Source organism: Pantoea endophytica (genome assembly GCF_002858935.1).
In the GTDB taxonomy this organism is placed as follows: domain Bacteria; phylum Pseudomonadota; class Gammaproteobacteria; order Enterobacterales; family Enterobacteriaceae; genus Pantoea; species Pantoea leporis.
The window spans coordinates 1-202702 of record NZ_PJRT01000018.1; the positions used below are offsets into that span (position 1 = coordinate 1).

A 202702-nucleotide genomic window follows, 5' to 3' on the forward strand; every position below is an offset into this window, starting at 1 on the left:
TCTCTTCTGGCGCTTTATCGATCTCATCGAATTTGCTTGCCTTACCGCCGTAGGTTTTAGCCAGTACGGTAGTAATTGCTGCAGTCAGGGTGGTTTTACCGTGGTCGACGTGACCGATGGTACCCACGTTTACGTGCAGTTTGTTACGCTGAAATTGCTCTTTCGCCATGGCGATAATTCCTTACGTTGTGCCTTCATGAGTCATGAAGGCATCAGTTCACAATTTTTAAACCGTAGCTTATTTGCTACGAGCTTCAATAACGGCCTGAGCGACGTTGTTCGGCGCATCATCGTACTTCAGGAACTCCATGGAGTAAGAAGCACGGCCTTTGGTCAGAGAACGCAGCTGGGTTGCATATCCGAACATTTCAGACAGCGGAACTTCAGCATGGATCTGAACGCCAGTAGCGTTAGATTCCTGTCCTTTGAGCATACCACGACGACGGCTAAGGTCACCGATAACGTCACCGGTGTTCTCTTCCGGAGTTTCTACTTCAACCTTCATGATTGGCTCAAGCAGAACAGGTTGTGCTTTCTTAAAGCCATCTTTAAAGGCTAAAGAAGCAGCCAGTTTAAACGCCAGCTCAGAGGAGTCGACATCATGGTATGAACCGAAGTGCAGACGAACACCCAGATCAACTACCGGATAACCAGCCAGTGGACCTGATTTCAGCTGCTCCTGGAGACCTTTATCAACCGCAGGGATGTATTCAGTTGGAATCACACCGCCCTTGATATCGTTGACAAATTCGTAACCTTTCGGATTAACGCCCGGCTCCAGTGGGTACATGTCGATAACAACATGACCATACTGACCACGACCACCAGACTGCTTGGCGTGTTTACCTTCGATATCGGTAACTTTCGCGCGAATCGCTTCACGGTAAGCAACCTGAGGTTTACCGACGTTCGCTTCAACGTTGAATTCACGCTTCATGCGGTCAACGATGATGTCGAGGTGCAGCTCACCCATACCTGCGATGATGGTCTGGTTGGTTTCTTCATCAGTCCATACGCGGAATGATGGATCTTCTTTCGCCAGACGACCCAGAGCCAGACCCATTTTTTCCTGGTCAGCTTTGGTTTTCGGCTCAACGGCGATAGAGATTACCGGCTCAGGGAATTCCATACGCTCAAGAATGATGACGTTGTCTGGGTCACACAGGGTGTCACCAGTGGTTACGTCTTTCAGACCGATCGCAGCGGCGATATCGCCCGCACGAACTTCCTTGATCTCTTCGCGTTTGTTCGCGTGCATCTGAACGATACGGCCCAGACGCTCACGGTTTGACTTAACCGGGTTGAACACGGTGTCACCGGTGTTAACAACACCAGAGTAAACGCGGAAGAAGGTCAGGTTACCAACAAACGGGTCGGTAGCGATTTTGAACGCCAGTGCAGCAAACGGCTCTTTGTCATCGGAATGACGCTCAGCCGGCGTGTCTTTACCGTCGTCCAGCATACCGTTAATCGCGGTAACGTCAGTCGGTGCTGGCAGGTATTCAACTACCGCATCCAGCATCGCCTGAACACCTTTGTTCTTAAATGCAGAACCACAGGTAACCAGGATGATTTCGTTTTTCAGAACGCGCTTACGCAGAGAAGTTTTAATCTCTTCTTCGGTCAGTTCTTCACCGCCGAAGAATTTCTCCATCAGCTCATCAGAACCTTCAGCAGCGGCTTCAACCAGCTTCGCACGCCACTCTTCAGCCAGTTCCTGCATATCAGCTGGAATATCTTCGTAAACGAAGGTAACGCCCTGATCGGCATCGTTCCAGTTGATCGCTTTCATTTTCACCAGGTCAACAACACCGGTGAAACCTTCTTCTGCGCCGATAGCCAGCTGAAGTGGAACTGGGTTTGCACCCAAGCGCACTTTCATCTGGTCAACAACTTTCAGGAAGTTAGCACCCATGCGGTCCATTTTGTTAACGAACGCGATGCGTGGAACTTTATATTTGTTAGCCTGACGCCATACGGTTTCAGACTGTGGCTGAACACCACCAACTGCACAGTAAACCATTACTGCGCCATCAAGCACACGCATAGAACGCTCAACTTCGATGGTGAAGTCAACGTGTCCCGGGGTGTCGATGATGTTTACGTGGTGTGGTTCAAACTGCTTAGCCATACCAGACCAGAAACAGGTAGTCGCAGCAGACGTGATGGTAATACCACGTTCCTGCTCCTGCTCCATCCAGTCCATGGTTGCTGCGCCGTCATGAACTTCACCGATTTTGTGGTTTACACCGGTGTAGAACAGAACACGTTCGGTAGTTGTAGTCTTACCGGCGTCGATGTGCGCACTGATACCAATGTTACGGTAGCGCTCAATGGGTGTTTTACGAGCCATTTGATTCCTCTGATTCTTAGACGTTCTAAGTTAAAAAAGCCCAGCAGGTGAGTCACTGGGACGCCCGCTGGGTTTATAACAACTACGTTGCTGTTACCAGCGGTAGTGTGCGAACGCCTTGTTGGCTTCAGCCATGCGGTGAACGTCTTCACGTTTCTTAACTGCAGTACCTTTGTTCTCTGCAGCATCAGAAAGTTCGTTCGCCAGGCGGAGAGCCATAGATTTATCACCGCGTTTACGAGCAGCTTCTACGATCCAACGCATTGCCAGGGCATTACGACGAACCGGACGGACTTCAACTGGAACCTGGTAGGTAGAACCACCAACGCGACGTGACTTAACTTCGACAGTCGGACGTACGTTTTCGAGAGCAACCTCGAACGCTTCCAGGCCATCTTTACCAGCGCGTTGAGCCAGGGTATCAAGCGCGGTATAGACGATAGATTCAGCAGTAGATTTTTTACCATCTACCATCAGGATATTTACAAATTTAGCCAGCAGCTCTGATCCGAACTTAGGATCCGGCAGAATTTTACGCTGACCAATGACGCGACGACGTGGCATGGAAATACTCCGTTGTTAATTCAGGATTGTCCAAAACTCTACGAGTTTAGTTTGACATTTAAGTTAAAACGTTTGGCCTTACTTAACGGAGAACCATTAAGCCTTTGGCTTCTTCACGCCGTACTTGGAGCGTGACTGCTTACGGTCTTTAACACCTGAGCAGTCCAGCGCGCCACGAACGGTGTGGTAACGCACACCTGGCAAGTCTTTAACACGACCGCCACGGATCAGGATCACTGAGTGTTCCTGCAGGTTATGACCTTCACCACCGATGTAGGAGGTAACTTCAAAACCGTTGGTCAAACGCACACGGCAAACTTTACGCAGTGCTGAGTTTGGTTTTTTAGGGGTAGTGGTGTACACACGAGTACATACACCACGTTTCTGCGGGCAAGCTTCCAGCGCAGGCACGTTGCTCTTTGCAACTTTGCGTACGCGTGGTTTGCGAACCAGCTGGTTAACTGTTGCCATTAAATAGCTCCTGGGATTTAGCTTTTTGCTTCGTAAACACGTAATAAATCGCCTCGTATTACTACGAGGAGGCAGAATTTTAGGGCTGTGTCAAAAGGGTGTCAAGAAATAACCAGGTTTTCGCTCTTACCAGGCCACTTGTTGTGGATGCTTCGCTGTCATCGCAACGAAACCAGTATAGTCCAAACGTGCTACATTGGTCGAAATTTGCTCACCCAGGCCGCGCGCGCCCACATCTTCTTCTAATACCCACAGCGTAGCCGGCGATGCGCTGAGCTTGATTAACATTTGGCTGCCAGCCAAAGCGGCGCTGACGCCATCCTGCAATAAAAGTAGATCGTCGCCTTCCTGCAATAAAAGCAGCAGGCTATCGAGGTCGCATTGCCAGGGAGATTGCAACAGCGTGTACAGCATGATCAGTTCTCAGAATCGAATAACACGATGATAGGAAGCCAGCTTTTCGCGTAGCGATGCGGCCTCCAGCACCTCAGCAGCCAACACACGTTCGGCCGTCAAACTTTGCCCGCGCGCCAGCAGCGAATCGGCGCAGACAAAACACTGGTCAATATCGTACAACTCCAGCACGCCAAAGGTCGCGATGTAGTTACGCGCCAGAATTTGCTCAGGTTGTTGGTCGCGATTGAGCTGCAGCACGCCATCCCCGATAAAGAACAGACCGATATCTTCGCTTAGCGCGCCCGTCGCCAGCACAGCATCCAGCCCTTCCCTGCCCGCGCTGCTGCCGTGCGGTGCCTGAGTAAATAGAAAAGCCACGCGGTTCATCAGAATTGCACCAGACGATCGCAGCTGAGCGCGGCTTCTGCCAATGCGCCCAAACCGCTGAGTTCAAAACCCGGCTGCAAGTTACTGCCCGCCAGTTGCAAGCGCGCGGCTTCCTGCGCGTCGGTTACGCCACGACGTAATGCTGCGGCCACGCAGATATTCAGCACGGCGCCACTTTCAGCGCGCAACTGCTGCCATTCACGCACCATATCCACCTCATCGCTGGCCGGCGCGCTCAGTTGGTTGGCGTTCAATACGCCTTCACGATAGAAGAACACGCTCTCCAGATGGTGCCCGGCCTTAATAAGTGCGCGCGCAAACAGCAGCGCGCTGCTGGCGTGTTGCGTGCCGTATGCCGGTCCGGTGACCAGCAAGGTGTAGCGCATTAGCGATCCTGCCCCTGAAAATCACCGCTTTTAAACTGGCGAATGTAGAGGTAAACCGTGTGCTTGGAGATATTGAGGCGATCGGCCACCTGGTTAATCGCATCTTTAATGTCGAAGATACCCTTCTCATACATATTGAGCACGATCTGGCGATTCTTAGCATTATTAGAGACGTTACGGTCAGCGCTCACTTCTTCAATCGCGAACTCAAGCGTCTGCATCACCAGATCTTCCACCGAGCTGGCAAAGTTGACGTTGGAATCCACCTGCTGCATCTCCGGCGGCATAAAGGTCGACATAATCTGCGAGAACGGAACGTCGAGGTTCATGTTGATGCACAGCAAGCCAATAACGCGCTGCTGGCGATTACGAATCGCGATCGTGACCGATTTCATCAGCACACCGCTTTTCGCGCGCGTGAAGTAGGCTCTGGAGACATTGCTGTCGGCGCCGTGCATATCGTGCAGCATACGCAGCGCCAAATCGGTAATCGGCGAACCCACTTTACGCCCGGTATGTTCACCGTTGGCGATACGCACCGCAGAACACTTCAAATCTTCCAGCGAGTGCAGCACGATTTCGCAGTGCGAGCCAATCAGCATCGCCAGGCCATCGACAACGGCTTCGTAGGATTTGAGGATATCGTAATCTGCTTGCTCGAACGGACGTTGCTCCAGTAAATCGAAGTCAGTCAGTTCACCGGGATTGAATGGATTAGACATCGAAGACATTACCCTAAATGGCTGGAGCCTGTCTCGACAGCATTGGGGCAGACTCATATTGTGATAATTGTGCAGGCGCTAGTCTGGCAAATGTGCTGGTCTTTAGCCAGACCTTTACTCTCTTCTCCGCAATAAAAACGCCGCCCGAGGGCGGCGTGATGCAGAAAGTTAAGATTACTGGGCTTTCTGATCGGCAGCGACTGGAGCCTGCGCTTTTTCGTCCGCTTTCGGCGCGGGTTTGATGTCGAGCAGTTCAACATCGAACACCAGCGTAGAGTTGGCCGGAATACCCGGAACGCCATTTTTGCCGTAAGCCAGGTTCGGTGGGATCACCAGCTTGATTTTACCGCCTTTCTTCACGTGCTTCAGACCTTCGGTCCAGCCCGGAATCACACCGTCCAGACGGAACGACAGCGGCTCACCGCGGGTATAAGAGTTATCGAACTCAGTACCGTCGATCAGCGTCCCTTTGTAGTTCACAACCACAGTGTCGCTGTCTTTCGGCGCGCTACCGGTACCCTCTTTCTCTACCTGATACAGCAGGCCAGATTCGGTTTTCTTCACGCCTTTTTCTTTAGCGAATTTGTCAGCGTAAGCGGAACCCTTATCGGAGTTCTCTTTCGCGTCTTTTTCCATCTTCGCCTGAGCAGCACCTTTTACGCGGCCTTCAAAGGCCTGCAGGGTTTGCTCGATCTCTTGATCAGAGAGTTTGCTCTTGCCGCCAAAGGCGTCCTGAACACCCGCGATCAACTGATCTTTATCAAGTTTGATGCCCAGCTTCTCTTGTTCCTTCAGAGAGTTGTCCATGTAGCGACCCAGGGACGCGCCAAGTGCATAAGCTGATTGCTGGTCTTCGTTTTTGAAGGCAGCATTTTTCGGTGCTTGCGGCGCAGCCTGAGCGGCGTCTGCTGGAGCAGCGGCGGTTTCTGCTGCCATTGCCAGCGGTGCATTCAGCGCGAAGGCCATGGTGGTAGCTAACAATGTGACTTTAAACAGTGAATTCATCCTTTCTCCAAAACCGAAGCCTCTAACCTCGGGAATCATTGCGGACTGAGGCCCACACTATAACTTTACGTGGCAGCGGCGAACACTCCCACAATGTAATTACCCGTCCAACCTCCGACCTTTTTTGCTTCAGGAAGTTTCATCAGAGATATAGGCGTTATGCGGCGTTTCAATGCAGCATGGCGCGGAAAGATAAAATATCAGGTGATTCTGAAGCGAAAGGCCGTAGAATCAGGCCCAAAACAGACTAACGTGCAGCACCGCAAGATGAGGAAAGATCATGCAACCAACAGAATGGGAACAACGCCTTGAGGCGCTGGAGAGCAAGCTGGCTTTTCAGGAATACACCATCGATCAGCTCAATCAAACGGTGGTTCAGCATGAGCTGGAGATGATCAGACTGCGTGAGCAGGTCCGTCTGTTAATCGATAAAGTGAAAGATAGCGCGCCGTCGATGATCGCATCACAAGCAGAAGAAACCCCGCCGCCGCATTACTAATGTCCAGAATGGCTGCGCCACATCGATGCCGCGTTGCTGCGTCACCGTGAGATGCTCACATACTACAGTATGCTGCGCTCTCCCGATTCCTGGCGCCTTGCCTCAATGTTGCTCGCACATTCTTAGATGCTGTATATAAGAAAGGCCACCCGAAGGTGGCCTCGCCAGCATCACACTAATTAGTGGCTGCAGCCGCAACCGCCAGTGCCACAACCGCCCTGGCCGTGATCGTGACCATGGTCGTGGTCATGATCGTGATGATGACCATCAGCGCCATGCACGTGGCCGTGCGCCAGCTCTTCTTCGGTCGCTGCGCGAATCGCCACAACTTCCACGTTGAAGTTCAGGTTCTGACCCGCCAGCATGTGGTTACCATCAACCACTACGTGCTCATCTTCAACTTCGGTGATTTCAACCGGAACTGGACCCTGATCGGTTTCTGCCAGGAAGCGCATGCCAACCTGCAGTTCGTCAACGCCCATAAACACGTCTTTTGGCACGCGCTGAACGAGGTTGTCATCGTATTGACCGTAAGCGTCGTTCGCCGGGATATGCACGTCAAACTTATCGCCTACATCATGATTTTCCAGCGCTTTTTCCAGACCAGAAATCAGGGAACCATGACCGTGCAGATAGTCCAACGGCGCACTCACCGGTGACTCGTCAACCAACACACCGTCTTCGGTACGAACCTGATACGCCAGGCTCACCACCAGGTCTTTTGCTACTTTCATGATATCTCCTAACCGTTGAGAACTAAGATCCCGTCCCATTGGTCAATTTTGCGTGCAATAACCAACCAGAAAGGTTCAAGACTGAGGATGCCAACAAATGTGTTGTTGCATACTGCTCAGCGTTAATGGCGCCGATTGTAACGGAATTCAATCCCGCTGTAAGTTCAAGCTTAAAAAAAGCTGAGCCATTGCGCTACTCAGGATGAAAAATGCCGATCACTTGCTCATTGCTGCGAACCTGATCGCGCACCTGCTTATCCGCTTCCCGCATTTGATGACCGCACTCGACGCACTCCACCACATCAACATTGTTCTCACGCCACAATGCCAACGTGTCTTTTTCCTGGCAGTGCGGGCAAACCGCACCGGCAATAAATTGTTTACGCATACTGTTTCCTGCCGTCGTTAGTGAACGGATTGAGTAAGTATAGTTCTACTCGTCATCCCAGCCGTCAAACTGACGTTTCTCGTGCTGCATTTCGCGCTGGAAGATATCCTCCAGCTCGCGCCGCGCCTCACGCACACGCGAAACCTGCGCGCTGTCATCGTGGCTGGGCACCAGCTCACGCAGCATACGCATATCCAGACGACGGAAATGTTGCTGCGCGCGCTGCGCCTGATGCGGATGCATGCCCAGCGAGATCAGCGTTTTACGACCCAGCTCCAGCGCACTGGAGAACGTCTCACGCGAGAACAGCGTAACACCCGCCTGCAACAGTTCGTGCGCCTCAACACGTCCACGCGCACGCGCCAGGATTTCCAGCTGCGGGAAATGCTGCTGACACAGTTGTACGATGGTCATCGAATCTTCCGGATCGTTACAGGTAATGACGATGGATTGCGCATTCTCCGCGCCCGCCGCACGCAGCAGCTCCAACTCGGTGGCGTCGCCATAGTAAACCTTATAGCCATATTTACGCATCAGGCTCACCGCGGAGATATCACGCTCCAGCACGGTAATGCGCTTGTTGTTCGCCATCAGCAAACGGCCAACAACCTGACCAAAACGACCAAAGCCCACCACAATCACCTGCGGCTGATCGTCCTCAACAAAGTGCTTCTCGGCATTTTCATCGGGCTCATTAAAGCGGTGCGCCAGTAGACGATCGATGCCGTTCATCAGCAGCGGCGTGGTCATCATGGATAACGTCACCGTCACCAGCAGCAGCGGCATTTGGTCGCCGCTGAACATTTTGGCTGACGACGCCGCCGAGAACAGCACAAAGGCAAACTCGCCGCCCTGGCTTAACACACCGGCAAACTGCTGGCGCTCCGAACTGCGCAGGCCATAAATGCGCCCCAGCACATACAGCACCAGCGTTTTCACCGTCACCAGAATCAGCACGCCCAGCAAAATTTCAGTGATGTGGGTATAAAGCACGCCGAGATTCAGCGCCATGCCAACCGAAATAAAGAACAAGCCCAGCAACAAACCTTTGAACGGTTCAATGGCCACTTCCAGCTCGTGGCGATACTCGCTTTCCGCCAACAGAATACCCGCGATGAAAGTACCGAGCGCCATCGACAGGCCGAGCGCATCCATAAACAGTGCCGAACCCAGCACCAGCAGCAGTGAGGCGGCAGTAAACACTTCGCGCACGCCGGATGCGGCAATGAAGCGCAGAATCGGGCGCAGCAGATAACGACCACCAATCAGCATCCCACCGAACGCCAGCACTTTCATCCCAACTTTCAACCAGTCAACATGACCGCTGTCGCCGCCCGCCAGCAGCGGCACCAGCGCCAACGCGGGAATCACCGCTAGATCCTGGAACAGCAACACTGAGAAGCCGAGCTGTCCCGATTCACTGCGGTTCATGCCTTTATCGCGCATCAGCTGCAGCGCCATCGCCGTGGATGACATTGCCAGACCAATGCCGCCAATCACCGCCGCCTGCCAGCTAAAGTCGGTCAGCCACAGCAATCCGCCGAGAATGGCGGCGGAAATCAGCACCTGAGCCGCACCAACGCCAAATATCGAACGGCGCAGCGCCCACAGTTTCGAGGGGTTCAGTTCAAGCCCGATGATGAACATCAGGAACACCACGCCGAGTTCCGAGAAGTGCAGAATCTCCTCAACGTCGCTGATGAACCCCAAACCCCACGGACCAATCGCGATACCGGCCAGCAGATAGCCCAGCACCGCGCCAATGCCGAGACGCGCCGCAATCGGCACAATCAGCACCGCCGCGACCAGATAAATCACGCCCGCCGTCAGTAACGTTTCGCCTTCCATCACACACCTCCCTGCGGCAGCGGTGAAGCCAGCCAGTCACCATACGCGCGCGCAAAATTACGCATCACGTCCGGCGTTTGTCGACGCGCCCAGTAAATCACCATCGGCGTCATCCAGTGCATGCGGCACATCTGCGCCGTCAGCTCAAACGGACGCATAATGTCACTCATCGGATAGCGATTCAGGCCGCTAGGGTGATAAGCCGCTTCCGGTTCGCCGGTAGTGACCACGCTGCGCCAGTATTTGCCTTCCAGCGCATTACCATCCGGTCCGCTGGCAAAGCCGCGCGACAGCACACGATCCAGCCACTCCTTCAGGAGCGCCGGGCAGCTGTAGGTATAAAGTGGATGTTGGAATACAACGATTTGATGGTCGCGCAGCAGTTGCTGCTCATAGTGAATATCAATAAAAAAATCCGGATAGTGGGCGTATAAATCGTGCACCGTGACGTGGTCCAGTTCCATAGCCGACTGCAGCAAAACCCGATTAGCAATCGAATCCTGTGATTCCGGATGGGCGTAAAGCAGCAATATTTTGGGTGGCTGCGACATCGTTCCCCTCCAAAGCGTCGTCACGGCACAGGAATTCCGCTACCATGCTCGACGCAACAAATTTTCTCGAATTATGTTGCCGGTAAATTAACATATTCTGACGATACGGCGCTTATGATTGTCTTTTCAGCACTACAAATTCGCCGCGGCACCAATGTGCTGCTGGATAACGCAACAGCCACCATTAACCCAGGCCAGAAAGTTGGCTTAGTGGGCAAAAATGGCTGCGGCAAATCGACGCTGCTGTCATTGCTGAAGGGCGAAATCAGCAGCGATGCAGGTAACGCCACCTTCCCGAGCAACTGGGCGCTGGCGTGGGTCAATCAGGAAACCCCGGCGCTGAGCAAACCCGCGCTGGAGTATGTTATCGACGGCGACCGTGAATATCGTCAGCTTGAATCCGAATTGGCCGACGCCAACGCGCGCAACGATGGTAACGCCATCGCCCTGTTGCACGGCAAGCTGGATGCGATTCAGGCGTGGAGCATACCTGCTCGCGCCTCAAGTTTGTTGCACGGTTTGGGCTTTAGCCAGGAACAATTAATGCGGCCGGTGAGCGATTTCTCCGGTGGCTGGCGCATGCGCCTTAACCTCGCGCAGGCGCTGGTGTGCCGTTCCGATCTGCTGCTGCTGGATGAACCGACTAACCACCTCGATCTGGATGCGGTGATCTGGCTTGAACGCTGGCTGAAAAGCTACGAAGGCACGCTGGTGCTGATTTCGCACGACCGCGACTTCCTTGATCCGGTGGTCGATAAGATCATCCACATCGAGCAGCAGACGATGTTTGAATACACCGGTAACTACAGCTCGTTCGAACGTCAGCGCGGCGCCAAACTGGCGCAGCAGCAAGCGCTGTTCCAGAGCCAGCAGGAAAAAGTGGCGCACCTGCAGAAGTATATTGATCGCTTCCGCGCGCAGGCGACCAAAGCCAAGCAGGCGCAGAGCCGCATCAAAATGCTGGAGCGCATGGAATTGATTGCGCCGGCACACGTCGATAACCCATTCAGCTTCAGTTTCCGCGCGCCAGAAAGCTTGCCGAATCCGTTGCTGAAGATGGAGCGCGTTACCGCCGGTTATGGCGAACGCATTATTCTCGACGCCATCAAACTCAACCTTGTGCCGGGTTCACGTATTGGCCTGCTGGGCCGTAACGGCGCGGGTAAATCGACGCTGATTAAGCTGCTAGCCGGTGAGCTCGACGCGCTGGATGGCAAAGTTGGCCTGGCGAAAGGCATTAAGCTCGGTTACTTCGCCCAGCATCAGCTGGAATATCTGCGCGCCGATGAATCACCCTTGCAGCATTTATCACGCATCGCACCGAAAGTGCTGGAGCAGCAGCTGCGCGACTACCTAGGCGGCTTCGGCTTTCAGGGCGATAAAGTCAGCGAAATCACCGAACGTTTCTCCGGCGGCGAAAAAGCGCGTCTGGTGCTGGCATTAATTGTCTGGCAGCGCCCGAACCTGCTGCTGCTTGATGAACCAACTAACCACCTCGATCTTGATATGCGTCAGGCGCTGACAGAAGCGCTGATTGATTTCGAAGGCGCGCTGGTGGTGGTCTCGCACGATCGCCATCTGCTGCGCGCCACCACCGACGATCTCTATCTGGTGCACGACGGCAAGGTCGACGTGTTTGAGGGTGATCTGGAAGATTATCAGCAGTGGCTGAGCGATTTGCAGAAGCAGCAAGCGCAACAGGATGCCGCACCGAAGCAGGACAACGGCAACAGCGCGCAATCGCGCAAAGACCAGAAACGCCGCGACGCCGAACTGCGCGCACAAACGCAGCCGCTGCGTAAAGAGATCGAGAAGCTTGAGAAGCAGATGGTGAAGTGGCAGAGCCAGCTCAGCGACGCGGAAGCCCAGTTAGCCGACAGCGCGATTTACGATCAGAGCCGCAAAGCCGATTTGAATGTGGCGCTGCTACGTCAGGCCGAGAGCAAGGCCGCGCTGGAAGAGGTCGAAATGGCGTGGCTGGATGCGCAGGAACAGCTGGAGCAGATGCTGGCGGGGTGAGTGTGCGCGCTGTCCCCCTCCTCGGTCCTCCCCCATTTATGGAAGTGTGCACGCTGTCCCCCATCCCGGCCTTCCCCCGCAAGCGGGGGAAGGAGACGCTGCCACATGCAGCTTCATCACTTACATGTGGCAGCATCTTCCTCCCCTATTTATGGGGGAGGACCGAGGAGGGGGAATGCGAGCACTATTCCAAATTAAAACGGCTTATCCCCTAACACCGTCGCGCGATGCATCACCCGCCGCGCCGGATAATAATCCGCATTAGCATAGTGTTGGGTCACGCGGTTATCCCAAATCGCCACATCATTCTCCTGCCAGCGCCAGCGCACCTGGAACTCCGGTTTGGCGCTATGCCAAAACAGGAAGTTAAGCAGCGCATCGCTCTCTTTTTCGCTCAAGCCCAGCAAACGCGTGGTAAAACCTTCGTTGACAAACAGCGCCTTGCGTCCGCTCACCGGGTGGGTACGAATCACCGGATGCTGCACCGGCGGGTTCTTTGCCACCGCTTGCTGCCAGCGCTGATGCTCTTCCTCGGTTTTACGGTATTTGTACTCCTGAAACGACTTCTTAAAATCGTGTTCCGCCTGCAGCCCATTCAACAGCGTCTTAAACGGTTCAGACAGCGCTTCATAGGCCGCAATGCCGGTTGACCACAAGGTATCGCCGCCGCTTTCCGGCAGCAGCTTCGAAGCCAGAATCGCAATTGCCGGCGGGGTTTGAATAAAGGTGACATCGGTGTGCCAGTTGTCGTTATCCGGCGGATTATCCTGATGCGTATCCAGCACGATGATCTCTTCCACGCCTTCCGCATGCGGATAGACCGGATGGATATGCAGATCGCCAAAGCGAATCGCCAGCGCGCGCTGCTGTTCCGGGGTAATCACCTGATTACGCACGAACAGCACCTGATGGCGCAGCAAGCCATGATAGAGCTGTTCAAACTGGGCATCGCTCAGCGGACGGCTGAGATCAACATCGCTAACCTGCGCCCCGATATTCGGGCCCAGAGCGGTAAAAGAAAGTCGTTCGTTCATTGCTGTTCTCCATTCCAGGGCGTCAGTCGGCGCTGCAAGGCGCGCAGACCCAGTTCTAAGCCAAAGGCAATCAGGGCAATCACGGCGATACCGGCCAGCACCACGTCGGTGGCGAGGAACTCACCGGCCGACTGCACCATAAAGCCGAGTCCCCGCGTAGCGGCAATCAGTTCCGCCGCCACCAGCGTTGACCAACCTACGCCGAGACCAATGCGCAAACCGGTGAGGATTTCCGGCAGCGCGCCAGGCAGAATCACGTAGCGCAGCAGTTGCCAGCGCGATGCGCCAAGCGCCTGCGCCGCGCGAATCCGTACCTGCTGGGCATTCTTCACACCCGCCAGCGTCGACAAGGTCACCGGCGCGAAAATCGCCAGATAAATCAGTAAAATCTTCGAGGTTTCGCCGATGCCAAACCAGATCACCATCAGCGGCAAATAAGCCAGCGGCGGCACCGGGCGATAGAGTTCGATCAGCGGATCAAGCAAGCCGCGAATCGCCGGGCTCAGGCCCATGGCGATGCCGACCGGAATCCCAATCAGCGCGGCGAAGAACAGCGCCACCAGCATACGCGCCAGGCTGGCGCCCAGATGCTGCCATAACGTGGCGTCCATAAAGCCTTGCGGGCTGGCAATCAATATCAGCTTCTGCAGCACCACTTGCGGCGGCGGTAAAAACAGCGGCGCCACTAAGCCGAGCGCAGTGATAGCCCACCACAACAGCAGCAACAAGCCCACGCTGAGCAGGCTGAGTGAGAACTGGCGCGAGAACGGCCAGCGCAGTCCACGACGACGCATTTGGGTCTTCCCATCAATCACCGCACTCATATAAACGCCTCACGCTGGGAAAACACCTGATTCAGTACATATTCACGACGTTCGATAAACGCCGGATCGGATTTGATGCTGCGGCACGGTTCCCCGGCGGCGAAGCGTTGGCCGAAGTCGAGTTTCAAACGCTCCACTACGCGGCCCGGTCCCGGCGACAGCAGCACCAGTTCGCTGGCGAGGAACACCGCTTCTTCGATGTCGTGGGTGATCAGCAGAATCTGCTTGCCGGTATCACGCCACAGCGTTAGCAGCAGGGTTTGCATCTGTTCACGGGTAAAGGCGTCCAGCGCGCCAAACGGCTCATCTAACAGCAGCAACTGAGGATCGGCCGCCAGCGCACGCGCAATGCCCACGCGCTGGCGTTGACCCCCAGAGAGCTGCCAGATATAACGCTGCTCTGCACCTTCCAGTCCTACTTTGCGGATCAAACGGCGTGCAATGCTATGGCGCTCCGCCTTCGCCATGCCCGCCAGTTGCAAACCGAACGAAACGTTATCGATCACGTTACGCCACGGCAGCAATCCTTCATTTTGAAACACTACGCCGCGCTCAGCGCCCGGCCCTTTTACCGCTTTGCCATCCAGCGTAATGCTGCCAGATTCCAGCGGCAGAAAGCCGGCGATGAGGTTCAGCAGCGTGGTTTTGCCACAGCCGGAGGGACCTAACACCACCAGCAGGTCTCGGCTGCCCAGCTGCAGGTTGATGTCCTGCAGCGCGGGTTGTCCGGCGTAACGCGCATTGAGATGGGTGATGTTAAGCATACGGCCTCCGGTTATTTCACTAAGGGTGCAACGAAGCGCGTGGTGACGAAGCTGCTGTAATCGCTATCCGCTTCTGGCACTTTGCCCTGCTCTTTCAGGAAGCCGGCAGTATCGACAATCGCCTTGTTCACCGGCTTGCCGAGCTGCTCCACCTGCTGCTGCGCGGTGAGGTACGTGTTGCCTTTTACCAGCACCGGCACATCCGCTTCGGGTACACCGCTCAGGCGCGCCAGCTTGCTCAGGTTGTCTGACTGCTTCAGCCATTGATCCGGATTGGAAATGTAAGCTTGCTGCGCTTCAACGGCGCTGCGGGCAAAGGCGGTGACGATTTCTGGATGCTGCTGCGCAAAGTCTTTACGCACCACCCACACATCGAGCGTTGGCGCGCCCCACTTGCCGACCTGCGAAGAGTCCGTCAGCACCTTGCCATCTTTCTCCAGCTCGTTGACCGCCGGAGACCAGACGTAAGCGCCGTCAATGTCACCGCGTTTCCAGGCAGCAATAATCGCCGGCGGCTGCAGGTTGACTAAGGTCACTTGCGAAGGCTTGATGCCCCAATGCTTGAGCGCGGCGAGGAAGCTGTAGTGCGTCGTCGAGATGAATGGCACGGCGATGCGCTTGCCAATCAGGTCTTTAGGATCTTTGATGGTTTTCTTCACCACCAGCGCTTCGGAGTTACCGAGCTGAGAGGCCAGCAGGAAAGCTTCAATCGGCAGCTTTTGCGTGGCGGCGACCGCCAGCGGGCTGGAACCGATATTACCAATCTGCACGTCGCCCGACGCCAGTGCACGTAACACGCTGGCCCCGCTATCAAATTTGCGCCAGTCGACGGTAGCACCGCTCTCTTTGGCGAAGGTGTTATCCGCCTGCGCCACTTTGGCTGGTTCAGCCGAGGTCTGATACGCCACGGTAACGTTGACCGCTTGCGCCTGGAACGCCATCAGGGCCAGAGCCGCTGTGACCGCCGTTATTGTTTTTTTCATTGCCATCATCGTTCACCCCAATGTGTTTTTGTCTCGGCAGTTTCTCCAGCAACAGTAATTTCATAAAGGAATTAAAAATTATCCCTAATGACGATCCGTTCTTAGATCAACATCGCGCAAGGCTATGCAAAAAGTGCAAATGGAAAGAAAAGGAAAGCGGTAAATATGTCACACGCTCACATGGCAGCTGTGATATTGATAGAGATCTCATTTTATAACTCTTTACTAACGGTCCTGAATCCATGTCGATAGAGAAAGTCGCACACCTGGCTGGCGTGTCAAAAGCCACCGTTTCACGGGTTTTGAACCAGAATCCCGGCGTGCGCCCGGATACGCGTGCCAAAGTGCTGGCGGCCATCGACATCTGCGACTATCAGCCCAACCTGCTGGCGCGCCAGCTGCGCACTTCGCAAAGCCATATGTTGTTAGTGCTGATTCCCGACATCACCAATCCGTTCTGCTCACGCGTGGTTCAGGGCATTGAAGCCGAAGCTGAAGCGCAGGGTTACCACATTCTGCTGTGTAACTCAGGATCGCAGCTGCGGCGCGAAGCGGCCTACATTGCGTTGCTCACCGGCAAAGTGGTCGACGGCGTGATCACCATGGATGCCGCCAGCAGCCTGCATGAGCTGAAAGAATTGATTGGCGATCAGCCTTGGGTGCAGTGCGCGGAATACGATCCGTCAATCGCCGCCTCAAGCGTGGCGATTGATAATAAAGAAGCGGCTTTCGAAACCGTGCGTTATCTGGCGAGCAAAGGCCGACGTCGTATTGCGCTGGTGAACTGTGATATGCGCTACCTCTATTCACATAAGCGTGAAGAGGGATATCGCGCGGCGCTGGAGCAGCTGGATCTCAGCTGGTGCGGTGTGGCTTATGCCGAGAATATCACCTGCGAAGCGGGCAGTGCGGCTTTGCGCGAACTGCTCACGCAGCCGGAACCGCCGGATGCGGTGTTTGCGGTATCAGATGTGTTGGCGGTCGGCGTCATCCACGCGGCGTTGGAAGCAGGTTTACGCGTACCGGAAGATTTAGCGGTGGTGGGATTTGATGGCATCAACTTTACCAGCAGCCTGAATCCACCGCTGACCACGATTGAGCAGCCGATGAATCGTATGGGTGTGCGCAGCGTACAGCTGTTGCTGCAACGCATCCGCCAGCCTAACGCGTCGGTGGTCCATGAAGTGTTGCCGTGGAAGCGCGTTGAACGCGCTTCCAGCTAACTTAGCGCCAAATCAGCAATACGCAGGCAGCGGTGAGCAAGCCCATCGCCAGATTGAAGATTTTCCACGCGCGTGGGCTGCGCAGCAGGCGTCCAATCAGCGAGCCAAAGCCCATCCAGATCACCCCAGAAACCACGTTCACCATGAACATGCCGATGCTGATCGCCACCACCGAATGCAGATATTCGCTGCCCGCCAGGCTGAAGCTGGCCACCGCGCCGAGCGCCATCAGCCAGGCTTTCGGGTTGATCAACTGCAGCAAGCCGCCTTGCCAGAAAGGCATCTGCTTCTCCGTGACAGCGTCGGTTTCCAGTTTTTCATACTCGGCGCTGGCGATTTTCCATGCCAGCCACAGCAGATAAAGGCTACCGGCAATCTTCAGGATGAGATGCAGCGAGGGATAAAGCAGGATGAGGCCGCCGATGCCAAATGCCACCATTAGCAACATGACTTGCATACCAATCATGATACCAATCAGCAGCGGAATGGTGCGCAGGAAGCCAAAATTAGCACCCGAGGCGGTAAGTAACATATTATTGGGCCCGGGCGTGATGGCCGCGACCCAGAGAAAACCTAACATTGATAAAAAAAGACTCAGTTCCATGTATATTCGGGTGCTCCTCACCCAGTAAAGCGAACAACCCATCGAAGCTATCAGCGACTTATGCATCAGACAAGCCTTTACCCAAGCTATTTTGATCGCCCCAGCGGCGAGCGTTTTAAACCCCTGCGCGGATTCAGTAACGCGCATCTGCAAACGCTGCTGCCGCGTATTCTGCGGCGCCGCGTTACGTTACGTCCGCACTGGCAGCGTCTTGACCTGCCGGACGGCGATTTTGTCGATTTAGCGTGGAGTGAAGATCCGGCGCAGGCGCGTCATAAACCGCGCATGGTGATGTTTCACGGCCTGGAAGGGAGCTTTCGCAGCCCGTATGCGCACGGCCTGATGCAGGCGTGTCAGGCACGCGGCTGGCTGGCGGTGGTAATGCACTTTCGCGGCTGCAGCGGCGAGCCTAATCGCTTAAAGCGCATCTATCACTCCGGTGAAACCGAAGACGCCACCTACTTCCTTCACTGGCTGCAGCGCGAATGGGGCAGCGTACCCACCGCCGCCGTCGGCGTTTCGCTGGGCGGCAACATGCTCGCTTGCCTGCTGGGTCAGCAAGGTCACGATGTACCGATTGATGCCGGCATCGCCATCTCAGCGCCGCTGGCGCTCGAGCCGTGCAGCGGCAAGCTGGATGTGGGATTTTCACGCTTTTATCAGCACTATTTACTGACGCAGCTGAAAAAGAACGCCACGCGCAAACTGCGCGCCTGGCCTGGCACGCTGCCGGTCGATCTCAGCCAGTTACGTGCTTTCCGCCGCTTACGCGAGTTCGATGATGCGATAACCGCACGTGCGCACGGTTTTATTGACGCCAACGACTATTATCAACGAGCCAGCGCGATGCCGTTGCTGACCGGCGTGCGTAAACCGCTGTTGATCATTCACGCGCAAGACGATCCCTTTATGACCGATGCCGTGATCCCGCAACCTGACCAGCTGTCAGCCTCCATTCAGTATCAGCTGACGCAGCAAGGCGGCCACGTCGGTTTCGTCGGTGGCACCGTTCTTAAACCGAAAATGTGGCTGGAACAGCGCGTGCCTGACTGGCTCTCAACCTATCTGGATGTGTAATTGTGATTATTCCCTGGCAAGAACTCGAAGCGGACACGCTGGAAAACCTGATTGAAACCTTCGTGTTACGCGAAGGCACTGATTACGGCGAGCAGGAACGCAGTTTGCTGCAAAAAGTCGCCGACGTACGCCGCCAACTGGAGCGCGGCGACGTGGTGCTGGTGTGGTCGGAACTGCATGAATCGATCAATATTATGCCGAAGGGTGAATTCCGCGGCTGATGCACCCCGCGGCAATTCGTGGTAACAATGCTCATCGCCGGACTTCACAGGGAGCTCTGTTATGTCAGCCAGGCATCCAATTATTGCCGTCACCGGTTCCAGCGGCGCCGGAACCACCACCACCAGCCTCGCCTTCCGTAAGATTTTCCAGCAGCTGAATTTGCATGCGGCGGAACTCGAAGGCGACAGTTTTCATCGCTACACACGTCCGGAAATGGACATGGCGATCCGCAAGGCGCGCGATCTCGGGCGCCACATCAGCTACTTCGGCCCGGAAGCCAACGACTTCGGCCTGTTGGAGCAAACGTTCAAACATTACGGCCAAACCGGCCTTGGCGAATCGCGCAAATATCTGCATACCTACGATGAAGCCGTGCCGTGGAATCAGGTGCCGGGCACCTTTACGCCGTGGCAGCCGCTGCCGGAAAACACCGATGTGCTGTTCTATGAAGGCTTACACGGCGGTGTGGTCACGCAGCAGCAAAATGTGGCGGAGCATGTCGATCTGCTGGTTGGCGTGGTGCCGATTGTTAACCTTGAGTGGATTCAGAAGCTGGTGCGTGACACCAGCGAGCGCGGCCATTCACGCGAAGCGGTGATGGATTCGGTGGTACGGTCAATGGAGGATTACATTAACTTCATCACGCCACAGTTCTCGCGCACCCACATTAACTTCCAGCGCGTGCCGACCGTTGATACCTCAAACCCGTTTGCCGCACGCGAAATTCCGTCGCTCGACGAAAGCTTTGTGGTGATTCATTTCCGTGGTCTGGAAGGCATCGCGTTCCCCTATCTGCTGGCGATGATTCAGGGATCGTTTATTTCGCACATCAATACGCTGGTGGTGCCGGGTGGCAAAATGGGATTGGCGATGGAGCTGATTATGCTGCCGCTGGTACAGCGACTGATTGAAGGGAAGCGGATTGAATAAGCGAAGTCATTCCATAGCGGCGCAATTTATTGCGCCGCTACAATCCGAGTTATAACTCGATCACCTCATAGCTATGGGTAATTTCCACGCCTTTACCCAGCATGATCGCTACCGAACAATATTTTTCCGCTGACAGATCAACCGCACGCGAAACGGCCTTGTCGCTCAACGCTTTACCGCTAACGATAAAATGCAGGTTGATGTGGGTAAAAATGCGTGGCGCTTCTTCACGGCGTTCCGATGTGAGCTTCACTTCGCAATCGGCCACATCGCTGCGCCCTTTTTGCAGGATCGACACCACATCAATAGCACTACAGCCGCCCGCGGCCATCAGCACCATTTCCATTGGACTTGGCGCTTTATCACCGGAATTACCATCCATCAATACCTGATGGCCGGATGAGGATTCTCCGAGAAAGGTAAGACCTTCCACCCATTTCACTCGTGCCTGCATGATTCTTTCTCCTGAAGCGGCGGTTTTGCCGCCAGAGTACGCTTTCACCTGACAAACAGCAATCCAGAGTAATCCCCCTTCTGCTGAAGCGAGACAACACAAGACAGCTCGCAAAAGCTGTGCTACAAACAGTGCTGAAAATATTTTCGTCATCACAGACGAAGGCCGGAAGAATCAAAAGCGTAGCTTAAGAGTCCACCCGGAATAATTTTTCCTTTACTGGAAACGCTCGACGATTAAACCGCCTGACAGGGAAAAAAATGCCCCCTGTGTTTTGGGCACGATTACAACAGAGGATAATAGCGAATGGTTCTCGGCAAACCGCAAACAGACCCTACACTCGAATGGTTCCTGTCCCATTGCCATATTCACAAATATCCATCCAAAAGCACGCTCATCCATCAGGGTGAGAAAGCGGAAACGCTGTACTACATCGTAAAAGGTTCCGTAGCGGTACTGATTAAAGATGAAGAAGGCAAAGAGATGATTCTCTCCTACCTCAATCAGGGGGATTTCATCGGCGAACTCGGTCTTTTCGAAGAAGGCCAGGAACGTAGTGCTTGGGTGCGTGCGAAGTCTGCCTGCGAAGTGGCTGAAATTTCATACAAAAAATTCCGTCAGCTGATTCAGGTAAACCCGGATATTTTAATGCGACTTTCGTCGCAAATGGCGCGTCGTCTGCAAGTGACATCTGAGAAAGTGGGCAACCTTGCCTTCCTCGATGTCACCGGACGTATTGCGCAAACGCTGCTAAATCTGGCCAAACAGCCAGATGCGATGACTCACCCAGACGGGATGCAAATCAAAATCACCCGTCAGGAGATTGGTCAGATCGTGGGCTGCTCACGCGAAACCGTGGGTCGTATCCTGAAAATGCTGGAAGATCAGAACCTGATCTCCGCACACGGTAAAACCATCGTCGTTTACGGCACCCGCTAATTTCTTCTCACCCACGGCGTGATGGCAACATCGCGCCGTTTCTATTTGCGATGAGCTGATGTGGCGCCGAATCATCTATCATCCCGAAGTTAACTATGCGCTGCGGCAAACGCTGGTGCTGTGCCTGCCTGTGGCTCTCGGTTGGCTGTTTGGCGATCTGCAAAAAGGTCTGCTGTTCTCGTTAGTGCCCGCCTGCTGCAACATGGCGGGACTGGATACGCCGCACAAACGCTTCTTCAAACGCCTGATTGTGGGTGGTTCGCTGTTTGCCACCGGCAGTTTCCTGATGCAAATCCTCACCGCTTACCAGATTCCGCTGCCGCTGATTTTGCTGGCGCTGCCGCTGCTGATTGGCGTAACTGGCGAAATCGGCCCGCTGCACGCGCGCCTGCTGCCCGCCACACTCATCGCCGCCATCTTTACGCTCAGCTTAGTGGGACGCATGCCGATGTGGGTGCCGCCGCTGCTCTACATTGGCGGCACGCTGTGGTACGGCTTGTTCAACTGGTTCTGGTTCTGGCTGTGGAAAGAGCAGCCGATGCGCGAATCGCTCAGCCTGCTGTTCCGCGAGCTGGCGGATTACTGCGATGCCAAATACACCTTACTGACGCAGCTGACCGATCCAGAGAAAGCGCTGCCGCCGCTGCTGGCGCGCCAGCAAAAGGCGGTCGATCTCATCACCACCTGCTATCAGCAAATGCATATGCTGTCGGCGAGCCGCGATAACAGCCACAAACGCCTGACGCGCGCTTTCCAGGTTGCGCTGGATTTACAGGAACACATCTCCGTGAGTTTGCATCAGCCCGAAGAGGTGCAGAAGCTGGTTGAGGAGAGCCACGCCGAAGCGGTGATTCGCTGGAACGCCAAGATTATCTCGGCGCGGCTGCGCGTGCTGGCGGATGCGATTCTCTACCATCAGCTGCCGGACCGTTTTCACATGGAGAAACAGCTCGGCGCGCTGGAGAAAATTGCACGCCAGCATCCGGATAATCCGGTCGGCAACTTCTGCCTGTATCACTTCAGTCGCATCGCCCGCGTGTTGCGTACGCAGAAGCCGCTCTACACGCGTGACCTAATGGCCGATCGCCAGCGCCGTTTGCCGCTGTTGCCGGCGCTGCGCAGTTATCTGTCATTCAAATCCACCGCGTTACGCACCGCAGCCCGCTTCGCTGTGATGCTGATGTTTGGCAGCTCGCTGGCGCTGTTCTTTAACATCCCCAAACCTTACTGGATTCTGATGACCATCATGTTCGTCAGCCAGAACGGTTACAACGCCACGCGCGTGCGTATTCAGCACCGTGCGCTGGGCACTTTCGCCGGATTGCTGATCGCCGCCGCGTCGCTGCAGCTGGCGGTGCCGGAATCGATCACGCTGCTGTTTATGCTGGGGATTACGCTGGCGAGCTATCTGATCACGCGGAAATATTATGGCTGGTCGATGATTGGCTTTACCGTCACGGCGGTGTATTCGCTGCAATTGCTGTCGCTGAACGGCGCACAGTTTCTGCTGCCGCGCATGATGGATACCTTGATGGGCTGTTTAATTGCCTTCGCCGGGATGATTTGGCTGTGGCCGCAGTGGCAAAGCGGGCTGCTGCGCAAGAACGCGCACGATGCGCTGGAAGCCTATCAGGAGGCGCTGCAACTGCTGCTGGGGCCGGAACAGTCGCCCGATAAACTGGCTTATCAGCGCATAAAGGTTAATCAGGCGCACAACGCGCTGTTCAACTCATTGAACCAGGCATCGAGCGAGCCGGGCTTTAACCTGCAATATCTGAAAGATATGCGCATGTGGGTTACGCACAGTCAGTTCATCGTCGAGCATATTAATGCCATGACGATTCTGGCGCGCGAGCACACCATGCTGACATCGAAGCTGGCAGAAGGTTATCTGCAATCCTGTGAAATCGCGCTGCAGCGTTGTCAGCAGCGGCTGGCGTATGACGGTCCGGGCAACGACAGCAATATTCTGGAAGCGCCGGAAAATCTTAATGAAGGGCCGGTGACGATTGTCGAACAGCATGTGAAGCGGATATTGCAGCACCTCAGCGTAATGCACACCATCTCTTCGCTGGCGTGGAGCCAGCGACCGCATCATGGCCGCTGGCTCAAAGTGTTACGTCCGAAAGCGGATTAAGCGGTCAGCACCTTTTCAATCGCGCTGGCGAAACGCGTCATGCCTTCGGCGATATCGGTTGGTTCAATCACCAGCGACGGCACAAAACGGATCACGTCAGTACCGGCGGTGAGAATCATCAGCCCTTCCGCGGCGGAAGCGTTGAGGATGTCACGCGCTTTGCTGGCGAACTGCGGCCTCAGCGCGGCACCAATCAACAGACCTTTGCCGCGAATCTCGCTGAAGATAGCGAATTTGCTGTCGATGGCTTGCAGCGCTTCAACAAACTGCTGACGACGCGCTTCCACACCTTCCAGCACTTCTGGCGTGTTGATAATATCCAGCGCGGTTTCAGCGATAGCACACGCCAGCGGATTGCCGCCGTAAGTGGTGCCATGCACGCCCGGCGCCATTACTGAGGCGATTTCGTTGGTGGTCAACATCGCACTCACCGGGAAACCGCCGCCCAGCGCTTTGGCGGTGGTGAGGATATCGGGCCTGATACCGTAATGTTCGTACGCAAAGAGTTTGCCGCTGCGTCCCATGCCGCTCTGCACTTCATCCAGCACCAGCAGCGCATGATGTTCATCACAGAGGGCGCGCAGGCCTTGCATAAATTCTGGCGTAGCCGGCATTACGCCGCCTTCACCCTGAATCGGCTCGACCACGATGGCGCAGGTATGGTCGTCAATCACCGCTTTCACCGCATCGAGATCGTTGAACGGCACATGCACGATATCCGCCGGTTTTGGACCGAAGCCATCAGAATATTTCGGCTGGCCACCCACCGACACGGTGAACAGCGTGCGACCGTGGAAGGCGTTATGGAAGGCGATGATTTTACTTTTAAACGGGCTGTGTTTTTTGCAGGCGTAATAACGCGCCAGCTTGAATGCCGCTTCATTGGCTTCCGCGCCGGAATTACCGAAAAACACCCGATCGGCAAAGGTCGCGGCAATCAGTTTACTCGCCAGACGCAGCGCCGGTTCGTTGGTGAACACGTTGCTGGTATGCCACAGCGTTTCGCCCTGGGTTTTCAGCGTTTCCACCAGCGCCGGATGACAATGGCCCAATGCAGTCACCGCGATACCGCCAGAGAAATCGATATACTCTTTGCCCTGCTGATCCCACACTCGGCTGCCTTTGCCTTTTACCGGCACAAACTGCGCAGGTGCATAAACAGGCAAAATTACGTTATCGAACGTTTCCCGGGTTACCGCTAGTTTTTCCGCTGCCATTGACGACCTCATCGGGTTATTTGTTGAGCTGATGTGAAATTATAATCACAAAATATGCATAAAAAGTCACACGAAGGCAAACATAAGTTACGCGTTGAGGAAATTAGCCAGCAGCTGATGCCCTTGCTCACTGAGGATGCTTTCCGGATGGAACTGCACGCCTTCCAGCGGCAAGCTGCGATGGCGGAAACCCATGATCTCATCCGGCTGGCCGTCGCGCAGGCTCCACGCGGTGACTTCAAACTCAGCGGGCAGCGTATCGCGCGCCACAATTAATGAGTGATAGCGGGTCACGGTAAGCGGATTATTCAGATCACGAAACACACCTTGGTTGGTGTGCTGAATCAGCGAGGTTTTGCCATGCATCACCTGCCGCGCGCGTACCACCTGCGCGCCATAGGCTTGCGCAATCGCCTGATGTCCAAGGCAAACGCCGAGGATTGGCAAGCGCCCGGCAAAATGGCGAATAGCCGCGAGCGAGATGCCAGATTGATCCGGCGTACATGGGCCCGGCGAAATCACCAGATGCGTCAGCGGCAGCGCTGCCATCTCATCCAGCGTAATGGCGTCGTTACGCACCACACGCACACCCGCGCCCAGCTCGCAGAAGTATTGGTAGAGATTCCAGGTGAAGGAGTCGTAGTTATCGATTAGCAGCAGCATAGCGCCCTCAGGCCAGTAAAAGCGGCGCTATTCTACCCATTTTACTTCGCCGGGCTCACCACTTTCGCAAACTGCGCGGTAAGCGGTGCCAGATCGCCGGCGACGCCCGCCGAGATCGCAGCGCGCCACGCATCACGTTCGAGTGTTTCCCACGAAAGCTGATACCCGGCATGCAGTGCCAACTGCTCGAAGAAGATGCGCTGCGCGCGGCCATTGCCGGCGCGGAACGGATGCAGCACGAAGATCTCACAATAGTAATGTGCGATACGCGCCACGAACGCTTCCTGCTCAAGGTCAGCCAGGCCGCGCTCTTCCTCCAGCGCCTGCATCAGCGTGTTGCCCTCCTTCTCGATGTATTCGCAATGACAATACGGCGTTTCATCGCGCCAGATATCAATGGTGCGCAATTCTCCCGCCCAGCTGTAGAGATCCTGAAACAGCGTGCGATGAATATGGCAAAGACGTGGCAAACCGATGCTGCGCTGGCCAAGTTCTAACGTCGCCAGGCGCGCGGTGCTGAAAGCCAGTTCCGCTTTGCGCAGCTGGGCTTCATCGTGAATATCGAGGCGATTCTTCAACACATTGTCGTTATGCCACAAATAGGGATCGCGTACCGCTAAGCTGTTATCCACCATATTGCCTCCTCAGCGACTCGAGTCGCTCCTCAGCATGTTCGGCATCGATAAGAGCTTCGCTATAGGTATATCCGGCCAGTCGACAGCTGGCCTGGTAGCTCGCAGCACGGCGCTGCTGCCACAAAGTGGCTTTCTGTTTCTCAGTGAGTTTGCTAGTCATAGCGCCTCCGGCAAGCAATGAGCCCTAAGTATAAGCAGCAATTTTTTGCTTTGCCGGAGAGCCAATGATGCGCCATGCGAAAATGGCGCGTTTCAGAATTAAGGCAGGACTTTGGCGGAGAGGATAACAATCGGTTTTGACGGCACATTTTGGTACGGTCCCACATCTTTGGTAGGGACCTGCGCAATCTTGTCGATCACATCCTGGCCTTTCACAACTTTACCAAATACCGCATAGCCGAAATCACGCTGACCGTGATCGAGGAACGCATTATCGGCTACGTTGAGGAAAAACTGGCTGGTGGCGCTGTCTTTATCTGCGGTACGCGCCATCGAAATGGTGCCGCGCAGATTACGCAAGCCGTTGTCGGCTTCGTTCTTGATCGGCGCTACCGTTTGCTTCTGCTGCATGTCGGTAGTGAAACCGCCGCCCTGAATCATAAAGCCAGGAATAACGCGGTGGAAAATGGTGTTGTTGTAGAAACCATTGTTGACGTAATCAACGAAGTTTTTCACCGAAACCGGGGCTTTCTGGTTGTTCAGTTCGAGTTCAATATTGCCCGCAGAGGTGGTGAGCAGCACATGAGGATCGCCTTTTGCGGCGAGCGCGGCAGACGATACGGAAGAGAGCGCTAACAGGGCAACCGCCGCTGTAAAAGTACGTTTAAGCATGAAAGATTCCTTACCATGGAGAGCTAGCTCAAAAACGAGATTGATTGTAAAGAGCATGTGATCTAAGAGCCAGCGTTTTACCGATATTTACGCGGATGTTGCTATTGTCATACTTTTGCCGTCACGCAATCATTTGCGTGATGAAAATCACACTCTCAATGAAATATTTCCGCCTTGTTACACTCGTTGTTTATTAAGATCACAGCAACACTTACAATTCATGACACTTTTGCCACCTTCGGCGCTTAACAGGTTCAGAACATGACAAACCGTAATCGCATTGGCCTTACCTGGATTAGCTATTTCTCCTATGCGCTCACCGGCGCACTGGTGATCGTTACCGGTATGGTGCTGGACAATATCGCGCAGTATTTCCAGCGCCCTATTTCAGAAATGAGCAACACCTTCACATTCCTCAATGCGGGCATTTTGGTGTCGGTGTTCCTGAACGCCTGGCTGATGGTGATTGTGCCGTTGAAGCGCCAGCTGATCTTTGGCTTTGTGCTGATGATCCTCGCCGTTGCCGGTCTGATGACCAGCCACGATCTCACCGTCTTCTCGCTGTGCATGTTCATCCTCGGCGTCGTCAGCGGCATCACGATGTCGATCGGTACCTTCCTGATCACCCATCTGTACGATGGCCGTCAGCGCGGCGCACGTCTGCTGTTTACCGATTCGTTCTTCAGCATGGCGGGCACCATCTTTCCGATCATCGCCGGTATCTTACTGGCGCGCGCGTTGCCGTGGTATTGGGTTTACGCCTGCATCGGCATCATTTATGTCGCGATCTTTGTGCTGACGCTGTTCATTGAGTTCCCGGTGCTGAAAAGCGAAGCCGCTAAGCCAGGCGTTGAGAAAGAGAAATGGGGCATCGGCGTGCTGTTCCTGTCGATTGCGGCACTCTGCTATATCCTCGGCCAGCTCGGCTTCATCTCGTGGGTGCCGGAATACGCCACCAAATCGATGGGCATGGATATCGCCGCTGCCGGTCAGTTGGTAGGTAACTTCTGGACCGCGTACATGGTCGGCATGTGGGTGTTCAGCTTCGTACTGCGCTTCTTCGATCTGCAGCGCATCCTGATGGTGCTGGCGGCGCTGGCAACCGGTTTGATGTACTGGTTCATCACCTCTAAAGACGCCAGCATGCTGCACTGGATCATCATGACGCTGGGCTTCAGCTCCAGCGCGATTTACACCACCATCATCACGCTGGGATCGCTGCAAACCAAAGTCTCTTCACCGAAGCTGGTGAACTTCATCCTGACCTGCGGCACCGTCGGCACCATGTTGACCTTCGTGGTAACCGGCCCAATCGTGGCGCAAGGTGGCGCACATGCTGCGCTCTCAACGGCTAACGGTTTGTACGCCGTGGTGTTTGTGATGTGTGTTCTGCTCGGCTTTGTGACCAAACATCGCCAGCACGGTCACGTCACCCACTAAGTTTGACGGGCGGACCGCGGTCCGCCCTGCTCTTCAGCGTTTGAAGGTTACCGCTTCTTTTCCCGCTAAATAGATCTCGCTGCTGGCGAGCTGCGTCGCAGCGACCAATACACCTTTACGCACTGAATAACGCACCGGCACCTGACGCCGCACCGCATCAAATCCACTCTCCGCCGGCAGAATAATCAGACTGGCATCATTACCTGCCTCAATACCGTAATTCGCCAGCTGCAGGGTTTTGGCGCTGTTGGCGGTAATCAGCTGCAATCCATTATCAATCTGCTCGTAACCCATCAGCTGACAGACATGCAATCCCATGTGCAGCACTTGCAGCATGCTGGCAGTGCCGAGCGGATACCAGGGATCGAACACATCATCGTGGCCAAAGCAGACGTTGATATTTGCTTCCATCAGCTCTTTCACCCGCGTGATGCCGCGACGTTTCGGATAGCTATCAAAGCGCCCTTGCAGATGGATATTCACCAGCGGATTGGCGACAAAGTTGATATTTGAGAGCTTAAGCAGACGGAACAGCCGCGACGTGTAGGCATTGTTGTAGGAGTGCATCGCCGTGGTGTGGCTGGCGGTGACGCGCTCGCCGTTGCCATCGCGGTGTGCCAGCGCCGCCACGGTTTCGACAAAGCGCGACTGCTCATCGTCGATCTCGTCGCAGTGCACATCCACCAGCCGATCGTAGCGATTAGCCAGCGCAAAGGTTTTATGCAGCGACTCCACGCCGTATTCGCGGGTGAATTCGTAGTGCGGAATCGCGCCTACCACATCCGCGCCCATGCGCAGCGCCTCTTCCAGCAACGCTTCGCCGTTCGGATAAGAGAGAATCCCTTCCTGCGGAAACGCCACAATCTGGATGTCGATCCACGGCGCCATTTCCGCTTTCACCTCCAGCATCGCTGTTAACGCGGTCAGCGTGGGATCGGAGACATCGACGTGAGTCCGCACATGCTGAATCCCGTTGGCGATTTGCCACTTCAGGGTTTGCTGCGCGCGCTGTTTCACGTCGTCATGGCTCAGTAGCGCTTTGCGCTCCGCCCAGCGCTCGATGCCTTCAAACAGCGTGCCGGATTGGTTCCAGGCGGGTTCGCCAGCGGTTTGCGTGGTATCGAGGTGAATATGCGGCTCAATAAACGGCGCGCTCGCCAGTCCGCCCTCCGCATCCAGCGCGTCATGCTGGGCTGCAGTTTGCGGCGGCTGCGGGCGAATCTGCGCAATCTTGCCGTTGGCGATTTCGATCTGCCACAAGCCTTGCTGGCCCGCTAAGCGCAGGTTGTTGATCCACTTCAGTGACGGGTTGGCCATGCCGTACTCCTGTAAAACACAAAACCTAAAGCTAGCATGAAAAACCCTGTCACCGCGGGCACATTCCGTAGCGGTGCAATTTATTGCGCGATGAATCGTGCCGCTACGGAATGTGCGGCGAAGAAATGATTAGGTAATTATCAACCAAATAAGCCACTTAACTAATTCGTTCAAAATCAGCTATATAACTCGAAATAGGTATATAAGGGTGCGCTTGATGTATATCAATAAGTTCCAAAAGCGCCGCGCTAAGGTAGGCGCAGATACCGCAATTTTTGAGGCAAGCATGAGCAAGCACAGTGTCGTTATTATTGGCAACGGCATGGTCGGCCACCGCTTTATAGAAGAACTTATCGACAAAGATGAATCTAATCAGTTTGCGATAACCGTTTTCTGTGAAGAACCTCGCGTCGCCTATGACCGCGTCCACCTTTCCGCCTATTTTTCCCATCACACCGCCGAAGAACTCTCACTGGTTCGCGAAGGGTATTACGAAAAGCATCAGGTAAAGCTGCTGCTCGGCGAACGCGCCATCACCATTAACCGCGATGAAAAACTGATTCACTCGAATAGCGGTCGCGCGGTGCATTACGACACGCTGATTTTCGCCACCGGCTCTTATCCGTGGATTCCACCGATTACCGGCGCGGAAGGCAGTGATTGCTATGTCTATCGCACCATTGAAGATCTCAACGCCATTGAAGCCTGTTCACGCCGCAGCAAACGCGGCGCGGTAATTGGCGGCGGCCTGTTGGGACTGGAAGCGGCAGGCGCGCTGAAAAACCTCGGCGTCGAAACCCACGTCATTGAGTTCGCGCCGGTGCTGATGGCGGAACAGCTCGATCCGCAAGGCGGCGAGCAGCTGCGTCGCAAGATCGAGCAGATGGGCGTGCGCGTTCACACCGGCAAAAACACCCAGCAGATCGTCCATCACGCGCAAGGCGGTAAAACGCTGGAGTTTGCTGACGGCAGCGCGCTGGATGTCGATTTCATCGTCTTCTCCACCGGCATTCGCCCGCAAGACAAGTTGGCCAAACAGTGCGGTCTGCAGCTGGGCGCGCGCGGCGGTATCGCCATTGACGATCATTGCCAGACCAGCGATGCGGATATCTTCGCCATTGGTGAGTGTGCCGCCTGGCAGAACCGTATTTATGGCTTAGTCGCGCCAGGCTACAAAATGGCGCAGGTCGCCAGCGATCGGCTGGTTGGCCGCGACAACGCGTTTGCCGGAGCAGATATGAGCGCCAAGCTGAAACTGCTGGGCGTTGATGTCGGTGGCATTGGTGATGCGCATGGCCGCACGCCGGGCGCGCGCAGCTTCGTGTGGCTTGATGAGCAGAAAAATATCTATAAGCGCCTGATCGTCAGCGAAGATAACCGCACGCTGCTGGGCGCGGTGCTGGTCGGTGACACCAGCGATTACGGCAATCTGCTGCAGCTGGCGCTGAACAACATCGCGCTACCGGAAAATCCGGCGTTGCTGATCCTGCCTGCGGGCAGCGGCGAGAAACCGGTAATGGGCGCTGATGCGCTGCCGGACAGCGCGCAAATCTGTTCCTGCTTCGACGTCAGCAAAGGCGATATCGTCAGAGCGGTGCAAGGCGGTTGCCACACCGTCGCGGCACTGAAAACCGAAACCCGCGCCGGCACCGGCTGCGGCGGCTGTATTCCGTTGATTACTCAGGTGCTGAACGCTGAATTGAGCCGTCAGGGCATCGAAGTGAACAATCATTTGTGTGCGCACTTCCCCTATTCGCGTCAGGAGCTGTATCACCTGATTCGCGTGGAAGAGATCACATCGTTCGACGCGCTGCTGGCGAAATATGGTCAGGGCTACGGCTGCGAGGTGTGTAAACCGACGGTTGGTTCACTGCTGGCTTCCTGCTGGAACGAATATGTGCTGAAGCCACAGCTCGCACCGTTGCAGGACAGCAACGATCTGTTCCTCGGCAATATTCAGAAAGACGGTACTTACTCGGTGATCCCGCGCTCGGCCGGAGGCGAAATCACGCCGGAAGGATTGATGGCGATTGGCGCCGTGGCGCGCCAGTACAATCTCTACACCAAAATCACTGGCTCGCAGCGTATTGGCCTGTTTGGTGCGCAGCGCGATGATCTGCCGGCGATCTGGACGCAGCTGATTGATGCCGGTTTTGAAACCGGACAAGCGTATGCCAAAGCGCTGCGCATGGCGAAAACCTGCGTCGGCAGCGTCTGGTGCCGCTTTGGCGTAGGCGATAGCCTCGGCTTCGGCATTGAGCTGGAGCATCGCTACAAAGGCATTCGTACCCCGCACAAGATGAAGTTTGGCGTCTCCGGCTGCACGCGCGAATGCGCCGAAGCGCAGGGCAAAGACGTGGGTATCATCGCCACCGAGAAAGGCTGGAACCTGTATGTGTGCGGCAATGGCGGCATGAAGCCACGTCACGCCGATTTGCTGGCTGCCGATCTTGATCGCGATACGCTGCTGCACTATCTCGACCGCTTCATGATGTTCTACATCCGCACCGGCGATCGCCTGCAGCGCACCTCGCTGTGGCTGGAAAGCATGGAAGGCGGCATTGACTATCTACGCAGCGTGATTATTGATGACAAACTCGGTCTGAATACGCAGCTTGAAACGGAGCTGGCGCGTCTGCGCGCGGCAGTGGAATGTGAATGGACCGCGACGCTGCAGGATCCGCAGCAGCAGCGTCACTTCCGCACTTTCATCAACAGCGATCGCCGCGATCCGCTGGTACAGCACATCAACCAACGCGATCAGCATCGTCCGGCGCAACCCGCCGAGCGCATTGCGGTCACTCTGATTGAGGAGATCGACGCATGAGCCAGTGGCATTCGGTGTGTGAACTCAGCCAAATTCTGCCTGCGACCGGCGTATGTGCGCTGATCAAAGGCCAGCAGATTGCCCTCTTCCGTCCGCACGACGATGAGCAACTCTACGCCTTGAGCAATATCGATCCTTTCGCCCAAGCCAGCGTGTTGTCACGCGGTCTGATTGCGGAGCATCAGCAGGCGCTGTGGGTGGCGAGTCCACTGAAGAAACAGCGCTTCCGCCTGAGCGATGGCTTGTGTCTGGAAGACGAAGCGCGCTCGGTGGCGAGCTATCCGGTGCGCGTTCGCGATGGCAAGGTCGAGATCTGCGCCTGACAGCATTCCTTCACTTTATGAGACGTCACTATGTTTACTGACACCCTGAATAAATGCGCCGCCAACGCGGCGCGCATTGTGCGTACGGCGCAGCACAGCCCGCAGGCCTTCTGGATCAGCTCGGCGATGGCGGGCGCTTACGTTGGCCTGGCGATTATCCTGATCTTCACGCTCGGCAATCTGGTCGATCCGGCTTATCGTCCGCTGCTGATGGGCGCGACTTTCGGTATCGCTTTAACGCTGGTGATCATCGCTGGTTCCGAGTTGTTCACCGGCCACACCATGTTCCTGACCATCGGCGTCAAAGCCGGCAGCATCAAGCAAGGCCAGATGTGGTGCGTGCTGCCGCAAACCTGGCTGGGTAATCTTGTCGGTTCAGTATTCGTCGCGCTGATTTATTACTATGCGGCGGGTCCGCTGCTGCCAAATGCCGGATCGCTGCTGCACAGCGCGGCGCTGGCAAAAACCACGCAGCCAGCCATGGCGCTGTTCTTTAAAGGCGCGCTCTGTAACTGGCTGGTCTGCCTGGCGATTTGGATGGCGGTGCGTACCGAAGGCACGGCGAAGTTCATCGCCATCTGGTGGTGTTTGCTGGCGTTCATCGCTTCCGGCTACGAACACTCGATTGCCAACATGACGGTCTTTGCGCTGTCGTGGTTTGGTCAGCATAATGCCGACTTCACGCTAAGCGGCATCGGCCACAACCTGCTGTGGGTGACGCTGGGCAATATGTTCTCCGGCATGGTGCTGATGGGCCTCGGTTACTGGTACGCCACACCGCAGGCGCAGCGCCCGCAGGCCGAAGCGCAAGCCGCGCCGCTCAAAACCGCATAACACTTTTTCAGCCCGCCTTGCGCGGGCTTTTTTCAGGATGAGCTATGGACTACTTTCCGCTGTTTTGCCGCCTGCAAGGCAAGCGCTGTTTGCTGGTGGGCGGTGGCGATGTGGCAGAACGCAAAGCGCGTTTGCTGCTGGACGCCGGTGCCAATTTGCAGGTTGGCGCGCTGGATTTCTCTCCCGCTTTTCAGCAGTGGGCACAACAGGAAAAGTTGACCTTACTCCCCGGCGCGTTTGACGAGCGCTGGCTCGCGGATTGTTGGCTGGTGATTGCCGCCACCGATGATGATGCGGTGAATCAGCAGGTTGGCGATGCGGCTGAGCGGCGGCGCATCTTTTGCAATCTGGTGGATGCGCCGCAGGAAGCCAGCGCGATTATGCCGTCGATTGTTGATCGTTCGCCGCTGATGATCGCCGTGTCGTCTGGCGGTCGCGCGCCGGTGCTGGCGCGTTTGCTGCGTGAAAAACTTGAAGCGATGCTGCCACAACATCTCGGCGAGTTAGCGTTCCTAGCCGGATCGTTGCGCAATCGTGTGAAGCGTAGCTTTAACAGCATGGCGAAGCGGCGCGCTTTCTGGGAACGCTTCTTCGTGAGCGATCGTCTGGCGCAAACCCTGGCGAATGGTGATCGACCACGCGCCGAGCACATCGTCGAGACCTTGTTCGATGCGCCGCTGTCGCAGCAAGGCGAAGTGGTGCTGGTAGGCGCCGGGCCGGGCGATGCGGGGCTGCTGACGTTGAAAGGTTTGCAGCACATCCAGCAGGCCGATGTGGTGGTGTATGACCGCCTGGTCTCGGCGCCGATTCTTAATCTGGTCCGCCGCGATGCGGAGCGCATCTTTGTCGGCAAACAAGCCGGCAATCACTGCGTACCGCAATCGCAGATCAACCAGGTTTTACTTGAGCAGGCGCAGAGCGGCAAGCGCGTGGTGCGACTAAAAGGTGGCGATCCCTTTATCTTCGGCCGCGGCGGTGAAGAGCTGGAACTGCTGGCGCAGCACAACATCCCGTTTAGCGTGGTGCCGGGCATCACCGCCGCCTCGGGCTGTTCTGCTTACAGCGGTATTCCGCTGACGCATCGCGACCACGCGCAGAGCGTACGTTTCGTCACCGGCCATTTGCAGCAGCATGGCGAAATCGAGTGGCGCAAGCTGGCGGCTGAACAGCAAACGCTGGTGTTCTATATGGGGCTGGCGCAGGCGCCGGAAATTCAGCAGCAGCTGTTGCAACACGGCATGGATGCTGCGATGCCGGTGGCGATCGTGCAGAACGGCACCACGCCGCAGCAGCGCGTTGAGACCGCAACGCTGGCGGAACTGGCCACGCTGGCGCAGCAGTTTGCCAGTCCGGCTCTGATTATTGTTGGTCGCGTGGTGGAACTGCGTTCTCAGTTACGCTGGTTTTGAAACGGCAAAAAACTGTACAGCGCTGCGCTTTGTCGCCAGACTATGGGCCATCTTTCTCGTCAATAAGGAGTTTCCATGCGCGTTGCTTCACGGGTTTGCGCGTTGTTATTGCCGTTAAGCGCGCTTGCTACCGCCGCACCGGTTACCTGGTCGAACGTGGTGGGTGAATGGCAGGTGGTGGCGGTAACGCCTAAGAAGGAAGTCGGTCAGCTTTATATCAAGAATGATCCACAGTTTATGGGCGCGCGCGTGGCGTTTAAGCCGAATGCGATCACCTGGACGCGCGGCACTGCTGAGCGCAGCATCAATCCTTCCGTCGATAACTGCAACGTTAAACCGCGCCTGAGCGCCGCCAATGGCGCGGGCCAGGATCGTGATTTCACCTTCCGTTACGGTTTCAATGTGAGTTGTGGCAACCCGGCGTGGGGACCTGCGCCGGGCGCGGTGATCAGCGTGCTGGCTGACGGTAACGCCCGCCTGTTCTGGGATGGCGCGGAACTGGCGTTACATCGCATCAAATAAAAAACGGCGGGTCAAATGACCCGCCGTTCTGTTCTATTCCGCAAACCGCTTACGGCTGTGCGACAAAACCTACCGCTTCATACACTTTCTTCAGCGTTTCCTGCGCATGAGCGCGGGCTTTTGCTGCGCCATCGCGCATCACCTGATTCAGCAACTCTTCATCATTACGGAAACGATGATAGCGCTCCTGCAGCTCGGTCAACATACCGGAAACCGCTTCAGCCACTTCACCTTTCAGATGGCCGTACATTTTGCCTTCGAACTCTTGCTCCAGCTGCGCAATGGTTTTACCGGTCACGCCCGCAAGAATATCCAGCAGGTTTGATACACCGGCTTTCTCTTTGACGTCGTAGCGCACCACTGGCGGCTCGGCGGAGTCGGTTACCGCACGTTTGATCTTCTTCACCACCGCTTTGGTGTCTTCCAGCAGACCAATCACGTTGTTACGGTTGTCGTCTGACTTGGACATTTTTTTGGTCGGCTCAAGCAGCGACATCACGCGTGCACCCGATTTCGGAATGAACGGTTCAGGCACTTTGAACACATCGCCGTACAGCGCATTGAAACGCTGGGCGATATCGCGGCTCAGCTCCAGATGCTGCTTCTGATCTTCGCCAACCGGCACCTGATTGGTTTGATACAGCAGAATATCGGCCGCCATCAGCACCGGATAATCAAACAGGCCTGCGGTGATGTTTTCCGAGTAGCGCGCGGATTTATCTTTGAACTGCGTCATGCGGCTCAGCTCGCCAAAATAGGCGTAGCAGTTCAGCACCCAGCTCAGCTGCGCATGCTCTGGCACGTGCGACTGAACAAAGATGGTGCTCTTCGCCGGGTCGATGCCACAAGCAAGATAGAGCGCTAAGGTATCCAGCGTGGCTTTACGCAGCGCGGTTGGATCCTGACGTACGGTGATGGCGTGCAGATCGACGATGCAGTAAATGCAGTGAAAATCATCCTGCATCTGCACCCACTGACGCAGCGCACCCATATAGTTGCCAATGGTCAGTTCACCGGAAGGCTGGGCGCCGCTGAAAACGATGGGTTTGCTCATGTTATGTCCTGATAATCACAGCCCGATAGCGGGCAAAAGTTCGTCAAAAGAGTCGAGAGTTAAATCGGGTTGGCTGGTAGCAATCGGCTCGCCGTAGTTGTAGCCGAATGTCATACCGATGTTCGGTACGCCTGCCGCCTGGGCCGCGAGAATATCATTGCGAGAATCGCCGACAAACAGCAATTGTCCCGGAAGCACGCCAAAATGGCCAAGGACGAGGAAAATGGCCGCCGGATGGGGCTTTTTCACAATTACGTCGTCACCGCCGATAATCTGCGTGAAGTACTCAGCAATCCCGAGCGACTTCAGCAGCGGCGCCACAAATGGCGTTGGCTTGTTGGTGACGATCGCCAACGGCAGGCCTTTCGCCTGCAAGGCCGCCAGCGTCTCTACTACCTGCGGGAACAGCGTACTGCCCGCTTCTACCGTTTGCGCGTAATATTTGTCAAACAGCGCACGCGCATCGCGTTGCTCTTCGGCATGCGGCTCGCGTCCCAGCGCCCAGGTCAGCGCGCGGGTCATCATCACGTCAGCGCCGTTACCAATCCAGGTAGAAGCCAATGCCAAACCCGGCGGCGGCAGCTGCAGATCGCTCAGCGCATGATCGATGGCTTGTGCCAGGCCCGGCGCGCTATCGACCAGCGTACCGTCGAGGTCAAACGCCAGCGCGCGGATATCAGTGAAATGAGCCATTAACTTTCTCCAGTTCGCCACGCATTTCATCGATCACTTTTTTGTAATCCGGATGACCGAAGATCGCGGAACCGGCAACAAACATATCGGCACCGGCGGCAGCAATCTGGCCGATGTTATCGATTTTCACGCCGCCATCCACTTCCAGACGAATGTTGTAGCCACTCTCATCAATCAGGCGACGCGCCTGACGCAGTTTGTCGAGCGTACCGGGAATGAAGGATTGACCGCCAAAGCCTGGGTTCACCGACATCAGCAGAATGATGTCCAGCTTATCCATTACATAATCGAGGTAGTGGAGCGGCGTCGCAGGGTTGAACACCAGACCCGCTTTGCAACCATGCTCTTTGATCAGCTGCAGCGTGCGATCAACATGCTCGCTGGCTTCCGGGTGGAAAGTGATGAAGGTGGCGCCCGCTTTAGCGAATTCCGGGATCAATGCATCCACAGGTTTAACCATCAGATGCACATCAATAGGTGCAGTGATGCCGTAATCGCGCAGCGCTTTAAGCACCATCGGCCCCATCGTCAGATTGGGAACGTAGTGGTTATCCATCACATCGAAATGGACCACATCACCACCTGCCGCCAGCGCTTTGGCCGTGTCTTCACCCAAACGCGCGAAGTCAGCAGCCAGAATTGATGGGGCCAGTAAAAATTGTTTCATCCGATTCTCCCAATTTTGTGCGCCAGCCTGAGCTGGCGTAATGCCTTGGTCGCGGACGAAACAGGCTAGCGGAAAAGCGCTAGCAGTTCGTCGACTTGCGTGCGACCACTTATGCTTCGGCTGATGGAACGCCGGGCTTTGACTATGTGTAAATCCGCATTCTGATACCACTCACGCGTGAGTACCGTATCGTGGTTTGAAATCAGTACCGGGATGCGATTTTGCTGCGAAAGCTTATTGGCTAACTCAGCCAGATGCTGCTGCTCGCGCAGACTAAAACTGTTGGTGTGGTAAGCGGTAAAATTCGCTGTCGCCGAAAGCGGTGCATACGGCGGATCGCAATAAACCACTGAGCCTTCAACGGCGTTGTTCAGAGTAACATCGTACGATTCACAGACAAAGGTCGCTTTTTGCGCCCGTTCGGCAAACCAGAGCAGCTCCGCTTCCGGGAAGTACGGCTTGCGATACCGGCCAAAAGGCACGTTAAACTCACCGCGCAAATTGTAGCGGCACAGACCGTTATAACCGTGTCGATTGAGATACAGAAACAGCACCGCGCGCTGATATTCATCTTTGCTCGCATTAAAGGCGATGCGCTGCGCGTAGTAGGTTTCTGCCGTGTTGCCTTCAGCGTTGAAAAGCTGGCGCGCGTCTTCAATGAAAGCCGCGGTACGCGTTTTGACGATGTTATACAGATTGATGAGATCACCGTTGATGTCCGCCAGGTGATAGCGGTCATAGTCGGTGTTGAGGAACACGGAACCGGCGCCGACAAAGGGTTCGATTAGACAATCACCTTGTGGCAAATGACGACGGATGTCATCGAGGAGCGGGTATTTCCCTCCGGCCCATTTCAGGAAAGCGCGATTTTTTTTCATGCTGTCGTGGTTATTACATCTTAATTATTGGCTGTGGTGGAACCGACAGCAGCTCTGCGCTTTAAACGGGGCCGCATTTTTGCGGCCCCACATCTCATTACTGGCTTTCTTTCTTCACCTGGCTAAGCGGTTTTACCCACGGATTGGCCGCACGTACTTCCGCTGGCAGCGATGCCACGGCGCGTTTCGCATCGGCTGGCGTGGCGTAAGCGCCGCTCACCAACACATACCAAGGTTCGCCGTTACGCGTGGTTTTATACACGTGATAACCGCTCAGGTTCTGTTTTCTCGCCCAGGCGTTCAGGCTCTCTTCTTTCGACGCACCGCTCAACTGCAGCGTATAGTTTCCGCCCGACGGCAACGATTTGCTGGCACCGCTCGCACTGGCAGGCGCGGGATTACGCGTCGCGGTGGTGCGGGTGTTGTTCTCTTTCACAGCTGCTGGTTTAGTGGCGGTCGGTGTTTTATGCGGCGTCGACGCGTGCGTCTCGCGTGTACCGTTGTTGCTGGTGCGCGCGGGGGTTTCTGAACGCATGGCTGGCGGCGTGATCGCTTTACCGTTGCCGCTGACTGTGGCCGGCGCGGTTGGCAGCGAGCTATTACCCTGCGCGCCTTGTGCTGCGGCATCGACAGAACCTTGCTGATTGTTCAGCGCACTATTGAGATCGCCCGGCAGCGTGACACGTTGTTGGTTAGCTGGCGTATCCACAGGCGCAGCTTGCGTCGGCGTCGAGGAGACCGATGGCATCGAGATGGATTGACCATCGCTGCCCGCTGGTGCAGTTGTGCCCGCGGTGTTTTGCGCTGCGCTGCCTTCAGCAGAAGGCGTGGCGTTTTGCTGGCCGCTCATGGACGTCGATCCCGAAAGGTCGATGTTCTTTTCGCTGCCACCGGCAGAAGGTGCCGCGCCATTATTTGCGGTATTGGTTGCGGGTTTCTTCTCGTCTGGGCCGGTTAATGCTGAACCAATCCCCAGCACCACCAACAGCAGAACCAAAATACCAATGCCCATCATCATATGTTGACGGGAAACCGGTACTTTCACTTTCGGCGCAGAAGACGATTTGCGTGGCCGCGTCGGACGGCGGTCACTGGCGTCAGGTTTTAACTCGTCTTCCGGTTTGAACTCATCCATTTAGCCTCCTCCGTAAAACGACGCGCTTCCCACACGCCGCATCACCACTCATCACTTCTAATAATCAGGGTTTCTGGCAATCGTTAATTGCTGCCAGCACCATATCATGAGCCACACCGCCACGCACTTCAGAGCGGCCAATAGCGAGAGGCAGCACCAGACGCAGCTCGCCCGCCAGCACTTTCTTATCGCGCATCATGTGTGGCAAATAATCTTCCGCCGCCATGCTCGCCGGGCCATGTACAGGCAAACCAGCACGCAACAGCAGCGCGATAATGCGATCGGTTTCAACCGAGGTGAACTGCCCTAAACGTTCAGCGGTACGTGCGGCCATCACCATGCCAGCCGACACCGCTTCGCCGTGCAGCCAGTTGCCGTAGCCCATGTGCGCTTCAATCGCATGACCAAAAGTATGGCCCAGATTGAGCAGTGCACGTACGCCGGTTTCGCGCTCATCAGCCGCAACCACTTCGGCTTTAAGCTCGCAGCAACGACGGATGCAGTAAGCCAGGGCTTTTTCATCTAGCGCCAGCAGAGCATCAAGATTTTGCTCTAGCCACTGGAAGAATTCGCCATCAAGGATAATGCCGTATTTGATCACTTCCGCCAGACCGGACGCTAATTCGCGCGGTGGCAGAGTGGCCAGGCAATGAGTATCCACTACGACAGACGCGGGCTGATAAAACGCCCCAATCATGTTTTTGCCGAGTGGATGGTTTACCGCGGTTTTTCCACCGACGGAGGAGTCAACCTGAGACAACAACGTGGTCGGCACCTGAATAAAGCGCACGCCACGCTGATAGCTGGCTGCAGCAAATCCGGTCAAGTCACCAATCACGCCACCACCGAGTGCAATCAACGTGGTATCACGACCGTGCGGCTTTTTCAGCAGCGCGGTGAATACCTCGTCCATGACCGCCAGGGTTTTGTACTGCTCACCATCAGGCAAAATGACCTGATCTACCTTAATGCCGGCATTGCTGAGCAGCGCTGACAGGGGTTCAAGATAGATCGGCGCCAGGGTCTGGTTTGTCACCAGCATGGCATTGTCGCCTGCTTTGAGCGGCCAAAAAGAAGCCGGATCGTTAAACAGTCCGGCAGCGATGGTGATGGGGTAACTGCGATCCCCGAGTGAGACAGTGATCTTCTCCATGATGACCGATACCTATTGCTGAGCCCTCAGGGCGCTGGATTAGTTCTTTTCCAGCATGTTGATGATCTGATTGGCCACCACTTTTGCACTCTGATCGTCAGTGCGAATAGTGACATCAGCGATCTCTTCATAAAGCGGATTACGTTCACCAGCTAGCGCTTCCAGTACTTCGCGCGGCGGTGATTCAACCTGCAACAGCGGACGCTTTTTATCACGCTGGGTTCGTGCAAGTTGCTTTTCGATGGTGGTTTCAAGGTATACGACCACACCGCGGGCGGAGAGACGATTACGGGTCTCGCGGGATTTGACTGAGCCGCCACCGGTCGCGAGGACAATGCCTTGCTTCTCGGTCAGCTCATTAATGATCTTTTCTTCACGATCGCGGAAGCCTTCTTCGCCTTCCACATCAAATACCCAGCCTACATCCGCTCCGGTGCGTCGCTCAATTTCCTGATCGGAATCGAAAAATTCCATATTGAGTTGCTGAGCCAACTGACGACCAATAGTGCTTTTGCCGGCACCCATCGGCCCAACCAGAAAGATATTGCGTTTCTCTGCCATTTTATCGGTATTACTAAGAATTCGTTGATGATACCCCGCGTTCAGCATAGCTGGCGGGACAGGAACTGAGACCTCATGAGCGTTAACAAGAGTCAGACGGAAAATTATCTCAACACTCATGGCCGTTTGGCAACCGAATAAATTGCCCCCGGCGACCTCTTAACAGGACCGGTCTGTGGTTCGCGAGACGGTAACGCACCTCCGCTGATCCGCTATATTTCGTGCTACAGGCACGCTGGCCGGGGTCATCCACTGTCATCGCTTACCGATGTAAGCACAGTGCATTCACTCATTTAACGTCTTACTGGAGCTCGAATTATTTTGGCGATATTTCTTTTGACGTCAGTATCGCTTGTGACTAACGTCATTCGGAAGGTTATTCTGCCGCGTTCCGTTACACCGTTTTGAAAATCGCTAAACCTTGTAAGCTAATTCCAGCCCTGCGTCAACGCAGTTGGCCTCACAGAACGAATTTTCCGCTTTATCCGGCAGTAAGCGCTGCTTCCCTGACCAGTCTGGGAGTAATAAAGATCACCAGCTCCTTTTTCTTCTGCTCATCAGTTTGCTGACGGAACAAATTCCCTAATAAAGGCATATCGCCCAGCCAGGGCACGCGTTTTTCGCTCTGCGTACGCTGCTGCTGGAAAATGCCGCCCAGCGCTAAAGTTTCGCCATCGCGCAGCGTCACTTGAGTCTCGATCTCCTGCTTATCAATGCTCAGCACCTGGTTGTCGCCAATGTTTACACTGCGCCCTGGCAAGTTCTGGCTCAGCCGCAGTTTGAGCTGGATGCGGCCATTTCCCAGCACCACCGGCGTCACTTCCATGCCTAAAACCGCTTCCTTAAATTCAATGGCGGTGGCACCGCTGTTGCCCGATTTCACCTCATAAGGGATTTCCGTGCCCTGTTTGATGCTGGCGGTTTGCTGATGCGAGGTAAACAAGCGCGGACTGGCGATGATTTCGATTTGGTTCTCCTGCTCCAGCGCACTCAGTTCCAGGTTGAGCAGTTCGCCGCTGACCTGGCCCAGCGTCACGCCCGCGCGAAACGCCGGATTACTCACCGCAAGAGGAATCTCGAGCAGCGGGTTGCGCAACGCCTGCGTTACCACTTCTGCCGGTGACGTGCCCCAGTTAACACCTAACTCGCGCAGGTGCTCTTCATTGATGGTGACGATATGTGCCGCGAGCTCAACCTGCTCGAGCGGCAAATCCAGCGCTTTTAACCAGCGCTCGGTGTCACGCAATGCCTCAGCCGTATCGCGTAGCAGCAAACTGTTGGTGCGGCTATCGACCGTGACGCTACCACGCGGCGTCATCAACGAGCGTTCGGCTTGCAGGCTGCGGTAAATATCGCTGGCGCTGGCGTAATGCAGCGTCACGGTTTGTTGTTCCAGCGGCGTTTGCTGCTTCTCCTCCTCACGCTCCACCTTTTCCTGTTGCGCCTGCTGCTGCTGCCAGCTTTCCGGATAGACCAGCAAAACGCCCTCTTCCTGCACCACGGTGAGTTTTGCCAGCTGCGTTACCAGCGCGAGCGCGCGATCCCAGCCGACATTGTCTAAGCGCAGCGACAGCCGACCTTCAACGCCCGGCGCAATTAACAGGTTGGTCTGCTGATAATCTGCCAGCGCCTGCAAAATGCGTTCAACCGGCGCATCATCAAACGTCAGACTTAATCGGTCGTCGTTAGCGCGCAGCGGCATGCTTAGACACAGCAGCATCAGTAACGTCATCCATTTCATAAAAACCTCCTTTTATTACCCATGTGATTTGCTGTGGCGTGCAGCTTTGTGCTGCGCTCAACACCAGCATGCGCGACGTAAGCTGCACGACTTGCCAGGGCGGCTGGGGAAAAGGCGCTTGATTATCCAGCCGATGGCTTTTGCCTTGAGGTGACACCAGCCACGCCACGTAGTGCGGCGCCGTGCCAATAATGCCCTGTAAGCGCCAGCCTTCTGGCGCAGCAACCTGCGTCTGACATAGCGTTGCTGCCAGCGGCTGGAAAGGATCGCGCGCCAGCGCCAGCGAGCTACAAAGCCACAACAGCAAGGCGCTACTCCGCATCGTCACTCTCCAGCCACAGTTGCGTGTTCAATACGCCTTGCTCGGCTTGCAGCTGAAAGCGTTGTGGCACCGGTAATCGGGTGCTGGCTAGTTCACTAAACAGCGGCAGAAATTGCGGCCAGGCAAGCCTTAACTGCAACTGCTGCGGCTGGCTATCCGGATGCCAGGCTTCCAGCTGATTGCCGCGCGCTGCCACGATTCGCTCCAGCGTTTGCTGAGTGCCGGTATCCTTCGTGGGTTGCTGCAGCAGGCTAATCTCGCTCTGCAACACATCAATCGCCGGAAGTGAAGCCAGCTGTTGCAACCGCTGTTGCTGCTGTTGACGCATCTGTTCCAGCTGCCGCGCTTGCGCTTCACGCATCTGCTGCTGCGGACGAAGCAGCACGATCCACGTCAGCGCAAACAGCCCCAGCGATAATGTCAAAAGTCCCAGCATGCGCAGCGGCAGCGTGAGCATCAGCCAGCGCTGCAGGAGTTCATTCATCGGCTACCTCCTGCACGCGCGCATGCAAAGCAAAACGATAGTCGCCGCCCGCTTCGCGCTTCACACCGCCCTGCTTTACGCTGCTGAACAGCGGCTGAGTCATGAGCTGATGACGAAAATCACTGACAGCCGCCATGCTCTGCGCCCGCCCTTCCAACACCAATTGCCCTTGCCGACGTTCGAGGCGATTGAGCCACAAGGTGTCTGGCATTAACTCCGGCAGTTGCTGCCAAAAATGCTGCCAGCGCTGATGCTGATCTTGCCGTTGCAGCTGTGCCTGCTGCGCCTGAAGGAGTGATTCACGCAGCTTCAACAGCGATTGCTGCTGTTCCAGCTGTTGCTGCAGTGCGCTGAGGAGAGAGGTGATATCCATCAGCGCGTCCGTTTGTTGCTGCCGTGCAATGACGCCGCGCCACCACAGTAATGAGAGGATCAGCAAGGTGCAGGCCAGCGTGAGCGACAGCAGCGAGACACTCTGCTGGCGCCGCCGCTGCGATTGCTGGATGCGCCAGGGAAGCAGGTTGACCGCCAGCATCAGATATCCTCCGGGCGCAGCGCCAGCCCAAGCGCGATGGCAAAAATACCTTCCTGTGCAGGCAACGGCGGTTGCAGATAGTGCAGCAGCGAAAACGGCTTGCAGCGTTTAACCTGATCCTCAGGCAAAACCTGAGTTGAGGTGCAGAATACGCTTTCCATCTGCGGGAAGGTTTCGCGCAGCTGCGTAAGGGTGAGAGGTTCGGTGGCCGCGCCTGATGTAGTGCTTTCCCCCACCAGCGTCCATAGCCAATGATCGCTAAGCGGATGAATCAATAAGTGGTTGTGGCGTAACGGCAGGCGCATGGCGATCTGCGTCAGCGCCAGGCTACTCAGTTCGAATACGTCCGGTCGCAGACCTGCCTGCTTGAGCGGCGTCAGCCATTGCGTAATCACCTCGCGCCGTGCCGCGGTAACGTAAAGCGGTGCATCCTTGCCCGGTGAGCGATAATCCAGCGACAGCGAAGCGGGTTCGACGGGAAACAGACGCTGCGCAGAAGCCGCCACATAGCGCCCCAGCGCGGGTTCACGCAGCGAGGTTTCCGGCAGCGGCAAAGTGCGTTGCAATACCAACTGCGGCGGCAGGCCAACGCGCAGTGAATAGCGCTTCGGCAGATGGCGCTGCCAGCGCCCTAACATATCCAGTAACGCAGGCGTGGTTTGCAGCACGCCGTTTCTTAACGTATCTTGCGGCAGCGTTTGTTGCCACCAGTGTCGCAACTGCCAACCATGACGTCGGCGTTCGATGCCAAGGGCACACAGTTGTCCGTTTTGGATATCCAGTCCAATTTGCCAGCGCTGAAAAGCCATACGCGCGATCTCCTTATCATTAAAAGGTCAGAGTGCTGATACCCCGGCAACTTCAAGCCTGACAGGTATATGAATGCGTCAGGCTTGTCTTTATACTACCGCGCGGTTGCTTATAAACTGCTCAAACGACAACAGATGGGAATTCTCAGGTGAAGTTCGTAAAGTATTTATTGATCCTTGCAGTGTGTTGCATTTTGCTGGGAGCCGGCACGGTTTATGGTTTGTACAAATACATAGAGCCGCAGCTGCCTGATGTGAACACATTGAAAGATGTGCGCCTGCAAACTCCTATGCAGGTTTACAGCGCGGATGGCGATCTAATCGCCCAGTACGGCGAGAAGCGCCGTGTCCCGCTGACCCTACAACAGATGCCGCCTGAGTTAATCAAAGCGTTTATTGCCACCGAAGATAGCCGTTTCTACGAGCATCACGGTGTCGATCCGGTGGGGATTTTCCGTGCAGCCAGCATTGCGCTGATGTCCGGCCACGCCTCGCAGGGCGCCAGTACCATTACTCAACAGCTGGCGCGTAACTTCTTCCTCAGCCCGGAACGCACCTTGATGCGTAAGATTAAGGAAGCGTTCCTCGCGATCCGTATCGAACAGCTGCTGAGCAAAGATGAAATCCTTGAGCTCTATCTCAACAAGATTTATCTCGGCTATCGCGCGTACGGCGTGGGCGCGGCGGCGCAGGTCTACTTTGGTAAACCTATTGATCAACTGTCGCTGAGTGAAATGGCGATGATTGCTGGGTTGCCAAAAGCACCTTCGACGTTCAACCCGCTCTATTCTCATACGCGTGCGCTGGCGCGTCGTAATGTGGTGCTGGCGCGTATGCTGGATCAAAACTACATCACGCAGCAGCAATATAACGAAGCGCGTAACTCGCCGCTGACGGCCAGCTATCACGGCCCGGAAATCGCCTTCTCTGCACCTTACTTAAGTGAAATGGTGCGTCAGGAGATGGTGAAGCGTTATGGCGATAAAGCCTATGAAGATGGTTACAAGGTTTACACCACCGTCACCCGCCATCTGCAGGAAGCCGCACAGCAGGCGGTGCGTAACAATGTGATGGCGTATGACATGCGCCACGGCTATCGCGGTCCAACCAATGTGCTGTGGAAAGTGGGCGAAGCGAGCTGGGATCAAACCCGCATCCAGAATGCGCTGAAAAATCTGCCAACTTACGGACCGCTGAATGCTGCGGTGATCACCAGCGCCAGCGCCGATCACGCCACGGCGATGCTGAAAGATGGCAGCAGCGTTACGCTGAATATGGCCGGCGTACGCTGGGCACGCGCTTACAAATCTGACACGCTGCAAGGCCCAACGCCGCGCAGCGTGACGCAGGTGCTGCAAACCGGCCAGCAGATTTGGGTGCGTAAAGTGAATGACGACTGGTGGCTCGGCCAGGTTCCGGCGGTGAACTCGGCGCTGGTGTCACTCAATCCAGAAGATGGTGCGGTTCGCGCGCTGGTCGGCGGTTTCGACTTCAACCAGAGCATGTTCAACCGCGCAACCCAGGCGCTGCGTCAGGTGGGTTCCAACATCAAACCTTTCCTGTATACCGCAGCGATGGATCGCGGTTTAACGCTGGCATCGATTCTCAACGACGTGCCGATTTCGCGCTGGGATGCCGGTGCGGGTGCTGACTGGCGTCCGAAGAACTCACCGCCAACGTATGCAGGTCCAATCCGTTTGCGTCAGGGCTTAGGCGAGTCGAAAAACGTGGTGATGGTACGTGCGATGCGTGCGATGGGCGTTGATTACGCGGCGGAATATCTGCAGCGTTTCGGCTTCCCGGCGCAGAACATCGTGCATACCGAATCGTTAGCCTTAGGCGCGGCGTCCTTTACCCCAATGCAGGTGGTACGCGGCTACGCGGTGATGGCGAACGGCGGCTTCCTGATTGATCCTTACTTCATCGCGAAGATTGAGAATGAACAAGGCGGCGTGATCTTCGAAGAGAAACCGAAGATTGCCTGTCCGCAGTGCAACCTGCCGGTGATCTATGGCGATACCAAAAAGTCGGTCGCGTTGAATGAAGAGAGCGTCGAGAATGTCGCGACCTCCGATCAATCGCAGAACCAAACCGTGCCGCAACCGGAGCTGGAGCAAGTGCCTGCACAACCGGGTGGCGAGCAGCAGTATGCTCCGCACGTGATCAACACGCCGCTGTCATTCCTGATCAAGAGCGCGCTGAACACCAACATCTTCGGCGAGCCGGGCTGGATGGGAACGGGCTGGCGTGCCGGTCGTGACCTGAAGCGTAACGATATCGGCGGCAAAACCGGTACCACCAACAGCTCGAAAGATGCGTGGTTCTCTGGTTATGGTCCGGGCGTGGTGACGTCGGTGTGGATTGGTTTCGATGATTCGCGCGCGTTGGGTCGCTCCACCATGTCAGGTGCGATACCGGATCAAATCTCCGGTTACGAAGGCGGCGCGAAGAGTGCACAGCCAGCGTGGGATGACTATATGAAATCCGCGCTGGAAGGCGTGCCGGTACAGCCGCTAACACCGCCAGATGGCGTGGTCACCGTTAACATCGATCGCGGCACCGGCAAGTTGGCTAACGGCGGTAACTCGCGTCAGGAGTACTTCATCAACGGCACCCAGCCAACCGAGTATTCGGTGCATGATGTCGGCACCACCCTCATGGACAACGGCGAAAGCCACGAACTGTTCTGATCAAAAAAGCCGGCAAATGCGCCGGCTTTCTTTTTTTAATGATGATGCAATTTAGTAGCTTAAACGGCCCTGCTTCACCAGCCACTCACGCACCATAAACAGCGCGCTGACGTTACGCGCTTCGCGGAAGTCGGGTTCATCCAGCAGCGCCAGCAGATTATTTAGCGGCCAGCGATGGACAATTAGCGGCTCCGGCTCATCACCTTCCAGCTTCTCTTCGTACAAACCTTCCGCCACCACGATGTTCATCTTGCTGGAGAAATATGAGGGCGCCATGGTCAGCTTGCCCAGCGCTTCCAGTTTGGTGGCACCAAATCCCGCTTCTTCTTTCAGTTCACGATCGGCGGCTTCAAAGGCGCTTTCGCCAGGATCGATTAGCCCTTTAGGAAAGCCCAGTTCATAGCTTTCCAGACCGACGGCATACTCCTGAATCAGGATCACGTCATCGCCAATTATCGGCACAATCATCACCGCTTCACGGTCGGAAGGTTTCATGCGCTCATAAACGCGGCGCGCGCCATTACTGAAAGCGAGATCGACCGCTTCGATGGTGAACAGGCGGGAGCGGGCCACCGCTGCCACATTGAGGATGTCAGGTTTTTTCATTGGGGTTTTCATATCAGCCTCAAACTTAGCACAACCCTGTGAAACGTGATGACGCCAGCATACCGAAGCCAGAACTATTGTGCGACACGCAGCGTAAGTAAACTATGGTGACATACATTCACTTATGGCTGCTAACAACTTCTTGTTATCTATGCAGTTAAAAATTCACAATAAGTCAACGGTGTGGGGTTAAATTCAGAAAATACCGATATTTAGTTGAGTCATGTCTGGTTAACATCCCGTTAAGGAATGATCTAACAAACTATAATTAAATGATTTTGCGCGTTATTTTATCTGACTTTTCCCTTGTCAGAATGACATCTGCTCGCCAAAATTGACTTGTATTGATGGATTCACCGGGAGTAATTCGTTAACGTGAAGGCAGTTTTTTGGCTGGATTGAGCAAAGCATGAGCACTTATATTGTCATTCTGGCTGTCATGCTCGCCTGTTCCTTATTAGCAGGTATCGGCTATTGGTTCGCTATGCGGCATCGTCCGCCGTTGGCGAAACCACTGCCGTTTATCAGTCCGCCTAATCGTAAACTCACCGACGAAGAACGCGCTGCCGTTGAAAAGTACATCGCGCTACTAGTGAAACAGCAGCAACACAGCAGCGCGCGATCCGCAAAGAAGCCGCGCGAACCTCAAGCGCTGACGCTCACCGCGCAAAGCAACAATGTTTATCCTGTCACCCGCTCCATCACCCGCTATGGCCTCTCCACCGACGATCCGCAGAAGTGGCGCTACTATCTCGATGAAGTCGAAGTGCATCTTCCGCCGCTTTGGGAACAGTACATAGCCGAAGAGAACCACGTAGAGCTGATCCGCACGCAAACGCTGCCGCTGGTGATTTCGCTTAACGGACATTCGCTGGTGAATTACGCGGTGGAACAACCGGCGCTGCCGCCACTGGTGCGGCCGATGTCCACTAACGCGTCAATTCGTAAAGAAGAGAGCGAGAATGTTGAGCTGCTGCAGGTACGCAAAGAGACCTCAGAAGAGTATCAGCTGTCTCGCGCCGACGGCACGCGTGAAGCGGTCGCCATCTGTTTCGCTTTCCTGCTGTTCTTCCTGAGTCTGGTGCTGCCCGGCAGCCTGATGGGCTGGATTGCGCTGCTCGGCTGCCTGATGATCGCCGTTAGCCTGTGGTTCCTCTATCGCTTCCCTGGCACCAAAGGTTTGCGCGATGTGCACTGCCTGCGCGGTGCGCCCAAGCGCTGGGGTCTGTTTGGTGAATCCAATCAGGAGCAGAGCAACATCTCGCTGGGCATTATTGATTTAATCTATCCCGCGCACTGGCAGCCGTATGTGGCGCACGATTTAGGCCAAACTACCGACGTCGATATGTACCTCAATCGTCAGGTAGTGCGTCAGGGGCGCTTCCTGTCGCTGCAGGACGAAGTGCGTAACTTCCCGGTGCAGCGCTGGCGTAAAAATCTGGTGCTGGCGTGCGGCTCGCTGCTGGTGCTGGTCATGCTATTCACCTGGATTCCTCTCAGCATGCCGATCAAACTCAGCCTTGCGTGGGTGAAAGGCACCGAGAGCATTGAAGTGAATAGCGTGGATAAGCTGAATGCGCTGCCGCTACACATCGGCGACATTTTGAAAGTGGGTGGCACCGGCATGTGTTCGGTACCGGGCAATTATCAAAGCAATCGCAGCTACGCCTACATGCCGTTCGACTGCTCGGCGATTTACTGGAATAACGCCGCGCCGCTGCCACAGCCGCAATCGGAGATCATCGATAAAGCCTCGGCGCTGCTCGATACCACCACGCGCCAGCTGCATCCGGAAACCAATACCGATCCCAAACTCAATCCGCAGCTCGCCTCGGCGATTCAGAAATCGGGCATGATTCTGCTGGATGACTTCTCGGATTTGGTGCTGAAAACCCAGGATCTGTGCAGCCAGCAGCAGGATTGCGTACGCCTGAAAAATGCGCTGGTGAATCTCGGCAACGCCAAAGATTGGGATTCACTGATTCACCGTGCGGATTCTGGCAAGCTGAATGGCATGAACGTACTACTGCGTCCGGTGAGTGCCGAAGCGCTGGAAAATCTGGTGAACACCGCCACCTCCAGCTTCTTCGCGCGTGAAACGCGTCGTGCGGCTGAAAACCTCAATAGTCCACCGCCGGGCGGCTTCCTGATTGTCAGTGATGAAGGTCGTCAGATGGTGATGCAACCGCAGCCGTCGGTACCGCTGTTCGATCTTGATGCGCCTTCGCAATGGCGCGAACTGCAACGCATGTCTGGCATGCTGCTGCATACGCCATTCGCCGCCAGCGGCATCATCACCAGTATTACCACCGATGCCAACGGCACACGCCATATCGCGCTGCATAACGAGCCGGATGCCATGGCGCAATGGCGCTATTTGGGTACCACGCTGTTGATGCTGGTGCTGATTGCCAGCGCGGTGATCAACGGCTTGCTGGCGCTGCGTCGTATTCATCGCAATCGCCTGCGCATGGCGGAAATTCAGCAGTATTACGATAAGTGCTTCAACCACAATCTGAACACTATGCAGAGCGTGCGCTCGCTGTTCTGAGCCCTCTCCTTCTGTGCTACCCTGTCGCCCACTTTTTTGCGGCGAGAAAGACAATGCAGGTTACGCTTAACTGGTCAGAGATTGATACCGTGCTGCTGGATATGGACGGCACCTTGCTCGATCTCGCCTTTGATCGCCACTTCTGGCTGGAACACGTTCCGGAAACCCTGAGCCGCGAACGCGCCATCACGCTGGGCGAAGCGCATCAGCTGATTGAGCAGAAATACCAGGCCGTGGTGCATACGCTAAACTGGTATTGTCTCGATTACTGGTCGCAGGAACTGGCGCTGGATATTCGCGCCATGACGTGGGAGAAGCGCCACCGCGCGGCAATGCGTGAAGATACGCTGCCGCTATTGCAGGCGCTGCGTGCCGCAGGTAAGCGCACGATTCTGTTGACCAATGCGCATCCTTACAATCTGGATGTGAAACTGGAGCAGACCGGATTAGCTGCCCACCTTGATTTATTACTTTCCACCCATACCTTTGGATATCCGAAAGAGGATCCGCGTCTCTGGCAAGCCGTTCAGCAACACACTGCGTTTGACAGCGCGCGTACGCTATTCATTGATGACAGCGAAGCGATTCTGGATGCAGCAACACGCTGGGGCATCCGCTGGTGCTTAGGCGTCAGCAATCCGGATTCCGGTCGGCCCGATCAATCTTTCCAGCGTCATCCGGCGGTACGCGATTATCGCCAGTTGTGTGAGACGCTGCGTTAAAGCAGGAGCCGCAATACCATGAAAGAGAAAGTGAGCGAAGGCGTGCGCCTCGACAAATGGCTGTGGGCCGCACGCTTCTACAAAACGCGTGCGCTGGCACGCGAAATGGTCGAAGGCGGCAAAGTGCATTACAACGGTCAGCGCAGCAAGCCGAGCAAACTGGTGGAGCTAAATGCTGAATTGACGCTGCGTCAGGGCAACGATGAGCGCACCGTGGTGATCACCGCCGTGACCGATCAGCGTCGTCCGGCCAGCGAAGCCCAGGCGCTGTATGCCGAAACCGCCGCCAGCATCGACAAGCGCGAGAAAACCGCGCTGGCACGCAAGATGAATGCCTTAACCATGCCGCACCCCGATCGCCGCCCGGATAAGAAAGAGCGCCGCGATCTGATGAAATTTAAATTGTCGGGTGATAAATAACGCGCCCCCAACGAGAGAAACACTATGTCTGCAAACGATCAACTGCACCGTTACCTGTTCGAAAACGTCGCCGTGCGCGGCGAGCTGGTCAATGTGAGCGAAACCTGGCGTGAAATCGTCGAAAATCACAACTACGTTGAGCCGGTAAAAACCTTGCTGGGCGAGCTGCTGGTAGCCACCAGCCTGCTAACGGCAACGCTGAAGTTTGACGGTGATATCACGGTGCAGTTACAGGGCGACGGTCCGCTGACGCTGGCGGTGATCAACGGTAACAACCGTCAGGAGTTGCGTGGCGTGGCGCGCGTGCAAGAAGACGCGGAGATCGCACCCGGCAGCAGCCTGAAAGAGATGGTCGGCAACGGCTATCTGGTGATCACCATTTCGCCAGAGAAAGGCGAGCGCTATCAGGGCGTGGTTGGCCTGGAAGCGTATACGCTGGCGGGTTGTCTGGAAGATTACTTCATGCGTTCTGAGCAGTTGCCAACGCGCCTGTTTATCCGCACCAGCGACAAAGGCGCAGCCGGCATTCTGCTGCAGGTGCTGCCAGCGCAAGAGCCGAGCCTGGATGATTTCAATCACCTCGCCACGCTGACCGAAACTGTGAAGAGCGAAGAGCTGATTGAGCTGCCCGCCACCGACGTGCTGTGGCGCCTGTATCATCAGGAAGAAGCCACCGTGTTCGATCCGTCGCCAGTCAGCTTCAAGTGCACCTGTTCACGCGAGCGCTGCGGTGAAGTGCTGAGCACGTTGCCGGTTGAGGAAGTGGACGAAATCCTCGCAGAGGATGGCGAAATCGATATGAATTGCGACTATTGCGGATCGCATTACGTGTTCGATGCAGTGGATATTGCCGCCATTCGCAACGCGCCAACCAACAACAGCGATCACGTGCATTAATTACCTGCCGGGCGGTTCATCCGCCCGCATTCCTGCTGAACGTATCCCTATCATTTATCACGGTTATTAGCTAAATAACGCTGACTTTAGTTTCATAAGTGGCAGATTTCTCTACTTGTCACGTTCCAGCTCGCATTTCTGACTATCTTCTCTTTTCCGCCGTGCTCAGAAGAGTACACTGCGCGCGATCTGCCCTGCGTGGCTATGCAGGCAGGCGGCAGAATCACCCCATAAAAAATATGCAGTAACAGATACCGATTAAAGGAGCAGTCACATGCGCGTTAACGGCCTGACATCGCAAGACCTCGCCTCTATGGGCATCAGCGGCACCACCGAAGTGGTGTACAACCCTGATTTCGACACCCTGTTTCAGGAAGAAACTCGCCCAGAGCTGGAAGGTTATGCGCGAGGCATTCTGACGCAGAGCGGTGCTATTGCCGTGGATACCGGCATCTTCACGGGTCGCTCGCCAAAAGATAAGTACATCGTTCGGGATGACACCACGCGCGACACGCTGTGGTGGAACGATGTCGGCAACGGTAAAAATGATAACCAGCCGCTGTCACAGGAAACCTGGCAGGCGTTGAAAGATCGCTGCACCCAGCAGCTTTCCGGCAAACGCCTGTTTGTGATTGATGCGTTCTGCGGTGCCAATCCTGACACGCGCCTCAGCGTGCGCTTCGTGATGGAAGTGGCCTGGCAGGCGCACTTCGTCAAAAACATGTTTATCCGTCCGAGCGAAGCCGAACTGGCTGACTTCAAACCGGATTTCGTGGTGATGAACGCCGCGCAGTGCACCAATCCAGACTGGCAGGCGCAAGGTCTGCACTCCGAGAACTTCGTCGCCTTCAACCTGACCGAGCGCATGCAGCTGATTGGCGGCACCTGGTACGGCGGCGAGATGAAGAAAGGGCTGTTCGCCATCATGAACTACCTGCTGCCGCTGAAAGGCATCGCTTCAATGCACTGTTCGGCTAATGTCGGCAAAGCGGGCGATGTGGCGGTGTTCTTCGGCCTGTCCGGCACCGGTAAAACCACGTTGTCCACCGATCCGGATCGCCAGCTGATTGGCGATGACGAACACGGCTGGGATGACGACGGCGTGTTCAATTTTGAAGGCGGCTGCTACGCCAAAACCATCAATCTGTCTGAGCAGGCGGAGCCGGAGATCTACCGGGCGATTCGCCGCAATGCGCTGCTGGAAAATGTGGTGGTGCGCGCCGATGGCAGCGTGGATTACGCCGACGGCAGCAAGACCGAGAACACCCGCGTCTCTTATCCGATCGAGCATATCGAGAACATCGTGCAGCCGGTGTCGAAAGCGGGCCATGCGAAGCGGGTGATTTTCCTTACCGCCGATGCCTTTGGCGTGCTGCCGCCGGTTTCACGCTTGACGCCAGAACAGACGCAATACCATTTCCTGTCTGGCTTTACCGCCAAACTGGCCGGCACCGAGCGCGGCGTCACGCAGCCAACGCCCACCTTCTCTGCCTGCTTTGGCGCGGCGTTCCTGACGCTGCACCCAACGCAATATTCCGACGTGCTGGTGAAGCGCATGGAAGCGGCAGGTGCGCAGGCGTATCTGGTGAATACCGGCTGGAACGGCAGCGGCAAGCGCATTTCGTTGAAAGACACGCGCGCCATCATCAACGCGATTCTGGCTGGGGAGCTGGATGAGGTTGAGACTGACACCTTGCCGGTGTTCAACCTGCAGATGCCTAAAGTTCTGCCGCAGGTGGATAGCGCGATTCTCGATCCGCGCCGCAGCTGGCCGACAGAAGCGGCCTGGCAGCAAGCCGCGCAGGATCTGGCGCAGCGCTTTATTACTAACTTTGAGAAATATACCGATAACGATGCGGGTAAAGCGTTAGTGCAGGCGGGTCCGCAGTTGTGATGTGAAAACCCGGTGGGCATAAATGCCCGCCGGGTATCACGCACTGTGATTGATACTCGCCACCGCCGTAGCGCTGCTGCCTTCCGGAATCGGCAACCAGGCACGAATCCGCAATCCGCCCCGGTCGCTGTCACCAATCTCCAGCGAGCCTTCATGCGCATCGATAATACGCTGCACAATCGCCAAACCGAGACCGGTGCCGCTGGTACTGCGCGCGCTGTCGCCGCGCACAAACGGCTGGAACAGATGCTGTAGCTGATCCGGCTTGATACCCGGACCATCATCTTCCACCTGGAACCACGCGCGGTTCAGCTCCTTGCCGCTGCTGACCTTAATCCATCCATTGCCATAACGCGCCGCGTTGACCACCAGATTCGCCAGCGCGCGCTTGATGGACAGCGGGTTGATATCCAGCATCAAATCCTCGGACATCACCGCGTTCTCAATCTCGCGCTCGTAGCCGCTCTCTGCCGCCACCACTTCGCCCAGCACGCTGTTGAGGTCGGCGCGCTCGGTCTGCATCTCCTGACCGGTACGCAGATAGTCGATGAACTGCTCGATAATCGCGTTGCACTCTTCGATATCTTTATTGATCGACTCCGCCAGATAACCATCCTGCTCGCCCATCATCTCAGTAGCGAGACGAATGCGCGTCAGCGGCGTACGCAAATCGTGGCTGACACCCGCCATTAACAAGGTACGATCGTCGGCCAACTGCTTCACACCGGCCGCCATTTGGTTAAACGCCCGCGTCACCGAACGCACTTCCGACGCGCCGTATTCACGCAGCGGCGGTGGAATGATGCCTTTACCGACCTGCAACGCCGCATGCTCCAGATCCACCAGGGGTCGGTTCTGGATGCGGATAAACAGCCAGGCGCCGCCAATCGCCAGCAGCATAATCGCCAGCGTGTAGCGGAACAGCGGTGAGAAGTCGCCCTGATGGATTTCGGTGAGCGGCACGCGCACCCAGATATCCGGCGACAGCCAGGTTTTCAGCCACACCACCGGCGAGTTTTTATTCACCTCGACACGGACATCGGTAGGACCGCCCAGCTGCTGGCCCATCTGCTCACTGAGGAATTCGTAATGTTGCGCCCAGCGCAAACCGCTCTCTTCCGCCGCCGCGTTGGTGTACAACGAGATGCCCAGCTCACGATAAATTTCGCGTCGGAAGGCCGGTGGCACTTCCAACTGCGTTCCGTCTTCCAGCTGCAGCCGATCGGTCATCAACATACGCACTTCGTACGCGAGGACCTTATTGAACTGCTGCAAGCTGGGAAGAATGGCGAAATTGAGCACCACCAAATAGGTTGTTACCAGGCTGACGAACAGCAAGGTAACAATCAATAACAAGGTGCGGGCAAACGAACTGCGGGGTGAGAAGCGCAATCGCCTCATGCTTTGCTGCCGTCCGGAACGAATACGTAGCCAAGACCCCAAACGGTCTGAATGTAACGTGGATGCGCCGGATCTTCTTCCACCATGCGGCGCAGACGCGAGATCTGCACGTCGATGGAGCGTTCCATGGCGCTGTATTCACGGCCACGCGCCAGGTTCATCAGCTTATCGCGTGACAGCGGCTCACGCGGATGGCTCACCAGCGCTTTCAGCACGGCAAACTCACCGCTAGTCAGCGGCATTGGCTCATCTTCACGGAACATCTCGCGGGTGCCGAGGTTCAGCTTGAACTTACCGAAGGCGATAACCGCTTCTTCCTGCGAAGGCGCGCCCGGCAACTCATTGGCCTGACGACGCAATACGGCACGAATACGCGCCAGCAGTTCGCGCGGGTTAAACGGTTTTGGAATGTAGTCATCCGCACCGATTTCCAGACCGACGATACGATCCACTTCTTCGCCTTTCGCGGTGACCATGATGATCGGCATCGGGTTGCTTTGACTGCGTAAACGGCGGCAGATAGACAAACCATCTTCGCCCGGCAGCATCAAGTCGAGCACCATCAAGTGGAAGGATTCGCGGGTTAACAGTCGGTCCATTTGCTCGGCGTTGGCAACGCTACGCACCTGAAAGCCCTGCTCGGTGAGATAGCGCTCCAGCAACGCACGCAAACGCATATCATCATCGACGACCAGAATTTTGTAGTTCTCTTGCATGTTCAACTCCCAAAGGCGCCATTGCCTGAGCCAATATTGTTAAAAAAAGAGGCCTCAGTGTGACAGTCATTAATGGTTTATATTCTAGCCGAAATTGTTACAAAGCATATTAAACAGCAGCTTATATTTATTTTTGACCCTGAAATGCGCTTCGCTTCGCGTTTTTTATCTGTGCTTTCAAGCCGCTTAGCGCTTATCTGAAAATTTGGCGCATTTTCTTTCTGTTACTGGTTCATGACAAAAAATCCCGCCGCCAGAGAGGCGTTCAGGGCGATTTGACTTAAGGTGATGGTGAAGAATAGGCCTGAGTTGCAGTGATGGCAGCATAAAATAGGGCATTTCTCTCGCGGAATGCGCATCTGTTTTCGGAACAATTCCCGAGCGATGAAAAACAAGGCCAGTGTTAAATTAATTCCTACAAATCAATCAGTAATCTCCTCTTTCCTCGCTTCTCTCGATCTCCGACACTGGATTCGTACCTGTTGTTATTGAGTTCATGTGGAGAGAGAAAAATGAAAAAAACGGTAATTCTGCTGGGCGCACTGGTACTGACCAGCTTCACTCAGGTTCAGGCGGCCACCAGCGCGGGCGAAGCGGCTGGCGCGCAGGCATCCACGACGGCGAAGGGTAACTCTGACGCGATCGGTGTTGGCGCTGTAGGCGCGCTGCTCGGCGTGGCGCTGGCGACCATGGGCGGCGGCGACAAAGGTGGCAGCGGTACCTCAACCACCACCGCGACCCAAGCCGGTAAATAACGTATCACGGCCGTTCCGTTAATCTCTGCCATTTAATACCGCACATTTCGTCGCGGCGCGATTTATCGCGCAATCAATTGCGCCGCGACAATGTGTGCGTTTTGCGAAAGAGTGTTGAGTACTACACCAACGGCGATTGCGCTTTTTTTAAGGCGTCTCTTTCACATAATCGATGCTGTTCACAAACCACAGCTTCTGCCCTTCCGGCGTGTTGACCACCACTTCGTCATCCACTTCTTTCTTGATCAGCGCACGCGCCATCGGCGAGTCGATCGAGATGTACTCTTTCATCGTCTCGCCATAAATTTCATCCGGGCCAACAATGCGGAAACGCTTCACATCGCCCTGCTCATTCTCCACTTGCACCCAGGCACCGAAAAACACTTTGCCCTCCTGCTGCGGCGCGTAATCGACGATTTTCAGATCGGCGAGGCATTTACGCAGATAGCGCACCCGGCGATCGATCTGGCGCAGCAGACGCTTGTTGTAGGTGTAATCCGCGTTTTCCGAACGATCGCCGAGGCTTGCCGCCCAGGAGACGATTTTGGTGACTTCCGGACGCTTTTCATTCCACAAATGGTCGTGTTCGGCACGCAGCTTGTTATAGCCTTCGCGGGTAATCAGTTGGGTTTTCATGACTTCAACTCGTGGTGACGGCGGTTCTTCGCAGCAAAGAGGCTAACAATAAGCGACCGATTGACCATCAGCAAGATTGCGCGCGCTGCATTCAGAAAAAGACGGATTCACGGGCCACCGGCTGGCAATTTTCGGCCTCATTCCGTATAACTGTCCGCTATTTCCAACCCTGTGTAAGCATTGTTAATGATGATGAAAGATTCACTGAGCCAGATTATCGCAGGTGAGCTGAAGGCACGCGCCGACCAGGTTGATGCTGCCGTTCGCTTACTTGATGAAGGGAACACCGTGCCGTTTATCGCACGTTATCGTAAGGAAGTGACCGGCGGACTCGACGACACCCAGCTGCGTTTGCTGGAGAGCCGTCTGAGTTACCTGCGCGAGCTGGACGATCGTCGCCAGTCGATTCTGAAATCCATCGACGAACAGGGCAAACTCACGCCTGAACTCGCCACCGCCATCAACAGCACGCTGAACAAAACCGAGCTGGAAGACCTTTACCTGCCGTACAAACAGAAGCGTCGCACGCGCGGACAGATCGCTATTGAAGCCGGTCTGGAACCGCTGGCCGATACGCTGTGGCAGGACCCATCGCAGGATCCCGAGCAACTGGCCGCCAGCTACGTTGATGCCGACAAAGGTGTCGCCGACGTGCGCGCTGCTCTGGATGGCGCGCGCTACATCCTGATGGAGCGCTTTGCCGAAGACGCGACGCTGCTGGCGAAAGTGCGTGAATATCTGTGGAAGAACGCGCATGTGGTTTCGCGCGTGGTGGAAGGTAAAGAGGAAGAAGGGGCGAAATTCCGCGACTACTTCGATCATCACGAAGCGCTGAGCGGCGTCCCGTCGCACCGTGCGCTGGCGATGTTCCGCGGCCGCAATGAAGGCGTGCTGCAGCTGTCGCTGAATGCCGATCCGCAGTTCGATGAAGCCCCGCGTGAAAGCTATGGCGAAACGCTGATCGCCGAACACCTCAAGCTGCGCCTGAATAACGCGCCAGCGGATAGCTGGCGTAAAGCGGTGGTGAGCTGGACCTGGCGCATCAAAGTGCTGCTGCACCTCGAAACTGAATTGATGGGCACCCTTCGTGAACGCGCCGAAGATGAAGCTATCAACGTATTTGCCCGTAACCTGCACGATCTGCTGATGGCCGCGCCTGCGGGCATGCGCGCCACCATGGGCCTCGATCCAGGCTTACGTACCGGCGTGAAAGTTGCGGTGGTAGATGCCACCGGCAAGCTGGTCGCCACTGATACCATTTATCCGCACACCGGCCAGGCGGCGAAAGCGGCCACGGCTGTGGCGGCGCTGTGCGCCAAACATCAGGTTGAACTGGTGGCGATTGGTAACGGTACCGCCTCGCGCGAAACCGAGCGCTTCTTCCTCGACGTGCAGAAGCAGTTCCCGCAAATCAACGCGCAGAAAGTGATCGTCAGCGAAGCCGGTGCATCGGTCTATTCGGCTTCTGAGCTGGCGGCGCTGGAGTTCCCGGATCTCGACGTTTCCATCCGTGGCGCGGTTTCCATCGCGCGTCGCCTGCAGGACCCGCTCGCCGAGCTAGTGAAGATCGATCCGAAATCGATCGGCGTAGGCCAATATCAGCACGACGTCAGCCAAAGCCAGCTGGCGAAGAAGCTGGATGCGGTGGTGGAAGACTGCGTAAACGCCGTGGGTGTCGATCTCAACACCGCGTCTGTGGCGCTACTGACCCGCGTGGCCGGTTTAACCCGCATGATGGCGCAGAATATTGTTAGCTGGCGCGATGAAAATGGCCGCTTCCAGAATCGTCAGCAACTGCTAAAGGTGAGCCGCCTCGGGCCGAAAGCCTTTGAGCAGTGCGCGGGCTTCCTGCGCATCAACCACGGCGATAACCCGCTGGATGCCTCAACTGTGCACCCGGAAGCCTATCCGCTGGTCGAGCGCATTCTGGCCGCCACCGAGCAGGCGCTGGATGAGTTGATGGGCAATGCTGGCGGTCTGCGCGATCTGAATGCCCGCGACTTCACCGATGAGCGCTTCGGCTTGCCCACGGTCACAGACATCATCAAAGAGCTGGAAAAACCGGGCCGCGATCCACGTCCGGAGTTTAAAACCGCGCAGTTTGCTGAAGGCGTGGAAACGCTCAACGATCTGCTGCCGGGCATGGTGCTGGAAGGCGCCGTCACCAATGTCACCAACTTCGGTGCTTTCGTCGATATCGGCGTGCATCAGGATGGTTTGGTGCACATCTCTTCCCTTTCCGACAAGTTCGTTGAAGATCCCCATCAGGTGGTGAAAGCCGGCGATATCGTCAAAGTGAAGGTAATGGAAGTGGATATGCAGCGTAAGCGTATTGCGCTCACCATGCGTCTGGACGAGCAGCCTGGTGAAAGCAATGCCCGCGGCAGCAACCGCAGCGCAGGCAAAGAAAACGCCCGCCCGGCGGCCAATAACAAAGGTCGCGGCAAACCTGCCAGCTCGTCTGCCGGCAACAGCGCGATGGGCGATGCGCTCGCCGCGGCATTCGGTAAAAAACGCTAAGTTCCTGCCGTAAATAACGCGCGGAGAAACCCTCGTCTCTGCGCGTATCAGCTTGATAAATCTCCTCATCCAACTACGCTGAAAAAATAACCTTCCGCGTGGCCCAGCGATCCATGGATATTATCAACGCCTTAATCGATGAGATTTATCACGGCAGCTTTCCGGTCGCGGCGCGTGAACGCCTGCTTTCACACATTCGTGCCGCGCGCGATACGGCAAAACTGCCGCGCAAGGCGCACTGGGATGAGAAAGATGTGGTGCTGATTACCTATGCCGATCAGTTCCGCGAACCTGAACAGCCAACCCTTGCCAGCTTCTCGCGTTTTTATCAGCAGCATCTGCAATCCACTTTCAGTCTGGTGCATCTGTTGCCGTTCTTTCCCTACTCTTCCGACGATGGCTTCTCGGTTATCGACTATCACCAGGTCAATCCGATTTGCGGCGACTGGCAGCACATCAGCGCGCTGCACAGCGAAACGCGGCTGATGTTTGATTTTGTCTGCAACCACATGTCGGCGCACAGCCGCTGGTTTCAACACTTTCTGGCGCAGGATCCGGGTTGGGATGATTTCTTTATCAGCATGCCGCCGGCGACCGATCTCAGCGCGGTGACGCGTCCACGCACCTCGCCGCTGCTCACACCGTTTGCGATGGCCGACGGCGAGACGCGCTATATCTGGACCACCTTCAGCGCCGACCAGATCGACCTCAACTTTGGCAATCCGGAAGTGCTGATTCGCATGGTCGATGTGCTGCTCGACTACCTGAACAAAGGCGCGGATTATGTGCGGCTCGACGCGGTGGGCTACATGTGGAAAACGCCGGGCACCAACTGCATTCACCTGCCGAAAACGCATCAGCTGGTGAAGCTGTTTCGCGCCATAGCCAATGAAGTGGCACCCGGTACGGTGATCGTCACCGAAACCAACGTGCCGCACAAAGACAACATCAGCTATTTCGGTAACGGCAAAGATGAAGCGCAAATGGTGTATCAGTTTTCGCTGCCGCCGCTGGTGCTGCACGCCATTCATTCCGGATCGGCGCGTGCGCTGCGTCAATGGGCCAGCACGCTGGATTTAGGCGGTGGCACCACCACTTTCTTTAACTTTCTTGCCTCGCACGACGGCATTGGACTCAATCCGGCGCGCGGCATTTTGTCGGAAGTGGAGATTGTGGCGCTGGTGCGTGATTTAGCGCTGGAAGGCGCGCTGGTCTCCTACAAGAACAATGCCGATGGCACCACCAGCCCTTACGAAATCAATGTCACCTATTTCGATGCGCTCAATCAGCAGGACGACGACGATGACACGCGTTTGCGCCGCTTCCTGCTGGCGCACGCGATTCTGCTGTCATTTCCTGGCGTACCGGCGATTTACATTCAAAGTATTCTTGGCTCGCGCAACGATAATGAAGGCGTGCGCGCCGCCGGTCATAACCGTGCCATCAACCGGGAGAAGTACAGCCTGCGTGAAATGGAACAGTGGATCAGCGGCGGCAATCCGCTGCGCCAACAGGTGTATGAACGCCTGAGCGCGCTGATTCAACTGCGCACGCGGCAACCCGCGTTTCATCCCGATAATCCGATGACGCTGCTGGAAAGCGAAAATAGCCTGCTGGTGTTGCGTCGCCATCAGCCGGATAGCGATGAGGGGTTGCTGTGTGTGTTTAATCTCAGCCGTCATGAGGTGACGACACAGTTACCGCTGGCGCGGCATATGCAGGATGTGATTAGCGGGGAGAAGCTGGATGGCAGCCAGCCCTTAACGCTGGCTGCGTGGCAGTTTATGTGGCTGCGGTAAACGTCATGATCAGCTGGGTAAATTCATCGGGGTGAGAAATGAAAGGCGCATGCGCGGCTTTCTCCATCACCACCGAGGATGAAGCTGGCCAGCGTGAATCCAGTTCTTCTGCGACACGACGCGGCACCAGCCCATCGAGATAGCCGTAGATACGCAGGAACGGCAGCGGCAGATCGTCGAGCGCGGCACGCAAATCGTCCTGACGCAGAATCTCCAATCCCCCTTCCAGCACTTCAACCGACGGCATCGGCTGCGATAACACCACCTCTTTCAACTGACGCGCATCCTGTCGCGCGTTCTCCGTGCCCATAGTTTGCAGCGCCAGAAAGCGCTCCACGGTGCGCTGGAAATCGGTGCTCAACTGCTGCTGAAAATTTTGCAGCGTTTCGGGCTTGATGCCCGGCCATTGATCACGCGCGGTAAAACACGGCGATGAGGCAACGGTGATCAGCGCTGCAACGCGCTCCGGCTGGGTTAACGCCAGCTGGCTGGCCACCAATCCACCCAGCGACCAGCCGAGCAGCACCGCGCGATCGGGTAACTGCGGCAACAGCTGTTGCGCCATTTCCGCTAAGGTCAGCGGCGCAAAACCCTGGCTGCGGCCGAAGCCCGGCAGATCCACCAGATGCAGGCGAAAATGCGAGCTGAGTCGCGGAACGATGTTTTGCCACACTTCGGCGTTCAAACCCCAGCCGTGCAGCAGCACAAGATCGCGATCGCCCGTGCCTGTGGTGTGCCAGTAAAGCGAACTCATCGGTTACACTCCGGAAAAGTGATAAGGAGGTCGCTATGCTACCAATCCCGGCCCTGTGTTGGCTATGCCGCCTGCCGTTGCAGATTGCCAGCCACGGTTTGTGCAGCCGCTGCGTGCAGCAAATTCCGCGGCTACCGGCACTCTGTCCCTGCTGCGGTTTACCGGCCAGTGGAATGCAGCCCTGCGGGCGCTGCCTGCGCCGCCCGCCGCCGTGGCAGAGCCTGAGCTGCGTCAGCGATTACCTGCCGCCGCTGAGCGATTGGGTGCAGCAGCTGAAGTTTTCTCGCGTAACCGCACTCAGAGTGATGCTGGCGCGGCTTATTTTGTTAAAATTGTTAACAATGCGTCGTGATTACCGACTGCCGCGTGTAGATTTGGTGCTGAGCGTACCGCTGCATCGTCGGCGCGCCTGGCAACGCGGCTACAATCAGGCGGCGCTGCTAGCTAAACCGCTGGCTCGCTGGCTGGGCTGTGAATATCGCGAAGCGGTAAAGCGGGTGCGACAGGGCGCAGTTCAGCATTCATTGAGCGCCAGCGCGCGCAAAAAGAACCTGCGCGGCGCGTTTCGCCTTGAAATGCCGGTGCGCGGACGCCATATCCTGCTTATCGACGATGTTGTGACGACCGGAAGTACCGTGGCGGAAATTAGCCGCATCCTGCTGGCGCAAGGCGCGGCCAGCGTACACATTGGTTGCCTGTGCCGTACCTTGTAGAGCGTCGGTGTTGGGCGTATTATAACCAAGTAATTTAGTCAACTATTGAGCAATCGCCATGATCGTTATTACTGATGCTGCGCAAGAGCACTTCTCAAAATTGCTGTCCAAACAAGAAGATGGCACTCAGATTCGCGTATTCGTCATTAATCCGGGTACGCCAACCGCAGAATGCGGTGTTTCTTACTGCCCACCCGATGCAGTAGAAGCGACTGATACCGAATTTAAGTTCGAAAAACTGTCAGCCTTTGTTGATGAGCTGAGCGCACCGTACCTCGATGATGCGGAAATCGACTTTGTTACCGACAACCTCGGTTCGCAGCTGACGCTGAAAGCGCCTAACGCCAAAATGCGGAAAGTCTCTGACGATGCGCCAATGGTGGAACGCGTGGAATATCTGCTGCAAGCGCAGATTAACCCGCAGCTGGCTGGTCACGGCGGTCGCGTATCGCTGATGGAAATCACCGATGACGGCATCGCCATTCTGCAATTCGGCGGCGGCTGTAACGGTTGTTCGATGATCGACGTCACGCTGAAAGATGGCATCGAGAAAGAGCTGCTGGCAGCCTTCCCTGAGCTGAAAGGCGTGCGCGATTTGACCGAGCACCAGCGCGGCGAGCACTCGTACTACTGATTAAGCACGCGGCAGCGACCCGAAGCTGCCGCGCTTTCTTCAACGCTTCCTGCGCCCGGTATTCACCGCATTCAATAAGCCCGGCACGTTTCCTCTAAACATCTTTTCGATTGTGACGCTTAACTTGCGCCGCCAGTTTGGATATTCATCTACCGTACCCGGCACGTTGACCGGTGAAGTCATAGCAAGCCAGTCTTCAGGTTGCAGCCCCAGCAATGCGCTGTTAGTGCGCGCCAGATAGCGGTGGAAGCCGCGATTGAGCACCGGTGTGAAGGACAATCGGCTGGCAACGGTACCGTGGCGCGCAGGCAACGTATTCATCTGATGCAGCACATCCAATAGCGCCTGTTTTTGTGTATCCCTTTGCCTTAGCAATGACATGTATACGCTCTCCTGGTACAAGCCCAGTTTGTGACCCAGAAAAAGATCCTCATATCTCCAGAATCCCGCCAACGTCGGCAAATCATGGGTACTGGCGCTGGCAATCGACTGCACGGGATACTCTTGCGGCTGACGATAGCTGCCATCGCCGTGCTGCTCGAAGAACAACACTTTCCACGAGAAAATGCCGCTTTTGCGCAGCAGGCTGACGATCTCTTTTGGCACCGTGCCGAGATCTTCGCCAATGACCATGCAGCGATGGCGCTGACTCTCCAGCGCCAGGATCGCTAGCAGATCCTCAACCGGATAGGCCACGTAAGCGCCTTTATCCGCGCTTTCGCCGTAGGGAATCCACCACAAGCGCAGCAGCGCCATCACGTGATCGATACGCAAAGCGCCGCAGTCACGCATATTGGCGCGCAGCAGGTCGATAAAAGGCTGATAGCCGCGCGCGCGCATCACATGTGGATCGAGCGGCGGCAAACACCAGTTTTGCCCCTGCGGACCGAGGCGATCCGGCGGTGCGCCAACGGAAGCGCCGAGTTTATACAGTTCCGGATCCTGCCATGTTTCGGCGCTGCCTTGCGCCACGCCGACCGCTAAGTCGCGATATAATCCCACTTCCATGCCAAGCTGCTGGCTAATTTGACAGCAGATGGCAAACTGCTCTTGCGCCACCCACTGCAACCAACTCCAGAACTGAATCTCCTCTTCGTGTTCCGCACACCATTGCTGCACTTCCGGCAACAAAGCGTTGCGCCAGCCTTCCGGCCAGTTGGTCCAACCCCATTCATCAGGATGCTGCTGGCTGCGTTCGGCGAGAATGCCATCAAACGCCGCCTGATAACGCAGATGGTCGCCGCCCTCAACGATAAATTGCTGGAATCCGGCATCTTCAGCGGCGCGCGGCTGGAAGCGCTGCCAGGCAAAGCGCAGCGCGGCCAATTTCAGTTTGGCCACCGCGCTGTAATCGACAAACTCAGCCGCGCGCGCCTGATCCAGCGCTTTGCGTGTTTTCGCCATTTGCCACCAACGCTGCGCTGCCTCGCTACGCTGAAAATCCTCCAGCCGATTAACGTCGATATACAGCACGTTGAGCCAGCGACGCGAGGTTGGGCTGTAAGGACTGGCATGTTCTGGCTGTGCGGGATAAAGCGCATGCAAAGGATTAAGGCCAACGAAGTCACCGCCATTATTGGCAACGTTCTCCAGCATCTGCGCCAAATCGCCGAAGTCACCGATGCCCCAATTGTCATCCGATCGCAGCGTGTAAAGCTGTACTAACGCGCCCCACAGTTTCTCTCCTTGCTCGACTGATGCCGGGATAAAACAGCGGCGTGGCGCAATGATGATGCGGGTTTGCCACTGCTGGCGACCTTTGCGCAGCGTGAGCTGGTGATAACCCTGTGACAGACGCGGCGGCAGTGTGAGCGGTTCTCCGCCCTGCACTTCGCCGCTGAAGCTTTTGCCCTGTTCGGTTTGTAGCTGCCAGGAAAAGGTGCCGCTGCCTTGTGGCGTCAGTTGGCGCTTGCTGCGAGCGGCAAATACCTGCACCGGCGGCAGTGGTGGCGCTTTACCGGTTGGCGTTTCCATGACTGCCAGCAACGCGCGTTTGGTCTCATCGCTGATGGTTTCCGGCTCGCCGTGCGCGTTAATAAAGCGCAGCGAAATGCCGGCATCCTGTGTCGCCTGGTCCAGCTTGTTGAGCGTCATCGTGTCTCCAAAATCATCTATCGTGTCTTTATCGGGCCGCCTGCCAAATCCGCTGCTGATAATCGCGAATTGAACGGTCAGAGCTGAAGCGGCCGGTGTGAGCGGTATTGAGGATCGCTGCGCGCGTCCAGGCGTCCGGATTTTTCCACAACGCTTCCACCTGCTGCTGCGCGGCGATGTAGGCATCAAAGTCGGCCAGCACCAGCCAGGGATCGCCATTTTTGGTCAGGCTTTGCAGCATCAAATCAAACGCATGCTTATCGCCGTCGCTGAACTTGCCCTTCTCCAGCTCCTTCAGCAAACCATCCAGATAAGGATTCTGTTTACGCAGCTTTTTCGGGCTGTAGCCTCCCGCCTTCAGCGCTTTCACCTCATCCACGCTGTTGCCGAAGATAAAGATATGCTTCGCGCCCACCGCTTCAGCAATCTCCACATTGGCGCCGTCCAGCGTGCCAATGGTGAGTGCGCCGTTCAGCGCCAGCTTCATATTGCCGGTGCCGGAAGCCTCATAACCGGCGGTGGAAATCTGCTCGGAGAGATCGGCGGCCGGAATCATCAGCTCTGCGGCGGTGATGCGGTAATCCGGGATAAACACCACTTTGAGGCGATCGCCGACGAGTGGATCGTTGTTGATCACTTCCGCCACTTTGTTGATGGCATAGATGATATTTTTGGCGAGGTAGTAGCCGGGCGCGGCTTTGGCGCCAAACAGGAACACGCGCGGCACGAAGTCGGGGTTATCTGGGTTGTCGCGCAGCTGGCGATAGCAGTGCAGCATATGCAGCAAACTGAGGTGCTGACGTTTGTACTCATGCAGTCGCTTAATCTGCACGTCAAACAGCGCATCCGGATTGATATCAATGCCGGTCACGCGCTTGACGTAGAGCGTCAGCCGCTGTTTGTTTTGCTGCTTGATGTCGCGAAACTGCTGACGAAACGCCTTCTTGCGGGCGAAAGGTGCCAGCCACGCCAGCGCATCGAGATCGTTGGCCCACTCAACCTGCAGGCTGTCATCGATCAGCGTCGCCAGCAGCGGATTACACTGTTTCAACCAGCGGCGCGGCGTGATGCCGTTGGTCACGTTATGGAATTTGTTCGGCCACAGCAGGTGATATTCCGGGAACAGATCTTTCACCACCAGCTCGGAGTGCAGCGCCGCCACGCCGTTGACGGCGAAACAGCTCACCACGCACAGATTCGCCATACGCACCTGACCATCAGCCACCACCGCCAGCTTGTGCCAGATCGCTTTATCGTCTGGCCACCGTTGCTTCACCACCTTTTTCAGGCGGCGATTAATCTCACGGATGATCAACATATGCCGCGGCAGCAGGTCGCGCACCAGTTTCTCATCCCAGCGCTCCAGCGCTTCCGGCATCAGCGTGTGGTTAGTGTAAGCAAAAGTGCGGCTGGTGATATGCCACGCATCGTCCCAACTCAGTTGATGCTCATCCAGCAGCACGCGCAGCATCTCCGGGATGGCGATGGTGGGATGCGTGTCGTTAAGCTGGATCACTTCGAAATCAGGCAAAGTGCGAATGGCGCGCCCGGCGAGATGATGACGCCGCAGAATATCGCCCACCGCGCAGGCGCACTGGAAATACTGCTGCATCAGGCGCAGCCGCTTACCTTCGGCATGATTATCATTGGGATAGAGCACTTTGGTCAGCTTGTCGGCTGCAATGCCTTGCTGCTCAGCCTGCAGGAACTGGCCGTTGTTGAACGCGGTGAGATCGAACGGCTGCGCGCTGCTGGCTTTCCACAGGCGTAGCGGCAGCGTGATACCGTTGCGATAGCCCACCACCGGCAAATCCCAGGCTTCGCCTTTGAGCTGAATTTTAGGTCGCCAGCTGAGGCTGCCATCGTGGTTCTCTTTGACCTTGCCGCCGAGGCCTACCTGCACATCCAGCGCGGCGTTGTAGCGGAACCACGGATAGCGATCGCGCTGCCAGTCATCCGGCGCTTCCTGCTGCTGTCCGTCGGCAAACGTCTGACGAAACAGGCCGTATTGATAGTTGAGGCCGTGGCCCATCGCAGCCTGGCCGACGGTCGCCATCGAATCCATATAGCAGGCGGCCAAACGCCCCAATCCGCCGTTACCGAGTGCCGGATCCACCTCCTCTTCCAGCAGTTCGCTCAGCTCAACCTGATGTTCCGCCAGCGCGGCTTGCACTTCGTTATACCAGCCAAGATTGAGCAAATTGTTGCCGGTCAAACGCCCCAGCAGAAACTCCATCGACAGATAGTTGACGTGGCGCTGCCCGTGTTTGGCTGGCACAGGTGGCTGCGTCGCCAGCATTTCTGCCAGCACGCGGCTCAGCGCTTGCCACCATTGCTGCGGTGTCATTTGCTGGGCGGAAGTGAGTCCGAGATGCTGCCATTGGCGGGTGAGCGCGGCGTCGAAACGTGTTTTATTGAATTTTTGCTGCGACATATCAATCCCTTCAAGTCCGTTAACGGTAAAGCCGGGCGAGCGCAAGAGGTGAATGGATAAGTAAAGCTGGGGGCGCAGAAAAAAGCGACAGGGAAATGCAGGTGCGGTGAAAAAAATCGGTGCTGATTTTTGTAGCGGCGCGATTTATCGCGCAATAAATTGCGCCGCTACGGCATTAGCAAAGTTCGAGGTGAACTTCGTGCTGTTCAATCACTTTCAGCACGCTGGCCGGCGGGCTTTGATCGGTATACATGTAATCAATCAGGCTCATATTGCCGAGGTTGACCATCGCATTACGGCCAAACTTCGAGTGATCCACCACCAGCATCACGCAGCGCGAGTTTTCGATGATGGCGCGTTTGGTGCGCACTTCGTGATAATCGAACTCCAGCAGCGAACCATCCATATCAATGCCGCTGATGCCGAGAATGCCGTAATCGAGGCGAAACTGCGAAATGAAGTCCAGCGTCGCTTCGCCCATGATGCCGCCATCGCGCGTGCGCACTTCGCCGCCGGCGATAATCACGCGGAAATCCGCTTTCGCCATCAGCAGAATCGCCACGTTGAGGTTGTTGGTGACAACGCGCAGATTGTTGTGATTGAGCAGCGCATGCGCCACCGCTTCCGGCGTGGTGCCGATATCAATAAACAGCGTGGCGCCATCAGGGATCTGGCTCGCCACGCGCTCGGCGATGCGCGCTTTCTCCGCCGACCACATCATTTTACGATCCTGCCATGCGGTATTTTCTGAGCTGGACGGCAGCGCCGCCCCGCCGTGATGGCGCATGATTTTGTTCTGATCGGCCAGGTCGTTCAGGTCACGCCGAATGGTTTGCGGGCTGACTTCAAAGTGATCAACAAGCTCTTCGGTACTGACATATCCCTGACGCCGGACCAGATCGATAATGGCGTCATGACGTTGCGTCTGCTTCACATCTCTCTCCTCGGCTCGTGGCCGCTTCTTTTATTGGTGCTGCTAACGACGCGTAATCTTACGCGTATCAACAAATGCCATCGCTAAACCCACCAGCAAGCCGGTGACGTGCGCGGCGTTGGCGATCGACAGACCAAATGCGCCGTACCAGCCAATCACCAACCATACGACCGCAAAGCCAATCAGGCCGCGCTCGAGATAAATACCACTTTCGGGATCGCGCTCGCCGCGCAGCCAGCAGTAACCCATCAACGCGTAAACCACGCCCGACAAGCCACCAAACAGCACGCCGCTGAACTTGGCCTGCATCCAGCCGGTTAGCAGCGCCGAGATCAGCATAATCACAAACAGCTTGCCGCTGCCGAGACGCTTCTCGACCGCACCGCCGAGATACCACCACCACATCAGGTTGAACAGGATATGCAGTAGCGAGAAGTGCAGCAGCGCATGGCTAAACCAGCGCCACACCTGGAAATATTGCGAGGAATCCGCCGGCCAAGCCAGCCACTCCAGCGCCACATCATCACCGACGATCTGCATCAGGATAAACACCGCGATGCAGGCGATCATGATGGCCATGGTGAGCGGACCTGCGCGTTCGCGAATGCTCGCCCAGATATTAGTGCGCTCGTAGCGCAAGCCACTTTCGGTGTTGCCGCTATGCCAGCTGGCCGCCTGATAGCGCGGATGGTTGGGATCGCGCACGAACTGCGCGAGTTCGTTTTCGACCCTCTCCAGCTTGCTTTCGTCATCCAACATAATGACAAAGTGGCTTTCGCGCTCAATGCGTAGCGTCACGCCGCGAGTCGCCATGTAGTCGACAAACGCCTGCGCCATGCGCGGATTATTGAACTGGGTAATGCGCATCATGCGGTGATCTCCTTCCTTATGCGATGGGCTCAGGCGTCGCCGAGGGCAACCTGCGCCGGGAATGCCGCGCGCCAGGCATCAAATCCGCCGTCAATGCTGTACGCCGCGCTGAATCCCTGGCCCAGCAGGAACTGCGCCGCGCCTTTGCTGCTGTTGCCGTGATAGCACATCACCAGCACCGGCAAAGCCTGATTGGCGTTGGCGATGAAATCCGCCAGGTTGTCATTGTTCAGATGTTGCGCGCCCGCCGCGTGGCCCATCATAAAGCTCTGCGGATCACGGATATCCACCAGCTGCGCACCTTGTGCCAGATGCTCTTGCGCCTGCAGGACATTAATACACTCGAAGGTTTCCATGGTGTCTCTCATTACTTCATCACAATTAGCGCCTAGTTTAACCTGAGAACGCGCCGCGATAACCTGACAAGTCCTGTGGTTATGTGATTTTTTTCCTGTCGGAATGTTAGCTATATCACGCAAAAATGTTTTTATTCAGTTAACCGCTGGCGTAGATGTTGGTTTCCGATTATTATTACGCTCGAAAACGAACATTTTAGAACTATTCCGAACATCGGAGGAGATGACGTGGAAACCAAAGACCTGATCGTGATCGGCGGCGGCATTAACGGAGCCGGCATTGCAGTGGACGCTGCAGGACGCGGACTGTCGGTGCTGATGCTGGAGGCGCGGGATTTGGCCTGTGCAACCTCCTCCAACAGCTCGAAATTGATTCACGGCGGCCTGCGCTACCTTGAACACTATGAATTCCGCCTGGTGGGCGAAGCGTTAGCAGAACGTGAAGTGCTGCTAAAAATGGCCCCGCACATCGCTTTCCCGATGCGCTTCCGTCTGCCGCACCGTCCGCATCTGCGTCCGGCGTGGATGATCCGCATGGGCCTGTTTATGTACGATCGCCTCGGCAAACGCACCACGCTGCCGGGTAGTAAGAGCCTGCGTTTTGGCGCGGATTCGGCCCTCAAGCCGGAGATCACGCGCGGATTCGAATATTCTGACTGCTGGGTTGATGATGCGCGAATGGTGGTACTCAATGCGCAGGAAGTGGAAAAACAGGGCGGCGAAGTACGCACCCGCACGCGCGTGACCCGCGCCTGGCGTGAAGCCGGTTTGTGGATGGTGGAAGCCGAAGATATCGACAGCGGTAAAACCTACACCTGGCGCGCCAAAGGTCTGGTCAATGCGGCCGGTCCGTGGGTAAAAGAGTTCTTCGACGATGGCCTGAAGCTGAAATCGCCGTACGGCATTCGTCTGATCAAAGGCAGCCACATCGTGGTACCGCGCGTCCATCGCGAAAAGCAGGCGTATATCCTGCAAAACGAAGATAACCGTATCGTGTTTGTGATTCCGTGGATGGATGAGTTCTCCATCATCGGCACCACCGACGTGGAGTACAAAGGCGATCCGAAAGACGTGAAAATCGATGACAACGAAATCAGCTACCTGCTGAACGTGTTTAATGGACACTTCAAACAGCAGCTGAGCAAAGATGACATCGTCTGGACTTACTCGGGCGTACGTCCGCTGTGCGATGACGAATCAGATTCGCCGCAGGCCATCACCCGTGATTACACGCTGGATGTGCATGACGACAATGGCCAGGCTCCGTTGCTGTCCGTGTTCGGCGGCAAGCTGACCACCTATCGTAAGCTGGCGGAACATGCGCTGGAGAAACTGACCAAATACTACCCGAATATCGGCCCGGCGTGGACCAAAAACGCGGTATTGCCGGGCGGGGATTTCTCCGGTTCACGCGAGGATTACACCGCTAGCCTTCGTCGTCGCTATCCGTTTATCAGCGAAGGTATGGCGCGTCACTTTGCGCGGACTTACGGCAGCCGCACCGAAGAGCTGCTGGCAGGCGCGAAGAGCATCGAGGATCTAGGTGAAAACTTCGGTCACGAGTTCTACGAAGCCGAGCTGCGTTACCTGGTGAAAAACGAATGGGTACGCGAACTGGATGATGCAATTTGGCGTCGTACCAAACAAGGTATGTGGCTGAACGAAGCCGAGCAGGCGCGCATTGCCGAGTGGCTGGCGGTCAACGCACAGAAACCGGCGTTGTCGTTAGCGTCATAATCTCAGCCAATTAAAAGGCCGTTATCCTGATGGGATAACGGCTTTTTTTATGGAAAACAGCGCGATAAATCGCGCCGCTACGAATGCGTGCACATCTCGTAGCGGCGCAATGCACTGCGCGCATTTGCCCTTATAACCCCGCATTCTCGCGGATGTATTTACGCGCTTTTACCGCATATTCGAACGGATTGGCCAGCGCCGGATCCTGCTCCGCTTCCACCACCATCCAGCCTTTATAGCCGTAATCATCGAGGATTTTGAACACCGGTTTAAAATCGATCACGCCATCGCCCGGCACGGTGAAAGTCCCCTTCTTCACGCCGTCCAGGAACGACAGCGATTTCTCACGCACTTCGGCTACCACGCTGTCGCGCACGTCTTTCAGATGCACGTGGAAAATACGCGGCAGATATTTGGTCAGCACATCCAGCATCGCCTGCTGTGAACCTTCGGAATAGTAGATGTGGCCGGTATCGTACAGCAGGCCAACATTCTCATTGGTCGATTCCATAAAGCGGTCAATCTCGGCTGGCGTCTGAATGCCGGTGCCCATGTGGTGGTGCAGCGTCAAACGCATGCCTTTCTTCGCGGCGATTTCCGCCAGCTCGTTGTAGCCTTCCGCGGTTAAGCGCCACTCTTCATCGCTGAAAATCGGCTTCTGCTCCAGCACCGCCAGCGTGGTGCCCTGAATACTTTTGCTCTGCTCGGAGCAACCAATCACGCGCGCGCCCATTGCATGCAGGAAATTCATGTGATTGGTAAATTCGTCGATGGTTTTCGCTTTGTCGCCGTTGGCGAAGAAGGTGCTGAACCACGCGTTGCAGATCTGAATGCCACGGATATCGAGCATCGGCTTGAGAATCGCCGGATCGCGCGGATATTTGCTGCCCACTTCGCTGCCGGTAAAGCCCGCGAGCGCCATTTCACTCACGGTTTGCTGGAAGGTGTTTTCGCTGCCCAGCTCTGGCATGTCGTCGTTAGTCCAGCCGATTGGCGCGATCGCCAGTTTAACGTTGTCTTTGTTCATCTTGTTGTCCCTGATTCACAGAGGCGGCCGCTGAGCCGCCGAGGAGTATTTAGCGCACAGCTCAGTTATTTGGCGTAGAAATCCGGACGCGGCGGCATGGTTACCGGCTCAATCGCGCCGCTGTTCTGCGCTTTATGGCAGGCATCGGCGGCCACGGAAGCAGCAAAACCATCCCAGGCAGAAGGTCCGGTCAGTTGGCCGTCTTTCACGTCATTAATAAACGCTTGCAGCTCAACGTCATAAGCATCAATGAAACGGTCTTTCCAGTCGGTTAGCAGCGGCACGCCGAGACGCGCGTTTTTGCGCGTTTGTATCGCCGAAGGCTCCGGCAGCTTAGCGATGCCCTCTTCGCCCACCACTTCACACTGAATGTCGTAGCCGTACGCGCAGTTAACAAAGATCTCCACATCAATGCGGATACCTTTCTGCGTTTCGAACAGCACGATCTGCGGATCTTTCAACCTGGCATGAGACTTCGACGTGGTGCGCGGGAACACCACCTGCACGGTTTTGTAGTCGTCTTCGGTCAGCCAGCGCAGCACGTCCAGCTCGTGAATCAGGGTGTTGGTGATCGCCATGTCGGTGCTGTAATTCTCGCCGACGCTCTGGTTGCGGTGCGCGCAGTGCAGCATCAGCGGTTCGCCGATTTCACCGTCAGTGATCACTTTTTTCAGCGCGCGATAGCCGGCATCGTACGGGCGCATAAAGCCCACTTGCACCAGACGTTTACCGTGTTTGATCTCGGCATCCACAATGCGACGGCAACCTTCAGCGCTCAGCGCCAGCGGCTTTTCACAGAACACCGGTTTGCCGGCCGCGATTGCCGCCAGCGTAAACTCTTCGTGGGTCGGATCCCAGGATGTCACCAGCACGGCGTCAACGTCTGGCGAGTTGATCACCTGATGACCATCCTGATACACCTCGGCTTCGATATTCAGACGTTGCAGCGCCGAGCGCGCCCCTTCCACGTTGATATCAGAAACCGCCACCACTTTGGCACCCTGCAAGACGTTATTGCAGCGACGAATGTGTTCCTGACCAATTGCACCGGTACCAATTACACCGAGTTTGAGCGTCATAATTACACCTGTAGAGTCGGATAAGTTAGGGTAAAACAAGGCCGGAGAGCTCCGGCCTAAAAGAGGTTTTAATACTTACGTGCTTGTTCGATATGCACGTTAAGGGTGTCGGCCACTTCTTGCGTGCGCGTTGACGTAGAAGTTTGCGCCACGCCAACGTGCCACCAGCTGAAGTATTTGTGCACCATGGTTTTTGGCAGCACTTTGATGTCGAACAGCACGGAAACGGTCTGCTTCTGCGCGTCGATCAACGCGGCTTCCAGCTGTTCCAGCGTGGTAATGCGGTAGGTTTTGCAGCCGTAACCGCCGGCGATCGCCGCGAAGTCCACCGGCACAAAGCCGCCATCCAGCTTGCCACCTTCCGAATTACGGAAGCGGAACTCGGTGGTGAAGCTGTCCATGCCGTGTTCCATCTGCAGGTTGTTGATACAACCGTTGGTCATGTTATCCAGCAGCACCACGTTGATTTTCGCCCCTTCCTGAATCGACGTGACCAGCTCGGAGTGCAGCATCATGAACGAACCGTCGCCAACCATGACGTAGACTTCACGCTGCGGCTGCGCCAGCTTTACGCCCAGCGCGGCATTCACTTCATAACCCATACAGGAGTAGCCGTACTCAACGTGGTACGAGTTGTAATCTTTGGTGCGCCACACGCGCTGCAGGTCGCCCGGCAGACTGCCCGCTGCCGCGACGATCACCGCATCCTTTGGGAGCTGCTCGTTTAAGGTGCCCAGCACGCTGCTCTGCGTCAGCACCGATTTCGTCAGGCGCTCAAACTCGGCAAACAGCGCTTCGCGATCGGCGTGGTCGGCGATTTCCGGAATGAAATCGTCGGTGTTATAGGTGGCGGCATAGACGCGCTGCGTCTCTTTCAACAGCTTGCTTTGCGACAGCTCAATCTGGCCGCCCCAATGGTTTTCGAAACCTTGCAGCCCGCTTTCCAGCGCGGTTAAACCTTCACGCGCATCCGCCAGCAGCTGCACCGCATCCAGCTTGTAGCTGTCGAAGTTGCTGACGTTGAGGTTCAGATAGCTGACATCCGGATTCTGGAAAATCCATTTCGACGCGGTGGTGAAGTCGGTGTAACGCGTACCGATACCAATCACCAGATCGGCCTCTTTCGCCAGCAGGTTGGCCGCCAGGCAGCCGGTTTCGCCCACGCCGCCGACATTGAGCGGGTGATCGGAAACGATGGTGCCTTTACCGGCCTGAGTTTCGGCAAACGGAATGTTGAAGCGCTCGGCAAATTTCAGCAGCGCATCCCCGGCATCGGAATATTTCAGGCCACCGCCGACAATGATCAGCGGCTTGTGTTTACGCGCAATCAGCGCCAGCGCATCTTCTAATTGCGCGGCAGTTGGCAAGCGGCGATCCAGACGATGCACACGTTTCTGGAAAAAGTATTCCGGGAAGTCCCAGGCTTCGCCCTGCACGTCCTGCGGCAGCGCAATCGTCACCGCGCCGGTTTCTGCCGGATCGGTCAACACGCGCAAGGCGTTGATGCAGGCAGTCATCAGCTGTTCCGGGCGGCTGACGCGATCCCAGTATTTGCTCACGGCGCGGAACGCGTCGTTGGTGCTGATGCTGAGATCGTGGCTCTGTTCAATCTGCTGCAATACCGGATCCGGTTGGCGCGTAGCGAACACATCGCCCGGCAGCAGCAGTAAAGGAATGCGGTTGGCGGTCGCGGTGGCAGCAGCGGTAATCATGTTGGCCGCGCCGGGACCGACCGATGAGGTACAGGCGATAATCTGACGACGCAGCGACTGCTTGGCAAAGCCAATGGCGGCGTGCGCCATGCCCTGCTCGTTACGGCCCTGATGCACCACCAAATCGCCGCTGTCCTGCTCCAGCGCCTGTCCCAATCCCAGCACGTTGCCGTGACCGAAAATGGCAAAAATGCCTTTCACAAATTTGGTTTCAACGCCGTCAACGTTCAGGTATTGGTTATCGAGAAATTTTACCAGCGCCTGTGCCGTGGTGAGTCTGATTGTGCCCATATGCTTCTTCCTTTACATGCTGGTACCTGCGGCGAGGTACATCGCGGTTCGGGTAAAAACTGCCGTTCACGGCGCCCGCGGATTAAGTGAAACGTGAGGCGATTATAAACAAATATTTTTTTCATTAAACACGATTACAGAAGAAACATTTCATTTTGCGATGGAGATCAAATTCAGCAATGAAACGTGGGCTGCGCAAGCCGCGAAAGGGGGAAAAGTGGAACAGTAACAGGTCATTTGCAGGTCATAACGAAATTTCATTTCACTTCAGTAGCTTCCTTAATTCGCCAGCAATTTCCTGAGACATGGCTCACAAGCCTGACTATCACTGAAACTCCGAAAGATTCCAACGCTGCTTTGCGGCCTGGTCAGAGTTTTACCTGGCTCACAAAATCGTGATGGATATTTCATTTCATATTGAATTTGGAATTTTTATTCCTCATACTGCGACCAAAGCCAATCAGGCACCTTGAGAACCCGGAAGCAAAGCGCTCGACGTTGGGCGGCAGCGCCCGCAGTGTCTGCTTATCACAGAAGGAAACAATAGGTATGAGTACACAACAGAAGCGGCTTGATGTGATTTGTATCGGACGCATCGCCGTCGACCTCTACGGTCAGCAAATTGGATCACGCCTGGAAGATATGACCAGCTTCAACAAATATCTCGGCGGGTCTTCCGGCAACGTGGCCTACGGTACGGCGATCCAGGGCCTGAAATCGGCGATGCTGGCGCGCGTAGGTGACGAGCATAACGGCCGCTTTTTGCGTGAAGAGCTGCAACGTGCGGGCTGCAATACCGATGGCCTGATTACCGATAAGCAGCGCCTGACCGGGCTGGTGATCCTTGGGATCAAAGATGAAGAGAGCTTCCCGCTGATCTTCTACCGCGACAACTGCGCCGATATGGGGCTGGTGCCGGAAGATATTAACGAAGATTTCATCACCTCTTCACGCGCGGTCGCCGTCACCGGCACGCACCTTTCGCATCCGCAAACCCGCGCCGCCGTACTGAAAGCGCTGGATATCGCCAAACGCAACGGCCTGCGCACCGCGCTGGATATCGATTATCGTCCGGTACTGTGGGGATTGACCTCACTCGGCGACGGCGAAACGCGTTTCATTGAATCGGGCGAAGTGACGCAACAACTGCAGGAAGTGCTGCACTATTTCGATTTGGTGGTCGGAACGGAAGAAGAGTTCCATATCGCCGGTGGCAGCACCGATACGCTGACCGCGCTGAAAAATGTGCGTCAATCGAGCCAGGCCACATTAGTGTGCAAACGCGGTCCGCTGGGTTGCGTGGTGTTTGAGGGCGAGATCCCGGATAGTTGGGAACAGACCAAACTGCAGAGCGGCGTGCGCGTTGAAGTGCTGAACGTGCTGGGTGCGGGCGATGCCTTTATGTCTGGCCTGCTGCGCGGCTGGCTGAATGATGAAAGCTGGGAGCAAGCGTGCCGTTACGCGAACGCCTGTGGCGCGCTGGTGGTTTCGCGCCACGGCTGTGCACCGGCGATGCCGACCAAAGAAGAGCTGGATGATTTCCTAAGCCGCGATAAAGAGGTGAAACGTCCGGATCTTGATGTACGTCTCAATCACCTGCATCGCGTCACCACGCGTAAACAGCAGTGGCCAGAGCTGAATGTGTTCGCCTTCGACCATCGCAAACAGCTGGCTGATATGGCGCGCGAAGCGGGCGTCAGCGAAGCGCGGATCCCAGAATTGAAACTGCTGCTGCTGCGTGCCGCAGAAGAAGCGGCCAATGAAGCCGGCCTGAATGAAAAGAGCGGCATCCTCGCGGATACCACTTACGGCCAGAAAGCGCTGAACGCGATTACCGGTAAAAACTGGTGGATTGGGCGTCCAATTGAGCTGCCAAGTTCACGTCCGCTGCGCCTTGAACACGGCAACATCGGCTCACAGCTGGTCGACTGGCCAGCCGAGCACGTGGTGAAATGTCTGGTGTTCTACCATCCGCACGACAGCGCGGAACTGCGCAAAGAGCAGGATGAGCTGGTGCTCGATGTGTGGAATGGCTGTAACAAGAGCGGGCACGAACTGCTGCTGGAGCTGATTCTGCCGGAGAGCAATCCGGACCGTAACGAATCCTACTATTACGACATGCTGAGCCACTTCTACAGCCTTGGCATTCAGCCAGACTGGTGGAAACTGCCGCCGCTGTCTGCCGAAAGCTGGCAGGCGATCAGCGGGTTGATCGAGCAGAACGATCCGCACTGCCGCGGCATTCTGCTGCTGGGCCTCGATGCCCCGGAAGAGACGCTGAAAGCTGGTTTCGCCGCCGCAGCGCAAGCGCCGTGGGTGAAAGGTTTCGCGGTAGGTCGCACCATCTTCGGCCAGCCGTCACGCCAGTGGCTGCAAGGCGAGCTGGATGATACAGCGCTGGTTGAGACCGTGAAAGGGAACTACCTGCGGTTGATCGGCTACTGGCGCGCTGTACGCGGTTAAGTGCGAAGTTAGCTGGGAAAAAGCGGCCAATTGGCCGCTTTTTTGATTGTGCTCGCTGGCCCTCATCCTCGCCTTCTCCCGCCAGCGGGAGAAGGGACCGATCCAGCAATTGTTGAGTATTGAACGCGATCTGCTAAGCCGCACAAGACGGTTCCCTCGCCCGCTTGCGGGAGAGGGTTAGGGTGAGGGGAAAACCTGCATATTCTGTGAGGCATTTCATAAACCGATGAAATAAGCGTCACGATGATGTCAAACAAATGAAATTTTCCATCCATCTGGTACTATAGCGCTCATTATCCAGCCATATTTTCTTTTCTAGCGGGCCGAAGTAATGACCAATAATCCAACGCAATTAACCTTGTTACAGGACGAGATCCGTCGTCGCTATGAGACGCTGAGCAAACGCCTGAAGCAGGTGGCTCGTTATATCCTTGATAACAGTAACAGCATCGCTTTCGATACCGTTGCTTCCATCGCACAACATGCCGATGTGCCGCCCTCGACGCTGATCCGCTTTGCCAACGCCTTTGGCTTTAGCGGCTTCAACGAAATGAAACAGGTTTTCCGTCAGCACCTGATGGAAGAGACCGTTAACTATACCGAGCGCGCACGTCTGTTCCGCCAGACCGCCACCGACGACAGCGCCACTTCACCCGAAAGCCCGGCCGAAATTCTCAATGTCTTCACCATGGTCAACAGCCAGGCGCTGCAACAGCTGGCGATGCAGGTCAATCCAGACCAGCTCAACCGCGCGGTGAAAATGCTCGATGAAGCCGAGAACATCTACATCATCGGCCTGCGTCGCTCATTCAGCGTGGCATCGTATCTGGTGTATGCGCTGCGCCATCTGGAGCGTCGTGCGTTCCTGATCGACGGCCTCGGCGGCATGTTCACCGAGCAGCTGAGCATGGTGAACCCGAAAGACGTGGTGATCGCCATCAGCTATTCGCCATACGCGCGTGAAGCGGTGGAGTTGGTTGAGCTGGGTGCCAAACGTGGCGCGCATCTGATCGCCATCACCGACAGTCAGGTCAGCCCGCTGGCTGCCTTCAGCGATGTGTGCTTTGTGGTGCGTGAAGCGCAAGTGGATGGCTTCCGTTCGCAGGTCGCTTCGCTGTGTCTGGCACAGACGCTTGCCGTGTCGCTGGCGCTGAACAACAACGTGCCCAGCGAATAATCTCTTCGCAGAGTCGACCAGCTAACAAAAAAGGGCAGCCAGGTGGCTGCCCTTCTTACATTGATGTGCAATCTACGAACGCGGATACTGGTCGCTGTTCACCCAGGCGTGATCTTTCTCCCAGGTAAATTTCCACAGACGTTTTGGACCCGCCATCACGTTGAGATAGTAGTTATCGTACCCGGCAATGGTTGCCACCGGATGATAGCCACGCGGCACCGTCACCACATCGCGGTTATACGGCGCCATGCACTCGTCGAGTGAACGGTCGTCGGTATAAACGCGCTGCATGGCGAAACCTGGCTCAGGATCGAAACGGTGATAGTAGGTCTCTTCCAGATAGGTTTCGTCCGGGCTGTTTTTCTGGTCGTGCTTGTGGCTGGGGTACGAACTGGTCGCGCCTTCATCGGTGTAGACTTCCACCACCAGCAGGCTGTCGGCCTCTTTATTGTCCGGCAGAATGTTGTGCACCAGACGCTGATTACGCCCTTTACCACGCTGCTCAACACCAACATCTTCCGGCGCAATCAGTCGCGCCGGCAGGTTGCCGCTGCTCGGTGCATTACACACCGCCAGCTCCAGATCGCTATCCGCATACACTTCCACTTCGTCGTTATGCGGTACGTAAACTGAGTAAGGCGGAGTGCGTTCAAACGGCGACAGACGTTTACCCAGATTCGGAAACTCGGCGTGACGGGTTTTCACCGACGCAAAGCCCGCCACCAGCACCAGACACAACTCTTTCTCGCCGCTACTCAGCTTCAGGCTCTGCCCTTTTTTCAGCAGATAAGCGTCGAAGCCGACATATTCCCAGCCCGCGCTTTCCGGCGTGACGTGCTGGATGCGGCCGTTGCTGTCGGGTTTTTGCGCTTTCGAAATCAGAGACATCCTGTTCCTCCTTGTTGAGCGAAATTAGCCCAGCGTCGGCATGCTGAACTCAGATACGGTCTGCTGGCCGCTCGGCCAACGCACGGTGGCGGTTTTCATGCGGGTGTAGAAACGCACGCCGTCTGGACCGTGCACGTTCAGCGCACCAAATACCGAACGCTTCCAGCCGCCGAAGCTGTGGAACGCCATCGGAACCGGTACCGGCACGTTAACGCCAACCATGCCAGCTTCGACGTTCTGCACGAACTCACGCGCGGTGTGGCCGTTGCTGGTGAAGATGGCGCTACCGTTACCGAATTCGTGGCTGTTAACCAGCTGCAGTGCGCTGTCGTAATCGCTGGAACGCATGATGCTCAGCACCGGCCCGAAGATCTCTTCGCGCCAGATAGTCATATCCGACGTCACATTGTCGAACAGCGTGCCGCCAACGTAGTAACCTTCTGCATGGCCAGCAACCTGTATGCCGCGGCCATCAACCACCAGCTTCGCGCCTTCCTGCTCACCTTTGTCGATGTAGCCCAGCACTTTCTTCTGGTGCGCAGCAGAAACCACCGGCCCCATTTCATTCTCTTCGGCACCTTTCTGGATGCCAGGACCGACGCGCAGCGCTTTGATCAGCGGCGTCAGACGCGCAATCAGTTTGTCTGCGGTGTCGTCACCCACGGCAACCACAACCGGCAGCGCCATGCAGCGTTCACCCGCTGAACCAAACGCGCCGCCCATAATGGCGTTCACGGTGGCATCGAGATCGGCATCGGGCATCACGATGGCGTGGTTTTTCGCCGCGCCAAACGCCTGCACGCGTTTACCGTGGGCGCTGGCAGTTTTATAGATGTGCTCCGCTACGCCGGAAGAACCCACGAAGCTGACTGCGGCGATGCGCGGATCTTTGTAAAGCTGCTCGGCATCTTCGTTAGACGAATGCACCACGTTGAATACGCCATCCGGCAGGCCCGCTTCTTTCAGCAGTTCGGCCATGCGCACAGATGCGGAAGGATCCAGCGCCGGTGGCTTGAGGATAAAGGTGTTGCCGCACGCCAGCGCGATGGGGAACATCCACAGTGGCACCATCGCCGGGAAGTTAAACGGTGTGATACCGGCGACAACGCCGACCGGCTGCATCAGCGAATAGCTGTCAACGCCGGTGCCCACGCTCGGTGAGTTCTCACCTTTAATCAGATGCGGAATACCGCAGGCATACTCGATCACTTCGATACCGCGCGTCAGTTCACCCAGCGCATCGGACCACACTTTACCGTGCTCAGACACGATCAGTGCCGCCAGCTCTTCGCGATGTTTTTCCATCAGCGCTTTAAAGTTGAACATCACACGGGCACGACGCAACGGCGCGGTTTTCGACCATTCCGGGAAGGCGGCATGCGCGACTTCAATCGCCTTTTCCACTTCAGCAGCGGTGCTCTGCGTCAGTTCACGCACGACTTTGCCGGTCGCCGGATCGTACACGGGAATGGTTTCATTGCTGGCGCTGTGGGTAATTTTGCCGCCGATAAAGTTTCCTACGATAGTCATGTCGTTGCCTCTTAGATGTGAAGTTCCCTGCAGATAGCCCGTTCGAACCGCGACGCTGCGTGTGCAGGCAATACTTAAAGCGTGCTATGAAGCTATCGTAATGAAATGAATTTTTCAAATACTTCTTTTTAGAAAATTTCCTTTTAGCGGCATGGATCGCATTTTTTCCGCCTGCGCTGACAGCCGGGTGTAAATCAGCCCGTAGCGCTGCACTGCTGGCGCTAAAGGCTCGCCAAACCGCTCTGCCGCTAAGCCGTTGCCCGCACCGAATTTATGTCTGAAATCCAGCTTCCCCATGCAACGCGAAACGAAATATGAAATTTTTGCGAGGCAGATCCAATATCTGATATTTCATAATTCAATAATAATGAAATAAATGTTCTCTTTGCAGCACCTAATCCGTATCCGTTTACAGGAGCCGCACATGGCCATCGATCCGACCCGTTTCTGTATTAACCGTAAAATTGCGCCCAGGCTAACGCTGGAAGCCTTCTTTCAGCTGGTACAACGCCTGGGATTGAGCAAGGTTGAACTGCGTAATGACATGCAGAGCGGCAAGGTAACCGATGATCTCAGCGCGGCGCAGCTGCGCGCGCTAGCGGATAAGTACCACATTGAAATCGTGACGATTAACGCGCTCTATCCGTTTAACCGTGCCGATGAGTCGCTGCTGGCTAAAGCCGACGCGCTGCTACAGGAAGCTCGGGCCATCGGCGCAAAAGCGCTGGTGATGTGTCCGCTCAATGAAGGGATTGAGATTTCGCCCCAGCAGACGCTGGAAGCGCTGCAGGTATTGGCGCCGCGCTTTGAAAAGTATGGCATTCAGGGGCTGGTTGAACCGCTGGGCTTCCCGGTCAGCTCGCTGCGCTCGGCGGTGCAGACGCAGCAACTGATTCAGCAAGCAAAAGTCCCGTTTAAGGTGCTGCTCGATACCTTCCATCATCACCTGTATGAGAACGCCGAAAACGAGTTCCCGCAGGAGATTGATATCAACCATATTGGTCTGGTGCATTTATCCGGCGTGGAAGATACCCGCCCAACGGCGCAACTGACCGATGAACAACGCATCATGCTCAGTGACCGCGATGTGCTGAACAGCGTGGCGCAGGTGAAACGTCTGGAGATGTTGGGCTATAAAGGCATTTACGCATTTGAGCCGTTTGCCTCATCGCTGGAGACGTGGAATACCGCTGAGATTGAACGCCAAATTCGCTACAGCATCGAGTTGCTGCAAGCCTGAAAACGAACCCTTATCTGTGTCTAATGACACATTTTGTTAGTGTTGGCCTCGGTCGGAGGCCTTTTTTTATCCCCGTCATAATTTACGTGATAGCTGCGTTGGCCGCGATTGTGCGCCCCAGTCACTTACAAATGTAAGCTCCTGGGGACTTACAATCTTGCCGCCTTGCTCTAACGTAAATTATTTAGGGGATATCGGATTCACCGAGAACAACTACGCGTCTATTTAACCTCCACCATCGGCTATTCCGGCATCCGCTTAATCATGCGCAGCGTGCAGAACAGCGCTAAACACACCAGCAGTGCGGTGAGGAAATAGACCAGCGACACGCCGGCATAACTCATGATGAAACCGGCGATCGGCCCGGTGATGCCCAGCGATAAATCCATAAACGCCGTATAGGTGGCGAGCGCGCTGCCCTGATTCTGCTGCGGCACCACTTTCACCGCCACCACGCCAATCGCCGGGAATACCAGCGAGAAACCCGCGCCGGTGAGGAAAGCGCCCATCTTCGCCATCCACGGGTCGAATGAACCGGCCACCAGAAACAGGCCCATCGCTTCTACCGAAAAGCAGATACTCGCCACGCGCAAGCCACCGAGCTTGTTGATGGCATTCGGAAACAGCAGACGCGTGCCGACGAACGCGGCGCTGAACATGGTCAACGCGAAGGCGGCGCCATCCCAACCTTTATCCTGATAAAACAGCGTGATAAAGGTGGCGATCACGCCAAATCCGGCGGAACCCATCGCCAGAATCAGGCCGAAACCGTACACCTTGCTCAGCACGTCACGGAACGGCAGCGGCTTGGCTTTGCTGCCTTTCACCGGTGCACGCGGCAGCGCCAGCGCAATTGCCAGCACACTAATGGCAATGATGATGCTGGAAAGCAGCAGCAAGCCGCCGCTGCGGAAAATCACCACGCCGAGCGGCGCACCAATCGCCATCGCGCCATAGGTGACAATGCCGTTCCACGAAATCACCCGGCCAATATGCAGCGAACCGACGCGCGCCACGCCCCACAGCGACGTGCCGGTGCCAGAAAAACTCTGTCCGATGCCGAGAATCACGCGCCCCAGACACAGCAGCACCAGGCTCAGCACGCCCTGCCCATCGCTGAGCGCCGACAGCAAAATACAGATGCCGCTCAGCAAGCATCCCACCAGCCCCAGCACCACCACTTTTTTCGGCCCCCACATATCGGCATAGCGTCCCGCGTGTGGGCGACTGAGCAGCGTGGCGATGTATTGCAGGCTGATCACCAATCCGGCCCAGAAGGCGTTGTAACCCAGTCCGTCATGGACAAAACCGGGCAGCACCGCCAGCGGCAAGCCGATGGTGAGATAGCTGGCAAAGTTGAACTTCACGATGGAAAGGATCAGTAAATTGAGGCGAAAACGACCGTGTTCAGGTGCGGCGGCAGGCGAGTCAGGCATGAGTGATTGCGCTCGTGGGTGACGGAATTTTTATAACAAGAGGATAACTATACGCCATTTGGTTTTATCCGCATCAGTGAAATGCCCAGTTTTATGGTCATCATTTCGTCATATCGCGCTCGTAGACTCGCCCCCAATCAAATCCCAAAGAGGATAACAATCTGATGACGCCCCTGATTTCTCAGGCGCGCGTGCGTAACGCTCACGCCTTCGCGCGAGGTGGCCGATGACGCATGCCGCGCTGCCTATTGAATTGAAAAATCTCAGATGGTCGGTGGATAACCTGACTATTCTGCACGATCTCTCCCTGACCATTCCCGCAGGCGAAATTCTGGCGCTGCTCGGCCCGAGCGGCTGTGGCAAAAGCACGCTGCTGAAACTGCTGGCGGGTTTGTTGCAGCCCACCGCCGGCGAACTGTGGATCGGCCAACGCTGCGTGGCCTCACCGCGCCACTGTGATGCGCCGGAAAAACGTAACCTTGGCATGGTGTTTCAGGATTACGCGCTGTGGCCGCACATGTCGGTGGCGCAAAACGTCGCCTTTCCGCTGCGTATGCGCGGCATGAAAAAAGCCGCCGCGCGGCAACAGGCCGATGCCGCACTGGCGCAGGTGGGCCTTGAGGATTTTGGCGATCGCAAACCGGCGCTGCTTTCAGGCGGCCAGCAGCAGCGCGTGGCGCTGGCGCGTGCGCTGGTGGCGAAACCGGCCATTCTGCTGTTCGACGAACCGCTCTCCAACCTCGACCGCGACCTGCGTGAAACTCTGGTTCACACCATGGCGGATTTGCTGCGCGCGGCGCGCATCACCGCTGTTTACGTTACGCACGATCGCGACGAAGCCAACACGCTGGCCGACCGCATCATTCACCTGGCGCAGGGCCAGATTGTTTCCGTTACTCACCTCTCAGGGGACTGCAATGCCATCTCTCAAGTCAGTTAAAACAGGAGCCATCAGCGCGATGATGTTGACTTCCGCCATCATGATCAACGACGCCCAGGCGCTGACTGTATACACCGCCGGTCCGGGTTCGCTGTCGAAAAGTCTTGCCGCCGGATTTGAAAAACAGACCGGCATCAAAGTGAATATTTTCCAGGCCACCACCGGCAAAGTGATGGCGCGTCTGGAAGCGGAACAGGCCAATCCGCAAGCCGACGTGCTGATCTCGGCTTCGTGGGATACCGCCGAAGATCTGCAACAGCGCGGCTGGCTGCTGCCGTTCAACAGCGCCAACGCGGCGAAGGTGCCGGAGCAGTTCAAAACCGCCAACTATGTCGCGCAAGGCATTTCCGCGCTCGGCATCGTGTGGAATACGCAAAGCAACACGCCAGAGCCGAAAACCTGGCAGGATCTCACCGCGCCCGCCTTCAAAGATAACGTCACCACGCCGGATCCGGCGCTGTCTGGCGCGTCACTCGATCTGCTGATTGGCCTGCAAAACAGCGAAGGCGAAAAAGCCTGGCAGCTGTTTGACCAGCTGAAAGCCAACGGCATGGTGATGAGCGGCCCCAACGCGCAGGCGGTGACGCCGGTGCTGCAAGGCGCGAAAGCGGCGGTGTTTGGCGCGGTCGATTACGTCACCTATAACAACATCGCGCAGGGCGAGAGCGTGAAGGTGATCTTCCCGGAAAACGGTACCGTGGTCGCGCCGCGTCCGATGATGATCCTGAAAAGCAGCCAACACGCAGATGATGCGAAGAAATTCGTCGATTACGTGCTGTCGGATGAAGGTCAGGAGCAAGTAGCGAAAGCCTGGCTGATGCCGGCGCGTACCGATATCAAAGCGCAACGTCCGCTATTCACTGAGATCAAGCTGTTACCGACTAATCAGGATGGCAGCAGCGAACGTTCGGCGGTGCTGAAGCGCTTTGGCGCACTTTTCGGACAGTAAGCGATGTCGCGTGCCCTGAATGGCGTGATTCTGCTGGCGTTATTGCTGCTGGTGGCGCTGCCGCTGCTGTTTATCGTGCTGCAAGCGCTGTTTCCCTACTTCGGCGAAGGTAGCTGGCGCGGTGTCTTTAGCGCTTTCCCGGCGCTACTGGACGATCCGCAGCTGACATCGATGTGGCTGGGCACGCTGAAAATCGGCGGCGGCGTGGCGCTGTGCAGTTTGCTGCTGGGCTTACCGCTCGGCGTACTGCGCGGCCTGTTCCGCCTGCCGGGCGCGGCGTTGTGGGATCTGCTGTTTCTGATCCCCTTTCTGACGCCGCCCTATATTGTGGCGCAGTCATGGACGCTGGCGCTGCAACGCAACGGCTATATCGAACAACTCACTGGCATCAACTTCGACAGCCTGCTGTTTAGCAGCAGCGGCATGATTGGCGTGATGACGCTGAACATCTTCCCGGTGGTCTATTTCGCGGTGTCGCGTTCGCTGCTGGCCAGCGGGCAACGTCTTGCCTGGGTGGCGCGCGTGCATGGCGCATCGGCGTGGCGCGGCTTCTGGCACATCACCTTGCCGCTCACCTTACCGGCACTGGCGGGTGGCGTGCTGCTGGCGTTTACGCTGGCGATTGAGGAGTACGGCGTGCCTGCGGCGCTCGGTGCGCAGGCGAAGCTGACGCTGATGACCGTCGGTATTGAAACCAAACTCGCCGACTGGCCGATCGATCTGCCTGGCGCAGCGTCGCTGTCACTGATGCTGAGCCTGATGGCGCTCACGGCGTGGCTGCTGCAGCGCAAACTGACCGGCAGCAGCGATGTGACGGCGGTTGGTGGCAAACCGGTGAGTCAGGAACTGGCGCATGCGGGACGCTTACAAATCTTAATGCTGCTGCCGTTTGCTGTCACCGTGCTGCTGGCGGTGGTGCTGCCGCTCGGCGCGATGACCCTGAGCGGCTTGCTGAATACGCTCTCCGGCGGATTACATCTGAGTAATCTGACGCTACGCCACTTCGGCGCGCTGTTCAGCCAGCAAGGCGATGCGCTGGCGGCCTTCTCCACCAGCATTGGCCTGGCGCTCGGCGCGGCGCTGCTGACCGGCGCGCTGGGTTTTCTGATCGCCTGGCGCGTATCGGAAGGGAAAACCCGTTTGCTGGCGATGATGGATGGCCTGGCGCTGCTGCCTGCGGCGATGCCCGGCGTGGTGGTGGGCGTGGGGTTGATTCTGCTGTGGAACCGCGGTTTCTGGCCGTTTTCGCCCTACAACACGATGTTTATTCTGCTGCTGTCGTACAGCTGTTTGCTGCTGCCGTGGCCGGTGCGTTATGTCAGTAGCGCGCTGCGCCAGCTGGCACCCACGCTGCAACCAGCGGCGCGCGTGCACGGCGCATCACGTGTGCGGGCGCTGCGTCTGATTGTGCTGCCGCTAGTCGCGCCCAGCCTGCTGGCGGCGATGATGATGGTGTTTGCCGTAGCGTCGCGCGAGCTGGTGACATCGCTGCTGCTGGCTCCGGCAGGCACGCAAACCGTGGCGATCTTTATCTGGCGTCAGTTCGAACAGGGCTCGGTGGGACAAGGTATGGCGATGGCCACGCTGACGCTTTGCGCCAGTTTGAGTTTGATGTTGGCGGCCACGGTGCTGATGCGGCGTCATGAAAAATAGTCATACATACCGTAGCGGCGTGATTCATCACGCATAAATATGACATTGATGATTAACATTATTTAAGCCGTGATTGTGAGTTTAACTGTCATCTTATCCACATATTTTAAAACCCATGTCCATGCCGCATTGACCTTACATTTTAAATGGGTAAATTATAGTTTCGATTAGGGATGATTTCTAACCGTAAGGAAACGGCATGTATCACAGTGATTTGATACTCAAGGGCATCAAAGCCGATGAGTTGATGGCGTCACAGCTTGAAAAAGCTCTTATAGGTGTAAAAGACCAGGTACTTCAGCAAGCCAGTAAAATTGGCGACGGAGCAACACGCTTGGTGTATTACACATCTTGCTTCACCGATAACTATCAAGATGTCTGTGCAAAGCTAAAAGAAGAAGACTTGCGCTTCCTGGATGGCATTGCCGAAGTGGTCAAAAGACGTGACATTATCTTTAGGCTGGTTCACATCTATTTTGAAGGAATTTTCAGATTCAAAACACGCGAACAACTTTCAGCAATCAATTCCGGTTTATTAAAAGCAGGCGTGATCATCTCCTCTAACACACTAAACAACCAGACTTTTGTCATTGGAATAACAACAGCTGTTTGCCTTGGCATAGGCTTTAACTCATCCATCGTCGCCTGGACAGGAAAGACCGCCGCGCTAACTGTTACCGGGCTAGGGCTATACGGCATCGTACAACAAGCTGCTGATAGTGCTGAAAGGCTTAGGCTGCAAGCGCCGATGTATTATCAAGCCCTGCACATGCAAAGACTCGAAATGATGTATTTCCTCGTCGAGCCGACTTTTATGAAAGCTCAAGCATTTGAGAGTGACATTACCAATGCAATAATTAACATGGTGAAGTAGGCATGCGTAATTTTCTAAAACAATGGTTAAAGGCGCAGGCATCATATTTCTTTTGGGGCTACGTTCCGCTTGTTTTAATTATTAATTTCGGTGTTTTTGCAGTAACGTACTTTCGCCCCTACGCACTTCAGGCCATAGGGGTTTTGATAATCATTACCTTTGCGTTTGTTGTCTGGTTTAACCGCCCTCGTTAAAATTAAAAGGAACTTAACTATGTCAACTCCAGCTCATTTATGGCTAACAGATGAAAACGGATCCCCTATCGCGGGTGGATGCCTGATGCCTACACGACTCGGCTCAATTGAAATGCGCACTCTAACGCATAACATATCGGTTCCAGCCGACAGACATACCGGAAAGTTAACAGCAGCAAGAATCCATGCCCCAATAGTTTTCCAGAAAGAATTTGACCAGACGACGCCATTATTATTTCGCGCGCTGTGTCAGGGCAGAATACTTAAATCAGCCACGATAAAAATGTATAGAATTAATGAGGCAGGAATTGAAACAGAATACTTTAACATTGTTCTTGAAAACGTAAAAATAACCAGCATTACTCCATCACTCGTACCAGCAGGCATAGCAAGCACACATATGGAAAATGTCGAGATTCGTTATGAAACTATTATGTGGAAATACGTCGATGGAAATATTCAGTTTAAAGATGGTTGGAATGAACGAATGATCGCTTAATTAAATAGTTAACACCTTACCTTGCTCGCTGTTTGTCTGTGCCGATGTTTAAATAAGTATTGATGTCGGCACGGTAAGCCGAGGTGTGAAAATTTCACAGCTACCGCTTGACGTTCATGCAGGTAGCTACGGATGTTGCGTGTTGTAAAAATTTCTCTTTATCTTAAAAAACAGATGGTTAATTTTCATCAACTACACTCTCCTGAGAAATTTTGTCTCAGGAGAGAGAATGAATAACCTGCTTCAGGAAAAAATTGGCCAGAACATCCTGGTAAAACTGGCGATGCTGGTGATTATTCTGGCGGGCATTCGCGCCGCCTCGGACATTCTGGTGCCCTTCTTACTCGCCAGCTTTTTAGCTATTGTGCTCAATCCGCTGGTTACGATGCTAATGCGACGCGGCGTCAAACGTGGCCTGGCGATTACGCTGGTGATCACCGTGATTTTTATCGTCGTACTGTTACTCATTGCTGTACTCGCCAGCTCGGCCAGTGACTTCAGCGATACCTATCCGCAAATCCGCGCCATGCTGGAGCAGAAACTGGCGGTGGTGCAACATTTTGCCGCGCGTTTTCATATCAACATCTCTACCGAAGCGCTGGCTGCGCGCCTCGATCCCAACGTGGTGATGGACATGGCAACATCGGTGCTAAAACAGCTGTCCGGCGCGATGACCAACGTCCTGCTGCTGATCCTCACCGTGGTGTTTATGCTGTTTGAAGTGCGTCATCTGCCGTACAAGATGCGCAATGCGATGGTTAATCCACAAATCCGCATCGCCGGTCTGCACCGCGCGCTGAAAGGTGTGACGCACTATCTGGCACTGAAAACCCTGGTGAGTTTGATTACCGGCGTGGCCGTTTGGCTGTCGCTGCTGCTGCTCGGCGTGAAGTTCGCGCTGTTCTGGGGCGTGGTGGCGTTCATCCTTAATTTCATCCCCAACATTGGCCCGATCATCGCCGGTATTCCGCCATTTATTCAGGCGCTGGTGTTAAATGATATTTATGACGCCATGCTGGTGGCGGCGCTGTTCAGCGCGATTCATATGGTGTTCGGCAACATGCTGGAGCCAAGATTGATGGGGCGCGGGCTGGGACTCTCGACGCTAGTGGTGTTTCTGTCGTTGATTTTCTGGGGCTGGCTGCTGGGTCCGGTCGGCATGTTGCTGTCGGTGCCGCTCACCAGCGTGACCAAGATTTTGATGGAAACCACGCCGGGCGGAAGCCGATTGGCGATTATGTTGGGTAATGGACGGCCGGGTAAACGGGCGCGTTAAGGCTCTTTCACTCAAGGTCGCGCAATAAATTGCGCCGCTACAGATTCAGTGCATGCCGTAGCGGCGTGATTTTACGTTATTGCGTTTGAAACACGCTGTTGTCGGTAATCGCCTGGACATCAACTTTGTTTGGCAGGATGTTCAACTCGCTAAACAAGTCCGACACCTTCTGCACCTTCGCCACATCATCCGGCGTCACGCCACGTACGCCGTGGGAAATACGCGCAGTAATCTGCTGCGCGTCCGCCGGTTGCAGGCGCGTTAACTGCGCATACACCTCGTTATACTGCTGCGGATGCGCCAGCGCCCACTCGCGCGCTTTAGCCAGACGATGGGTGAAATCGGCAATCGCCGCGCGCTTCGCGGGATCGTCGAGCGAGCTTTGCGTGGCGGTGACAAACGACAGCGCGGTTGTCAGCCCTTTGCCGTCACGCAGCAGACGCGCGCCATGCTTTTCCGCAATACCTAAATAGGGATCGAAGGTCGCCCATGCGGTAATCTGCCCGGAGTTAAACGCCGCGCTGGCGTCGGTTGGCAACACAAAACGCACCGGCACCGTATCACGTGGCACTTTCGCCTCTTCCAACGCCTCATACAGCAAGTGCTGCGAGATACTGCCGCGCGCCGACGAGACGACAACCTGCTTGCCAGCCAGATCTTTCACGCTGTGGATCGGCGAATCGGCGGGGACGATCAGCCCGTTCGAACCGGCGTCACCGACGTTGGTGGCGATGATCTTCAGCGGTACGCCGCCCGACGCCGCCATCAGCACCGGCAAATCGCCAGCGTACGAGGTATCGACCGCACCCGCACGCTGCGCTTCAAACAGCGGCGCCGCGCCCTGGAAATTCGCCCAGCGATAGTGATAAGGCGCGTCTTTCATGACATCTGCCGCTTCGATCAGCGAACGCAGATTGCGTGCCTGATCGCCCAGCACCAGCGTGACTTTACTCAAATCAGGCGCCGCCTGACTGCCAAACGCCGCGCACAGCAGCAGCGCAGAAACTACCGGTTTTAGCCATTTCATCGGGGAGATTCTCAGAGTGCGTTGCGGTTGAGCTGGCGGATGTAAGCATCCCAGTGCAGCTGATATTTGCGATTACGGATGCTGTTATCAAACGCCTGCGCGGCTTTCTCGGAAACGGCGTCCGGCAGAATGATCAGATCCGCGCCACCCGATTGTGCCGCCAACTGTGCCTGGCAGGCGCGCTCGAGGTAATAGAGGTTATAGAAAGCTTCTTCAATGCTGCCGCCGCTGGTCAGCAGGCCGTGATTGCGCAGGATCAGCGCGTTAAGATCGCCGAGATCGGCAACGATGCGCTGCTGCTCGTCGAGATCCAGCGCGATACCTTCGTAATCGTGATAGCCGAGGCGATTATGGAAACGCGTGCTGTGTTGCGAAATCATCAGCAGGCCGTTTCGCTGCGCCGAAACGCCAATGCCGGCCGCGGTGTGCGTATGCAGCACCGCATGGGCATCTGGCCGCGCGCGGTGAATCGCACTGTGAATAACAAACCCGGCAAGGTTAATTCCCAGCCCGGTTGGGTCGTCAATAATATTGCCGTCGATGTCGATTTTAACCAGCGTTTCCGCCTGGATTTCATCGAAGGTTTGCCCGAAAGCGTTGATAAGAAAGTGCGGCTGATCGCCCGGTACGCGCAGGGAAAAATGGGTGTAAATATGGTCGGTCCAGCGTAGCTTAGCCGCCAGATGATAAGCCTGCGCCAGTTTGATGCGCGCCTGCCATTCGCCTTCGCTGATGCGCTGCCGTAATGATGTGACATCCAGGGTTTCCGTGCTCATTTCCGCTCCTCATTTCAGGTCAATGTGCTTACCTAACATCGTGGCATAGCGTTTTTGCCGCTGGGAAATGCCAATAACGGCAAAACAATGTCATTAAACGCAAAGTGAGATTGATCATTGACCTGTATCAGACCGGTTTATTCTTAAATCGCTACCCTACACAGCCCTGTGAAAATGGTATGCTGCTGACGCCGCAAGCGCAGCTTAAACCGACTGAGGATTGTCTGGTGCCACTGAAAAAACGACATCACGATTTTGATTGGGTCTTAATCGTTTGTGCCGGGTTGCTGCCGTTGGTGCTCGGCATCCTTTGTACGGCCATCGAAGCGCGTCACACCGTCAGCCAACAGCAGATCTCAACCGCCAATACCTTGATTACTCAGGCTGAAAAGATGAGTGACAACGCCTGGGATATGATCACTGAGATGCGCCAGTATCAGTACCAGCCTTGTGCACAAATCGAAGATCAGCTGCAGCGCGCCGGTACGCTCAATCCCTATTTTCGATCCATTGGTATGCTGAAAGGCAATGACATCATTTGCTCGTCCGCCTTTGGCCTGCGGCATGGCACCCTGACCGAGATGATGATGCAGCCGCCGCCGATAACCGGCAAAGCCTGGTGGAGCATCTCGGTGCACGGAACGGTTGGCGTGCCGAATCGTCCGGCGGTGGTGTTTATGCGTCAGCTTCCCGATACCAGCGGTTTTTGGGCGGTCATCGACGGCCAATATTTGATGGATTTCATGAACGCCATTGGCGGTTCACGCGGTTACCACATGAGCCTGCAATTTAGCGGTGGCGCAGTGATCGCCAGCGGACCGGCTGACATGCAGCCAAAGCTGTATATGAAAAGTGAATCTTTTCAGGCCGACTCCAGCCGCTATCCCATCACCGTTAATGTAACCGTTCCGGCTTCTGAGCTGCTCAAAGCCTGGCGTCAGGCGCTGTTCATCTTCCTGCCGATGGCGGCGATTTTCTCGATTTTGCTGATGATCCTCACCGCCAATTGGCTGCGTCGTCGTATTTCCTGGCACGATGAGATTGGTCGCGCTATCCGCGCCCGCCAGTTCTCAGTGCATTATCAGCCGGTATACAGCAATACCTTGCACGCCTGCGCCGGTGTTGAAGCCTTACTGCGCTGGCAACGGCCCAACGGCGTGATGATTCGTCCGGATATCTTTATCAGCGCCGCTGAAGCCGAAGGGATGATTGTGCCGTTGACGCAGCATCTGCTGGAGTTGATGGCCGAAGATATTCAGAGCTGGCAGGTCGAGCCCGGATTTCACCTCGGGCTGAATCTGGCGGCGGAGCATCTGCAGCATGACGATTTCGTGGCCGATATTGAATTGTTTGCTGAGCGCATCAAAGACAAACAGCTGTGCATCACGCTGGAGCTGACCGAACGCAGCCTGATTGAAGAGGGTGAAAAGGTGGCGTGTAAACTGCGTCATTTGCGCGCGCAGGGCATGAAGGTGGCGATTGATGATTTCGGTACCGGCCACTGTTCACTGACCTACCTGCTCACCTTCCCGCTGGACTACCTGAAAATCGATCGCGGCTTTATCAATGCCATTGAAGGCCTCGACGTGGAAACGCCGGTGCTGGATGCGATTATTAATCTGTGCCACAAGCTGGAACTGGATGTGCTGGGCGAAGGCGTCGAGACCGCAACACAATTTGAGTACCTGCGGCAGCGTGGTGTGATATTTATTCAGGGCTACTATTATGCCCGTCCGCTGGATAATGACCGGCTGCGTGCCTGGCTCAGCGAGCAAGGGCACAAGCCACTTCTCGTTGAGGAACATTATGAGCCTGAACTGCATCATTCTTGATGACTACCAGAACGTCGCCCAGTCGCTTGCCGATTGGGCGTCTCTCGCCCCGCTGGTGCACACCACTTTTCTGACTGAACATTTCGCCGACCAGGATGAATTGGTTAAGCGCATCGCGCACGCCGATATTTTGGTAGTTATGCGCGAACGCACGCCGCTCAGCGCCGAGCTGATTGGCCGCTTGCCCAATCTGAAAATGGTAGTCACTTCCGGCATGCGTAATGCCTCTATCGATTTACATGCCTGCGCGGAACGCTATATCGCGGTGTGCGGTACCGCCAGCAGCAGCGCGGCACCGCTGGAACTGACGTGGGGATTGTTGCTGGGATTGGCGCGCCATATCGTGCCGGAGAATCAGGCGCTGCGCAGCAACGGCGCGTGGCAGCACACCGTTGGCATGAGCCTGCAGGGCAAAACGCTGGGATTACTTGGATTGGGTAAAATCGGCGGCGAGATGGCAAAAGTGGCGCAGGCGTTTGGGATGCGCGTGTGTGCGTGGAGCCAGAATTTAACCGCCGAACGTGCCGCCGAGTGTGGCGCAGAACGTTCGGCATCGCTGGCTGCGCTGCTCAGTAGCAGCGATGTGGTGTCCATTCATCTGGTATTGAGCGAGCGCTCACGCCATTTAATTGATGCAGCGGCGCTGACGCAGATGAAGCCCGGCGCGCTGCTGATTAACACATCGCGCGCCGGCATTGTCGATCAACAGGCGATGATCGCCGCGCTGCAATCGGGTCAGTTAGCCGGTGCGGGATTAGATGTGTTTGAACAGGAGCCGCTGCCCGCCGATCATCCGCTGCGTCAGCTGCCGAACGTGCTGGCGACGCCGCATCTCGGCTATGTCGCCGACAGCAATTATCGCACCTACTTCACGCAGGCGGTGGAAGATATTCAGGGATGGTTAACGGGTGCGCCACTGCGCTCGCTGCTCTGAACGGCCTGCGCGCCGTTTTTCCGCAATGCGCAGCGCCACTTCAAGGCTGTCTTCCGCCAGCGCGCCATTCGGCACATCGCGCTGGGCATTGAGACGTTGATTAATGCGCTCCAGCGTCGGCGTTAACTGCCCCACCAACTGCTGATATTCATCAAGCTGCGTGATGGGTTGGTTACATGCGATGCTGGTTTGCGTCAACCGTTGCAGCTGACGCAAGCTCTCGGTCGCCTGGCGGGAGAGTAATCCGGCCTGACGCCAGCTTTTCAGGCGCTGCAGCAGTTCATCGGGTTGTTGCGCCAATAATGCCAGCTGCGCATCGGTTCGTTCGCCACAGTTAATCCACGCCATTGAGCTAATGGAAACGGCAGTCGTACGCTGTGCCGCAGGCACAAGATTGATAAGATTGCTTTCTACACTGTCGCTCATCGACAGCCAGGGATTCTTAAAAGACTGGGCGTTTATCCTCGACATGAACACTCCACCAAAGCACGGCGGCAGAGTATTACCCAATGTTTTGGAGCTGGCAAGCAGAGGTTGCCGCCTCGCTTAATGGTAAATTTTTCTTATTTATGTGCGCATCAATCAGGTATGGCAATAAAGCCGCGGCATACCAGAATAATTGATTATTTGATCGCCATTGGGGAGTTGATACATCTGATAATAATCACTGTGGGATTCTCGCGCCGAGGTGAAAAGTATCTGCGCAGCGAGTGGCTCGGGCACCGTATCATCGGCCATCGCCTGCACTTTACGGGTATTCACCAGCATAAAATCTCCCTGACGATGCCAGCTACTGACAGAAACGCGATTTAAACGATATTGACGATCCGGCAATGTCACCGTGCCGATTAGCGTTGATGCGCCGCTACCATCCGCTTTAAAACGTGTGCGTACCGTCGCATCCAGCGTACCCGTTGGCTTCCCTTCATTATCAATGCGATAGGGAACATCACACCATTCGGGTACCACAACGGTTGGGCGGACCAACAGCACCCACGCCCAGGGAAGAATGAACGCAATAATAACAACCAATGTGAGTAATGACTTACGCATCAGGTAGCTCCTGATTAGATATCAACCATGAAATACATCCATTATTCTTTTGCTCGATGGGTTGGAGGCAAAGGAAAGCACTGCTGAAGGCACGAATGCGTGAACGGTTGATGTACAGCAACGGCGGGACTGAGCCATCCGGCAGGCGCGGTTTTAACTCGCGGAATCGGCGCATAGCATCCTGAACGACAAAAGAATCGGCAGAAAGTCTTTCATTGATAAAGACCTGCGTCTGCGCTTCCTGACCATAAAATTTAAATTGCATGCCATCATGTTCGGTTGGCGCAAACTCCTGACGGATAATCAGTGCCAGCGCCACATTTAGCAGTAATAATCCCGCCAGCACGCCACGCCACAGCCAGGATTTTTTCTTCACGGCGACCGCTTTCACAGCAGGTTCGGGCTGCACCGTGACCGGCTTTTCAGCTTCAGCAGCAGGCGTAGCGACCTCATTGAAGGATTCGACATCGACCTGCTCGGCCAGCACGCAGCCAATCAGCGGCACCTGATGTACCAATGCACCTGGCGCGTGCGCCTGCTGCGCCAGACGATTGATCTCAGCAATGGTCAACGTTAAGCGATCGGCAAAGGGGATCTCAGAAGGTTCGCGCTGAAACAGCACATGCAATGCCTGATTACGCACCAGCTTGCCTTGGGCATTGAGCACGCGACGTAATACCGCGCTTTGCAGCGGACTTAATGCCACGCGTTGAGCGGGAGAATTGAGTGGATAAAACACCTGTTGGTCGGCATCAAAACAGAGACTTTTGGCAAATAAAACAAAGCGCGCCATATGAAACCTGATTTCCAAAAAAGCAACTCACGCAAGTATATGTAGTTTCGCGAGATGGCGCACGCTTACTGCAAATCGCTGCGTGAAATTGTGGCCTTTTTTCGACGCGTTTTAAGCGCTAACAGGCCACAGCATTAGCTAAAAAATAGCCAGTTAATGGTGAGAACATGACAAATATCACACAAAATCGGTATACTCTGTCGCGGTTGGCAATCATTACTTTCCTAATAATTGCCCGGCAGGGCAGGGAAAAAGCGTTATTTCCCCGCTATGCTTTAATTTTCTCAACGCCGCGGACTGTTGGCATTGTTTGAGTCCGCAGCGTTGAGGATTTTTCGAATTCCAATACAGGGTATCTGCATGAAACTACGTAGGAAGCGTGTAAAACCTATCGGGATTGATGATGTCACCATTATCGATGACTCCCGTTTACGTAAAGCCATTACCGCGGCTTCGCTGGGCAACGCGATGGAATGGTTTGATTTTGGTGTTTATGGCTTTGTGGCTTACGCGCTGGGTAAGGTGTTCTTCCCGGATGCTTCTCCAAGTGTACAGATGATTGCTGCACTGGGTACGTTCTCAGTTCCGTTCCTGATTCGTCCACTCGGTGGTTTGTTCTTCGGCATGTTGGGCGATAAATATGGTCGCCAGAAAATCCTTTCTATTACCATCGTTATCATGTCGATCAGTACCTTCTGTATCGGCTTGATACCGTCCTATGCCTCAATTGGTATTTGGGCACCGATTCTGCTGCTGTTGGCAAAAATGGCGCAGGGCTTCTCGGTCGGCGGTGAATATACCGGTGCATCGATCTTCGTTGCCGAGTACTCGCCTGACCGCAAGCGCGGCTTTATGGGCAGCTGGCTTGATTTCGGCTCCATCGCCGGTTTTGTGCTCGGTGCGGGCGTCGTGGTGCTGATCTCCACCATTATCGGTGAAGAGAAATTCCTCGAGTGGGGCTGGCGTATTCCGTTCTTTATTGCGCTGCCGCTCGGCATTATCGGTTTGTATCTGCGTCATGCCCTGGAAGAAACGCCGGCGTTCCAGCAACACGTTGACAAGCTAGAACAAGGCGACCGTGAAGGTCTGCGCGACGGCCCGAAAGTGTCGTTTAAAGAGATCGCGACCAAACACTGGAAAAGCCTGTTGGCCTGTATCGGTCTGGTGATCGCCACCAACGTGACCTATTACATGCTGCTGACCTACATGCCGAGTTACCTGTCACATAACCTGCACTACTCGGAAGATCACGGCGTGTTGATCATCATCGCTATCATGATGGGTATGTTGTTTGTGCAGCCAGTAATGGGCATGCTGAGTGACCGCTTTGGCCGTCGTCCGTTTGTCATCATCGGCAGTATCGCCCTGTTTGCCTTCGCGATTCCGGCCTTTATGCTGATTAACAGTGGCGTGCTGGGTCTGATTTTTGCCGGTCTGTTGCTGATGGCTGTGATCTTAAACGCCTTTACCGGTGTAATGGCATCCTCGCTACCTGCGATGTTCCCAACCCACATTCGCTACAGCGCATTGGCAAGTGCCTTCAATATTTCGGTACTGATTGCCGGTCTAACGCCGACATTCGCCGCTTATTTAGTGGAAGCCACTAACAATCTGTATATGCCGGCTTACTACCTGATGGTTGTCGCGGTGATTGGTTTGATTACCGGTATCTTCATGAAAGAGACCGCCAATAAGCCGCTGCGCGGTGCCACGCCAGCCGCGTCGGACATGGATGAAGCACGTGAGATCCTGCAGGAGCATCACGACAACATCGAGCAGAAAATCGAAGATATTGATGACGAGATCGCCAAGCTTGAGGCGAAACGTAAAAACCTGGTGCAGCAGCATCCGGACATCAACGAGTAATCTTCCCTACTCCCGCCGCCCGGCGGGAGTTTTCGTTTCCGCACACAATCCTTCATGCGCAGCCGCGAAAAGGGGTAAACTATTGCCACTTTTTTAACCTGCATAAGTTGTAGAGCATGTCTGAATTTAATCTGATCCAGCGCCCAAGAAGGCTGCGCAAAAGCGCGTCAATGCGCGAAATGTTCCAGGAATCTCACCTCAGCATCAACGATTTGGCACTACCAATTTTCGTTGAAGAAGGCGTGGACGATTATGTGCCCATTAACGCCATGCCGGGCGTGGTGCGTATCCCCGAGAAACGTTTAGCTTATGAGATTGAACGTATTGCCAAAGCGGGCATTCGTTCAGTGATGACCTTCGGTATTTCCCACCACACCGACGCCACCGGCAGCGATGCCTGGAATGAAAACGGTTTAGTGGCGCGTATGTCGCGTATCTGCAAAGACACCGTGCCAGAAATGATCGTGATGTCTGATACCTGCTTCTGCGAATACACCAGCCACGGCCATTGCGGCGTGCTGTGCGATCACGGCGTCGATAACGACCAAACGCTGATTAACCTCGGCAAGCAAGCCGTGGTTGCGGCACAAGCCGGCGCAGACTTTATCGCTCCTTCTGCCGCGATGGATGGCCAGGTGAAAGCCATTCGCCAGGCGCTCGACGCCGCCGGCTTCACCGATACCGCCATCATGTCTTATTCGACGAAGTTCGCGTCCTCCTTCTACGGCCCGTTCCGTGAAGCCGCAGGCACCGCGCTGAAAGGCGATCGTAAGACTTACCAGATGAATCCGATGAACCGCCGTGAAGCGCTGCGCGAGTCGCTGCTTGATGAAGCGGAAGGTGCAGATTCTCTGATGGTAAAACCGGCTGGCGCTTACCTCGATATCCTGCGCGATATCCGCGAACGCACCACGCTGCCGCTCGCTGCGTACCAGGTGAGCGGTGAGTACGCGATGATCAAATTCGCCGCGCAGGCGGGTGCCATCGACGAACGTAATGTGGTTCTGGAGAGCCTTGGCGCGATTAAACGTGCCGGCGCGGATCTCATTTTCAGCTATTTTGCCCTTGATCTCGCTGAGCAAAAAGTGCTCTGATTATCGTTACGCCTGGCATCGGACATCGCATACCGTTGCCAGGCGCTTTCAGCCTTTGTGGCTTAAATACCAGTGTTTCTGTAATTCCATAATTAATAAGAGTAACGCGATGAAAGCACCTGCACTGCCTGCGGACGAGTCATATCGTCTGGCCCAGTTACGTGCGCTCAACATTCTGCACACGCCTGCCGAAGAGCGTTTCGACCGTTTAACCCGCCTTGCCCGTCGTTTGTTTGGTGTACCCGTTGCGCTGGTCAGCCTGCTGGAAGAGGACCATCAGTGGTTCAAATCCACTGCGGGTTCAAGCGATATCACCGCACCGCGCAATACCTCTTTCTGTGGCCACGCCGTGCTGCAGGATGATGTGATGGTGGTAGAAAACGCGCTTGATGACGAGCGCTTCTTCGATAATCCACTGGTTAAAAATGCCGAAAATCCGGTGCGTTTCTACGCCGGTTGCCCATTGCGCACGCCGGCTGGTGCGAAAGTCGGCACCTTGTGCATTATCGATCATCATGCGCGCCAGTTCGATGCGGATGATATCCATACATTGCGTGATTTAGCCGCAATGGCGGAAGCGGAGCTGGTGGCGTTCCAGACCGCAACATCCGATGAACTGACGCAAATCACCAACCGCCGTGGCTTTATGACGCTCGGCCAGCTGGCGCTGAATGAGTGCCAGCTGAAGCAGTTACCGGCCAGCCTGACTTTCCTCGATCTCGATCGCTTTAAAGCCATTAACGATACGCTCGGTCATCGCGAAGGCGACCGCGCATTAATGGACTTTGCCAACGCCATGAAGGTGAGTTTTCGCCATGCGGATATCTTTGCTCGTTTGGGCGGCGACGAATTTGTGGTGCTGTTTAATGGCTTGCAGCAAGCCGATGCCGAAGGTGTGTTGGCGCGCTTTGATGGTTTCCTGCAACAGCAAACCCAGAACCTCGAGCGCCGCTACGCTCTGCACTTCTCATCGGGCATTGTTGAGTTCGATCCCGATCATCCGCAGTCGCTGGAACAGCTGCTGGAAGGTAGCGACGAACGGATGTACGCCGCTAAGAACGGGAAAAAGAAGTTGAGTTGATGTTGGTCGCCGTGAATGGCGACCCTGCAATTAATGACCCACTAAATCCGTGATCAATGCCTGATTAAACGTCTGCGGTTCTTCCATCTGCGGCGCGTGCCCCATGCCCGGGAATTCGATTAAGCGTGCGCCGGGAATCAGTTGCGCCACCTGCTTACCCAATACATTGTAATGCCCGAGTTTTGCTTTCACTTCCGGCGGCGCGATATCACTGCCAATCGCCGTGGTATCTGCGGTGCCAATCATCAACGTGGTCGGCACGCGTAGATCTTTAAACTCGTAATACACCGGCTGAGTGAAAATCATGTCGTAGATGAGCGCCGAGTTCCACGCCACTTTCTTGTGGCCTGGCCCACTATTTAGCCCAGCCAGCATATCGACCCATTTGTCATACTCCGGCTTCCACTGGCCGCTGTAATATGTCTGCTGTTCATATTTCTTGATGCCCGCCGCATCCAGCTTGAGTTCACGCTGATACCACTGATCCACCGAGCGCCACGGCGCGCCTTTGGCTTTCCAGTCTTCTAAGCCGATGGGATTGACCAGCACCAGCTTCTGCGTTTGTCTGGGATACATCAGCGCATAGCGCGTCGCCAGCATGCCGCCGGTCGAGTGCCCAACCATAATGGCGTTGTCGATACCCAGTTGCTGCAACAGTTGATGGGTGTTCTGTGCCAGTTGCTGGAAGGTGTATTGATAGTTAGCTGGTTTAGTTGAGCTGCAGAAGCCAATCTGATCTGGCGCGATGACGCGATAACCTTTCTGGCTCAGCGCTTTGATGGTGTCATCCCAGGTTGCGCCACAGAAGTTCTTGCCGTGCATCAGCACCACGGTTTCACCGTTGGCCTGCTGCGTAGGTTTGACATCCATATAACCCATACTCAGCGCTTGCTGCTGCGAGGAGAAGTTAAAGTGCTGCAGCGGATAGGGATAGTTAAAGCCTTCGAGCTGTTCACCATACACATTGGCGGCGAGCGCCGGAGCAACAGCGCCTAACGCCACTGATGCCAGAATCACGGCAAGTGACTGTTTTGGTTTGAAACGAAAACCCATTAGGTGATTCCTCAACAGTGAAAACCTTCAGTGTGGCACGTTAATCCGCGTTAAGTATTGATGAGGTGTGCCGCCAGAAAGCACACCTTTTACTATTAAGCGCCGCGAAGCGATGAAAAATTTGAGTTAATAATAACGCCCGTTATTACGATAAATACTCAACATCATCACAACAAGAAAACCTGTAAATTCACGAAAACCAAGACCAGTCTTGATGACAAATATTAAAACAGCCAAATAACCAGAAAACTTTACATTAATTGCAGATTGGAAAGATTAATTAAATTACACTCTGCCACTGTTAATGGAGGACTATGATGACACAGCAAAAATATAATGAAGGGGTAATTGATTCGGTAACCGAATGGATTATGGCTAATCTGGATCAGCGTTTAACGATTGATGATATTGCACTGAAGTCTGGCTATTCGAAATGGTATTTACAGAAACTGTTCGCCCGCTATCATAATGAGACGCTGGCACGCTACATCCGAAAAAAGAAACTGGCTCATTGCATTAATGACTTAAAAGACAGCAATGTGCCAATTATCAGCCTGGCAGTGAAATATCATTTTGAAAGCCAGCAATCTTTCACGCGCTCATTTAAACATGTGCTGGGCTGCACGCCTCTTTATTGCCGTAAGCGCCAGATGGATGAGGAAACCAAACTTGCAATGCGTGAAAGTAGCGATCCCTGTGTGCTTTGCCGTCAGGCGGGATTTGACGCCACGGAACGCAATAAAGCAATTATCACGCCCGCGGTACGTAACGATAAATATATACCGCGAATTGGTTGTGCGATGCGTTGATAAATAATTGACTCTTTTTTTGGCGCCATTTGACGCCAACAGACTTCTTCATTCCAATTCATGAACGCTTTAATTGAATAGAAACGGATGGTATGCCATCCGTTTCTCAATTAGTAACTCGATTTATTCAGCGCATTTACGCTCTTTTTAAAATGCGCGAGCCGATTATCCAGCGCATCGGTATACAGCATGGTATCCACACCGACGGCAACGAAATTAGCTCCCCAACGAATAGCGCGTTCCGCCATCTCCAGATTAACCGCCAGAAAACCGGCCGCTTTTCCTGCGCTGCGGATGCGTTTGATACTCTGCTCAATCACTTTCTGCACTTCAGGATGCCCGGCATTATCGGGATAGCCCAATGAGGCTGACAAATCAGCCGGACCAATAAAGATTCCGTCAACGCCCTCAACCTCCAGCAACGCATCGAGATTATCAATCGCCGTTTTGCTTTCGGCCTGAATCAGCAGGCATAACTCTTCATTGGCGCGCGCCATATAATTTTCCACGCGCCCCCAACGTGCCGCCCGCGCCACGCCTGCGCCGACGCCGCGCGTGCCGTAAGGCGGATAGCGCGTCGCCTTCACCAGCGCCTGTGCCTGCTCAGCGGTATCGATCATCGGCACCAGCAAGGTGCGCGCACCGATATCCAGCACCTGCTTGATCAGTGCGGTCTGGAATTCGATTGGCCGTATCACCGGCTGGCTGCGATAAGGCGCAACGGCCTGCAATTGATGATAGAGATCCTGTACGGTATTCGGGGCGTGTTCGCCATCTATCAATAACCAGTCGTAGCCGCTGGTGGCAGCAATTTCGGCCAGATACGACGATGTGCTGCTCAGCCACAAACCAATCTGCGTTTCGCCTTTCGCCAATCCGGCTTTGAAGGGATTATTTAACGGATCCTGCATAGCTGCTCCTTACTTAATGACTTGGCTGCTGAGAGTGTGGCAACTGACGCTCCACTTTCAGGCTGAGGATAATGAGTGAACCGATGGCGGCAATTAGCGCCAGCGCCAGCAATCCGGCAGCGCTGCTGTTAAAGTGCATTTCGGCATTTACGCGAATCAGCGGCGCCAGGAAGCCACCTACAGCACCAAACAAATTGACGAAGCCGATGCCCGCCGCCAGCGCAGTGCCAGAAAGCAGCTGCGTCGGCATGGTCCAGAACACCGGCTGCACGGCAATAAAACCCACCGCTGCGACGCTAAGCGCAATGATGGCCAACAGCGGCGAAACCAATCCGGACAAACCAATCCCGACGGCAGCAGCCAGCAAGGTGAACGCCGCGACCCGGCGACGCTCGCCGCTGCGGTCGGAATAGCGCGGAATCAGCCAGGTGCCAAACAGCGCGGCCACCCACGGAATGGCCGCCACCAGCGAGGCGAGGAAACCGACTTTGGTGCCCAACAACGCTGCGACCTGAGAAGGCAGGAAGAAAATCAGGCCATAAACCGCTATCTGAATGGTCATATAGATAATGGCGAGCTGCCAGACGCGACCATTGCGCAGCGCATCACGCAGATGTGAAGTCGGCTTCTGCTGCTCTTCGCTCTCCAGCTGACGTTGCAGCGCCCGCTTCTCCTCGGCGCTGAGAAAACGCGCTTTCGCCGGTGTGTCGTCGATATAGCTGAAAGTGAAAACGCCGGCTGCCACCGCCAGTAATCCTTCAATGATAAACATCCAGAACCAGCCGGGATGGCCTAGCACGCCGTGCATTTCCAGCAGTGCGCCAGAGAGCGGTGAACCCAGCGTCAACGCCAGCGGCGCGCCCATGTAGAACAGTCCCATGACGCTAGCGCGCTGCTGTTGCGGGAACCACAGCGAGGTCAGATAAATCATGCCCGGGAAGAAACCCGCCTCAGCGGCGCCGAGCAAGGTACGCACCAGCAGGAATTTGGCTTCGGTATCAGCAAATGCCATCGCCGCCGAAAGTAATCCCCACAGCAGCGTGGTGCCGCCAATCCAGCTGCGCGCGCCAAAGCGTCGCATCAGCAAATTGGCCGGCACGCCAAGCAGCGCGTACACCACAAAGAAGATTCCAGCACCTAACGCGTAAGCTTCATTACTCAGGCCGGTATCAAGTTGATATGCCTCTTTGGCGAAACCAATGTTGGCGCGATCGAGAAACGCCAACACGTAGAGCATCAACATGAAAGGAATAAGACGTGCGCGATTCTTTTTAACCGCGCTTAACACCAGATTATCCATGGTAAACCCTCACGCAGGGCTGCGACGAGTCGCCGCAGCCCTGCGATTAGTGTTGATAAGGACGCTTCAGTCCATCGCGATTCAGTTCCACGCCGAAGCCCGGTTTATCCAGCACCGATTTGTGCATACGACCGTTAACCGGCACCGGTTCGTTGATCAGCAGCGGATCAAACTGCGGGCGCAGCGTGCTGCAATCCGGGCTGGTCATCAGGAATTCACTGAATGGGCTGTTGGTGAAGGTGAACACCGCGTGATGCGAGTAAACCGAGGAGCCGTGCGGCACCACCAGCTGGCCGCGTGATTTCGCCAGCGCCGCCACTTCCACCAGCGTGGTCAGGCCGCCGCACCAACCGACATCAGGCTGCAAAATATCGATGCCGGTTTCAGCCAGCGTGCGGAATGATTGCAGCGTGCCGTGATGTTCGCCGCTGGTGATCAACATGCCCTGCGGCGCTTGCTGTTTCAGCTGGGCGTATCCTTCGAACTGCTGCGGCGGCAAACACTCTTCCAGCCACTTGACGTTATAAGGTGCGCAGGCGTGAGCCAGCTTGGTGGCGAAATTGACGTCCTGGCTCATCCAGCAATCAAGCATCAGCCAGAAATCCGGGCCGCAACTTTCGCGATAGTGAGCGATGCGCGCCACCTCTTTACGGATGCCTTCATCGCCATCGTGCGGTCCCCACTGCACCGCCATTTTGCCGCCGATAAAGCCCATCTGCTGCGCCAGATCCGGACGTGCGCCGGTGGCGTAAAACTGCAGTTCATCGCGTACCGCGCCGCCCAGCAGTTTGTACACCGGCAGATCGGTGACTTTGCCGAACAGATCCCACAACGCCAAATCGACACATGAAATGGTGTTCATCACCAGGCCGCCCGATCCGGCGTAATACAGGGTGGCGTTCATCATCTGGTCGTGAATCAGTTTGATATCGCTGACGCAGCGTCCTTCAAGGAAGCGGTTGAGATGCTTTTCCACGATGAAGCAGCCCATTTCGCCGCCGGTGGTAATGGCAAAACCGGTTTGACCGTTATCGGCTTCGACTTCGACAATTAGCGTGCCTAACACGTTGATGCCAAAGGATTGACGCGACTGCTCATACTGCTTGTATTTGCTCATGGGCGTGGCGACGTGGTCGTCAATCCAGTGATTGGCACCTTGATCGTGATAATCGCCGCCAGCCGCTGCTTTATCCGCGGTAGCGCCACCGGCAAAGTAGGCGCGGACAGTTTTAATTTTAGGTAGGGACATGCTCTTCTCCTGGTTACGAGGCGTGTTTTTCCGCCGGGCTACGCCAGCCCAGCAGACGGGAAATATCGCGGGCGCAGGCAATCGCCTGGCCAGCAAGGTAATCGCGTTTGTCGTCGTCAATGTCGAGTCGGGTGCCCACCAGCGAAATGGCGGCGACGAGCTGCTGGCGGGCATTGAAAATCGGCGCGGCGACGCAGCGCACATCGGGATAATCTTCACCGTTATCAAAGCTCCAGCCCTGACGGCGAATGCGTGCCAGCTCGGTACGCAGCGCGTCGGCATTGCGCAGCGAGGTTGGCGTCACCGCCACAAAACGCAGGCCGCTGATGATGCGTTCCTGCTCTTCAGGTTGCTGCCAGGCAAGCAGACATTTGCCAATGCCCGAGCGATAGAGCGACAGGCTTTTGCCTTCGTGTGAGCGCACGCTGATGGTGGCGGCGGATTCGAGTTTGAGGATGTAACAGGCGTGACCACCCTCGAGGATGCCGAGGTGGCACAGCAGATTGGTCTGCTGCATTAAACGTGTCAGAGGTGGACGCGCAATATCGCGGATATCCATGCGCTGCAGTGCATGACCGGCAAACTCCACCAGCCGCGTCCACAGGCAATAGTTGTTGTTGCGATCGATAGTGATCAGACGCTGTTTTTTCAGTTCAGCGAACAGCAGATAGGCGCTGCTTTTGGGAAGCGCCAGCGTTTCGATGATCTCGGCGGCGCTGCACGGTCCGTGCTGGGCAATAAAGTCGAGAATCGCAATGGCGCGCGTCAGCGCGGGGACAGGCGTAATTTCCAACATGCTGGACTCCAGTCTGATGATCTGGAGCGCAGTGTTGTAGTTTTACTTCGTGATAAGTGTGCGCCGCTTCAAATTACGCAGCGCTGAGCGTGTTTGCTGGCAGCGCGTGTGCGGGAATGTGAATCGCGCCGCGCTGAGAGTACAGCCGACTGTACTCCTGCCGCAGGAGCACAAGATCTAAGAGAAAATGTATTTGATCGCTGCAATGACCATCGTGGTGGTCATCACCATTAGCAAACGTTTGATCCAGCGCATATCGGTTTTTAAAGCAGAGACATCGGCTTTGATAACTTCAATGTCTTTTTCTATGCGATCAAGGCGAGCTTCGACTCTGGTCAGGCGAACATCGACTGCTTTAATCTCACTACTCAGTCGAACATCCAGATTAGTAAGCCGAACCTCCAGTTCTCGAATAGCAGCACTAAGCCGGTCATCCAGCTCTTTAATCGCACCACTCAGCCGCTTATCCAGTTCTTTAATCGCACCAGTAAGCCGAATATCCAGCTCTCTGATATCGCCGGTAAGTCGAACATCCAGTTCTTTAATGCTCCCTGTAATTCCTTCTCCGGCCTTCATTAAATCAGCACGAGATAACGCATTATCCTGCGGCATCTCAGTAAAGATCTCGACCATGGCTTCGGCCTGCTGGTCGCTGACGCCGGCCAACTGCAGTGCTTTAAAGGCTTTGTGTGTGTTCATCATCGCGAGTGTCATCCGTGAAGCTCCTGAGTTGATGTGAGGCGCGTGCCAACATCATGCTCAGCGAGCGATTGCTGCACCATGTGACTGTGTGTATTTTGCGCGGCGCTGCGAAAAATATCAATTCGTACAACAAGTAACGTGCAAGCGGATGCGGGGCGTCTCGCAAAATTGGCGTCAGATTCTGTCGCGAAACGTTTTGCAATATGGGAGCGGGAAGGTGTTGAGCGGCTTCTTGAAATGGCGGCGCAGCTTTTAATCCCTGCGCTGCCCGTTCAATAATTACTGAACCGGCTGGCCCGGTAGCAATTTCTCAGACATCAAGCGGCGGCAGGAGAGCCTTTCCTGTCGCGCTTGTTGCTGCTGTTGCGGTGACAAATCCTGCCAAACCGTTTGCAGATGCTCTGCCAAAGCTTGCTGGAAATGCACCTTTTGTAATGCGTAATCGGAATTACTGCCTTCAATAATCTGCTGCATATCTTGCGGAGCATTGCCGCGTCCATCATGCGTGAGCGTACAAAACATGGCGATGTAATAGCCTTTGTCCTCATCGCTGTAATGCGGCATCAGCCACCAAACGGCGGCACTGATGACGATCAGCAACGGCACAATAAATTTGAGTTTTAACATCAATAGGTTCATCCGCTGGAGAAAGGAAATACGCCATCATAGCGACGTGAGTTAAAGCGCCTGCGCGCACGCCCAAGCCGAGCTCCACGCCCACTGGAAGTTGTAGCCGCCCAGCCAACCGGTAACGTCCACCACTTCGCCGATAAAGAACAAACCTGGCACATCGCGCGCTTCCATGGTTTTTGACGACAGTTGGGTGGTATCGACGCCGCCTAGCGTCACTTCGGCGGTGCGATAGCCTTCGGTGCCGTTTGGCTGCACGCGCCATTGATGCAGCGTGCTGACCAGTTCGCCCTGCTGCTTGCTGTTTAGCTGCTTCAGCGTGACGTCAGGAATCTGCTTTAGCTCCTGCAGCACTTCCACCAACCGTTTTGGCAGAATTTTCGCCAGGCTGTTTTTCAGGCTAAGATTGGGATGCGCCTCGCGCTGCACATGAATGAAATCATCCAGCGAAGTGGCAGGTGACAAATCAATGGTGACGAATTCACCCGGCTGCCAGTAGCTGGAGATTTGCAGCACGGCGGGCCCCGATAAGCCGCGATGGGTAAACAGCATCGCTTCTTTAAATAAGGTGCCGTCCTGCGCGGTGATGGTGGTGGGCAGCGCGACGCCCGACAGCGTGTTGAGCTGTTCCAGCAGCGGTTTATGCAGCGTGAACGGCACCAATGCCGCGCGCGTCGGGAACACTTTCAGGCCGAACTGTTCCGCCACTTTATAGCCAAACGGCGTGGCGCCGAGGCCTGGCATTGAGAGCCCGCCGCTGGCGATCACCAGTTTTTCTGCCTGCACCGATGTGCCGTTCAGCTGCAAGGTATAACCGTTATCGTCGCGATCGACGCTCAGCACTTCACTGCGCAGGCGCAGCGTCACCTGCCCGGCATCACACTCTTTCAACAGCAGATCGACAATCTGCTGTGCGGAGTCATCGCAGAATAATTGCCCGAGCGTTTTCTCGTGATACGCAATGCCGTGGCGATTGACCAGATCGATGAAATCCCACTGGTTGTAGCGCGCCAGCGCCGATTTGCAGAAATGCGGATTATGCGACAGATACGCCGCCGGTTCGGTGTGCATGTTGGTGAAGTTGCAGCGACCGCCGCCCGACATCAAAATCTTGCGACCGGCTTTTTTGCCGTTATCCAGCAGCAATACGCGGCGACCCAATTGTCCCGCCTGCGCCGCACAGAACATGCCGGCTGCGCCTGCACCAACAATGATAATGTCAAACTTTTCCACTGCTTTTATCCGCCTTGCCCGAAAGGCGCTGATTGTAGGGATTTGCGGCTTTTAGCGCCAGCTTCAAAAAAATGCCGTAAATGTGTCATAATGTAACTTACTAATTTTAAGCTGTTTTCAGCTAAATCTATACGCTGCATTACAATTTTAAGACAATAAAGAGCTATATTTTTCTTTCATATCGCGCACGTTGTCGCAGATAATGCGCCGCGTTCATGTCCTCCCAAAATGGCGTAACGTTTATGCTACATCTGTTTGCTGGTCTCGACCTCAGTACCAGCCTGTTACTGATTCTTGCTCTGCTGTTTGTATTGTTTTACGAAGCAATCAACGGTTTTCACGACACTGCTAACGCGGTCGCGACTGTCATTTATACCCGTGCGATGCGGGCGCAACTGGCGGTTGTCATGGCGGGTGTTTTCAACTTCTTAGGTGTTTTGCTTGGTGGATTGAGCGTGGCGTATGCCATTGTTCATATGCTTCCGACCGATTTACTGTTGAATGTCGGTTCGGCCCACGGACTCGCCATGGTCTTCTCCATGCTGCTGGCCGCGATTATCTGGAACCTTGGCACCTGGTATTTGGGTTTGCCGGCGTCCAGTTCTCACACATTGATTGGCGCTATCATCGGTATTGGTCTCACCAACGCCCTGATGACCGGCACCTCGGTGGTTGACGCGCTCAACCTGCCGAAAGTCATCAATATCTTCATGTCCCTGATTCTTTCGCCGATTGTAGGTCTGGTGATTGCAGGCGGTCTGATCTTTATCCTGCGTCGCTACTGGAGCGGAACCACCAAGCGTTCACGCATCCACATGACGCCTGCTGACCGTGAAAAGATTGATGGCAAGAAAAAGCCCCCGTTCTGGACGCGCATTGCCCTGATCGTTTCTGCGATTGGCGTGAGCTACTCACACGGCGCTAACGATGGTCAGAAAGGCATTGGCCTGATTATGCTGGTGCTGATCGGCGTTGCGCCGGCTGGTTTTGTAGTGAACCTGAATGCGTCGGGTTATGACATCACCCGCACGCGCGATGCCGTAAACCATCTGGAGCAGTATTATCAGCAGCACAACGAATCACTGACGCACATGGTGCAGATGGCGCCGCCTGTGGTGCCAACGCCAGATGAATCGCTTGGCGGTCCGCAGGAGTTCCATTGCGACAGCAGCCGTGCGCTGCAGGCTATCGATCGTGCGCAGCTGCTGCTGAACAATCTGCAGAGCTACGATCAGCTGACGGTTGATCAACGCAGCCAGATGCGTCGCCTGCTGCTGTGCGTTTCCGATACCGTAGATAAAGTGGCCAAGCTGCCGGAAACCAGCGCGGACGATAAGCGCTTCCTCAACAAGCTGAAAAGCGATTTGCTGGGCACCGTTGAGTACGCACCGATCTGGATTATTGTGGCTGTGGCGCTGGCGCTCGGCATCGGTACCATGATTGGCTGGCGTCGTGTTGCCACCACCATTGGTGAGAAAATCGGTAAGAAAGGCATGACGTATGCGCAAGGGATGTCGGCGCAGGTGACGGCCGCAGTATCGATTGGCGTGGCCAGTTACACCGGTATGCCCGTTTCTACCACGCACATTCTGTCGTCGTCGGTGGCCGGTACTATGCTGGTCGATGGCGGTGGATTGCAGAGTCGCACCATCAAAAATATCGCTATGGCGTGGGTGTTCACCTTGCCGGTGTGTATTTTGCTGTCGGGTTCGCTCTACTGGATTGCACTGAAACTGATCTAAGCAAAGCGCAGAAATATTCGAGGGCGACGCGATGTCGCCCTTTTTTATTGCCCTTTTTTATTGCCCTTTTTTATTGCCCTTTTTTATTGCCCTTTTTTATTGCCAGATCGCCATCGCAATCAAACTCACCACCACCAAAAAGCAGAGCCCGCTGGTCAGCACAAACTGCCCGCGCACGCGCTCACAGCGGCGAATGAACTCGTCGTCATGATGATCGTGATAGCGCTTCTCCCAGATATAGCGCACCAGCCGCACCTGCTTACTCGGCTGCCCGTGCGACGTGAAGAAACCCGCACCATCCACGTATTGATATAACAGCGGATCGCAACCGCGCAAAACGGCTAAAAGTGAGCGCAAAGAAGAGAAATAGCGCGCCATATTCACCAGACAAACCACACACAGAGCCCAAAAAAGCGCGATAGTGCTGATCATGTTCCCCTCCCGGCTGGAGCCGCAACGACGTCGAACGCAGCGGGGAATTGCTGTAGACGCCGCACGGGAAATAAACCAGCCATTGAATGATGTCGATTGCATTGTTGTTATGCGAACCTGAGTGCGCAACGCATATGGCAGTGGCACTTATTTTCAGTGTAGGAGATCTGTTGAATTTTTTTCCAGCGATGATTTTCGTTCAGGGCGAGTGAAAAAGCCGATAACGCTTGATCTTCCTCACAAGCGAACTTGCGCTTGCAGCATTTGTTAACAACTCTGGCTATACTCAGGACATAACAAAAACCGCCTGCAAGGCTGAAATAGTTGGTTGGTGGCGCTTCATCGCCGTCTCGCGCAAAGGAATCGCCGACCGTGAAAGCAGGAAGATTGCCCCGAATCTTGAGAAAGGAGTTTTATCATGGCTTATAAACACATCCTGATTGCAGTAGACCTTTCCCCGGAAAGCCAGTTGCTGGTTGATAAAGCCGTTTCGCTGGCCCGTCCTTATGATGCAAAAATCTCGCTGATCCACGTTGATGTGAACTATTCAGACCTCTACACCGGGCTGATTGATGTCAATCTGGGCGACATGCAGAAGCGTATTTCTGAAGAGACGCACACCGCGCTGAAAGAGCTGTCGATTAACGCCGGTTATCCGATCAGTGAAACCCTGAGCGGCAGCGGCGATCTTGGCCAGGTGCTGGTGGATGCGATTAAGAAATATGATGTGGATTTGGTAGTGTGTGGTCACCATCAGGACTTCTGGAGCAAGCTGATGTCATCGGCGCGCCAGTTGATTAACACCGTGCATATCGACATGTTGATTGTGCCGCTGCGCGACGAAGACGAAGAATAAAAATCAGGCCGGGTTACCGGCCTGATTTTTTGTAGCGGCGCAATGTATTGCGCATTGTTTGCGTTATTACCCCTGCGGCGGATAAATATCAAAACGATGGCTTTTGGTCACCACCGCATCCTGCGTCACCACGCCCGCTAACGGCGGCGCGTAATCCGGACGCTTCACCACAATGCGCTTCTTCGCCAGACGGCGCGCCGGTTCCAGCAACGCATCAGCATCATCATCCGCACCGACCAACGACTGAAACACCCGCATCTCTTTCTTCACCATCGCGCTTTTCTGGCGATGCGGATACATCGGATCGAGATAGACCACATCCGGCGCAGGCGTGATATCGCTCAGCGCTTGCTGGCTAGCAGCGTGCAGTAGCGTCAGCCGATCGCGCAACCAGCCGCCAATCTCCGCATCCTGATAACCGCGACGCAAGCCATCGTCCAGCAAGGCCGCCACCACCGGATGGCGCTCCAGCATACGCACGCGACAGCCCAGCGCCGCCAGCACAAACGCATCGCGCCCCAAACCGGCCGTTGCATCAACCACGTCTGGCAGATAACCGCTTTTGATGCCGACCGCTTTTGCCACCGCTTCGCCGCGACCGCCGCCAAACTTACGCCGATGCGCCATCGCGCCCGAGACGAAATCCACAAAGATGCCGCCGAGTTTCGGCTCATCCAGTTTACGCAACTCAAGATGCTCAGCGGTTAACACCAGCGCCATCGTCGCCTGTTCGTCCTGCTGCAAACCCCAGCGCTCGGCTAAATGTAATAAGGCGCCGTCTCCGGCGCCCGTTTCATCGATTAAACCAATTTTCACAAGCCGGCTTATCCCTGAATTCCGTAGTGTTCCAGCATCGCATCGAGCTGCGGTTCACGACCACGGAAGCGTTTGAACAGCTCCATGGGCTCTTCGGAACCGCCACGCGTCAGGATGTTGTCGAGGAACGACTGACCAGTCTGACGGTTGAAAATGCCCTCTTCTTCGAAGCGCGAATAGGCATCGGCAGCCAACACGTCGGCCCACAGATAGCTGTAGTAACCAGCCGCATATCCGCCAGCAAAGACGTGGCTGAAGGCGTGCGGGAAACGGCCCCATTCCGGGCTTGGCACCACGGCAACCTGCTTCTTCACTTCACGCAGGGTTTCGAGGATGCGCGCACCTTGGGCGGGATCGAACTCGGTATGCAGACGGAAATCGAACAGGCCGAACTCCAGCTGACGCAGAATAAATAGCGCCGCCTGATAATTTTTCGCCGCCAGCATTTTATCCAGCAGTTCCTTCGGCAGCGGTTCACCGGTTTCGTAGTGGCCGGAGATAAACGCCAGCGCTTCCGGCTCCCAGCACCAGTTTTCCATAAACTGGCTCGGCAGCTCGACGGCATCCCACGGCACACCGCTGATGCCAGACACGCCCGGCGTTTCGATGCGCGTCAGCATGTGATGCAGACCGTGACCGAATTCATGGAACAGCGTGATCACTTCATCGTGCGTGAACAGCGCCGGTTTGCCCTGCAGCGGACGGTTAAAGTTGCAGGTGAGATAGGCCACCGGCTTCTGCAGGCTGCCGTCGGCTTTACGCATCTGGCCGACGCAATCGTCCATCCACGCACCGCCACGCTTGTTTTCACGTGCGTAGAGATCGAGGTAGAAGCTGCCGCGCAGTTCACCGCTTTCGTCGAACAGGTCGAAGAAGCGCACGTCTGAATGGTAAACATCGACGTCTTTACGCTCTTTAGCGGTGATGCCGTAAATGCGTTTAACCACCTCGAACAGACCACTTACCGCGCGCGCTTCCGGGAAGTACGGACGCAGCTGCTCGTCGCTGATGGTGTAGAGATGCTGTTTCTGTTTCTCGCCGTAATACGTCAGATCCCACGGATTCATCTCGTCGACGCCGTACTCTTTCTTCGCGAAGGCGCGCAGCTGAGCCAGCTCTTTTTCACCCTGCGGACGGGCGCGTTTCGCCAGATCGGTCAGGAAGTCGATGACCTGCGCCGGATTTTCCGCCATTTTGGTTGCCAGCGATTTGTCGGCGTAAGAGTCGAAGCCCAGCAGCTGAGCCAGTTCATGACGCAGCGCCAGCTCTTCCGCCATCACCGGACCGTTGTCCCATTTGCCGGCATTCGGGCCCTGTTCGGAAGCACGCGTTGAATATGCGCGGTACAGCTCTTCACGCAGCGCAGCGTTGTCGCAGTAAGTCATCACCGGCAGATAGCTTGGGATATCCAGCGTCAGCAGCCAGCCTTGTTGCTCTTTGGCTTCGGCCTGCGCTTTGGCGGCGGCCAGCGCGCTTTCCGGCATACCCGCCAGCTCCGCTTCATCGGTCACCAGCTTGCTCCAGCCCATGGTGGCGTCGAGCACGTTGTTGCTGTAGGTCGAACCCAGTTCAGAAAGACGTGCCGCGATTTCGCCGTAGCGCTTTTGCTTCTCTTTATCGAGGCCAATACCGGACAGCTCGAAATCACGCAGGCTGTTATCCACCGCTTTCTTCTGCGCGGTATCCAGCGCCGCGTAGCTATCGCCCTCTTTCAGGTTGCGATAGGCCTGATACAAACCTTCATTCTGGCCGACCCAGGTGCTGTATTCGGACAGCAGCGGCAGCGTTTGCTCGTAAGCTTCGCGCAGTTCCGGGCTGTTTTTCACCGAGTTCAAATGGCTGACCGGCGAGAACAGGCGACCTAAGCGATCGTCAACTTCAGCCAGCGGCTGCACCAGATTTTCCCAGGTGTAAGGCGCGCCTTGCGCCACAACGCGCTCCACCGCTGCGCGACAGTCGTTCAGCGCTTCGGTAACCGCAGGAACCACATGTTCAGGTTTGATAGCAGAAAACGGGGGCAGCGAAAAAGGCGTGAGTAACGGATTGGTCATAAGCGCAGTCCTTTCATGATGAAGTAGTGGCGCGAATGCTCGCGCGACGCATTTTACTAACATGCGGCTTGATGACAGGAAAATCAATGCCACTGAGCCTGGACTTATGAAGAAAAGCCCGCCAGAAGGCGGGCTGAAGATTATTTAATCGCGAGTTGGTAGTGAATCACATCGTAGGGCGCCACCCACGGCGGCAGCGGTTCGCGTTCGATGATATCTTTTGCCAGTGCCCAGCCTTCTACTGCGCCGCCGGCTCCCGTTAACGACATCCCTTCATACAACATGGGAGGCAGATTGTTATCAAACGGCACTTTGTCATCAGCAAAATCGTTAATCACTTTGCCGCCTAAGGTACTGACTTTCACGCTGACTTCCACTTGCTGGTCAGGAATAAGCTTAGCTTTGACTGTTTTTACGGCAAACCAACGCACACCATTTTGCGTCACTAACGCTTTGCGCTGTTCTAAATGTTTGTTGAGCTGGTCATAGCCCTTCTCAATCAGCGATCCCATCTTTTTATTGATCGTCTCCTGCATCGCAGCATATCGCCGTGACATCTCTTCACTGTTCATTACCGAAGTGCCGGTTTGTAACTGCGTGCTGAATCCCGCGATCAACTGATCAATGCTGATGGTGAGACCGGTATCTTTTACCATCTGTAGTTGAACGACCGCATTGCTGGCGATCGATTGCCCCAGCATATAGCCATCGCGCTCAGCATCGGTTTTGGGTTCTGCGGCTGCAACCACTGCTGCTGGCTGCTTTTTCGCAGCCTCCAGTTCAGCGGTGAGTTTCATTATGTTTTGCTGCTGCATCACTTTTACTTCATTCAGTGACGCGAGCTTTTTCTCACTCTCAGATTGTTGTTTTTGTAGTGCCTGCGACATTTTTTCACTTTCGGCCAGCTGAGTTTTTAGCGCATCCTGATCGCGCTTAGCAGCAGCCTGCGCTGCGGTAAGTTGCTTACGTAGCGCGGTTGCATCCGTCGTTTGCTGCTGTGCGGCTTTGAGCTCTTGAGTTAGCCGGATGATATTTAGTGTTTGCTGCTGTTTTTCTTCATCCAGCGCCGCCCGTTTGTTATCGCTGTTCGCCTGCTGTTCTTTCAGCGCTTTTTCATGCTGTTCATTCTTTAGTTGCAGTGCGGCTTTCTGTTTTTCCAGCTCGCTTATTTGCGCACGCAGCTGGTAAAGCGGCTCCGGCGTTTTCGATTTTACGGCAGGTTTCTCAGCTAATTTTGGCGCTACCGGTTTTAGCTGAGGTTTTGGCTTTTGCACTGGAACAGGAGGCAACGTGCGGGCTGCATCGCCAAACGCTTGCAATACATCATCTTCAGCGGCCGCGCAGGCCAGAGCAGGGAAGAACAATGCGATGATAATAAAGACAAACGGCAGATGACGCTGTGTCATCACAATCTCCTGTAACAGCCTTAAGAACACAAAAGGCTTCATCTCTATTAATAAAATAGAGATGAAGCCCATCCTCAGCGCGAAATTTCGCGCTGCTACTTAGCGAATGCAGTTAAATAGTTATGGTTTAACCGGCCTGGCGAATAATTAACTGTGACAGACGTGTCTTAATACGGAAGCACAATTCACGAATCTGGAATTGATAACGCGGCATCACTAAGTCGTTAATATCCGCGCCAATCGAATCTTTAATTTGCAGATATTTATTGGTCTGGGCACCGATTTTCTGGAATTCGGCCTGATAGCTGTCAAATGACGCCTGGCTATACAGACGCATCGCGTCGAGCTCTTTACGGCACTGCTGAATGTTGCTGGAACGGTCGTCACTGAGTGAAGCCGTCGCGGGTTGCGCCGGCGCTGAAGCCACAAATGGCGTACCTTGCTGCTCTGGCGCGGTTTGCGCGGCGGATTGTTCGTCCGCAGTCGGCGGCGTTACTAAACTATGAACGGGTTGTTGTTTCGCGCAGCCAGTCAGTACCAACAGGCTTGCCACCGCGACACCAGTCATTTTTTTCATTATTGTCACCAGGAGTTGTTTGAGATGCTTTAAGCAAAAAATTATACGGTCTTCACCGGAAAGTTTCCTGCCAGAACCACCTGGCATTTCGCTCATGACCGCTTCGTTATCGGAAACTAACTTACTTAATCCGCGATGAAATTTCGAGTATCACGTCATTTCGTAGCAAATTACCGACAAGAAGTCTGATCGCAACCGGCTATAGCGGCGCATTGGCGCAAAACTTAAGCGGCAGCCAAAACGTCAGCAATTTTTATGCAGCGCGGCTATAATCGCGCCACACACGATGTTTTCACTCCCTTTGATGCAACCGCGGACCCCCTTTTTTTATGCTGAGTTATCGCCACAGTTTTCATGCCGGCAACCATGCCGACGTGCTGAAACACACCGTTGAAAGCCTGATCCTCACCGCTCTGATGGAGAAGGAAAAACCTTTCCTCTATCTGGATACCCACGCCGGTGCCGGACGTTACCTGCTGAGCGGAGAGCACGCCGAGCGTACCGGTGAATATCTGGAAGGCATCGGCCGCATCTGGCAGCAGCCGGATGTACCTGAGTTGCTCAAGCCGTATCTTTCGGCGGTGCGTAATCTCAATCCGCACGGCACCTTAAAGTACTATCCTGGTTCGCCGTTGATTGCCCGCTTCCTGCTGCGTGAAGAGGACAAAATGGAGCTGACCGAGCTGCACTCCAGCGATTACCCGCTGCTGCGCACCGAGTTCAGCAAAGATTCCCGTGCGCGCGTGGCGCGTGGTGATGGCTACCAACAGCTGAAAGCCAAGCTGCCGCCGCTGAGCCGTCGCGGCCTGATTCTGATCGATCCGCCATATGAGTTGAAAAGCGATTATCAGGATGTGGTGAAAGGCATTCAGGAAGGTCACAAGCGTTTCGCCACCGGCGTGTTTGCGCTGTGGTATCCGGTGGTGATGCGTCAGCAGATCAAACACATGGTTAAAGATCTGCAGGCCACCAATATCCGCAACATTCTGCAGATTGAACTGGCGGTGCGTCCAGACAGCGATCAGCGCGGCATGACGGCTTCCGGCATGATCGTGATTAACCCGCCGTGGAAGCTGAAAGCACAGATGGAAGAGCTGCTGCCGTGGCTGCATCAGAAGCTGGTGCCCGCCGGAACCGGTCACTTCAGCGTCACGCAGATCGTGCCAGAGTAAGTTCGCCTTACCGCGTCGCCAGCCTATTAGGACTATTATCATGTGGATCATTCTGGCTGGCGCGCTTGCTATGCTGTCGCCCGCCAAACGTTTTTCGGTACTGCTGCTCACGCTCGCCACCATTCTTGGGCTGTTCCAGGATGTGCTGGATTGGCCAGCGATGCTGCTGCTCGGCGCCATTGCCGTCATCGCCTGGATTCGCGTGGAAAATAACGCGCGCTGGATTCAGTGGGTGAGTGAAGTCGCGCTGGTTGCCATTGCCATCGGCCTGTTTGTACACTTTTTCCCGGGCTTCAAAAATCCGCGCCAGGTGGAAGATGTGCAGGCCGGGCCGCTCAGCCTGCCCTTTAGTTTCTCGTACAACTTCGATAAAGCGCTGATTCCGTTTGTGCTGCTCATCTGCTTGCCGCAGCTGTTCCGCACCCAATCCGCGCCGCCGCGACTTAAAATTTTGTGGCTGGCGCTGCTGGCGGCGATTCCGCTGCTGCTGTATGTCGCGGTGCAGTTGGGTGGCCTGGCCGTTGAACCCCACTGGCCGGAATGGTTGGGCAGTTTTATGCTGGCGAACCTGTTCTTCGTGTCACTGGCAGAAGAAGCGTTCTTTCGTGGCTATCTGCAACAGCGTCTGCGCCAGCACATTGGTGCCGTGGCGGCCCTGTTGCTGACGTCGCTGCTGTTTGGTCTGGCGCACTTCCCAGGCGGACCGCTGCTGATGATCTTCGCCACGCTCGCCGGATTGATTTACGGCCTGGCGTGGCAGTGGAGCGGACGCCTGTGGGTCGCCACCGGCATCCATTTCCTTTTCAACATGACGCATCTGCTGTTCTTCACCTATCCGGCGCTACAGCACTAAACCTCGAACACCGCGAAATCATGTGCCAGTTCGGTCGCCGCAAACACCGACTGGCACTCTGCCAACAGTTTTTCCCGATCCTTAGACAAATAGCGCGAGCTGAAATGCGTGGCGATCATGCGCTTCGCTCCCGACTGTTTCGCTACTTCCGCAGCCTGAATGGTGGTTGAGTGGCCGCGTCCATTGGCTTTCTCCTGCAGCGCCGACTCCAGCGTGGTTTCATGCACCATCACATCGGCATTCGCCGCCAGCTGGAGCGCCACGTCGGTGGGCGCGGTATCACCAAATATCGCCAGCACTTTGCCTTTGGTTGCCGGGCCAAGATAATCCGCGCCGTTGATCTCGCGACCATCTTCCAGCTGGATACGCTTACCCGCTTTCAAATCCTGATACCACGGCCCGCGCGGTACACCTTCGGCTTTCAGGCGCGGCGCATCAAGGAAGCCCGGTTTATCGTGCTGCTCGATGCGATAGCCATAACACTCAATCACATGATTCATCGGCCAGGCCGTCACGCGCACTTCGCCGTCATCCAGCACTAAACCGGCTTCGATCTCGATAATCTCCAGCGGATAAGAGGTGTACGAGCCACTCAAACTGAGCGCCGTCTCAATAAACTGGCGAATACCTTTCGGCCCGTAAATGATCATCGGTTCGGGGATGCCGGCCATGGAGCGGCTGGTGAGCAAACCCGGCAGCCCAAAGATGTGGTCGCCGTGCAGATGGGTGATAAAGATTTTCTCCAGCTTGCCCGGCTTCAGCGCGGAGCGCATGTATTGATGCTGCGTCGCCTCGCCGCAGTCAAATAGCCAGGTATCGCCGCGTTTCGACAGCGTCAGCGCTATCGCGGTGACATTACGTTGCAGGCTGGGCGCACCGCCGCCGGTGCCGAGGAATGTCAGTTGCATGCTATGCTTCCCTGTAATCGGACATAAAAATCAATGCTATTACAATCATAGGTGCAATCTTTGCGTCAATAATCGTCATAGCGTTAAACTCTATGCCAATTTTCTTCCAACAGACGGACATAACGCATGACCAGACATTTTGACTACCTCGCCATCGGCGGCGGCAGCGGCGGTATCGCCTCGATTAACCGTGCCGCGATGCACGGCCAGAAGTGCGCGCTGATTGAAGCCAAAGAGCTGGGCGGCACCTGTGTCAACGTCGGCTGCGTACCGAAAAAGGTTATGTGGCATGCGGCACAAATCGCTGAAGCTATTCATCTTTATGGGCCAGATTATGGCTTTGATACCACGGTAAACCGGTTTGACTGGTCAATTCTGGTGAAAAACCGCAGCGCCTACATCGACCGCATTCACAGCTCGTACGACAACGTGCTGGGTAAAAACAAGGTTGAGGTGATCAAAGGTTTCGCGCGCTTTATCGATGCCAACACCGTGGAAGTGAACGGTGAAACACTCACTGCCGATCATATTCTGATCGCCACCGGCGGGCGTCCAAGCCATCCAAACGTGCCGGGCGCGGAATACGGTATCGATTCTGACGGTTTCTTCGAACTCGATGCGCTGCCAAAACGCGTGGCGGTCGTGGGCGCGGGTTACATCGCGGTGGAGCTGGCGGGCGTGGTCAATGCGCTGGGTGCGGAAACGCATCTCTTCGTGCGTAAGCATGCGCCACTGCGCAGCTTCGATCCGCTGATCGTCGATACGCTGGTAGAAGTGATGCAGGCCGAAGGCCCAACGCTGCACACCGAATCGATTCCAAAAGCCGTGATTAAAAACGCCGACGGCAGCCTGACGCTGCAGCTGGAAAGCGGCCACGAGCAAACCGTGGATTGCCTGGTGTGGGCGATTGGCCGTGAGCCGGCGACCGACAACCTCAACCTGGCAGCAACTGGCGTGGCGCTGAACGACAAAGGTTACATCAACGTCGATAAGTTCCAGAACACCAGCGTGAAAGGCATCTACGCGGTAGGTGACAACACCGGCGCGGTGGAACTGACGCCGGTGGCCGTGGCGGCAGGTCGTCGTCTTTCCGAGCGCCTGTTCAACAACAAACCGGACGAGCATCTGGATTACAGCAACGTGCCGACCGTGGTGTTCAGCCATCCGCCGATTGGCACCGTGGGCCTGACCGAACCGCAGGCGCGCGAACAGTACGGCGACGATCAGGTGAAAGTGTATAAATCTTCTTTCACCGCGATGTATACCGCCGTTACCCAGCATCGCCAGCCGTGCCGTATGAAGCTGGTGTGCGTTGGCCCGGAAGAGAAGATTGTCGGCATTCACGGTATCGGCAACGGTATGGATGAGATGCTGCAAGGCTTCGCGGTGGCGCTGAAAATGGGCGCAACCAAGCAAGACTTCGATAACACCGTAGCGATTCACCCAACGGCGGCGGAAGAGTTTGTGACGATGCGTTAATATTTCCCGCCGGAATTGAAAAAACCAGCCGTTTAATATGGCTGGTTTTTTTATGGCTGCAATTTATATACCTTTTTCTTCACTACTCAATAATCCACGCACAGGATAAGATTTATTTCTTTGCTGCAGGGTGAGCATTAATGCGCACCGCAAACTTCATGGCATTGCCAGCTTATTTATTTTTACGGGGAGAACGGTGTGAGAAAAGGTCGGAATCGGGCATGAATATTATTGATATCATTATGTCCGCAGGCAAAGCCTCGGTAGACGTGGCGCTCTACACATTGATTCCGATTATGGTGGTGATGTTATTCATCATGAAATATCTGGAGGTCAAAGGCGTACTGGATTTTGTTGTACGTCATGCCACACCGTTATTAAAACCCTTCGGTATTACCGGGCTGGCATTTTTTGCCATGATTCAACTTAATTTCGTCAGCTTCGCGGCCCCGCTGGCGGCGCTGGCCATCATGGAAAAGCGCGGTACGTCCGATCGTCATATGGCGGCCACGCTGGCGATGCTGTTTGCGATGGGCCAGGCCAGCACCTTTTATCCCCTGATTCCGGCGGGATTACACTGGAGCACAGCGCTAATTATTTCGATCTGCGGCGGTGTATTAGCGGCGGCGGCAACCTATCACCTGTTTGGCCGCAAACTTTCCGATGCGGCGCTATTAAATGAAGATGAGGCCGTTACCAATAGCGAAAATAAAATGGGGCTGATTGGCATCATTAATAGCGCCGGATCCGATGCGATTCGTCTGGCGCTGGGTTCGCTGCCGATGCTGATTATTTCATTATCGGTGGTTGGCATGTTGAAAGAAGCGGGCGGGATTGAAATGCTGACGCGTCTGGTGTCGCCACTGCTGGATAAGCTGAATATTTCCGAAGTCTATATTCTTCCGGCGCTGACCAAATGTCTGGCGGGCGGCACAGCCTATTACGGCGTGGTGGCGGGATTGGTGGAGAAAGGATTATACAGTGCGCACAACATCAACGCCTCGGCAGGATTACTGATTCAGACCTTTGACCTGCCCGGCATCGGGATTTACCTTGGCCTGTCGAGCCGATTCCCGCGCCTGTTCCGCTTTGCCGTGCCTGGCATTCTGCTCGGTATTGCGCTGCGTGCGACGGTGCACGCCATTCTATTCTGAAGATGGCTCAAAAGCGTTGATGATGGATAGCCGCCAAACCCTCTGCTTTGTGATTATATAGAACTAAAACACAGCAAAAATCTATATACATTGCAGATATAGAAAAGAATATCTATAATATCTAAATCCAGTGAGGAGTGTTTGTAACAAGTGAGGTAAGGGAATGCCAGAGCTACATTGGCGCAAAGCTGCTCTGAAGCAGATGCGAGCCATTGCAGACGCTAACGAAAGGAAGAAGCTGAATGAGCAAGTGAATGAGTTAAAAAAGTTTCCGCTTGTTCCGCCCAATCTGGATGTTAAGTCTTTGAAAAATGGTCAGGCTGACTATCGGCTTAGATGGGGAAATTATCGTGTTTTGTTCGACTACAACAAAGGCGAGGAACCGAAAATCATCGCTATTCAGCAGGTAATGAGACGTACCAGCGGAACATATAAATAATCAAGGTAGAGATTTGCTGCCTTAATTCACAGATTCTCAACTCGTTTTCAAAAAACTGATAACGCTGAATACTGGAACATACATCCTATGATCGAATTCATCACTGACAGTGCTGGCAACCGCAAAGCGGCAATTGTTCCCATCGAGCTGTTCGAAAAAATGACTCAACATGCTGATTTCACTGAACTATGTGAATCAATCCCTTACGAATCCGGTATTAATGATGACGCCTTGATTCCAGGTGACGTCGTAGACATCGCCATTAATAAGGGTGTCACTCTTCACGCCGCTTGGCGCATCTATCGTAAACTGACCCAAAAGCAGGTTGCTGAAGCGCTTGGCATCACGCAAGCGTCTGTCTCTGCGATGGAAAAAAGCGAAAAACCGCGTGATTTTAATCTCGCCAAGCTCGCTGAGCTTTACGAGTGCATGCCAGAACAACTTACCGATGATTAAACAAAAAGCCGGTCTTCCCGGCTTTTTTGTGCCACGCGTTCTGCATGGCACTCGCGTGATTTTTAAAATTATACGATTACACATCCGCGCCGAATGCCACATCGCGTTGCCCGCGCAGCTCCGCCAACCGACTTTCCAGCGCCGCTTCGATGTTCTGATACGCCGTACTGCCAAGCGCTAAACGCAGCGGCATGCTGGCCTGATCCAGCGTGGCGATCATCGCCGTAACGCATTTCCCGGCATCGCCAGCAATGGTGAAATCGCCTGAAAGAATTGCCTGGCGAAGCTGGCCTGCGGCGTTTTCACGATAAACTTCTAGCGCATCTGCCACGTCCAGCCCCGCACCAAAATGGGTTGCGGTGGGGCCCGGTTCCACCAGCAGGAAATCGATACCGAAACTGGCGACTTCCTGGCGCACCGCCTCGACAAATCCCTCAATCCCCCATTTCGTGGCGTGATACAGGCTGAAATTGGGATAAGCGACCTGGCCGCCTTCCGAGGAAACCTGTGCGATGCGCCCGCCGCCTTGCTGGCGCAGAAACGGGATCACCGCGCGAATCAGCTGGATTGAGCCGGTAAGATTGGTGGCGATCTGCCGATCAATCTGCGCATCGCTCAACTCTTCAGCTGCGCCGAACAGGCCGTAAGCGGCATTGCTCACCACCACATCAATGCGATCGATGGCGGCAAAGGCGCGTTTAATGGTGGGCGCGATGCTGGCGGTGTGCGCCAGATCGAGCGTAATAACCTGCAGCCGTTCGCCATAGGTTTGCTGCAGATCGGCCATCACCTGTTCACGCCGCACCGTCGCTACTACGCGATCGCCACGCGCCAGTAAACGTTCACTCATCAATCGGCCCAGCCCGCTGCTGGCGCCGGTGATCAACCAGGTTTTCATCTTGTGCTCCTCATATTGAAAACCTGATGGTAGATCGCTTTACTGGTGGAGATAATCCACCTAATCGCGCATGACCCGGTGAGGAAAAACCACCAATGAGACGTCCTTCCTGGCACGAACTGCAGGCCATTAAAACGCTGGGCGAGCAGCGCAGCTTTCGCCGTGCCGCTGAAATGCTCGGCCTCAAGCGCTCGTCACTCAGCCATCTGGTGAAAACGCTGGAGCACAATCTGGGCGTACAGCTGTTTCAACGCACCACACGTAGCGTGTCGCTCACCGATGCCGGGCAGCAACTGCTGGATCGACTCTCGCCGCTGCTGAACCAGATGGATGATGTGCTGCACGACATCTCCGCCAGCCGCCATCAGCATTACGGCACGCTGCGCATCAGCGCCAGCGATGCCGCGATCGCTTTGCTGCTGGAGCACGTGGTGGCGGACTTTAGCGCGCGCTATCCCGATATCCAGCTCGATTTTGCCGCGCAAGGTGCGTTGGTGGATATCACCGCCGCCGGTTTTGATGCCGGCATTCGGCTGATTGAGGATGTGCCGCAGGATATGGTGGCCGTTCCGCTTGGCGGCCCGCTGACGTTTGTCACCGTCGCCGCGCCCGCTTATCTGGCGAGAAACGCGGCGGTTAATCATCCGCGCGATCTGCTACAGCAACAGTGCATTCGCCAGCGCTTACCGAGCGGAAAACGTTATCAGTGGGAATATGCGCAGGCGGAAGAAAAGCAGGAGATTGACGTGCCAGGCACGCTGACTTTGGACAGCAACGCGCTGATGGCGCAGGCCGCTCTCGCCGGTTTAGGCATTGCTTATGTGCCGTCGCTGTATGTCGAGAAGGAGATGCGCAGCGGCCAGTTGGTGGAGCTGCTGGCCGATTGGCGGGTGCAATCGGCGGGGATTGCGCTGTGGTTCCCACCCAACCGGCATCAATCCATGGCGCTACGGCTGTTTATCGATGCGCTGAAAGTCGGCCTGCCACGTCATGCGTGAGGCGAGCAGCACGGCTTTTGTCTCAAAACCTGTAGCAATGGCGTTGATCACCTCATGCCTGGCGGCGTAACCTGTCGCCACAAAACCTAAAAAATACACCATCGCAAAATGATCGTACGTCCTCACCAACACTGGTTTCTCCGGCTGTTTGACTGGCATGGATCGGTGCTCAGCAACATCGTGTTCCGCCTGTCACTTAACCTGCTGATGACGCCGCTGGTGTCGATGTTTATCTCCTACACCTTTTTATCGCTGGAAGCGCTGGCGGAGGAGCTGGAACATCCGTTTGGCACCGCACCGAATCATCTGCCGCTCGATGCGCTGTGCGTCACTATCGAACGCAATTTGAAAGCGATGAATGGCGATATGCCGCTACCGGAACCACTGCAGCCGGATGCGCATTTCAATTTGACGTAATCAGCTCTGATTATCCAACCAACGCACATACGCCTGATCCCACAATGCGGCAGGCGTGCCCGCTTTGCCGAGACCAAAACCGTGACCGCCGCTGCTGAGCTCAATCAGCTCAACCGGCACGCGCATGCGGCGGCAGGTATCGCGCATCAGTTCAGTATTATGAGGATTGGAGGTGCGATCGTCCTCGGCCTGCGCGAGGAACGTCGGGGGATAGTGACGTGTGACGTAATTTTGCACTGACCAGTTGGCTTCCTGGCTTGGCGTGGCGTTTTTCCCCACCATCATCAGATGCGTGTTGGTGTGCTGATATGGCGCTTCAAGGGTGATCACCGGATAAATCAGGCCAACGCTATCCACCTTCGGCCTGATCTGGTCAAGCGGATCCTGCGCCGGATAGGATTCGAAATCCGGACGCGCCGCCGCCATGCCAAGTAGATGGCCACCGGCAGAAAAGCCCAGCACATGCACTTTGCGCTCCATCGAACGCACCAGACGAATGGCGCGCTGCGCGTCCTGCAGCGGTGCCAGATTGCCCGCCTGCCACTTCTCACCCGGCAAACGGTAGCTGAGCACATACACGGTATAACCGTTGGCATTAAGCCAGCGCGCTACCGGCCAGGCTTCGCGGCCCATGCCGATAAAACGATAGCCGCCGCCCGCGGCCACAATCACCGCTTCGCCGTTGGGATTTTCCGGGCGGAAACGCTGAATCGCGGGTGAAACGATATTGGTCCAGGAGCCGTGCGAATTCACTTTAAGCAAGCCGGAAGGACCGCCGCCGCCCGGCGGATCGTCGGGCCACAACGGAATGACGTCATCGCGGGCAAACAGCTTGCCCGTGGTCATCGAGAGAACGGTTGCTCCAGTAGCCAACAAAAAGTGACGACGTGTAATCATCTTGCCCAGTGCCAGTATGCAAAAAATGCCAGCTTCAACAGCTGAATCTCATTATGTGACGCGTGTCTGATTTCGACGTTGGCGATTATGTACGTAAATCGTACAAAAAAGCCATAAAAAACGCGCCTAAAAAGGCGCGAGCTTTTTCGAATACCCTAAATAATTCGAGCTGCAGGAAGGCGGCAAGGGTGTGAATCCCCAGGAGCTTACAAAAGTAAGTGACTGGGGTGAACACACGCAGCCAACGCACCTGCAGCTTGAAGTATGACGGGTATTAGTCCTGTTGCTGGAACTGGGTCATTACCGTTTGTTCGCACTGCTGCTGATCTTTACGCAGTTTGCCGCGCTCATCCTCGCCCAACTCCAGCCACGCGCTAATCACTTCCTGGGCGATTTCTTCATTGAATTCAGGCTGCTGCATGGCCGAAGAAGACTGGCTGGCCGCGAGTTGCGACTTCAGCTTCTCGGTGTAGCCATCTAAATCGCTGGTCTTCTTTTCACTGCTCACCAGATGACACAGCTGGCTGGCATAAACATTCTCTTCCTGATTATTGTCGCCGTCGGCAGCCAACGCACCGGCCGACAGCGACAGCCCAACGAGGGCGAGTAATAACGCTTTCATAATAGGCTCCAATAATTTCCAATAAATCATTTTTCATTCTGTTCGGCGCGGGCGGCCTGACGTGCGGCACGCCAGTTTAACAATGGCGTGACCGTGATGCCGTGCAACACAATGCTGCACACCACTAACGTCAGCGCCATATCCACCATCTGCTCCGCCTGCGGTCCACGCATGCCGTGCACCCATGCATAGGCAATATAATTGATACTGCCGATGCCGCGAATACCCAACCAGCCAATTAGCAAGCGTCGCATCAACGGAATATCGCAGCGCCATGTGGTGATCCACACCGCCAGCGGGCGCACCACCACAAACAGCAGTAGCGCCAGGCCAATGCCGGTGAGATTCCAGTGCTGCGCCAGCGTAATACCGAGCACCACCATCATGCCCGCCGCCAGCAAACGCTCGATAGTATCACCAAAGGAGAGCGCATCGCCGATCACCAAACCCACCGATTTCACCATGCCGCTGCTGCCCTGCGCCATCCGCTGACCGGTATTCACGCGCGCTTCTGCCGGTAAGAAACGCTCCTCTTCAGACATCTCATCTTGCGGATAGTGCTTCACCACGCGCAATTCCGCACGACGTAAACCGACGCCGGCCGCAAAGGTGGCGAGGAAGCCCGACGCATCCACCGACTGCGCGGCGGCATAGCTGAGCGCAATCAGCGCCAGTGCGAACAGATCGTTGGGTGCCAGATCCTGATTGGCGGTACGTAAATGCGTCGCCAGCTGGCCGATCAACCAGCCCAGCGCAAAGCCGATTCCCAGCCCGCCACCAATCGCCCACAGCGCATCTTTGGCGAACCATTCACCGAGCGCAGCGGTGCTGAGTTCGCCCGGCTGCAACAGCAAAATCGCCAGCATCAGCAGCGGCAGCGCCGAGCCGTCGTTCATGCCCGCTTCGCTGGAGAGCGCTACGCGCAGGGCATCGTCATCACGCGCATCGTTCACTGAAATCAGGCTGGCGAGCACCGGATCGGTCGGCGCGACAATGGCACCAAACGCCAGCGACATCGCCCAGTCAAAGCCGGTGATCCAGTGCACCAGCACCGTCATGCTGCCGACGGTGAGCAGCATCGCGGGAAACGCCAGCCTGACGCCAAGCCGCCACGCATGCGCGTTGAGCGGCAAGCGCAGTTTCAGCCCGGTGATAAACAGCGAGGCTGCCATCGCGATTTCGGTGAGATGTGCGGCGAGGTTGGCGTGACCGATGATGTCGACTTGCAGCAGATTGAGCATCCACGGGCCACACAGAATGCCCGCGAACAGGTAGAGACCAAATGAGGTCACTGGCCCGCGGTGTATCCAACCGGAAGCCAGTGACATAAGAAGTAAAAGACCGCCGGTGGCGGCGGTCCAGGCCAGGAAATTCATAACGCTCCGTTTTTAAATAACATTCTCCTTTAAGCCTGGCACATGTTAGGCGATCAGTTTTTCAGATGACGGCTTGCGAGGCGAATCATCAGGGCAAGCGCAGCGGCCAATGTTGCGAGTGCAACCACGCCGGTCCAGCCCCAATGTGCCAGCGCCAGGCTACCCAGCGCCGCGCCGGTCGCCATGCCGATGAAAACAACGGTAAACATCAAGGCGTTAAGGCGGCTGCGTGCTTCTGGCGCCAGGCTGTAAACCAGCGTCTGATGCGCCACCAGCGTGGCCTGCACCCCCAAATCAAAACCGATGGTGCTGATGATAATCAGACCAAGCTGAGCCGGCATCGGCAGCAGCGGCAGCAGGAACATCAGCGCGAACGACACCATTACCAGCGTGGCACCGTACTGCGTAACACGCGCCGGACCGATGCGATCCGCCACGCTGCCCGCTAACGGCGCGGCTAAAGCGCCCGCGGCTCCAGCGAGGCCGAATGCGCCAGCGACCGCACTATCCAGATGGAAGTTTTGACTCAGCATCAACGCCAGCGTTGACCAGAAGGCGCTAAAGCCCACCGACAACAACCCTTGTGCCAGCGCGGCGCGGCGCAGCGTTTGATGGTGCTGCCACAGATGCGCCAGCGACAGCAGCAAACGCGGATAGCTCACCGACGTGCCCGGCGTAAAGCGCGGCAGCACGCGCCACAGCGCCACGCTAATCAGCAACACCGCCGCCGCCGCAATCATGTACATGGTGCGCCAGCCGAAATACTCCGCCACCACGCCGCTTACCACGCGTGACAGCAAAATCCCCACCAGCAATCCCGTCATTACCGTGCCGACGATTTTGCCGCGGCTGCGCTCCGGCGCTAACGCCGCTGAAGCGGGCACGATGTCCTGCGCCACGGTGGCGGTTAAACCGGTGACGAAGCTGGCGATCAGCAAGGCGTTCAATCCGCCCGAGAAGCCACACAGCAGCAGCGCGGCAACCAGCAGCAAACCTTTAATCAGAATAATGGTACGGCGATCGTGGCGGTCGCCGAGCGGGGCCAGCAGCAAAATGCCCAGCGCGTAACCGGCTTGCGTCAGCATTGGCACCATGCCGACGCTGCCGATGCCGACGTTGAACTGTTTGCTGATGATATCCAGCATCGGCTGGCTGTAGTAAATCGATGCGACGCTGAGTCCGGCACCGGCCGCGAGCGTAAAGACCAGCGGCGCGGGCAGTTTTTCAGCTGGCATGGCTGACGTTGATATAGCTGACATAGTGGATTCCCCCGTGAAAGTGCGCTTATTAAAGCGCGTTGCCGCCATACGCGGTAGACTGCTCAAACACAGAACTGTTATGCGCGGTGCGTATGAACAACCCATCCAGCCTTGATCGTATCGAACTGATGCAGACCTTTATTCGCATCGTCGAGAGCGGCTCGCTCTCCGCCGCCGCCGCCCAGCTCGGCACCACGCAGCCCACCATCAGCCGACGGCTGCAGGCGCTTGAGCAGCGGCTTGGTCTCAAACTGATTATGCGCACCACGCATGCGCTGAAACTCACCGACGATGGCGAACGCTGTTATGCGCAGGCGCGTCAGCTGGTCGCGACCTGGCACGCGCTGGAGGATGATCTCACCGGCGCCAGCGACGACCCGATTGGCACGCTGCGCGTGCGGGCGCCGCATGCGTTTGGTCAGGATCAGCTAATTGAACCGCTGATTGATTATCTGCATCGCTATCCACGCTTAAACGTGGAGTGGACGCTGAATGACCGCACGCCAGACTTCATCAGCGAAAACATCGACTGCGCCATTCAGGTCGGTGCGCCCAGCGATGCGTCCATCGTGGCGGTGCTGCTGGCGGAAGTGCCGCGCTTTGTGGTGGCGGCACCGTCGCTGCTGGCCGCCCATCCGCCGGTTGAGGACGTCTCGCAGCTCACCAACCTGCCCTGGCTGGCGCTGACCAGTTTTTATCGCAACGAAATCGCCCTGCAGCGTATTAACGATGGTCAGCCGGTGAATCTGGCGATTGCCCCGCGCCTCGCCAGCGACAGTTTATACGCGGTGCGCAAAGCCGCCGTTGCCGGGATGGGCGCGGCGGTGGTGTCATCGTGGGTGGTGCAGGAGGATTTAGCGAAAGGGGATTTGATTCAGCTGTTGCCGGAGTGGCAAGCGCCGCCGCTGCCGGTGTGGCTGACTTATCCGTGGGCCAGCTACTATCCGGCGCGGTTACAGAAGTTTTTCGCCATGATTCGGGACGTGATGCCGAAGTTAGCGGGGACGCAGCCAGCGACGCCGGCGAGGAAATGAAAAGGTCGCCATTCATGGCGACCTGGTTCATCACATCTTCACCGCTTTCTTATCCCCCTTCGACATATTATCCAGCCAGCCCATTACAAAGGCCGACAGCACAAACGTCAGGTGGATAATCACGTACCACATCAGCTTATCGTTTTCGATGTTGCGCGCGTCCATAAAGATACGCAGCAGGTGAATCGACGAAATCGCCACAATCGAGGCCGCGACTTTGTTTTTCAACGAGCCGGAGTCCATTTTACCGAGCCAGCTCAGCTTCTCTCTGTGCTCATCAATATCCAGCTTGGAGACAAAGTTCTCGTAACCCGAGAGCATCACCATCACCAGCAAACCGCCGACCAGCGTCATATCCACCAGCGACAGCAGCAGCAGAATCAAATCGTTCTCCGCAATGCTGAAGACGTGCGGCAACAGGTGAAAAATTTCCTGGAAGAATTTGATGGTCAGCGCCAGCAGGCCCAACGAAAGTCCCATGTAAACCGGAGCCAGCAGCCAGCGCGATGAATACATCAGGTTTTCGATAAAACGTTCCATAAGTTCCCATTAATCAACAGACAAGTGGGCGAGTATAACCGAACTTATGTGAAGTTATTTCAGCCCTTCTTCAGAAATTTCAGGCGCGGCGGGCAGCGGCAATGACAAACGGAACACCGCGCCGCCTTCCGGCCGATTCTCCGCCCAGATGCGCCCGCGATGGGATTCGATAATGGTTTTACCGATCGCCAAACCCAAGCCGACGCCCGGCACCGCCGACTCTTTATCACCGCGCGCAAACTTGTCAAAAATACGCGTGAGGTTCTCCGGCGCGATGCCGGGACCGCTGTCCCACACCGCAATCTCCAACCGATCGCGATCGCGCCACGCCCGAATACCGTGCTGCGCCGCGTTGCCTGCGTATTTCAGGCTGTTTTCGATCAGATTGGTAAACACGCGCTCCAGCATGGCGCTGTCGCCTTTGATCAGCACCATCTCGGGTAATTCGAGGATAAATTCATGGCCCTTCAGCGACGGGCCCATGCTGCTCAGCGCGCCGCCAATCACCTCATCCAGCGCCACCCACTCTTCGCGCAGATTGAGTCCGCCGGATTGTATGCGCGCCATATCCAGCATGTTACTCACCAGCCGAATGGTACTCAGCGTCTGTTCACGAATCTGATTGGCCTGGTCGACATACTTCGACTCTTCGCTGGCGAGATCGAGCATCAGCATCTCCGCCTGACCAAACAGCACCGTCAGCGGCGTGCGCAGGTCGTGCGACAGCGCTGACAGCAGCGCATTGCGCAGCTGCTCGCGCTCGGCGGCCAGCCGCGACGCCGCCTCACTGTGCGACAGCGCCATGCGTTCCAGCGCGTTAGCAATCAACACGGTGAAGGTTTCCAGTAAACGCTGCTGCTCGGGGATCATCAGCTGACGCAGGTTTTCCGGTTCCACCACCAGCAAGCCGCGACAGTGATTACCACTTTTCAGCGGCAGAATCTGGTACGGCACCGCCGGCAAGGTATCGGTGCCCGCGCCCGCCGGTTGGCCTTTGCTGTAACTCCATTTGGCGATGGCCAGATCCGGCGGCGTACCGATCGCGGTATCGCCCACGGTTTGCAGCTCGCCCTGCTCATCCGGCAGCAGCAGTAAACTGCGCGCCTGCAGGGTGACATCGATGATGCGCTGGCTGGTGGTGGCGATATCCTGCGGCGTCAAATCGCTGCCGAGCGCTTTCGCCATCTCATACAGATGCCGCGCGCGCTGTTCACGGTAGCGCGCCACTTTGGCCTGATAGCGCACGCCCGCTGTCAGATTCCCAACAATCACGCCCACCGCCAGCATCACCGCGAAGGTCACCAGATACTGCAAATCCGACACCGCCACGGTGCCGGTAGGCGCGACAAAGAACAGGTCGAAAGCGATGATGTTGATCACCGTGGCGAACACCGATGGCCAGCGGCCATAGCGCAGCGCCACCAGCACCACCGCCAGCAGATAAATCATCACGCTGTTGGCGGGATCAAACGCCACCAGCAGCCAGCGGCCGACGCCGGTGACCAAAATACACAGCAGCAGCGCCATCACACAGCCGCGCAGATAGAGCCGCCATTTTTCGTTGCTGGCGCGCTGGCCGCTGAGCGGATGCGGCGCATCGCGCACCGGTTCATCCAGCGCCACCACCAGCAAATCGAGATCCGGGCCGAGTTCGCCGAGGCGCTGGGCAAAGCTGTCGCGCCGCCAGCGCCGTTGTGGCTGACGGCCGGTCACGATTTTACCGAGATTGTGCTCGCGCGCGTAACGCAGCACCGCGCGCGCTTCATCGGGATCGGAGAGCGTGGCGGTTTCAGCGCCAAGTTCCTGCGCCAGTTGCAGCGTGCGTAAAATGGCGCGACGGCGCGCTTCCGGCAGCCGATTGAGGCGCGGCGTTTCCACATACACCGCGTGCCATTCGCTGCCGAGCCGCGCCGCTAAACGCGCGGCGGTGCGCACCAGCTTTTCGCTGCCGGTATCGTCGCCGATGCACAGCAGAATGGCGTCACGCGTGTGCCACACTTTGTCGCGGCCTTGCCGATCGCGCCAGGCACGCATCTGGTCATCCACGCGATCGGCGGTACGACGCAACGCCAGCTCACGCAGCGCGAACAGATTGCCTTTACGGAAGAAGTTTTCGATGGCGCGTTCGGCGCGGTCGCCGACGTAGACTTTGCCCTCTTTCAGCCGCTGACGCAGATCGTCCGGCGGCAGATCCACCAGCACCACTTCGTCGGCGCTATCAAAGAAGGGATCGGGTACGGTTTCACGCACCTGAATGCCGGTGACACCGCCGACCACATCATTCAGGCTTTCCAGATGCTGGACGTTAACGGTGGTGATGACGTCAATGCCCGCTTCGAGCAGCTCTTCAATGTCCTGCCAGCGCTTGGGATGACGCGAACCCTGCACGTTGGTGTGCGCCAGTTCATCCATCAGGATCACCGCCGGATGGCGCGCCAGCGCGGCATCGAGATCGAATTCGGCATGGCGCGAACGGCCGGTGGTACGCCGTGGCAACAGCGCCAGCCCGATGAGCAGCGCGGCGGTCTCTGCACGATCGTGGGTCTCTACCACGCCGGCTAACACGTCGAGACCTTGCGCCCGCAGGCGCTGCGCCTCCTGCAGCATGGCGAACGTTTTGCCCACGCCCGCACAGGCGCCAAAGTAGATTTTCAGCTTACCGCGATGGCTGTCGCTGTGGTTCAGCAGCAGCGCATCGGGATCGGGGCGGGCAATTTCGTCGTTCATCGATCGTCCATCGTAAAAACAGCGTGATAAATCGCGTCGCTACGATTGCGTGCATATACCGTAGCGGCGCAATGCATTGCGCGAGGTGTTTATCCTTGTAAATCATCCAGCGCCAGATTCAGGCGCAGCACGTTTACCGTCTCTTCGCCAACAAACGGCAGCAGCGGGCGCTCGGTGTGGCGCACAATCAGCGCCTCGACATCTTTCAGCGCCATCTTGCGCGCGGCGGCGATGCGCGGTGCCTGCCACAGCGCAGCTTCTGGCGAAATATCCGGATCTAATCCGCTCGCCGATTCGGTGACCAACTCCACCGGCACCGCTTTGGGCGCTTGCGGATTCGCCGCACGCAGCGCGGCGACGCGTTCCGCTACCGCTTTATCCAGCGCCGGATTGCTGCCTGCCAGATTGCTGCCGCTGGAGGCCAACGCATTATAAGGCGCATCGCCGGTAGCGGAAGGTCGGCCCCAAAAGTGGCCCGGCTGATTAAACATTTGCCCAATCTGCTCGGAACCGCGTACCGCGCCATCCTGCTCAATCAGCGAACCGTTGGCCTGCGATGGGAACCACCACTGCGCCAGACCGGTGGTCAGCAGCGGATAGACCGCGCCGGTGAGCAGCGTAAGCACCAGTAACAATACAATAGCCGGACGTAACTGACTCATTTCTCTTCTCCTTAAGCCAGACCAAGCAGCGTTAGCAGCAGGTCAATGGCTTTAATACCTATAAACGGCACCACTAATCCGCCCGCACCGTAAATCCACAGGTTGCGACGCAGCAGCGCCGCCGCGCTCAGCGGACGATAACTCACGCCTTTCAGCGCCAGCGGGATCAGGAACACAATCACCAGCGCGTTAAAAATTACCGCCGACAGAATCGCCGAGTTCGGCGAATGCAGCCCCATCACGTTGAGCATGTTGAGCTGCGGATAGGTGGCGGCAAACGCGGCCGGAATAATGGCGAAATACTTCGCCACGTCGTTGGCGATACTGAAGGTGGTGAGCGAGCCGCGCGTCATCAGCATCTGTTTGCCGATGTGCACCACTTCCAGCAGTTTGGTCGGATTCGAGTCGAGATCGACCATGTTGCCGGCCTCTTTCGCCGCCTGGGTTCCCGAGTTCATCGCCACCGCCACGTCGGCCTGCGCCAGCGCCGGTGCGTCGTTGGTGCCGTCGCCGGTCATCGCCACTAAGCGCCCTTCGGCCTGATACTGACGAATCAGCGCCAGCTTGGCTTCCGGCGTCGCTTCAGACAGGAAGTCATCGACGCCGGCTTCCGCCGCAATCGCCGCCGCAGTTAACGGATTATCGCCGGTGATCATCACCGTCTTGATGCCCATCTTGCGCAGCTCGGCAAAGCGCTCTTTGATGCCGCCTTTGACGATATCTTTCAGCGCCACCACGCCCAGCACCTGCGCGCCTTCGGCCACCACCAGCGGCGTGCCGCCAGCGCGCGCCACTTCTTCGACGGCGGCATTCACTTCTAACGGGAAGCGGCCATGATTGGCTTCAATGTGGCGACGAACCGCATCGACCGCGCCTTTGCGTATCAGACGATCCTGCACGTTTACGCCGCTCATGCGCGTTTGCGCCGAGAAGGGAATGAAGCTCGCCCCCATGCTGCTCAAGTCACGCTCACGCAGGTTAAATTTCTGCTTCGCCAGCACCACGATGCTGCGCCCTTCCGGCGTTTCATCGGCCAGCGACGCCAGCTGCGCCGCATCGGCCAGCTGCTGTTCGCTGACGCCCGGCGCAGGCAGGAACTGCGTCGCCTGACGGTTGCCGAGTGTGATGGTGCCGGTTTTATCCAGCATCAGCACATCGACGTCGCCCGCCGCTTCCACCGCTCGGCCGCTGGTGGCGATAACATTCGCGCCCAGCATGCGGCTCATGCCCGCCACACCGATGGCCGACAGCAGGCCGCCGATGGTGGTCGGGATCAAACACACCAGCAGCGCCACCAGCACCGTGATGCTGACTGGCGTGCCGCCATACGCTGAGAACGGCCACAGCGTGGCGGTCGCCAGCAGGAACACAATTGTCAGCGACACCAGCAGAATGGTCAGCGCCACTTCGTTCGGCGTTTTGCGGCGTTTCGCGCCTTCCACCATCGCAATCATGCGGTCGAGGAAAGTTTCACCCGGATTGACGCTGCACTGAATCACCAGCCAGTCGGAAAGAATGCGCGTACCGCCGGTCACCGAGGAGAAATCCCCGCCCGATTCACGGATCACCGGCGCGGATTCACCGGTGATGGCGCTCTCATCCACCGATGCGCCGCCCTCCAGCACCTCGCCGTCGCACGGAATGATGTCACCGGCTTCCACCAGCACCACATCGCCTTTGCGCAGCGTATCGGCCGCCACGTTGTGCCACGCAGCGCCGTAGCGCGCTTCGGCCAGTTTTTTCGCATCGCTGGTTTTATTGATGCCTTTCAGGCTGTTGGCCTGCGCCTTGCTGCGCCCTTCCGCCAGCGCTTCGGCGAAGTTGGCGAACAGCACGGTGAACCACAGCCAGATGGCGACGCCGGCGGTAAAGCCCGCGTTACCGCTGAGCGCGCCGCTGGCCATGCCCACCGCCAATACCGAGGTCAGCACGCTGCCGATCCACACCAAAAACATCACCGGGTTGCGGAACTGCACGCGTGGATCGAGTTTTTTCAGCGCATCCAGCATGGCAACGCGGGTTAGCGCCGCATCAAATAGCGCCAGTTGTTGACGACTCATGATTCCGTTATCCCTGAATTAATTGCAGATGTTCCGCGACCGGGCCCAATGCCAGCGCGGGGATGAACGTCAATGCGCCCACCAGCAAGACGGTGCCAATCAGCAGCGCGATAAACAGCGGGCCGTGCGTTGGCAGCGTGCCGTTGCCGACTGGCTGAATTTTCTTCGCCGCCAGCGAACCGGCAATCGCCAGCACCGGAAAGATGATGCCGAAACGGCCCACCAACATGCAGAAGCCCAGCAGCAGGTTCCAGAACGGCGTGTTAGCGCTCAGTCCGGCAAAGGCGCTGCCGTTGTTATTGGATGCCGAGGAAACCGCGTACAGCACTTCGCTGAAGCCATGAATACCAAGATTGGCCATACCGGCGCGACCGGCGTCGGTCATCATCGCCAGCGCGGTGCCGAGCAGCACCAGCGTTGGCGTCACCAGGATCGCCAGCGCGGTCATCTTCATCTCCCACACGTCGATTTTTTTGCCCATGTACTCTGGCGTGCGACCGATCATCAACCCGGCGATAAACACGCCGAGCAGCACGAACAGCAGCATGCCGTACAGGCCAGCACCGACGCCGCCGAACACCACTTCACCCAGCTGCATCAACCACATCGGCACCATGCCGCCGAGCGCGGTGAAGGAGTCATGCATGGCGTTAACCGCACCGCACGACGCCGCCGTGGTGATCACCGCAAACAAGCTGGAGTTGAGAATGCCGAAGCGCGTCTCCTTGCCTTCCATGTTGATGGCGCTGTCTGCGCCGAGCGCGATGAAGTGCGGATTACCACGCAGTTCGGCCCACATCACGGCGATGACCGCCAGCACAAACATGATGGTCATCGCCCACAGCAGCATGTGGCCCTGACGACGATCGCCCAGATGCTGACCAAAGGTGAAACAGAGCGCCGCCGGGATCAGGAAGATGCTCAGCATCTGTACGAAGTTGGTTAGCGCCGTCGGGTTTTCGAACGGATGCGCCGAGTTAACGTTGAAGAAACCGCCGCCGTTGGTGCCGAGCATTTTGATCGCTTCCTGCGATGCCACCGGCCCGAGCGGCAGCGTCTGCTGCGCGCCTTCCAGCGTGGTGAGCGCATGGTACGGTTCGAAGGTTTGAATGCTGCCCTGGCTGACGAAGAACAACGCGATAACCAGGCTGATCGGCAGCAGCACGTAAAGGGTAATGCGCGTCAGGTCACGCCATGCGTTGCCGAGCGTATCCAGCGAACGGTTGGCAAAACCACGAATCAGCGCAAACGCCACGGCGATACCGGTCGCCGCCGACAGGAAGTTCTGCACCGTGAGGCCCGCCATCTGACTGAAATAGCTCAGCGTGCTTTCCCCGGCGTAGGATTGCCAGTTGGTGTTGGTGACGAAGCTGATAGCGGTATTGAGCGCCAGATCCCAGCTGAGATTAGGCAGATGCTGCGGGTTCAGCGGCAGCGCAGCCTGCGTCATCAACATCAGCAGCAGCAAGGCAAAACCCAGCGCGTTAAACAGCAGAATCGCCAGCAGATAGTGCGGCCAGCGCATGGCATCGCCGTCGGCACCGGCCAGTCGCCACAGCGCGCCTTCGGTGCGCGGCAGCAGCGGCTTGTCAGCGACAAACAGGGCGAGATAACGTCCCAGCGGTTGTGCCAGCACCATCAGTACCAGCAGAAACACCGCAATTAGCATAAATGCATTCGCCGCCATCAGAATGCCTCCGCATTAAGTAGGGCATAAATCAGGTAGCCCAGAAGAACAAACACCAGCACGATGCCGGCTATCACGCCCACGCTCACAGCAACCTCCAGAGGATTTAGGTAGTGCTGCAAGCATGCGCGGCGCGGCATAAAGAAGAGGTAAAAAGGCGGGAAGCGGGCGTAAATAAAGTATAAAAATGGTGAAGAATTAAGCGCTTTCTAACGCCCAGATGCGGTTCAGATCGATGTTCTGCCATAAGCCGCTGTCTTCCGCGCCGGTGATGCTGTCGGTGCAGAAGCTGTCGCCAAGATCGAGCGCTTCCGGTTTCACTTCGCGCTGCGCGTGCAGCGACCAGAACACATGTACTTTGGGCTTGAGCAGCGATTTTTCGCCAGCCTGTACCACCAGCGCCACGCGCCCGGAAGCCAGTCGCACCAGCGATCCCACCGGATAAATGCCGATGGTGCGTACGAAGGCGTGCAACAGCGTGTTGTCGAAGTGTCCACGCCAGCTCAACATGTTGTGCATCGCTTCGGCAGGCGTCCAGCCTTTGCGATAAGGACGATTCGAGGTGACGGCATCATAGACGTCGCACACCGATGCCATGCGCGCATATAGTGAGATTTCGTCGCCTTTCAGTCCGTGCGGATAACCGTTGCCGTCATACTTTTCATGGTGATGCAGGGCGATATCCAGCAGATCTTCACCGGCATTGGCGTCCATTAACATCTGCGCGCCCACGATCGGATGCTGACGCATCACGGTGAACTCTTCATCGCTGAGCTTGCCGGGTTTGTTGAGAATCTCCAGCGGCACTGCGGCTTTACCCACATCATGCAGCAAACCGCCCATACCAACGCGCCGCAGCTGATGCTCATCGAGGCCCATTTTTTTGCCGAGCGAGATCATCAAACCGCACACCGCCATTGAGTGCAGATAGGTGTAATCGTCGTGATTCTTCAGGCGCGCCACGCTCAGCAGCGCCGTGGGTTCGCGGGTGATCGAACCGGCAATTTGATCAACCAGATCAAGGGTGTAATCGAGGTCGAGGCCTTGTCCCATGCGCGCCTCGTTAAACATCGCCAGCACCTGCGGTTTCCCCTGATTGAAGATGCTTTGCGCCTGATCCATCTCCTGGAAAAACGGGGTTTGAGGAATCTCTTTTTTCGGCGCAGGCGTGACGGGTGCCTGTACCGATTTGTCGAGATCGATCCATAACTGCAGGATCCCCTCATTGCGGATCATCGCGATCTGGCGTTTATCAGTGATCAGCATTTGGTTGCGAATGCGCTTATCTTTGACCCACCAAACCTCCAGTTTGTGGATAAACATTCCCTGCCGCAGTTCGTCAACATTAATCAGCTTTATCACGATATCGCTCCTTAATATCAGTGGGTGGTAAGGAGGTATCGGCAGCTGAGCAAAAAATCTTCAGAGTGGATTTGTGCGATCGGTGAGGTTTGCGCGCGAGGTACGTATAAATGCGAATTTTACGACGTTGGATCGCCATTTATGGCGACCATGATTTTAGGCTACAACCGCTGAACGCTGCGCCAGAAAGGCACTTAACGGCGTTACCCTGCTCAACTCTTCCTGTGTTCTGGCATCGTTTTCCACTTCCCATAGATCCAAATGGCGCTGCAGATTCAGCCAGAAATCGACTGAAGTATCGAAAACAGCTGCCAGCCTATAGGCCATTTCGGTGGTCAGTTTACGGTTGTTATTCACCAATGCACTGACTGTATTGCGGTGCACGTTCAACATCTCTGCCAGGTCATTCACTTTGAGGTTAAGCGGCTCGAGGAACTCGTACTGCAGAACATCGCCAACGCTGGTCGGTTTACGCATCGCCTGTTTCATTGTTGCTTCTCTTTAACGGTTAGCAGTTGGCCACAAGTGGCTGCTAGCGGTGTTTACGATAAGTGTGTGGATCGAGATAGAGATCTCTTGCCGTGCCATTAACCCATTGAAAAATTAGTCGATACTGCTCATTTATCCGTATTGAATAATATCCCAATAGCGGAGGTCTTAAGGCCTCAAAGCGATTACCCGGTGGTGAACGCAAATCATGATGCGATGTTGCGGCATGGATGATGTCGAGCTTGCGCGCCAATGCGGACTCAATCATGGCCGGGATATGCTTATGCGGTGTTGCATAAACAAAAAATAATCGCAGCCAATCGTCCCTGAAACTGTGAATTGAACCCTTCATCTACTACCACACCTGATGTAAACATGGTGGGCAACTTATTGCACTAACGCACTGTGCTCAAGTGCATTTTTTAACATCATAACGAATTTCAGATCGGGATTCCAAAAATTTATGAGCCGATGATTAAACCGCTTTAATACCGCGCGCTTTCTCCGGATTTTCATAAGAGGCAGCAGGGTTCTGCTCCGCACCAACGCGTTCAATCGGTCCCATCACCAGCAGGAACAGCAGTGCAGCAACCACGCAGTGCGCGCCGACAAACACCAGCCCGATGCTGTAGCTGCCGGTTAAGCCGACGATGATGCCGAACAGCAGCGGCGTGATAAAACCCGCCATATTGCCGATGCCGTTAAAAATCGCGCCCGCAAGGCCAACCGCTTCTTTCGGTGCGGTATCGCTGACAATCGTCCAGGTTCCGGCGCCCGCCGCCACGCCTTTACCAAAGAAGGCGAACGACATCATGGCGATAATGCCGACGTTGCTGGGGATCACCGCCGCCAGAACCAGCGATGCCGCCATCAGCATGCCGACAATATACGGCGTTTTACGCGCCCAGGATAAACTCCAGCCGCTTGCCAGCAACTTATCAGAGATATAGCCACCGCTGATGCCGCCGAGGAAACCAAATACCGCCGGTGCGATGGTGGCAAAACCGGCATCAAGAATATTCATGCCGCGCGCCTGCACCAGATAGATCGGGAACCAGGTGATGAAGAAGTAGCTCAACGCGATGATGCAATATTGGCCGATATAGGCGCACCACAGCATGCGGTTGCTGAGCAGCTTCCTGAACATTGCTTTGCTCAACGGCGGACGCGCTTTTAGCGTTTGTGCCGAATCGATATCAACCAGCGCGCCGCCCTGCTCAATGTAGCGCAATTCATTTTCCGAGACCTGCGGATGTTGGCGCGGGCTGCGCATAAAGCCCATCCAGACAAACACCGCCAGCACGCCAATGCCGCCCAGCACAAAGAACGGCCATTCCCAGCCGAAGCGCGACACCAGCCAGCCGGAAAGCGGCGAAAAGATGGCGACGGCAAAATATTGCGCCGAGGCAAAGAGTGAAGAAGCACGGCCGCGTTCAGCGCTGGGGAACCACATGATCACTGCGCGCGCATTGGCGGGAAAACTCGGTGCTTCAATCAGGCCCAGCGCGAAACGCAGCGCAAACATCAGCGTGAGCGCCATGGTCATGCCGCTGGAGAACTCGCCGACAAAACCCATCAGCAACGTGGAGATCGACCACAGCGCCAGCGTCACGCCATACACTTTTTTGGTGCCAAAGCGATCGAGAAACAGGCCGCCGGGGATCTGGCCGATCACATAGGCCCAGCTAAACGCCGAGAGGATCAAGCCAAGCTGGATCGCCGAAAGTCCAAACTCATCTTTGATCGCCGATCCTGAGATCGACAGGATCGAGCGGTCGGCATACGCCACCACGGAAAGAAACAGGATCAGGCAAAGGATCCCAACGCGTACGTGGCTGTTCTGTGGACGATGATTGGCTTTTAGCATGGGCTGAATTCCTCAAATGAACGTGCCGGAATACCGCTTTATTTCCCTGTTCAGCAACTATAGGAAGCAGTTTCATCCATGGTCATTGTGCGAATGGCGGAATCGATGGGGCAAAATAGCGCCAGATTTAGCCGCTGGCACAAAGTGAGGTGCTGTGCTGCACAGAACCTCAAAAATCATCAGGCTGTTGCACCGCAATGTGCGCCAACTCTAAGAAAATCCTTCGCAGTGCAACTATGAGTGCGCGAAGGAAAGACGCACCCGAGAGCAAAGTGTGCGCTTAGCTGCAAAATCCAACCTTGCCGATTGTCAGCCGGGTGGCGGCCTCGTAGGCTGAAAATGATTTCATTGAGCCATTTTTAAACTCAATGAAACATTCATTCTAATAACAAGCTTACTCTGGAGTCTGCGATGAAAACCCTCAAGGCGATTGTGTTGCTCGGCCTGCTCTCAACGTCAGCCTCGGCGCTGGCGGAAAAAATTGGCGTGTCGATGGCCTACTTCGATCAAAACTTCCTCACCATTATTCGCCAGTCGATTGATAAAGAAGCCAAAGCGCGTGGGCTTGATATTCAGTTTGAAGATGCACGCGGCGATGTGGGACGTCAGACCGATCAGGTGCAGAGTTTTATCGGTGCGGGCATGGATGCGATCATCGTCGATCCGGTCGATTCCGCCAGCACGCCGCAGCTCACCAGGCTGGCGCAGCAGGCAAAAATTCCGCTGGTGTACGTCAACCGCACGCCAGGCGATAAATCGCTGCCGGCCGGCGTGGTGTTTGTCGGCTCCGACGAGCGTGAATCCGGCACCTTGCAGATGGAAGCGCTGGCGAAAAGGGCTAACTACAAAGGCAATGTGGCGATCATGATCGGTAACCTGACCGACGCCGGTGCGCTGCAACGCACCAAAGACGTTGAGCAAGTGGTGGCGAAATATCCCGGCATGAAAGTGGTACAGAAACAGCCCGCTAACTACGCGCGCAATGAAGGCATGGATTTGATGAATAGCTGGCTGGGCAACGATGAAGCGATTGATATCGTTGCGGCTAATAATGATGAGATGGCGATTGGCGCGGCCATGGCGCTGGCCAAAAGCAATAAAAAGGTGCTGATTGGCGGTATCGATGCTACGCCAGACGGCCTGAAAGCGCTGTCGCAGGACAAAATTCAGGTCACGGTTTTCCAGGATGCGGTCGGCCAGGGCAAAACGTCGGTGGATGTGGCACAGAAGCTGATCAAAGGCGAGAAAGTGGATTCACACGTGTGGATCCCGTTCGAGCTGGTGACCAAAGAGAATATGCAGAAGTACGTTGAGAAGAGTCAGTAAAAGGTCAAATTCGCGCGATGAATCGCACCGCTACGAATGCGTGCACAATTCCGTAGCGGCGCAATTTATTGCGCAAAACCCATCAGTTTTTTAGTTTAGCCATCTGCACGATATCGTGATATTCGCCGTCGCGCAGGCAGGCTTTGCGCTTCACGCCCTCGCGCTCGAAGCCCAGCTTTTGATACAGGCGCAGCGCGCGTTGGTTATCGTGGAACACTTCCAGCTCAATACGCATGATGCCGAGCCAGTTGAAGGCGTAATCCATCGCGTGGCGGATCAGCTTTTCACCAATGCCGCGCCCGCCAAACGCCGGATCGACGCTGATACCAAAACTAATGCTGTGACGCGTACGCGGACGCTGTTCGACAAACAGCGTGAGCTCACCGACCATCGCACCCTCAATCTCCGCAACAAAGCCGATGTATCCCAGCTCATCCATCTTTTCGAATTTTTTCTGCCAGGTCGCTATGCTCGGACACGGCAACTGCGTGGTCCAGCGATAAACGTCAGGATGGCTGTATAGGCGTTGGTAGGCGGCGGCATCGCCCGGCTCACGACCGCGAATGTGTAAATCCATGTCGGTAATCCCTTTTCACATGCACTAAGCTGTTAACTCTCACCATTTCGGGAAGAGTGATTCTATGTTGTATCGCCGTTTTGAACGTTTTATCAATATTTTCCAGGATGCGCCAACCGATTCCCCACCCGCCAGCGTCTGGCCGTTCTACTTCTACTATCTGCGTCAGGTGTGGCCGAGCTTTGTCGCGCTGCTGATTGTCGGGCTGGCGCAGGCGCTGATCGAAGTGGCGCTGTTCAGCTATCTCAGCCGCATCATTGACCTGGTTAATCACTCGACGCCCGCTTCGCTGTTCAGCGATAACTGGCAAATATTGCTGTGGATGGGTTTTGTCGCGCTGATTCTGCGGCCGGTGGTGATTGCTGCGCACGATATGCTGGTACATCAAAGTATTAACCCGAGCATGACCAGCATGATCCGCTGGCAGCATCACAACTACGTGCTGCGTCAAAGCCTGAATTTCTTCCAGAACGATTTTGCCGGGCGCATTGCCCAGCGCATCATGCAGACCGGTAACTCGCTGCGTGATTCGGCGGTACAGCTGGTGGACGCCATCTGGCACGTGGTGATTTACGCGGTGACCTCGCTGGTGCTGTTCGCCGAAGCCGACTGGCGCTTGATGATTCCGTTGATGATCTGGATTGTGGCTTACAGCGTGTCGCTGAGCTTCTTTGTGCCGCGCGTTAAACAGCGTTCGGTGGTGTCATCGGAAGCGCGCTCGAAATTGATGGGCACCATTGTCGACGGCTACACCAACATCGCCACCATCAAACTGTTTTCGCATAACGATCTGGAGAAGCGTTACGCGCGCGAAGCCATTCAGGAGCAAACCGACAAAACCCAGCACGCCAGCCGCATGGTCACCACCATGGATATCACGCTCTCGACGCTGAATGGCTTGCTGATTGTCAGCACCTCCGGCCTGGCGCTGTGGTTGTGGAGCCAGTCGCTGATCAGCGTTGGCGCGATTGCGCTGGCGACCGGTTTGGTGATCCGTCTGGTGAACATGTCCGGCTGGATCATGTGGGTGGTGAACGGCATCTTCGAAAACATCGGCATGGTGCAGGATGGCCTGAACACCATCGCGCAGCCGCTGAGCGTGCAGGATGAGCCGAACGCGAAAAACATGCAGGTGACGCGCGGCCAGATTCGTTTTGAGGATGTGCGCTTTGATTATGGCGGCAGTCGTCAGGTGATCAATCGCCTCAACCTCAACATCAAGCCGGGCGAGAAGATCGGTTTGATTGGCCCGTCCGGGGCCGGTAAATCCACCCTGGTGAATCTGCTGCTGCGGCTGTATGACATCAACAGCGGCCGTATTGTGATTGACGATCAGAACATCGCTGAAGTGACGCAGGAAAGCCTGCGCGGACAAATCGGCATGATCACGCAGGACACGTCGCTGCTGCATCGCTCAATTCGCGAAAACCTGCTGTATGGTCGTCCGGATGCGACGGAAGAGGAGTTGCAGGCGGCGATTATCCGCGCGCGCGCCGACGAGTTCATTCCGCTGCTTTCTGATCCGCAAGGCCGCACCGGGCTGGATGCGCACGTGGGCGAGCGCGGCGTGAAGCTGTCGGGCGGTCAACGTCAGCGTATCGCCATCGCGCGCGTGCTGCTGAAAGATGCGCCGATTCTGATCATGGACGAAGCCACCTCGGCGCTGGATTCCGAGGTGGAAGCGGCGATTCAGGAGAGCCTGGAAACGCTGATGCAGGGCAAAACGGTGATTGCTATCGCGCACCGTCTTTCCACTATCGCCAAAATGGATCGTCTGGTGGTGCTGGAGCAGGGTGAGATTGTCGAGATGGGCAACCACCGCGAACTGCTGGCGCACGGCGGACTTTACGCGCGCCTGTGGCAGCATCAGACCGGCGGTTTTGTCGGCGCGGATTAATCACCACGCCGATACGGTAAGGCGTCGCGCGCTTCAATTGCCCAGCCGCGCACGCCTTCCCGTTCCTGCAGCAGAAAATCCGCCACCGCATCGCGCAAACCGGGATGACACAGATAGTGCCACGAGTGGGTAATGTGCGGCTCAAAGCCGCGCACCAGCTTATGCTCGCCCTGCGCGCCCGCATCAAAACGCTGCACACCTTCCGCGATGGCGAAATCCATGCCCTGATAGAAGCAGGTTTCAAAATGCAGCCGATCAAACTCCGCCAGACAGCCCCAATAGCGGCCGTACAGCGTGTTGCCGTCCATTAAGCAGAATGCCATCGCTGCCGGTTGCCCTTGTAGCGTCGCGATCACCACGCGAATCGAATGCGGCATGCGCTCCGCCAGCAGGCTAAAGAAGTGGCGGCTCAGATAGGGCCGCTGGCCGCGCACCGCGTAAGTGTTGGCATAACAGGTGTAAACAAAATCCCACTGATCCTCGCGCAGCTCATCGCCGCGATACCAGCTGAATTCAAAGCCGCTGCTCATCACCTGCTCACGCTCTTTGCGCAGCTGTTTGCGCTTGCGCGACATCAGCGTGTCGAGGAAATCCTGAAAATCGCGATAGCCTTTGTTGTGCCAGTGATACTGCAAGCCGAGGCGTTCAAGCCAGTCTGGCTGCTGCTGCATAATGTGGTTGGCGAACGGCGTGGTGAAGTTGATGTGCGCGCCGCTCAGACCGTGTTGATAGAGGTTATCCGGCAGCACGCTGAGCAGTTTCAGCACCGCTTCTTCATCGCCCAGCAGGCGTGCGCCAGTCACCGGACTGAACGGAATCGCGCCCAGCCATTTCGGATAGTAAGGAATACCGGCGCGCTGACAGGCATCCGCCCACGCATGGTCGAACACATATTCACCGCGCGAATGGCGTTTGCGATAGCCCGGCAGCGCCGCACGCAGCGTGCCGTTTTCGCGCCACAGCAGGTGATCCGTCTGCCAGCCGTTTTCGGGCCGCACGCTGCCGCTCTCTTCAAGTGACAAGAGAAATGCGTGGCGTAAAAACGGTTGATCGTCAGGTAACAGCGCATCCCATTCGACGGCGGCAATCTCCGCCAGCGATGACAGATGTAGCAAAGACATTCACGGCTCCCGGCCTGATGAAAGCAGGCACCTAGTTCAACAGGTTTTCCCGCGTGGGAAAAGGTGCAGCGCACTGAATGTGTATACCTTGCTTTGTGCCCGCAACCGACCTGTGGATAGTTCCGTAGCGGCGCCATTTATCGCGCGCCCTTTAGGCATGTGTATACTCAGGCTTTTTAGCCGTCAGGAAACGCCATGGATCGCCTCGATTGTGACCGCATGTTTGTCGCCGTGCTGGAAGTGGGCAGCTTCGCCGGCGCTGCCGAACGCCTCGGCACCAGCAGCGGCCAGGCGTCGAAGCTGGTCTCCCGGCTGGAGCATGAACTCGGCGTGCAGCTGTTTAAACGCAGCACGCGCGCGCTCTCGCCCACCGAAATCGGTCGCGCCTATTACGAGCGGGTAAAAACCCTGCTGGAAGCCTTTGATACGCTGGATGCCACGGTGCGCGACAGCGCCACTACGCCGAGCGGCCGCCTGAAAATCAGCGCGCCCGGTACCTTTGGTACTGCGGTGTTGGCCAGCGTGCTGGTGGAGTTCGCGCGTCATTATCCGCAGATCGAACTCGACGTGAACTTCTCCGATCGTGCAGTTAACATCGTCGATGAAGGCTTTGATATGGCGATTCGCATCGGCAAGCTTGATGACAGCAGCCTAATCGCGCGCCGCCTTGGCGATGTGCCGATTCGCGTGGCGGCGTCTTCCGGTTATCTGCTGCAACACGGCACGCCGCAGCACTGGCGCGATTTGGCGACACATCAGTGCATCAGCGATACCAACTTCCGCGATCCCTGGCATTGGCCGTTCGTGACGCCGTGCGGCGACAGCGTCAGCATGCCGATTCGCGGTCGTCTCTGTTTCTCCAATACCGAAGCCTGTTTGCAAGCAGCGATCGCCGGATTGGGCATTGCGCGGCTACCAGGTTTTATTGCCGCACCCGCCCTGCAGCGAGGTGAAATCGTCTCGCTATTAGAGGAATTCGCCACGCCGCCCATGGGCCTGTTCGCGCTCTATCCGCCGGCGCGTCATCTGGCGCAGAAAACCCGGCTGCTGATCGATTTCCTCGCCGCCCATTTCCAGCACCATCCGCCCGGCTGATTCCTTCCAATTTGGAAGCAATGAAAGCCATTTTGCCCGGATTATCACCCAACCAGCAGCGCTGTATGCTCACTTCATCAACACTGAGGAGAGAAGACGATGCTGGTTAACGGTAAGTGGAGTGCAGAGTGGCATCCGGTGCAAGCCACCGATCAACAAGGCGGATTTGTGCGCCAGACATCCCGTTTTCGTCACTGGATTAGCGCAGATGGTTCCAGCGCATTCGCTGCCGAGCCGGATCGGTATCACCTCTATGTAGCGCTGATTTGTCCGTGGGCCTCGCGCACGCTGCTGGCGCGCAGTCTGAAAGGGCTGGATAAGGTCATCAGCGTGTCGGTGGTTGAGCCGCAGCTCGGCGCGCAAGGCTGGCGCTTCGGTGATTATCCTGGCGCAGATCGCGACTGGCTGAATAAAGCCGAATACCTTCACGAACTCTACACCCGTGCCGATGCCGATTTCACCGGCCGCGCCACCGTGCCGGTGCTGTGGGACAAAAAGACGCAAACCATCGTCAATAATGAGTCAGCCGATATCCTGCGCATGCTGAACTGCGGCTTTGGCGCGCTGGCGGACGATCGCATCGATCTTTATCCCGAAGATCTGCGCGCAGAGATCGACGCGCTGAACGAATCGATCTATCCGCGCCTGAATAACGGCGTCTATCGCACCGGTTTTGCTACCACGCAGGTGAGTTATCAGCAGGCGTTTAACGATGTGTTCAGCCAGTTGGATGAGCTGGAGCTGCGCTTGCAGGATGGCCGTACTTTCCTGCTCGGCGAGCGCTTAACCGAAGCGGATATCCGCCTGTTCGTCACGCTGGTGCGCTTTGACGCCGCCTATCACGGCCTGTTTAAATGCAACCTGCGCCGCCTGCGCGACTATCCGCTGCTCGATCGTTATCTAAAGAGTATGCTTTCGGTCTCTGGCGTGCGTCAGACGGTGAATATCGATCACATCAAGCAGGGCTATTATTCAATTAAAGCGCTGAATCCCAACGGCATTGTGCCGGTTGGCCCGGATATGGCGGCCTACGATTTATAAGGAACAGGGCGATGGCAAAAGCGTTAGTGATTTTTTTACATGGCGTCGGCAGCAACGGCGATGATCTCGCGGTGCTCGGCGAACATTGGGAGCGCCTGCTGCCGGATGTGGCGTTTGCCTCGCCGAATGCGCCCTATCCTTTTGAACACGCGATGGGATATCAGTGGTTTAGCCTGACCGGCATCACGCCCGAAAACCGCCCGGCGCGCGTGCGTGAATCGCGCGCGGCCTTTGATAACACGCTGCAGCAGCTGATGGCGCAGCACGGCATGGCGGATGCGTGGGACAGAGTGATTCTGGTGGGCTTTTCGCAGGGTTCGATCATGGCGTTAGATGCGCTGGCGTCGGGCCGTTATCCGCTAGCCGGCGTGGTGGCCTTTTCCGGCCGTCTGGCATTTGATGGCGCATTAACGCCGCAGCCGTATACGCCTGCGCTGCTGATTCACGGCAAATCCGATGAGGTGATTCCGTTTAGCGAAAGCGTATCGGCGGAGCAACGTTTACAGCAGGCTGGCGTGACGGTGGAAGCGCGTTATGAAGCGGCAACCGGCCACACCATTTCATCGCAGGGTGCGATGGATGCCGCCGGTTTTATTGCGCAATGTTTGCAGGATTAAGGCCAGTAACGATTTAACGCCTGCCACGCTTTTTGCGCAGCCACGTCTGCTGGCTGCGCCTTCAACTTATCGTTGAACACTTCAATGCCGACCGGCCCGCTGTAACCGGCACTTTTCAGCTTATCGACAAAGCGTTCCACTTCGATGATGCCATCGCCCGGCAACAGGCGCTGGTGACGCGCGTACTCGCTAAGCGGCTGCTTATCCTGCGGTGGCATGTCGGCCATATCGCACAGCTGCACTTCGTAGATACGGTCGGCGGGAATGCCATCCAGCTGCGACGCATCGCCGCCTAACGCGCAGATGTGGAACAGATCGACCACCAAACCGATATTCGGCTGGTCCAGCCGTTGCAAGCGTTCCCACGCCAGCGGCAGCGTGTTATCTACGCTGCACCACGCCATCGGCTCATACATGATGCGCATGTTGTAGCGCGCGGCTTCCGATGCCATCCAACGTAAATCTTCATCAATACGCGCCGCCACACAATCTTCACGCGTGCTGGCCGGTGCCTGAATGGTGTCGCAGCCGATGGTTTGGGCAATCTGAATAAACTGACGCAGCTCTTCGCGTTTTTGCTGGCGGTCGCGATCCGGCGCACCGGTGAAATCGCGTAGCACCTGCACATTGGTGAAGCCAAGCTGCAACTGCTTCGCTAACTGTGGCGTACTGGCTTGCACATCTTCGCGCCAGATCTCAACCTGATCAAAACCGGCGGCGCGTGCGGCACGCAGCTTCTCCTCAGGTTCACCGTTTAACAACACCAGGTTAAGGAATTTAGGGTTACAACGCATGACACAGCTCCTTAATCGTCCGGATAATCGGTGACAAATTCTGTGCGTCACGCGCACAGAATGGCGATCAGTATCTACCTCTGAGGAGTTATTTCAAGCGCGATGGTTATCCGAGCAGATTGACCGCGGCAAAACCGGCGAAGGTCATCAGCAGCGAACCAATAACATGCACCATCACGCTCGACATCGCCCAAAGGTATTTACCTGATTGTAGCAACCCAACAATTTCTGCAGAAAAAGTGGAAAAGGTGGTTAAGCCGCCACACAAGCCAGTGACAATTAACAGTTTCCAAAAGGGATCGATATGCGGATTACGCACAAAGAAAGCCAGCGCCGCACCGATGATAAAACCGCCCACCAGATTCACCATCAAGGTGCCGGGCGGCAAATTGGGAAACAGCGCGTTAAAACGTAATGAGATCAACCAACGCAGCGTACAGCCCACCGCACCGCCCAGCACCACCGCCAGTAACGATTTCAACATAGTTTGGAGCTCCTGATATGAATGACGCGCAGGGCCGCGGCAGGACAGAATAACACCTGACACACCGCCGTCTCCCGCGCAGGGATACGAGTGTTGTCAGGCGTCATCAGCCGTCTGTGACCAGAACGGCGGTTGGGGAAGGTGGCACGCCATCACCTTAGGCGGGAGATAATACGCTGGCTTGGCAATGCAGACAATATGGTGAAGGAGGCACAGTGTTGTCGCGGCGCGATCTATCGCGCGCATCAGTGAAGGCACCGTGCCAATCCCTCTTTGCGTAATAAATTGCGCCGCTACGGTTGGTGCCAATATCAACGTTCGAAGTGAATCACGCCCTTAATCAGATCCCGGTTGTTAATCACATCCGCCTCAAAGCGCTCTGCCAGCGTAGAAAAATCATAATGGCGATTGAGCATCATGTCGGCACGAAGCTGCCCATTCGCCATCAGTTCGCCTACTTTCGCGAAATCTTCCAGCGTGGCGTTGCGGCTGCCCAGCAGCGTGGTTTCCTTTTTGTGGAACTCGATATCCGGGATCACCAGATCGCCTTTGTGCAGGCCGACAAACACGATGGTGCCGCCGTGACGAATCAGTTTCACCGCGCCGTTCATCGCCGCTGGGCTGCCGGTGGCATCGATCACTTTGGCCGGCAAACGCCCACCAAACTCCGCCCGCAACTGCGCCTCAAAATCGGCGTCTAATGGATTTACCGTCGCCAAAACCAGCTTCTGCGCTACGTGTGCACGGCGTTGCTCGCTGGTGTCGGCCACCACCACATTCGCCCCCGCCGCCGCCGCAATCGCGGCCACGCCAAGGCCAATCGGACCTGCACCCACCACCAAAACCTGCTCATCCGCCGTAACGGCCGCACGGCGCACCGCATGCGCGCTGATGGCGAAGGGTTCAATCAGCGCGGCGGCTTCGGGATCAACCTCATCCACCGCCAGCAAATTGCTGGTCGGCACGCTAAGGTATTCGCAGAAACCGCCATCCTGATGCACCCCAATCACCGAGATTTTTTCGCAGCAGTTGGTTTTGCCACTTAAACAGGCATCGCACTGCTGGCAGGCAACGTAAGGAATCAGCGCCACGCGCTGGCCCAGCCTGAAGCCGCTGGCCTGGCTGCCGAGTTCTACCACTTCGCCACACAGCTCATGCCCCAACACGCGTGGATAGCTGAAAAACGGCTGATTTCCGGCCCAGGCGTGGATATCGGTGCCACAAATGCCGGCGGCGATCGGTTTGATCAGTACTTCATGGGCGGCGGGCGTCGGCTTCGCGCGCTGCTGCCATACCATCTGGCGCGGCTCGGCGACCACCAGCGTTTTCATCGTTGTCATTGGCTTCTCCTGTGCTGTTGTCGCAGTTATGGCGAAAATCGCCGATGGCAGCGTTTTGCGTTGGGGGAAGTGTGAAGCCAACCGCTTTTTTTGGGCTTTGTATGGTTTTTAATAGATAAAAAACCGGAGACGCGTATGAGCCGCAGCCAGAATCTACGTCAGAACGTGATTAACCAGATGCTGGAAGGCATTGCCAAACGGCATATCCGTTCGCCGTTGCCCCCGCAGGCGGCGCTGGCTGAGATGTTCAACATCAGCCGCACTACGGTGCGCCACACTTTGCAGCATCTGCATGAGCGCGGCGTGCTGGAAAAGGTGGATGAAACCTACGTTATCGTGCGCGATCCCAGCGAAGAAGATGGTTTTAACGCCCTGACGCCGCCGATCGATCAGCAGGCGCTGCAGTTTGAGCAGACCTTTTTTAACCTGATTAATCAGCGTCAGCTGATGCCGGGCGATACCTTTAGCGAGCTGCAGTTAGCCCAGCAGGTGAAGGTCAGTCCGGTTGTGGTACGTGAATTCCTGCTGCGCTTTATGCGTTATGACCTGCTGGAACCGGTAAAGCGCGGACAATGGCGCATGAAGAAGTTCGATCAGAAGTATGCCGAGAACCTGTTTGAGCTGCGTGAAATGCTGGAAACCCACGCGCTGACCCGTTTTCTCAACCTGCCCTCGCAGGATGAGCGCTGGATGCAGGCGCGCGACCTGCTGGATCGCCATCGTTCGATGCGTGACACCATTGCCAGCAATTACCGCCACTTCGCCGCGCTGGATAAAGAGATGCACACGCTGATTCTCTCCGCCGCTAACAATCCGTTTTTTAATCAGTCGCTGGAGATTATTTCCGTGATTTTTCACTCACATTATCAATGGGATGAAACCGATCTTAAGCAGAGAAATATCGTGGCGCTGGAGGAACATATGGCGATTCTGACAGCGCTGATTAGCCGTCAGGATGTCGAAGCCTTGTGCGCCCTGCACAATCATCTCGGCACCGCCAAGACATCGATGATCCGTTCGATCCGCCAGTACAATTAAAAACCGATTAAAAACCACAAAGCATTAGCTCCCGCACGAATCTGAAACATCTCCGCAACATCCCGATCTGATTGCTTCTAGTCTCGAAGTCAATCCGTTGGGGCAGCACCGTTTTGCTGCCGCAGGATCCCTTACAAACGCATAACGATAAGTACCCAGATCCGGGAGGTCGCAATGGAAAATACTTCGGCTCGTGGCCGCGAAAACGCGCCACAACCGGCTGCAGACGGGCAAGATTTTATCCCGGCACGCAGTGACGTGGTGCGCTCGCCGCGCATCAGAAAGATCCAGATTACCGCCATGCTGCTGCTGCTGTTCGCCGCCATGATCAACTATCTCGACCGCAGTTCGCTGTCGGTGGCCAATATGACCATCCGGGGAGAACTGGGTTTATCCGCGACTGAAATTGGCGTGCTGCTGTCGGCCTTCTCGCTGGCGTACGGCTTAGCGCAGCTGCCGTGCGGTGCGCTGCTCGATCGCAAAGGGCCGCGCATCATGCTGGCGATTGGTATGTTCTTCTGGTCGCTGTTCCAGGCGGCCGCCGGTTTGGTGCATAACTTCACCCAGTTTATTTTGGTGCGTATCGGGTTAGGTATTGGCGAAGCACCGATGAACCCCTGCGGCGTCAAGGTGATCAACGACTGGTTCAACATCAAAGATCGCGGCATGCCGATGGGCATGTTTAACGCCGCTTCGATGATTGGCTTGTCGATTGCGCCACCGATTCTGGCCGCGATGATGATGGTGATGGGCTGGCGCGGCATGTTTATCACTATCGGCGTGCTCGGCATGTTTCTCGCCATCGGCTGGTATCTGATGTACCGCGATCGCGATAACAACACGCTGAGCGGCGAAGAGATTCACTATCTGCAGGCGGGCAGCGTGGCATCGCGCAAAGAGCCGCTGAGTTTTGCCGAGTGGCGCGGCCTGTTTAAGCAGCGCACCATGTGGGGCATGATGATTGGCTTCAGCGGCATCAACTACACCGCGTGGCTGTACATCGCGTGGCTGCCGGGCTATCTGCAATCCACTTATCACCTCGATCTGAAAAGCACCGGTTTACTGGCTGCGATTCCATTCCTGTTCGGCGCGGCGGGCATGCTGCTGAACGGTTATGTGGTCGATGCGCTGGTGCGTCGTGGCCATGATGCGGTGAAGGTGCGTAAGATCTCTATCGTCACGGGCATGCTGTTGTCCGCCGCGTTTACCGCCTTTGTAACGCGTGCCACCGACACCACCAGCGCGGTGACCATGATTGGTATGGCGCTGTTCTGCATCCACTTTGCCGGTACATCGTGCTGGGGTTTGATTCACGCCAACGTCACGGCGCGCATGACCGCCTCGGTCGGCAGCATCCAGAACTTCGCCAGCTTCGTGTTCGCCTCGTTCGCCCCGGTGATCACCGGTTGGGTGCTGGATACCACCAAGTCGTTTAGCCTGGCGTTGATGATTTGCGCCGGTGTGACGGTGGTGGGTGCGCTGGCCTATTTGCTGCTGGTGCGTAAGCCGATTACCGATGGGGTTTGAATGGTCGCCAGGAATGGCGTAATACATGTCAGTTAAGCGCAGTGCGACTTTCGTTCGCCTCGTACTGAGGCAGTTGCAGCACCTTCGTGCGGCGACCGAGCAGAGGGCGTCTGGCCACGCCCTCTGCACTCCCAGGCCTTGCGCCAGCCCAACCCGCCGCTTCGCGGTACCTTCACTCATTCACGATTCCTGACGGACCGGTGTCGATTCGCTCCTGCTCAACGCCACCTCTCGCCGCATCCATGCGGCTCGTCCTGGAATCCCTCAATCGTTCAGCGGATTGGGATGTCGCCTCAACACCCTCGCTGCAGCAGCAATGCGTTTTCTTAATTCACAATCGCTATAAGCTCCGTAAAGTCGCCATGCATGGCGACCGGATGCCTATGAATATGCGCACCGGCAATTGGCGTTATGCCGGGTGGGTAAAAAACTGCGATTCACACTGGCGCGCGATCTCCCACAGCTTGTTGCGAATCACCTGTTTCAGCTGCAGCGTCGATTGCGACTGCGGCTGATCGCGGCGACTGATTAACATCACTTCAAACGGTAGCGGCTGCGCGACCGGCAACAACTTGAGCTGGTCGGCATAACGGCACGCGGTAAACAGATCGACAATCCCGACGCCGCCGCCCGCCAGCACCATATCGGCAATCACCGAATAGGTTTTAATCGACAGTGATACCGCCGGATTGAGCCCTTTATCGCGCAGCGCGCGGTGCAGCACCCGACCGAGCGGATCCTGATTCTGCATCATCAACAGGTTGTTGGCGCACAGCCACTCCAGCGTCACCGGCTCATGGTGGGTGTGATCGCGCGGCAGCAACGCCACCATCGACGACTGAAACAGCGGTTCCGCCAGTAAATCGGCATCCACCTGCTGACCAAACACCAGCGCGAAATCGAGCTGATTAGCCATGATCATGCCGCACAAGGTGCTGAAATGCTCGGTGACCAATTCCACGCTGACCGATGCCGCTTGTTGCCGCCAGTTCACCAGCGCGGGCGCTAACACCATCTGACCAAACGCATGCGCAGCACCGACGCGCACCGTTTGCCCTTCGCCGCGCCGCAGTTGCTCGGTCAGCTGGGTAATCGCCTGTAAACGCTGATAGATATCTTCCACTTCCGGCAGCAAGCGCCGCCCTTCTGCCGTCACCACCATGCCCTGCGCGCGCCGCTCAAACAGCGCAAAACCGAGCTGCTGCTCGGCGTGATTAAGCACGCGGCTGACATTCGGCTGCGACACATTCAGCAAACGCGCCGCCGCACTGATGCTGCCGGTCTGCACAATCGCCTGAAAGACTTCGATATGCCGCAGCCGCATGATTATTCGCCCCAGGTGGCTTCAAGCACGCGCAGCCAGTTGCCGTGGCAAATCTTCTCCAGCAGCTCGCGTGAATAGCCGCGTTGCGCCAGCGCCTGCACCAGTAGCGGGAATCCGGCCACGTCCTTCAGATCGCCCGGCATGGTGGCGCCATCGAGATCCGAACCAAAACCGACGCCCTCTTCCCCCACTTTTTCCAGCAGATACTCAACGTGACGCACGATGGCATCGACGCCGGTCGGCGCATGACGATCGCCATCTTCACGCAGGAACGGCACGGCAAAATTGACGCCGACAAAGCCGTTGGTTTCGGCAATCGCCGCCAGCTGGCGATCGGTGAGATTACGCGACTGCGCGCTGAGCACATGCGCGTTGGAGTGGCTCGCCACCAGCGGCGCATCGCTGATTTCCGCGGTGTGCCAGAAGCCTTTCTCATCCATATGCGACAAGTCGACCATGATGCGGCGGCGATTACAGTCGCGCACCAGCTGCTTGCCCGCAGCCGTCAGGCCGTTGCCGATATCTGGCGACGAGGGATAGAGGAACGGTACGCCGTCGCCGAACTGATTCGGGCGGCTCCACAGCGGTCCCAGCGTGCGCAAGCCGCTGGCATACAGCATGTCGAGCAGCTCGCCGTGGGTATCCAGCGCTTCCGCACCTTCGACGTGCATCACCACCGCTAACACCTTGTTCGCCATGCAGTGACGAATCTCGCGCACGCTGCGGCAAATCTTCACCTGGCCATTCGAGGCCTGCTCAATGCGCAGCAGCAGCGCCAGCATGGAAAACGTCGCGTCGCGCGCTGAGTTGATAATTTCCTGAGGAAAATCTGCGAGGTCTGGCGCACTTCTTGCAATCAGAGGGTGGGACGGCACCCAGGTGGCGAAAATGCCACCTACCATATTTCCCTGACGGATACGCGGCAAGTCCATTTGGCCCGTTTTGGTGCCAGTAAAAAAGGCATTAACCGCGTCCGGCTGATGGTGCTGCCACAGCTTATTCAGCACATCGTTGTGGCCGTCAAAGACCGGAATATCGAGGGTAATCGAGTCAGACATGTTGTTCAGTTCCATGTTCGGGGGAAAGCGCAGCACTGCCAGCTGGCGGAGCAAATTGCACCATAAAAGGGCAAAACCACACGCGTGAAACAAAGGACGCAGAACCGGTATTAATCCTCCGGTGGGTGCCTAAAGTCAAGACAAAAAACAATCAAATAACGATTTTTTATTTTAATTATCAATAAGTTGGGAGTTTACATGGTTACCAGAAGACGTTTTCTTGCAGGATGCACTGCTGTACCTGTTGTTTCCTACCTCAGCCTGAATTCTTCCTTTGCCGCGACGCCACCGACCATGCTGGTGATCGCGATGCAGCTTGATAACATCACCAGCCTCGATCCACACGAAAGCTTCGAAGCCACCGGCGGCCAGATCTGCGGCAACCTCTATCAACGTTTAGTCACGCCCGATCCTAAGCAAGCCGATAAAGTGATTGGTCAACTGGCGCAAAGCTGGGACGTCAGCAGCGATAACGGTACCTACACTTTCCATCTCGATCCGGCGGCCAAATTCGCCGATGGTTCGCCGCTTACCGCAGAAGACGTGGCGTTCTCGATTGAGCGTATCGTCAAGCTGGATAAAAGCCCGGCCTTTATTATCAACCAGTTCGGCTTTACCAAAGACAACGTGACGCAGCGGGTCACCGCGAAAGATGCGCACACCGTGGAGATGAAACTCGGCGCGCCAGCGGCCGAAACCTTCCTGCTCTACTGCTTGTCCGCCACCGTCGGCAGCATCGTGTCGAAGAAAGCCTGTCTGGCGAACCAGCAGAACAACGACTTCGGTAACGGATGGCTAAAACAGCACAGCGCCGGCTCCGGTGCCTTTACCCTGCGCACCTGGAATGCCAGCGAAACGGTGATTCTGGAGATTAGCCCGCAATATAAAGGCGCCAGCAAAACCAAACGCGTGATCCTCAAACACATCGCCGACCCAGCCGCGCAGGCGCTGATGCTGAAAAAAGGCGATGTTGATGCCGCATATGACCTCACCACCGAACAGCTGCTGCAGGTGAAAAACGACAGCAGCGTGTCGCTGGTGAATCAGTCACTGTCGGCCATCATGCTGATGTCGTGCAACACCAATAATCCGTATCTGAAAAAACCGCAGGTGTGGCAGGCGCTGAAGTGGGCGCTGGATTACGACAGCATTCAGAAAAACATTCTGTCGATGAGTTTTGTCACCCATCAAAGTTTCCTGCCGAGCGGCTTCCCGGCGGCGCTGGACGATACGCCATTCCACAAAGATGTGGCGAAAGCCAAAGCGCTGCTGGCCGAAGCGGGATTTCCGGACGGTTTCGAAATCACCCTCGATCACTACTCCATGCAACCCTATCCGGACATCGCGCAGGCAATTCAGACGCAATTGGGCGCGATTGGCATCAAAGTGTCACTGATCGCCGCCGAAAACCGCCAGGTTCTGACCAAGATGCGTGCGCGTCAGCATCAGTTGGCATTGACGGTTTGGGGCGCCGATTACTTTGATCCCAACTCCAACACCGAAGCCTTCTGCGTTAACACTGACAACAGCGATAACGCGCGTGCGCGAACGCTGGCGTGGCGCTGCAGCTGGTCAGACGATGAATTTAACAAACTCACCGAGCAGGCGCTGCATGAGCCGGATCCGGCGAAGCGCATCGCGCTCTATCAGCAGATTCAGCAGCTAGGCCGCGAGAAGAGCCCGTTTATTTTCATGATGCAGAAGACCAAAAACGTGGCCACCAGCAAAGCGCTGAGTGATGTCCACATGACCGTACTGGAGCAGTGGCCGTATGCGCAGGTGAAAAAAGCCTGATGCCGTTACTGAAGAGAATCGTCAGCACCTTGGGAAGCCTGGTGCTGACGCTGTTTGGTCTGTCGGTGTTGACCTTTTTCATTGGCCGCGTCATGCCCACCGATCCGGTGCTGGCGGCGGTCGGTGATAACGCACCGCAATCGGTGGTTGAGCGCGTACGTGCGGAAATGGGGCTGGATCAGCCCCTTTACGTGCAGTTTGGTCACTACCTCAATCAACTGCTGCATGGCGATCTCGGTAAATCGATTCTCACCTCGAATCCGGTGATTACCGACATCGCCCGCTTCTTCCCCGCCACCATGGAACTGGCAACGGCGGCCATCATCATCGCGGCGCTGATCGGTATTCCGCTCGGCGTGTGGGCGGCGGTGCGTCAACGTTCGTGGGTCGACCAAACCATTCGCGTGATCTGTCTCGCCGGCCATTCGCTGCCGGTGTTCGTGCTGGCGCTGCTGAGCCTGCTGGTGTTCTACGCGGTGCTCGGCATTGCGCCCGGCCCCGGACGGCAGGACATCATCTGGCAGGATATGGTGCCGCAGGTCACCGGCTTTCTCACCATCGATTCGCTGCTGGCCGGGGAAACAGACGCCTTCTGGGATGCGCTGGCCCACATGGCGCAGCCGGTGCTGATTCTGGCCTACTTCAGCATGGCCTACATCACGCGTATGACGCGCACCTTTATGCTTAACGCGCTGAGCGGCGAGTTCGTGATCACCGCGCGCGCCAAAGGCTTGTCGTCACGGCGGGTGATTTGGCGGCATGCATTTCCCACCGTGGCGGTTCAGCTGGTAACGGTGCTGGCGCTGACCTACGCCGGATTGCTGGAGGGCGCGGTGGTGACGGAAAACGTCTTCGCCTGGCCTGGCATCGGCCAATATCTCACCACATCGCTGATGAACGCCGACATGAACCCGGTGATCGGCGCCACCTTGCTGGTCGGAACCGTGTATGTGCTGCTCAATCAGCTGGCTGACCTTCTCTATCGACTTTGGGACCCGCGCGTAAAATGATCTTCTTCTCACGAGAATGGCTGCTTGACGACACGCCAGCCAATCGTCGCCAGGCGGTGTGGGGCCGGCGTTATCGCTTGTGGCTCAGCCTGCGCAGTAATCCACTGGCGATGGCCGGACTGCTGGTGGTGGCGGTGATGCTGCTGCTGGCGCTGTTTGCGCCGTGGCTAACGCCGTTCGAACCCGGCATGCAGCATCTGGAAAACCGTCTTGCGGCCCCTTCCGCCGCGCACTGGCTCGGCACCGATGAGCTGGGCCGCGATGTCTGGACGCGCATTATCTACGGCGGCCGCACCACGCTCGGCATGGTGATCGCCGTGGTGCTGCTTACCGCGCCGCTCGGCCTGCTGATTGGCTGCATCGCCGGATATGCCGGAGGCTTTATCGATAAAGCGCTGATGCGTTTGACCGACATCTTCCTCGCCTTCCCACGTCTGATTCTGGCGCTGGCGTTTGTCGCCGCGCTGAAACCCGGCGTGGAGAGCGCGATTCTGGCGATTGCCCTGACGTCGTGGCCGCCATATGCGCGTCTGGCGCGGGCCGAAACCCTGCAGTTCCGCCACAGCGACTTTATCGCCGCCAGCCGTCTGACCGGCGCTTCGCCGCTGCGCATTATCCTGCGCCACATCATGCCGCTGTGCGTGCCGAGCCTGATTGTGCGCGTCACGCTGGACATGAGCTCCATCATCATCACCGCTGCCAGCCTCGGTTTTCTCGGCATGGGCGCGCAGCCGCCGTCACCGGAATGGGGCACGATGATCGCCACCGCGCGTCGTTTCCTGTTCAGCGAATGGTGGGTGCCATTGATGCCGTGTATTGCGATTTTCCTGACGTCATTGGCGTTCAACTTTCTCGGCGACGGTCTGCGTGACGTGCTGGATCCCAAGGAGCGCTAAATGTTGGTGGAAATTGAGAACCTGCGCGTTGCCTTCCGCTCGCGCAGCGAAACCGTTGAAGCAGTGCGCGGCGTCAGTTTTAGCGTTGGCCACGAGAAGTTCGCCATTGTCGGCGAAAGCGGTTCCGGCAAGTCACTGACCGCGCGTAGCCTGATGCAGTTACTGCCGGGCAACGCGGAAGTCAGCGCCGACGTGCTGCGCTTTGACGGCATCGATCTGCGCGGAGCCAGCGAGAAAGTGCTGCGCAAAATACGCGGCAAGCGCGTCGGTTTTATCCTGCAGGACCCGAAATATTCGCTTAATCCGGTGATGACCATCGGCCAGCAGATTGCCGAAGCCTGGCGCGAGCACAAAGGCGGCAGCCGCAAAGCGGCGATGCAGGCGGCGATTGAGCTGCTGGAGCAGGTGAAGATTCGCGACCCTGAAGCCGTGGCGCAACGCTATCCGCATGAAGTTTCCGGCGGCATGGGCCAGCGCGTGATGATTGCCATGATGCTGGCACCCGATCCGGAGCTGTTAATCGCCGATGAACCCACCAGCGCGCTGGATGCCACGGTGCAGGCGGAGATCCTTAAGCTGATTGATGAGCTTGTGTCGGCGCGCGGCATGGGGCTGATTCTGATTAGCCACGATTTGCCGCTGGTGTCGCACTTCTGCGATCGCGTGGCGGTGATGTACGCCGGCCGCATCGTTGAGCTGCTCGATGCCGGGCAGTTGCAGCAGGCGCAGCATCCCTATACGCGCGGTTTGCTGGCGTGTTTGCCGTCGTTGCGCCATCCGCGCGAGCGTTTACCCGTATTGCAGCGCGATGCCGCGTGGCGAGAATAATTTATGATTCAAATCGATAACCTGCGCATCAATTTCGGTGCGCACACGGCGGTGAAAGACGTCAGCTTCACGGTCGGTAACGGCGAAAGCTTTGGCCTGGTTGGTGAAAGCGGTTCGGGCAAATCCACCATCCTGCGCGCGCTCGCCGGACTGAATGCCGACTGGCAAGGCAGCATGCTGTTTGGTGGCATGCAGCTCAGCGCCAAACGCAGCCGCGCCTTCTATCGTCAGGTGCAGATGGTATTTCAGGATCCGTTTGGTTCGCTGCACCCGCGCCAGACCATCGATCGCATCCTGCACGAACCGCTGCTGGTGCATCAGCTCGATCGCGCCGAACAGCGCATCAGCCAGGCGTTAAGCGAAGTGGGGTTGCCCGCGTCGGTGCGTTTCCGCTATCCGCATCAGCTGTCGGGCGGCCAGCGTCAGCGCGTGGCGATTGCGCGCGCGCTGATCGCCGAACCGGAAGTGCTGCTGCTGGATGAGCCGACCTCGGCGCTGGATGTGTCGGTGCAGGCCGAAATCCTCAATTTACTCAGCGATCTCCGCAGCGAGCGCAAACTCACCTACATTATGGTGACGCATAACCTCGCGGTGGTAACGCATCTGTGTCAGCGCATTGGCGTGATGCAGAATGGCGAGATGGTGGAACAGCTGAGCGCCGACGATCTGCGCGCGCGGCGCATCCAGCATCCACATACCGCCCAACTTTTCGATCTCAGCATGACGCTGGAGGAACCGGCATGACCGCTTACTGGCAACGCGCCGCGGATGTCGCACAACAGATCACTGAAAGCTGGCAACAGCCAGGCGCGCCGGGCGGTGCGATGATCCTGTTTGATGCGCAGCAGATTCACTCAACCTACTGCGCCGGATTGGCCGATTTGGCGCAGCAAACGCCGTTTAGCGCCGACAGCGTGGTGCGTTTCGCCTCCATCACCAAACATCTGTTTGCCGCGCTGGTGACCGGACCGGGACGCCGCTATCTCAAGCTCGACGATCCGCTGGTGCAGCATCTGCCGCAGCTGCGCGGCGCCAACGGCCAGATCACTGTCGGCCAGGCGTTGGATATGAGCAGCGGTTTGCCGGACGTGCGTGAAACCTTATCGCTGCTGGGATTGTCGGTGTACAACGCCACCCGCGCCGACGACCTGCTGGATTTTGTCGCGCGCGAAGGCGATCTCAACTACGCGCCCGGCAGCGAAATCTCCTACACCAACACCGGCTATCGGCTGGTTGAAGAGGCGCTGAAAGCCAAAGGCGTGTTATTTAATGACCTGCTGCAGCAGTACATCTGTGATCCGCTGGACATCAACCTGATTGCGCCGGAAAGCTGGTTCGATATTGTGCCCGGTTTAGTGCCCGGCTACTGGCAAAACGGCGCGCAGTGGCAGCTCTCCAGCGCCGGTTTGCATCTCTCGGCATCGGGTAGCGTCACTGGCAGCCTGAATCATCTGACGCGCTGGCTGCAAAGCCTGCTGGCCGATAGCGGGCCGGGCGCGGGCGTGCTGCAGCGCCTGAGCGCGCCGCGCAATCTCAACGATGGCCGCACCAGCGGGTACGGTTTGGGCATCACCAGCTCGACGCTTGGCAGCCAGACGCTGTTCGGTCACGGCGGTTCGCATGCCGGTTATAAGAGCTATTTCCTGCTGCATCCGGAGCTGAAAATCGGCGTGGCGCTGGTCGCCAACCGCGAAGATGTCGCCACGTCGGAAAGCGTGCTGCGCGTGATGGCGGCGCTGCTCAATCGCGCGTTACCCGAGAAAGGACACGATTTAACACCCGGACTTTACGTGGCGGAAGACGCCGCCGACTGGCTGGAAATCAAAGGCGCGACCGCCACCTGGCTCGGCGCAGGCGAAACCTTGTGGCGTGACGATGTGCACGGCACGGCGGTGTCGCTCTCCAGCACTTTCCCGATGCAGTTACGCCATGCTGGCGCGGCGATTGTGGGAGAGATTGGTCATGCCGCCCGACGTTTTGTGCCGGTGCAGGCCGATCAGGCCAGCCTCGATCATCTGCAGGGCCGCTGGTTCGCGCCGCAGTGGCGCAGCGAGTTGGTGATTGAGGGCGACAGCTTAATCATGGGCATCGGCCCGGCGGCAATTCGTGCGCGTTTGCAGTCGCTGGGCAACGATCGCCTATTAGCTACCGCGCAGGATGGACCGTGGGAGAAGCGCTTCGCGATTGCGCGCGAAGGCGACACGCTGCGGCTGCTGTTGAACCGCAGCCGCGTGGTGCGCTTTTTACAGACAGCACGCCCTAAATAATTCGAGTTGCAGCAAGGCGGCAAGTGGGTGAATCCCCAGGAGCTTACATCAGTAAGTGACTGGGGTGAGCACACGTAGCCAACGCAGCGGCGGCTCGAAGTATGACGGGCGCTAAGCCACGTAATGATGTAAACGACCGATTTTCTCGATTTCCACTTCAATCTCATCGCCGGGGAACATAAACAGCGGTGGCGTGCGTTTTTTACCGACGCCGCCCGGTGAACCGGTGATGATCACATCGCCTGGCGACAGCGGGCTGAACGCGGAGATGTACTCAATGATCTTCGCCACCGGATGCACCATGCTGGCGGTGGTGTCGTTCTGCACTTCGCGCTGATTGAGCCAGGTTTTGATCGCCAGCTGCTGCGGATCGGGGATCTCGTCAGCGGTGGTCATCCACGGTCCGAAACCGCCGGTCTGCTGCCAGTTTTTCCCGGCGGTGAACCAGGTAAACTGCATGTCGCGCACCGTGGCATCCATAAAGCAGCTGTAGCCCGCAACGTGCTGCAGCGCATCGGCGGCTTTCACCTGATAGGCCGCTTGGCCGATGATCACCGCCAGTTCACCTTCGTAATCAAATTCCTGCGTGGTGATGGGTTTCAGCAGCGGCTGCTGGTGCGCCGCCAGCGAATCCGCGAAACGCACAAATAGCGTCGGCGCTTCAATCGTCTCGGCAAACTCTTTGCGTTTGTCGGCGTAGTTCATGCCAACGCAGAACACTTTGCCAGGATTTTCCACCACCGGCAGGAAGCGAATGGCGCTAAACGGGTGATCAATCGGCTGGGACACATAGGCGTCGAGATCGCTTAACGCGCCGCGTTGCAGCAAGGTTTTCAGGTCCGGGCAGTCAGCACCAAGACGCAAGCCGATATCAATCACGCCCTCTTGCTGCACAATACCGTAACTTTTTCTTTGCTGGTCAATAAGATAAAAACTGCAGAGCTGCATGACTGCCTCGTTGTGATCTATAAATTGCGCGCAGGTTAGCAAAATTCAGCAGGAAATGCGGACCGACCTGATGACGCTATTTTCCACATCGCGCAATAAATTGCGCCGCTACGGTATGTGCACATATTGGTAGCGGCGCGATTTATCGCACATTTTACATTACGACTGCGTGGTCGCCAGATAAGAGAAGGCGCTCAGCAGGCTAATCAACGTGTTCATGTCATCGGCGCGATAGCCAACGGTGACCGCGTCAATGCGCGTCACGCCGGGGATCAGGCTGAACAGATCCGCCAGCACCGGTTTGCTGGCTTGCAGCTGCATCTCATAGGGCGCGCTCAGCCGCGTGGTGCTGACCTGGCGTTTGCGTTGCACGGCGGCCGTCGCTGCAGCGCGAATGGCATTTTGCGCTGCCTGCGGGCTAATGGATTCGGCGCAGGTGTGCGAGATGGCGCGTTTCACACAGACGTAATCCACCGAAGGATAATGCTCGGCAATCCAGCCTTTAAGCTGGTCGTCGCCGCTCACCAGCCACAGCGGCGTGCTCTGTTCAGCCGCGGCTGCAGCGTAAATGTCGCTTTCGCCCATCACCTTGCCGTTGATGTGAATGCGCCAGAACGCACGGCCGTTAATGGTGTGCGCCAGCACACCCGGTTCACCCGCCGCGCTGTGATAGCCGATAAAGAACAGGCCATCAAACGGCTGCTGCTCAATGCCTTCTACCATCGATAAGCCGCGCGGTTTGCCCTGCACCATGCGCGCGCGGGGATCGATATTTTCCGCACGCAGGTTGGTCATCTGCGCGTGGCTGTCGGCCACCACCACTTCCGTTGCGCCGCCAGTAAAGGCGCCATCGATTGCGGCGTTAACTTCCTGTTCCATCAGTCCACGCGCCAGTTGGTATTCGGCGTGGCCGGGTGAACACTGTTCCGGCCGCATCACGCCGGCGATGCCTTCGATATCGGCTGAGATAAAGATTTTCATCAAATTAATTTATCCAATACTTCCGTTAACGACGGCCGATGATGGCCACGAAAACCGGTGACAGATTCGGCGCTGAGTAAGGCATCCAGCACCGCGTGTTCGGTGGCATCGGCGGCGGCGGCGAGCAGCGGTTCCAGCGTGGACTCTTCTGGCGGTTGCGGCTGCGGCTGGGTGGAAAGCGCCAGCGCGATATCGCCCGAACCGTGGCCCCAATAACTGCCCAGTCGTCCCAAACCGGCACCGGCGCGTTTGGCGACGCGCTTCAGCTGACGTGCATCGAGCGGCGCATCGGTCGCCATAATAATGATGATGGAACCGGCATCGCGCTGCGGCGTCAGTTCCGGCAGCAGCGGCGCGATCATCTCACCCAGGCGTACGCCATCCAGCGTCAGCGCGGTTAACGCGCCAAAGTTCGCCAGCACCAGCACGCCCAGCGTGGCGTTGAGCGACGGAATACTGCGCGATGCCGTGCCAATGCCGCCTTTCAAACTGAAACAGCTCATGCCGCGCCCGGCACCGACGCTGCCGCGATCGAAATCTGCCGTGGCGTCATAGAGTGCTTGCTGCGCCATCGCTTCGGTGATCGCCAGCGCCTGAATATCGTTAAGCCAGCCGTCGTTGCACTCCAGCGCCAGCGGATTGACCGTGGGCAAGCTGCGGCCCAACTCAGGGTTACGGCTGATGGCATCGCGCACCAGCGTGGTAAACAGCGTGCCAATCGCCAGCGTGTTGCTCAGCAGAATCGGCGTTTGCAGCACGCCTAACTCTTCAACCTGCACCAGGCCAACCGGCTTGGCGAAACCGTTAAACACCGCCGCCGCACAAGGCAGCGGCTGGATAAACAGATTGTCGCCCGGCGGCACAATCGCGGTAACGCCGGTTTGTCGCTCGCCGTCGGCTAGCGTGTAGTGACCGACACGCACGCCGGGCACATCGCTGATGCGATTGGTTGGCCCGCTGGCGCTGCGCGGTTGTCCCAGCTGACGCTCGTTGCGCCAGCGTTGCAGCAGCAGGTCGCGCTGCAGTTGTTGAAAGTCCATGCTTAGCTCTTCAGTTTGGGATCGAGCGTGTCGCGCAGCGCATCACCCAGCAGGTTAAACGCCAGCACGGTAATAAATATCGCCAGACCCGGAAACACGCTGACGTGCCACAAGCCCGCCATCATCATGCTGCGGCTCATCGCCAGAATATTGCCCCACTCCGGCACATCGGGTTCCGGGCCGAGGCCGATAAAACTCAGCCCGGCAGCAGTCAGAATACTGGTGCCGATACGCATCGTGAAATAGACAATCACGTTTGACAGCGTGCCCGGCAGAATATGGCGCAGCAGAATCACGCGATCCGGCGCACCGGCGCAGCGCACCGCTTCAACATAAGCTGCCTGTTTCAGCGACAGCGTAGAAGCACGCACGATACGGGCAAATACCGGCACGCTGAAGATGGCTACCGCAATGATCACGTTGTTGAGTCCCGGACCGAGAATCGCTACCACCGCAATCGCCAGCAGCATGCCGGGAAAGGCGAACAGCACGTCGGAGCCACGCATAATCAACATATCGATCCAGCGTCCGTAATAGCCCGCCAGCAAACCCAGCAGCACGCCCACCACCATGCCGAGCGTTACCGACAGCACGCCAACGTACAGTGAGATGCGTGCGCCAAAGATGATGCGGCTAAACAGATCGCGACCGAGTTCGTCGGTACCCATCCAGTGCGTGCTGGACGGCGGCGATGACAGCGCCATCCAGTCCGGCGCCATCGGATCCCACGGTGCCAGCCAGGGTGCGAAAATAGCCACCAGCACCAGCAGCAGCACAAAGCCACCGGAGACCAGCGCCAGCGGATTACGCACCAGCGCGTGCAGGAAATCACGCCACGGCGAACGGATCGCCTCCTGCGCGTGGGCAGGCAGAGATTGCAGACTCATCAGGGCTCCTGTCGCAGGCGAATTGCTGGGTTGACCACGGCATACAGCAGATCGACCAGCAGGTTAATGACGATAAATTCAAACACGAACAGCATGACTAATGCCTGGATCACCGGCTGATCCTGCGCCTTGATCGACTCGATCAACAGCCAGCCCAACCCCGGCCAGTTGAACACGCTTTCGACCACGATCGATCCGCCGAGTAAGAAACCGAATTGCAAACCGAGCATGGTGATCACCGGGATCAACGCATTGCGCATCACGTGTTTCCACGTTACCAGCCGATTGCGCAGCCCTTTGGCTTTGGCGGTACGCACGTAATCTTCCTGCGCCACTTCAAGAAACGCCGAACGGGTGAAGCGCGCCATCACCGCTGCCACCGAGGAACCGAGCGTGATCGCGGGTAATACGATGTCGCTGGGCTGGTTGAAGCCGCTGACGGAGAACAGGCCAAACGGCATGGCGACGAACTGGATCAGCAGCAGACCGAGCCAGAAAGTGGGCATGGAGATGCCGCCGACGGCGACGCTCATTAAGGTCCAGTCCTGCCATTTACCGCGTTTCAGTGCGGCAAATACGCCGAGGAATAACCCCAGAATCACCGACCAGGCAAACCCGGCCAGCGCCAGCCACAGCGTCGGCATAAAGCCCTGTTTGATCACGTCCAGCACCGGCTGTTGGGTGCGATAAGTGACGCCCAGATCGCCACGCAGCAGGCCGCCGATCCAGTTGATATATTGCTGCGGCAGCGGATCGTTAAGTCCGAGATGCTGACGCGCTGCTTCCACCGCGGCCAAAGGCGCATCCGGCCCGGCGTAGATACGCGCCGGATCGCCAGGCAGCAGTTTGATGAAGCCGAAGACCAGCAGCGAGACCACCAGCAATACGGGGATCATCTCCAGCAGTCGGCGAATGATGTATGCGAACATGCGGTTCCTTTATTATTTGGGATGGTGCTGGTTGGCCCCAGATGGTGCTGGCTGTCTTCAGATCGTGCTGGCTGTCCCCCATCCCGGCCTTCCCCCGCTTGCGGGGGAAGGAGATGCTGCCACATGCCAGTGATGAAGCTGCATGTGGCAGCATCTTCCTCCCCCATTTATGGGGGAGGACCGAGGAGGGGGACAGCGAGCACATTCGTGGGGTGCAGCAAGCGCATTCGTAGGGTGCAGCAAGCACATTCGTAGGGGGACAGCGAGCACCCAACCCCACCCAACCTTTACTTAAACGTCGCCTGATTAAACAGGAAGTTACCATCCGGCAGCATCGACACACCGCTCAGCGTGCTGCGTTTGCCGACCAGGTTGTCTGGCGTGCCGAGGAACGCTACCGGTGCCTCTTTCCACAACACTTTCTGCGCTTCGGCGTAGGCTTCACCACGCTTGGCCGGATCGGCGGTGGCTAAGCCACCGGCAATCGCTTTGTCGGCTTCGGCGTTGCTGAAGTACGAAACGTTATACGAGGTCGGCACCCAGGATTCAGTGGCGTAGAGTGGACGCAAGGCCCAATCGGCATCACCGGTTGAGGTCGACCAGCCGCCGTAGTAGAGATCAAATTCCGCCTGTTTCGGGTCCTTCACGCCCCACAGTTTGGCGTTGCGCGTGCCGGAATCCATCGGCGTGACCGTGGCGCGAATGCCCACCGTTGCCAGCTGCGCTTTCAACACCTGCGCGGCACGCACGCTGGCGGTGGCGTTGGTGACCCACAGTTTAAGATCGAGGCCATTCGGATAACCGGCGGCCTTCAGCAGCGCTTTGGCTTCATCTGGCGCATAGCGATAGTTAGGCGCGCTCTGCTTCTGGTAGAACTGCACGCCTTCCGGAATCGCCGAACTGGCCGGTTTACCCATGCCGGCAAACGCCACTTTCAGCCACAGATCGCGGTCAATGGCGTAGTTGATCGCCTGCCGCACGCGCACATCATTCAGCGGTTTGTGCTGAGTGTTAATCGCCATGTAATAGAGATAAATGCTTGGATCGCGCTGCACCGCCAGTTTGCTGTCGCTCTGCACGGTGGCGATCAGATCGGATGGCAGCGGCCAGATCGCATCCACCTGGCCCGACTTCAGCGCCGCAACGCGCGTGGCATCTTCCGGGCTGGGCGAGAAGATCACGTTATCCACTTTCGGCCAGCCTTTTTGCCAGTAGCCGTCGTATTTCGCCAGCGTCACCGCTTTGCCCGGCTGCCACGTTACAAACTTGAACGGGCCGGTGCCGACCGGATGCAGACGGAGCTGCGCTTCTTCCGGATACTGCTTGAGAATCGCCGGGCTCCACATCACCGCCGACGGATGCGCCAGCGTGTTAATGAAGGCACCAAACGATTGGTTCAGATCGATTTTCACCTGATCCGGCGCCAGCACCGTTACCTTAGCAATCATCTTGTAAAGGCTGTTGCGCTTGAGGCCTTTGCTCTGGTCGGCAAGGCGATCGAGGTTGGCTTTCACCGCTTCAGCATCGAACGGCGTGCCGTCCTGGAAGGTCACGTCTTTACGCAGCGTCAGGGTAAATTCGGTGGCGCTATCGTTGCTGGTGTAGCTGGTGGCGAGCCACGGCTGCAGCTTCATCTTTGCATCGAACTGGAACAGACGCTCGAAGATGCCGCTCTGCACCGAGTAGCTGACGTTATCGGAGGTATCGTGCGGATCGAGGCCGGTGATGTCGGCATACATCGAAATGCGCAAATCCTGCGCCTGAGCGGCGGCGGCCAGCGAGAGGGTCAATCCCAGCGCAAGCGCAGTACGGCGAAAAATCGGGTTCATGAAATCTCCTGGTATTGAGGGTTAGCGCGAAACAAAATCAGCGACCCAGTGTTGCGGGGCAACCTGGCGATAACGCGGTTTAATGACCGTTTCTCCCACCTTGCGCAGCGGCGAAGGAATTTCGCCCTCTTCGAAAGTGCGGGGTTGCCGGTTCTGGGGATCGGCCACCGGCACCGAGGCCAGCAGACGTTGGGTATAAGGATGTTGTGGCTGGTTGAACACCGATTGGCGCGGGCCCAGCTCAACAATCTGGCCGAGATACATCACCGCCACGCGGTTAGCGATACGTTCCACCACCGCCATGTCGTGCGAGATAAAAATCCACGCCACGCCGGTTTGCTGTTGCAGATCCATCATCAGGTTCACCACCTGCGCCTGAATTGAGACGTCCAGCGCCGAGACGGCTTCGTCGGCGATGATCACTTTGGGTTTCAACGCCATGGCGCGCGCAATCGCAATACGCTGGCGCTGGCCGCCGGAAAATTCGTGCGGATAGCGCCGCGCATGTTCCGGCAATAAGCCCACGCTGTTCAGCAACGCATCAACCTGCGGCGACGCTTCTTCCAGCGATTTCACCCTGCCGTGCAGCAGCAGCGGTTCGGCAATGGTGAAGCCGACAGTGAGACGTGGATTGAGCGAGGCGTAAGGATCCTGAAACACCATCTGGATTTCACGGCGCAGCGGCTGGAACTGCGCTTCTTTCAGGTTGGCGATTTCATTGCCCTGGAAATGGATGCTGTCGGCGTCGCTGTTAATCAGCCGCATCAGCGCGCGGCCGGTGGTGGATTTACCGCAGCCGCTTTCGCCGACAATCGCCAGGGTTTCGCCCGGCCACAGGCTGAAGTCGATCTGCTCCACCGCGTGCACCTGATGGGTGAGCGCCGAGAAAATCCCGCTGCGAATCGGGTAGTACACTTTCAGGCCACGCACATCCAGCAGCGGCGTTTCGTCATAGCGCGCGGTGCGCTGCTCGCTGTTATCGCTAGCATTGCTGCCCAACAGCGGAAAACGCTGCGGCCATACGTGCTCACGCATATCGCCAAGTTTCGGCACCGCCGCCAGTAACGCTTTAGTGTAAGGATGCTGCGGCGCGTTGAAGATTTCAGTTACCGTGCCCTGTTCAACCACTTCGCCGCGCAGCATTACCACCACGCGATCGGCGATTTCTGCCACCACGCCCATGTCGTGAGTAATGAACAGCACCGCCATCTGCTTCTCGCGTTGCAGGTCGCGCAGGATATGCAGAATGCGCGCCTGCACCGTGACATCCAGCGCGGTGGTCGGCTCATCGGCGATCAGCAGTTGCGGATCGCAGGCCAGCGCCTGCGCAATCATCACGCGCTGGCGCATGCCGCCCGACAGCGAATGCGGATAGCTTTTCATTACGCGGTCCACATCGGCGATGCGCACCTGGCGCAGTAATTCACGTGCGCGCGCGTCGGCCTGACTTTTGTCGCAAATCTGATGGTCACGTAGCGCTTCAGTCAGCTGATCGCCGACGCGCAGCACCGGATTGAGCGAGGTCATCGGCTCCTGAAATATCATCGCCATTTCGCGGCCACGCAAAGCACGGCGCTGGGTTTCATTCAGCGTGGCAAGCTGATGCGCGTTGCCCTGACGATCGCGGAACTGCATGCTGCCGCGATCGATACGCCCGGATGCGGCTAGCAAGCCCATCACCGCCAGCGAGGTGACCGATTTACCCGAGCCACTTTCGCCCACCACGGCGACAATTTCGCCCTGATGAATGTTAAAACTGATGCCCTTCAACGCCTGATTTTCGCCGCTGCGGCCGCGAAAAATGACGCTGAGATCCTGAATAGCGAGCACCGGTTCTGAACCGGCAACGCTGGCGGCGTTGGATGTGAGTAAAGTGTCCGTCATCGTTGCTCCGCATGCGGGTTACAGCCAGATTTGGCCTTGAGCGTAAGAAAGGAAGGGCGAGCTATCGGCGGCCAGCCAAATGGGGCCATCAAGATCGACATGTTCAGCGGCAATCGCCACCGGCAGCGCCGCTTCCATCGCCAGTGAAGAACCGAGCATGCAGCCGACCATCAACCGCATATCGTGCTTCTGCGCCTCCTCCACCATCGCCAGCGCTTCGGTCAAACCGCCGCACTTATCCAGCTTAATGTTGATCATCTCGTAGCGATTGCGCAGCGGCGCGATGTCCTCGCGGATGTGGCAGTTCTCGTCGGCACACACCGGAATCGGGTGCGTGAAGCGCTGCAACGCCTGATCCTGACCCGCCGGCAGCGGCTGCTCGACCATCGCGATGTTAAAACTCGCCAGCGCGTTGAACAGGCTGGGCAAATCCACGCCCGACCAGGCTTCATTGGCATCAATGATTAAGGTGGCGCGCGGCGCGGCCTGACGAATCGCGGCGACTTTCTCCAGAATGTCGTCGCGATTAAGTTTGATTTTCAGCAGGATGGCGCCGCGTGATACCGCATCGGCAGCAGCGGCGGCCATGTTTTCGATGGAGTCGAGGCTGAGAGTTTCGGCGGTGATCACCGATGGCGGCTGACGACGCTCGCACTGTTGCCACAGCGTGTGCTTCGCCAGCGCGGCATCGAGACGCCACAGCGCACAGTCCAGCGCATTACGCGCTGAACCCGCTGATAAACGGCTTTGCAGATCGAGGCGGCTCAGCCCCGCTTCCATGGCAGCGCGCAGCGCTTCCAGTTCGGCGTTGACGCTTTCTGGCGTTTCATCGTAGCGCGGCGTTGGCGTACATTCGCCGCGGCCAATAAAGCCGTTCTGCTCCAGCGTTACGCGAATCACCGTGACTGCGGTGCGCGTACCGCGTGAGATGGCGAACGGACGCGCCAGCGGCAGCTCCAGCACTTCAATCTGCATGCGCCGCATGTTAGCCACGCTCCTGCAGCAGCGCGGCGATATCCGCAATGCCAAAACGCACCGGATCGGTGGCAGGCACGCCGAATTCGGCGCTGATCTCTGCACAATAGGCGCGCGCTTCGTCTTCGCTGTAGTTCGAGGTGTTGATGGCGAAACCGGCCAGCTGAACCGCGTCGCTGGTGACGTGCGCTGCGCGCAGGTTGGCTTCAACGCAATCTTTCAGGCTGACCATTGGCTGATGCGGCAGATGACGCATATGCGGACGCCCCATTTCATGGCACATCACCAGCCAGTGCGGCTGCGCACCGTGGATCAGGCCCATGCTGACGCCAGCGTAGGAAGGATGGAACAGCGAACCCTGACCTTCAACGATATCCCAGTGATCGGCGTCATTGGCTGGCGACAGCGCTTCGACCGCGCCGGCGATGAAGTCGGCAATCACTGCATCAATCGCGATACCTTCGCCCGCGACCAAAATACCGGTCTGGCCGGTGGCGCGGAAATCGGCTTGCATGCCGCGTTCACGCATCGCGGCTTCCAGCGCCAGCGAGGTGTACATCTTGCCTACCGAGCAATCGGTGCCGACAGTAAGTACACGCTTACCTGTGCGCTTTTTACCGCTGCCGACCTCCAGTTTTGGGCGCATGTGGCGCAGGTCGAACAGTTCAACGCCGAACTCTTTGGCCAACGCCACCAGCTCCGGCTCATCCACCAGACGATGGTGCAAACCGCTGGCCACGTTCATCCCGGCAGAGATGGCGCTTTTGACCGTGTCGAGCCAATGCGTGGGCAAGTAACCGCCAGCATTGGCGGTGCCGAGCACCAGCGTTTTGGCACCGCGCGCTTTGGCAGCGGCGATGTCGAGGACGTCGAGGCCAAGCGTGACGGTGCAGCCCGGCAGTTTGATTTCGCCAACGCACTGCTCTGGACGCCAGACGTGAATGCCGCGTGCGGTTTTAGCGGCCAGTGGATCGGTTACATCGCCGAGGAAGAGTAAATAAGGTTGTGGGATCAGCATGATGTTTCTCGTTTCAGACGGTTATAGGGCCTGAATTGACTATTTCACGCAGAAGATGGGGTGACGAATGCTTGTTTAGTAGCGGGGTATAACGTGCGGCTATAGCCAGATCGAAATCTAATGGCTGAGGAGTTTTATCAGCGAGTTAGGGGAAAAATGGGGAGATTAGCGGCTGGATAGATAAGAAAATCGTTGATAACCACAGGTCGATCCCTGACCGCGATTATCGAGGGTATTTGACGGAATGCTTAGTTTAAAGCACCCGGCGGTACGTGTTTGAAAGTCTCGACATAAGAACGGAACACGTAGCGGAAAAAGCGTTTCATAAAGCACCTGGTTCAAAAATTGTTGAAGAAATACGCAAAAAGTATAGCCGCTGAGCGTTTTTACCGCAATTATTTTTGAAGTAGATCACAGAATTGGGGGTTGGTGCGGGTGTGAAAAGAGGTCGCCATAAATGGCACAACGACTACGTGGTTAGTTAAACCAGCCTAAATGCTCGCTTAAAATGGTGCAGCCAATGCTGATCAGCACTACTCCGCCCAACACTTCCGCCCATTTGCCCATCACCGGGCCGATAAAGCGTCCAACCAATACGCCGGTGGTTGCCATGATAGTGGTCGCCGCGCCGATGGTGACGGCGGTCATGATTATATTCACCTGCAGGAACGCCAGGCCAACACCGACGGCCAGCGCATCAAGACTGGTGGCGACGGCGGTTAACGCCAGCACCATAAAACCATGACGCTGCGGCGCTTCGCACGGCTCGTCAGCGGTTTGACGAAAACCTTCCATCATCATACGGCCGCCCAGCACGGTTAACAGCACGAATGCCACCCAATGATCCCACGCCATGATGTAGCGGCTGGCCGCGAGGCCAATTGCCCAGCCAATCAGCGGCGTCAACATTTCGATAACGCCGAAAATCAGGCCGGTTCGCAGCGCCTCTTTGAAACCTGGGCGATGCAGCGACGCGCCTTTGCCCAGTGCTGCGGCGAAAGCGTCCATCGACATGCCAAAGGCCAAAATCAGGGTTGCGATAAATGTCATGGGTTTTTAATCAATGCCGCGGAACCGGCGTTAAAGCCGCTACTTGTCCGCATTTATTGTTCAGTAATGAAAAAGTGCGCGCAGTCTAACACGCAAAAACGTCAAAAAAAAGATAGTAAAATCAGGGATTTAAGTATAGCAAAGGCTATAACTCTTAACTTCCGCTATTTTTGACGCTAAGTGAATGGAATAGAAGAAATTTCTGAGCGCGATCCGGCGCGGGGATTGCACCGTAGCGCGGTTTTATGCGCTAATGCCCGCGCTAACTGATTTGGACAATGACCATGAATAACCCATTCGAAACGCTGATCATCCCAGGCGGCATTCTGCTGCTAGGCTTTCTTTCCGCCCTGCTGCTGCCCGCGCCTTCATTTGGTATTGAGCTGGCAAAACAATTGCAGGAAACCCTGCATCTGATGGATGTTAATTAGCTGTATACCATCGTCTTTAGTTTGTGGTTTTTGCTGCTGGGCGCGATCGAGTTTTTCGTCATTCGCTTCCTGTGGCGCCGCCGATCGCGCTGATCATTTTTCCGGCAAGGTGATGCATTTTTCTTCTGGCAGCTTTACGCGGCCATACCTCAATTCATCACCACAAAAATGTAACATTACTTTTACACGACATGGCGAAATATCGCGCAACATAAAATCCGCATAAATAATCAATTTAGTTAAAACATATATTTTTCAACACATTAAAATGTGATGCATATCACCCGCCGTTTTCACCCCCGTCAAAACCCCTCACAATAGCGTAACAACTGCATTACTCTAACCGTCTGATTAAGAGATAAAAATCCCTTATGACCGCGAGGTTGAGCTGATTAATTCTTATGCTGAATCATTTCCGCCTTTAAAAAATAAACAAACGTTTAATTCCGATACGAGAATGTTATATTCGAATGCATATGCATAACGTGCAGTTAACCGTTATCGTCCCCGTGACTTATACCTGAGTCTTAACCTTTGAGAGATAGCGCCACGCGCTCGAAAGAAGCGCGGCTATTTCGCCTGCGAACCTGTTGAGCTTCAGGTCAACAGAGAGAGGAGATGTCGCCTCATGAGTACTACTGCGGTAAATCTGGCGCTCGCCGCCGCTTCAATGGAAAGTGCAAACCTTCAGGAACGAAAAGACGTCGACGTACTGCTGATTGGCGCAGGCGTGATGAGTGCGACTTTGGGCGCATGGCTGCAAGATCTCGAGCCTGACTGGTCAGTTGAGATGGTTGAACGTCTTGATGATGTGGCCGTTGAATCCTCTAATGGCTGGAATAACGCCGGAACCGGTCACGCCGCGCTGGCGGAGCTCAACTATACGCCGCAGAAGGCGGATGGCAGCATCGACATCGCCAAAGCGGTCGCGATTAACGAATCGTTCCAGATTTCGCGTCAATTCTGGGCGTATCACGTGCAGAAAGGCAACCTGCGCAATCCCAAAAGCTTTATCCACAGTACGCCGCACATGAGTTTCGTCTGGGGCGACGATAACGTTGAATTCCTGCGCAAGCGTTTCAATGCGCTGCAGAAAAGCACGCTGTTCCGCGGCATGAATTACTCTGAAGATCGCGATCAAATCACGGAGTGGATTCCGCTGGTGATGAACGGCCGCGACAGCAAACAGAAAGTGGCGGCGACCTGGACCGAAATGGGTACCGACGTGAACTTCGGTGAAGTAACGCGCCAGCTGATTGCCTCTTTAGAGAAGAAAGCCAATTTCCGCCTGCGTCTGCGCCAGGAAGTGCGTGATATCAAACGCCTGAGCGACGGTCGCTGGCAGGTCACGCTGCATAATCTGGCCAGCGGTGAAAATCGTGTGCTGACCACGCGCCAGCTGTTTATCGGTGCCGGCGGTGCGGCGTTGCCGCTGCTGCAGAAATCCGGCATTCCGGAAGTGAAAGGCTACGCCGGTTTCCCGGTGGGCGGTTCATTCCTCGTGACGGAAAATCCTGACGTGGTGAAACAGCATATGGCGAAGGTGTATGGCAAAGCCAGCGTCGGCGCACCGCCGATGTCGGTGCCGCACGTCGATACCCGCGTGCTGGATGGCAAACAGGTGCTGCTGTTTGGGCCGTTTGCTACCTTCTCAACCAAATTCCTCAAAGAGGGTTCGCTGCTGGATATGTTCGGCGCGATGAACACCAGCAACCTCAAGCCGATGGTGCAGGTTGGCCTGAAGAGCTTCGAACTGGTGAAATATCTGGTTGATCAGGTGTTGCAAAGCGACAGCGATCGTATGGAAGCGTTGCGCGCTTACGTGCCGCAGGCGAAGCATGAAGATTGGCGTTTAGTCACTGCCGGCCAGCGCGTGCAAATCATCAAGAACGATGCCGTTGAAGGTGGCGTGCTGCGTCTTGGTACTGAAGTGGTGACTTCGGAAGATGGCACCATTTCCGCCCTGCTGGGTGCCTCGCCGGGCGCCTCCACCGCCGCACCGATTATGCTTGAGCTGATGGCGAAAGCCTTCCCGGAACAGATGCGTTCACCGGAGTGGCAGACCAAAATCCGCATGGTGATCCCATCGTGGGGCCGCAAGCTGAACGGCGACGTCGCACTGACCGAGAAAGTGCTGGCCGATACCAGTCGCGTGCTGCAACTCGACTACGAGCCGGTGATTACACCCGATGCCGCCAACGATGAAGCGCGCGAAACCGCGCACGTGGTGGGTAAGTAACAAGGTAGTATCGGATGTTGGCAAGATGAGAGGCCGCGAAAGCGGCCTCTTTTTTATGGCTAGCTCAGCAGCACCGCGTCGTACAACATCCACGCAGTTGTCGCCACCAGCGACAGCGCCATCAAACTGTTAAACGCCTGACGTTTCCACGCGACCTGCAGATGGCTGCGAAGGCGATCGCCCAGCGCTGCCCAAATCAAAATGCACGGCAGATTCAGTGCGGCGAATCCCAACAGCACCGTCAGCACGCCGTTACTGTTGGCGTACATCAGCGCCACGTTGGTGACCATCAGCCAGGCTTTGGGATTCACCGCCTGGAAACAGATGCCGCCAATTAGCGTCATGGGACGCGGGCGTTCACGCAGTTGCGGCGCGCCAGCGCGGAAAATCTTCCACGAAAGCCACAGCAGATAGCTACAGCCGACTACCGTCAGCGGCAGGCGAATCGCGCCCATCCAGTGCAGCAGCGCATCCAGCGCCACGCTCGCCAGCAGCATCTGTATTGCGCAGCCTAGCAGGATGCCAAACAGCATCGGCAGCGTGCGTTTAAAGCCAAAATTAACACCCGACGTTGCCAGCAGCAGGTTATTTGGACCCGGCGTGATCGACATCACGGTGACGTAGCTGAAGAATGAGGGATCGAGCATGATGCGCTTCCTGAAGAATCAATGATGCCTTCATGCTAATGCGTATGTTGCAATGGAAACAGAGACACAAAACCACTATTGTAATGGGTACAGTTGTTTTAAAAATTAATTGTACCCATTGCGCGCGGAGGCTTTTGTGTCCCTTCCACTCTCATCCGGTCAAACGCTGTATCAGCAGTTGGTCGATAGCTTTGCCGAGTCGATACATCAGGGCACGCTGAAGCCGGGTAAACGGCTGCCGGCGATACGCCGCGTGGCACAATCGCATCAGGTGAGTATCAATACCGTGCTCAATGCATGGCAAATCCTCGAAGATCGCGGCCTGATTGAATCGCGGCCGCAGTCGGGTTATTACGTGCGTGGCGTGCTGCCCGCCGTGACGCGTTCAGTAAAACCGCTACCGGCAAAAATCAACGATCCCAGCGCGCAGAAGCTGGAGCTGATTGAGCAAGTGTTCGCGGCGCAAAATAATCCCGATTACACCAATATCTCATTAGCCTGTCCGCAGGATGGCACCTTCTATCCGGCGGCGCGGATCGGGCGAATTACTGCGTCGATTTTGCGCCAGAATCCCGACATTATCGGACGCTATGCGCTTCCACCCGGTAGTGAGCGCTTACGGGAGGAGATTGCGCGTCGTGCCCTGCACAACGGCATCAACTTGCCGCCGCAGGCGATCACACTGACGCACGGCTGCATGGAAGCACTCCAGCTGGCGCTGCGCGCGGTGACTAAACCCGGCGATTGCATTGGTTTGGAGTCGCCGACCTATTTCTTCCTGTTCCCGCTGCTGGCGTCGCTGGGGCTGAAAGCGCTGGAAATTCCTACCGATCCGCAGCAGGGATTGTCGCTGGATGCGCTGGAGATGCTGCTGCAGGAGAAGCGGGTTCAGGCGGTGATCGCCATGCCCGGCGCGCAGAACCCGCTGGGATATGTGATGCCGCTGGAGAATAAAAAGCGGCTGGCGAAGTTAGTGAACACTTACCACGTTCCGCTGCTGGAAGATGGTTTGTACGACGAATTGCAGTTTGAGTGGCCGCTGTCGCCGCCAGTAAAGGCGTTTGATAGCGAGGGTTGGGTGATTTACTGCACCAGCTTTACCAAAACCGTGGCGCCTGATTTCCGCGTCGGCTGGACTGCTGCCGGGCGTTTTCATGACGCTATCGCTCACCTCAAAGCGGTGTCGTCGATGGCGGAATCACGCTTGTTAAGTGAAACCCTGGCCGAATTTCTTGCCAGCGGCGGCTACGATCATCATCTGCGCACGCTGCGTCGGCGCTATGCCGCCAATCTGGATGCGGCGCGCGGGATTCTGGCACGCCACTTTCCGCAGGGCACGCGCGCGACCCTGCCGCGCGGCGGATTTGTTTTTTGGGTCGAACTGCCGGGGAACATTGATACCGTAGAGATGTTTCATCGTCTGCTGCAGGAGCAAATCTGTGTGACGCCGGGCGCGCTCTACTCCCTGAGCGATCGCTACAAACATGCGTTGCGCCTCTCCTGCTGCTACCCGTTTGATGAACGTTATACGTGGGCGCTGCAGCGCACCGGCGCGCTGGCCTGTGAAATGACAGGCCTCGCGCCGGGACAGGATTAGGGTTTGCCGTTGCGGCCCCAGGTGGTGTAAGGCTCGCGTTCGGTCAGGCGTTCGTAATAAGTCTGCACCGCCGGGAAGTCAGGGTGTTCCAGCGGGGTTTCAAACCAGCGGTTCACCGCCAGCCCAACCGGAATATCGGCCAGCGAGAAATTGCGGCCTGCGACATAGCGCCCGGTTTTCTCCAGATGCTGGTTGAGTATGTTCATGGTGTGCGTCCAGCCTTTCACCGCCGCCGCCAGCAAGCGGGGATCCTGATGCGCCGGCGAGTTGCGCACCAGCGACATAAATGCGTAACGCCAGGACGTGTTAAGTTCGGTGGCTTGCCAATCCATCCACTGATCAACTGGCGCGCGCGCGCGGGGATTGTCGGGATAGAGCCATTCGCCGCCATTGCTGTTGGCGAGATAGCGCAGAATAGCGTTGGATTCCCACAGCACGAAGTCGTCCTCGATTATTACCGGGACCATGGCGTTGGGATTGAGTGCCATAAACTCTTTCGAGTGCAGCGATTGTGGATCATCGCCCCAGGGTTCTAATTCGTACGCAATATCGAGTTCTGCGCACAGCCACAGAACTTTTCGCACGTTTATTGATGAAGTACGGCCAAGAACTTTTAACATTGCGGACTCCGATTCCAGAATTCTTAATCTATTCATAGCCCTGTTGCTGGCCTTTCGCAATCAGCAGGATGTAAATCCCGATTTCAGACAACCTCAACGAGGAAGGAGTGACAATGAAGGTCGCATTTAAACAGGTGGACGTGTTTACCTCATCGGCGTTTAAAGGTAATCCGCTGGCGGTGATCATGGATGCACAGGGATTGAGTGACGCGCAGCTGACGGCGATTGCGCGCTGGACCAATCTGTCGGAAACCACCTTTGTGCTGCCGCCACAGGATGCGTCGGCGGATTACCGCGTGCGCATTTTTACCGTCGAAGGTGAACTGCCTTTTGCCGGGCATCCGACGTTAGGTACCGCGCATGCGCTGCTGGAAGCCGGTTGGCCGCTGAAAACGCCGGGAAAAATCGTGCAGGAGTGCGGCGTTGGTCTGGTTGAGGTGAAAATCAGCGATGACGGAGCGCTGGCGTTTGCCGCGCCTGCCGCCACATTAACGCCGTTCAGTGATGCGCTGATGAGCAGCGCGCTGAACAGTGAATCATTCGATCTCAGCCAAATGCCGACCATCGTTGATATGGGTATTCGCTGGCTGCTGATTCCGATGAGTAGCGCGCAAGCGGTGCTGGATGTGGTGCCGTCAGCAGCCGATTTACACCGTTTACATCAGCATGCTGAGGTTAACGGTACGGCAATTTTTGGTGCGTTACCGTCGGGCGAAAACGAGCAGTATGAAGTGCGCGCATTGCTGGTTGAGAACGGCAGCTTGACTGAGGATCCGGTGACCGGCAGCGCCAACGCCTGTCTGGCGCGCTATTTCGAGGCTAACAAGCAAACGCGGGATTATCGGGCGCGTCAGGGCAGCGCGATTCAGCGGGAAGGTCGCATTCAGGTGAGTTTTAGCGATAAAGCGATCTGGATTGGTGGCCAAACCGTGACGGTGATTGACGGGACGATTGAGCTGTAATTGTAATCTGCACCATCCGTAGCGGCGCAATTTATTGCGCAATAAATTGCGCCGCTACGAATATGTGCATCAGTTTATATTTTTACAGACCTTGGCCGCCTGAGGCTTCAATGCGCTGTGCGGTGATCCAGCCGGTTTCATCGCTGAGAATCGCGCTGATGGCATCGCCGATATCACCCGGCAAGCCGACGCGGCCCAGCGCGGTGACTGAAGCGATATGATCGTTGAGATCTTTGGTATCACGCACGCGACCGCCGCCGAAGTCGGTTTCAATCGCGCCTGGCGCCAGAATGTTGACGCGGATATGACGCTCGCCTAACTCTTTGGCCTGATAGCGCGTTAACACTTCCATCGCGCCTTTAATTGAGGCGTACGTGCCTGAACCTGGCAGCGTTAAACGGGTTAAACCGCTGGAGATATTCAGGATGCGTCCACCATCAACGATCAGCGGCAGCAGTTTTTGCGTCAGGAAGAACGGCCCTTTGAAGTGCACATTCACCAGCGCATCAAACTCATCTTCGCTGGTCTCTGCAAACAGCTTGTAGTGACCGTGACCAGCGTTGTTCACTAAATAATCAAAGCTGTCACGCTGCCAGGTTTTCTGCAACGCTTCTTTCACCTGCGCCACGAAGCCGTCAAACGTGCCGGTGTCGCCTACATCCAGCTGCAACGCCACCGCACGCGCGCCCAGCGCTTCAATCTCCTGCACAACCGCCTGCGCTTCTTCCGCGTGCCCGCGATAGGTAAACAGGATATCAGTGCCTTTGGCAGCCAGTTTCAGCGCCCCATTCTTGCCTAAACCGCGATTTCCGCCGGTAATCAATGCAATTTTATGACTCATGTTTCGCTCCAGTTGGAAAATTGAACACGTGTTAAGGATATTCGTGAAAAATTGATCTATAAACGCAGAGGAATACGCAGCACTGTTTCACTAACAACAACAATCGGTGAACAACATGGATAAAATTCACGCTATGCAGGTTTTTGTGCGGGTGGCAGAAATGGGCAGTTTTACCCGTGCGGCAGAAAGCTTAGGTTTACCGAAAGGCAGCGTATCCCGCCAGCTGCAGGCGCTGGAGAATCAAATGGGGACGCGCCTGCTGCATCGCACCACGCGACGTGTGCATCTGACGCAGGACGGCCTGGTTTATTACGATCGCTGCCTCGATTTACTGTCGATGCTCGACGACATGGACAGCCTGTTCCAGCACGATCCCGGCACCTTAAGCGGCAAATTGCGCGTGGACATGTCGGTGGCGATGGCGACCGGCTTTGTGCTGCCACGATTGCCGGAGTTTTTGCAGCACTATCCCGGTCTGGAAATTGAGTTGAGCAGCAGCGATCGTCAGGTTGATGTGATTCGCGAAGGATTTGACTGCGTGGTGCGCGTCGGCGAGCTGAAAGATTCCGGGCTGATTGCGCGGAAAATCGGCTCGCACGCCTTGATCAACTGCGCCAGCCCCGGCTACCTTTCCCGCTTCGGCATGCCGGTGCGGCTGGAAGATCTGTCGCAACACGCGATGGTGCATTACACCCAGCAACTGGGACAACCTTCATTGGGCTTTGAATATTTTGATGGCAAACAGTGTCATTACGTTCAAACCGGCGGCGTAGTGACGGTAAACAGCACCGAAACCTATCGCGCCGCCTGTATGGCAGGGCTCGGCATTATTCAGGTGCCGGCGATTGGCGTACAGCCGCTACTGGAGTCGGGGCAACTGGTGGAAGTGCTGCATCATTTCCCGGCGAAACCCATGCCCATCTCGCTGCTTTATCCGCATCGCCGCAACGTGGCGCGCCGCGTGCGAGTGTTTATGGAATGGCTCAGCCAAGTCCTGCAGGAATATGTAACTTAGCAGACTATAATTGTATTTTCGCAGTGAACAGGATGACTATCGTCTATGACGGACAAAACCCCTAAACAGACCGCGGCCGAGGCAGAAGCCAAGCCGCTGATTGATATTAAAACCGGCAATAAAACCGTGGACGGCTCGATTCAGAATGTGTCGCGCTTCGCTGCCCGGTTCCAGGCGATTCCGGCGGTGGCGCACTTTATGCGCGCGCTGGAACGCTTTAACGATCGCCTCGGTAGTCAGTTTGGCGCGGCGATCACTTACTTCTCCTTTCTCTCTCTGATACCGATTTTGATGGTCTCCTTTGCGGCAGTCGGTTTTGTGCTGGCGTCGAATCAGGATTTGCTCACCGAGTTGATCAACAAAATCGTTAACAGCATCAGCGATCCGACGCTGGCCACCACGCTGAAAAATACGGTGAATACCGCGATTCAGCAGCGTGCCACAGTGGGATTAACCGGTTTGCTGCTGGCGCTCTACTCCGGCATTAACTGGATGGGCAACCTGCGTGAAGCGGTGCGCGCGCAGTCACGCGACGTGTGGGAACGCACGCCGGACGATCAGGAGAAATTCTGGAAGAAGTACGCGCGCGATCTGATTTCGCTGTTGGGTTTGATGTTTGCGCTGGTGATTACGCTGTCGCTGACCTCGATTGCCGGCGCGGCGCAGGCAGCGATCGTTAACGCGCTGGGGCTGGAAGACATTGAGTGGCTGCGTCCAGCGATGACGGTGATTGCGTTATCCATCTCTATCCTGGCTAACTATCTGCTGTTCCTGTGGATCTTCTGGATTTTACCGCGCCACAAGCCGCGTAAAAAAGCGCTGTTCCGCGGCACGCTGCTGGCGGCGATTGGCTTTGAGGTGATCAAGTTTGTAATGACGCTGACGCTGCCGAAGCTGGCAAGCTCGCCGTCGGGCGCGGCCTTTGGTTCAGTACTCGGCTTAATGGCGTTCTTCTACTTCTTTGCGCGTTTGACGCTGTTCTGCGCCGCGTGGATCGCCACCGCCAAATACAAAGATGATAAAGAGATGCCGCAGCCGCATCAGGCTAAATAAGCCAACGAGGTTGTTACAATTGCCGTACTAGCTAAAAATGTCTCCTGCTGGCTGCTTTTTCAGCAAAAACCAGCAGGAAACGCTAAAGGGTCACTTTAATTTGGCCCTTTTGCAGAGATTCCCGCCAAAAAAGTGACACTTCCCGTTCCCATCCGCCACTGATCGCAGCAACTCAGAAATTATCCACTTATTCGCCGAAAAAGCCCGGTCTGACGCGGTTTTTCGCCATTGAATGCCGCAAACCAGGTGCGTAAGATTCTCTGTCTACATTTACAATTAAGAAACACTTATGCAAGCCTCCATCACAGAAACACTCGACAAAAAACACGACGACACGCCGGTCAATTCACGTGGCAAAGTGGTTGTGGCATCGCTTGTCGGCACCGCCATTGAGTTCTTCGATTTCTATATCTATGCCACCGCTGCGGTGATTATTTTCCCGCACATCTTCTTCCCGCAGGGCGATCCGACCGTGGCCACGTTGCAGTCGCTGGCGACCTTCGCGATCGCCTTCGTGGCGCGTCCTATCGGTTCTGCCGTGTTTGGACACTTTGGCGACCGCGTTGGCCGTAAAGCCACCTTGGTGGCATCGCTGCTGACCATGGGCGTCTCGACGGTGCTGATTGGTTTACTGCCAGGTTATGAAACCATTGGCGTGGCAGCGCCGCTGCTGCTGGCGCTGGCGCGTTTTGGTCAGGGTCTTGGCCTTGGTGGCGAATGGGGCGGCGCGGCGCTGCTGGCGACCGAAAATGCCCCGGCGAAGAAACGTGCGCTTTATGGTTCGTTCCCACAGCTCGGCGCGCCGATTGGCTTCTTCTTCGCTAACGGCACGTTCCTGCTGCTTTCTTGGTTGCTGACCGACGAGCAGTTCATGAACTGGGGCTGGCGCGTGCCGTTTATTCTCTCTGCGGTGCTGGTGTTAATTGGCCTGTATGTGCGCGTTTCGCTGCATGAAAGCCCGGTATTCGCCAAAGTGCAGAAAGAGAACAAACAGGTGAAAATGCCGATCGGCACGCTGCTGAGTAAGCATCTGACCGCCACCATTCTCGGCACCTTCATCATGCTCGCCACTTACACGCTGTTCTACATCATGACCGTGTATTCGATGAGTTACGGCACTGCACCCGCACCGGCTGGCCTTGGCTATTCGCGTAACAGCTTCCTGTGGATGCTGATGGTGGCGGTGATTGGTTTTGGTGTGATGGTGCCGATTGCCGGTCTGCTGGCCGATCGCTTTGGTCGTCGTAAAACCATGATCACCATTACGTTGATGATTATCGCCTTTGCATTGATGTTCCCAATGCTGCTGGGTTCCGGTTCTCAGGTGCTGGTAATGGGCTTCCTGATCCTTGGTCTAAGCATTATGGGCCTGACGTTTGGTCCGATGGGCGCGCTGCTGCCAGAGCTGTTCCCAACGGAAGTGCGTTATACCGGCGCATCGTTCTCTTACAACCTGTCGTCGATTCTTGGTGCCTCGGTAGCGCCTTATATCGCCACCTGGCTGAACGCCCATTACGGTTTGCAGGCGGTGGGCTTCTATCTGGCTTCGATGGCGGTGTTGACGTTGATCGCGCTGATTGCCTGTAAAGAGACGCGAAATCAGACGCTGTATGAAGCGGTGTGATTGAGCTGACTGTACTTTGTACGTGCTTGCTGTCCCCCATCCCGGCCTTCCCCCGCTAGCGGGGGAAGGAGACGCTGCCACATGCAGCTTCAGAACTAACATATGGCAGCATCTTCCTCCCCCATTCATGGGGGAGGACCGAGGAGGGGGACACCGAGCACATACCTGGAGCAACAGCGAGCACTAATTAAAAAAAACCCCGGCAAGCCGGGGTTTTTTATTGTGCTGAAAACTGTGTCGCGCGTGGCTTAGCCAGCGACAGCGATACGTTTCATATCGGTCATGTAGCCACGCAGTTTGCGGCCTACAGATTCGATTGGGTGCTGACGAACGGCTTCGTTGACGTCACGCAGCTGCGCGTTATCCACCTGCGTACCTTCAACTGCTTTGCCCAGATCGCCCGGCTGCAGCGTGGTCATGAACTCTTTCAGCAGTGGAACTGCCGCAAAGGAGAACAGGTAGTTACCGTATTCTGCGGTATCCGAGATAACCACGTTCATTTCATACAGACGCTTACGTGCGATGGTGTTAGCAATCAGCGGCAGCTCGTGCAGTGATTCATAGTAAGCCGACTCTTCGATGATGCCCGCGTCAACCATGGTTTCGAATGCCAGCTCAACGCCTGCTTTCACCATCGCAACCATCACGACGCCTTTGTCGTAATATTCCTGCTCTTCGATTTTACCATCAAACTGCGGTGCGTTTTCGAATGCCGTTGCGCCGGTCTCTTCACGCCAGGTCAGCAGGTTTTTGTCGTCGTTAGCCCAGTCAGCCATCATGCCTGAAGAGAATTCGCCAGAGATGATGTCATCCATGTGCTTCTGGAACAGCGGAGCCATGATGGTTTTCAGCTGCTCAGACAAAGCATAAGCGCGGATTTTTGCCGGATTAGACAGGCGATCCATCATCAACGTGATGCCGCCAAACTTCAGTGATTCGGTGATGGTTTCCCAGCCGAACTGAATCAGTTTTTCGGTGTAAGCCGCGTCGTGACCTTCAGCTACCAGCTTGTCGAAGCACAGCAGAGAACCGGCCTGCAGCATACCGCACAGGATGGTCTGCTCGCCCATCAGGTCAGATTTCACTTCCGCAACGAAGGAAGATTCCAGCACGCCTGCACGGTCGCCGCCGGTCGCTGCTGCCCAGGCTTTAGCAATCGCCATGCCTTCGCCTTTCGGATCGTTTTCCGGGTGAACGGCAATCAGCGTAGGTACACCGAAACCACGCTTGTACTCTTCACGTACTTCCGTACCTGGGCACTTCGGTGCCACCATTACTACGGTGATGTCATTGCGGATGGTTTCGCCCACTTCAACAATGTTGAAACCGTGTGAGTAACCCAGCGCAGCGCCATCTTTCATCAGCGGCTGAACAGCCTGAACGACCGCCGAGTGCTGCTTGTCTGGCGTCAGGTTAACCACCAGATCGGCCTGTGGGATCAGCTCTTCGTAAGTACCGACTTTGAAGCCGTTGTCGGTCGCTTTGCGGAAAGAGGCACGCTTCTCAGCAATCGCTTCAGCACGCAGGGCATACGCCACGTCCAGACCAGAATCACGCATGTTCAGACCCTGGTTCAGACCCTGAGCGCCACAGCCAACGATGACCACTTTCTTGCCTTTCAGGAAGCTAGCGCCATCTGCGAATTCGTCGCGTGACATGAAACGACATTTGCCCAGCTGCGCTAACTGGTTGCGCAGATTCAATGTGTTGAAGTAATTAGCCATGGGTACTCCGGTTAGATGTTGTGTTTGTTTTTGTTCAGTAACGACGTTATCTCTTACGCCGCGAATGACCCCATCATATGACAGGAAATCCGTTGCTTAAATTGATATATTAGCAAGGTCACATTGCATAATTTGCAACATAACCTTGAGGCGATACGCGCATGGATTTACGAGACCTGAAACTCTTCCTCCATCTGGCTGAAAGCTGCCACTTTGGCCGCACCGCGCGTGCCATGCACGTCAGCCCTTCAACCCTTTCGCGCCAGATTCAGCGCCTGGAAGAGGATGTCGGTCACGCGCTGTTCCTGCGTGATAACCGCACCGTCACGCTAACCGAAGCCGGTGAGCGCCTGCGCCAGTTTGCGCAGCAGACGTTGCTGCAATATCAGCAGCTACGCCATGTGATGGATCTCAACGGCCCGTCACTGAGCGGCGAGCTGCGCCTGTTCTGCTCGGTGACCGCCGCTTACAGCCATCTGCCGCCGATTCTCGATCGCTTTCGTGCTGAACATCCGCAGGTAGAGATCAAACTTACTACCGGTGATGCCGCCGATGCGATTGAGATGGTGCAGTCCGGCGACGCCGATCTCGCCATTGCCGGTCGCCCAGAATCGCTGCCGGCCAGCATAGATTTTACGCCACTGGGCCTGATTCCGCTGGTGCTGATCGCTCCGGCGCTGCCTTGTCCGGTGCGCAATCAGGCGACGCAGGAGCAACCCGATTGGGCGCAGATTCCGTTTATCCTGCCGGAACAAGGACCTGCACGCCGCGGCATCGATTTATGGTTCCGTCGCCAGCGCATTCCCAATCCGCAGATTTATGCCACGGTCTCCGGGCATGAGGCGATTGTGTCGATGGTGGCGCTGGGGTGTGGTATTGCGCTGCTGCCGGATGTGGTGCTGGAGAACAGCCCGGAACCGGTGCGCAATCGCGTGTTAACGCTGGAGAATGTGGAGTCGGTCGCACCGCTGGAACTCGGCGTTTGCGTACAAAAAAAGCGGCTCGGAGAGCCGCTTATCAATGCGTTCTGGCACCAACTGTAGTTACTGCCCGGCGAGGAAGAAACGGAACGCCGGGTTGCTCGCTTCGTCATGCCATTCGTAACCCAACGCGGTGAGATGTGTTTCGAAATCCGGTTCCTGATCGTTGGCTTCAAACGCCGCCAGCACGCGGCCATAATCGGTGCCGTGGCTGCGATAATGGAACAGCGAGATATTCCAGTGCGCGCCCAGCGTCTGCAGGAACTTCAGCAGCGCGCCCGGTGCTTCCGGGAATTCAAAGCTAAACAGGCGTTCGCGCAGCGGCTTGGATGGACGTCCGCCCACCATGTAGCGCACGTGCAGCTTGGCCATTTCATCATCCGACAGATCCACCACGTTATAACCGGCTTCGCTGAGTTGGCTGATGATCTCACTGCGCTCCTCCAGCCCGCGCGTTAAGCGCACGCCGACGAAAATGCAGGCGTTATCCGCATCCGCATAACGATAGTTGAACTCGGTGATAGAACGCCCGCCGATGGTCTGACAGAACTTGAGGAAACTGCCCTGCTGTTCTGGAATAGTGACCGCCAGCAGCGCTTCACGCTGTTCGCCCAGTTCGCAACGCTCGGAGACATAACGCAAGCCGTGGAAGTTGACGTTAGCGCCCGACAACACGTGCGCCAGGCGCTCGCCTTTGATGTCGTGCAGCTGGATGTACTTCTTCATACCCGCCAGCGCCAGCGCGCCAGAAGGTTCCGCCACGGCGCGCACATCTTCGAACAGATCTTTCACCGCTGCGCAAATCGCATCGCTATCCACCGTGATGATGTCATCGAGATACTCCTGACACAGACGGAAGGTTTCGCTGCCGATGCGTTTGACCGCCACGCCTTCAGCAAACAAGCCCACGCGCGCCAAATCGACCGGCTCACCTGCTTCTAGCGCGGCCTTTAGACAGGCTGAATCTTCCGACTCAACGGCGATCACTTTGATTTGCGGCATCAGCTGTTTGATCAGCACCGCCACGCCCGCCGCCAGACCGCCGCCGCCAACCGGCACGAAGACGCGATCGAGATGCGCATCCTGCTGCAGCAACTCCATCGCCAGCGTGCCCTGCCCGGCGATCACCGCCGGATGGTCAAACGGAGGAACGAAGGTGTAACCCTGCTGCTCCGCCAGCTCGATCGCTTTGGCTTTCGCCTCGTCGAAGTTGGCACCAAACAGATAAGCCTCACCGCCAAATGCGCGTACTGCATCAACCTTGATGTCTGCCGTGGCCAACGGCATCACAATCAGTGATTTGATGCCAAGCGTGCTGGCCGAGAGCGCCACGCCCTGCGCATGGTTACCGGCCGAAGCCGTGACCACGCCGCGCGCTTTTTGCTCTTCGTTCAGCCCGGCAATCATCGCGTAAGCCCCGCGCAGCTTGAAGCTGTGCACCGGCTGACGATCTTCACGCTTCACCAGAATGGTGTTGCCAAGACGCGATGAAATTTTTTCCATTTTTTGCAGCGGCGTCACCTGGGCAATTTCATACACCGGTGAACGCAGCACTGCGCGCAAATACTCCGCGCCGTTTGGCGTCGCGGAAAGCGGTTGAGACTCAGCCATCGGTTAGCCTCCCAGCTTGGACTTATCGCGCACCGCGCCTTTGTCTGCGCTGGTCGCCAGTGATGCATAGGCGCGCAGGGCAAAGGAGACTTCACGCACGCGGCCGTGCGGGGTATAAGCCGCATCGCCGCGCGCTTGCTCTTCTTCACGACGGGCGTGCAGTTCGTTATCCGGCACCGCCAGCTTGATGCCACGGTTCGGGATATCGATCTCAATCATGTCGCCATCTTTCACCAGCGCGATGGTGCCGCCGCTCGCCGCTTCTGGAGAGGCGTGACCAATCGACAGACCAGATGTGCCGCCAGAGAAGCGACCGTCGGTGATCAGTGCGCAGCTTTTGCCGAGGCCCATGGATTTCAGATAAGTGGTCGGATAGAGCATTTCCTGCATGCCCGGTCCGCCTTTCGGTCCTTCGTAGCGGATCACCACGACGTCGCCGGCTACCACTTTGCCGCCAAGGATCGCTTCAACCGCATCGTCCTGGCTTTCGTACACTTTGGCCGGGCCTTTGAAGGTGAGGATCTCTTTGTCTACGCCCGCGGTTTTAACGATGCAGCCATCTTCGGCAATGTTGCCGTAAAGCACGGCTAAGCCGCCATCCTGCGAGTAAGCGTGTTCGCGAGTACGAATACAGCCTTCGGCACGATCGTCATCCAGCGTGTCCCAACGGCAATTCTGCGAGAACGCCTTGGTGGTACGAATACCAGCAGGACCGGCGCGGAACATATCCTTCACCGCCTGATCTTTGGTCAGCATGATGTCGTACTGATCCAGAGTTTCACGCATGCTCTGCTGCAGAATGTTGCGCGCGCTGGTGTCGATCAAACCGGCGCGATCCAACTCACCGAGAATGGCGATTACGCCACCCGCACGGTGCACATCTTCCATGTGATATTTCGGCGTACTTGGCGCCACTTTACACAGCTGCGGCACTTTGCGAGACAAGCGATCGATATCGGAGATGTTGAAGTCGATTTCGCCTTCCAGCGCCGCTGCCAGCAGGTGCAGAACGGTATTGGTGGAACCGCCCATGGCGATATCCAGCGTCATCGCATTCTCGAACGCCGCTTTGGTGGCGATGTTACGCGGCAGCATGTTGACGTCATCCTGCTCGTAGTAGCGTTTGGTAAGGCTAACGATGCGCTTACCGGCATTGATGAACAGCTCTTTACGGTCGGCGTGCGTGGCCAGCAGTGAACCGTTACCTGGCTGCGACAAGCCCAGCGCTTCGGTCAGACAGTTCATGGAGTTGGCGGTGAACATACCGGAACAGGAACCACAGGTTGGACAAGCAGAACGTTCGATCTGATCGCTGTCGGCATCGCTGACGTTCGGGTTGGCACCCTGAATCATTGCATCAACCAGATCCAGCTTGATGATTTGATCAGACAGTTTGGTTTTACCGGCTTCCATCGGGCCGCCAGACACAAAGATCACCGGAATGTTGAGGCGCAGTGACGCCATCAGCATGCCTGGGGTGATTTTGTCGCAGTTGGAGATACATACCATGGCATCGGCGCAGTGCGCGTTGACCATGTACTCCACTGAATCGGCAATCAGCTCGCGTGAAGGCAGTGAATACAGCATGCCGCCATGACCCATGGCGATACCGTCATCCACCGCAATGGTGTTGAACTCTTTGGCCACGCCGCCGGCTGCTTCGATTTCCTCAGCAACCAGTTTGCCAAGATCGCGCAGGTGCACGTGGCCCGGTACGAATTGGGTGAATGAGTTGACCACGGCGATAATCGGCTTACCGAAATCGTCGTCGGTCATTCCTGTCGCGCGCCACAAGGCACGGGCACCGGCCATGTTACGTCCATGGGTGGTGGTGGCGGAACGGTACTTAGGCATGCTCTATTTACTCCAGTAATAATAAGGTTGCGGGCGCCATCTGACGCCCGCAAAAAATCTCGTTATGCGTTAACCGGATCCAACCAGCCCCACTTGTCTTCCGTCTCGCCAGTGAACAGGCCAAAGAATGCCTTCTGGATACGACCGGTGACCGGACCACGTTTACCTTCGCCGACCTGAATACCGTCGACGCTGCGCACCGGGGTGATCTCCGCTGCAGTACCTGACATGAAGACTTCGTCGGCCAGATACAGGGATTCGCGCGACAGAACCTGCTCACGCACTTCAATACCCATGTCTTGCGCCAGCTTGATGATGGCGTCACGGGTGATGCCCGGCAGCGCTGAAGAAGTGAACGGCGGCGTGAACAGAATGCCATCTTTCACTTCGAACAAGTTTTCGCCAGCACCTTCTGAAATATAGCCGTTGGTGTCGAGCGCGATACCTTCCTGATAGCCGTGGCGGCGCGCTTCGCTGCCTACCAGCAGAGAGGAGAGATAGTTACCACCCGCTTTCGCGGCGGTTGGCAAGGTGTTTGGTGCAACGCGGTTCCACGAAGAAACCATGGCATCGATACCGTTTTCCAGCGCTTCAGCGCCCAGGTAAGCACCCCAAGGGAAGGCAGCGATGATTACATCGGTGGTGTAGCCATCTGGCGGGTTCACACCCAGACCCACGTCACCCACGAAGGCCAGCGGACGGATATAAGCGCTTTTCAGTTTGTTCACGCGGATCACTTCGCGGCACGCTTCCATCAATTCATCAACGCTGGCTTTAATCGGGAAACGATAAATTTTAGCGGATTCATGCAGACGCTTCATATGCTCACGGTGGCGGAACACCACTGGACCTTTGTGTGAGTCGTAGCAACGCACGCCTTCAAACACAGAAGTACCGTAGTGCAGGGCGTGAGACATAACGCTGACCTTGGCGTCTTCCCACTTAACCATCTCACCATTGAACCAAATAAAGTCTGCTTTCTTCGTACTCATTGCTTTTTCCTTTGGCGACTATGCGCGGATTTGTTGTGTTGTCTGTTGTTGGATCTCGACGCAAGCGACATCCATAAGTTTGCTTAACTGCGAAGACAGTAAATCGACTGAGCGTTGGCTGGCAACGGTCATTTCGATATTAATGTTCTCCGCATTGACCGCGGTGGCCATATTCATCGCACACACCTGGAAACCACGGTGACGCACGACACGCAAAATGCGCTCCAATATTTCAGGACGAAAACGGGCTTCGATAGACAATTGATGCTGATTCATGCGGTTTTCTCCATCATGTTTGCGTTGCTGGCACCTGGCGGTACCAATGGCCAGACGTTTTCATGCTCATCTATCGAAACATGCAGGAAGTAAGGACCTTCACTGTTCAGCAGAGCATCGAGGGCGGCGTCGACCTGATCTTTACGGCTAATGCGCTGGCCTGGGATATCAAACGCGCTGGCCAGCGTGAGGAAATCGGGGTTGTCGGTCAGAATGGTTTCGCTGTAGCGACCATCAAAGAACAGTTGCTGCCACTGGCGCACCATGCCGAGACGCTGGTTATCCAGCAGCAGAATTTTCACCGGCAGCTTGCCGCGCTTGATGGTGCCCAGCTCCTGAATGTTCATCATGATAGAACCATCGCCAGACACGCAGATCACTGTGTCCTCCGGACGTGCTACCTGCGCCCCAATCGCCGCCGGCAGGCCAAAGCCCATAGTGCCGAGACCGCTCGAGGTGATGAAGTTTTCTGGCGCGGTGAAACTCATGTGCTGAGCGGCCCACATCTGGTGTTGACCTACATCGGTGGTGACCACGGCGCTGTCCGCTTTGCGGTCAGACAACTGCTTCAGCAACAACGGCGCATAAATGGCTTCGCCTGGATGATCGTAGCGCCAGTCGAACTCGCTTTTCATCGCGCTGACTTCTTTGCGCCAGCCATCAATGTGCATTGGCATGCTCAGTGCCGGCAGCACCTGATTCATATCGCCCTGCAGTGAAACGTGAGCACGGCGCAGTTTGTTCAGCTCGGCAGGATCGATATCGATATGGATGACGCTGGCGTGCGGTGCGAAGGTGTCCAGCTTGCCAGTAACGCGGTCGTCAAAACGCGCGCCAACCGCAATCAGCAAATCACAGGATTGTACCGCGAGGTTAGCGGCTTTGGTGCCGTGCATGCCCAGCATTCCGAGATAAAGATCGCTGCTGGCATCCGCGCTACCAAGACCTTTCAGCGTAGAAACCATCGGGATACCGGTTTCCTGCGCCATGGCACGTAAGGCTGGAACCGCCTGCGCCATACCCACGCCGCCACCGATATACAGCATCGGCTTATGCGATTGCGCCATCAATGCACGCGCCTCTGCAATGTGCTGCGCGGAGTGGCTGATTTCTTCCTCAACTGGCAGCAGATGAGGCGTCAGTTCGCCATTGGCGATCTGAATGTCTTTCGGGATATCGACCAGTACCGGGCCGGGACGACCCGATTGCGCGATGGCAAAAGCTTCTGCCATCACTGAGGGTAAATCATCAAGCGATTCAACGAGGAAACTGTGTTTGGTGCAGGCTAACGATAAACCAAGAACGTCTATTTCCTGGAAGGCGTCGGTGCCGATGAAGGCCGATGATACCTGGCCGGTGATCGCCACAACCGGGATCGAATCCATCATCGCATCCGCCAAACCGGTGATCAGGTTGGTGGCGCCGGGCCCCGACGTGGCGATACATACGCCAGTCTTGCCGGTTGCGCGGGCATAACCAATAGCAGCCATCACCGCACCTTGCTCATGACGACACAGTAAGTGTTCCACGCCGCCATCGTAGAGCGCATCGTACACTGGCATGATTGCGCCGCCAGGATAGCCAAACACTGTATCGACACCCTGCGCGCGTAAAGCCTGAACTACCCACTGTGCACCTGTCATGGTTATTCTCCTGTATTCCTAGGGGAACAACAGAATTTTATGCTACTGCTCATAATCTGTTCCTCGCTAATTTGCTGATATTTAGCCTGGTCAAAAAAAAACCCCCGGACCTTTCGGTGCGGGGGTTTTTGGAATTCCAGACTTGATTTTTAAGCCTTTCTTTCTCCAAGCGATGCCCCGCACGGTGGGATAATAATCACCACCACGCTAATCACGACTAGGCTAATCACTTGTAGAAGGGCTTTCATGTGTTGTTTGTTTTTTCGATTGTTCGAAGTAATACCTACAGAGTTACCATAGTTAGCGTGTCGTTGACAATAATTTTCATTGGAAAATTTTATGATGCCGCTGGCGGCCCGCCGTTATCACATTGTAAATAAAAGGTTATTTACATTTGTGATAAAAATTCATAACGCCCGCGTCGTAATCTTCATTTGGAGTTTACGATCAAGCTCTGATTTTCAGTGAAAGAGCGGCAATTATCAGGGAATGTAAGGAATCTGGCTCTGAAGTTGAGCAGTAAGCCATTGTTCATCTGTCTGGCTGCTTTGATGATAAGGACAACAAGGAGCGGTTATGTCTTTATCGAAGGTATTAACACGAGCTGCGCTGGGTGTTCAGGCTCCGCTGGTGACGGTGGAAGTGCACATCAGCAACGGCTTGCCGGCCCTGACGCTGGTTGGACTGCCTGAAACCACGGTAAAAGAAGCGCGGGAACGGGTGCGAAGCGCGATTATCAATAGCGGGTTCACCTTCCCGGCGAAACGCGTCACCATCAATCTGGCGCCTGCCGATCTGCCAAAAGAGGGCGGACGCTATGACCTCCCCATCGCTATCGCCATTCTGGCGGCCTCTGAGCAGCTGCCAGACGCAAAACTGGGGCAATTTGAATTCCTGGGGGAGTTAGCACTTAACGGAGCGCTCTGTGGCGTTCAGGCCGCTATTCCAGCTGCGATGGCGGCACTGCAAGCAGGCAGACAAATGGTGTTAGCTGAACAGAATCAACAGGATGTAGGGTTGATTCAACAAGGCGAGACGCTGGTTGGCAAACATCTGGTAGAAATCTGTGCGTTTCTCCATAACAAAACCACTCTCACTGTCGCGCATTATCAGCCCGAAACGCTTGAACAGGAAAAGCAGGACCTCAGCGATATCATTGGCCAGGATCAGGGCCGACGTGCACTGGAGATCACCGCAGCTGGCGGGCATAACCTATTACTGATTGGGCCGCCTGGCACCGGCAAGACCATGTTAGCGACGCGTCTGCCCGGTATCATGCCACCGTTAGACGACCAGGAAGCGCTGGAGTGCGCCGCTATCGCCAGTCTGGTAAGCAGTGGCAATCTCCATCATCAGTGGCGCAAACGGCCGTTCAGAGCGCCTCATCACAGTTCATCACTCTATGCGCTGGTTGGGGGCGGCTCCTTGCCGCGGCCGGGAGAAATCTCCTTGGCACACAATGGCGTGTTATTCCTCGATGAGCTGCCAGAATTCGAGCGCAGAACGCTTGATGCTTTGCGCGAACCGATTGAATCCGGGGAAATCGCCATTTCACGCACGCGCGCTAAAGTGAAGTATCCCGCGCGCTTTCAATTGATCGGCGCGATGAATCCCAGCCCGACCGGGCATTATCAGGGCAACCATAATCGCTCATCACCTCAGCAGGTGTTGCGCTATCTCAATCGGTTATCAGGACCTTTTCTCGATCGCTTTGATTTATCGTTAGAGGTCCCACTTCTGCCCAGTGGATCGCTAAGTAAGAAACAACAAGTCAGCGAAAGCAGCGCTGAAGTTTTAACTCGCGTCCTCGCCGCACGAAAGATTCAAACAGCACGCAGCGGAAAAGTGAATGCTCATCTCTCTAACCCAGAGATTTTACGCTGGTGTCCATTGAAGCAACAGGATGCTGAATGGCTGGAAGAAGTGTTGAATTCGTTGGGGCTTTCAGTACGCGCCTGGCAGCGGATTTTAAAGGTGGCCAGGACAATCGCTGATTTAGCAGGTGAAGAGCAGATTACTCGTAGTCATTTGCAGGAAGCGGTGGGATATCGCAGTATCGACCGCTTAATGATCTATCTGCACAAGACTCTGGAATAAAAAACGGGGCTTATATAAGCCCCTCTATTCTTAATCATCGCTATCGCTAAAATCTTCCACCGTATCCATCTGCGGCTTGCCGCCAGATAGCGTATGGAAACGCTTAGGTCGCTTGATACGTGCGGTGTATTTCGACCATACACGTTCAGCTTCCGTTTGTGGCTCACGAAGACCACGACATACTTCTAAAAATGAACGCTCTTCTTCTGTAATGGGTTCACGCTTAGCGAGATCCAGTTCATTAAAGGCGTAACCGTGGCGCTCCAGAAGCTGAGCTTCTTTAATGGTGAAATCACCATGACGCGAAAAACCACGTGGGTAATGTTTGTTATCAAAGAAACGATTCGTTGTTGCGAAGCTATCCGCCATTTTACACGCTCCTGACTCTCATATGGCCGTGCTATTTATGGCGCGGAGTATTAGATAGGCTTGACAGAGTGTAAAACAAAACATTTAAATCAGTACGACAAACAATTTTTGGGAGAATGCAGTGGATACGGAATTACTGAAAACTTTCCTCGAAGTGAGCAGAACACGCCATTTCGGGCGTGCTGCTGAAGCGCTTTACCTCACGCAATCTGCCGTTAGTTTTCGCATTCGTCAGCTGGAAAATCAGCTGGGCGTAAACCTTTTTACTCGTCACCGTAATAACATCCGGCTGACTTCAGCAGGCGAGCGTTTATTACCCTATGCCGAAAGCTTGATGAGCACCTGGCTGATGGCCAAAAAGGAAGTTTCGCATACACAACAGCATCATGAGCTTTCAATAGGAGGTAGCGCATCCCTTTGGGAAGCGTACTTAACTCCCTGGTTGCAAACACTTTATGAGAATCGCGAAAGCCTTCATCTCGAGGCACGTATCGCCCAGCGACATTTACTGGTTAAGCAATTGCATGAACGTCAGTTGGACCTGTTGATCACAACTGAAGCGCCAAAAATGGATGAGTTAACCAGCCAGCAAATAGGGCATATTTCGCTCGCATTATTCCGGGCGCGTAAAACCGAGAAGCGTGAAAAATATGACTATATCAAGCTGGAATGGGGCGCAGATTTTCATCAGCATGAAAGTTATCTGTCCAGTGATGATGTTCCCGTATTAACCACCACATCCGCACATTTAACACGCGAATTACTGCATACCACCGGTGCTTGTGCCTTTTTACCTGATTTTTGGCACGGCATTTATAGTGATTTGATGGTTATTCCAGATACACCCGTCGCCGTGCGACCGTTATATGCGGTGTGGCTGCAGAATAGCGATCAGCAAAGTCACATTCGTCAGCTGCTTAAATATCCGGTTTTGACACAATAAGATAATAAATGAGGGAGTTTGAGTGGATCACAGTGAAACTCAAACTCATTTCACTGCCGAATTTTGGACAAAAAAAATCCTTTGCCGAAGCAAAGGATTATTTTCTGGCAGGGGCGGAGGGACTCGAACCCCCAACACCCGGTTTTGGAGACCGGTGCTCTACCAATTGAACTACGCCCCTAATTAGGGTGGCGGAACGGACGGGGCTCGAACCCGCGACCCCCTGCGTGACAGGCAGGTATTCTAACCAACTGAACTACCGCTCCACCGATTCTGTACTGATATCAGACAATCGTTCTGATTTCAGGT

Annotated in this window: 188 protein-coding genes, 2 tRNA genes, 2 pseudogenes and 1 riboswitch; of the genes and pseudogenes, 75 read left to right on the top strand and 117 right to left on the bottom strand. The window is 56.1% G+C overall.

The window, feature by feature from the left end:
• The 9 genes from PZBJ_RS11905 to fkpA all read right to left on the bottom strand — a co-directional run.
• Positions 1-169, bottom strand: a 169-nt coding sequence (locus PZBJ_RS11905) for a GTP-binding protein (RefSeq protein ID WP_240632907.1), incomplete at its 3' end; no start/stop codon positions are given.
• A 69-nt stretch (positions 170-238) separates the two neighbouring features.
• The gene (fusA, locus tag PZBJ_RS11910) at positions 239-2353 is read right to left on the bottom strand and encodes an elongation factor G (protein ID WP_101762633.1); all 2115 of its coding nucleotides are present in this window, start codon (positions 2351-2353) and stop codon (positions 239-241) included.
• Between the two features lie 93 nt (positions 2354-2446).
• Positions 2447-2917 carry a 30S ribosomal protein S7 gene (gene rpsG, locus PZBJ_RS11915; protein ID WP_007886246.1) on the bottom strand — a complete coding sequence of 157 codons (471 nt, stop codon included), beginning with the start codon at positions 2915-2917 and terminating at the stop codon, positions 2447-2449.
• Between the two features lie 96 nt (positions 2918-3013).
• On the bottom strand, positions 3014-3388 hold the full coding sequence (gene rpsL / locus PZBJ_RS11920) for a 30S ribosomal protein S12 (RefSeq protein ID WP_006120575.1): 375 nt from the start codon (positions 3386-3388) through the stop codon (positions 3014-3016).
• Positions 3389-3514: 126 nt separating this feature from the next.
• Positions 3515-3802, bottom strand: coding sequence for a sulfurtransferase complex subunit TusB (tusB, locus tag PZBJ_RS11925; protein WP_101762634.1), 288 nt, complete (start codon positions 3800-3802; stop codon positions 3515-3517).
• A gap of 9 nt (positions 3803-3811) precedes the next feature.
• Entirely contained in the window at positions 3812-4171 is a 360-nt protein-coding gene (gene tusC / locus PZBJ_RS11930) for a sulfurtransferase complex subunit TusC (protein ID WP_101762635.1), read from the bottom strand.
• Positions 4171-4557, bottom strand: coding sequence for a sulfurtransferase complex subunit TusD (gene tusD / locus PZBJ_RS11935; RefSeq protein WP_101762636.1), 387 nt, complete (start codon positions 4555-4557; stop codon positions 4171-4173). The genes tusC and tusD overlap by 1 nt, the downstream gene beginning before the upstream one ends.
• Complete coding sequence (locus tag PZBJ_RS11940; RefSeq protein WP_007886240.1) at positions 4557-5279, bottom strand: helix-turn-helix transcriptional regulator; 723 nt, start codon at positions 5277-5279, stop codon at positions 4557-4559. The genes tusD and PZBJ_RS11940 overlap by 1 nt, the downstream gene beginning before the upstream one ends.
• A 174-nt stretch (positions 5280-5453) precedes the next feature.
• Positions 5454-6284, bottom strand: a complete 831-nt coding sequence (gene fkpA, locus PZBJ_RS11945; protein WP_101762637.1) for an FKBP-type peptidyl-prolyl cis-trans isomerase — start codon at positions 6282-6284, stop codon at positions 5454-5456.
• A 280-nt stretch (positions 6285-6564) separates the two neighbouring features.
• Here fkpA and PZBJ_RS11950 point away from each other — a divergent pair, with 280 nt between their 5' ends.
• Entirely contained in the window at positions 6565-6783 is a 219-nt protein-coding gene (locus PZBJ_RS11950) for a protein SlyX (protein WP_101762638.1), read from the top strand.
• 179 nt (positions 6784-6962) lie between these two features.
• Here the strand turns inward: PZBJ_RS11950 and slyD are convergent, their stop codons facing one another.
• The 4 genes from slyD to kefG all read right to left on the bottom strand — a co-directional run bounded on the left by slyD (position 6963) and on the right by kefG (position 10304).
• Entirely contained in the window at positions 6963-7517 is a 555-nt protein-coding gene (gene slyD / locus PZBJ_RS11955) for a peptidylprolyl isomerase (protein ID WP_049851962.1), read from the bottom strand.
• A 193-nt stretch (positions 7518-7710) separates the two neighbouring features.
• On the bottom strand, positions 7711-7905 hold the full coding sequence (locus PZBJ_RS11960; RefSeq protein ID WP_007892203.1) for a YheV family putative zinc ribbon protein: 195 nt from the start codon (positions 7903-7905) through the stop codon (positions 7711-7713).
• A gap of 45 nt (positions 7906-7950) precedes the next feature.
• The gene (gene kefB / locus PZBJ_RS11965) at positions 7951-9753 is read right to left on the bottom strand and encodes a glutathione-regulated potassium-efflux system protein KefB (protein ID WP_008101837.1); all 1803 of its coding nucleotides are present in this window, start codon (positions 9751-9753) and stop codon (positions 7951-7953) included.
• Positions 9753-10304 (bottom strand): glutathione-regulated potassium-efflux system ancillary protein KefG, encoded by a 552-nt coding sequence (gene kefG, locus PZBJ_RS11970; protein ID WP_101762639.1) that lies wholly within the window; start codon positions 10302-10304, stop codon positions 9753-9755. The genes kefB and kefG overlap by 1 nt, the downstream gene beginning before the upstream one ends.
• Positions 10305-10418: 114 nt before the next feature.
• On the opposite strand from kefG, the gene PZBJ_RS11975 reads away from it, so the two are divergent.
• Positions 10419-12323 carry an ABC transporter ATP-binding protein gene (locus tag PZBJ_RS11975; protein WP_101762640.1) on the top strand — a complete coding sequence of 635 codons (1905 nt, stop codon included), beginning with the start codon at positions 10419-10421 and terminating at the stop codon, positions 12321-12323.
• Positions 12324-12517: 194 nt separating this feature from the next.
• On the opposite strand, the gene tauD is transcribed toward PZBJ_RS11975, so the two are convergent.
• Genes tauD through tauA form a run of 4 tightly spaced genes read right to left on the bottom strand, consistent with a single transcriptional unit; the run spans position 12518 to position 15937 of the window.
• Positions 12518-13357: a taurine dioxygenase gene (tauD, locus tag PZBJ_RS11985; protein WP_101762641.1), complete on the bottom strand. Its 840-nt coding sequence runs from the start codon at positions 13355-13357 to the stop codon at positions 12518-12520.
• Positions 13354-14181, bottom strand: a complete 828-nt coding sequence (tauC, locus tag PZBJ_RS11990; RefSeq protein WP_101762642.1) for a taurine ABC transporter permease TauC — start codon at positions 14179-14181, stop codon at positions 13354-13356. Before tauC ends, tauD begins: the two co-directional genes overlap by 4 nt.
• Entirely contained in the window at positions 14178-14945 is a 768-nt protein-coding gene (tauB, locus tag PZBJ_RS11995) for a taurine ABC transporter ATP-binding subunit (RefSeq protein WP_101762643.1), read from the bottom strand. Before tauB ends, tauC begins: the two co-directional genes overlap by 4 nt.
• An 11-nt stretch (positions 14946-14956) precedes the next feature.
• Positions 14957-15937, bottom strand: a complete 981-nt coding sequence (gene tauA / locus PZBJ_RS12000) for a taurine ABC transporter substrate-binding protein (RefSeq protein ID WP_101762644.1) — start codon at positions 15935-15937, stop codon at positions 14957-14959.
• Between the two features lie 233 nt (positions 15938-16170).
• Between tauA and PZBJ_RS12005 the strand changes: the two genes are divergently transcribed.
• Complete coding sequence (locus tag PZBJ_RS12005) at positions 16171-17151, top strand: LacI family DNA-binding transcriptional regulator (protein ID WP_101762645.1); 981 nt, start codon at positions 16171-16173, stop codon at positions 17149-17151.
• 1 nt (position 17152) lies between these two features.
• Here the strand turns inward: PZBJ_RS12005 and PZBJ_RS12010 are convergent, their stop codons facing one another.
• Positions 17153-17755, bottom strand: a complete 603-nt coding sequence (locus tag PZBJ_RS12010; protein ID WP_101762646.1) for a LysE family translocator — start codon at positions 17753-17755, stop codon at positions 17153-17155.
• A gap of 60 nt (positions 17756-17815) precedes the next feature.
• Between PZBJ_RS12010 and PZBJ_RS12015 the strand changes: the two genes are divergently transcribed.
• From PZBJ_RS12015 to PZBJ_RS12025, 3 genes are all read left to right on the top strand, one after another.
• Entirely contained in the window at positions 17816-18832 is a 1017-nt protein-coding gene (locus PZBJ_RS12015) for a hydrolase (protein WP_101762647.1), read from the top strand.
• A 2-nt stretch (positions 18833-18834) separates the two neighbouring features.
• Complete coding sequence (locus PZBJ_RS12020; RefSeq protein WP_007892223.1) at positions 18835-19053, top strand: YheU family protein; 219 nt, start codon at positions 18835-18837, stop codon at positions 19051-19053.
• Between the two features lie 61 nt (positions 19054-19114).
• A complete protein-coding gene (locus PZBJ_RS12025) occupies positions 19115-19984 on the top strand; it encodes a phosphoribulokinase (protein WP_101762648.1) in 870 nt (289 codons plus the stop codon).
• A 49-nt stretch (positions 19985-20033) separates the two neighbouring features.
• Here PZBJ_RS12025 and PZBJ_RS12030 read toward each other — a convergent pair whose 3' ends face one another.
• Entirely contained in the window at positions 20034-20438 is a 405-nt protein-coding gene (locus tag PZBJ_RS12030) for an OsmC family protein (RefSeq protein ID WP_101762649.1), read from the bottom strand.
• A 306-nt stretch (positions 20439-20744) separates the two neighbouring features.
• Here PZBJ_RS12030 and crp point away from each other — a divergent pair, with 306 nt between their 5' ends.
• Both crp and PZBJ_RS12040 read left to right on the top strand, forming a co-directional pair.
• Entirely contained in the window at positions 20745-21377 is a 633-nt protein-coding gene (gene crp / locus PZBJ_RS12035) for a cAMP-activated global transcriptional regulator CRP (protein WP_003852956.1), read from the top strand.
• A 58-nt stretch (positions 21378-21435) separates the two neighbouring features.
• Positions 21436-23514: a YccS/YhfK family putative transporter gene (locus PZBJ_RS12040; protein WP_101762650.1), complete on the top strand. Its 2079-nt coding sequence runs from the start codon at positions 21436-21438 to the stop codon at positions 23512-23514.
• Here the strand turns inward: PZBJ_RS12040 and argD are convergent.
• From argD to ppiA, 5 genes are all read right to left on the bottom strand, one after another.
• Positions 23511-24731 carry a bifunctional acetylornithine/succinyldiaminopimelate transaminase gene (argD, locus tag PZBJ_RS12045; RefSeq protein WP_101762651.1) on the bottom strand — a complete coding sequence of 407 codons (1221 nt, stop codon included), beginning with the start codon at positions 24729-24731 and terminating at the stop codon, positions 23511-23513. The two genes, PZBJ_RS12040 and argD, sit on opposite strands and share 4 nt — an antisense overlap.
• 87 nt (positions 24732-24818) lie before the next feature.
• Positions 24819-25394 carry an aminodeoxychorismate synthase component II gene (locus PZBJ_RS12050; protein WP_101762652.1) on the bottom strand — a complete coding sequence of 192 codons (576 nt, stop codon included), beginning with the start codon at positions 25392-25394 and terminating at the stop codon, positions 24819-24821.
• A 41-nt stretch (positions 25395-25435) separates the two neighbouring features.
• A complete protein-coding gene (locus tag PZBJ_RS12055; protein ID WP_101762653.1) occupies positions 25436-26029 on the bottom strand; it encodes a putative adenosine monophosphate-protein transferase Fic in 594 nt (197 codons plus the stop codon).
• Positions 26019-26189 (bottom strand): YhfG family protein, encoded by a 171-nt coding sequence (locus PZBJ_RS12060; protein ID WP_101762654.1) that lies wholly within the window; start codon positions 26187-26189, stop codon positions 26019-26021. The genes PZBJ_RS12055 and PZBJ_RS12060 overlap by 11 nt, the downstream gene beginning before the upstream one ends.
• Before the next feature lie 98 nt (positions 26190-26287).
• Entirely contained in the window at positions 26288-26860 is a 573-nt protein-coding gene (gene ppiA / locus PZBJ_RS12065; protein WP_101762655.1) for a peptidylprolyl isomerase A, read from the bottom strand.
• A 261-nt stretch (positions 26861-27121) separates the two neighbouring features.
• Between ppiA and tsgA the strand changes: the two genes are divergently transcribed.
• Positions 27122-28300: an MFS transporter TsgA gene (gene tsgA, locus PZBJ_RS12070; protein WP_101762656.1), complete on the top strand. Its 1179-nt coding sequence runs from the start codon at positions 27122-27124 to the stop codon at positions 28298-28300.
• A gap of 33 nt (positions 28301-28333) precedes the next feature.
• On the opposite strand, the gene PZBJ_RS12075 is transcribed toward tsgA, so the two are convergent.
• The gene (locus PZBJ_RS12075) at positions 28334-29617 is read right to left on the bottom strand and encodes a cytosine deaminase (protein ID WP_101762657.1); all 1284 of its coding nucleotides are present in this window, start codon (positions 29615-29617) and stop codon (positions 28334-28336) included.
• 286 nt (positions 29618-29903) lie between these two features.
• Between PZBJ_RS12075 and nirB the strand changes: the two genes are divergently transcribed.
• From nirB to PZBJ_RS12100, 5 genes are all read left to right on the top strand, one after another.
• Complete coding sequence (gene nirB, locus PZBJ_RS12080; RefSeq protein ID WP_101762786.1) at positions 29904-32444, top strand: nitrite reductase large subunit NirB; 2541 nt, start codon at positions 29904-29906, stop codon at positions 32442-32444.
• Positions 32441-32767 carry a nitrite reductase small subunit NirD gene (nirD, locus tag PZBJ_RS12085; RefSeq protein WP_101762658.1) on the top strand — a complete coding sequence of 109 codons (327 nt, stop codon included), beginning with the start codon at positions 32441-32443 and terminating at the stop codon, positions 32765-32767. Before nirB ends, nirD begins: the two co-directional genes overlap by 4 nt.
• A 30-nt stretch (positions 32768-32797) precedes the next feature.
• On the top strand, positions 32798-33601 hold the full coding sequence (gene nirC / locus PZBJ_RS12090; RefSeq protein ID WP_101762659.1) for a nitrite transporter NirC: 804 nt from the start codon (positions 32798-32800) through the stop codon (positions 33599-33601).
• Positions 33602-33645: 44 nt separating this feature from the next.
• Positions 33646-35010, top strand: a complete 1365-nt coding sequence (cysG, locus tag PZBJ_RS12095; RefSeq protein WP_101762660.1) for a siroheme synthase CysG — start codon at positions 33646-33648, stop codon at positions 35008-35010.
• Between the two features lie 75 nt (positions 35011-35085).
• Positions 35086-35532 (top strand): hypothetical protein, encoded by a 447-nt coding sequence (locus PZBJ_RS12100; RefSeq protein WP_101762661.1) that lies wholly within the window; start codon positions 35086-35088, stop codon positions 35530-35532.
• Between the two features lie 49 nt (positions 35533-35581).
• On the opposite strand, the gene trpS is transcribed toward PZBJ_RS12100, so the two are convergent.
• The 12 genes from trpS to pilM all read right to left on the bottom strand — a co-directional run bounded on the left by trpS (position 35582) and on the right by pilM (position 45564).
• On the bottom strand, positions 35582-36586 hold the full coding sequence (gene trpS, locus PZBJ_RS12105; protein WP_101762662.1) for a tryptophan--tRNA ligase: 1005 nt from the start codon (positions 36584-36586) through the stop codon (positions 35582-35584).
• 15 nt (positions 36587-36601) lie between these two features.
• Complete coding sequence (locus tag PZBJ_RS12110) at positions 36602-37279, bottom strand: phosphoglycolate phosphatase (RefSeq protein ID WP_101762663.1); 678 nt, start codon at positions 37277-37279, stop codon at positions 36602-36604.
• A complete protein-coding gene (gene rpe / locus PZBJ_RS12115) occupies positions 37263-37946 on the bottom strand; it encodes a ribulose-phosphate 3-epimerase (RefSeq protein ID WP_101762664.1) in 684 nt (227 codons plus the stop codon). Before rpe ends, PZBJ_RS12110 begins: the two co-directional genes overlap by 17 nt.
• A 65-nt stretch (positions 37947-38011) precedes the next feature.
• On the bottom strand, positions 38012-38824 hold the full coding sequence (dam, locus tag PZBJ_RS12120; protein WP_101762665.1) for an adenine-specific DNA-methyltransferase: 813 nt from the start codon (positions 38822-38824) through the stop codon (positions 38012-38014).
• A 97-nt stretch (positions 38825-38921) separates the two neighbouring features.
• Positions 38922-39959, bottom strand: a complete 1038-nt coding sequence (locus tag PZBJ_RS12125) for an SPOR domain-containing protein (RefSeq protein WP_101762666.1) — start codon at positions 39957-39959, stop codon at positions 38922-38924.
• A 64-nt stretch (positions 39960-40023) separates the two neighbouring features.
• On the bottom strand, positions 40024-41112 hold the full coding sequence (aroB, locus tag PZBJ_RS12130) for a 3-dehydroquinate synthase (RefSeq protein WP_101762667.1): 1089 nt from the start codon (positions 41110-41112) through the stop codon (positions 40024-40026).
• 39 nt (positions 41113-41151) lie between these two features.
• A complete protein-coding gene (gene aroK / locus PZBJ_RS12135) occupies positions 41152-41673 on the bottom strand; it encodes a shikimate kinase AroK (protein WP_008107887.1) in 522 nt (173 codons plus the stop codon).
• 481 nt (positions 41674-42154) lie between these two features.
• Positions 42155-43414 carry a DNA uptake porin HofQ gene (gene hofQ / locus PZBJ_RS12140; RefSeq protein WP_101762668.1) on the bottom strand — a complete coding sequence of 420 codons (1260 nt, stop codon included), beginning with the start codon at positions 43412-43414 and terminating at the stop codon, positions 42155-42157.
• On the bottom strand, positions 43359-43736 hold the full coding sequence (locus PZBJ_RS12145) for a HofP DNA utilization family protein (RefSeq protein WP_101762669.1): 378 nt from the start codon (positions 43734-43736) through the stop codon (positions 43359-43361). The genes hofQ and PZBJ_RS12145 overlap by 56 nt, the downstream gene beginning before the upstream one ends.
• Positions 43726-44220: a HofO family protein gene (locus PZBJ_RS12150; protein ID WP_101762670.1), complete on the bottom strand. Its 495-nt coding sequence runs from the start codon at positions 44218-44220 to the stop codon at positions 43726-43728. Before PZBJ_RS12150 ends, PZBJ_RS12145 begins: the two co-directional genes overlap by 11 nt.
• Entirely contained in the window at positions 44213-44755 is a 543-nt protein-coding gene (locus PZBJ_RS12155; RefSeq protein WP_101762671.1) for a PilN domain-containing protein, read from the bottom strand. The genes PZBJ_RS12150 and PZBJ_RS12155 overlap by 8 nt, the downstream gene beginning before the upstream one ends.
• Positions 44755-45564: a pilus assembly protein PilM gene (pilM, locus tag PZBJ_RS12160; RefSeq protein WP_101762672.1), complete on the bottom strand. Its 810-nt coding sequence runs from the start codon at positions 45562-45564 to the stop codon at positions 44755-44757. Before pilM ends, PZBJ_RS12155 begins: the two co-directional genes overlap by 1 nt.
• Positions 45565-45713: 149 nt before the next feature.
• Between pilM and mrcA the strand changes: the two genes are divergently transcribed.
• The gene (gene mrcA, locus PZBJ_RS12165; protein WP_101762673.1) at positions 45714-48254 is read left to right on the top strand and encodes a peptidoglycan glycosyltransferase/peptidoglycan DD-transpeptidase MrcA; all 2541 of its coding nucleotides are present in this window, start codon (positions 45714-45716) and stop codon (positions 48252-48254) included.
• Between the two features lie 51 nt (positions 48255-48305).
• Here the strand turns inward: mrcA and nudE are convergent, their stop codons facing one another.
• On the bottom strand, positions 48306-48872 hold the full coding sequence (gene nudE / locus PZBJ_RS12170; RefSeq protein ID WP_101762674.1) for an ADP compounds hydrolase NudE: 567 nt from the start codon (positions 48870-48872) through the stop codon (positions 48306-48308).
• A gap of 397 nt (positions 48873-49269) precedes the next feature.
• Between nudE and PZBJ_RS12175 the strand changes: the two genes are divergently transcribed.
• The 5 genes from PZBJ_RS12175 (at position 49270) to pckA (ending at position 55344) form a co-directional block, all read left to right on the top strand.
• Complete coding sequence (locus PZBJ_RS12175) at positions 49270-51411, top strand: intracellular growth attenuator family protein (protein WP_101762675.1); 2142 nt, start codon at positions 49270-49272, stop codon at positions 51409-51411.
• A 53-nt stretch (positions 51412-51464) separates the two neighbouring features.
• Positions 51465-52133 (top strand): GMP/IMP nucleotidase, encoded by a 669-nt coding sequence (gene yrfG / locus PZBJ_RS12180; protein WP_101762676.1) that lies wholly within the window; start codon positions 51465-51467, stop codon positions 52131-52133.
• Positions 52134-52151: 18 nt separating this feature from the next.
• Positions 52152-52553, top strand: coding sequence for a ribosome-associated heat shock protein Hsp15 (hslR, locus tag PZBJ_RS12185; RefSeq protein WP_101762677.1), 402 nt, complete (start codon positions 52152-52154; stop codon positions 52551-52553).
• A gap of 24 nt (positions 52554-52577) precedes the next feature.
• Positions 52578-53450 carry an Hsp33 family molecular chaperone HslO gene (hslO, locus tag PZBJ_RS12190; RefSeq protein ID WP_101762678.1) on the top strand — a complete coding sequence of 291 codons (873 nt, stop codon included), beginning with the start codon at positions 52578-52580 and terminating at the stop codon, positions 53448-53450.
• Positions 53451-53724: 274 nt separating this feature from the next.
• Positions 53725-55344 carry a phosphoenolpyruvate carboxykinase (ATP) gene (gene pckA / locus PZBJ_RS12195; protein WP_101762679.1) on the top strand — a complete coding sequence of 540 codons (1620 nt, stop codon included), beginning with the start codon at positions 53725-53727 and terminating at the stop codon, positions 55342-55344.
• Positions 55345-55380: 36 nt separating this feature from the next.
• On the opposite strand, the gene envZ is transcribed toward pckA, so the two are convergent.
• Both envZ and ompR read right to left on the bottom strand, forming a co-directional pair.
• Entirely contained in the window at positions 55381-56745 is a 1365-nt protein-coding gene (envZ, locus tag PZBJ_RS12200) for a two-component system sensor histidine kinase EnvZ (RefSeq protein WP_101762680.1), read from the bottom strand.
• Entirely contained in the window at positions 56742-57461 is a 720-nt protein-coding gene (gene ompR, locus PZBJ_RS12205) for an osmolarity response regulator transcription factor OmpR (RefSeq protein ID WP_001157751.1), read from the bottom strand. The genes envZ and ompR overlap by 4 nt, the downstream gene beginning before the upstream one ends.
• 512 nt (positions 57462-57973) lie before the next feature.
• On the opposite strand from ompR, the gene yjbE reads away from it, so the two are divergent.
• Positions 57974-58216 carry an exopolysaccharide production protein YjbE gene (yjbE, locus tag PZBJ_RS12210; protein WP_101762681.1) on the top strand — a complete coding sequence of 81 codons (243 nt, stop codon included), beginning with the start codon at positions 57974-57976 and terminating at the stop codon, positions 58214-58216.
• A 147-nt stretch (positions 58217-58363) separates the two neighbouring features.
• On the opposite strand, the gene greB is transcribed toward yjbE, so the two are convergent.
• Entirely contained in the window at positions 58364-58852 is a 489-nt protein-coding gene (gene greB, locus PZBJ_RS12215) for a transcription elongation factor GreB (RefSeq protein ID WP_101762682.1), read from the bottom strand.
• A 192-nt stretch (positions 58853-59044) separates the two neighbouring features.
• On the opposite strand from greB, the gene PZBJ_RS12220 reads away from it, so the two are divergent.
• Together PZBJ_RS12220 and PZBJ_RS12225 are read left to right on the top strand one after the other, a co-directional pair.
• Complete coding sequence (locus PZBJ_RS12220) at positions 59045-61372, top strand: Tex family protein (RefSeq protein ID WP_101762787.1); 2328 nt, start codon at positions 59045-59047, stop codon at positions 61370-61372.
• 113 nt (positions 61373-61485) lie between these two features.
• Positions 61486-63171 (top strand): alpha-amylase family glycosyl hydrolase, encoded by a 1686-nt coding sequence (locus tag PZBJ_RS12225; protein ID WP_101762683.1) that lies wholly within the window; start codon positions 61486-61488, stop codon positions 63169-63171.
• Here the strand turns inward: PZBJ_RS12225 and bioH are convergent.
• On the bottom strand, positions 63155-63925 hold the full coding sequence (gene bioH / locus PZBJ_RS12230) for a pimeloyl-ACP methyl ester esterase BioH (protein WP_101762684.1): 771 nt from the start codon (positions 63923-63925) through the stop codon (positions 63155-63157). The genes PZBJ_RS12225 and bioH overlap by 17 nt on opposite strands.
• 35 nt (positions 63926-63960) lie before the next feature.
• On the opposite strand from bioH, the gene gntX reads away from it, so the two are divergent.
• Together gntX and nfuA are read left to right on the top strand one after the other, a co-directional pair.
• Positions 63961-64638: a DNA utilization protein GntX gene (gene gntX, locus PZBJ_RS12235; RefSeq protein ID WP_101762685.1), complete on the top strand. Its 678-nt coding sequence runs from the start codon at positions 63961-63963 to the stop codon at positions 64636-64638.
• Positions 64639-64696: 58 nt separating this feature from the next.
• Positions 64697-65272, top strand: a complete 576-nt coding sequence (gene nfuA, locus PZBJ_RS12240; RefSeq protein WP_064741235.1) for a Fe-S biogenesis protein NfuA — start codon at positions 64697-64699, stop codon at positions 65270-65272.
• A 39-nt stretch (positions 65273-65311) separates the two neighbouring features.
• On the opposite strand, the gene malQ is transcribed toward nfuA, so the two are convergent.
• The 5 genes from malQ to glpE form a co-directional block, all read right to left on the bottom strand.
• The gene (malQ, locus tag PZBJ_RS12245; RefSeq protein WP_101762686.1) at positions 65312-67366 is read right to left on the bottom strand and encodes a 4-alpha-glucanotransferase; all 2055 of its coding nucleotides are present in this window, start codon (positions 67364-67366) and stop codon (positions 65312-65314) included.
• A gap of 28 nt (positions 67367-67394) precedes the next feature.
• Positions 67395-69800 carry a maltodextrin phosphorylase gene (gene malP / locus PZBJ_RS12250; RefSeq protein ID WP_101762687.1) on the bottom strand — a complete coding sequence of 802 codons (2406 nt, stop codon included), beginning with the start codon at positions 69798-69800 and terminating at the stop codon, positions 67395-67397.
• Positions 69801-69975: 175 nt separating this feature from the next.
• Positions 69976-70734: a DeoR/GlpR family transcriptional regulator gene (locus PZBJ_RS12255; protein WP_101762688.1), complete on the bottom strand. Its 759-nt coding sequence runs from the start codon at positions 70732-70734 to the stop codon at positions 69976-69978.
• A 42-nt stretch (positions 70735-70776) separates the two neighbouring features.
• Positions 70777-71601: a rhomboid family intramembrane serine protease GlpG gene (gene glpG, locus PZBJ_RS12260; RefSeq protein ID WP_101762788.1), complete on the bottom strand. Its 825-nt coding sequence runs from the start codon at positions 71599-71601 to the stop codon at positions 70777-70779.
• A gap of 32 nt (positions 71602-71633) precedes the next feature.
• On the bottom strand, positions 71634-71960 hold the full coding sequence (gene glpE, locus PZBJ_RS12265) for a thiosulfate sulfurtransferase GlpE (RefSeq protein ID WP_101762689.1): 327 nt from the start codon (positions 71958-71960) through the stop codon (positions 71634-71636).
• Positions 71961-72188: 228 nt separating this feature from the next.
• Here glpE and glpD point away from each other — a divergent pair, with 228 nt between their 5' ends.
• Positions 72189-73697, top strand: coding sequence for a glycerol-3-phosphate dehydrogenase (gene glpD / locus PZBJ_RS12270; protein ID WP_101762690.1), 1509 nt, complete (start codon positions 72189-72191; stop codon positions 73695-73697).
• 130 nt (positions 73698-73827) lie between these two features.
• Here glpD and iolE read toward each other — a convergent pair whose 3' ends face one another.
• The 3 genes from iolE to iolD form a co-directional block, all read right to left on the bottom strand.
• Positions 73828-74724, bottom strand: coding sequence for a myo-inosose-2 dehydratase (iolE, locus tag PZBJ_RS12275; protein WP_008107936.1), 897 nt, complete (start codon positions 74722-74724; stop codon positions 73828-73830).
• 65 nt (positions 74725-74789) lie between these two features.
• Positions 74790-75803, bottom strand: a complete 1014-nt coding sequence (iolG, locus tag PZBJ_RS12280) for a bifunctional inositol 2-dehydrogenase/D-chiro-inositol 1-dehydrogenase (RefSeq protein ID WP_101762691.1) — start codon at positions 75801-75803, stop codon at positions 74790-74792.
• 68 nt (positions 75804-75871) lie between these two features.
• Positions 75872-77806 (bottom strand): 3D-(3,5/4)-trihydroxycyclohexane-1,2-dione acylhydrolase (decyclizing), encoded by a 1935-nt coding sequence (gene iolD / locus PZBJ_RS12285; protein ID WP_101762692.1) that lies wholly within the window; start codon positions 77804-77806, stop codon positions 75872-75874.
• Between the two features lie 549 nt (positions 77807-78355).
• Here iolD and PZBJ_RS12290 point away from each other — a divergent pair.
• Positions 78356-80269 (top strand): bifunctional 5-dehydro-2-deoxygluconokinase/5-dehydro-2-deoxyphosphogluconate aldolase, encoded by a 1914-nt coding sequence (locus tag PZBJ_RS12290; RefSeq protein WP_101762693.1) that lies wholly within the window; start codon positions 78356-78358, stop codon positions 80267-80269.
• A 331-nt stretch (positions 80270-80600) separates the two neighbouring features.
• Positions 80601-81446, top strand: coding sequence for a MurR/RpiR family transcriptional regulator (locus PZBJ_RS12295; RefSeq protein ID WP_101762694.1), 846 nt, complete (start codon positions 80601-80603; stop codon positions 81444-81446).
• 72 nt (positions 81447-81518) lie between these two features.
• Here the strand turns inward: PZBJ_RS12295 and iolB are convergent, their stop codons facing one another.
• A complete protein-coding gene (gene iolB / locus PZBJ_RS12300; protein ID WP_101762695.1) occupies positions 81519-82334 on the bottom strand; it encodes a 5-deoxy-glucuronate isomerase in 816 nt (271 codons plus the stop codon).
• Positions 82335-82358: 24 nt separating this feature from the next.
• Positions 82359-83864: a CoA-acylating methylmalonate-semialdehyde dehydrogenase gene (locus tag PZBJ_RS12305; protein ID WP_008107947.1), complete on the bottom strand. Its 1506-nt coding sequence runs from the start codon at positions 83862-83864 to the stop codon at positions 82359-82361.
• A gap of 424 nt (positions 83865-84288) precedes the next feature.
• Here PZBJ_RS12305 and PZBJ_RS12310 point away from each other — a divergent pair, with 424 nt between their 5' ends.
• Entirely contained in the window at positions 84289-85104 is an 816-nt protein-coding gene (locus PZBJ_RS12310) for a TIM barrel protein (RefSeq protein ID WP_101762696.1), read from the top strand.
• Between the two features lie 242 nt (positions 85105-85346).
• Here the strand turns inward: PZBJ_RS12310 and PZBJ_RS12320 are convergent, their stop codons facing one another.
• Entirely contained in the window at positions 85347-86540 is a 1194-nt protein-coding gene (locus PZBJ_RS12320) for an MFS transporter (protein WP_101762697.1), read from the bottom strand.
• Between the two features lie 226 nt (positions 86541-86766).
• On the opposite strand from PZBJ_RS12320, the gene PZBJ_RS12325 reads away from it, so the two are divergent.
• From PZBJ_RS12325 to PZBJ_RS12355, 6 genes are all read left to right on the top strand, one after another.
• Positions 86767-87480 carry an ABC transporter ATP-binding protein gene (locus tag PZBJ_RS12325; RefSeq protein ID WP_101762698.1) on the top strand — a complete coding sequence of 238 codons (714 nt, stop codon included), beginning with the start codon at positions 86767-86769 and terminating at the stop codon, positions 87478-87480.
• Positions 87458-88429: an ABC transporter substrate-binding protein gene (locus PZBJ_RS12330; protein ID WP_206098216.1), complete on the top strand. Its 972-nt coding sequence runs from the start codon at positions 87458-87460 to the stop codon at positions 88427-88429. The genes PZBJ_RS12325 and PZBJ_RS12330 overlap by 23 nt, the downstream gene beginning before the upstream one ends.
• Before the next feature lie 3 nt (positions 88430-88432).
• Positions 88433-90082, top strand: a complete 1650-nt coding sequence (locus PZBJ_RS12335) for an ABC transporter permease (RefSeq protein ID WP_101762700.1) — start codon at positions 88433-88435, stop codon at positions 90080-90082.
• A 199-nt stretch (positions 90083-90281) separates the two neighbouring features.
• On the top strand, positions 90282-90956 hold the full coding sequence (locus PZBJ_RS12340) for a hypothetical protein (protein WP_101762701.1): 675 nt from the start codon (positions 90282-90284) through the stop codon (positions 90954-90956).
• 213 nt (positions 90957-91169) lie between these two features.
• Positions 91170-91649 (top strand): Hcp family type VI secretion system effector, encoded by a 480-nt coding sequence (locus PZBJ_RS12350; RefSeq protein ID WP_101762703.1) that lies wholly within the window; start codon positions 91170-91172, stop codon positions 91647-91649.
• Between the two features lie 229 nt (positions 91650-91878).
• Positions 91879-92925 (top strand): AI-2E family transporter, encoded by a 1047-nt coding sequence (locus PZBJ_RS12355; protein WP_101762704.1) that lies wholly within the window; start codon positions 91879-91881, stop codon positions 92923-92925.
• 76 nt (positions 92926-93001) lie between these two features.
• Here the strand turns inward: PZBJ_RS12355 and PZBJ_RS12360 are convergent, their stop codons facing one another.
• Positions 93002-93952, bottom strand: coding sequence for an ABC transporter substrate-binding protein (locus PZBJ_RS12360; protein WP_101762705.1), 951 nt, complete (start codon positions 93950-93952; stop codon positions 93002-93004).
• Between the two features lie 11 nt (positions 93953-93963).
• Positions 93964-94728: a class II aldolase/adducin family protein gene (locus PZBJ_RS12365; protein WP_101762706.1), complete on the bottom strand. Its 765-nt coding sequence runs from the start codon at positions 94726-94728 to the stop codon at positions 93964-93966.
• A gap of 227 nt (positions 94729-94955) precedes the next feature.
• Between PZBJ_RS12365 and PZBJ_RS12370 the strand changes: the two genes are divergently transcribed.
• The gene (locus tag PZBJ_RS12370) at positions 94956-96560 is read left to right on the top strand and encodes an EAL domain-containing protein (protein WP_101762789.1); all 1605 of its coding nucleotides are present in this window, start codon (positions 94956-94958) and stop codon (positions 96558-96560) included.
• Positions 96535-97494, top strand: coding sequence for a D-2-hydroxyacid dehydrogenase family protein (locus tag PZBJ_RS12375; protein ID WP_101762707.1), 960 nt, complete (start codon positions 96535-96537; stop codon positions 97492-97494). Before PZBJ_RS12370 ends, PZBJ_RS12375 begins: the two co-directional genes overlap by 26 nt.
• Here the strand turns inward: PZBJ_RS12375 and PZBJ_RS12380 are convergent.
• The 3 genes from PZBJ_RS12380 to PZBJ_RS12390 form a co-directional block, all read right to left on the bottom strand.
• Positions 97462-97965, bottom strand: a complete 504-nt coding sequence (locus PZBJ_RS12380; RefSeq protein WP_101762708.1) for a hypothetical protein — start codon at positions 97963-97965, stop codon at positions 97462-97464. The two genes, PZBJ_RS12375 and PZBJ_RS12380, sit on opposite strands and share 33 nt — an antisense overlap.
• 111 nt (positions 97966-98076) lie before the next feature.
• A complete protein-coding gene (locus tag PZBJ_RS12385; RefSeq protein WP_101762709.1) occupies positions 98077-98547 on the bottom strand; it encodes a hypothetical protein in 471 nt (156 codons plus the stop codon).
• Positions 98540-99340: a hypothetical protein gene (locus PZBJ_RS12390; RefSeq protein ID WP_101762710.1), complete on the bottom strand. Its 801-nt coding sequence runs from the start codon at positions 99338-99340 to the stop codon at positions 98540-98542. The genes PZBJ_RS12385 and PZBJ_RS12390 overlap by 8 nt, the downstream gene beginning before the upstream one ends.
• Before the next feature lie 360 nt (positions 99341-99700).
• On the opposite strand from PZBJ_RS12390, the gene proP reads away from it, so the two are divergent.
• The 3 genes from proP (at position 99701) to PZBJ_RS12405 (ending at position 103381) form a co-directional block, all read left to right on the top strand.
• On the top strand, positions 99701-101206 hold the full coding sequence (gene proP / locus PZBJ_RS12395; protein ID WP_101762711.1) for a glycine betaine/L-proline transporter ProP: 1506 nt from the start codon (positions 99701-99703) through the stop codon (positions 101204-101206).
• 116 nt (positions 101207-101322) lie between these two features.
• The gene (gene hemB, locus PZBJ_RS12400) at positions 101323-102300 is read left to right on the top strand and encodes a porphobilinogen synthase (protein ID WP_101762712.1); all 978 of its coding nucleotides are present in this window, start codon (positions 101323-101325) and stop codon (positions 102298-102300) included.
• A 109-nt stretch (positions 102301-102409) separates the two neighbouring features.
• Positions 102410-103381 carry a GGDEF domain-containing protein gene (locus PZBJ_RS12405; protein ID WP_101762713.1) on the top strand — a complete coding sequence of 324 codons (972 nt, stop codon included), beginning with the start codon at positions 102410-102412 and terminating at the stop codon, positions 103379-103381.
• A gap of 30 nt (positions 103382-103411) precedes the next feature.
• Here PZBJ_RS12405 and PZBJ_RS12410 read toward each other — a convergent pair whose 3' ends face one another.
• Positions 103412-104434 (bottom strand): alpha/beta fold hydrolase, encoded by a 1023-nt coding sequence (locus tag PZBJ_RS12410; RefSeq protein WP_101762714.1) that lies wholly within the window; start codon positions 104432-104434, stop codon positions 103412-103414.
• 317 nt (positions 104435-104751) lie between these two features.
• Between PZBJ_RS12410 and PZBJ_RS12415 the strand changes: the two genes are divergently transcribed.
• On the top strand, positions 104752-105243 hold the full coding sequence (locus tag PZBJ_RS12415; RefSeq protein ID WP_101762715.1) for a helix-turn-helix domain-containing protein: 492 nt from the start codon (positions 104752-104754) through the stop codon (positions 105241-105243).
• Between the two features lie 110 nt (positions 105244-105353).
• Here PZBJ_RS12415 and yfaU read toward each other — a convergent pair whose 3' ends face one another.
• The 7 genes from yfaU to PZBJ_RS12450 all read right to left on the bottom strand — a co-directional run bounded on the left by yfaU (position 105354) and on the right by PZBJ_RS12450 (position 112064).
• Positions 105354-106154 carry a 2-keto-3-deoxy-L-rhamnonate aldolase gene (gene yfaU / locus PZBJ_RS12420; RefSeq protein WP_101762716.1) on the bottom strand — a complete coding sequence of 267 codons (801 nt, stop codon included), beginning with the start codon at positions 106152-106154 and terminating at the stop codon, positions 105354-105356.
• A 13-nt stretch (positions 106155-106167) separates the two neighbouring features.
• Positions 106168-107454 (bottom strand): MFS transporter, encoded by a 1287-nt coding sequence (locus PZBJ_RS12425; protein WP_101762717.1) that lies wholly within the window; start codon positions 107452-107454, stop codon positions 106168-106170.
• Between the two features lie 46 nt (positions 107455-107500).
• The gene (gene rhmD / locus PZBJ_RS12430; RefSeq protein ID WP_101762718.1) at positions 107501-108703 is read right to left on the bottom strand and encodes an L-rhamnonate dehydratase; all 1203 of its coding nucleotides are present in this window, start codon (positions 108701-108703) and stop codon (positions 107501-107503) included.
• Between the two features lie 13 nt (positions 108704-108716).
• Positions 108717-109499: an IclR family transcriptional regulator gene (locus PZBJ_RS12435; RefSeq protein WP_101762719.1), complete on the bottom strand. Its 783-nt coding sequence runs from the start codon at positions 109497-109499 to the stop codon at positions 108717-108719.
• A gap of 177 nt (positions 109500-109676) precedes the next feature.
• Positions 109677-110213 (bottom strand): CCDC90 family protein, encoded by a 537-nt coding sequence (locus PZBJ_RS12440; protein ID WP_101762720.1) that lies wholly within the window; start codon positions 110211-110213, stop codon positions 109677-109679.
• A gap of 267 nt (positions 110214-110480) precedes the next feature.
• Positions 110481-110828 (bottom strand): hypothetical protein, encoded by a 348-nt coding sequence (locus tag PZBJ_RS12445; protein ID WP_101762721.1) that lies wholly within the window; start codon positions 110826-110828, stop codon positions 110481-110483.
• Positions 110829-110879: 51 nt separating this feature from the next.
• On the bottom strand, positions 110880-112064 hold the full coding sequence (locus PZBJ_RS12450; protein WP_101762722.1) for a BaiN/RdsA family NAD(P)/FAD-dependent oxidoreductase: 1185 nt from the start codon (positions 112062-112064) through the stop codon (positions 110880-110882).
• Between the two features lie 242 nt (positions 112065-112306).
• Between PZBJ_RS12450 and pitA the strand changes: the two genes are divergently transcribed.
• Complete coding sequence (gene pitA / locus PZBJ_RS12455; RefSeq protein ID WP_137386695.1) at positions 112307-113806, top strand: inorganic phosphate transporter PitA; 1500 nt, start codon at positions 112307-112309, stop codon at positions 113804-113806.
• 96 nt (positions 113807-113902) lie between these two features.
• On the opposite strand, the gene uspB is transcribed toward pitA, so the two are convergent.
• Positions 113903-114238, bottom strand: a complete 336-nt coding sequence (uspB, locus tag PZBJ_RS12460; RefSeq protein WP_008108136.1) for a universal stress protein UspB — start codon at positions 114236-114238, stop codon at positions 113903-113905.
• A 418-nt stretch (positions 114239-114656) separates the two neighbouring features.
• Here uspB and uspA point away from each other — a divergent pair, with 418 nt between their 5' ends.
• Positions 114657-115094: a universal stress protein UspA gene (gene uspA / locus PZBJ_RS12465; protein WP_007889892.1), complete on the top strand. Its 438-nt coding sequence runs from the start codon at positions 114657-114659 to the stop codon at positions 115092-115094.
• A gap of 66 nt (positions 115095-115160) precedes the next feature.
• Here the strand turns inward: uspA and rsmJ are convergent, their stop codons facing one another.
• The 4 genes from rsmJ to PZBJ_RS24375 form a co-directional block, all read right to left on the bottom strand.
• Positions 115161-115910, bottom strand: coding sequence for a 16S rRNA (guanine(1516)-N(2))-methyltransferase RsmJ (gene rsmJ, locus PZBJ_RS12470; RefSeq protein WP_101762724.1), 750 nt, complete (start codon positions 115908-115910; stop codon positions 115161-115163).
• 8 nt (positions 115911-115918) lie between these two features.
• The gene (gene prlC / locus PZBJ_RS12475; protein ID WP_101762725.1) at positions 115919-117961 is read right to left on the bottom strand and encodes an oligopeptidase A; all 2043 of its coding nucleotides are present in this window, start codon (positions 117959-117961) and stop codon (positions 115919-115921) included.
• Positions 117962-118101: 140 nt separating this feature from the next.
• Complete coding sequence (locus tag PZBJ_RS12480; protein ID WP_158238608.1) at positions 118102-119367, bottom strand: hypothetical protein; 1266 nt, start codon at positions 119365-119367, stop codon at positions 118102-118104.
• A gap of 127 nt (positions 119368-119494) precedes the next feature.
• On the bottom strand, positions 119495-119944 hold the full coding sequence (locus PZBJ_RS24375) for a YuaE family lipoprotein (RefSeq protein ID WP_233501792.1): 450 nt from the start codon (positions 119942-119944) through the stop codon (positions 119495-119497).
• Positions 119945-120273: 329 nt separating this feature from the next.
• On the opposite strand from PZBJ_RS24375, the gene PZBJ_RS12490 reads away from it, so the two are divergent.
• Both PZBJ_RS12490 and PZBJ_RS12495 read left to right on the top strand, forming a co-directional pair.
• A complete protein-coding gene (locus PZBJ_RS12490; protein WP_101762727.1) occupies positions 120274-121116 on the top strand; it encodes a 23S rRNA (adenine(2030)-N(6))-methyltransferase RlmJ in 843 nt (280 codons plus the stop codon).
• A gap of 40 nt (positions 121117-121156) precedes the next feature.
• Entirely contained in the window at positions 121157-121969 is an 813-nt protein-coding gene (locus PZBJ_RS12495) for a CPBP family intramembrane glutamic endopeptidase (protein WP_101762728.1), read from the top strand.
• On the opposite strand, the gene rnz is transcribed toward PZBJ_RS12495, so the two are convergent.
• Positions 121966-122877 carry a ribonuclease Z gene (gene rnz, locus PZBJ_RS12500; RefSeq protein ID WP_101762729.1) on the bottom strand — a complete coding sequence of 304 codons (912 nt, stop codon included), beginning with the start codon at positions 122875-122877 and terminating at the stop codon, positions 121966-121968. The two genes, PZBJ_RS12495 and rnz, sit on opposite strands and share 4 nt — an antisense overlap.
• A gap of 126 nt (positions 122878-123003) precedes the next feature.
• Between rnz and gorA the strand changes: the two genes are divergently transcribed.
• The 4 genes from gorA to PZBJ_RS12520 all read left to right on the top strand — a co-directional run bounded on the left by gorA (position 123004) and on the right by PZBJ_RS12520 (position 126405).
• A complete protein-coding gene (gorA, locus tag PZBJ_RS12505) occupies positions 123004-124356 on the top strand; it encodes a glutathione-disulfide reductase (RefSeq protein ID WP_101762730.1) in 1353 nt (450 codons plus the stop codon).
• A 221-nt stretch (positions 124357-124577) separates the two neighbouring features.
• Positions 124578-125510, top strand: a complete 933-nt coding sequence (locus PZBJ_RS12510) for a nucleoside recognition domain-containing protein (protein ID WP_101762731.1) — start codon at positions 124578-124580, stop codon at positions 125508-125510.
• Positions 125511-125673: 163 nt separating this feature from the next.
• Positions 125674-125949: a type II toxin-antitoxin system RelE family toxin gene (locus PZBJ_RS12515; RefSeq protein WP_101762732.1), complete on the top strand. Its 276-nt coding sequence runs from the start codon at positions 125674-125676 to the stop codon at positions 125947-125949.
• Positions 125950-126036: 87 nt separating this feature from the next.
• Positions 126037-126405 carry a helix-turn-helix domain-containing protein gene (locus tag PZBJ_RS12520; protein WP_101762733.1) on the top strand — a complete coding sequence of 123 codons (369 nt, stop codon included), beginning with the start codon at positions 126037-126039 and terminating at the stop codon, positions 126403-126405.
• A 76-nt stretch (positions 126406-126481) separates the two neighbouring features.
• Here PZBJ_RS12520 and PZBJ_RS12525 read toward each other — a convergent pair whose 3' ends face one another.
• Positions 126482-127303 (bottom strand): SDR family oxidoreductase, encoded by an 822-nt coding sequence (locus PZBJ_RS12525; protein WP_101762734.1) that lies wholly within the window; start codon positions 127301-127303, stop codon positions 126482-126484.
• 95 nt (positions 127304-127398) lie between these two features.
• Between PZBJ_RS12525 and PZBJ_RS12530 the strand changes: the two genes are divergently transcribed.
• Positions 127399-128301 carry a LysR family transcriptional regulator gene (locus tag PZBJ_RS12530; RefSeq protein ID WP_101762735.1) on the top strand — a complete coding sequence of 301 codons (903 nt, stop codon included), beginning with the start codon at positions 127399-127401 and terminating at the stop codon, positions 128299-128301.
• A 207-nt stretch (positions 128302-128508) separates the two neighbouring features.
• Positions 128509-128718: pseudogene (locus PZBJ_RS12535) on the top strand (hypothetical protein); the annotation flags it as partial.
• On the opposite strand, the gene PZBJ_RS12540 reads toward PZBJ_RS12535, so the two are convergent.
• From PZBJ_RS12540 to PZBJ_RS12555, 4 genes are all read right to left on the bottom strand, one after another.
• Positions 128719-129615: an alpha/beta hydrolase gene (locus tag PZBJ_RS12540; RefSeq protein WP_101762736.1), complete on the bottom strand. Its 897-nt coding sequence runs from the start codon at positions 129613-129615 to the stop codon at positions 128719-128721. It lies immediately after the preceding pseudogene.
• 274 nt (positions 129616-129889) lie between these two features.
• Positions 129890-130237: a hypothetical protein gene (locus PZBJ_RS12545; RefSeq protein ID WP_101762791.1), complete on the bottom strand. Its 348-nt coding sequence runs from the start codon at positions 130235-130237 to the stop codon at positions 129890-129892.
• A 26-nt stretch (positions 130238-130263) separates the two neighbouring features.
• Entirely contained in the window at positions 130264-131613 is a 1350-nt protein-coding gene (locus PZBJ_RS12550; RefSeq protein ID WP_101762737.1) for a cation:proton antiporter, read from the bottom strand.
• A 53-nt stretch (positions 131614-131666) separates the two neighbouring features.
• Entirely contained in the window at positions 131667-132872 is a 1206-nt protein-coding gene (locus PZBJ_RS12555) for an MFS transporter (protein ID WP_101762738.1), read from the bottom strand.
• Between the two features lie 92 nt (positions 132873-132964).
• Here PZBJ_RS12555 and PZBJ_RS12560 point away from each other — a divergent pair, with 92 nt between their 5' ends.
• Entirely contained in the window at positions 132965-133906 is a 942-nt protein-coding gene (locus PZBJ_RS12560; protein WP_101762739.1) for a LysR family transcriptional regulator, read from the top strand.
• Positions 133907-133936: 30 nt separating this feature from the next.
• On the opposite strand, the gene PZBJ_RS12565 is transcribed toward PZBJ_RS12560, so the two are convergent.
• The 10 genes from PZBJ_RS12565 to PZBJ_RS12610 all read right to left on the bottom strand — a co-directional run bounded on the left by PZBJ_RS12565 (position 133937) and on the right by PZBJ_RS12610 (position 145300).
• Entirely contained in the window at positions 133937-134446 is a 510-nt protein-coding gene (locus PZBJ_RS12565) for a TIGR00645 family protein (protein ID WP_101762740.1), read from the bottom strand.
• A 54-nt stretch (positions 134447-134500) separates the two neighbouring features.
• The gene (kdpD, locus tag PZBJ_RS12570) at positions 134501-137173 is read right to left on the bottom strand and encodes a two-component system sensor histidine kinase KdpD (protein ID WP_101762741.1); all 2673 of its coding nucleotides are present in this window, start codon (positions 137171-137173) and stop codon (positions 134501-134503) included.
• An 89-nt stretch (positions 137174-137262) separates the two neighbouring features.
• Positions 137263-137835, bottom strand: a complete 573-nt coding sequence (gene kdpC / locus PZBJ_RS12575; RefSeq protein ID WP_101762742.1) for a potassium-transporting ATPase subunit KdpC — start codon at positions 137833-137835, stop codon at positions 137263-137265.
• A gap of 11 nt (positions 137836-137846) precedes the next feature.
• Positions 137847-139895: a potassium-transporting ATPase subunit KdpB gene (kdpB, locus tag PZBJ_RS12580; RefSeq protein ID WP_101762743.1), complete on the bottom strand. Its 2049-nt coding sequence runs from the start codon at positions 139893-139895 to the stop codon at positions 137847-137849.
• A 7-nt stretch (positions 139896-139902) separates the two neighbouring features.
• On the bottom strand, positions 139903-141582 hold the full coding sequence (kdpA, locus tag PZBJ_RS12585; RefSeq protein WP_101762744.1) for a potassium-transporting ATPase subunit KdpA: 1680 nt from the start codon (positions 141580-141582) through the stop codon (positions 139903-139905).
• Positions 141582-141671: a K(+)-transporting ATPase subunit F gene (kdpF, locus tag PZBJ_RS12590; protein ID WP_081113208.1), complete on the bottom strand. Its 90-nt coding sequence runs from the start codon at positions 141669-141671 to the stop codon at positions 141582-141584. Before kdpF ends, kdpA begins: the two co-directional genes overlap by 1 nt.
• A gap of 109 nt (positions 141672-141780) precedes the next feature.
• On the bottom strand, positions 141781-142944 hold the full coding sequence (locus PZBJ_RS12595) for an HD-GYP domain-containing protein (protein ID WP_101762745.1): 1164 nt from the start codon (positions 142942-142944) through the stop codon (positions 141781-141783).
• A 156-nt stretch (positions 142945-143100) separates the two neighbouring features.
• Positions 143101-143433 carry a HigA family addiction module antitoxin gene (locus PZBJ_RS12600; RefSeq protein ID WP_101762746.1) on the bottom strand — a complete coding sequence of 111 codons (333 nt, stop codon included), beginning with the start codon at positions 143431-143433 and terminating at the stop codon, positions 143101-143103.
• 43 nt (positions 143434-143476) lie between these two features.
• Entirely contained in the window at positions 143477-143785 is a 309-nt protein-coding gene (locus PZBJ_RS12605; protein WP_101762747.1) for a type II toxin-antitoxin system RelE/ParE family toxin, read from the bottom strand.
• Positions 143786-143908: 123 nt separating this feature from the next.
• Positions 143909-145300, bottom strand: coding sequence for an MFS transporter (locus tag PZBJ_RS12610; RefSeq protein ID WP_101762748.1), 1392 nt, complete (start codon positions 145298-145300; stop codon positions 143909-143911).
• 411 nt (positions 145301-145711) lie between these two features.
• Between PZBJ_RS12610 and PZBJ_RS12615 the strand changes: the two genes are divergently transcribed.
• Positions 145712-146626 carry a sugar ABC transporter substrate-binding protein gene (locus PZBJ_RS12615; RefSeq protein ID WP_101762749.1) on the top strand — a complete coding sequence of 305 codons (915 nt, stop codon included), beginning with the start codon at positions 145712-145714 and terminating at the stop codon, positions 146624-146626.
• 82 nt (positions 146627-146708) lie between these two features.
• Here PZBJ_RS12615 and PZBJ_RS12620 read toward each other — a convergent pair whose 3' ends face one another.
• Positions 146709-147203 (bottom strand): GNAT family N-acetyltransferase, encoded by a 495-nt coding sequence (locus tag PZBJ_RS12620; RefSeq protein ID WP_101762750.1) that lies wholly within the window; start codon positions 147201-147203, stop codon positions 146709-146711.
• Positions 147204-147267: 64 nt separating this feature from the next.
• On the opposite strand from PZBJ_RS12620, the gene PZBJ_RS12625 reads away from it, so the two are divergent.
• On the top strand, positions 147268-149100 hold the full coding sequence (locus PZBJ_RS12625) for an ABC transporter ATP-binding protein (RefSeq protein WP_101762751.1): 1833 nt from the start codon (positions 147268-147270) through the stop codon (positions 149098-149100).
• On the opposite strand, the gene PZBJ_RS12630 is transcribed toward PZBJ_RS12625, so the two are convergent.
• Positions 149097-150221, bottom strand: coding sequence for a GNAT family N-acetyltransferase (locus PZBJ_RS12630; protein WP_101762752.1), 1125 nt, complete (start codon positions 150219-150221; stop codon positions 149097-149099). The genes PZBJ_RS12625 and PZBJ_RS12630 overlap by 4 nt on opposite strands.
• A 195-nt stretch (positions 150222-150416) precedes the next feature.
• On the opposite strand from PZBJ_RS12630, the gene PZBJ_RS12635 reads away from it, so the two are divergent.
• The 3 genes from PZBJ_RS12635 to PZBJ_RS12645 all read left to right on the top strand — a co-directional run bounded on the left by PZBJ_RS12635 (position 150417) and on the right by PZBJ_RS12645 (position 152974).
• Positions 150417-151316 carry a LysR family transcriptional regulator gene (locus PZBJ_RS12635; RefSeq protein WP_101762753.1) on the top strand — a complete coding sequence of 300 codons (900 nt, stop codon included), beginning with the start codon at positions 150417-150419 and terminating at the stop codon, positions 151314-151316.
• Positions 151317-151415: 99 nt separating this feature from the next.
• Positions 151416-152357: a glutathione S-transferase family protein gene (locus PZBJ_RS12640; protein ID WP_101762754.1), complete on the top strand. Its 942-nt coding sequence runs from the start codon at positions 151416-151418 to the stop codon at positions 152355-152357.
• An 11-nt stretch (positions 152358-152368) separates the two neighbouring features.
• The gene (locus PZBJ_RS12645) at positions 152369-152974 is read left to right on the top strand and encodes an alpha/beta hydrolase (protein WP_101762755.1); all 606 of its coding nucleotides are present in this window, start codon (positions 152369-152371) and stop codon (positions 152972-152974) included.
• On the opposite strand, the gene PZBJ_RS12650 is transcribed toward PZBJ_RS12645, so the two are convergent.
• The 3 genes from PZBJ_RS12650 to PZBJ_RS12660 all read right to left on the bottom strand — a co-directional run bounded on the left by PZBJ_RS12650 (position 152971) and on the right by PZBJ_RS12660 (position 155592).
• Positions 152971-153768 carry a sugar phosphate isomerase/epimerase family protein gene (locus tag PZBJ_RS12650; RefSeq protein ID WP_101762756.1) on the bottom strand — a complete coding sequence of 266 codons (798 nt, stop codon included), beginning with the start codon at positions 153766-153768 and terminating at the stop codon, positions 152971-152973. The genes PZBJ_RS12645 and PZBJ_RS12650 overlap by 4 nt on opposite strands.
• A 106-nt stretch (positions 153769-153874) precedes the next feature.
• Positions 153875-154252, bottom strand: coding sequence for a fluoride efflux transporter CrcB (crcB, locus tag PZBJ_RS12655; RefSeq protein WP_101762757.1), 378 nt, complete (start codon positions 154250-154252; stop codon positions 153875-153877).
• Positions 154253-154342: 90 nt separating this feature from the next.
• A riboswitch (Fluoride riboswitch) is annotated at positions 154343-154418 on the bottom strand.
• 145 nt (positions 154419-154563) lie between these two features.
• A complete protein-coding gene (locus tag PZBJ_RS12660; protein WP_101762758.1) occupies positions 154564-155592 on the bottom strand; it encodes a zinc-binding alcohol dehydrogenase family protein in 1029 nt (342 codons plus the stop codon).
• Positions 155593-155727: 135 nt separating this feature from the next.
• Here PZBJ_RS12660 and PZBJ_RS12665 point away from each other — a divergent pair, with 135 nt between their 5' ends.
• On the top strand, positions 155728-156630 hold the full coding sequence (locus PZBJ_RS12665; protein WP_101762759.1) for a GntR family transcriptional regulator: 903 nt from the start codon (positions 155728-155730) through the stop codon (positions 156628-156630).
• Positions 156631-156804: 174 nt separating this feature from the next.
• Positions 156805-158157, top strand: a complete 1353-nt coding sequence (locus PZBJ_RS12670) for an MFS transporter (protein WP_101762760.1) — start codon at positions 156805-156807, stop codon at positions 158155-158157.
• A gap of 409 nt (positions 158158-158566) precedes the next feature.
• Here PZBJ_RS12670 and PZBJ_RS12675 read toward each other — a convergent pair whose 3' ends face one another.
• The gene (locus tag PZBJ_RS12675) at positions 158567-159481 is read right to left on the bottom strand and encodes a LysR family transcriptional regulator (RefSeq protein ID WP_101762761.1); all 915 of its coding nucleotides are present in this window, start codon (positions 159479-159481) and stop codon (positions 158567-158569) included.
• A 2-nt stretch (positions 159482-159483) separates the two neighbouring features.
• Entirely contained in the window at positions 159484-160539 is a 1056-nt protein-coding gene (locus tag PZBJ_RS12680) for a dipeptidase (RefSeq protein WP_101762792.1), read from the bottom strand.
• 198 nt (positions 160540-160737) lie between these two features.
• Here PZBJ_RS12680 and PZBJ_RS12685 point away from each other — a divergent pair, with 198 nt between their 5' ends.
• From PZBJ_RS12685 to PZBJ_RS12710, 6 genes are read left to right on the top strand one after another with little or no spacing between them, the layout of a single operon-like run.
• Positions 160738-162333 (top strand): ABC transporter substrate-binding protein, encoded by a 1596-nt coding sequence (locus PZBJ_RS12685; protein ID WP_101762762.1) that lies wholly within the window; start codon positions 160738-160740, stop codon positions 162331-162333.
• The gene (locus PZBJ_RS12690) at positions 162333-163343 is read left to right on the top strand and encodes an ABC transporter permease (protein WP_008106687.1); all 1011 of its coding nucleotides are present in this window, start codon (positions 162333-162335) and stop codon (positions 163341-163343) included. Before PZBJ_RS12685 ends, PZBJ_RS12690 begins: the two co-directional genes overlap by 1 nt.
• Positions 163340-164239 (top strand): ABC transporter permease, encoded by a 900-nt coding sequence (locus PZBJ_RS12695; protein ID WP_061719814.1) that lies wholly within the window; start codon positions 163340-163342, stop codon positions 164237-164239. Before PZBJ_RS12690 ends, PZBJ_RS12695 begins: the two co-directional genes overlap by 4 nt.
• Positions 164240-165067: an ABC transporter ATP-binding protein gene (locus tag PZBJ_RS12700; protein ID WP_101762763.1), complete on the top strand. Its 828-nt coding sequence runs from the start codon at positions 164240-164242 to the stop codon at positions 165065-165067.
• 3 nt (positions 165068-165070) lie between these two features.
• Entirely contained in the window at positions 165071-165811 is a 741-nt protein-coding gene (locus PZBJ_RS12705) for an ABC transporter ATP-binding protein (protein ID WP_101762764.1), read from the top strand.
• Entirely contained in the window at positions 165808-167334 is a 1527-nt protein-coding gene (locus PZBJ_RS12710) for a serine hydrolase domain-containing protein (RefSeq protein ID WP_101762765.1), read from the top strand. Before PZBJ_RS12705 ends, PZBJ_RS12710 begins: the two co-directional genes overlap by 4 nt.
• Before the next feature lie 111 nt (positions 167335-167445).
• Here the strand turns inward: PZBJ_RS12710 and PZBJ_RS12715 are convergent, their stop codons facing one another.
• The 10 genes from PZBJ_RS12715 to mntP all read right to left on the bottom strand — a co-directional run bounded on the left by PZBJ_RS12715 (position 167446) and on the right by mntP (position 178875).
• Positions 167446-168282, bottom strand: coding sequence for a fumarylacetoacetate hydrolase family protein (locus PZBJ_RS12715; RefSeq protein WP_101762766.1), 837 nt, complete (start codon positions 168280-168282; stop codon positions 167446-167448).
• A 159-nt stretch (positions 168283-168441) separates the two neighbouring features.
• Positions 168442-169263: a M55 family metallopeptidase gene (locus PZBJ_RS12720; RefSeq protein WP_101762767.1), complete on the bottom strand. Its 822-nt coding sequence runs from the start codon at positions 169261-169263 to the stop codon at positions 168442-168444.
• Positions 169263-170303: a DmpA family aminopeptidase gene (locus PZBJ_RS12725; protein ID WP_101762768.1), complete on the bottom strand. Its 1041-nt coding sequence runs from the start codon at positions 170301-170303 to the stop codon at positions 169263-169265. The genes PZBJ_RS12720 and PZBJ_RS12725 overlap by 1 nt, the downstream gene beginning before the upstream one ends.
• Before the next feature lie 2 nt (positions 170304-170305).
• Complete coding sequence (locus PZBJ_RS12730) at positions 170306-171190, bottom strand: ABC transporter permease subunit (protein ID WP_007891891.1); 885 nt, start codon at positions 171188-171190, stop codon at positions 170306-170308.
• Complete coding sequence (locus PZBJ_RS12735; protein ID WP_008106670.1) at positions 171190-172119, bottom strand: ABC transporter permease; 930 nt, start codon at positions 172117-172119, stop codon at positions 171190-171192. The genes PZBJ_RS12730 and PZBJ_RS12735 overlap by 1 nt, the downstream gene beginning before the upstream one ends.
• A gap of 287 nt (positions 172120-172406) precedes the next feature.
• A complete protein-coding gene (locus PZBJ_RS12740; protein ID WP_101762769.1) occupies positions 172407-173948 on the bottom strand; it encodes a glutathione ABC transporter substrate-binding protein in 1542 nt (513 codons plus the stop codon).
• 21 nt (positions 173949-173969) lie between these two features.
• Positions 173970-175832, bottom strand: coding sequence for an ABC transporter ATP-binding protein (locus tag PZBJ_RS12745; protein ID WP_101762770.1), 1863 nt, complete (start codon positions 175830-175832; stop codon positions 173970-173972).
• Positions 175833-175850: 18 nt separating this feature from the next.
• Positions 175851-176816: an N-acetyl-D-Glu racemase DgcA gene (dgcA, locus tag PZBJ_RS12750; protein ID WP_101762771.1), complete on the bottom strand. Its 966-nt coding sequence runs from the start codon at positions 176814-176816 to the stop codon at positions 175851-175853.
• Between the two features lies 1 nt (position 176817).
• The gene (gene dgcN, locus PZBJ_RS12755; protein WP_101762772.1) at positions 176818-177825 is read right to left on the bottom strand and encodes an N-acetyltransferase DgcN; all 1008 of its coding nucleotides are present in this window, start codon (positions 177823-177825) and stop codon (positions 176818-176820) included.
• A 477-nt stretch (positions 177826-178302) separates the two neighbouring features.
• Positions 178303-178875, bottom strand: a complete 573-nt coding sequence (gene mntP, locus PZBJ_RS12760; RefSeq protein ID WP_101762773.1) for a manganese efflux pump MntP — start codon at positions 178873-178875, stop codon at positions 178303-178305.
• 284 nt (positions 178876-179159) lie between these two features.
• Between mntP and PZBJ_RS12765 the strand changes: the two are divergent.
• Both PZBJ_RS12765 and mqo read left to right on the top strand, forming a co-directional pair.
• Positions 179160-179399, top strand: a pseudogene (locus tag PZBJ_RS12765) (DUF1158 family protein).
• Positions 179400-179934: 535 nt separating this feature from the next.
• Complete coding sequence (gene mqo / locus PZBJ_RS12770; protein ID WP_101762774.1) at positions 179935-181545, top strand: malate dehydrogenase (quinone); 1611 nt, start codon at positions 179935-179937, stop codon at positions 181543-181545.
• A gap of 59 nt (positions 181546-181604) precedes the next feature.
• On the opposite strand, the gene PZBJ_RS12775 is transcribed toward mqo, so the two are convergent.
• Entirely contained in the window at positions 181605-182192 is a 588-nt protein-coding gene (locus tag PZBJ_RS12775) for a LysE family translocator (RefSeq protein ID WP_101762775.1), read from the bottom strand.
• A gap of 136 nt (positions 182193-182328) precedes the next feature.
• Between PZBJ_RS12775 and PZBJ_RS12780 the strand changes: the two genes are divergently transcribed.
• The gene (locus PZBJ_RS12780) at positions 182329-183789 is read left to right on the top strand and encodes an aminotransferase-like domain-containing protein (protein ID WP_101762776.1); all 1461 of its coding nucleotides are present in this window, start codon (positions 182329-182331) and stop codon (positions 183787-183789) included.
• Here the strand turns inward: PZBJ_RS12780 and PZBJ_RS12785 are convergent.
• Positions 183786-184409 carry a glutathione S-transferase family protein gene (locus PZBJ_RS12785; protein ID WP_101762777.1) on the bottom strand — a complete coding sequence of 208 codons (624 nt, stop codon included), beginning with the start codon at positions 184407-184409 and terminating at the stop codon, positions 183786-183788. The two genes, PZBJ_RS12780 and PZBJ_RS12785, sit on opposite strands and share 4 nt — an antisense overlap.
• A gap of 113 nt (positions 184410-184522) precedes the next feature.
• Between PZBJ_RS12785 and PZBJ_RS12790 the strand changes: the two genes are divergently transcribed.
• Complete coding sequence (locus PZBJ_RS12790) at positions 184523-185371, top strand: PhzF family phenazine biosynthesis protein (RefSeq protein ID WP_101762778.1); 849 nt, start codon at positions 184523-184525, stop codon at positions 185369-185371.
• Positions 185372-185453: 82 nt separating this feature from the next.
• Here PZBJ_RS12790 and PZBJ_RS12795 read toward each other — a convergent pair whose 3' ends face one another.
• Positions 185454-186212, bottom strand: a complete 759-nt coding sequence (locus tag PZBJ_RS12795; protein WP_101762779.1) for an SDR family NAD(P)-dependent oxidoreductase — start codon at positions 186210-186212, stop codon at positions 185454-185456.
• A gap of 115 nt (positions 186213-186327) precedes the next feature.
• On the opposite strand from PZBJ_RS12795, the gene PZBJ_RS12800 reads away from it, so the two are divergent.
• The 3 genes from PZBJ_RS12800 (at position 186328) to PZBJ_RS12810 (ending at position 189904) form a co-directional block, all read left to right on the top strand.
• On the top strand, positions 186328-187227 hold the full coding sequence (locus PZBJ_RS12800) for a LysR family transcriptional regulator (protein ID WP_101762793.1): 900 nt from the start codon (positions 186328-186330) through the stop codon (positions 187225-187227).
• 45 nt (positions 187228-187272) lie between these two features.
• Entirely contained in the window at positions 187273-188280 is a 1008-nt protein-coding gene (yhjD, locus tag PZBJ_RS12805) for an inner membrane protein YhjD (RefSeq protein WP_101762780.1), read from the top strand.
• A gap of 289 nt (positions 188281-188569) precedes the next feature.
• Positions 188570-189904, top strand: a complete 1335-nt coding sequence (locus PZBJ_RS12810) for an MFS transporter (protein ID WP_101762781.1) — start codon at positions 188570-188572, stop codon at positions 189902-189904.
• Between the two features lie 248 nt (positions 189905-190152).
• Here the strand turns inward: PZBJ_RS12810 and ilvC are convergent, their stop codons facing one another.
• Positions 190153-191628, bottom strand: a complete 1476-nt coding sequence (ilvC, locus tag PZBJ_RS12815) for a ketol-acid reductoisomerase (protein ID WP_101762782.1) — start codon at positions 191626-191628, stop codon at positions 190153-190155.
• A gap of 161 nt (positions 191629-191789) precedes the next feature.
• Here ilvC and ilvY point away from each other — a divergent pair, with 161 nt between their 5' ends.
• Complete coding sequence (gene ilvY, locus PZBJ_RS12820; protein ID WP_008106630.1) at positions 191790-192671, top strand: HTH-type transcriptional activator IlvY; 882 nt, start codon at positions 191790-191792, stop codon at positions 192669-192671.
• On the opposite strand, the gene ilvA is transcribed toward ilvY, so the two are convergent.
• The 6 genes from ilvA to ilvL all read right to left on the bottom strand — a co-directional run bounded on the left by ilvA (position 192672) and on the right by ilvL (position 199232).
• Complete coding sequence (ilvA, locus tag PZBJ_RS12825; RefSeq protein ID WP_101762783.1) at positions 192672-194219, bottom strand: threonine ammonia-lyase, biosynthetic; 1548 nt, start codon at positions 194217-194219, stop codon at positions 192672-192674.
• Between the two features lie 3 nt (positions 194220-194222).
• The gene (gene ilvD / locus PZBJ_RS12830; RefSeq protein WP_061719837.1) at positions 194223-196073 is read right to left on the bottom strand and encodes a dihydroxy-acid dehydratase; all 1851 of its coding nucleotides are present in this window, start codon (positions 196071-196073) and stop codon (positions 194223-194225) included.
• 62 nt (positions 196074-196135) lie between these two features.
• On the bottom strand, positions 196136-197065 hold the full coding sequence (locus PZBJ_RS12835; RefSeq protein WP_007888821.1) for a branched-chain amino acid transaminase: 930 nt from the start codon (positions 197063-197065) through the stop codon (positions 196136-196138).
• Positions 197066-197083: 18 nt separating this feature from the next.
• Complete coding sequence (ilvM, locus tag PZBJ_RS12840; protein ID WP_101762784.1) at positions 197084-197341, bottom strand: acetolactate synthase 2 small subunit; 258 nt, start codon at positions 197339-197341, stop codon at positions 197084-197086.
• Complete coding sequence (gene ilvG, locus PZBJ_RS12845; protein ID WP_008106622.1) at positions 197338-198984, bottom strand: acetolactate synthase 2 catalytic subunit; 1647 nt, start codon at positions 198982-198984, stop codon at positions 197338-197340. The genes ilvM and ilvG overlap by 4 nt, the downstream gene beginning before the upstream one ends.
• A 149-nt stretch (positions 198985-199133) precedes the next feature.
• Positions 199134-199232 carry an ilv operon leader peptide gene (gene ilvL, locus PZBJ_RS12850; protein ID WP_071531048.1) on the bottom strand — a complete coding sequence of 33 codons (99 nt, stop codon included), beginning with the start codon at positions 199230-199232 and terminating at the stop codon, positions 199134-199136.
• A gap of 328 nt (positions 199233-199560) precedes the next feature.
• Between ilvL and PZBJ_RS12855 the strand changes: the two genes are divergently transcribed.
• A complete protein-coding gene (locus PZBJ_RS12855; protein ID WP_101762785.1) occupies positions 199561-201081 on the top strand; it encodes a YifB family Mg chelatase-like AAA ATPase in 1521 nt (506 codons plus the stop codon).
• 30 nt (positions 201082-201111) lie between these two features.
• Here PZBJ_RS12855 and PZBJ_RS12860 read toward each other — a convergent pair whose 3' ends face one another.
• A complete protein-coding gene (locus PZBJ_RS12860; RefSeq protein WP_008106616.1) occupies positions 201112-201450 on the bottom strand; it encodes a MaoP family protein in 339 nt (112 codons plus the stop codon).
• A gap of 121 nt (positions 201451-201571) precedes the next feature.
• Here PZBJ_RS12860 and hdfR point away from each other — a divergent pair, with 121 nt between their 5' ends.
• Positions 201572-202393 (top strand): HTH-type transcriptional regulator HdfR, encoded by an 822-nt coding sequence (gene hdfR, locus PZBJ_RS12865; protein ID WP_008106614.1) that lies wholly within the window; start codon positions 201572-201574, stop codon positions 202391-202393.
• 105 nt (positions 202394-202498) lie between these two features.
• Here the strand turns inward: hdfR and PZBJ_RS12870 are convergent.
• Together PZBJ_RS12870 and PZBJ_RS12875 are read right to left on the bottom strand one after the other, a co-directional pair.
• A tRNA-Trp gene (locus PZBJ_RS12870) sits at positions 202499-202574 on the bottom strand.
• A gap of 8 nt (positions 202575-202582) precedes the next feature.
• Positions 202583-202659, bottom strand: a tRNA-Asp gene (locus PZBJ_RS12875).
• Between the last annotated feature and the right edge of the window lie 43 nt (positions 202660-202702).

Coding starts and splice junctions, on each gene's coding strand:
- kdpA (WP_101762744.1), bottom strand. CDS start 141,582: ATGGCGGCGAATGCATTTATGCTAATTGCGGTGTTTCTGCTGGTACTG.
- tusC (WP_101762635.1), bottom strand. CDS start 4,171: ATGAACCGCGTGGCTTTTCTATTTACTCAGGCACCGCACGGCAGCAGC.
- PZBJ_RS11940 (WP_007886240.1), bottom strand. CDS start 5,279: ATGTCTAATCCATTCAATCCCGGTGAACTGACTGACTTCGATTTACTG.
- rpsL (WP_006120575.1), bottom strand. CDS start 3,388: ATGGCAACAGTTAACCAGCTGGTTCGCAAACCACGCGTACGCAAAGTT.
- iolE (WP_008107936.1), bottom strand. CDS start 74,724: ATGAACAAAGACAACGTTAAACTGGCGATCGCGCCAATCGGCTGGACT.
- PZBJ_RS12615 (WP_101762749.1), top strand. CDS start 145,712: ATGAAAACCCTCAAGGCGATTGTGTTGCTCGGCCTGCTCTCAACGTCA.
- bioH (WP_101762684.1), bottom strand. CDS start 63,925: ATGAGTTCGCTTTACTGGCACACCACAGGCACGGGCGATCGCGATCTT.
- ilvG (WP_008106622.1), bottom strand. CDS start 198,984: ATGACAGGTGCACAGTGGGTAGTTCAGGCTTTACGCGCGCAGGGTGTC.
- PZBJ_RS12525 (WP_101762734.1), bottom strand. CDS start 127,303: ATGAAAACCTGGTTGATCACCGGCGCCAGCAGCGGGCTGGGCCGATTG.
- PZBJ_RS12635 (WP_101762753.1), top strand. CDS start 150,417: ATGGATCGCCTCGATTGTGACCGCATGTTTGTCGCCGTGCTGGAAGTG.
- PZBJ_RS12405 (WP_101762713.1), top strand. CDS start 102,410: ATGAAAGCACCTGCACTGCCTGCGGACGAGTCATATCGTCTGGCCCAG.
- pitA (WP_137386695.1), top strand. CDS start 112,307: ATGCTACATCTGTTTGCTGGTCTCGACCTCAGTACCAGCCTGTTACTG.
- PZBJ_RS12005 (WP_101762645.1), top strand. CDS start 16,171: ATGTCGATAGAGAAAGTCGCACACCTGGCTGGCGTGTCAAAAGCCACC.
- aroK (WP_008107887.1), bottom strand. CDS start 41,673: ATGGCAGAGAAACGCAATATCTTTCTGGTTGGGCCGATGGGTGCCGGC.
- malP (WP_101762687.1), bottom strand. CDS start 69,800: ATGTCGCAGCAAAAATTCAATAAAACACGTTTCGACGCCGCGCTCACC.
- PZBJ_RS12365 (WP_101762706.1), bottom strand. CDS start 94,728: ATGAGCACGGAAACCCTGGATGTCACATCATTACGGCAGCGCATCAGC.
- kdpB (WP_101762743.1), bottom strand. CDS start 139,895: ATGAGTCGTCAACAACTGGCGCTATTTGATGCGGCGCTAACCCGCGTT.
- PZBJ_RS12675 (WP_101762761.1), bottom strand. CDS start 159,481: ATGCGGCTGCGGCATATCGAAGTCTTTCAGGCGATTGTGCAGACCGGC.
- glpG (WP_101762788.1), bottom strand. CDS start 71,601: ATGCGCATTACCCAGTTCAATAATCCGCGCATGGCGCAGGCGTTTGTC.
- PZBJ_RS24375 (WP_233501792.1), bottom strand. CDS start 119,944: ATGAAAAAAATGACTGGTGTCGCGGTGGCAAGCCTGTTGGTACTGACT.
- PZBJ_RS12435 (WP_101762719.1), bottom strand. CDS start 109,499: ATGTTGGAAATTACGCCTGTCCCCGCGCTGACGCGCGCCATTGCGATT.
- PZBJ_RS12355 (WP_101762704.1), top strand. CDS start 91,879: ATGAATAACCTGCTTCAGGAAAAAATTGGCCAGAACATCCTGGTAAAA.
- PZBJ_RS12175 (WP_101762675.1), top strand. CDS start 49,270: ATGAGCACTTATATTGTCATTCTGGCTGTCATGCTCGCCTGTTCCTTA.
- nfuA (WP_064741235.1), top strand. CDS start 64,697: ATGATCGTTATTACTGATGCTGCGCAAGAGCACTTCTCAAAATTGCTG.
- PZBJ_RS12390 (WP_101762710.1), bottom strand. CDS start 99,340: ATGGCGCGCTTTGTTTTATTTGCCAAAAGTCTCTGTTTTGATGCCGAC.
- PZBJ_RS12360 (WP_101762705.1), bottom strand. CDS start 93,952: ATGAAATGGCTAAAACCGGTAGTTTCTGCGCTGCTGCTGTGCGCGGCG.
- PZBJ_RS12330 (WP_206098216.1), top strand. CDS start 87,458: ATGCCATCTCTCAAGTCAGTTAAAACAGGAGCCATCAGCGCGATGATG.
- PZBJ_RS12125 (WP_101762666.1), bottom strand. CDS start 39,959: ATGGATGAGTTCAAACCGGAAGACGAGTTAAAACCTGACGCCAGTGAC.
- PZBJ_RS12015 (WP_101762647.1), top strand. CDS start 17,816: ATGCATCAGACAAGCCTTTACCCAAGCTATTTTGATCGCCCCAGCGGC.
- cysG (WP_101762660.1), top strand. CDS start 33,646: ATGGACTACTTTCCGCTGTTTTGCCGCCTGCAAGGCAAGCGCTGTTTG.
- yjbE (WP_101762681.1), top strand. CDS start 57,974: ATGAAAAAAACGGTAATTCTGCTGGGCGCACTGGTACTGACCAGCTTC.
- PZBJ_RS12860 (WP_008106616.1), bottom strand. CDS start 201,450: ATGGCGGATAGCTTCGCAACAACGAATCGTTTCTTTGATAACAAACAT.
- PZBJ_RS12150 (WP_101762670.1), bottom strand. CDS start 44,220: ATGAATGAACTCCTGCAGCGCTGGCTGATGCTCACGCTGCCGCTGCGC.
- kefB (WP_008101837.1), bottom strand. CDS start 9,753: ATGGAAGGCGAAACGTTACTGACGGCGGGCGTGATTTATCTGGTCGCG.
- PZBJ_RS12795 (WP_101762779.1), bottom strand. CDS start 186,212: ATGAGTCATAAAATTGCATTGATTACCGGCGGAAATCGCGGTTTAGGC.
- PZBJ_RS12550 (WP_101762737.1), bottom strand. CDS start 131,613: ATGAATTTCCTGGCCTGGACCGCCGCCACCGGCGGTCTTTTACTTCTT.
- PZBJ_RS12530 (WP_101762735.1), top strand. CDS start 127,399: ATGAGACGTCCTTCCTGGCACGAACTGCAGGCCATTAAAACGCTGGGC.
- PZBJ_RS12040 (WP_101762650.1), top strand. CDS start 21,436: ATGTGGCGCCGAATCATCTATCATCCCGAAGTTAACTATGCGCTGCGG.
- uspB (WP_008108136.1), bottom strand. CDS start 114,238: ATGATCAGCACTATCGCGCTTTTTTGGGCTCTGTGTGTGGTTTGTCTG.
- PZBJ_RS12145 (WP_101762669.1), bottom strand. CDS start 43,736: ATGCGGAGTAGCGCCTTGCTGTTGTGGCTTTGTAGCTCGCTGGCGCTG.
- PZBJ_RS12510 (WP_101762731.1), top strand. CDS start 124,578: ATGAATATTATTGATATCATTATGTCCGCAGGCAAAGCCTCGGTAGAC.
- iolD (WP_101762692.1), bottom strand. CDS start 77,806: ATGGGCACAATCAGACTCACCACGGCACAGGCGCTGGTAAAATTTCTC.
- PZBJ_RS12375 (WP_101762707.1), top strand. CDS start 96,535: ATGAGCCTGAACTGCATCATTCTTGATGACTACCAGAACGTCGCCCAG.
- PZBJ_RS12600 (WP_101762746.1), bottom strand. CDS start 143,433: ATGAAACAGGCGATGCGTAAACCGACCAGCGTTGGCGATGTTCTGCAG.
- rpsG (WP_007886246.1), bottom strand. CDS start 2,917: ATGCCACGTCGTCGCGTCATTGGTCAGCGTAAAATTCTGCCGGATCCT.
- PZBJ_RS12030 (WP_101762649.1), bottom strand. CDS start 20,438: ATGCAGGCACGAGTGAAATGGGTGGAAGGTCTTACCTTTCTCGGAGAA.
- PZBJ_RS12695 (WP_061719814.1), top strand. CDS start 163,340: ATGATCTTCTTCTCACGAGAATGGCTGCTTGACGACACGCCAGCCAAT.
- PZBJ_RS12425 (WP_101762717.1), bottom strand. CDS start 107,454: ATGGATAATCTGGTGTTAAGCGCGGTTAAAAAGAATCGCGCACGTCTT.
- trpS (WP_101762662.1), bottom strand. CDS start 36,586: ATGAGCAAACCCATCGTTTTCAGCGGCGCCCAGCCTTCCGGTGAACTG.
- nirB (WP_101762786.1), top strand. CDS start 29,904: ATGAGCAAGCACAGTGTCGTTATTATTGGCAACGGCATGGTCGGCCAC.
- PZBJ_RS12785 (WP_101762777.1), bottom strand. CDS start 184,409: ATGTTAAAAGTTCTTGGCCGTACTTCATCAATAAACGTGCGAAAAGTT.
- PZBJ_RS12025 (WP_101762648.1), top strand. CDS start 19,115: ATGTCAGCCAGGCATCCAATTATTGCCGTCACCGGTTCCAGCGGCGCC.
- aroB (WP_101762667.1), bottom strand. CDS start 41,112: ATGGAGAAGATCACTGTCTCACTCGGGGATCGCAGTTACCCCATCACC.
- PZBJ_RS12645 (WP_101762755.1), top strand. CDS start 152,369: ATGGCAAAAGCGTTAGTGATTTTTTTACATGGCGTCGGCAGCAACGGC.
- PZBJ_RS12775 (WP_101762775.1), bottom strand. CDS start 182,192: ATGCTCGATCCCTCATTCTTCAGCTACGTCACCGTGATGTCGATCACG.
- PZBJ_RS12100 (WP_101762661.1), top strand. CDS start 35,086: ATGCGCGTTGCTTCACGGGTTTGCGCGTTGTTATTGCCGTTAAGCGCG.
- PZBJ_RS12050 (WP_101762652.1), bottom strand. CDS start 25,394: ATGCTGCTGCTAATCGATAACTACGACTCCTTCACCTGGAATCTCTAC.
- PZBJ_RS12155 (WP_101762671.1), bottom strand. CDS start 44,755: ATGCTGGCGGTCAACCTGCTTCCCTGGCGCATCCAGCAATCGCAGCGG.
- PZBJ_RS12350 (WP_101762703.1), top strand. CDS start 91,170: ATGTCAACTCCAGCTCATTTATGGCTAACAGATGAAAACGGATCCCCT.
- PZBJ_RS12445 (WP_101762721.1), bottom strand. CDS start 110,828: ATGTTAAAACTCAAATTTATTGTGCCGTTGCTGATCGTCATCAGTGCC.
- PZBJ_RS12605 (WP_101762747.1), bottom strand. CDS start 143,785: ATGAAGGGTTCAATTCACAGTTTCAGGGACGATTGGCTGCGATTATTT.
- PZBJ_RS12810 (WP_101762781.1), top strand. CDS start 188,570: ATGCAAGCCTCCATCACAGAAACACTCGACAAAAAACACGACGACACG.
- PZBJ_RS12490 (WP_101762727.1), top strand. CDS start 120,274: ATGCTGAGTTATCGCCACAGTTTTCATGCCGGCAACCATGCCGACGTG.
- PZBJ_RS12440 (WP_101762720.1), bottom strand. CDS start 110,213: ATGACACTCGCGATGATGAACACACACAAAGCCTTTAAAGCACTGCAG.
- PZBJ_RS12700 (WP_101762763.1), top strand. CDS start 164,240: ATGTTGGTGGAAATTGAGAACCTGCGCGTTGCCTTCCGCTCGCGCAGC.
- argD (WP_101762651.1), bottom strand. CDS start 24,731: ATGGCAGCGGAAAAACTAGCGGTAACCCGGGAAACGTTCGATAACGTA.
- ilvC (WP_101762782.1), bottom strand. CDS start 191,628: ATGGCTAATTACTTCAACACATTGAATCTGCGCAACCAGTTAGCGCAG.
- PZBJ_RS12660 (WP_101762758.1), bottom strand. CDS start 155,592: ATGACAACGATGAAAACGCTGGTGGTCGCCGAGCCGCGCCAGATGGTA.
- kdpD (WP_101762741.1), bottom strand. CDS start 137,173: ATGAACGACGAAATTGCCCGCCCCGATCCCGATGCGCTGCTGCTGAAC.
- PZBJ_RS12855 (WP_101762785.1), top strand. CDS start 199,561: ATGTCTTTATCGAAGGTATTAACACGAGCTGCGCTGGGTGTTCAGGCT.
- PZBJ_RS12690 (WP_008106687.1), top strand. CDS start 162,333: ATGCCGTTACTGAAGAGAATCGTCAGCACCTTGGGAAGCCTGGTGCTG.
- nirD (WP_101762658.1), top strand. CDS start 32,441: ATGAGCCAGTGGCATTCGGTGTGTGAACTCAGCCAAATTCTGCCTGCG.
- PZBJ_RS12680 (WP_101762792.1), bottom strand. CDS start 160,539: ATGTCTGACTCGATTACCCTCGATATTCCGGTCTTTGACGGCCACAAC.
- tauC (WP_101762642.1), bottom strand. CDS start 14,181: ATGAGTGCGGTGATTGATGGGAAGACCCAAATGCGTCGTCGTGGACTG.
- proP (WP_101762711.1), top strand. CDS start 99,701: ATGAAACTACGTAGGAAGCGTGTAAAACCTATCGGGATTGATGATGTC.
- yrfG (WP_101762676.1), top strand. CDS start 51,465: ATGCAGGTTACGCTTAACTGGTCAGAGATTGATACCGTGCTGCTGGAT.
- PZBJ_RS12625 (WP_101762751.1), top strand. CDS start 147,268: ATGTTGTATCGCCGTTTTGAACGTTTTATCAATATTTTCCAGGATGCG.
- PZBJ_RS11950 (WP_101762638.1), top strand. CDS start 6,565: ATGCAACCAACAGAATGGGAACAACGCCTTGAGGCGCTGGAGAGCAAG.
- yfaU (WP_101762716.1), bottom strand. CDS start 106,154: ATGCAGGATCCGTTAAATAATCCCTTCAAAGCCGGATTGGCGAAAGGC.
- kefG (WP_101762639.1), bottom strand. CDS start 10,304: ATGTCGCAGCCACCCAAAATATTGCTGCTTTACGCCCATCCGGAATCA.
- PZBJ_RS12310 (WP_101762696.1), top strand. CDS start 84,289: ATGGCCATCGATCCGACCCGTTTCTGTATTAACCGTAAAATTGCGCCC.
- PZBJ_RS12290 (WP_101762693.1), top strand. CDS start 78,356: ATGAGTACACAACAGAAGCGGCTTGATGTGATTTGTATCGGACGCATC.
- hslR (WP_101762677.1), top strand. CDS start 52,152: ATGAAAGAGAAAGTGAGCGAAGGCGTGCGCCTCGACAAATGGCTGTGG.
- PZBJ_RS12520 (WP_101762733.1), top strand. CDS start 126,037: ATGATCGAATTCATCACTGACAGTGCTGGCAACCGCAAAGCGGCAATT.
- ilvD (WP_061719837.1), bottom strand. CDS start 196,073: ATGCCTAAGTACCGTTCCGCCACCACCACCCATGGACGTAACATGGCC.
- iolG (WP_101762691.1), bottom strand. CDS start 75,803: ATGACGCTCAAACTCGGTGTAATTGGTACCGGTGCAATTGGTCAGGAA.
- PZBJ_RS12835 (WP_007888821.1), bottom strand. CDS start 197,065: ATGAGTACGAAGAAAGCAGACTTTATTTGGTTCAATGGTGAGATGGTT.
- ppiA (WP_101762655.1), bottom strand. CDS start 26,860: ATGCTTAAACGTACTTTTACAGCGGCGGTTGCCCTGTTAGCGCTCTCT.
- PZBJ_RS12225 (WP_101762683.1), top strand. CDS start 61,486: ATGGATATTATCAACGCCTTAATCGATGAGATTTATCACGGCAGCTTT.
- PZBJ_RS12745 (WP_101762770.1), bottom strand. CDS start 175,832: ATGACGGACACTTTACTCACATCCAACGCCGCCAGCGTTGCCGGTTCA.
- PZBJ_RS12480 (WP_158238608.1), bottom strand. CDS start 119,367: ATGACACAGCGTCATCTGCCGTTTGTCTTTATTATCATCGCATTGTTC.
- PZBJ_RS12010 (WP_101762646.1), bottom strand. CDS start 17,755: ATGGAACTGAGTCTTTTTTTATCAATGTTAGGTTTTCTCTGGGTCGCG.
- PZBJ_RS12685 (WP_101762762.1), top strand. CDS start 160,738: ATGGTTACCAGAAGACGTTTTCTTGCAGGATGCACTGCTGTACCTGTT.
- mqo (WP_101762774.1), top strand. CDS start 179,935: ATGAGTACTACTGCGGTAAATCTGGCGCTCGCCGCCGCTTCAATGGAA.
- PZBJ_RS11960 (WP_007892203.1), bottom strand. CDS start 7,905: ATGCGTAAACAATTTATTGCCGGTGCGGTTTGCCCGCACTGCCAGGAA.
- crp (WP_003852956.1), top strand. CDS start 20,745: ATGGTTCTCGGCAAACCGCAAACAGACCCTACACTCGAATGGTTCCTG.
- tauD (WP_101762641.1), bottom strand. CDS start 13,357: ATGAACGAACGACTTTCTTTTACCGCTCTGGGCCCGAATATCGGGGCG.
- hemB (WP_101762712.1), top strand. CDS start 101,323: ATGTCTGAATTTAATCTGATCCAGCGCCCAAGAAGGCTGCGCAAAAGC.
- slyD (WP_049851962.1), bottom strand. CDS start 7,517: ATGAAAGTAGCAAAAGACCTGGTGGTGAGCCTGGCGTATCAGGTTCGT.
- rhmD (WP_101762718.1), bottom strand. CDS start 108,703: ATGTCCCTACCTAAAATTAAAACTGTCCGCGCCTACTTTGCCGGTGGC.
- ilvM (WP_101762784.1), bottom strand. CDS start 197,341: ATGAATCAGCATCAATTGTCTATCGAAGCCCGTTTTCGTCCTGAAATA.
- kdpC (WP_101762742.1), bottom strand. CDS start 137,835: ATGAGTCAGTTACGTCCGGCTATTGTATTGTTACTGGTGCTTACGCTG.
- PZBJ_RS12305 (WP_008107947.1), bottom strand. CDS start 83,864: ATGACTATCGTAGGAAACTTTATCGGCGGCAAAATTACCCACAGCGCC.
- PZBJ_RS12710 (WP_101762765.1), top strand. CDS start 165,808: ATGACCGCTTACTGGCAACGCGCCGCGGATGTCGCACAACAGATCACT.
- ilvL (WP_071531048.1), bottom strand. CDS start 199,232: ATGAAAGCCCTTCTACAAGTGATTAGCCTAGTCGTGATTAGCGTGGTG.
- envZ (WP_101762680.1), bottom strand. CDS start 56,745: ATGAGGCGATTGCGCTTCTCACCCCGCAGTTCGTTTGCCCGCACCTTG.
- PZBJ_RS12705 (WP_101762764.1), top strand. CDS start 165,071: ATGATTCAAATCGATAACCTGCGCATCAATTTCGGTGCGCACACGGCG.
- PZBJ_RS12740 (WP_101762769.1), bottom strand. CDS start 173,948: ATGAACCCGATTTTTCGCCGTACTGCGCTTGCGCTGGGATTGACCCTC.
- PZBJ_RS12325 (WP_101762698.1), top strand. CDS start 86,767: ATGACGCATGCCGCGCTGCCTATTGAATTGAAAAATCTCAGATGGTCG.
- crcB (WP_101762757.1), bottom strand. CDS start 154,252: ATGTTGAAATCGTTACTGGCGGTGGTGCTGGGCGGTGCGGTGGGCTGT.
- PZBJ_RS12560 (WP_101762739.1), top strand. CDS start 132,965: ATGAACAACCCATCCAGCCTTGATCGTATCGAACTGATGCAGACCTTT.
- uspA (WP_007889892.1), top strand. CDS start 114,657: ATGGCTTATAAACACATCCTGATTGCAGTAGACCTTTCCCCGGAAAGC.
- pckA (WP_101762679.1), top strand. CDS start 53,725: ATGCGCGTTAACGGCCTGACATCGCAAGACCTCGCCTCTATGGGCATC.
- PZBJ_RS12110 (WP_101762663.1), bottom strand. CDS start 37,279: ATGGCTCATTTCACTGATATCCGCGCGCTGGCGTTTGACCTCGACGGT.
- PZBJ_RS12340 (WP_101762701.1), top strand. CDS start 90,282: ATGTATCACAGTGATTTGATACTCAAGGGCATCAAAGCCGATGAGTTG.
- yhjD (WP_101762780.1), top strand. CDS start 187,273: ATGACGGACAAAACCCCTAAACAGACCGCGGCCGAGGCAGAAGCCAAG.
- PZBJ_RS12075 (WP_101762657.1), bottom strand. CDS start 29,617: ATGGCCAACCCGTCACTGAAGTGGATCAACAACCTGCGCTTAGCGGGC.
- PZBJ_RS12720 (WP_101762767.1), bottom strand. CDS start 169,263: ATGAAAATCTTTATCTCAGCCGATATCGAAGGCATCGCCGGCGTGATG.
- fkpA (WP_101762637.1), bottom strand. CDS start 6,284: ATGAATTCACTGTTTAAAGTCACATTGTTAGCTACCACCATGGCCTTC.
- PZBJ_RS12295 (WP_101762694.1), top strand. CDS start 80,601: ATGACCAATAATCCAACGCAATTAACCTTGTTACAGGACGAGATCCGT.
- PZBJ_RS12565 (WP_101762740.1), bottom strand. CDS start 134,446: ATGGAACGTTTTATCGAAAACCTGATGTATTCATCGCGCTGGCTGCTG.
- ompR (WP_001157751.1), bottom strand. CDS start 57,461: ATGCAAGAGAACTACAAAATTCTGGTCGTCGATGATGATATGCGTTTG.
- PZBJ_RS12630 (WP_101762752.1), bottom strand. CDS start 150,221: ATGTCTTTGCTACATCTGTCATCGCTGGCGGAGATTGCCGCCGTCGAA.
- tusD (WP_101762636.1), bottom strand. CDS start 4,557: ATGCGCTACACCTTGCTGGTCACCGGACCGGCATACGGCACGCAACAC.
- PZBJ_RS12610 (WP_101762748.1), bottom strand. CDS start 145,300: ATGCTAAAAGCCAATCATCGTCCACAGAACAGCCACGTACGCGTTGGG.
- PZBJ_RS12540 (WP_101762736.1), bottom strand. CDS start 129,615: ATGATTACACGTCGTCACTTTTTGTTGGCTACTGGAGCAACCGTTCTC.
- prlC (WP_101762725.1), bottom strand. CDS start 117,961: ATGACCAATCCGTTACTCACGCCTTTTTCGCTGCCCCCGTTTTCTGCT.
- pilM (WP_101762672.1), bottom strand. CDS start 45,564: ATGGCTTTTCAGCGCTGGCAAATTGGACTGGATATCCAAAACGGACAA.
- mntP (WP_101762773.1), bottom strand. CDS start 178,875: ATGACATTTATCGCAACCCTGATTTTGGCCTTTGGCATGTCGATGGAC.
- greB (WP_101762682.1), bottom strand. CDS start 58,852: ATGAAAACCCAACTGATTACCCGCGAAGGCTATAACAAGCTGCGTGCC.
- ilvY (WP_008106630.1), top strand. CDS start 191,790: ATGGATTTACGAGACCTGAAACTCTTCCTCCATCTGGCTGAAAGCTGC.
- iolB (WP_101762695.1), bottom strand. CDS start 82,334: ATGTCTCTGATTTCGAAAGCGCAAAAACCCGACAGCAACGGCCGCATC.
- rpe (WP_101762664.1), bottom strand. CDS start 37,946: ATGAAACAATTTTTACTGGCCCCATCAATTCTGGCTGCTGACTTCGCG.
- tusB (WP_101762634.1), bottom strand. CDS start 3,802: ATGCTGTACACGCTGTTGCAATCTCCCTGGCAATGCGACCTCGATAGC.
- PZBJ_RS12665 (WP_101762759.1), top strand. CDS start 155,728: ATGAGCCGCAGCCAGAATCTACGTCAGAACGTGATTAACCAGATGCTG.
- PZBJ_RS12385 (WP_101762709.1), bottom strand. CDS start 98,547: ATGCGTAAGTCATTACTCACATTGGTTGTTATTATTGCGTTCATTCTT.
- PZBJ_RS11975 (WP_101762640.1), top strand. CDS start 10,419: ATGATTGTCTTTTCAGCACTACAAATTCGCCGCGGCACCAATGTGCTG.
- PZBJ_RS12640 (WP_101762754.1), top strand. CDS start 151,416: ATGCTGGTTAACGGTAAGTGGAGTGCAGAGTGGCATCCGGTGCAAGCC.
- PZBJ_RS12380 (WP_101762708.1), bottom strand. CDS start 97,965: ATGTCGAGGATAAACGCCCAGTCTTTTAAGAATCCCTGGCTGTCGATG.
- malQ (WP_101762686.1), bottom strand. CDS start 67,366: ATGACGCTCAACAAGCTGGACCAGGCGACACAGGATGCCGGCATTTCG.
- dgcN (WP_101762772.1), bottom strand. CDS start 177,825: ATGCTGATCCCACAACCTTATTTACTCTTCCTCGGCGATGTAACCGAT.
- dam (WP_101762665.1), bottom strand. CDS start 38,824: ATGAAAAAAAATCGCGCTTTCCTGAAATGGGCCGGAGGGAAATACCCG.
- rnz (WP_101762729.1), bottom strand. CDS start 122,877: ATGCAACTGACATTCCTCGGCACCGGCGGCGGTGCGCCCAGCCTGCAA.
- tauB (WP_101762643.1), bottom strand. CDS start 14,945: ATGCTTAACATCACCCATCTCAATGCGCGTTACGCCGGACAACCCGCG.
- PZBJ_RS12545 (WP_101762791.1), bottom strand. CDS start 130,237: ATGAAAGCGTTATTACTCGCCCTCGTTGGGCTGTCGCTGTCGGCCGGT.
- tauA (WP_101762644.1), bottom strand. CDS start 15,937: ATGATGGCAATGAAAAAAACAATAACGGCGGTCACAGCGGCTCTGGCC.
- PZBJ_RS12415 (WP_101762715.1), top strand. CDS start 104,752: ATGACACAGCAAAAATATAATGAAGGGGTAATTGATTCGGTAACCGAA.
- PZBJ_RS12650 (WP_101762756.1), bottom strand. CDS start 153,768: ATGCGTTGTAACCCTAAATTCCTTAACCTGGTGTTGTTAAACGGTGAA.
- gntX (WP_101762685.1), top strand. CDS start 63,961: ATGCTACCAATCCCGGCCCTGTGTTGGCTATGCCGCCTGCCGTTGCAG.
- PZBJ_RS12790 (WP_101762778.1), top strand. CDS start 184,523: ATGAAGGTCGCATTTAAACAGGTGGACGTGTTTACCTCATCGGCGTTT.
- PZBJ_RS12320 (WP_101762697.1), bottom strand. CDS start 86,540: ATGCCTGACTCGCCTGCCGCCGCACCTGAACACGGTCGTTTTCGCCTC.
- PZBJ_RS12335 (WP_101762700.1), top strand. CDS start 88,433: ATGTCGCGTGCCCTGAATGGCGTGATTCTGCTGGCGTTATTGCTGCTG.
- PZBJ_RS12725 (WP_101762768.1), bottom strand. CDS start 170,303: ATGGACTTTCAACAACTGCAGCGCGACCTGCTGCTGCAACGCTGGCGC.
- PZBJ_RS12495 (WP_101762728.1), top strand. CDS start 121,157: ATGTGGATCATTCTGGCTGGCGCGCTTGCTATGCTGTCGCCCGCCAAA.
- PZBJ_RS12620 (WP_101762750.1), bottom strand. CDS start 147,203: ATGGATTTACACATTCGCGGTCGTGAGCCGGGCGATGCCGCCGCCTAC.
- PZBJ_RS12555 (WP_101762738.1), bottom strand. CDS start 132,872: ATGTCAGCTATATCAACGTCAGCCATGCCAGCTGAAAAACTGCCCGCG.
- PZBJ_RS12730 (WP_007891891.1), bottom strand. CDS start 171,190: ATGAGTCTGCAATCTCTGCCTGCCCACGCGCAGGAGGCGATCCGTTCG.
- hslO (WP_101762678.1), top strand. CDS start 52,578: ATGTCTGCAAACGATCAACTGCACCGTTACCTGTTCGAAAACGTCGCC.
- PZBJ_RS12670 (WP_101762760.1), top strand. CDS start 156,805: ATGGAAAATACTTCGGCTCGTGGCCGCGAAAACGCGCCACAACCGGCT.
- PZBJ_RS12060 (WP_101762654.1), bottom strand. CDS start 26,189: ATGACTAGCAAACTCACTGAGAAACAGAAAGCCACTTTGTGGCAGCAG.
- PZBJ_RS12800 (WP_101762793.1), top strand. CDS start 186,328: ATGGATAAAATTCACGCTATGCAGGTTTTTGTGCGGGTGGCAGAAATG.
- tsgA (WP_101762656.1), top strand. CDS start 27,122: ATGACAAACCGTAATCGCATTGGCCTTACCTGGATTAGCTATTTCTCC.
- hofQ (WP_101762668.1), bottom strand. CDS start 43,414: ATGAAATGGATGACGTTACTGATGCTGCTGTGTCTAAGCATGCCGCTG.
- fusA (WP_101762633.1), bottom strand. CDS start 2,353: ATGGCTCGTAAAACACCCATTGAGCGCTACCGTAACATTGGTATCAGT.
- gorA (WP_101762730.1), top strand. CDS start 123,004: ATGACCAGACATTTTGACTACCTCGCCATCGGCGGCGGCAGCGGCGGT.
- PZBJ_RS12715 (WP_101762766.1), bottom strand. CDS start 168,282: ATGCAGCTCTGCAGTTTTTATCTTATTGACCAGCAAAGAAAAAGTTAC.
- ilvA (WP_101762783.1), bottom strand. CDS start 194,219: ATGGCTGAGTCTCAACCGCTTTCCGCGACGCCAAACGGCGCGGAGTAT.
- PZBJ_RS12735 (WP_008106670.1), bottom strand. CDS start 172,119: ATGTTCGCATACATCATTCGCCGACTGCTGGAGATGATCCCCGTATTG.
- PZBJ_RS12410 (WP_101762714.1), bottom strand. CDS start 104,434: ATGGGTTTTCGTTTCAAACCAAAACAGTCACTTGCCGTGATTCTGGCA.
- nirC (WP_101762659.1), top strand. CDS start 32,798: ATGTTTACTGACACCCTGAATAAATGCGCCGCCAACGCGGCGCGCATT.
- glpE (WP_101762689.1), bottom strand. CDS start 71,960: ATGGAAACCTTCGAGTGTATTAATGTCCTGCAGGCGCAAGAGCATCTG.
- PZBJ_RS12515 (WP_101762732.1), top strand. CDS start 125,674: ATGCCAGAGCTACATTGGCGCAAAGCTGCTCTGAAGCAGATGCGAGCC.
- PZBJ_RS12220 (WP_101762787.1), top strand. CDS start 59,045: ATGAAAGATTCACTGAGCCAGATTATCGCAGGTGAGCTGAAGGCACGC.
- nudE (WP_101762674.1), bottom strand. CDS start 48,872: ATGAAAACCCCAATGAAAAAACCTGACATCCTCAATGTGGCAGCGGTG.
- dgcA (WP_101762771.1), bottom strand. CDS start 176,816: ATGCGGCGCATGCAGATTGAAGTGCTGGAGCTGCCGCTGGCGCGTCCG.
- PZBJ_RS12055 (WP_101762653.1), bottom strand. CDS start 26,029: ATGGTGGATAACAGCTTAGCGGTACGCGATCCCTATTTGTGGCATAAC.